At 53.5% G+C, this 230,168-nt stretch carries 210 protein-coding genes, 2 pseudogenes, 2 riboswitches and 1 other annotated feature (2 of these 215 only partly in view); of the genes and pseudogenes, 153 read left to right on the top strand and 59 right to left on the bottom strand.

The features are described 5' to 3' along the window. A protein-coding gene (gene hrpB, locus IRJ17_RS24960) for an ATP-dependent helicase HrpB (RefSeq protein ID WP_242772220.1) crosses the window boundary here: on the top strand, positions 1-1,324 show its 3' portion. It extends 1,199 nt beyond the left edge of the window; the window shows 1,324 of its 2,523 coding nt (coding positions 1,200-2,523); the start codon falls outside the window, past its left edge; it ends in the stop codon at positions 1,322-1,324. Between the two features lie 156 nt (positions 1,325-1,480). Here hrpB and bluB read toward each other — a convergent pair whose 3' ends face one another. Beyond that, positions 1,481-2,164, bottom strand: a complete 684-nt coding sequence (gene bluB, locus IRJ17_RS24955) for a 5,6-dimethylbenzimidazole synthase (RefSeq protein ID WP_063228607.1) — start codon at positions 2,162-2,164, stop codon at positions 1,481-1,483. A gap of 139 nt (positions 2,165-2,303) precedes the next feature. Between bluB and IRJ17_RS24950 the strand changes: the two genes are divergently transcribed. The 6 genes from IRJ17_RS24950 to IRJ17_RS24925 all read left to right on the top strand — a co-directional run bounded on the left by IRJ17_RS24950 (position 2,304) and on the right by IRJ17_RS24925 (position 8,392). Then, the gene (locus tag IRJ17_RS24950; protein WP_122963040.1) at positions 2,304-2,987 is read left to right on the top strand and encodes a response regulator transcription factor; all 684 of its coding nucleotides are present in this window, start codon (positions 2,304-2,306) and stop codon (positions 2,985-2,987) included. Next, positions 2,980-4,386 (top strand): HAMP domain-containing sensor histidine kinase, encoded by a 1,407-nt coding sequence (locus tag IRJ17_RS24945; protein WP_122963041.1) that lies wholly within the window; start codon positions 2,980-2,982, stop codon positions 4,384-4,386. Before IRJ17_RS24950 ends, IRJ17_RS24945 begins: the two co-directional genes overlap by 8 nt. Positions 4,387-4,545: 159 nt before the next feature. Continuing rightward, the gene (locus IRJ17_RS24940) at positions 4,546-6,183 is read left to right on the top strand and encodes an efflux RND transporter periplasmic adaptor subunit (RefSeq protein WP_173598390.1); all 1,638 of its coding nucleotides are present in this window, start codon (positions 4,546-4,548) and stop codon (positions 6,181-6,183) included. A gap of 3 nt (positions 6,184-6,186) precedes the next feature. After that, the gene (locus IRJ17_RS24935) at positions 6,187-6,909 is read left to right on the top strand and encodes an ABC transporter ATP-binding protein (protein ID WP_122963043.1); all 723 of its coding nucleotides are present in this window, start codon (positions 6,187-6,189) and stop codon (positions 6,907-6,909) included. Further along, positions 6,906-8,123 (top strand): ABC transporter permease, encoded by a 1,218-nt coding sequence (locus IRJ17_RS24930; RefSeq protein WP_122963044.1) that lies wholly within the window; start codon positions 6,906-6,908, stop codon positions 8,121-8,123. Before IRJ17_RS24935 ends, IRJ17_RS24930 begins: the two co-directional genes overlap by 4 nt. 53 nt (positions 8,124-8,176) lie before the next feature. Then, a complete protein-coding gene (locus tag IRJ17_RS24925; RefSeq protein ID WP_063228613.1) occupies positions 8,177-8,392 on the top strand; it encodes a hypothetical protein in 216 nt (71 codons plus the stop codon). Between the two features lie 405 nt (positions 8,393-8,797). Here the strand turns inward: IRJ17_RS24925 and IRJ17_RS24920 are convergent, their stop codons facing one another. Then, positions 8,798-9,130, bottom strand: a complete 333-nt coding sequence (locus IRJ17_RS24920) for a protein kinase family protein (RefSeq protein WP_173596155.1) — start codon at positions 9,128-9,130, stop codon at positions 8,798-8,800. Between the two features lie 235 nt (positions 9,131-9,365). Between IRJ17_RS24920 and IRJ17_RS24915 the strand changes: the two genes are divergently transcribed. The 3 genes from IRJ17_RS24915 to mscL are packed head-to-tail and all read left to right on the top strand — an operon-like array spanning position 9,366 to position 11,620. Continuing rightward, the gene (locus IRJ17_RS24915; protein ID WP_242772219.1) at positions 9,366-10,214 is read left to right on the top strand and encodes a nucleoside hydrolase; all 849 of its coding nucleotides are present in this window, start codon (positions 9,366-9,368) and stop codon (positions 10,212-10,214) included. Continuing rightward, positions 10,211-11,143, top strand: coding sequence for a nucleoside hydrolase (locus IRJ17_RS24910; RefSeq protein WP_242772218.1), 933 nt, complete (start codon positions 10,211-10,213; stop codon positions 11,141-11,143). The genes IRJ17_RS24915 and IRJ17_RS24910 overlap by 4 nt, the downstream gene beginning before the upstream one ends. Positions 11,144-11,155: 12 nt before the next feature. After that, positions 11,156-11,620 (top strand): large-conductance mechanosensitive channel protein MscL, encoded by a 465-nt coding sequence (gene mscL, locus IRJ17_RS24905; RefSeq protein ID WP_063228617.1) that lies wholly within the window; start codon positions 11,156-11,158, stop codon positions 11,618-11,620. Between the two features lie 355 nt (positions 11,621-11,975). Here the strand turns inward: mscL and IRJ17_RS24900 are convergent, their stop codons facing one another. The 6 genes from IRJ17_RS24900 to IRJ17_RS24875 form a co-directional block, all read right to left on the bottom strand. After that, complete coding sequence (locus IRJ17_RS24900; protein WP_173596158.1) at positions 11,976-13,034, bottom strand: hypothetical protein; 1,059 nt, start codon at positions 13,032-13,034, stop codon at positions 11,976-11,978. Between the two features lie 88 nt (positions 13,035-13,122). Further along, positions 13,123-13,416: a hypothetical protein gene (locus tag IRJ17_RS24895; RefSeq protein WP_242772217.1), complete on the bottom strand. Its 294-nt coding sequence runs from the start codon at positions 13,414-13,416 to the stop codon at positions 13,123-13,125. Between the two features lie 386 nt (positions 13,417-13,802). Then, the gene (locus IRJ17_RS24890) at positions 13,803-14,504 is read right to left on the bottom strand and encodes a YczE/YyaS/YitT family protein (RefSeq protein WP_063228618.1); all 702 of its coding nucleotides are present in this window, start codon (positions 14,502-14,504) and stop codon (positions 13,803-13,805) included. A 267-nt stretch (positions 14,505-14,771) separates the two neighbouring features. After that, entirely contained in the window at positions 14,772-16,499 is a 1,728-nt protein-coding gene (locus IRJ17_RS24885) for an amidohydrolase family protein (RefSeq protein ID WP_122963049.1), read from the bottom strand. A 362-nt stretch (positions 16,500-16,861) separates the two neighbouring features. Further along, positions 16,862-17,839, bottom strand: a complete 978-nt coding sequence (locus tag IRJ17_RS24880) for a LacI family DNA-binding transcriptional regulator (protein WP_242772215.1) — start codon at positions 17,837-17,839, stop codon at positions 16,862-16,864. A gap of 180 nt (positions 17,840-18,019) precedes the next feature. Then, the gene (locus tag IRJ17_RS24875) at positions 18,020-18,790 is read right to left on the bottom strand and encodes a YheC/YheD family protein (RefSeq protein ID WP_328146566.1); all 771 of its coding nucleotides are present in this window, start codon (positions 18,788-18,790) and stop codon (positions 18,020-18,022) included. A gap of 181 nt (positions 18,791-18,971) precedes the next feature. Here IRJ17_RS24875 and IRJ17_RS24870 point away from each other — a divergent pair, with 181 nt between their 5' ends. From IRJ17_RS24870 to IRJ17_RS24835, 8 genes are all read left to right on the top strand, one after another. Beyond that, positions 18,972-19,874, top strand: a complete 903-nt coding sequence (locus IRJ17_RS24870) for a helix-turn-helix transcriptional regulator (protein WP_242772210.1) — start codon at positions 18,972-18,974, stop codon at positions 19,872-19,874. Positions 19,875-19,964: 90 nt separating this feature from the next. After that, on the top strand, positions 19,965-20,342 hold the full coding sequence (locus tag IRJ17_RS24865; RefSeq protein WP_173596164.1) for a VOC family protein: 378 nt from the start codon (positions 19,965-19,967) through the stop codon (positions 20,340-20,342). Positions 20,343-20,575: 233 nt separating this feature from the next. After that, positions 20,576-22,522: a transporter substrate-binding domain-containing protein gene (locus IRJ17_RS24860; protein WP_242772207.1), complete on the top strand. Its 1,947-nt coding sequence runs from the start codon at positions 20,576-20,578 to the stop codon at positions 22,520-22,522. Next, complete coding sequence (locus IRJ17_RS24855; RefSeq protein ID WP_242772204.1) at positions 22,503-23,870, top strand: sigma-54-dependent transcriptional regulator; 1,368 nt, start codon at positions 22,503-22,505, stop codon at positions 23,868-23,870. Before IRJ17_RS24860 ends, IRJ17_RS24855 begins: the two co-directional genes overlap by 20 nt. Further along, entirely contained in the window at positions 23,867-24,877 is a 1,011-nt protein-coding gene (locus tag IRJ17_RS24850; protein ID WP_122963055.1) for a TAXI family TRAP transporter solute-binding subunit, read from the top strand. Before IRJ17_RS24855 ends, IRJ17_RS24850 begins: the two co-directional genes overlap by 4 nt. 283 nt (positions 24,878-25,160) lie before the next feature. Beyond that, positions 25,161-26,480 (top strand): MFS transporter, encoded by a 1,320-nt coding sequence (locus IRJ17_RS24845; protein WP_173596168.1) that lies wholly within the window; start codon positions 25,161-25,163, stop codon positions 26,478-26,480. Positions 26,481-26,678: 198 nt separating this feature from the next. Continuing rightward, complete coding sequence (locus IRJ17_RS24840; protein ID WP_242772201.1) at positions 26,679-28,094, top strand: FAD-binding oxidoreductase; 1,416 nt, start codon at positions 26,679-26,681, stop codon at positions 28,092-28,094. Further along, a complete protein-coding gene (locus tag IRJ17_RS24835) occupies positions 28,087-29,385 on the top strand; it encodes a (Fe-S)-binding protein (RefSeq protein ID WP_242772199.1) in 1,299 nt (432 codons plus the stop codon). Before IRJ17_RS24840 ends, IRJ17_RS24835 begins: the two co-directional genes overlap by 8 nt. A gap of 73 nt (positions 29,386-29,458) precedes the next feature. Here the strand turns inward: IRJ17_RS24835 and ytvI are convergent, their stop codons facing one another. Beyond that, positions 29,459-30,490 (bottom strand): sporulation integral membrane protein YtvI, encoded by a 1,032-nt coding sequence (ytvI, locus tag IRJ17_RS24830; protein WP_122963059.1) that lies wholly within the window; start codon positions 30,488-30,490, stop codon positions 29,459-29,461. A 264-nt stretch (positions 30,491-30,754) separates the two neighbouring features. On the opposite strand from ytvI, the gene IRJ17_RS24825 reads away from it, so the two are divergent. The 13 genes from IRJ17_RS24825 to ileS all read left to right on the top strand — a co-directional run bounded on the left by IRJ17_RS24825 (position 30,755) and on the right by ileS (position 44,423). Then, positions 30,755-32,029, top strand: a complete 1,275-nt coding sequence (locus tag IRJ17_RS24825; RefSeq protein ID WP_122963060.1) for a cation:dicarboxylate symporter family transporter — start codon at positions 30,755-30,757, stop codon at positions 32,027-32,029. 182 nt (positions 32,030-32,211) lie between these two features. After that, positions 32,212-33,120: an NUDIX hydrolase gene (locus IRJ17_RS24820; protein ID WP_122963061.1), complete on the top strand. Its 909-nt coding sequence runs from the start codon at positions 32,212-32,214 to the stop codon at positions 33,118-33,120. A 24-nt stretch (positions 33,121-33,144) separates the two neighbouring features. After that, the gene (locus IRJ17_RS24815) at positions 33,145-33,990 is read left to right on the top strand and encodes a TIGR02452 family protein (protein ID WP_242772197.1); all 846 of its coding nucleotides are present in this window, start codon (positions 33,145-33,147) and stop codon (positions 33,988-33,990) included. Beyond that, entirely contained in the window at positions 33,987-34,700 is a 714-nt protein-coding gene (pnuC, locus tag IRJ17_RS24810) for a nicotinamide riboside transporter PnuC (protein ID WP_242772195.1), read from the top strand. The genes IRJ17_RS24815 and pnuC overlap by 4 nt, the downstream gene beginning before the upstream one ends. Further along, positions 34,688-35,710 (top strand): multifunctional transcriptional regulator/nicotinamide-nucleotide adenylyltransferase/ribosylnicotinamide kinase NadR, encoded by a 1,023-nt coding sequence (gene nadR / locus IRJ17_RS24805; protein ID WP_242772193.1) that lies wholly within the window; start codon positions 34,688-34,690, stop codon positions 35,708-35,710. The genes pnuC and nadR overlap by 13 nt, the downstream gene beginning before the upstream one ends. Before the next feature lie 78 nt (positions 35,711-35,788). Next, positions 35,789-36,376 carry a DUF1802 family protein gene (locus IRJ17_RS24800; protein WP_242772191.1) on the top strand — a complete coding sequence of 196 codons (588 nt, stop codon included), beginning with the start codon at positions 35,789-35,791 and terminating at the stop codon, positions 36,374-36,376. Positions 36,377-36,503: 127 nt separating this feature from the next. After that, complete coding sequence (locus IRJ17_RS24795) at positions 36,504-37,484, top strand: quinone oxidoreductase family protein (RefSeq protein WP_242772189.1); 981 nt, start codon at positions 36,504-36,506, stop codon at positions 37,482-37,484. 38 nt (positions 37,485-37,522) lie between these two features. Then, positions 37,523-37,999 (top strand): GNAT family N-acetyltransferase, encoded by a 477-nt coding sequence (locus tag IRJ17_RS24790; RefSeq protein WP_173598381.1) that lies wholly within the window; start codon positions 37,523-37,525, stop codon positions 37,997-37,999. Between the two features lie 216 nt (positions 38,000-38,215). Beyond that, a complete protein-coding gene (locus IRJ17_RS24785; RefSeq protein WP_122963068.1) occupies positions 38,216-38,656 on the top strand; it encodes an Rrf2 family transcriptional regulator in 441 nt (146 codons plus the stop codon). A gap of 74 nt (positions 38,657-38,730) precedes the next feature. Then, complete coding sequence (locus tag IRJ17_RS24780) at positions 38,731-39,123, top strand: hypothetical protein (protein WP_122963069.1); 393 nt, start codon at positions 38,731-38,733, stop codon at positions 39,121-39,123. A 36-nt stretch (positions 39,124-39,159) separates the two neighbouring features. Further along, a complete protein-coding gene (locus IRJ17_RS24775; protein ID WP_173596176.1) occupies positions 39,160-39,723 on the top strand; it encodes a thioredoxin family protein in 564 nt (187 codons plus the stop codon). Positions 39,724-39,755: 32 nt separating this feature from the next. After that, positions 39,756-40,961, top strand: coding sequence for an MFS transporter (locus tag IRJ17_RS24770; RefSeq protein WP_122963071.1), 1,206 nt, complete (start codon positions 39,756-39,758; stop codon positions 40,959-40,961). Positions 40,962-41,031: 70 nt separating this feature from the next. Next, positions 41,032-41,290 (top strand) — a binding site (T-box leader). A gap of 52 nt (positions 41,291-41,342) precedes the next feature. Beyond that, positions 41,343-44,423 carry an isoleucine--tRNA ligase gene (gene ileS / locus IRJ17_RS24765; protein ID WP_242772187.1) on the top strand — a complete coding sequence of 1,027 codons (3,081 nt, stop codon included), beginning with the start codon at positions 41,343-41,345 and terminating at the stop codon, positions 44,421-44,423. A gap of 54 nt (positions 44,424-44,477) precedes the next feature. Here the strand turns inward: ileS and IRJ17_RS24760 are convergent, their stop codons facing one another. Both IRJ17_RS24760 and IRJ17_RS24755 read right to left on the bottom strand, forming a co-directional pair. Further along, the gene (locus IRJ17_RS24760) at positions 44,478-44,858 is read right to left on the bottom strand and encodes an ArsR/SmtB family transcription factor (RefSeq protein ID WP_122963073.1); all 381 of its coding nucleotides are present in this window, start codon (positions 44,856-44,858) and stop codon (positions 44,478-44,480) included. Beyond that, positions 44,859-45,272 carry an SRPBCC family protein gene (locus tag IRJ17_RS24755; protein ID WP_122963074.1) on the bottom strand — a complete coding sequence of 138 codons (414 nt, stop codon included), beginning with the start codon at positions 45,270-45,272 and terminating at the stop codon, positions 44,859-44,861. It lies immediately after the preceding gene. Between the two features lie 198 nt (positions 45,273-45,470). Between IRJ17_RS24755 and IRJ17_RS24750 the strand changes: the two genes are divergently transcribed. From IRJ17_RS24750 to IRJ17_RS24735, 4 genes are all read left to right on the top strand, one after another. Further along, positions 45,471-46,040, top strand: a complete 570-nt coding sequence (locus IRJ17_RS24750) for a TetR/AcrR family transcriptional regulator (RefSeq protein WP_217021930.1) — start codon at positions 45,471-45,473, stop codon at positions 46,038-46,040. Positions 46,041-46,251: 211 nt separating this feature from the next. Next, entirely contained in the window at positions 46,252-47,391 is a 1,140-nt protein-coding gene (locus tag IRJ17_RS24745) for an efflux RND transporter periplasmic adaptor subunit (RefSeq protein WP_242772185.1), read from the top strand. Further along, positions 47,384-50,488: an efflux RND transporter permease subunit gene (locus IRJ17_RS24740; protein ID WP_242772183.1), complete on the top strand. Its 3,105-nt coding sequence runs from the start codon at positions 47,384-47,386 to the stop codon at positions 50,486-50,488. Before IRJ17_RS24745 ends, IRJ17_RS24740 begins: the two co-directional genes overlap by 8 nt. A gap of 117 nt (positions 50,489-50,605) precedes the next feature. Further along, on the top strand, positions 50,606-51,562 hold the full coding sequence (locus tag IRJ17_RS24735) for a Gfo/Idh/MocA family protein (protein WP_242772182.1): 957 nt from the start codon (positions 50,606-50,608) through the stop codon (positions 51,560-51,562). A 94-nt stretch (positions 51,563-51,656) separates the two neighbouring features. Here the strand turns inward: IRJ17_RS24735 and IRJ17_RS24730 are convergent, their stop codons facing one another. Both IRJ17_RS24730 and IRJ17_RS24725 read right to left on the bottom strand, forming a co-directional pair. Beyond that, on the bottom strand, positions 51,657-52,622 hold the full coding sequence (locus IRJ17_RS24730; RefSeq protein ID WP_242772181.1) for a DHH family phosphoesterase: 966 nt from the start codon (positions 52,620-52,622) through the stop codon (positions 51,657-51,659). A gap of 163 nt (positions 52,623-52,785) precedes the next feature. Then, the gene (locus IRJ17_RS24725) at positions 52,786-53,676 is read right to left on the bottom strand and encodes a LysR family transcriptional regulator (protein ID WP_122963080.1); all 891 of its coding nucleotides are present in this window, start codon (positions 53,674-53,676) and stop codon (positions 52,786-52,788) included. Positions 53,677-53,792: 116 nt separating this feature from the next. Here IRJ17_RS24725 and IRJ17_RS24720 point away from each other — a divergent pair, with 116 nt between their 5' ends. Beyond that, a complete protein-coding gene (locus tag IRJ17_RS24720) occupies positions 53,793-54,953 on the top strand; it encodes an MFS transporter (protein ID WP_242772180.1) in 1,161 nt (386 codons plus the stop codon). 709 nt (positions 54,954-55,662) lie between these two features. Here IRJ17_RS24720 and IRJ17_RS24715 read toward each other — a convergent pair. After that, a complete protein-coding gene (locus IRJ17_RS24715; protein ID WP_173596184.1) occupies positions 55,663-56,553 on the bottom strand; it encodes a LysR family transcriptional regulator in 891 nt (296 codons plus the stop codon). Between the two features lie 148 nt (positions 56,554-56,701). Between IRJ17_RS24715 and IRJ17_RS24710 the strand changes: the two genes are divergently transcribed. The 6 genes from IRJ17_RS24710 (at position 56,702) to IRJ17_RS24685 (ending at position 63,447) form a co-directional block, all read left to right on the top strand. Further along, the gene (locus IRJ17_RS24710; RefSeq protein WP_242775327.1) at positions 56,702-57,637 is read left to right on the top strand and encodes a dipeptidase; all 936 of its coding nucleotides are present in this window, start codon (positions 56,702-56,704) and stop codon (positions 57,635-57,637) included. A 26-nt stretch (positions 57,638-57,663) separates the two neighbouring features. Continuing rightward, positions 57,664-58,755: a DmpA family aminopeptidase gene (locus IRJ17_RS24705; RefSeq protein WP_242772179.1), complete on the top strand. Its 1,092-nt coding sequence runs from the start codon at positions 57,664-57,666 to the stop codon at positions 58,753-58,755. A 56-nt stretch (positions 58,756-58,811) separates the two neighbouring features. Continuing rightward, positions 58,812-60,128: a serine hydrolase domain-containing protein gene (locus IRJ17_RS24700; protein WP_242772178.1), complete on the top strand. Its 1,317-nt coding sequence runs from the start codon at positions 58,812-58,814 to the stop codon at positions 60,126-60,128. Between the two features lie 377 nt (positions 60,129-60,505). After that, positions 60,506-61,645 (top strand): ABC transporter substrate-binding protein, encoded by a 1,140-nt coding sequence (locus IRJ17_RS24695; RefSeq protein WP_423751932.1) that lies wholly within the window; start codon positions 60,506-60,508, stop codon positions 61,643-61,645. A 17-nt stretch (positions 61,646-61,662) separates the two neighbouring features. Continuing rightward, entirely contained in the window at positions 61,663-62,613 is a 951-nt protein-coding gene (locus IRJ17_RS24690) for a carbohydrate ABC transporter permease (protein ID WP_242772175.1), read from the top strand. Then, entirely contained in the window at positions 62,614-63,447 is an 834-nt protein-coding gene (locus IRJ17_RS24685; RefSeq protein ID WP_242772172.1) for a carbohydrate ABC transporter permease, read from the top strand. A gap of 5 nt (positions 63,448-63,452) precedes the next feature. Here IRJ17_RS24685 and IRJ17_RS24680 read toward each other — a convergent pair whose 3' ends face one another. From IRJ17_RS24680 to IRJ17_RS24635, 10 genes are all read right to left on the bottom strand, one after another. After that, the gene (locus IRJ17_RS24680) at positions 63,453-64,331 is read right to left on the bottom strand and encodes a phosphotransferase family protein (protein WP_122963088.1); all 879 of its coding nucleotides are present in this window, start codon (positions 64,329-64,331) and stop codon (positions 63,453-63,455) included. Between the two features lie 73 nt (positions 64,332-64,404). Then, positions 64,405-64,851 (bottom strand): hypothetical protein, encoded by a 447-nt coding sequence (locus IRJ17_RS24675; RefSeq protein WP_242772170.1) that lies wholly within the window; start codon positions 64,849-64,851, stop codon positions 64,405-64,407. A 99-nt stretch (positions 64,852-64,950) separates the two neighbouring features. Further along, on the bottom strand, positions 64,951-65,844 hold the full coding sequence (locus tag IRJ17_RS24670) for a DMT family transporter (RefSeq protein ID WP_122963090.1): 894 nt from the start codon (positions 65,842-65,844) through the stop codon (positions 64,951-64,953). 64 nt (positions 65,845-65,908) lie between these two features. After that, the gene (locus IRJ17_RS24665; RefSeq protein ID WP_122963091.1) at positions 65,909-67,225 is read right to left on the bottom strand and encodes a sodium:solute symporter family transporter; all 1,317 of its coding nucleotides are present in this window, start codon (positions 67,223-67,225) and stop codon (positions 65,909-65,911) included. After that, a complete protein-coding gene (locus IRJ17_RS24660) occupies positions 67,222-67,926 on the bottom strand; it encodes a response regulator transcription factor (protein WP_122963092.1) in 705 nt (234 codons plus the stop codon). The genes IRJ17_RS24665 and IRJ17_RS24660 overlap by 4 nt, the downstream gene beginning before the upstream one ends. A gap of 5 nt (positions 67,927-67,931) precedes the next feature. Continuing rightward, positions 67,932-68,726 carry a sensor histidine kinase gene (locus tag IRJ17_RS24655; RefSeq protein ID WP_122963093.1) on the bottom strand — a complete coding sequence of 265 codons (795 nt, stop codon included), beginning with the start codon at positions 68,724-68,726 and terminating at the stop codon, positions 67,932-67,934. A 95-nt stretch (positions 68,727-68,821) separates the two neighbouring features. Beyond that, complete coding sequence (locus IRJ17_RS24650) at positions 68,822-69,811, bottom strand: ABC transporter ATP-binding protein (RefSeq protein ID WP_122963094.1); 990 nt, start codon at positions 69,809-69,811, stop codon at positions 68,822-68,824. A 4-nt stretch (positions 69,812-69,815) separates the two neighbouring features. Then, positions 69,816-70,838 carry an ABC transporter ATP-binding protein gene (locus tag IRJ17_RS24645; protein ID WP_122963095.1) on the bottom strand — a complete coding sequence of 341 codons (1,023 nt, stop codon included), beginning with the start codon at positions 70,836-70,838 and terminating at the stop codon, positions 69,816-69,818. Between the two features lie 12 nt (positions 70,839-70,850). Next, positions 70,851-71,771 (bottom strand): nickel ABC transporter permease, encoded by a 921-nt coding sequence (gene nikB / locus IRJ17_RS24640; RefSeq protein WP_122963096.1) that lies wholly within the window; start codon positions 71,769-71,771, stop codon positions 70,851-70,853. 13 nt (positions 71,772-71,784) lie between these two features. After that, positions 71,785-72,684, bottom strand: a complete 900-nt coding sequence (locus IRJ17_RS24635) for an ABC transporter permease (RefSeq protein ID WP_242772168.1) — start codon at positions 72,682-72,684, stop codon at positions 71,785-71,787. A 184-nt stretch (positions 72,685-72,868) separates the two neighbouring features. Between IRJ17_RS24635 and IRJ17_RS24630 the strand changes: the two genes are divergently transcribed. From IRJ17_RS24630 to IRJ17_RS24620, 3 genes are all read left to right on the top strand, one after another. Further along, a complete protein-coding gene (locus IRJ17_RS24630; RefSeq protein WP_173596192.1) occupies positions 72,869-74,113 on the top strand; it encodes an amidohydrolase in 1,245 nt (414 codons plus the stop codon). Between the two features lie 6 nt (positions 74,114-74,119). After that, the gene (locus IRJ17_RS24625) at positions 74,120-75,343 is read left to right on the top strand and encodes an amidohydrolase (RefSeq protein WP_242772166.1); all 1,224 of its coding nucleotides are present in this window, start codon (positions 74,120-74,122) and stop codon (positions 75,341-75,343) included. A 110-nt stretch (positions 75,344-75,453) separates the two neighbouring features. Next, entirely contained in the window at positions 75,454-76,674 is a 1,221-nt protein-coding gene (locus IRJ17_RS24620; protein ID WP_242772164.1) for an amidohydrolase family protein, read from the top strand. Between the two features lie 246 nt (positions 76,675-76,920). On the opposite strand, the gene IRJ17_RS24615 is transcribed toward IRJ17_RS24620, so the two are convergent. Next, positions 76,921-77,595 (bottom strand): MBL fold metallo-hydrolase, encoded by a 675-nt coding sequence (locus IRJ17_RS24615; protein ID WP_242772162.1) that lies wholly within the window; start codon positions 77,593-77,595, stop codon positions 76,921-76,923. A gap of 301 nt (positions 77,596-77,896) precedes the next feature. Between IRJ17_RS24615 and IRJ17_RS24610 the strand changes: the two genes are divergently transcribed. Beyond that, on the top strand, positions 77,897-78,586 hold the full coding sequence (locus IRJ17_RS24610) for a hypothetical protein (protein ID WP_242772160.1): 690 nt from the start codon (positions 77,897-77,899) through the stop codon (positions 78,584-78,586). Between the two features lie 321 nt (positions 78,587-78,907). Here IRJ17_RS24610 and IRJ17_RS24605 read toward each other — a convergent pair whose 3' ends face one another. Continuing rightward, the gene (locus IRJ17_RS24605) at positions 78,908-80,152 is read right to left on the bottom strand and encodes an amidohydrolase family protein (protein ID WP_242772157.1); all 1,245 of its coding nucleotides are present in this window, start codon (positions 80,150-80,152) and stop codon (positions 78,908-78,910) included. A 308-nt stretch (positions 80,153-80,460) separates the two neighbouring features. On the opposite strand from IRJ17_RS24605, the gene IRJ17_RS24600 reads away from it, so the two are divergent. Beyond that, entirely contained in the window at positions 80,461-81,930 is a 1,470-nt protein-coding gene (locus tag IRJ17_RS24600; RefSeq protein ID WP_173598364.1) for an amidohydrolase family protein, read from the top strand. 95 nt (positions 81,931-82,025) lie between these two features. Here the strand turns inward: IRJ17_RS24600 and IRJ17_RS24595 are convergent, their stop codons facing one another. After that, entirely contained in the window at positions 82,026-82,790 is a 765-nt protein-coding gene (locus IRJ17_RS24595; protein WP_122963104.1) for an SDR family oxidoreductase, read from the bottom strand. Positions 82,791-82,844: 54 nt separating this feature from the next. After that, positions 82,845-83,051, bottom strand: coding sequence for a hypothetical protein (locus tag IRJ17_RS24590; protein WP_122963105.1), 207 nt, complete (start codon positions 83,049-83,051; stop codon positions 82,845-82,847). A 513-nt stretch (positions 83,052-83,564) separates the two neighbouring features. On the opposite strand from IRJ17_RS24590, the gene IRJ17_RS24585 reads away from it, so the two are divergent. Together IRJ17_RS24585 and IRJ17_RS24580 are read left to right on the top strand one after the other, a co-directional pair. Then, complete coding sequence (locus tag IRJ17_RS24585) at positions 83,565-84,008, top strand: aminotransferase class I/II-fold pyridoxal phosphate-dependent enzyme (RefSeq protein ID WP_242772154.1); 444 nt, start codon at positions 83,565-83,567, stop codon at positions 84,006-84,008. 127 nt (positions 84,009-84,135) lie between these two features. Beyond that, the gene (locus IRJ17_RS24580; protein WP_122963107.1) at positions 84,136-85,209 is read left to right on the top strand and encodes a branched-chain amino acid aminotransferase; all 1,074 of its coding nucleotides are present in this window, start codon (positions 84,136-84,138) and stop codon (positions 85,207-85,209) included. Between the two features lie 185 nt (positions 85,210-85,394). Here IRJ17_RS24580 and IRJ17_RS24575 read toward each other — a convergent pair whose 3' ends face one another. Further along, positions 85,395-85,913, bottom strand: coding sequence for a DUF3231 family protein (locus tag IRJ17_RS24575; protein WP_122963108.1), 519 nt, complete (start codon positions 85,911-85,913; stop codon positions 85,395-85,397). 266 nt (positions 85,914-86,179) lie between these two features. Between IRJ17_RS24575 and IRJ17_RS24570 the strand changes: the two genes are divergently transcribed. From IRJ17_RS24570 to IRJ17_RS24520, 11 genes are all read left to right on the top strand, one after another. Beyond that, on the top strand, positions 86,180-87,784 hold the full coding sequence (locus IRJ17_RS24570; protein ID WP_122963109.1) for a glutathione ABC transporter substrate-binding protein: 1,605 nt from the start codon (positions 86,180-86,182) through the stop codon (positions 87,782-87,784). A gap of 210 nt (positions 87,785-87,994) precedes the next feature. Further along, complete coding sequence (locus tag IRJ17_RS24565; RefSeq protein ID WP_122963110.1) at positions 87,995-89,584, top strand: glutathione ABC transporter substrate-binding protein; 1,590 nt, start codon at positions 87,995-87,997, stop codon at positions 89,582-89,584. Positions 89,585-89,697: 113 nt separating this feature from the next. Then, a complete protein-coding gene (locus tag IRJ17_RS24560; protein ID WP_173598361.1) occupies positions 89,698-91,269 on the top strand; it encodes a glutathione ABC transporter substrate-binding protein in 1,572 nt (523 codons plus the stop codon). A gap of 15 nt (positions 91,270-91,284) precedes the next feature. Continuing rightward, a complete protein-coding gene (locus tag IRJ17_RS24555) occupies positions 91,285-92,514 on the top strand; it encodes an amidohydrolase (protein ID WP_173598360.1) in 1,230 nt (409 codons plus the stop codon). Between the two features lie 221 nt (positions 92,515-92,735). Further along, positions 92,736-94,307: a glutathione ABC transporter substrate-binding protein gene (locus tag IRJ17_RS24550; protein WP_242772151.1), complete on the top strand. Its 1,572-nt coding sequence runs from the start codon at positions 92,736-92,738 to the stop codon at positions 94,305-94,307. Positions 94,308-94,581: 274 nt separating this feature from the next. Next, complete coding sequence (locus IRJ17_RS24545) at positions 94,582-95,202, top strand: NUDIX hydrolase (RefSeq protein WP_122963113.1); 621 nt, start codon at positions 94,582-94,584, stop codon at positions 95,200-95,202. Positions 95,203-95,387: 185 nt separating this feature from the next. Beyond that, positions 95,388-96,827, top strand: coding sequence for an MDR family MFS transporter (locus tag IRJ17_RS24540; protein WP_122963114.1), 1,440 nt, complete (start codon positions 95,388-95,390; stop codon positions 96,825-96,827). 178 nt (positions 96,828-97,005) lie between these two features. After that, positions 97,006-98,256 carry a GNAT family N-acetyltransferase gene (locus IRJ17_RS24535; RefSeq protein WP_242772149.1) on the top strand — a complete coding sequence of 417 codons (1,251 nt, stop codon included), beginning with the start codon at positions 97,006-97,008 and terminating at the stop codon, positions 98,254-98,256. 90 nt (positions 98,257-98,346) lie between these two features. Then, the gene (locus IRJ17_RS24530) at positions 98,347-98,523 is read left to right on the top strand and encodes a hypothetical protein (protein WP_167470237.1); all 177 of its coding nucleotides are present in this window, start codon (positions 98,347-98,349) and stop codon (positions 98,521-98,523) included. A gap of 155 nt (positions 98,524-98,678) precedes the next feature. Next, the gene (locus IRJ17_RS24525; RefSeq protein ID WP_122963116.1) at positions 98,679-99,155 is read left to right on the top strand and encodes a PilZ domain-containing protein; all 477 of its coding nucleotides are present in this window, start codon (positions 98,679-98,681) and stop codon (positions 99,153-99,155) included. Positions 99,156-99,291: 136 nt separating this feature from the next. After that, positions 99,292-100,443 carry a DUF2087 domain-containing protein gene (locus IRJ17_RS24520; protein ID WP_242772147.1) on the top strand — a complete coding sequence of 384 codons (1,152 nt, stop codon included), beginning with the start codon at positions 99,292-99,294 and terminating at the stop codon, positions 100,441-100,443. A 42-nt stretch (positions 100,444-100,485) separates the two neighbouring features. Here IRJ17_RS24520 and IRJ17_RS24515 read toward each other — a convergent pair whose 3' ends face one another. The 3 genes from IRJ17_RS24515 to IRJ17_RS24505 all read right to left on the bottom strand — a co-directional run bounded on the left by IRJ17_RS24515 (position 100,486) and on the right by IRJ17_RS24505 (position 101,788). Continuing rightward, complete coding sequence (locus tag IRJ17_RS24515; protein ID WP_122963118.1) at positions 100,486-100,791, bottom strand: hypothetical protein; 306 nt, start codon at positions 100,789-100,791, stop codon at positions 100,486-100,488. 124 nt (positions 100,792-100,915) lie between these two features. After that, positions 100,916-101,338: a spore coat protein GerQ gene (gerQ, locus tag IRJ17_RS24510; RefSeq protein WP_122963119.1), complete on the bottom strand. Its 423-nt coding sequence runs from the start codon at positions 101,336-101,338 to the stop codon at positions 100,916-100,918. Between the two features lie 27 nt (positions 101,339-101,365). Next, on the bottom strand, positions 101,366-101,788 hold the full coding sequence (locus tag IRJ17_RS24505) for a cell wall hydrolase (RefSeq protein ID WP_122963120.1): 423 nt from the start codon (positions 101,786-101,788) through the stop codon (positions 101,366-101,368). A 182-nt stretch (positions 101,789-101,970) separates the two neighbouring features. Between IRJ17_RS24505 and IRJ17_RS24500 the strand changes: the two genes are divergently transcribed. Genes IRJ17_RS24500 through IRJ17_RS24490 form a run of 3 tightly spaced genes read left to right on the top strand, consistent with a single transcriptional unit; the run spans position 101,971 to position 105,763 of the window. Beyond that, entirely contained in the window at positions 101,971-102,387 is a 417-nt protein-coding gene (locus tag IRJ17_RS24500) for a MerR family transcriptional regulator (protein ID WP_242772145.1), read from the top strand. Further along, positions 102,384-103,955: a class I adenylate-forming enzyme family protein gene (locus tag IRJ17_RS24495; protein WP_242772143.1), complete on the top strand. Its 1,572-nt coding sequence runs from the start codon at positions 102,384-102,386 to the stop codon at positions 103,953-103,955. The genes IRJ17_RS24500 and IRJ17_RS24495 overlap by 4 nt, the downstream gene beginning before the upstream one ends. Continuing rightward, the gene (locus IRJ17_RS24490; protein ID WP_242772141.1) at positions 103,952-105,763 is read left to right on the top strand and encodes an acyl-CoA dehydrogenase family protein; all 1,812 of its coding nucleotides are present in this window, start codon (positions 103,952-103,954) and stop codon (positions 105,761-105,763) included. The genes IRJ17_RS24495 and IRJ17_RS24490 overlap by 4 nt, the downstream gene beginning before the upstream one ends. A 65-nt stretch (positions 105,764-105,828) precedes the next feature. On the opposite strand, the gene IRJ17_RS24485 is transcribed toward IRJ17_RS24490, so the two are convergent. Beyond that, entirely contained in the window at positions 105,829-106,395 is a 567-nt protein-coding gene (locus IRJ17_RS24485) for a YqaA family protein (RefSeq protein ID WP_063228694.1), read from the bottom strand. A 316-nt stretch (positions 106,396-106,711) separates the two neighbouring features. Here IRJ17_RS24485 and IRJ17_RS24480 point away from each other — a divergent pair, with 316 nt between their 5' ends. From IRJ17_RS24480 to thrS, 4 genes are all read left to right on the top strand, one after another. Further along, entirely contained in the window at positions 106,712-106,930 is a 219-nt protein-coding gene (locus tag IRJ17_RS24480; RefSeq protein WP_063228695.1) for a hypothetical protein, read from the top strand. Positions 106,931-107,083: 153 nt separating this feature from the next. Then, the gene (gene mqnC / locus IRJ17_RS24475) at positions 107,084-108,190 is read left to right on the top strand and encodes a cyclic dehypoxanthinyl futalosine synthase (RefSeq protein ID WP_122963124.1); all 1,107 of its coding nucleotides are present in this window, start codon (positions 107,084-107,086) and stop codon (positions 108,188-108,190) included. A gap of 185 nt (positions 108,191-108,375) precedes the next feature. After that, positions 108,376-109,296 carry a putative sporulation protein YtxC gene (gene ytxC / locus IRJ17_RS24470; protein ID WP_122963125.1) on the top strand — a complete coding sequence of 307 codons (921 nt, stop codon included), beginning with the start codon at positions 108,376-108,378 and terminating at the stop codon, positions 109,294-109,296. A 332-nt stretch (positions 109,297-109,628) separates the two neighbouring features. Beyond that, complete coding sequence (thrS, locus tag IRJ17_RS24465) at positions 109,629-111,542, top strand: threonine--tRNA ligase (protein ID WP_122963126.1); 1,914 nt, start codon at positions 109,629-109,631, stop codon at positions 111,540-111,542. 89 nt (positions 111,543-111,631) lie between these two features. Here the strand turns inward: thrS and IRJ17_RS24460 are convergent, their stop codons facing one another. Further along, positions 111,632-113,362, bottom strand: a complete 1,731-nt coding sequence (locus tag IRJ17_RS24460) for a methyl-accepting chemotaxis protein (RefSeq protein ID WP_122963127.1) — start codon at positions 113,360-113,362, stop codon at positions 111,632-111,634. A gap of 148 nt (positions 113,363-113,510) precedes the next feature. Next, a riboswitch (cyclic di-GMP riboswitch) is annotated at positions 113,511-113,593 on the bottom strand. Between the two features lie 188 nt (positions 113,594-113,781). Between IRJ17_RS24460 and moaA the strand changes: the two genes are divergently transcribed. The 12 genes from moaA to leuB all read left to right on the top strand — a co-directional run bounded on the left by moaA (position 113,782) and on the right by leuB (position 125,482). Further along, positions 113,782-114,807 (top strand): GTP 3',8-cyclase MoaA, encoded by a 1,026-nt coding sequence (gene moaA / locus IRJ17_RS24455; protein ID WP_173596208.1) that lies wholly within the window; start codon positions 113,782-113,784, stop codon positions 114,805-114,807. 262 nt (positions 114,808-115,069) lie between these two features. Beyond that, positions 115,070-115,573 (top strand): translation initiation factor IF-3, encoded by a 504-nt coding sequence (gene infC / locus IRJ17_RS24450; RefSeq protein ID WP_005829338.1) that lies wholly within the window; start codon positions 115,070-115,072, stop codon positions 115,571-115,573. A 30-nt stretch (positions 115,574-115,603) separates the two neighbouring features. Further along, entirely contained in the window at positions 115,604-115,801 is a 198-nt protein-coding gene (rpmI, locus tag IRJ17_RS24445; RefSeq protein ID WP_012685334.1) for a 50S ribosomal protein L35, read from the top strand. Between the two features lie 91 nt (positions 115,802-115,892). After that, positions 115,893-116,252 carry a 50S ribosomal protein L20 gene (gene rplT, locus IRJ17_RS24440; protein WP_063228701.1) on the top strand — a complete coding sequence of 120 codons (360 nt, stop codon included), beginning with the start codon at positions 115,893-115,895 and terminating at the stop codon, positions 116,250-116,252. A gap of 270 nt (positions 116,253-116,522) precedes the next feature. Further along, the gene (locus IRJ17_RS24435; protein ID WP_173596209.1) at positions 116,523-116,756 is read left to right on the top strand and encodes a hypothetical protein; all 234 of its coding nucleotides are present in this window, start codon (positions 116,523-116,525) and stop codon (positions 116,754-116,756) included. 154 nt (positions 116,757-116,910) lie between these two features. Further along, complete coding sequence (locus tag IRJ17_RS24430) at positions 116,911-117,612, top strand: phosphoadenylyl-sulfate reductase (protein ID WP_173596210.1); 702 nt, start codon at positions 116,911-116,913, stop codon at positions 117,610-117,612. A gap of 22 nt (positions 117,613-117,634) precedes the next feature. Beyond that, positions 117,635-118,786 (top strand): sulfate adenylyltransferase, encoded by a 1,152-nt coding sequence (gene sat, locus IRJ17_RS24425; protein WP_242772139.1) that lies wholly within the window; start codon positions 117,635-117,637, stop codon positions 118,784-118,786. A 607-nt stretch (positions 118,787-119,393) separates the two neighbouring features. Continuing rightward, positions 119,394-121,130 carry a biosynthetic-type acetolactate synthase large subunit gene (ilvB, locus tag IRJ17_RS24420; RefSeq protein ID WP_173596212.1) on the top strand — a complete coding sequence of 579 codons (1,737 nt, stop codon included), beginning with the start codon at positions 119,394-119,396 and terminating at the stop codon, positions 121,128-121,130. A gap of 1 nt (position 121,131) precedes the next feature. Next, positions 121,132-121,638 carry an acetolactate synthase small subunit gene (gene ilvN / locus IRJ17_RS24415; RefSeq protein WP_063228706.1) on the top strand — a complete coding sequence of 169 codons (507 nt, stop codon included), beginning with the start codon at positions 121,132-121,134 and terminating at the stop codon, positions 121,636-121,638. Positions 121,639-121,695: 57 nt separating this feature from the next. Next, entirely contained in the window at positions 121,696-122,718 is a 1,023-nt protein-coding gene (gene ilvC / locus IRJ17_RS24410) for a ketol-acid reductoisomerase (protein ID WP_122963131.1), read from the top strand. 56 nt (positions 122,719-122,774) lie between these two features. Further along, positions 122,775-124,310 carry a 2-isopropylmalate synthase gene (locus IRJ17_RS24405; RefSeq protein ID WP_217021945.1) on the top strand — a complete coding sequence of 512 codons (1,536 nt, stop codon included), beginning with the start codon at positions 122,775-122,777 and terminating at the stop codon, positions 124,308-124,310. Positions 124,311-124,387: 77 nt separating this feature from the next. Next, a complete protein-coding gene (gene leuB, locus IRJ17_RS24400) occupies positions 124,388-125,482 on the top strand; it encodes a 3-isopropylmalate dehydrogenase (RefSeq protein ID WP_122963133.1) in 1,095 nt (364 codons plus the stop codon). Positions 125,483-125,557: 75 nt separating this feature from the next. On the opposite strand, the gene IRJ17_RS24395 is transcribed toward leuB, so the two are convergent. Beyond that, positions 125,558-126,904 carry a TrkH family potassium uptake protein gene (locus IRJ17_RS24395; RefSeq protein WP_122963264.1) on the bottom strand — a complete coding sequence of 449 codons (1,347 nt, stop codon included), beginning with the start codon at positions 126,902-126,904 and terminating at the stop codon, positions 125,558-125,560. A gap of 93 nt (positions 126,905-126,997) precedes the next feature. Beyond that, positions 126,998-128,440: an aminotransferase-like domain-containing protein gene (locus tag IRJ17_RS24390; RefSeq protein ID WP_122963134.1), complete on the bottom strand. Its 1,443-nt coding sequence runs from the start codon at positions 128,438-128,440 to the stop codon at positions 126,998-127,000. Positions 128,441-128,632: 192 nt separating this feature from the next. Here IRJ17_RS24390 and IRJ17_RS24385 point away from each other — a divergent pair, with 192 nt between their 5' ends. From IRJ17_RS24385 to IRJ17_RS24300, 18 genes are all read left to right on the top strand, one after another. Further along, complete coding sequence (locus tag IRJ17_RS24385; RefSeq protein ID WP_122963135.1) at positions 128,633-129,139, top strand: MogA/MoaB family molybdenum cofactor biosynthesis protein; 507 nt, start codon at positions 128,633-128,635, stop codon at positions 129,137-129,139. Between the two features lie 133 nt (positions 129,140-129,272). Further along, a complete protein-coding gene (locus tag IRJ17_RS24380; RefSeq protein ID WP_122963136.1) occupies positions 129,273-131,051 on the top strand; it encodes a B12-binding domain-containing radical SAM protein in 1,779 nt (592 codons plus the stop codon). Continuing rightward, positions 131,014-131,502 carry a DNA alkylation repair protein gene (locus tag IRJ17_RS24375; protein ID WP_242772137.1) on the top strand — a complete coding sequence of 163 codons (489 nt, stop codon included), beginning with the start codon at positions 131,014-131,016 and terminating at the stop codon, positions 131,500-131,502. The genes IRJ17_RS24380 and IRJ17_RS24375 overlap by 38 nt, the downstream gene beginning before the upstream one ends. Before the next feature lie 178 nt (positions 131,503-131,680). Then, the gene (locus IRJ17_RS24370; RefSeq protein WP_063228714.1) at positions 131,681-132,298 is read left to right on the top strand and encodes a DedA family protein; all 618 of its coding nucleotides are present in this window, start codon (positions 131,681-131,683) and stop codon (positions 132,296-132,298) included. A gap of 3 nt (positions 132,299-132,301) precedes the next feature. Then, a complete protein-coding gene (locus tag IRJ17_RS24365) occupies positions 132,302-132,661 on the top strand; it encodes a DUF1294 domain-containing protein (protein WP_122963137.1) in 360 nt (119 codons plus the stop codon). Positions 132,662-132,844: 183 nt separating this feature from the next. Continuing rightward, positions 132,845-133,609, top strand: a complete 765-nt coding sequence (locus IRJ17_RS24360; protein ID WP_122963138.1) for an IclR family transcriptional regulator — start codon at positions 132,845-132,847, stop codon at positions 133,607-133,609. A gap of 164 nt (positions 133,610-133,773) precedes the next feature. Continuing rightward, complete coding sequence (locus tag IRJ17_RS24355; protein ID WP_242772134.1) at positions 133,774-134,313, top strand: 3-hydroxyanthranilate 3,4-dioxygenase; 540 nt, start codon at positions 133,774-133,776, stop codon at positions 134,311-134,313. After that, positions 134,298-135,290, top strand: coding sequence for an amidohydrolase family protein (locus IRJ17_RS24350; RefSeq protein ID WP_217021948.1), 993 nt, complete (start codon positions 134,298-134,300; stop codon positions 135,288-135,290). The genes IRJ17_RS24355 and IRJ17_RS24350 overlap by 16 nt, the downstream gene beginning before the upstream one ends. A 14-nt stretch (positions 135,291-135,304) precedes the next feature. Then, the gene (locus IRJ17_RS24345; RefSeq protein ID WP_122963141.1) at positions 135,305-135,766 is read left to right on the top strand and encodes a RidA family protein; all 462 of its coding nucleotides are present in this window, start codon (positions 135,305-135,307) and stop codon (positions 135,764-135,766) included. A 13-nt stretch (positions 135,767-135,779) separates the two neighbouring features. Then, positions 135,780-137,231 carry an aldehyde dehydrogenase gene (locus tag IRJ17_RS24340; RefSeq protein WP_173596219.1) on the top strand — a complete coding sequence of 484 codons (1,452 nt, stop codon included), beginning with the start codon at positions 135,780-135,782 and terminating at the stop codon, positions 137,229-137,231. A 31-nt stretch (positions 137,232-137,262) separates the two neighbouring features. Further along, the gene (locus tag IRJ17_RS24335; protein ID WP_242772131.1) at positions 137,263-138,042 is read left to right on the top strand and encodes a 2-keto-4-pentenoate hydratase; all 780 of its coding nucleotides are present in this window, start codon (positions 137,263-137,265) and stop codon (positions 138,040-138,042) included. A gap of 14 nt (positions 138,043-138,056) precedes the next feature. Next, positions 138,057-138,956 carry an acetaldehyde dehydrogenase (acetylating) gene (locus IRJ17_RS24330; protein ID WP_242772129.1) on the top strand — a complete coding sequence of 300 codons (900 nt, stop codon included), beginning with the start codon at positions 138,057-138,059 and terminating at the stop codon, positions 138,954-138,956. Continuing rightward, positions 138,943-139,971, top strand: coding sequence for a 4-hydroxy-2-oxovalerate aldolase (dmpG, locus tag IRJ17_RS24325; protein WP_242772127.1), 1,029 nt, complete (start codon positions 138,943-138,945; stop codon positions 139,969-139,971). Before IRJ17_RS24330 ends, dmpG begins: the two co-directional genes overlap by 14 nt. Positions 139,972-139,974: 3 nt before the next feature. Further along, positions 139,975-140,766 carry a 2-keto-4-pentenoate hydratase gene (locus IRJ17_RS24320; protein WP_242772125.1) on the top strand — a complete coding sequence of 264 codons (792 nt, stop codon included), beginning with the start codon at positions 139,975-139,977 and terminating at the stop codon, positions 140,764-140,766. Between the two features lie 64 nt (positions 140,767-140,830). Continuing rightward, entirely contained in the window at positions 140,831-141,025 is a 195-nt protein-coding gene (locus tag IRJ17_RS24315; protein WP_122963147.1) for a 4-oxalocrotonate tautomerase, read from the top strand. Positions 141,026-141,047: 22 nt separating this feature from the next. Then, a complete protein-coding gene (gene kynU / locus IRJ17_RS24310) occupies positions 141,048-142,331 on the top strand; it encodes a kynureninase (protein ID WP_122963148.1) in 1,284 nt (427 codons plus the stop codon). A 56-nt stretch (positions 142,332-142,387) separates the two neighbouring features. After that, positions 142,388-143,803: an amino acid permease gene (locus tag IRJ17_RS24305; protein WP_122963265.1), complete on the top strand. Its 1,416-nt coding sequence runs from the start codon at positions 142,388-142,390 to the stop codon at positions 143,801-143,803. Between the two features lie 49 nt (positions 143,804-143,852). Next, complete coding sequence (locus IRJ17_RS24300) at positions 143,853-145,601, top strand: LVIVD repeat-containing protein (RefSeq protein WP_122963149.1); 1,749 nt, start codon at positions 143,853-143,855, stop codon at positions 145,599-145,601. 157 nt (positions 145,602-145,758) lie between these two features. On the opposite strand, the gene IRJ17_RS24295 is transcribed toward IRJ17_RS24300, so the two are convergent. Next, complete coding sequence (locus tag IRJ17_RS24295; RefSeq protein WP_242772123.1) at positions 145,759-146,760, bottom strand: virulence RhuM family protein; 1,002 nt, start codon at positions 146,758-146,760, stop codon at positions 145,759-145,761. A 269-nt stretch (positions 146,761-147,029) separates the two neighbouring features. On the opposite strand from IRJ17_RS24295, the gene IRJ17_RS24290 reads away from it, so the two are divergent. Genes IRJ17_RS24290 through IRJ17_RS24275 form a run of 4 tightly spaced genes read left to right on the top strand, consistent with a single transcriptional unit; the run spans position 147,030 to position 152,039 of the window. Then, positions 147,030-148,565: a spore germination protein gene (locus IRJ17_RS24290; RefSeq protein WP_122963150.1), complete on the top strand. Its 1,536-nt coding sequence runs from the start codon at positions 147,030-147,032 to the stop codon at positions 148,563-148,565. Further along, a complete protein-coding gene (locus IRJ17_RS24285) occupies positions 148,562-149,722 on the top strand; it encodes a GerAB/ArcD/ProY family transporter (protein ID WP_122963151.1) in 1,161 nt (386 codons plus the stop codon). Before IRJ17_RS24290 ends, IRJ17_RS24285 begins: the two co-directional genes overlap by 4 nt. Further along, positions 149,715-150,875, top strand: coding sequence for a Ger(x)C family spore germination protein (locus IRJ17_RS24280; protein WP_122963152.1), 1,161 nt, complete (start codon positions 149,715-149,717; stop codon positions 150,873-150,875). Before IRJ17_RS24285 ends, IRJ17_RS24280 begins: the two co-directional genes overlap by 8 nt. 12 nt (positions 150,876-150,887) lie before the next feature. Continuing rightward, a complete protein-coding gene (locus IRJ17_RS24275) occupies positions 150,888-152,039 on the top strand; it encodes a GerAB/ArcD/ProY family transporter (RefSeq protein WP_122963153.1) in 1,152 nt (383 codons plus the stop codon). Positions 152,040-152,073: 34 nt separating this feature from the next. Here the strand turns inward: IRJ17_RS24275 and sspI are convergent, their stop codons facing one another. After that, positions 152,074-152,310, bottom strand: a complete 237-nt coding sequence (sspI, locus tag IRJ17_RS24270; RefSeq protein WP_063227234.1) for a small acid-soluble spore protein SspI — start codon at positions 152,308-152,310, stop codon at positions 152,074-152,076. Between the two features lie 227 nt (positions 152,311-152,537). On the opposite strand from sspI, the gene IRJ17_RS24265 reads away from it, so the two are divergent. Both IRJ17_RS24265 and rlmB read left to right on the top strand, forming a co-directional pair. Beyond that, positions 152,538-153,191, top strand: a complete 654-nt coding sequence (locus IRJ17_RS24265) for a potassium channel family protein (RefSeq protein WP_005829288.1) — start codon at positions 152,538-152,540, stop codon at positions 153,189-153,191. 2 nt (positions 153,192-153,193) lie between these two features. Next, positions 153,194-154,009, top strand: a complete 816-nt coding sequence (rlmB, locus tag IRJ17_RS24260) for a 23S rRNA (guanosine(2251)-2'-O)-methyltransferase RlmB (RefSeq protein WP_122963154.1) — start codon at positions 153,194-153,196, stop codon at positions 154,007-154,009. Positions 154,010-154,072: 63 nt separating this feature from the next. Here rlmB and IRJ17_RS24255 read toward each other — a convergent pair. Beyond that, positions 154,073-154,312: pseudogene (locus IRJ17_RS24255) on the bottom strand (LysR substrate-binding domain-containing protein); the annotation flags it as partial. On the opposite strand from IRJ17_RS24255, the gene IRJ17_RS24250 reads away from it, so the two are divergent. After that, entirely contained in the window at positions 154,284-154,397 is a 114-nt protein-coding gene (locus tag IRJ17_RS24250) for a zinc-binding dehydrogenase (RefSeq protein WP_242772119.1), read from the top strand. The pseudogene IRJ17_RS24255 and the gene IRJ17_RS24250 overlap by 29 nt on opposite strands. A 108-nt stretch (positions 154,398-154,505) precedes the next feature. Here the strand turns inward: IRJ17_RS24250 and IRJ17_RS24245 are convergent, their stop codons facing one another. Beyond that, positions 154,506-155,225, bottom strand: coding sequence for a DUF2225 domain-containing protein (locus IRJ17_RS24245; protein WP_173596221.1), 720 nt, complete (start codon positions 155,223-155,225; stop codon positions 154,506-154,508). A 454-nt stretch (positions 155,226-155,679) separates the two neighbouring features. On the opposite strand from IRJ17_RS24245, the gene pheS reads away from it, so the two are divergent. The 5 genes from pheS (at position 155,680) to larB (ending at position 161,211) form a co-directional block, all read left to right on the top strand. Further along, entirely contained in the window at positions 155,680-156,714 is a 1,035-nt protein-coding gene (gene pheS / locus IRJ17_RS24240; RefSeq protein WP_122963156.1) for a phenylalanine--tRNA ligase subunit alpha, read from the top strand. A 15-nt stretch (positions 156,715-156,729) separates the two neighbouring features. Further along, positions 156,730-159,153 carry a phenylalanine--tRNA ligase subunit beta gene (gene pheT, locus IRJ17_RS24235; RefSeq protein ID WP_242772117.1) on the top strand — a complete coding sequence of 808 codons (2,424 nt, stop codon included), beginning with the start codon at positions 156,730-156,732 and terminating at the stop codon, positions 159,151-159,153. 81 nt (positions 159,154-159,234) lie between these two features. After that, positions 159,235-159,510 (top strand): cell division protein ZapA, encoded by a 276-nt coding sequence (zapA, locus tag IRJ17_RS24230; RefSeq protein ID WP_063227229.1) that lies wholly within the window; start codon positions 159,235-159,237, stop codon positions 159,508-159,510. Between the two features lie 77 nt (positions 159,511-159,587). After that, positions 159,588-160,448 (top strand): ATP-dependent sacrificial sulfur transferase LarE, encoded by an 861-nt coding sequence (larE, locus tag IRJ17_RS24225; RefSeq protein ID WP_242775325.1) that lies wholly within the window; start codon positions 159,588-159,590, stop codon positions 160,446-160,448. Then, positions 160,441-161,211: a nickel pincer cofactor biosynthesis protein LarB gene (gene larB / locus IRJ17_RS24220; RefSeq protein WP_173598347.1), complete on the top strand. Its 771-nt coding sequence runs from the start codon at positions 160,441-160,443 to the stop codon at positions 161,209-161,211. The genes larE and larB overlap by 8 nt, the downstream gene beginning before the upstream one ends. Before the next feature lie 51 nt (positions 161,212-161,262). On the opposite strand, the gene IRJ17_RS24215 is transcribed toward larB, so the two are convergent. Then, the gene (locus IRJ17_RS24215; protein ID WP_063227226.1) at positions 161,263-161,637 is read right to left on the bottom strand and encodes a phage holin family protein; all 375 of its coding nucleotides are present in this window, start codon (positions 161,635-161,637) and stop codon (positions 161,263-161,265) included. Positions 161,638-161,834: 197 nt separating this feature from the next. Here IRJ17_RS24215 and IRJ17_RS24210 point away from each other — a divergent pair, with 197 nt between their 5' ends. The 5 genes from IRJ17_RS24210 (at position 161,835) to IRJ17_RS24190 (ending at position 167,004) form a co-directional block, all read left to right on the top strand. After that, positions 161,835-164,192 (top strand): endonuclease MutS2, encoded by a 2,358-nt coding sequence (locus tag IRJ17_RS24210; RefSeq protein WP_173598346.1) that lies wholly within the window; start codon positions 161,835-161,837, stop codon positions 164,190-164,192. Between the two features lie 20 nt (positions 164,193-164,212). Further along, positions 164,213-164,623: a DUF350 domain-containing protein gene (locus IRJ17_RS24205; protein WP_122963161.1), complete on the top strand. Its 411-nt coding sequence runs from the start codon at positions 164,213-164,215 to the stop codon at positions 164,621-164,623. A 41-nt stretch (positions 164,624-164,664) separates the two neighbouring features. After that, positions 164,665-164,982, top strand: coding sequence for a 2Fe-2S iron-sulfur cluster-binding protein (locus tag IRJ17_RS24200; protein WP_242772114.1), 318 nt, complete (start codon positions 164,665-164,667; stop codon positions 164,980-164,982). A gap of 298 nt (positions 164,983-165,280) precedes the next feature. Next, positions 165,281-166,579: a nucleotide sugar dehydrogenase gene (locus IRJ17_RS24195; RefSeq protein ID WP_242772112.1), complete on the top strand. Its 1,299-nt coding sequence runs from the start codon at positions 165,281-165,283 to the stop codon at positions 166,577-166,579. Between the two features lie 224 nt (positions 166,580-166,803). Beyond that, complete coding sequence (locus IRJ17_RS24190) at positions 166,804-167,004, top strand: cold-shock protein (protein WP_063227221.1); 201 nt, start codon at positions 166,804-166,806, stop codon at positions 167,002-167,004. Positions 167,005-167,288: 284 nt separating this feature from the next. On the opposite strand, the gene IRJ17_RS24185 is transcribed toward IRJ17_RS24190, so the two are convergent. Beyond that, positions 167,289-168,116 carry a M55 family metallopeptidase gene (locus tag IRJ17_RS24185; protein WP_122963164.1) on the bottom strand — a complete coding sequence of 276 codons (828 nt, stop codon included), beginning with the start codon at positions 168,114-168,116 and terminating at the stop codon, positions 167,289-167,291. Positions 168,117-168,278: 162 nt separating this feature from the next. Then, on the bottom strand, positions 168,279-169,415 hold the full coding sequence (locus IRJ17_RS24180; protein ID WP_242772110.1) for a glycosyltransferase: 1,137 nt from the start codon (positions 169,413-169,415) through the stop codon (positions 168,279-168,281). A 154-nt stretch (positions 169,416-169,569) separates the two neighbouring features. On the opposite strand from IRJ17_RS24180, the gene IRJ17_RS24175 reads away from it, so the two are divergent. Next, a complete protein-coding gene (locus IRJ17_RS24175; RefSeq protein ID WP_217021953.1) occupies positions 169,570-170,934 on the top strand; it encodes a glycosyltransferase family 4 protein in 1,365 nt (454 codons plus the stop codon). Between the two features lie 76 nt (positions 170,935-171,010). Then, the gene (locus IRJ17_RS24170; protein WP_173596226.1) at positions 171,011-172,168 is read left to right on the top strand and encodes an MFS transporter; all 1,158 of its coding nucleotides are present in this window, start codon (positions 171,011-171,013) and stop codon (positions 172,166-172,168) included. A gap of 133 nt (positions 172,169-172,301) precedes the next feature. Here the strand turns inward: IRJ17_RS24170 and IRJ17_RS24165 are convergent, their stop codons facing one another. From IRJ17_RS24165 to IRJ17_RS24155, 3 genes are read right to left on the bottom strand one after another with little or no spacing between them, the layout of a single operon-like run. Beyond that, on the bottom strand, positions 172,302-173,120 hold the full coding sequence (locus IRJ17_RS24165) for a hypothetical protein (RefSeq protein WP_173596227.1): 819 nt from the start codon (positions 173,118-173,120) through the stop codon (positions 172,302-172,304). Further along, positions 173,113-174,741 (bottom strand): hypothetical protein, encoded by a 1,629-nt coding sequence (locus IRJ17_RS24160; RefSeq protein WP_173596228.1) that lies wholly within the window; start codon positions 174,739-174,741, stop codon positions 173,113-173,115. Before IRJ17_RS24160 ends, IRJ17_RS24165 begins: the two co-directional genes overlap by 8 nt. A gap of 4 nt (positions 174,742-174,745) precedes the next feature. Continuing rightward, a complete protein-coding gene (locus IRJ17_RS24155; protein ID WP_122963170.1) occupies positions 174,746-176,008 on the bottom strand; it encodes an O-antigen ligase family protein in 1,263 nt (420 codons plus the stop codon). Between the two features lie 248 nt (positions 176,009-176,256). Here IRJ17_RS24155 and murJ point away from each other — a divergent pair, with 248 nt between their 5' ends. Continuing rightward, positions 176,257-177,783, top strand: a complete 1,527-nt coding sequence (gene murJ / locus IRJ17_RS24150) for a murein biosynthesis integral membrane protein MurJ (RefSeq protein WP_242772109.1) — start codon at positions 176,257-176,259, stop codon at positions 177,781-177,783. Here murJ and IRJ17_RS24145 read toward each other — a convergent pair. Further along, positions 177,758-179,134 (bottom strand): phenylacetate--CoA ligase family protein, encoded by a 1,377-nt coding sequence (locus tag IRJ17_RS24145; RefSeq protein WP_173596230.1) that lies wholly within the window; start codon positions 179,132-179,134, stop codon positions 177,758-177,760. The two genes, murJ and IRJ17_RS24145, sit on opposite strands and share 26 nt — an antisense overlap. Before the next feature lie 188 nt (positions 179,135-179,322). On the opposite strand from IRJ17_RS24145, the gene IRJ17_RS24140 reads away from it, so the two are divergent. After that, complete coding sequence (locus IRJ17_RS24140; protein ID WP_122963173.1) at positions 179,323-180,960, top strand: polysaccharide biosynthesis protein; 1,638 nt, start codon at positions 179,323-179,325, stop codon at positions 180,958-180,960. A 33-nt stretch (positions 180,961-180,993) separates the two neighbouring features. Here the strand turns inward: IRJ17_RS24140 and IRJ17_RS24135 are convergent, their stop codons facing one another. Together IRJ17_RS24135 and csaB are read right to left on the bottom strand one after the other, a co-directional pair. Continuing rightward, the gene (locus IRJ17_RS24135; protein ID WP_122963174.1) at positions 180,994-181,851 is read right to left on the bottom strand and encodes a class I SAM-dependent methyltransferase; all 858 of its coding nucleotides are present in this window, start codon (positions 181,849-181,851) and stop codon (positions 180,994-180,996) included. Between the two features lie 26 nt (positions 181,852-181,877). After that, a complete protein-coding gene (gene csaB / locus IRJ17_RS24130; RefSeq protein WP_122963175.1) occupies positions 181,878-182,975 on the bottom strand; it encodes a polysaccharide pyruvyl transferase CsaB in 1,098 nt (365 codons plus the stop codon). A 461-nt stretch (positions 182,976-183,436) separates the two neighbouring features. On the opposite strand from csaB, the gene IRJ17_RS24125 reads away from it, so the two are divergent. The 13 genes from IRJ17_RS24125 (at position 183,437) to IRJ17_RS24065 (ending at position 197,078) form a co-directional block, all read left to right on the top strand. After that, positions 183,437-184,384, top strand: a complete 948-nt coding sequence (locus tag IRJ17_RS24125; protein WP_242772108.1) for a 50S ribosomal protein L11 methyltransferase — start codon at positions 183,437-183,439, stop codon at positions 184,382-184,384. 40 nt (positions 184,385-184,424) lie between these two features. Next, a complete protein-coding gene (locus IRJ17_RS24120; RefSeq protein WP_122963176.1) occupies positions 184,425-185,600 on the top strand; it encodes a thiolase family protein in 1,176 nt (391 codons plus the stop codon). 141 nt (positions 185,601-185,741) lie between these two features. Then, on the top strand, positions 185,742-186,737 hold the full coding sequence (locus IRJ17_RS24115) for an LCP family protein (RefSeq protein ID WP_122963177.1): 996 nt from the start codon (positions 185,742-185,744) through the stop codon (positions 186,735-186,737). A 191-nt stretch (positions 186,738-186,928) separates the two neighbouring features. Next, positions 186,929-188,629 (top strand): AMP-binding protein, encoded by a 1,701-nt coding sequence (locus IRJ17_RS24110; RefSeq protein ID WP_217021959.1) that lies wholly within the window; start codon positions 186,929-186,931, stop codon positions 188,627-188,629. A gap of 204 nt (positions 188,630-188,833) precedes the next feature. Further along, positions 188,834-189,424, top strand: coding sequence for a fatty acid metabolism transcriptional regulator FadR (locus IRJ17_RS24105; protein ID WP_122963179.1), 591 nt, complete (start codon positions 188,834-188,836; stop codon positions 189,422-189,424). Between the two features lie 119 nt (positions 189,425-189,543). Continuing rightward, on the top strand, positions 189,544-190,317 hold the full coding sequence (locus IRJ17_RS24100) for an enoyl-CoA hydratase (protein ID WP_242772107.1): 774 nt from the start codon (positions 189,544-189,546) through the stop codon (positions 190,315-190,317). 56 nt (positions 190,318-190,373) lie between these two features. After that, entirely contained in the window at positions 190,374-191,141 is a 768-nt protein-coding gene (locus IRJ17_RS24095) for an electron transfer flavoprotein subunit beta/FixA family protein (RefSeq protein WP_173598337.1), read from the top strand. A gap of 20 nt (positions 191,142-191,161) precedes the next feature. Next, on the top strand, positions 191,162-192,121 hold the full coding sequence (locus IRJ17_RS24090) for an electron transfer flavoprotein subunit alpha/FixB family protein (RefSeq protein WP_063227200.1): 960 nt from the start codon (positions 191,162-191,164) through the stop codon (positions 192,119-192,121). A gap of 122 nt (positions 192,122-192,243) precedes the next feature. Continuing rightward, a complete protein-coding gene (locus IRJ17_RS24085; RefSeq protein WP_122963181.1) occupies positions 192,244-192,531 on the top strand; it encodes a hypothetical protein in 288 nt (95 codons plus the stop codon). Positions 192,532-192,692: 161 nt separating this feature from the next. After that, positions 192,693-193,010, top strand: coding sequence for a thioredoxin (gene trxA, locus IRJ17_RS24080; RefSeq protein WP_063227198.1), 318 nt, complete (start codon positions 192,693-192,695; stop codon positions 193,008-193,010). Between the two features lie 259 nt (positions 193,011-193,269). Continuing rightward, positions 193,270-193,521, top strand: coding sequence for a DUF2164 domain-containing protein (locus IRJ17_RS24075; protein ID WP_122963182.1), 252 nt, complete (start codon positions 193,270-193,272; stop codon positions 193,519-193,521). 29 nt (positions 193,522-193,550) lie between these two features. Beyond that, a complete protein-coding gene (gene uvrC / locus IRJ17_RS24070; protein WP_122963183.1) occupies positions 193,551-195,332 on the top strand; it encodes an excinuclease ABC subunit UvrC in 1,782 nt (593 codons plus the stop codon). Positions 195,333-195,418: 86 nt separating this feature from the next. Further along, positions 195,419-195,605: riboswitch (Lysine riboswitch) on the top strand. Between the two features lie 231 nt (positions 195,606-195,836). Next, positions 195,837-197,078 (top strand): aspartate kinase, encoded by a 1,242-nt coding sequence (locus IRJ17_RS24065; protein WP_173598336.1) that lies wholly within the window; start codon positions 195,837-195,839, stop codon positions 197,076-197,078. Positions 197,079-197,182: 104 nt separating this feature from the next. Here IRJ17_RS24065 and IRJ17_RS24060 read toward each other — a convergent pair whose 3' ends face one another. Further along, positions 197,183-197,635 carry a DUF2507 domain-containing protein gene (locus IRJ17_RS24060; RefSeq protein WP_173598335.1) on the bottom strand — a complete coding sequence of 151 codons (453 nt, stop codon included), beginning with the start codon at positions 197,633-197,635 and terminating at the stop codon, positions 197,183-197,185. A 325-nt stretch (positions 197,636-197,960) separates the two neighbouring features. Here IRJ17_RS24060 and IRJ17_RS24055 point away from each other — a divergent pair, with 325 nt between their 5' ends. Genes IRJ17_RS24055 through sdhB form a run of 3 tightly spaced genes read left to right on the top strand, consistent with a single transcriptional unit; the run spans position 197,961 to position 201,116 of the window. Beyond that, positions 197,961-198,572 (top strand): succinate dehydrogenase cytochrome b558 subunit, encoded by a 612-nt coding sequence (locus IRJ17_RS24055; RefSeq protein WP_063227193.1) that lies wholly within the window; start codon positions 197,961-197,963, stop codon positions 198,570-198,572. 18 nt (positions 198,573-198,590) lie between these two features. Next, entirely contained in the window at positions 198,591-200,348 is a 1,758-nt protein-coding gene (gene sdhA, locus IRJ17_RS24050) for a succinate dehydrogenase flavoprotein subunit (protein WP_122963186.1), read from the top strand. A gap of 18 nt (positions 200,349-200,366) precedes the next feature. Then, complete coding sequence (sdhB, locus tag IRJ17_RS24045; RefSeq protein WP_063227191.1) at positions 200,367-201,116, top strand: succinate dehydrogenase iron-sulfur subunit; 750 nt, start codon at positions 200,367-200,369, stop codon at positions 201,114-201,116. Between the two features lie 30 nt (positions 201,117-201,146). On the opposite strand, the gene IRJ17_RS24040 is transcribed toward sdhB, so the two are convergent. Next, positions 201,147-201,608 carry a MarR family winged helix-turn-helix transcriptional regulator gene (locus IRJ17_RS24040; protein ID WP_063227190.1) on the bottom strand — a complete coding sequence of 154 codons (462 nt, stop codon included), beginning with the start codon at positions 201,606-201,608 and terminating at the stop codon, positions 201,147-201,149. A 192-nt stretch (positions 201,609-201,800) separates the two neighbouring features. Between IRJ17_RS24040 and IRJ17_RS24035 the strand changes: the two genes are divergently transcribed. The 6 genes from IRJ17_RS24035 to IRJ17_RS24010 all read left to right on the top strand — a co-directional run bounded on the left by IRJ17_RS24035 (position 201,801) and on the right by IRJ17_RS24010 (position 209,216). Beyond that, positions 201,801-205,565: a S8 family serine peptidase gene (locus IRJ17_RS24035; protein ID WP_242772106.1), complete on the top strand. Its 3,765-nt coding sequence runs from the start codon at positions 201,801-201,803 to the stop codon at positions 205,563-205,565. 65 nt (positions 205,566-205,630) lie between these two features. Then, positions 205,631-206,026: a hypothetical protein gene (locus tag IRJ17_RS24030; RefSeq protein ID WP_063227188.1), complete on the top strand. Its 396-nt coding sequence runs from the start codon at positions 205,631-205,633 to the stop codon at positions 206,024-206,026. A 79-nt stretch (positions 206,027-206,105) separates the two neighbouring features. Then, positions 206,106-206,564: a chemotaxis protein CheX gene (locus tag IRJ17_RS24025; protein ID WP_122963188.1), complete on the top strand. Its 459-nt coding sequence runs from the start codon at positions 206,106-206,108 to the stop codon at positions 206,562-206,564. Positions 206,565-206,710: 146 nt separating this feature from the next. Further along, on the top strand, positions 206,711-207,574 hold the full coding sequence (locus IRJ17_RS24020; RefSeq protein WP_167470238.1) for an ABC transporter permease subunit: 864 nt from the start codon (positions 206,711-206,713) through the stop codon (positions 207,572-207,574). Positions 207,575-207,608: 34 nt separating this feature from the next. Next, positions 207,609-208,532, top strand: a complete 924-nt coding sequence (locus IRJ17_RS24015) for an ABC transporter permease (protein ID WP_173596234.1) — start codon at positions 207,609-207,611, stop codon at positions 208,530-208,532. Between the two features lie 462 nt (positions 208,533-208,994). Further along, entirely contained in the window at positions 208,995-209,216 is a 222-nt protein-coding gene (locus IRJ17_RS24010; protein ID WP_003387736.1) for a helix-turn-helix domain-containing protein, read from the top strand. A gap of 179 nt (positions 209,217-209,395) precedes the next feature. Here the strand turns inward: IRJ17_RS24010 and IRJ17_RS24005 are convergent, their stop codons facing one another. Next, complete coding sequence (locus IRJ17_RS24005; RefSeq protein WP_122963190.1) at positions 209,396-209,827, bottom strand: VOC family protein; 432 nt, start codon at positions 209,825-209,827, stop codon at positions 209,396-209,398. A 381-nt stretch (positions 209,828-210,208) separates the two neighbouring features. Between IRJ17_RS24005 and IRJ17_RS24000 the strand changes: the two are divergent. Continuing rightward, a pseudogene (locus IRJ17_RS24000) lies at positions 210,209-210,347 on the top strand (LuxR C-terminal-related transcriptional regulator). 275 nt (positions 210,348-210,622) lie between these two features. On the opposite strand, the gene IRJ17_RS23995 reads toward IRJ17_RS24000, so the two are convergent. The 5 genes from IRJ17_RS23995 to IRJ17_RS23975 all read right to left on the bottom strand — a co-directional run bounded on the left by IRJ17_RS23995 (position 210,623) and on the right by IRJ17_RS23975 (position 214,895). Beyond that, entirely contained in the window at positions 210,623-212,143 is a 1,521-nt protein-coding gene (locus IRJ17_RS23995) for an NAD(P)/FAD-dependent oxidoreductase (protein ID WP_242772104.1), read from the bottom strand. 468 nt (positions 212,144-212,611) lie between these two features. Then, complete coding sequence (locus IRJ17_RS23990; RefSeq protein WP_242772102.1) at positions 212,612-213,340, bottom strand: hypothetical protein; 729 nt, start codon at positions 213,338-213,340, stop codon at positions 212,612-212,614. Positions 213,341-214,239: 899 nt separating this feature from the next. Beyond that, a complete protein-coding gene (locus IRJ17_RS23985; RefSeq protein WP_242772101.1) occupies positions 214,240-214,404 on the bottom strand; it encodes a hypothetical protein in 165 nt (54 codons plus the stop codon). A 32-nt stretch (positions 214,405-214,436) separates the two neighbouring features. After that, a complete protein-coding gene (locus tag IRJ17_RS23980) occupies positions 214,437-214,661 on the bottom strand; it encodes a hypothetical protein (RefSeq protein ID WP_242772099.1) in 225 nt (74 codons plus the stop codon). 15 nt (positions 214,662-214,676) lie between these two features. Further along, a complete protein-coding gene (locus IRJ17_RS23975; protein ID WP_242772098.1) occupies positions 214,677-214,895 on the bottom strand; it encodes a PLDc N-terminal domain-containing protein in 219 nt (72 codons plus the stop codon). Positions 214,896-215,348: 453 nt separating this feature from the next. Between IRJ17_RS23975 and IRJ17_RS23970 the strand changes: the two genes are divergently transcribed. From IRJ17_RS23970 to IRJ17_RS23930, 9 genes are all read left to right on the top strand, one after another. After that, positions 215,349-216,554, top strand: coding sequence for an ROK family transcriptional regulator (locus IRJ17_RS23970; protein ID WP_122963194.1), 1,206 nt, complete (start codon positions 215,349-215,351; stop codon positions 216,552-216,554). A gap of 148 nt (positions 216,555-216,702) precedes the next feature. Beyond that, positions 216,703-217,986: an ABC transporter substrate-binding protein gene (locus tag IRJ17_RS23965; protein WP_122963195.1), complete on the top strand. Its 1,284-nt coding sequence runs from the start codon at positions 216,703-216,705 to the stop codon at positions 217,984-217,986. An 81-nt stretch (positions 217,987-218,067) separates the two neighbouring features. Then, positions 218,068-219,015 (top strand): carbohydrate ABC transporter permease, encoded by a 948-nt coding sequence (locus IRJ17_RS23960; RefSeq protein ID WP_122963196.1) that lies wholly within the window; start codon positions 218,068-218,070, stop codon positions 219,013-219,015. Positions 219,016-219,045: 30 nt separating this feature from the next. Beyond that, on the top strand, positions 219,046-219,888 hold the full coding sequence (locus tag IRJ17_RS23955; RefSeq protein ID WP_122963197.1) for a carbohydrate ABC transporter permease: 843 nt from the start codon (positions 219,046-219,048) through the stop codon (positions 219,886-219,888). Positions 219,889-219,919: 31 nt separating this feature from the next. After that, positions 219,920-220,909 carry a Gfo/Idh/MocA family protein gene (locus IRJ17_RS23950; RefSeq protein ID WP_173599782.1) on the top strand — a complete coding sequence of 330 codons (990 nt, stop codon included), beginning with the start codon at positions 219,920-219,922 and terminating at the stop codon, positions 220,907-220,909. A gap of 13 nt (positions 220,910-220,922) precedes the next feature. Further along, positions 220,923-221,897, top strand: coding sequence for a Gfo/Idh/MocA family protein (locus IRJ17_RS23945; RefSeq protein WP_122963199.1), 975 nt, complete (start codon positions 220,923-220,925; stop codon positions 221,895-221,897). 18 nt (positions 221,898-221,915) lie between these two features. After that, entirely contained in the window at positions 221,916-222,884 is a 969-nt protein-coding gene (locus IRJ17_RS23940) for a Gfo/Idh/MocA family protein (protein ID WP_173599783.1), read from the top strand. Between the two features lie 15 nt (positions 222,885-222,899). Continuing rightward, on the top strand, positions 222,900-223,721 hold the full coding sequence (locus tag IRJ17_RS23935) for a sugar phosphate isomerase/epimerase family protein (protein WP_122963201.1): 822 nt from the start codon (positions 222,900-222,902) through the stop codon (positions 223,719-223,721). A 30-nt stretch (positions 223,722-223,751) separates the two neighbouring features. After that, complete coding sequence (locus IRJ17_RS23930) at positions 223,752-224,738, top strand: ROK family protein (RefSeq protein ID WP_122963202.1); 987 nt, start codon at positions 223,752-223,754, stop codon at positions 224,736-224,738. A gap of 86 nt (positions 224,739-224,824) precedes the next feature. Here the strand turns inward: IRJ17_RS23930 and IRJ17_RS23925 are convergent, their stop codons facing one another. After that, positions 224,825-225,370: a DUF3267 domain-containing protein gene (locus IRJ17_RS23925; RefSeq protein ID WP_242772097.1), complete on the bottom strand. Its 546-nt coding sequence runs from the start codon at positions 225,368-225,370 to the stop codon at positions 224,825-224,827. Between the two features lie 203 nt (positions 225,371-225,573). Here IRJ17_RS23925 and IRJ17_RS23920 point away from each other — a divergent pair, with 203 nt between their 5' ends. The 3 genes from IRJ17_RS23920 to IRJ17_RS23910 all read left to right on the top strand — a co-directional run bounded on the left by IRJ17_RS23920 (position 225,574) and on the right by IRJ17_RS23910 (position 228,990). After that, positions 225,574-226,647 (top strand): hypothetical protein, encoded by a 1,074-nt coding sequence (locus IRJ17_RS23920; RefSeq protein ID WP_173596244.1) that lies wholly within the window; start codon positions 225,574-225,576, stop codon positions 226,645-226,647. Positions 226,648-226,787: 140 nt separating this feature from the next. Further along, positions 226,788-227,702 (top strand): cysteine synthase A, encoded by a 915-nt coding sequence (cysK, locus tag IRJ17_RS23915; protein ID WP_122963205.1) that lies wholly within the window; start codon positions 226,788-226,790, stop codon positions 227,700-227,702. 112 nt (positions 227,703-227,814) lie between these two features. Continuing rightward, the gene (locus tag IRJ17_RS23910) at positions 227,815-228,990 is read left to right on the top strand and encodes an FAD-dependent monooxygenase (RefSeq protein WP_242772096.1); all 1,176 of its coding nucleotides are present in this window, start codon (positions 227,815-227,817) and stop codon (positions 228,988-228,990) included. A gap of 53 nt (positions 228,991-229,043) precedes the next feature. Here the strand turns inward: IRJ17_RS23910 and IRJ17_RS23905 are convergent, their stop codons facing one another. Continuing rightward, a protein-coding gene (locus IRJ17_RS23905) for a M20 metallopeptidase family protein (protein WP_242772095.1) crosses the window boundary here: on the bottom strand, positions 229,044-230,168 show its 3' portion. The gene runs 63 nt beyond the window's last position; only the last 1,125 of its 1,188 coding nucleotides appear in the window; its start codon lies beyond the right edge, outside the window; its stop codon occupies positions 229,044-229,046.

Below are 230,168 nucleotides of genomic sequence, written 5' to 3'. Positions count from 1 at the left end.
GGACGCTCATGGGCAAATAACGGCGCATGGCCGGGTGCTGGCCGGGATGGGACTGCATCCGAGGCTTGGGCAGATGATTCAGCGAGCAAGCGAGCTGGGACTGCTCGATTTGGCTTGCGAATTGGCTGTGCTGCTGGAAGAGCGGGATATCGTTCGCGGGAGAGGGGCTGCGGCTGACGCGGATATTGGCTCGCGAGTCGAACTTTTGCGGCTCGTGGCAGGAAATCGCGGGGAGGGCCGTTCTGTTCACGGACATGGGCTGCAAGTGGAAGAAGCCGTTTGCAGCAAGCTGTGGAACGACGCGGCGCAGTTGAAGCGGCAGTGGAGAAAAAGCGGGGAGCCAAAGACAAGCGTGAGCGGCGACATCAGCCAGACAGGCAGACTGCTGGCATTTGCTTATCCAGATCGGATCGCGCAGCGCAGGGGCGACGGGCGATATTTGTTGCGCAATGGCCGTGGAGCAGCGTTTGGGCTGGAGCAGCCACTGGCTTTTGCCCCGTATGTAGTAGCGCCGCTTCTTGACGATCAGGGAGTAGACAGCCGCATCATGCTGGCAGCGCAAATCGAAGAGAGCGAACTGCACCAGGACTGGGCCGGGCAGATCAGCGAAGAAACAGCCGTCTGGTGGGATCGTTCCGCTGGCGCTGTGCGGTCGCGTACCCGCAAGAAGCTCGGTGCGCTCATCTTAAAAGAGACGGCGGCAGACCGGGATGACGACGCCGTGTTGCACGCCTTGCTTACCGGCATCAGGACAGAGGGCCTGGCGATACTGCCATGGAGCCGTCACGCCCGCCAGCTCCGGGAGAGGTTGCAGTTCATGAGCGACCTGTTCCCGGAATGGCCTCGCGTCGATGACGAAGCTCTGCTCGCTACGCTGGAAGAATGGCTTGCGCCGCATGTGTACGGCATGCGAAAAAGAGACGAGCTGCAACAGCTGTCTCTGGCTGCCATTTTGGAAGGGATGCTCGGCTGGGACGAACGGCGACAACTGGACGAGTATGCGCCCACCCATGTGCGAGTTCCAAGCGGATCGAACATTCCCGTCGATTACAGCGATCCGGCTGCGCCCAGTCTGTTTGTCCGGCTACAGGAGCTGTTCGGCTGGCAAGACACGCCGCGCATCGGGCGTGGAAAAGTGCCGCTAACGCTTCACCTGCTGTCTCCGGCACAGCGTCCGGTGCAAGTGACGAAAGACTTGGCGAGTTTTTGGCAGCAAGCGTACTTCGAAGTGAAAAAAGACTTGAAAGGGCGCTACCCGAAGCATTACTGGCCGGACGACCCGCTGACGGCTGTTCCGACAAACAGGACGCGCCCGCAGAACTAACTCATCTGCTTGCGCTGCCAGCACGATCGGGTGATATTTCCCAATTTCGTAGTTCCATGTGAGCAAGTCGGCTTTTCGCTGAAACTTGCGGGCAGGGTAGTTACGTCAGGAACATACCGAGATTCACGTACTACCCTCCACTTTGATTGGGGCTGCCTAGTTTTCCGGCAGCCCTTTTTGTGCGTGCCGGGCACTTTCTCCCCAGCTGTTGCGATAGATCAGTTGTTGCAAGTCTTGCCGCTGTGCCCATTTGTGTAGCTCTAAAAGCGGCCGATCCGGGTAGTGGTCTGTATAGCCAATCGATAGCAAGGCAACCGGATCGATGTGCGGCGGGATGTGCAAAATGCGGCGGACGTCTGCTTTTTTGTAAAAGCTCACCCAGCCCATCGCCAAGTCTTCGGCATACGCTGCCAGCCACATGTTCTGGATGGCGCAGCTGACAGACATGATATCTGTCTCGGGGATGGAATTGCGTCCGAGGACGTGGTCGCCGCCCCGCGTCGGATCACAGGTGACGCAGATCGTAATGGGAGCTTCTTTGATCCCTTGAATTTTCAAGTCGAGAAAAGCCGATTCGCGGCCGGTTCCCTCGTAGTGGATCGCGAGCGCCCGACGTTCTTTGTCTGCACAGTCTGCCAGCTCCTGCTTGATTTGCTCATCCTCCACGAGAATGAAATTCCACGGCTGCATGAAGCCGACGGAAGGAGCGTGGTGAGCAGCGGCGAGAATCATGGCAACTTTTTCAGGCGGAACCGGGTCGCGGCGAAAAGTGCGAATATCCCGCCGATTGCTGATCGCCTTGTACAGTCCGGTTTTTTCTTCCTCGGTCAAACGTTTCATAAGTATAGCCTCCCCAAATCTACTACAGCTTTCTTCATTTTAATGCCAGTCTAGCTATTGATCTAGACATTTGCTTGACATATTCATGTCCTACGCTAGAGAGGGAAGACCTGTCGTTTTCGAGGGGAGAGAAAGTGCAATGACAAACATCTTGATCGTGGAAGACGAACTGCCCATCTCTCGGGTACTAAAAGCGTATCTGGAGAAGCATCAGTTCCAGGTCGAACAGGCTTTTACCGGAGACGAAGCCCAGAGCAAATTCGATGCCTTCAACCCGGCGCTGGTCCTTCTGGACGTCATGCTGCCAGGACGAAGCGGGTGGAGTCTCCTAGAATACATACGTTCCAAAAGTTCTTGTCCCGTCATCATGCTGACGGCACTCGGGCATATCGACAACAAGCTCGCCGGGCTGGAGCAAGGAGCCGACGATTACATTACCAAGCCGTTTATCGCGGATGAAGTCGTTGCGCGGGTCAAGGCTGTGCTTCGCCGCTCCAAGCAAATTATCGAGGGCGATCAGGTCAAGCAGTTTGGCAGTCTCAAAGTCGATTTCAAGGCGTACACGGTTACGTTGCATGGCATTGAGTTGGCGTTTACGCCGAAAGACTTGTCCCTGTTTTTGTTTCTCGCCCAATACAAAAACCAGACATTTACCCGCGAGCAGCTGATCGAGCAAGTGTGGGGGATGGATTACGAGGGAAGCGACCGGGCCGTCGATCTCGCCATCAAGCGGATTCGCCGATCGTTGGAGAACTGGCCGGCTTCTGAAGGGGAAATTCGCACGTACCGCGGCTTGGGTTACAAGCTATGTGTCTATGAGTGAGAAAAAGCGGATTACTTTGTTCCGGTATTGGACGACCCGGTATTTGATTACGCTTTGCATCGGCCTGTTGGTCATCGGTATCGCTTCCAGCTTCTGGATCAACTACAGCGAAAAGCAAAAGCGGCTCGACTTCATGCGCTTGATGGCGGCGGAAGTATCGGACCGCGTCGTGGATGCGGACGGAAAAGTCGTCATCTCGCCGTTTTTGTTCCGCCTGCTCGACAGTCGGCAAGAGTCGCTGCGCGTCAATTACAAACCGTTCATGGTCATTTTGGATGCCAATCATCGCGCCGTGTTTGGCGGGCGTGATCCGCTCAACTCTGAACTGCGGCGGATGGCCCAAGACCTGGTGGAAGCAGACGAAAGCATGTCACAGGTGAAGCTGGAACGCGGCGAAGAGTTGCTGTTCGTGAAAAAAAGCATCCGGGTCAACCAGCAAACTGTCGGCTGGGTCATGCTTTTTACCCCGAAGCAAGACTTGATGCGCAGCACGACCGAGTTTCAGTTGATGTTCATCATGCTGATCAGTCTCGGACTGCTCGGCTGGCTCGTCATCTATTTGTTGACGAAAAAGCTGTCTACCCCGATCAAGGACGTAGCAGACGCGGCCAAGCAAATCGTCATGGGCAACTACGAGATTCACTTCGAGAAAGACAGGCGCGAAGAGGAAATTGACGAGCTGATTCATTCGTTCAAGGAGATGGCTGATCGCTTGCGGCAGCTGGAGCTGATGCGCACCGAATTGCTGGCAGGAGTCACGCACGAGCTGAAAACGCCTGTCACGTCGATTAGCGGGCTGGTACAGGCGGTCAAGGATGATATCGTCAGCGGCGAGGAAGCCAAGGAATTTTTGGAGATATGCGCGAAGGAAACCGTACGCCTGCAAAAAATGGTGGAGGATTTGCTCGACTTCAATTCGTTTGCGGTCGGGGATATCCGCATTCGCCGCGAGCAGCAAAACATGTACGAGCTGGTGCAGGAAATTACGCACCAGTGGCAGATTATGCAGGAGGCGGAGCAGATCGAGCTGTCCATCCAGAAGCCAGCCGAACCGATCATCGTGAACACGGACCCGTTGCGTGTGCAGCAAATTTTGTACAATCTGCTGAACAATGCGGCACAAGCGATGGGCTCGCGAGGGAAGATCGACGTGTCGCTTTCGGTGGTCGGCGAAGAAATTCGCGTAGATGTCAAAGATACGGGGCAAGGAATCCCGGAGGCGGAGCAGCCACTGATTTTCGAGCGGTTTTACCGTGGCGAGGAAAAGAAGCAGGTCGTTCGCGGGCTGGGGCTGGGCTTGTCTTTTAGCAAAATGATCGCGCAGGCGCTCGGGGGCAAGCTGCTGCTTGCGGAAAGCTCCAAGGACGGCAGTACCTTCACCCTTGTTTTGCATCAATAACATAGGCTTGCCACAAGCGACCATGCCAAATCGGCTGGTCGTTTTTCACATCATTCCCATTCATCTGACTTATCCCTGACGTATTCGTTCCGTATATTGATCGCAACAGGGAAGACAAGGTGTTTCCCGCTTATTACGCACAAGGCAGGAGGATTTGATGTGACGCAATCGGAGAAGAAACGGACGTTGTTTTCGGCGGCGCGAAATAGCAAGAAGAAATGGCTCATCGCCGGACTGGCGGTCGCGGTGATCGCGGGAGGGGGCGTGTATGGATACAAAGCGTTTGTGACCCCTGAGCAGGCGCAAGCAGCTTTTCAGGTTGTCACGGTCCAAAAAGGCGACGTCTCCGAAACCGTGCTGGCATCCGGGACCGTTCAGGCTTCCAAGCGTTCCTCGCTATCGTTCTCAGACGCAGAGGACGCCAAAGATTCCATCTCGACCATCCAGGTGAAAATCGGTGACCAGGTCAAAGCGGGACAGGTGCTGGCAACGATGGATGATTCCGTGGCGAAAATCCAGGTGACGAATGCGCAGGCTAATCTGTTGTCCGCGCAAGCCAAGCTGGAAGATGCGCAAAAGCGCAAGAGCACAGCGGAAATTGCCTCGCTCCAGGCTGCGGTCACTCAAGCGAAAAGCGAGCTTGAGCTGGCCAAGCAAAACATCGACGGGAAAAAGGCGACAAACGATGTAGCGAAGGCCAAGGCCGCGCTCGAAAATGCGCAGAAGACATTTGACTCGCAAAAAGCGCTGTTTGCGGCAGGAGCCATCTCGCAGACCGAATACGACAACGCGAGTGACTCCCTGGAGCAAGCGAAGCGCGACTACAACTCCGCTACATTGACAGCCGGACAGACGACCTCGCAGTCCAGCGTCAAAGTCGATCAGGCGGAGGCAGCCTACCAGACGGCGCAAGAAGCTTTGAAAGAAGCGAATGAAGGCCCGGATTCTGCGACGATCCTCGCAGCGAAGGCAGCGGTAGAGCAGGCGAAAGCCGAGCTGCAAAAAGCGCAGAAGGCTTTGAATGCTGTGACACTGAAAGCGCCGATGGACGGGGTGATCGTTCAGTTGAATGGCAACGTAGGTGAAATTCCCGGTAATGATTTTATTATTATGGATAATTCCAACTCGGGTGACCTTGAGGTGCTGGCGCAAATCAGCCAGAGCGACATCGGAAAAGTAAAAGAAGGTCTGCCTGTGTCTTTTACGACCAGCTCTTATACGGATGATACTTTTACAGGCAAGGTCAAGCTGATTTACCCCGAGGCGAAAACCGATTCGGGTGTGACGAGCTATGATGTGCTGCTGTCTGTGGCAAACAAAGACAACAAGCTGAAGATCGGAATGACGATGAACGTGACGATTGAGCTTGGGACGCACAAGGATGTGCTCTACGTGCCAGCTGCTGCCCTGCAAACGCAAAACGGCAAGGACGGCGTCTACCTGATGGCCGGAGAGCGTTCGGGTACGGCGGCAAATGCAACCGCAACGGCTGCGCAGACTGAGACAAAAACGGAAGCTGCCGACAAGTCGCAAGAAAAGCCGAGAAGTGAGCGGGCCAACAGAATGGCGTCGATGCCGTACCATTTCACACCGATCAAAATCGGATTTTTTGCGGCGGATCGGGTAGAGGTTTTGGAAGGCTTGAAAGAAGGCGATCGGGTCGTCATCCCGGTCAGCACAAGCACAACCTCAACGTCCGCCAACTCGGGTAATATGCGCATGGGCGGAAGCGGATTCCCGGGGATGGGCGGAGGCTTCCCTAGCGGCGGAGGCGGCGTCCAGATGAGGGGTCGATAAAAGATGAGACCAGTCATTCAAATCGAAGACTTGAAGAAACAGTATCAGATTGGCGACCAGGAGATTATGGCTTTGCGGGGCGTCAGCCTGACGATTGACGAGGGCGACTTCGTGGCGATCATGGGGCCGTCCGGCTCAGGCAAGTCGTCGATGATGAACGTCATCGGCTGCCTCGATAAACCGACCTCGGGAGAGTTTTATTTGGACGGGCAGCCTGTGTCTTTGGCTCACGATGACGAGCTGGCTGTAATCCGCAATCAGAAGATCGGATTTGTTTTTCAAAATTTCAACTTGCTCCCGCGCACGACCGCGGTAGAAAACGTGGAGCTGCCGCTTCTGTACGGCGGTGCGTCAGCCAAAGAGCGGCGGGAGAGAGCGATCAAGGCACTCATCAGCGTAGGACTGGCCGAGCGGCTGAACAATAAGCCGAATGAGCTGTCTGGCGGCCAGCAGCAGCGGGTGTCGATTGCCCGGGCACTGGTCAACGATCCGGTTATCTTGCTCGCGGACGAACCGACGGGTGCATTGGATACGAAGACGAGCGAAGAGATCATGGGAATTTTCCAGCGGCTGAATGACGCAGGCAAGACGGTGATTCTCGTCACGCATGAGCCGGACATTGCCGAGTATGCCAAACGGATCGTCCGTTTTCGCGACGGTCAGATCATTTCCAATGAAGTGGTACAAGAGCGCAGAATAGCGCAGGCAGAGGAAGTGAGAACATGAGCTTGATTGAATGTGTACGTGTTTCGTTTCGCAGCATCCGGGCAAATGGCTTGCGCTCTGTGCTCACGATGCTGGGGATTATTATCGGGGTGGCAGCCGTTATTGCCATGGTTGCGATCGGGGAAGGAACGTCTTCTTCTGTCGCTTCCCAAATCAACGGACTGGGGAGCAATCTTTTGATCGTCTCGCCGGGACAGGCGACACAAGGCAGGGTAAGCCTCGGGGCCGGGTCGCTGAATACGCTGACGATGGCTGATGCCGAAGCGATCGCCGAGAACGATTCGGTCGCGGGAGTGGCACCGAGCGTCAACGGACGCGCGCAAATCGTCTGGGGAAGCAACAACTACTCCAGCTCACTGGAGGGAACGACTGCTGACTTCCTGCAAGTCCGCAATGCGGAAGTAGCGCAGGGACGCTTTTTCTCGAACTTCGAGGTGACGAGGCAGTTCAACGTGGCTGTCGTCGGGACCGAGGTCGTCAGCAATCTGTTCAAAAACGCGACGACAAACCCGATCGGGCAGACCGTTCAAATCAACCGGGTTCCTTTTACAATCATCGGGGTGTTGAAAAGTCAGGGCAGCTCGGGGATGACGAACAATGACGACAGAATCCTTATTCCGATTACGACCGCAATGAGCCGTCTGACGGGGGGCAAAAATGTCGGCACGATCTACGTGTCCGCTGCTTCCTCTGATGTCATGGACAAAGCGCAGCAAGACATCCGCCAGACGTTGCGCGCCAAACATAACTTGCGGCCGCAAAAAGAAGATGATTTCCGCATTACCTCCCAGTCCGACATTTTGAGCACAGCGCAGGAAGTGTCCAGCTCCATGACGGCGCTGTTGTCCGGCATTGCCGCGATCTCGCTTATTGTCGGCGGGATAGGCGTCATGAACATCATGCTGGTGTCCGTGACGGAGCGCACCCGGGAAATCGGCATTCGCAAGGCGATCGGAGCCAAGCGCCGAGACATTTTGCGCCAGTTTTTGATCGAGGCGGTCACTCTCAGCCTGATTGGCGGCATTTTAGGGATCGCCTTCGGTGTAGGGGCGGCGCTGTTGATCAGCAAGCTCGGATCGCTTTCGACCTCGATCAGTCTCACCCCGATTTTGTACGCCTTTTTGACCTCGTCATTGGTCGGCGTCATCTTCGGTGTCTATCCAGCGCGCAAGGCAGCCCAGTTAAAGCCGATCGATGCGCTGCGGTATGAGTAAGTGTGTATTTTTTCCAATCGGGGCATACTAGCTTCGGTGAGGTGTTTGTACAGATGGAGAAAAACGTCCAATTTTCCGTGTCGTGGCGAGAAGCAGTGCGCATCTTGAAACGGCTGAAAACGAGCAAATTGCGGTATGTTGTCAGGCAGCATGCGGGGAAAGCGGGCGTCGCCTTCGTCTTTCCGCGAGTCAGTGTCAGCCAATACGTCTATTTGTACATCATCTTTGGGCCGAGAGCTGCTGATGTGATGGACAAGGATACGAAGTAGCAGGGAATCCCTGATCGGATAGTCGGGTCAGGGGTTCGCTATTTTTCCGCTTTTTCTATCTATTTTCCCACTATTTCGCTATAAAACAAAACCTGACACTTTTCGATAGAAGAGTTTCATAGTACAATTCCAATATGAACGAACTTGGGGAAGTTCGGGATGGCGGTACCCAAACTGTGCAGGAGGGCCGCCTACTTTTTTTCAAGAGCGGGCGAATGTGGCTTTGCAGGTGGATAGAACAGGTTTTTTTGCCTAAACATACAGCTAGACCCGATAGGTACTTGGATATACAATAATCGTATTCACGTGAATACTTCCGTACTACCCTTCCCAGGAGCATATCCTGGGTTTTTTGTTGTCCAAAAACAGCAAACAGCCACCCGAAGTTGCTCATCTGGCTGGCTGTTACGATGCGGGTGTCTTGGGGGAAAAGCTGCCTTTCAACAGGGCGTCAATCAACTGCTCCTGTGAGAGCGAAATAGAGATTCCGGGATCGGGAAGATCGGCGTGAAAACAGTCTTCCTTGTGCAAATACCAGAGGGAGCCTGTTGGCTGAAGAAGATAGAGGCGGATGTTTTCCCGGCGTTGCCGCCCAGTTTTGGCGATGTCCCGCAAAGCGGTAAAAAGCTCGCCCCACACGGGTAAATAAGGCTTTGTTTTGGATTGGATAATCGCGCGAAGCAAATGCTGTTTGGCGAGGGAAATCGAGTCAGTCGGGTGGTTTTCCACAGAGGGCATGTCGCTTGCTCCTTTTGTGAAGATTGTCGAATCGCAGGAGAATGAGTATAACCTACAAAATGGAAGTTGACGAACTTTGTCGAATATAAAGATAAGTGTAAAATAGACTGCCTCGCGATGCAAGAGGATAGCTGGCGCAAGTGTGCTGACATTTGACGACTGCTGCCGATTTCGTTAGCATAAGTACAGCACATTTTGCAAAAAAAGACATAGACCAATGCGGGAGTTGAGAGCCATGGCATCAAAACAGCGGCTGCTGATCGATTTTAGCGGTGACTCCGATCAAGCGATAGGGCTGTTGTATGCACTACAGTCGCCAAAGGTTCAAGTGAGCGGAATTATCGTGAGCGATGCCGAGCCAGATCGCGGCATCCAGCTGGCACGCAGACTGGTAGATCAGGTTCGGCCAGGTGAAGAGATTCCTGTCATGGCAGGAACGCAACAGCCGCTATTTCGCGGGGAAGCCGATCGCGCGGCTGATTCCGTCATGACCAGTGAAGCGGTCACCTTTTTGACTGAGCTTGTGCCCGATCCGGACAACCCGCTCACGCTCGTTACTTTAGGGCGTCTGACGACCGTGGCGAAGGCGATTGCCAGAAAGCCTGAGTGGCTGCAAGCTGTGCAGCGAATCGTCGTGCGCGGGGGAGCGATCCGCGTGCCGGGAGATGTGACGGCTATTGCGGAAGCCAATTTGCATGCCGACCCGGAGGCTGCTGCTTTTGTTCTCGCTGCGAAAGGGCCGCTTTTGTTCGTTCCGCTTGATGCGACCGAATCGCTCGGCTTGACGGATGAACAGGCGGCGTTGTTGGCGAAAACGGTAAGGGGAACCACAGCCACTGGAAAAGCAGGCACTGTAAAAAGCGTGCTGGGAGCGATGATTGCGGCTGTAGCGCCTGAGCAGATCGAAACCGAGCGGCTGAAGCTGAGCATCGATTGCCACAGCCTACTGTCTCGCGGCGCTCTTATTGCCGACCTGCGGGCAAAGCCAAGTGCAGGAACAGATGCCGACGTCTGCATGGCGATACAATCCGAAGCGATCGAAACTTGGGTCTGGCAGCTGACGGAGGGGGAGGACAGAGCATGAAAAAGGTCATTCTGGACGTAGATACGGGAATCGATGACGCACTCGCGATCTCTTACGCCGTACATTCCCCTCATTTAGAAGTGTGCGGCATCAACACGACCTTCGGGAACATTACAGTGGAGGAAGCGACGAAAAATACGCTGCAAATGCTGGAGCTGCTCGGGGCTACCCACATACCTGTCTACCAGGGATCGTCTCGTCCGATCGTGCGCGAGCTGACGGGCAAGGCGAGGCTGTTTCACGGGGAAAACGGGCTTGGCAACGTTGTATTGCCTGAACCGACTGCAACTGCGCAGCCAGAGAGCGCCACGCAGTTTCTGATTTCGACGATCAAGGCGAATCCCCATCAAGTCACGCTGATCACGGTAGGCAGCATGACGAACCTCGCCCGGGCGATTATGGCGGCGCCAGAAATCGTGACACTCATCGAGCAGGTCGTCGTAATGGGCGGAGCGGTCAGTGTGCCCGGCAATCGCACTCCGGTCGCGGAAGCCAATATATGCGCCGACCCGGAAGCGGCTGCCTTTGTGTTTCAATCAGGCATCCCGCTGACGATGGTCGGACTGGATGTGACGATGCAGACGTTGCTCACCCGCGATCATCTGCGGGAATGGAGAGCGCTGGATACACCGCTTGCCCATGTGTTCGCTGATATGTGCCAGGTGTATATGGACGCGTATGCCACAGTCGGCAACCTGCGCGGCTGCGGCTTGCACGATCCGCTGGCGGTCGGCGTGGTGATCGACCCGACTTTCGTGAAAAAAGTGCCGATGCACGTCGAGGTGGATACGTCCGGCGGCGCGAGCGATGCCCGCACGATTGGCGACAGACGGGCCAATCCGGCCAAGCCTGCGAATGTGCAAGTGTGCCTGGAAGTAGACCACGAGCGGTTTGTCGAACATTTTTTGCAGCATGTACTGGGACATTAAGGAGGAATTTGCATGTTAAAAGAATTTAAAGAGTTTGCTTTAAAAGGCAATGTACTGGATCTCGCTATCGGGGTCGTCATCGGGGGAGCCTTCGGAAAAATCGTGACCTCGCTCGTAAACGACATCATTACGCCGTTAATCGGTCTGTTGCTGGGCAAAGTTGACTTTACCAATCTGTTTATTACGTTGAGCGGCGGAGATTTCCCTACGCTGGCGGAAGCCAAAAAAGGCGGAGCAGCGACGCTGAACTACGGACTTTTCCTTAATTCTGTCATCGATTTTCTGATTATCGCCTTCTCGATCTTCATCGTGATCAAACAGCTGAACCGCTTCAAGCGCAAGCAGGAAGTCGTTCAGGCGCCGGTAACAACCAAGGAGTGCCCGCACTGCATCACGTCCATTCCGATCAAGGCAACCCGCTGCCCGCATTGCACCTCCATGCTGGACGGGAACAAAGCTGCACTGGCGCACGAGTAAGCGAGAGTGTTCGTTGAAAATAAAGTTCTAGACTGGAGTTTTTGATCCTACGAAGTTCTTGGAGTAAAATACCTCCAGTCTCAGAAAAATAAATTTTAGACTGACCCCAATTAATGAAACAGCGGCGACCTAAGACCGGAAAATAAAGTCTTAGACTCGCCGCCGCTTTTTTAACTATCGATCCTGTCAGTGTAACAAAGATATCTTTACACTGCTATATCCGGATCAGACATTGAAAAATAATTCCCCATTGCTGCCCACATTTATGTTCTTGGGCAAGATTAGTACCTGTCCAGTACTTCCGGGAACCCCACTGATACCGAAGGTTCAGGTTGCCCCTTTAGAGGTGGGCGTCTCATTGCTTAATATTATCTACAAAATAGATCGCATCTTTATTAGATAGAACTAATCTATGCAGAAGTTCAAGCTTTTCCACGTCTCTAACATAAATAACAGCATTTTTTCCATCGCTGGATCTAGTAAAAACTTCTCCGGAGGTATAGTCAACATTAAGAATATCTTCGTCAGTCCCTTTGTGTATGATTTCAAAGGAAGGTCCGTTGTTGTCAAAAGAAATCTCTGCGATCATATCTGTTTTTGAATCGGCTTTTATCTCTAGGTCCACAAGGATTCGTTTCGGATCAAGCATCACATTCTTTTGATATTTCACTTCTTTGATGTTATTCGAAATTGACGTTAGATTAATTGGGTACGTATTAATCTTCAAATTACTATCTATCTCAACGATATCGCCATTTTTCATAAATAAGTAGAGTTTTTGATCTTCACTTGTGTAGGTGAAGTAAGCAGGAGTGTTCTCCATCTTGATTTCCTCTAAGAATTCGAAGTCTCGATTATATTTTTTTACGATACTGCTGTTCCCGTCATTAGCCCCTAGCACAATGACAAAATTATCTAGGGTCGTTAACGAATGTGCACTATAACCGTCTCCAATGCTCATGCATTTATTCTTTTTAATGTCACAGATCTCATTATTATCGTTTTTATCCAATGTGGTGATGATGTATTCGGATTGTTCGTCTTTGTAATATTTCTCAATATATTTATTTTGGTTTGTATCGATTAAGGTGATCTTTCGTGTTTCCGGATTGTACTCCATTACCTTAAAGTCATTGGAATAAGCACCGCTTGTAAAATAGTAATTGTTCAGATTGTAAAAGACGTCCGATGGCGCAAAATGATCATCTTTAATCGTTAGCTTATGTTTGACTTCCCCTTTTGCATCGACTTCCGCGATGTACCCTTCATCCTCAAAAGGCGACATGAAATGAAATAATAAGTACTCCCCTTTGTTCTGAGGAGAAAACGAGGCTACATCATCGATTTGTTGACTCGGTGTACATCCCCAAAGAAAAACTGATACCAGCAATAAATAAGCGAGAAAAACTCTCATTTCAATTCTCCTTTGACGCAGTTAAATAGTGTGAATGGCGTGTCGAAATAATCTGACACGCCTATAATAAGATTAATAGGGATCGTCTTTATAAGATACCGTATCTGTCAATTTCTTTTACGCTGGTAAGGAGATTACGTAGGTCATCAACATCCATATCGGGATTTTGATCCATATAGTCCTTCACCAGATCGTGGCTGTCTTTACTGATCTTCTCCTTCTCCGATAAAGATAACTCGGTCTCCCTTTGAATGTCTTCTTTAACAGTTTCCAGTTCCTTCAGCACCTCATCATAAGAGGAATCTTTTGCAGAAGCAAATTCTGGTGTCAGAAGACTTGCTGCTAGTACAAGGGCTAGTGAAAAACTATACACTTTTTTCATCCGATTTTCATTCTTCCTCTCATTAATTCGTAAGTGATACCCTATCAATATATAAATATTTTCCATGTAAAAATATGGGTTAAAAGAATCGTTTTGGAATAATTTGTGAACAATTTGTGAACAATTTCCCGGTACGAAAGACATGTATAGATAGCTTATAAAACCAAATGGGTAACGGACATTTTCACTTTCAAGGGCTCCACAGCACTTCCCTTTAGCTTAACGCCTCCGCCAGTCTAGTACTTTATTTTCTCAGAACAGCAAGTCAAAAACACAATCGCACGATCACGCAATCATGGAAACGACAAAAGCAAGCCGACCAAAAGGAGCGGCTTGCTTTTGTTTTGTTTGCAACGGGATGTATGTTCACCGTCAAACAGGTATGGCTAGTTTTTAATGACATTCGGATTTTGCGGGGCTTTTCCGGCTTGCGATTTTTTGTACAGGTGCGTGTACAGCTTGATGTATTGGCCGACGAGGATGGCGTTGATAATCGTTCCTTCGCGGATGAACTTGATTTCGCCGAGGAACAGCAGGCCGATACATGCCGAGGCGACCAAAAGGGAGCAGTCGAATGCGGTCTTGATGTTCCCCCATTTCCACCCGGTTTTTTGGAACAGCGTATTGACGAACAAATCGACGGGAATCAGGACCAGGTTCGCCTGGAGCATGAGAAACAGTCCAAAGGCGAGAGCCGCGTCAGCGACAATCAGCAGCATGACTTTTGCCGCGTACAAATCCAGCTGGATGAAGCCGGTCAACAGCAAGTTCAGGTCGAGAAACAGGCTGAGGGCAAGCGCCGGGATCAATCCGGCAAAATACTTGAGCTGGAACGCCTTTGGCATGACGAGAAAGGCAAGCAAAAGCATGAGCAGCTCCAGCATGAAAGAATAAGTGCCTTGGGTCAAGTTTGGATAAATGACAGTGAGCGTCCGGGTAAGGCTGCTCTGCGGCGAAATACCGATTCCCGCCCGGATCGCCAGGCTTATGCCAAGAGTCAGGATATAAATGCCGACCAAGTAAATGATCCACCGTTTGGTCAAACTGCCCTTCAGTTGCAGTTCCGTCGAATCCCCGTGAGTGTGCATATACCAATCCCTCTTTCTAAAGAAGTTTTATGATGCTGACAGCAAACCACCAGGCGTGAAAATGGGGAGGGAAAGTAGCGCGAGCAGGATACGATACAGCGTGAGATAGCAAATGTTCCCCCGAAATGTGCGCAGGCATGGGGGAGATGAGGCTTTTTGAGAGATCATCCCCCATACGTTAAAGCGCTTTCTTTTTTGTGAAAAGGATTCAGGCAAAAAGATTCCAATGATTCAGACAGTAAATGGCAGTCTTGACGAGCTTTGCCATTATTCCATGAAGCGGAAGCGGTGCAGGGAGATAAACAGGCTGAGCAGCTTGTTTACGACAGGTTCGCCTTCGTTGCGGTTGCCCATCTCTTCCAGAGCGGCGTCGATGGCATCGGCGCTTTGCGTCAGTTCGCTGACAGTCATGTTCGCCATCACCCCGTAAATTTCCAGCGGCAGCACGCTTTTGTTGGTCTTGTTGTCGGTGACGATGCAAGCTCCGGAATACTTGTCCACTTCTTTGGCGCAATAGCACATTTCTTCGCTTTCTTGCCCGACGACGACGAAGTACGGGATCGGTGCTGGCCAGGAGGTTGCCACAGCGCCGTGTTCCACGTAAACGCCTTTGAACAAACCGTTGACAATATGGCGTTTGCCATCGGCATAGCGGCGAATGACAGACAGGCGGCTCAATTTTTCGCCTTCATGCTCCGCGACGACTTTGCCGTCTACTACAGGCACCCAGATTTCCTGATAAAACTTGGCGTGGCCGCGGCCGTATACGTCAAACAGGTACACTTTGGCTTGTTGCCCGTCTTCGGACAGTTCCAGCGGCACGATGTCAAGCTGCTCCGGCGTCAAGTCGTCCAGCCCGGTGACGCCTTTTGTGCACATGGCGGAGTAGTCGATGTCGGCATTTTTCAACATTTTTCTGTCTTTGGCAATCAATTCCCCGTCCTTGAAGACGTACAGCGGGTTGATTTGCGACAAGCTATCTGTCAACACGATATCGGCAAAACGGCCTGGTGTCAAAGAGCCGATTTGATGATCCATGTTAAACGACTTCGCCGTGTTGTAGGAAGCCATTTTGATCGCCTTGATCGGATTGATGCCCATTTGGGTGCAGAGGGAGATGATCCAATCCATGTGTCCCATTTTCAGCAAGCGCTCAATCGAGATGTTGTCGGTGCAGAGCATGAAGTTTTCCGTCGGGAACTTGCGGTCGACGATGGAGCGGAGCAATGTTTTGATGACTTCGCTGCTGCCGACGCCAAATTTGATTTGGGTAGGGAAGCCGTAGCGGATGCTTTTTTCGATGTCGTCTCCGTTCCAGACGTCATGGTTGTTCGATACCCCGATGGCTGGCAAGTAGTTCAGCACCATGTCCGGCAGAGCGGTCAAGCCCCAGTGGCCATTCATGAAGCCGCCTTTGGCCCGCACCCACGCTGCTTTTTGGAAATCGTCCTCATCGCCTTTGCTGTAGGTGAAGTGCTCGAACTCGCCCAAACCGATCACTGGCTCCATTTCCAGCACTTCTTTGGTCACCCAAGCTGCGGTCTTTTTGCCAGGCGCAAAAGCGTACAGGCGATACGGCAGCTTGTCGTAATCGCGGAACAAGTTTTGCGCCGCGCGCACGCCATCTTCGCCAGCAGCACTGAGGAGGTCCAGACACTCTGCAAAAATCGTCGTCGTCCCGCAAGGCACCATCGCTTCCGCAAGCGCCGTCGGATGAGCGAGCTGCGATTCGAAGTGCAGGTGGGCATCGATCAAGCCTGGAATGGCATACAGTCCTTGACCGTCAAATACTTCTTTTACCTGGATGACCGATTCGTCCGGGTTGAGCGCAACGATTCGTTTGTCGTAAATCAAGAGGGAGCCATGGTAGACGGTTTCTCCGTGAACATCCAAAATGTTCAGGTTTTTCAGGAGCAGGTCGGCTTCCTTTTTCCCGTGCAAAATATCGAAGATCGCACGGACTTTTTCAAGGTGGTTGATTTCTGTTTGCTTCATGGCTGAGTTCTTCCTTTCCTTGGCAAAAATTTTATATAAGTAGAGCTAGGCTCTGCACTTATCGGGAGTAGGGTGATGACAGTCAGTTAATCGTTTAACTAAAAGGGAACAAACAGAGACTGGCTGCAAAGGGCGAAAAAAGAGATTGGCTGCATGGGACGAAAATTTGCTTAGTTAAACGATTAACCAAGTGGGTGTAAAAAAGCAGCTTTCCATGCAAGCCCAAAAACGAAGGGAACTTCCAGTTAATCGTTTAACTAAAAGAGGAACGAAAGGCCAAAAGACGTGTGGTCCTTTTGCGGCCTGGTGACTGTTCTACCAACTGCGCTGCCAACTGTTCTACCAACTGTCGCGCCATCCAGTCACGCTGATTTTCGCACGACGATGCACGGCGCAAGCACAGTGACAGGTTCAAACTCTTCTTTGCGAATCTGGCTTAAAATCATTTCTGCGCTTTTGATCCCAAGCTCGCGGTTCTGCAAATCCACACATGTCAGCTCAGGGGTCGATATTTGCGACATCAAGGAATTGCCCAAGCTCAGCACAGCCATGTCTTCCGGAATCCGAATGTTGGCTTGTACGAGTGCTTTTGTCAAATAGACAGCGCTCAGCTCGTTCAGCACAAAAACGCCTTCGATGCTGTTTTCGACAAGAGTCGGAATGCAGTCTTTGACAAGCTCCAGCTCATCGGAGATTTCCAGGAGCAGTGGCTTCTCGTCGCTGTTCGTCGCCTGGCGATACCCTTCCAAAAATAGCGCGAGCAGCTGATCGGGCACTTTTTTGTGGGCAAAAGCGAGCTTGTTTTTGCCGCTGGCTTGCAAATATTCGGTTCCTAACTTGCTGGCCTGGACCAAATCGGGGTACAGCAGCGGGAAGCCTTCGAACGGCATGCAGCGATTGGCGTAGACGACGGGAATGTTCCAGTCGATGACGTTTTGGATGCTCTCGGAAAAGGAAGTGTCCGAGAACAAGCCGATGAAGATGATGCCCGCTACCATGTTTTCGCGCATGAGCTGGAGGATGGCTTCTTCCTGGAGGTTCAGGTTGTCGACTTCATAAATATAGAGATTGTAGTGATGCTTCCCCAAAGTTTGGCTGATGCCGGAGGTAATCTCGGAATAGTAAAGGTTGTTGATTTTCGGCAGGATGACAGCGATGTTGAACGTCTCCTTGCGCTTGAGCGATTTTGCCACCACGTTGCGCACGTAGCCGAGTTCTTTGATGGCGTGCAAAATGCGTTCCTCTGTTTCTTTTTTGATGACGATATCATCGTTCAAATATCGGGAGACGGTGCAGGCACTGACATTCGCATGCTTGGCAATGTCTTTTAAAGTAGCCACGGGAACCTCCTTGCCAAAGCTTAGTTAAACGTATCGGTTAATCGATTAACTTGTTCTGTTGAGAGAATAGTAGCATTGTGTTTGTTGAATTGCAAGAAAATTCTGTTGTTGTTTTTCGAAAAAAGCAAAGATAGAGAATCCAGAGGCGATCTGAAAGCTCTATCCCGAAAAATGGCCCGCTCACACTTTTTTCTTTTTGCGCTTCACCCGGTTTTTGTACTGGTAGTGCAGCCGCTTGATGTTGTGGAAGTACGTTTTGTCTTTGAGCTTGGCAAAAAGCGCGTGCGACGGAAAGTCGTAGTTGACCTCGATGATCGAGAGCTGGCCTTGCTTGTCGATGGCAAAATCAACCCCGATTTGCGCGCTGTGGCGGTACTTGTTGAAGTGCGCACAGACGCGATGACTGACCTGGATGAGCTTCGCGACGATGGCTTTGACTTGTTCCGGCTCCACGGCTTTCGACTTCGTCAAGGCATACGGAACGGTAACCGCATATCCGCCGCCGCGGGCGACGTTCGTAATTACGCTGTCGCTGCCAGCCACCTTTGCCAGCATTCCGGCATACTGCCATTTCCCGAGGCCGTTTCGCATCATCATGACGCGTATATCGTACGGTCGTCCGTCCAGCTCCGCCAAGTCCAGCCCTTTTTGAATCACGTAGTTTTTTTCCGTGCATTGGCGAGCGAGCTGTTGCTTCAACTCGGACAAGGAGCCTGCCTGTACAGGCTCTCCGCGTTCTTTGACGAACGAAAAGCCGTCTGCTGTTTTCCAGACGCGCATGATGCCTTTGCCCATGTGGGTTCTGGTCGGCTTGATATAAACCGTGCCGTACTTGCCGAGATAGTCTTCGAGAAGCGCAGGCTGGTAGAGCGACGTGGGGGGCAAATACGGGCGAACGTACGGGCTTTTGGAAAAGAACTGATGAAGACTCCATTTGGATGAGGAGATCAAATCGTGCACCTCGCCTTTCTCCAAAGATCAAAGTTCCATTCTTGCTAACATATACAACAAATTGGGAAAAAGTGAGCAGGAGTTGGGCCATCGTGGGGAAAATAGGTTCTAGAAGCAAAGAAGCCCGCTTCGCTTCGCAAAAGCCAGTGAAGCAGGCTCGCCAAAAGAACGGAGAAACACGATGAGACGATACCGACCTGTGCAGCCGCCGACCTTGCAAAAGCCGGACTGGCCTGACCGTTACCATTATCACGAATACTTGCCGAGCGAGCGTCTGGCGAACTATGTGGCTTGCTATTGGACGTCGCAGTTTCACGGGCAGAGCACGCCGCAGTTTCACGGGCAGAGCACGCCGCACTTGCACCGGGTCATACCGGATGGCTGCGTCGACATCATTTTCGATCTGCAAGCCGGGACGTTTGCCAGCGGAGCTTTTGTCACCGGGTTGATGACCTCCTATGAAGTCATGCCACTGGCAGGGCCGCAGTCGATGTTCGGCATTCGCTTTTTCGTGGAGGAGGCAGACCGTTTTTTCCGCTTTCCCGTAGCCGAAGTGAGTGCAGCCCATGTCTTTTTGCAAGATTTGTGGGGGATGGAGGCGCTTTGGGCTATGGAAAGAATTTTGGAGGCGGCGAATACGGCGGAGCGGATCGCCCGTGTCGAGCAAATGCTTATGCAGTGCCTGAACCGCGACAGGCCACCGACAAACTCGTTGCTGTTGACCAGCATGCAGTACATGTACGAGCAGCGCGGAACGCTGTCCATCGCGGCTTTGGCGGACAAAGTGGCGTACAGCGAAAGAAACGTGCGCAGGCTGTTCCAGCAAGCTTTTGGCGTGGGGCCGAAAGAGCTTATGCGCATCATTCAGTTCCAAAGCTTGCTGCAAATGCTGTCCCGCAATCAGGCGGTGCCTTTTGTAGAAGCGGCTTTGCAATGCGGCTATTACGATCAGTCGCACGTGATCAAAAGCTTTCGCAGCTTTTACGGCGAGCCGCCAAGCGGAGTTTTTGCCCAGCCCCAGCGTACAGGTGTGCAGGTGCAGCAATCGCCCGAAGCTGTCCGTTTTTTACAATCCGGCAACTAGGCTTGTCTGATATGGTTGAACAAGACCCCCGCTGACGCCTGGATCGCTCTGGCGGGAGAAGCTGTGAACAAGGACAGGAGGACATTAAACATGACAATCAAGCTCGATATGGTAGGAATTGTCGTACAGGATATGAAAAAAGCGCTGGACTTTTACCGCACGCTCGGACTTGCGATTCCAGAAGAGGCGAATGGGGAGCACCACGTAGAAGTGGCGCAGGATGGCGTCCGCTTGGCTTTTGACACGGTAGAGATCGCGAAAAGCGTCTACGGCGGTTGGGAGCCTGCCAGCGGCCACCGAATCGAGCTGGCCTTTTTATGCGAGGATGCCGCCGCTTTGGACGCTTTGTATGCAAAAATCGTCGAGCGCGGCTACGAAAGCCACCGCGAGCCGTGGGATGCCGTCTGGGGCCAGCGCTATGCGATCGTCAAAGACCCGGACGGAAACTTGATCAGCCTGTTCGTCTGAGATTCAGCGGCGTCCGGCATTCTGCGATCCGCCAGATGCAGAGGAAAGAAAAGCAAGCCGATTCTCCATGCCAAAAGGAGACTCGGCTTGTTTGGTTTTGGTTTTGGCTGTAACTGTAGTTTTGGCGTTCGGGCGCATGCATTCTTTTCAAGCATGCTTCCTTCGTCCATAATAAGCTTGTTGCATCAACCCGTCTGGACGGCACGAAGAGCAGGAGAAAGGAGGCGGGTTTTTTGCGCAGGTTCGCATGGCTCATCGCTTTATTCACCTTGGTTGGCTTGTTCGTACCAATCGCTCATACGAAAGCGCAGGAAGAGCGGCTCATCCGCGTCGGCTTTGACAAAAGCTTGCCGCCGCTGTCTTACGTGGATAAAAACGGGGAAGCAGCCGGGTTTGATATTGAACTGATTCGCAGCATGGACGCCTTGCATGGCTATCAGATCGAGTATGTTCCGCTCGAATGGGAGGATGCGGTCATCAAGCTGAGAGAAGGACAGCTGGACGTGGTTGTCGGGATGAAATACACGAGTACGCGCGATACGCAGTTCGACTTTAGCGACTCGTATTTGACTGCGGCGGACGCGTTCGTCATTCCGCAAGCGATGCGGGATATTGCGGCGATCAGCGACCTGCGGGGCAAAGTCGTGGCAATTCAGCGCGACGACGCAGGCGTGTCGCAATTGGAGAGCATTCGCGGCGGCAAAAGGCTGGCTGCGTTCAGTCAGACGGATGCGCTGGAGATGCTTTTTCTCGATCGGGCCGATGTGTTTTTGGGCAACCGCTGGACAGCCGAGTATATGCTGGAGAGAACGGGCAAGGGGAGCGACTACCGGATTCGCACGGGACTGATTCCGCCGTCCGACTATGCGTTTGCCGTCCGGGAAGGAAACTACGAGCTGGTGAACAAGCTCAATGCCGGACTGGCGCAACTGCACCGCAACGGCGTGTATGAACAGTTGTATTCGCGGTATTTGGAGCCGTACAGCGCACTGGCGATCGACTGGTGGCGAAAGCTGGTCTACGGGCTGCTCATCGTGATGGGCATCGTCATCGTCGTGTTGACGGGCAGTTTTTTGTGGAACAAAAGGCTGCAAAAAGCAGTTCGGAGGCAAACGGCAGCTTTGGCGGACAGCTTCGCTTTTCAGACGACGGTTCTCAACAGCGTAGACAACGGCATCTTGTCGTTCGACCAGGAAGGCAAAATTACACTGATCAACCATGCGGCACAAAAATGGTTGGGGAACATGGACAAGCCGGAAGCCGCGTCTGTGATGGATTGCCTGCCGGAGCTGCCCGTCCGGGAGCTTTTGCAGATGCAGGATGCCCGCGTGCTGGAAGGCGAGCTGCACTTGGGGGATGGCACGGGGCGGATTGTGCAATACTACCTCGCTACTTTGACGAACGGGGCTGGACAGAGAACGGGCGGGATACTCTGCTTGCAGGATCGGACGGAGCAGAAGCATTTGCAGGCCCGCTTGATTGCCCAGGAAAAAATGCGCGCGCTGGGCGAACTGGTCGCGGGCATTGCTCACGAAATCCGCAATCCGCTTACCGCGATCAAAACGTTTGCCGAGCTTTTGCCGAGGAAGCTGAATGACGAACGCTTCCGCGCACAGCTTGTGGAGCACGTTCCCGAAGAAGTGGCGCGCATGAACCGCATCATCGAAGACTTGCTCGATTACTCCCGGGAAAAGCCGTTGCAGCGCAAGCGGGAAAATCTGCTGGAGATTGTGCAATCCGTGCAGGGACTTTTTGCCAAGCGGCTGGAGAGCGAGCGGATCGAGCCAAAGCTTGACCCTACGCTCGATGTGGACGTGCTTGTCGATCGGGACCGGATCAAGCAAGTGCTGATCAATCTGTTGCTGAATGCCAGCGAAGCGATGGCGCAACAATCTGCTGACAAGCAATTGACGTTTCGCGTACTGCCCGGAGAAGCTCGGGCGGTGTGCCTGGCGATTTCCGATACCGGGCCGGGCATGAGCGAACAGGACAGGCTGCATTTGTTCCAGCCTTTTTTCACGACGAAAAGCCAAGGAATCGGACTCGGCTTGTACCTCAGTCAAAAAATTATGCACGACCACGGGGGAGAAATTACCGTGCAGAGCACAGAAGGAGCGGGAACGACGTTCTACCTGCATTTTGCGAAAGGAGAGACTGGCGATGAACATCTTGATCATTGATGATGAACGGGCGATCTGTTCGTCGCTTTCCTTTGCCCTGGATGACGAGTATCGGGTGTTCACTGCCTCCGGGCCAGAGGAAAGCTTGCAGTTGTTGGAACAGGAGCCGATCGACGGCATTCTGCTCGATTTGAACTTGCGCGGGACGAGCGGGATCGAGCTTTTGCGCCAGATCAAGGAAAAGCAGCCGGACGCAGTCGTCATCATGATGACAGCCTACGGCTCCATCGAGTCGTCCGTCGAGGCGATGAAGGCAGGTGCCTACCATTACTTGACCAAGCCGCTCAATTTGGAGGAGGTCAGGCTGCTGCTCGGCAAAGCGCTCGCTTTTCAGCAGTTGCATCGCCAGGTTCAGGTGCTGAGTCAGGCTGTCCGCCAGCAGGAAACGTACGCGGGGATCATCGGCAAGAGCCATGCCATGCAGAAAGTTTTTCAACTGGTGGAAAAGGTCAAGGACATCAATTCGCATGTGCTGATTAGCGGAGAAAGCGGGACGGGAAAAGAGCTGGTCGCCCGGGCGATCCATTATCAAGGCGACAGGCAAAAGCGTGCCTTTTCCGTCATCAACTGCGCGGCTATCCCTGAGTTGCTGTTGGAAAGCGAACTGTTCGGGCATGAAAAAGGGGCGTTTACCGGAGCGTACGCGCGGCAGCAAGGTCTGTTTGAGCGCTCGGATGGCGGCACGATTTTTCTCGATGAAATCGGCGAGATGCCGCTCGCCCTGCAAGCCAAAATTTTGCGCGTCATTCAGGAAAAGGTGGTCACGCCGATCGGCTCGCAGCAGTCCAAGGAAGTCGACGTGCGAATCATCTCCGCAACGAACCGTCAGTTGCAGGACGAAGTGGCAAAAGGAACGTTTCGCGAAGATTTGTACTATCGGCTGAACGTGATTCCGATTCATCTGCCGCCATTGCGAGAGCGCAAGGAAGACGTGCCGCTGCTCGTGGAGCACTTTTTGGCCTTGTATTCGGCGAATATGGGGGTCAGGACGAAAACGCTCAGTCCGGAGGCCAAGCGAAAGCTGTATGACTATGCATACCCTGGCAACGTGCGGGAGCTGTCCAACATCCTCGAATATGCGGTTGCCCTATCGGAAAAGGAAGTGATCGAGCCGCATGACTTGCCGGAAGCAGTGCGCGAAAAGCGGAGCAGCAGCCAGGTGCAAGCAGCAGAGGAACAAGCGCTGTTGATACCGCCAGGATTGACTTTGGCAGAAGCAGAGCGGATGTACATTTTGTATACGCTGGACAATAACAACGGGCATCGGTTGAACACGGCCAAGCAGCTTGCGATCAGCGAACGGGGCTTGCGCGAGAAGCTGAAGCAATACGGGAGAGGCGCGCAATGAGGCAGGCTCGCGCATGGATTGCCGTGACGGCTGTCGTTGTTGGATTGGCGCTTTTGGCAAGCGCTGGCGGGTGCGCTCCGAAGCCGGAGTCGGCCCAGCCTGTTCCTGGCGAAGAACAAGCGCTGCTGACGATCGCAACGGGCGGCGCGTCAGGTCCGTACGACGTCATCGGGGGAGCGTTGGCTAAAGTGTATCAAACGAAGCTCGGCTATCATACGGCGGTCCGTTCCTCTGACGGCTCTGTGGAAAACGTGCGCCTGCTGGAGAGCGGAAAAGCCGATTTGGCCTTTGCGATGTCGGATGTCGCTTCGTTCGCGCTCGGCGGGCTGGAGAGCTTCCAGTCAAGCGGGCCGGTTGCGCGCATGAAGTCGGTGGCCGGGCTGTATTTGAACTACGTGCAAATCGTGACGAAAAAAGACCGGGACATTCATTCCGTGTACGATCTGAAAGGCAAGCGGGTAGGCGTAGGTGCGCCGAACAGCGGCGTCGAGGTCAACGCGCGGATGATTTTAAACGAGCACGGCATTACGTACAACGATCTGCGGCCGGAGTATTTGTCTTACTCGGAGGCGATCGAGCAGTTGAAAACCAACGCGATTGACGCGGCCTTCGTCACGTCCGGCTTGCCCAACACGGCTGTGCTCGCGCTGCAATCCACCGATGAGGTGCAAATCGTCCCGATCTTTCCCGAGCATATCGAAAAGCTGACCAAACGGTTTGCCTTTTTCGAAAAAGCCCAGCTTCCGCCTGGCGTCTACCAAAACGAAAAAGCGATCCCGACGGTTGCGATCCGCAATATTCTTTTGGTTCGCTCCGATTTGCCCAACGAACAAGTGTATCGGCTGACGAAAGCCTTTTTCGAAAATCTGGACGCCTTGCAACATGCCCATGAAGCCGCGAAGCAAATCGACAGGCAAAAAGCGGGCGAAAACCTGGTCGTTCCGCTTCATCCGGGAGCAGCCTTGTACTACGCGGAGCTGGCCCGAGCGAAGGAGCCACAGCCGTAAAGGAAAAAAAGTACGCGTCATGTTACCGACCCGGCAAAAAATTCCGCCTCAACCGGAGTTTTTTGCCGGGTTTTTGTGTGGGCCAAGAAAAATACAGATGGACGCAGGCGGCTGATTTGCTAGACGAAACATTTTGGCAGATCGGAAAATTCCATGGATAGCGCGCGCTCAGAATCGTTTGCCTGTGACCTGCCAGCAGTTTGCGACTGGTTTGGCATGCAACTTGCTTTTGTATATTCGCGAATGATTTTTGAAACCGATTACATTTGGAGGAGGAAAAAAAGTGAGTCAAGCAAACGATCGCGCCAATTCGCGACGCATCACGGGCAACATTTTCAAAGGTTCGATCGGAAACCTGATTGAATGGTACGACTGGTATGTGTATTCCGCATTCGCAGTGTACTTCTCGTCCGAGTTTTTCCCGAAAGGTGATCCGACCAGCCAACTGCTCAACACCGCAGCGATTTTTGCCATCGGCTTTTTAATGCGTCCAATCGGAAGCTTGCTGATGGGGCGTTACGCCGACCGTCACGGCAGACGCGCAGCATTGACGCTGTCGATTACGGTGATGGCCAGCGGTTCCTTGATTATCGCCTTGACGCCAGGCTATAGCACGATTGGCATTTATGCGCCTATTATTCTCGTTCTCGCGCGCCTGCTGCAAGGTTTGTCACTGGGTGGAGAATACGGAACTTCCGCTACTTATTTGTCAGAGATGGCGAGCAGCGGACGCCGCGGCTTCTATTCCAGCTTCCAGTACGTTACGTTAATCGCCGGACAGTTGCTTGCCCTCGGGGTGCAAATCGTCCTTCAGCAAGTTCTCAGCGAAGCGGACATGCATGCATGGGGCTGGCGCATTCCGTTCGTGATCGGGGCGCTTGGAGCTTTGGCTGTCCTCTGGCTGCGCCGCTCGATGGATGAGTCGGAGCAATTTTCGAAGATGGAGAAGAAGAGCAAGGAAAGCGCTGGTACCCTTCGCGCGCTGATGAAGCATCCGAAGGCTGTGCTGACCGTCGTCGGACTGACGCTCGGCGGAACGATTGCTTTCAACACGTACACGACGTATTTGCAAAAGTTCATGGTCAACACCGTGGGGCTTCCGAAAGAAACGGTAAGCTGGATCAACTTCACGGCGTTGCTCGTCTTCGTCGTGCTGCAACCGATTGCCGGAATGCTGTCTGACCGGATCGGCCGTCGTCCGCTCCTGATGGGATTCGGTATTTTGGGAACGCTGTTTACGGTGCCGATGTTCCTGTTGATGGAGCAAACAAAAAGTCCGATGGTTGCCTTCGTCTTGATGCTGACAGGGCTGATCATCGTCACTGGCTACACTTCGATCAACGCGATTGTGAAAGCCGAGCTGTTCCCGACGGAAATTCGCGCATTGGGCGTAGGCTTCCCGTATGCGATCACGGTTGCCGTCTTCGGGGGAACGGCTGAATTTATCGCCCTCGGCTTGAAAAATATCGGTTCTGAATCGCTCTTCTACTACTATGTCGCCGGCTGTATTGCGATCAGCCTGATTACGTACTGGCGCATGGGCGAAACATCCAGCGCTTCCCGGATCGAGGCTGAGCTGGATGACCAGAAGAACGCAAGCTAACGAGGTGTACACAGAAAAAAGGCGCGTATTGCGTCTTTTTTTGTTTGGGGTGAAAAAATACTTTGAAACAAAATTTACTTAAAACGATTTGACTAACGTAATTTCATTACATAAAATGAAAACGAATGATAAAGAGCGAATATTTGAACGATTGATGGATGGATGCAGAAAGGGATTGCCGGAAGGGAGAGATTTTGGATGTTGCCTGCACCGATTCGCGCACAGCTTCGGGCCATTGTCGGCGAGAAACATTGCCTGGACAGCCAGGAAGCGCTTGTAGCCTATTCGTATGACGCGACTCCTATGCAACAAGCTTTGCCCGATGCCGTAGTCATGCCGGGGAGCACCGCAGAAGTTCAGGAGGTGATGCGGCTATGCGCCTCCGCCCGGATTCCCGTCGTGACACGCGGCGCTGGCTCCAACTTGTGCGGCGGGACGATTCCGCTGAGAGGCGGCATTGTGCTGGTGCTCAACCGCATGAATCAAATCGTGGAGATCGACGAGCAAAACTTGACGATTACGGTTCAGCCGGGAGTACGGACAGTCGACATTCATCAGGCGGTGGAAGCGCGCGGACTGTTTTATCCGCCCGATCCGGGGAGCATGGTCATTTCGACCATTGGCGGGAATATTGCGCTCAATTCGGGCGGACTGCGCGGTTTGAAGTACGGCACGACCAAAGATTACGTATTGGGACTGGAAGCGGTGCTGCCGAGCGGAGAGATGATTCGCACCGGAGGAAAGCTGATGAAGGACGTAGCGGGCTACGATCTGACGAAGCTTCTGGTAGGCAGCGAAGGGACGCTGGCGATCATCACGGAGGCGATTTTGAAGCTGATTCCCAAGCCGCAGACGCAGCGGGTCATGCTGGCGATGTACGCGGATATGGCGCAGGCGGCGAAGTCGGTGTCGGACATTATCGCCAACCGGATCATTCCCGGCACGCTGGAGTTTCTCGATCAGGGCACGATTCGCGTCGTCGAGGAGTTCAAAAAGATCGGGCTTCCTACAGACGTGGCGGCCATTTTGCTGATCGGACAAGATGGCGACCCGCTGACGGTCGATCAGGATATGGACAAAATTGCTGCGATCTGCCAAAAAAACGCTGCGGTACAAATCAAAGTGGCGACGACAGCGGAAGAAGCGGACGAAGTCATGACGGCGAGGCGGAGTGCGCTTGCCGCCCTGTCCAGAATGCGGCCGACGACGATTTTGGAGGATGCGACTGTGCCGCGCGCAGCCATCGCTCCGATGGTCGCCGCCATCCAGGAAATCGCCAGCCGCTACGGGCTGCAAATCTGCACCTTTGGCCACGCGGGAGACGGCAATTTGCACCCGACCTGTATGACCGATGCCCGGAATACGGAGGAAATCGAGCGCGTGGAGCACGCTTTTGAAGAAATATTCGCCGCAGCGATCGAGCTGGGCGGGACGATTACCGGAGAGCACGGCGTCGGAATCGTCAAAGCGCCCTATTTGGAATGGAAAGCAGGGGCTGCCGGAATGGAAGTGATGAAGGGAATCAAGCAAGCTTTTGACCCAAATCATTTGCTGAATCCGGGAAAAATGTTCGCCAAAGAGTCGCGCCAGAGAGTGGTGGTGCAGCGTGCTTAAAGAAGCGCTCGTCAAAAAGCTGGATTACGAGGAATTGTCCAATTGCATGCGCTGCGGCTTTTGTCAGCCAGCCTGTCCGACGTTTCGCGAGACAGGCTATGAAGCGGCCTCTCCGCGCGGCCGGATTGCCCTGATGAAAGCGGTGGCAGACGGCGTCATGGAACCGGACAAAGACTTTGTCGACCAGATGAATTTGTGTCTGGGCTGCCGGGCGTGCGAGCCAGTTTGTCCGGCTGGCGTGTCTTATGGACAGCTGATCGAGCAGACGCGGGAGGCGATCGAGGACGTACAGCAGCACCCGTGGTGGATCAAAGCCGTGCGCAAGCTCGCTTTTGTGCATCTGTTTCCCGAGCAAAAGCGGCTGCAACAGCTCGGCCGACTGCTGCGCTTTTACCAACGCTCCGGGCTGCAAAAGGCAGTGCGCAAGCTGGGCTTGCTGTTCTGGCTGCCCCGGCACTTGCGGGAGATGGAAGCGATCATGCCGGAAGCAGCCGCTGGCAGTCTCGCGGACGAATGGCAAGCTGCGGTCATCCCGGCCGTTGGGGAACGCAAGTATCGGGTCGGGATGTTTTCCGGCTGTATTATGGATGTGTTGTTTCAGGAGACGAACCGAAATACGGTGCGCTTGCTCGCCGAAGCGGGCTGCGAGGTTGTCATCGTGCCCGGTCAGGTTTGCTGTGGCGCGCTCCATGCCCATAGCGGAGAGCGCGGCATCGCCCGCAAGCTGGCGCGGACCAATGTAGCGGTCTTTCACGCAGCGAATGTGGACATGATCATTTCCAATGCGGGCGGGTGCGGCGCTATGCTGAAAGAGTACGACCATTTGCTCACGGACGACGCGGAGGTGCGCGAGCAGGCTGACTGGTTTGCGGCGCGAGTCAAAGACATCAGCGAGGTGTTGGGCGAGCAAATGGATGCGCAAACATGGCAGTCCTTGCCGCAGCGAATCACCTATCAGTCTTCCTGTCACCTGCGCAACGGGATGAAGGTGAGCAACGAACCTGTCCAACTGCTGAAAGCCATCCCCGGTGCAACGTATGTCCCACTGTTTGAAGGGGAGCGCTGCTGCGGCTCGGCAGGCATCTACAACTTGCTCCAGCCCGAGATGGCTTCCGGTTTGCTGGATGAAAAAATGGGGCACGTCGCAAAGACGCAAGCGGACATTCTCGTCACCTCGAATCCGGGCTGCCTGCTTCAGATGAAGGCCGGGATTCACCGCGCCGGATTGGACGGGCGCATGGAAGCTGTACATCTCGTCGATCTGTTGGTCCGCGTCTCCCCCAAGGAATAAGAAAACCGTCTGGATTGTCCAGGCGGTTTTTTGCTGTTGCTTCATATAGACGTCCAACGCCGCGACCTGCGTTTTAAAAATCAATTTTGAAGTTCAAAAAGCCCGCCTTGCGCAAGGCTTCGTAAATGATCACCAGCGCAGGGCCGATAATCAGCCCGAAAAATCCCATGACCTGAAAACCGAGGAAGAGGCTGACGAGAGCCGCCAGGGCGCTGATCCCGAGGTTGGAAGCGAGAACTTTCGGCTCGATAATGCGCCGGACAACGGTAATGACGAGGAACAGGATAATCAGCCCGATCCCCAGGCGGGCATTTCCGGTCAAAAAGTTGTAGACCGCCCACGGAACGAGAAAAGAACCTGTTCCGAGAATGGGCAAAATATCGACGAGTACGATCAGCAAAGCGACGACAGCCGCGTATTTTACGTGCAAGATGAGCAGCCCCAAAAACGAAAGCAAAAACGTCAGGAGACTGAGGATGATTTGTGCGCGCAAAAATCCGACGGTGGCGCGGTTCAACTGGGAAAAGACAACATTGACCTTTTCTCTGGCCGACACGGTGAACATCCGCAGGAAGCCAGCCCGCAGCCTTGGCAGATCCAGACTGATCAGGAACAGCGCGACCAGGTAAATGATCGTGCTGATCAAAAAGCCGGGGATGATCGCAACGGCTCCGAGAATCGCTCTGGCGACGCCTGACGCGCTCGTGATCGCCCAGTTTTTCAATCCGGCAAAGACGCTCTGGATTTGCACGACCGTGTCTGCCGGCAAAGTAGCGTAGTAGCTTTCCCAGCTTAACAGGTACGATTCCACCAGCTCGAACAAGTGCTGGGAAAAGCCCGGCAACCGCTGGGCCAAATCAATCCCTTGAATGACGATCTGCGTGGCGATCCAGTACAAAATGATGCCAAAGGAGACGAGAAAAAGCAAAAAGGAGACGCTGACGGCGCCCATCCGGTTCATTTTGACCCGACGGATGAGGAACAAAACAAGCGGCTCAAGCAAAATCGCGGTCAAAAGCGCGAGCAGAAACGGGACAGAGTATGGCAATAGAAATAGTGCAACGGCCAACAGCAAGCCCAGAAGCAACATTTTCCGAATTGTCATGAAAGTGCTCCATTCATGTTTAATGAGTCCAGCGTATTACGGTAGGCTTATTTTAGCATTTTTGCCGAACCGAGCACAATCTGCCCGCTAATTGCGGAAAAAGAGCTGGTTGTCAAAAAATAAAGAGAAATAAAAAGAATAGAAAAAAACAGGGTAGCCAAAAAAACATGATATGATTCTCATCTATATAACACTTCGTTTCAGACGGATGTGTATATAGTGTGACAAACCATTCTTTTCAAACTATACTAGCGAGGTGTCAGAATGAAGCGGTTTGGGTTAGCGATTCAAATTGTCCTCGGACTCATTCTGGGTATCCTGGTGGGTGCCATCTTCTATGGCAACCCGGCAGTGGCGACCTATTTGCAGCCTATTGGCGATGTATTTTTGCGGCTGATCAAAATGATTGTCGTTCCGATTGTCATTGCCACTCTGATCGTTGGGGTAGCGGGAGTCGGAGACATCAAGAAGCTCGGTAAAATCGGCGGAAAAACCATCCTCTATTTTGAAATCGTTACCACGATTGCCATTGTGGTCGGTCTTTTGGCCGCCAACCTGTTCCAGCCGGGTGTGGGCGTCGACATGTCCCATCTGACGAAAACAGACATTCATACGTATGTTGAGACAGCGGAAACGACGCAAAGTCACAGCATGATTGACACATTCGTAAATATCGTTCCGAAAAACATATTCGATGCCATTGTCCGCGGAGACATGTTGGCCATTATTTTCTTCTCTGTCTTGTTTGGACTTGGTGTTGCCGCTGCCGGGGATAAAGGAAAGCCCGTGCTCGCCTTCTTCCAGGGAGTTGCCGATGCGATGTTCTGGGTTGTAAACGCGATCATGCGCTTTGCCCCATTCGGTGTATTCGCCCTGATCGGAGTGACGGTATCCAAGTTTGGCTTGTCGTCCCTTGTTCCATTGGGAAAACTGGTCATCCTCGTTCACCTGGCGATGCTGTTCTTCATCCTCGTCGTACTGGGAACGATCGCCCGCATCAGCGGAGTCAAGATCACGTCGATTCTTCGCATTTTGAAGGACGAGCTGTTGCTGGCCTACTCCACGTCCAGTTCGGAGACGGTACTGCCGAAGATCATGGAAAAGATGGAGAAAATGGGCTGTCCAAAGGCGATTACTTCCTTTGTCGTTCCGACGGGCTACTCCTTCAACCTGGATGGCTCGACCTTGTACCAGGCACTGGCTGCTTTGTTCATTGCCCAAATGTACGGCATTGATATGCCGATCAGCGCTCAAATTACGCTGATGCTTGTGCTCATGGTAACTTCCAAAGGGATTGCCGGTGTTCCAGGCGTATCGTTTGTCGTATTGCTTGCGACTCTCGGTTCCGTAGGGATTCCGCTGGAAGGACTCGCCTTTATCGCTGGTGTCGACCGACTGCTGGACATGGCTCGCACCGTCGTCAACGTGGTAGGAAATGCGTTGGCTGCTGTCGTCATCTCCCGTTGGGAAGGCCAGTTTGACCAACAAAAAGCAGAGCAGTACATTCAAGAAGTGAAAGCCGAAGCAAGAGCGGCTTAACCATCGAAACATACGAAAGCCTCCTGTTAGGATGTCCTGACAGGGGGCTTTTTGCTGTTGTTCTTGCTTGACACCAAAAACAGGAAGCAGTAATATGATGAAAACAAATTGATAATAACATTTTGTTAATAACAAAACATGCGTAACAATAAGTGATTTTTTACAGAGGTGATTTTATTTCCATGACCGATAAACCGCTTGTCAATAAAAGAGGCCAGACCGAGCAGGAGTATTTGCGCACGTACGATGCCAGCCAGTTCGAGCGGCCGTCCGTGACAGTCGATATGCTTATTTTCACCGTAGTGGACGAACAGGAAGAAAACTACCGCAAGCTCTCGCCCAAATCGTTGCAAATCTTGCTCGTGAAGCGCGGAGAACATCCGTTTTTGGGCCAATGGGCGCTGCCGGGCGGGTTTGTCTCGCCGCGCGAAAGTTTGGAGGATGCGGCCAAGCGCGAGTTGTTTACGGAAACGAACATCCAGAACATTTACCTGGAACAGCTGTACACGTGGGGAGACGTCGGGCGTGATCCGCGCATGCGAGTCATCAGCACTTCCTACATGGCTTTGGTCGATAGCTCGACTCTCAGTTTGCAGGCAGGGGATGACGCGGACGAGGCAGAGTGGTTTCGCATCGAGGACAAGTGGCTGAAGGAAACGAAAACGGCGACAGAGAACGGCACGGTGACAGAAAAATGGCTGGAGCTGCGGCTGGTCAATGCCAAGGAGGAGCTGTCTGCCACGATCAAGATTACGAAGACGATCGCCAACCGGATCGTGCAGGAGAAGCGCGAGATTGTGGACGCTGGCAATATCGCGTTCGATCACGCCAAGCTGATCCAGTACGCGCTGGAGCGGCTGCGCGGCAAGATTGAATACACCGATATCGCGTTTGCCTTGATGCCGGAGCTGTTTACGTTGAGCGAGCTGCAACAGGTGTATGAAGTCATTTTGGGCAAGGAGCTGCTCGCAGCGGCATTTCGCCGGAAGGTGGCAGACAAAGTGCTGGAAACGAACCAATACAGAAAACATGCCGGACACCGTCCATCCAAATACTATCGCTTCAACCCGGAGTGGATGGAACAGTCATAGGCGCAAGCAGGGAGAGAAGAAACGATGAGCCAGGGAAACAACCGTGGCGGCCGCGCAAAAACGGCCCACGAAACGTTGCACATATTGGAGCAAGGCGAGTACGTGAATCGCCGCGGGCAAAAAGTGCAGATCGCAGCCGAGCTTGCGACAGCAGTCAGCGGCACTCTGTTGTATCGTCCAGATGATTTGACCGAGAACTCGGCGGCAGGGGTAGCGAGAACGGGCCGAGGCTCGATCCAGGTGACCTCCGAGTCGAGCTTGGGGGCAGCGGAAAGGCTCATTGTGCGGGAAAAGCGCAGCGATACGCTCTGCCTGAACTTCGCTTCGGCGAAAAATCCGGGCGGCGGCTTTCTCGGCGGGAGCCAGGCGCAGGAGGAAAGCTTGGCCCGGGCGTCCGGACTGTATCCGTGCCTGGTGCAAATGGAGGAAATGTACCAGTACAATCGCCAATTGAAAACATGCTTTTATTCCGACTACATGATTTACTCGCCCGACGTGCCCGTGATCCGCAACGAGGCAGACGAACTGCTGGATGAGCCGTACCTGCTGTCGTTTGTCACCGCTCCGGCTGTGAACGCGGGAGTAGTCCGCGAGCGTGAACCGGAAAATGTCAGCCTAATCGCAACTGTAATGAAAGAGCGCATCCGAAAAGTGCTGCGCCTGGCTGCGATGCACGAGAAACGCACAATCATTTTGGGCGCGTACGGTTGCGGCGTCTTTCGCAATCACGCCCGGGATGTGGCGGACTACTTTGCCCAGGTGTTGCTGCAAGAAGAGTACGCGCCGCTGTTTGACCAGATCGTCTTCGCCATCTATGACCATTCGGCGCGGCAGGAAAACCTGCGGGCGTTCAAGGAGAGATTCGCATGATCGCAATGAGTCGTCGGTTTTTGGCAGACTGGAATTGGTTCGAGCGGATTTGGCTGGCTTCGTTTACGCTTGTCACCGTCTATTTGTTCGTAGCGCTCGATGATACGTGGATCGGCTTGTGCGCGTCATTGACCGGGATGCTGAGTGTCGTGCTGGTCGCCAAAGGCAAGACGTTCAACTACTATCCGGGCATCGTCAACGTGATTTTGTACGCCTTCGTCGCGTATGGGCAAAAGTATTACGGCGAAGTGATGCTGAACCTGCTCTATTTTTTGCCGATGCAGTTTATCGGCCTGATCATGTGGCGCAAAAACAAAGTGTCGGAGCAAAAGCAAAACGACGTCAAAATAGCCGTATTGCGCTCGTCTGAACGCATTTGGTGGAGCGTGCTGTGCGTAGTCGCTACGGTCGCCTACGGATTTGTGCTGAAACAGCTGGGCGGAGCCTTGCCCTTCATCGATTCGCTGACAGCCGTTCTCTCGATTGTGGCGATGATTTTCATGGTGAAACGGCTGGTAGAGCAGTGGGTTGTCTGGGTCATCATCGACTTGTTCACGATTTACATGTGGGTGGTCGCTTTTCTCGCGGACGGCAATGACATCTCGATTCTCGTCATGTGGTCGGCTTACCTGGTCAATGCGCTTTACGGCCTGCTGAACTGGATTCGCCAATATCGCGCGCAAAAGGAGGGGCAGCTATGGGTACCGTAGGCTTTATCGGCGGCAAGTTTTTGCCGTTGCACCAAGGGCACGTCTACGCCATTACCCAGGCGGCGTGCCGCTGCGACGAGCTGTACGTGGTGCTCTCGCACAGCCCCGTTCGCGATCAAAAGCTGTGCGAAGCGGCGGGGATGAAGCCGATACCGTACGAGGTCAGGCTGCGCTGGCTGTCGACACTGGTCAAGGATATGGAAAATGTGCGGGTAATTGCGGTGGAGGATGGCGCGGAGAGCGACGAGACGTACGATTGGCAGGCGGGCGCTGCCGACATCAAGCGCAAAATCGGCAAGCCGATCGATTTCGTCTTCAGCTCGGAGCAGTCGTATGATCCGATTTTTCGCCGCTTGTACCCGGACGCCAAACACGTCGTGCTCGATGGTGCGCGCAGTCAGGTGCCGATCTCGGCTACCCGGATCAGAAACGAGGGCGTCTTCGCCCATTGGCAGCACATTCTGGCCGTGGCTCAGCCTTTCTTTGTGAAAAAGGTGGTCGTCGTCGGGACGGAAAGCTGCGGCAAGTCGACGCTGACCCGCTATCTCGCCAAAATCTACAACACCGTGTTTGTCGAGGAGTACGGCCGCACGATTTGCGAAGAGGTGGGTGGCTGCGACACGATTTTGACGAAAGAGTATTTCCCGCACATCGCCTACGGGCACAAAATGAAGGAATACGAAGCGCTCCAGCGGGCCAACAAGCTGTTGTTCATCGATACGGAAGCGATCGTCACGCAGTTTTATTCAGAGCTTTACACAGGGACTTCCTTTCCGGTGCTGGACGAAATCGCGCGCGAACAGCATTACGATTTGTGGCTGCTCCTCGCGCCGGATGTCGCCTGGATTGATGACGGCCTGCGCGTCCACGGCGCTGAGCAAATCCGTCTGGACAATCACCAAAAGCTGTGCCGGATGCTGGATGAGCGGGGCATTGCTTACGTGACGATTACAGGTGACTATGAAGAGCGTCTGCATCGCGCTGTGCAGCAAGTCAATCAATTGCTGTAAATGTCTTCCCTTTTAGTCGGAATTAAGCTAGACTATGGTCATCAAACGATTCTGACAGAGAGAAGGGAGACGTACTGCATGCAGACGATCGTACAGCCGCAATCCCCCTTGAGCCTGAAGGAATGGGCGGTCGCTGTCAAAGCGCTTGGGGAAGGCGAGCAGATTATTACGATCCGCAAGGGCGGGTTATACGAAGAAACACGAGCATTTCGATTGGAAAACAATCTGTTTTACTTGTACCCTACTTACGAGCATCAGAAGCGCGACATGGTGAAGCCAGCTTACCACCATCTGCTGGATGCGACGCTTGCAGGCTGGTCGAGTGATCAGACGACCGTCTGCATCGAATATTTTGCCGAAGTGACCGACGATGTGGAGCTGATGGACGAGGCCAAGCTGCGTGCGCTGTCGCCTCACCACATCTGGACAGACAACTTTGCGGATGTGCGCCTGCACTGGAAAAAGAAGGAGCCGCTGCATATTTTGTTCGTCCGCATGCACCGCCTGGCGCAGCCGATCGCAATTCCAATTGAGGCCGCTTACCAGGGCTGCAAATCGTGGCACGATCTGCTTGCAGACTTGCCGCGCAGCGAGTTTGCGCCTGTGCTTGCCGCCGAAGAGTTTGCGCGGAAAAAGGCGGAAATCTTGGGCATTTTGCAAGCATAAAAGCATAAAACAGCGAGAAACCGTTCACGCCTTGAGCGGTTTTTTGCGTCTGATCGGCAGGAGATGGCAGGGAATCAGAAGCTCATGCGGAAGTAAAAGAGCGACCAATCAGCATGGGAGGCATGTCATGAAGGCGATCTTGGTAACACAACTAGGCGGCCCGGAGACGATGCAGTACACGGACGTAGATATACCGAAGATTTCAGCTGCGCAAGTGCTCATTCGCGTGGAGATGACGAGTGTCAATTTTGCCGATATCAAGTCGCGCTACGGCAAAAAGGGAGCAGCCAAGCTGCCGTTTATTCCCGGTCTGGATGCGACAGGAGTAATTGAAGAAGTCGGGTCAGAAGTGAAAAATTTGCGCGTCGGGCAGCGCGTGATCGCGTTTCCGGCGAACGGCTCGTATGCGGAATACGTCGTTGCCGATGAGGCGCTCACCTTCGCGATTCCCGACTCGATCAGCACGGAAACAGCCGCAGCTTGCCCTGTGGTGTCGTTTACTTCCTATCAGTTGTTGGCAAAAGTCGCCCGTTTGGCCGAAGGAGAAACGGTGCTGATCCACGCGGCGGCGGGCGGGATCGGAACGACGGCGATTCAGTTGGCCAAGCTTCTCGGAGCGGGGCGCGTCATCGGGAGCGTGGGCAGCGCGGCAAAAGCCGCAGTCGCTTTGGCTGCCGGAGCGGATCATGTCATTTGCCACGACACGGAAGACTTTGTGGAAAAAGTACGCGAGCTGACGGACGGGGCTGGCGCTGACGTCATTCTGGACTCGATCTCCGGCCGGGTGAGCGAACGAAGCATCGAATGTCTCGCCTGGTACGGCCGACTCGTGCATTTTGGCAATGCGAGCGGAGAAATCGGGCAAATCCGCACGCTTGATCTGCATGCAAGCTGCCGCTCGGTGCTCGGTTTCAGCTTCGGCACGACGCGGAAGCTGCGTCCGCATCTTTTGCAGGATACAGCTGGGCAAGTGATCGACTTTTTGGCAAAAGGACAGCTCGACGTCAAGATCGGCAAAGTGTTTTCGCTGGAAGAGGCGGCAAACGCCCACGCATGGGTAGAAAGCAGACAGAGCACGGGAAAGGTACTGCTGCAAGTGCGGCCCTAGCATACGGGAGAATCGAAACGGCTAAAGAGGTGCAGAGCATGAACATCATAGCGGCAAGCGAACTTTCGAAAAGCGTCATTACGGACTTTTTCATCACCAACTGGGGAAGTCCGCAAATGGTGATCGGAAGCGGCATTTTTACATGTGACGAGCTGGACGGCTATGCGCACATCGGCGCGGATGGCGCGATCCAGGGGTATGTCAGTTATGTGCTGGAGCAGACCGAGTGCGAAATCATTTCGCTGGACAGCCTGGCGGAAAACAGGGGGATCGGCTCTGCCCTTTTGGCGAGAGCGGAGCAGGCGGCGAAGGAAGCGGGCTGCGAGCGGATGAAGCTGGTGACGACCAATGACAACTTGCATGCGCTCGGCTTTTATCAGCGGCGCGGCTATCAGTTTCACGAGCTGCATGTCAACGCTGTGGAAAAAGCGCGGGCGATCAAGCCGGAGATTCCGCTGATCGCGGACAACGGGATTCCGATTCGCGACGAAATCGTGTTGGTCAAGCTGATTTAAACAGTATGAGCATGAGAGGGGAAGAGGAAACCAGAACGGAAGCCAGAGCCAGCCAGACCAAGGCTTCCTCCCGCTCAAGCCCGCCACCGCCACCACAACCACTGCAAAAGAAAAAACCAGCATATATGGAATACAGTTACGCCTCCCGCAATTGTTGACATTCTTAACTGTAAGAATTATGATTACAGTACACTTTCGGAGGGGGCCGTCTCAGACGTGAATAGTGAGTTTACGATAGCTGTTCACAGCTTGGCCTTGTTGGCTCATATACCGGGACATATGGCAAGCAGTGAGCTCATCGCGCAAAACGTATGCACCAATCCTGCCAGAATACGCAAAATTATGGGTATCCTGCGAAAAAACGGATTTGTGAAGACAAAAGAAGGCGTAGGCGGCGGATACATTTTGGCTTGCGATCCGCATGCAGTGACACTGGCCGAGATTTACCATTCCATGTCAAAAGGAACCTTGAAGCCGCATTGGTGTTCGGGTGACCCGAAAGAAGCCTGCCTGGTGTCTGCGAATATCCACAACGTGATGGATCAAATTTTTACGGAAGCAGAGCTGTACTACACGAAGTATTTGGAGCAGCTTACCATTCAAAGCGTTTTGGATAAAATTCGTCAAAGCACGTGTCAGGATCAGGTCAGCGAATAAGCAAAGCAGACGAAGCGACTTGTTTGACTGGAAACTGTAACTATTTTTACTACATTTTAAGGTGGTGCGTTCGTATGAATCGGGAACAGTTGCTGGAAATCAGTGATTGGGTATTGGGCAAGACCAAGCATGGCGAGTTGGTTCAAGGCTTCGTGGAAACCGTCGATTCATTGCGGGGCATTGCGAAAGTCTACGTCGTCAAATGCGACAACGAAAACACGGTGGGCAAGATCGTGACCATCCCGCTGCAATGGCTGGAGCGCATGTCGACAGGCACTTTTGACGATCTGGAATCTTTGCATGATTTGATCGACCTGTCGCTGCTCATTCGCGACAAAGCGTGGTTCCTGGAGCTTGCGGCAAAAGCAGAAGCGGTGCGGGACTCGGCAACTGAGGTGCAAACGGGCAAGGCCAGACATTTTTCTGTGCGAAATCGCCTGGGCACGTCAGCGATTTGGGAGCAATGATTTATCATTTTTGCATATAGAGGAGGAGTACCCATTATGTCTAACGTGAATCAGAGCAGTTGGTTTGAAAAAGGAATGACGTTTGAGCAGTATCGCGACAGCATGAATGTGAACAAGCAAGAGTTGAGCCGCGTCTACGAGCAGCTGACGTTCAGCGAGGAAGATCTCGCGTTTTGGAAGGAGCTGTCCGCGCGCAACTGGAAAGGCATCGTGCTGACAGCCGACTGGTGTGGAGATGCGGCGCTGTGCGTTCCGGTCATTCAACGCATCGCGGAAGAAAGCAATATCGAGCTGCGCTTCCTCATTCGCGACGAGAATCTGGAGCTGATGGACCAATACTTGACGAACGGTACAGCGCGGGCGATCCCGATTTTCGTTTTCCTCGATCAGGATGGTTACGAAGCTTGTGTCTGGGGGCCGCGCTCGCCAGAGGTGCAGGAAATGATCACGACTGCGCGGGCGACGCTGCCTGCGACCGATGCGCCGGATTTTGAGGAGAAGCAAAAGCAGCTGTATCGGACGTTCAAGGAAACGATCACGACTGATCCTGCGGTGTGGCGCACCGTGATCGAAAGCGTGAAGGCGAGGCTCAAAGCGTAAAGAGAAAAAATAAACAGGATAGGATTGGATCAATGAAAAGTGAAAATGCAGAGAATAGCGGGCGACCGATTCTCTTTTTGATGATGAACATGTTTATTGCCATGCTCGGAATCGGCTTGATTATCCCGATTTTGCCCGAGTTTTTGAAAGAATTTGGAGCAGGCGGGAAGACGGCTGGCTACTTGGTGGCAGCGTTTGGTTTGACGCAGTTTCTGTTCTCTCCGATCGCGGGAGAGTGGTCGGACAAATACGGTCGGAAAATCATGATCGTCTCCGGCCTGGTGTTGTTTACGATTTCGAATCTGGTGTTTGCCCTGGCCGAACAGACATGGGTGCTCTACCTCTCCCGTTTGATCGGGGGAATCGGCGCCGCTTCGATGATTCCTTCCATGCTCGCGTACGTCGCCGATATTACGACCGAGGACAAGCGCGGAAAAGGCTTGGGACTGCTTGGCGCGGCGATGTCTCTCGGATTCGTGATCGGGCCGGGGATCGGCGGTTTTCTCGCCGAGCTTGGGCTGCGGATGCCGTTTTACATTTCCGCGGCGGTAGGGGCCGTGGCGACGATCGGCTCCGTGCTCTTTTTGTCTGAGTCATTGCCAAAAGACAAACAGCTGGCAGCCCGCCGTTCGGAGCAGAAGAAAGAAAATATTTTCCTGCAACTCGGCAAGTCTTTCCAGTCGTCGTATTTCATCATGCTCGTGCTGATTTTTACGATGACTTTCGGGCTGGCGAACTTTGAAGTAATTTTTCCGCTCTTCGTAGATGCGAAGTTCGGCTATACGCCGCGTGACATCTCGATCATCATCACGGTCGGAGCGTTGGCTGGAACGATTGTGCAGGCTATGCTGATCGGGAAGCTGATCTCCCGTTTTGGAGAAAAGAAGCTGATCAACTGGACGTTTTTCAGCTCGGCGGTCACGATGGTGCTGATGCTTTTGTCAGGGAACTTCTGGTATATGCTCGTCTTGACTGTGCTGTTCTTTACCTTGACCTCGATCATGCGTCCGGCGATCAATACGCTCATCTCCAAGCGGGCCGGGGATGAACAAGGCTTTGTCGCCGGGATGAACAACGCCTACATGAGTCTGGGCAACATTTTTGGCCCGGCTGTGGCGGGTACTTTGTACGGAATGCATGTGAACGCACCGTACTTGTTCGGAGCGATCGTCCTTGTCCTAAGCTTGTTCCTGTCGCGCGTGGAAAGCCGCAGAAGCTTGAAGCGGGTCGCGGCGTAACAGACCGCTTGCTTTCGTTTCTTGACAAAGCTGGAAAACTGATGTAAAAAGAAGGTACGAATTGAACTGATCAAATTCATTGACGAGAAAGAGTACGCTAAACCCCTTGTTCCCCAGAGAGTTGGCCTAGTGCTGAAAGCCAACGTTCAAGACTTAGCCGAAAATCCTCTCCGAGAAGGAAAGCTGAAGCGCAACAAAGTAAGCTGACCCGGGACCCCGCCGTTACAAGGGGCGCGTATGATGGTACGTAGCAGAGGTGTCGAAGCGTCACGTTTTCGTGATCGTTTCGGAACAAGGGTGGTAACGCGAGATGAAATCTCGTCCCTTCGGGGGCGGGATTTTTTGCGTTTTCGGACATCAATCGCAGGAGGGATGAGTGAAATGAGAAAAGTCGACGTCAAAGAAAAGGCGAGGGCACGCGAGCTGCGTGTGCTGGCGCAATGGAAAGAGAATGGCACCTTTCAAAAATCGATGGACAATCGGCTCGGCAAACCGAACTACGTGTTTTACGAAGGGCCGCCGACGGCAAATGGTCAGCCGCATATCGGACACGTGCTCGGGCGGGTGATCAAAGACTTCATCGGGCGTTACAAAACGATGTCTGGATACCGTGTCGTGCGCAAAGCAGGCTGGGATACGCATGGCTTGCCAGTGGAGCTTGGCGTGGAAAAGCAGTTGGGCATCTCGGGGAAGCATGAGATCGAGAACTACGGTGTGGCGAAGTTCGTGGAGCGCTGCAAGGCGAGCGTGTTCGAGTACGAGAAGCAATGGCGGGAGCTGACGGAGGCAATCGGCTACTGGACGGATATGAATCATCCGTACGTGACGCTCACTAACGACTACATCGAAAGTGTCTGGCACATTTTGGCTACGATCCACAAAAAGGGGCTGTTGTACAAAGGGCATCGCGTCAGTCCGTACTGCCCGGATTGCCAGACGACGCTCAGCTCTCACGAAGTAGCGCAAGGCTACGAAGATGTGAAGGACTTGAGCGCGACGGTCAAGTTCCGCAGCAAGCAGGGGGAGGAAGTGTTTCTCGCCTGGACGACCACGCCGTGGACGCTTCCGGCAAACGTGGCTCTCGCCGTCAACAAAGAGCTGGACTACGTGCGCGTGAAGCAAAACGGCGAAGTGTACGTCGTCGCGAAAAATCTCGCAGACAAAGTGTTCACCGATGCATATGAAGTGTTGTCTACGCACAAAGGGGCGGAATTTGTCGGGACGGAATACGAGCCGCCGTACAGCTACGTCCGCGTGGAAAAAGGGCATGTCATCGTCGACGCCGAGTATGTCAGCGATACGAGCGGGACGGGGATCGTCCATACGGCTCCCGCCCACGGAGAGGACGACTATCGCACGACCCGTCAGCACGGACTGGACTTCGTGAACGTAGTCAATCTGGCTGGGCGTTACACGGAGCAAATTACCGATTTTGCCGGGCGCTTCGTCAAGGAGTGCGACGTCGACATCGTCAAAGACTTGGCCCATCGCGGACTGTTGTTCTCCAAGGAACGGTACGAGCACAGCTATCCGTTTTGCTGGCGCTGCAAGTCGCCCTTGCTCTACTACGCGATGGAAAGCTGGTTCATCCAGACGACGGCGATCAAGGATCAGCTGATCGCCAACAACAGCAAAGTCGAATGGTATCCGGGCCATTTGCGCGAAGGGCGGTTCGGCAATTTTCTCGAAGAGCTGGTGGACTGGAACATCAGCCGCAACCGCTATTGGGGAACGCCGCTCAACATCTGGCTTTGTCACGATTGCGGCAGCGAGTACGCGCCTGGAAGCATCGCAGAGCTGCGCGCAAAGGCAGCCGTGCCAATCGACGAGTCGCTGGAGCTGCACAAGCCGTATGTGGATGAAGTCAAGCTGCGCTGTACATGCGGCTCTGTGATGGAGCGCACCCCGGAAGTCATCGACGTCTGGTTTGACAGCGGTTCGATGCCTTTTGCCCAGTACCATCATCCGTTTGGCGACGACAAGCAGTTCCAGGAGCAATACCCTGCCGACATGATCTCGGAGGGGATCGATCAGACGCGGGGCTGGTTTTTCAGCCTGTTGGCTGTCTCCACGCTTTACAACGGGCAAGCGCCGTACAAAGCGGTCATCTCGACCGGGCACGTACTGGATGAGCACGGCCAAAAAATGTCGAAGAGCAAAGGCAACGGAATCGACCCGTGGGAAGTGATCGAGGAGTTCGGGGCAGATGCATTCCGCTGGGCGCTTTTGTCGGACAGCGCGCCGTGGAGCAGCAAGCGCTTTTCCAAGCGGATCGTCGCCGAGGCGAAGTTCAAGGTGATCGATACGATCCACAACACGCACGCCTTTTACTCGCTGTACGCGGGTATCGACCAGTTCGATCCGCAGCAGCATCCGGCAGTTGCGTCTGAAAACGAGCTGGATCGCTGGGTACTGTCCCGCCTGCATACGACGTTGAAAAATGTGCGCAAAGGGCTGGACACGTACGACTTCATGAATCCGGCGAAGCAGATTGAAGCATTCGTCGACGAGCTGAGCAACTGGTACATCCGCCGTTCGCGCGACCGCTTCTGGGAAAGCGGCCTGTCTGCCGACAAAATCGCCGCTTACCATACGCTGCGCGAGGTGCTTTTGACACTTGCGCGGATGATTGCGCCATACGCTCCACTGATCGCGGATGATATGTACGGCAATCTCGGCGAAGCGGGCAGCGTTCATCTGGCAGACTATCCGCAAGGAAACGAGGACGTACGCGACGAAGCGCTTGAGCGCGACATGGAGACGGCGAGACAAATCGTCGAGCTGGCCCGCAATATCCGCAACGAAACCGGAATCAAGACGCGTCAGCCGCTATCCGAGCTGATCGTCTCGCTCGATCGACCGTTTCGCCTCGACCAGTTTGCCGGCATCATCCGGGACGAAATCAATGTGAAAAGCATTCGTCTGGAACGGAGCGACGACGGTTTTGTCACCTATCATTTCAAGCTGAATCTGAAAGTGGCTGGCAAAAAATACGGCAAGCTCGTAAGCGGGCTGCAAGCGCATTTGAAAGAACTGTTGCCAGCCGCAGCCAAGCAAGTGATGGAGTCGGGGCATCTGGACGTGGTGCTGGACGATGAGTCGATCCGCGTTCCGCTCGAAGACTTGCTCGTCGAAAAGCAAGGAAAACAAGGCTTTGCCTCCGCATCCGGCTATCAAATCCACGTGGCGCTGACGACGGAGCTGACAGAGGAGCTTGTCCAGGAAGGGCTGGTGCGGGAAGTGATCCGCGTCATTCAGGACTACCGCAAGCGCATGGAGCTGCCGATCGACAAACGGGTAGTTGTCACGCTCGCGGTCGACGAGGAGCTGCGGACAGCGCTGAACCGTTTTGAGCATTTGCTGCGGGAGAGCGTGCTGCTGTCCGATGTGGTGTACACGTCCGGGCAAGAGCTTGCGACGGTGTCTTTTGGCGAAAAATCGTTCGGCTTGCACATCGAATAAGCAAAAAGGATAGGGAGAAGCGGCACGAATGCTGCTTTCCCTATCCTTTTTTCATTACAACTCATCCCGCTTGGTTTCCACAAGACGCGGCCCTGTCAGCGAATGATCCTCAGGCTGCTCGGCTTCCACCAGCCGTTTCAGTGCGGTCAGCTTGTTGTCCCAGAAACGGTCATAGTAGGACAGCCAGCTTTTCAGCTCGGCAAGCGGCTCCGGTTGCATCCGATACCTCGTCTCGCGACCTACACGCTGCTCCTTGACCAGCCCTGCTTCGGACAAAATGCGCAAATGCTTGGAAACGGCAGTGCGGCTGATCGGAAAGTGCCTGCTGATCGCGGTCACAGGCATTTCCTGATCGGTCAGCAATTGCAAAAGCTTGCGGCGCGTCGGATCGGCGATGGCTTGAAATACGTCATGCTTGGCGGCAGAGCTGCTCATTTACGCTTCCACATACGCTTTCAGCTTAGGCAGCACAGAAGAATCCCAGCCCTGGTTCATCCTGTCGCGGACGACGGCATGGCCTTCCCCAAACTCCGTTACCGTATCGGCAGACCAACCGGAATGAATCAGCGTGAACTCTGTTGTTTCTCCCAAATCTTTTAACGCGAACGTGATCACCCAGTCTTTGCCCCATTTGAACACGAGACGGTTCGGCGGGTCGATTTCTTGCACGACGCAAGGAGAATCGCCGTATGGGGAATGGATGGTAAAGGCATGTCCAGCTACTGGCTGAAAATCGTTTGGCATGAACCAGGCGGCAATCCCGTCTGCTGTAGCGACGGCATCCCAAACTTTTTGCAGCGGAGCTTGAAATACTTGTGTCTGAACGATATCAGGAATGGTGTTGGACATGAATACGCCTCCGTAAAAAGAAAGTAGTTTCCTAGTTTGCACATGGAAACGAAACCAAAACGTTTCGCTTTTTGCAGTATACGAAACCAAAAGGTTGCATGTCAACGGATGATAGGAAAGAAAGATTTGACAGGTTCAGGAGAAATTGATTACAATCAAAACGGAATGAACATTCATTCCGAAGTGAGGAGGTCTGGCATGTCTGAGACAAAGCGGGAGTTAATATTGGAAGCGGCGATGGTTCTGTTTGAACAGCGAGGCTTCGACGGCACGACTGTTCCGATGATCGTCGACAAAGCAGGCGTGGGCGCCGGGACGCTGTATCGCTATTTTGAAAACAAGGAAGCGCTGGTTAACACGTTGTTTCAAGAGTGCGTCAACGATGTGCTGGAGACGCTGAACCAGGGCTATCCGCACGACTCGCATGATTCGCGCAAGCAATTCGCTCATATTGCCAAGCAGCTGGTCAGCTATGCGAATAAAAATCTCACGGCCTTGCTGTTTGTCGATTCCCATGTCAATGGCTACTATTTGGACGAAGCAAGCCAGGCAGCTTACATGCGCCTGCGCACGTTTTTTTATGAGTTCATTGACCAGGGGAAGAAAAACGAAATCATTCGTCCGTTGCCTGCCGACGCATTGATCGCGATCATTGACGGTGCGTTTATATCGCTGTACAAGTCTTGCCGGGCGGGCGAGATCGAGGAAACACCGGAATTGCTGGCAGGCGTGGAAGAGGCTTGCTGGGATGCGATCAGAATTCATTGATTCTGATCTTTCTTTTGAACAAAACGGAATGAATATTCATTCCGTAAAACCGACATCGCTTGGACATGTACCTAATTAAGCAGGAGTGAAGAGAACATGAATGCATGGATCAGGAAAGCGGCGGGAAGTGTAGCGCTCCTCTCGCTTGTGCTGGTGGGAACGGCTTGCACAACAGGGGAGCAGCCTGCAAGCAGCGTGGAAACCCGGCTGGATGCAAAAGTGGTGGAAACGAAACGGCGTTCAAACGAAGACTGTCCGTACCGAGAGCGAGCTGTCGGGCACGCTTGCTCCTGTAGAAGAGGTGACGGTTGCTTTTGAAATTGCCGGGGAAATCAAACGGATGCCGTTCAAGGAGGGGGATTCGGTTAAAAAGGGAGACGTTCTGGCGGTGCTTGGCACCACGGACTACTCGCTCCAGCTCGCAATGGCAAACGCAGAAGCAAACGGCGCGAACGCCCAATTGGCCAAAGTGAAAAACGGCTCCCGCAAGGAAGAAGTCCAGCAAGCGCAGGCAGCGGTTGAAGCGAAGCAAATCTCTTTGCAGCAGGCCGAGAGCGATTACCGCCGCATGGAGCAGCTACATAAAAATGGGGCGATCTCGCAAAGTGAGTTTGAACGGGCGAAAAATGCGCGGGAGCTGGCGGAAAAAGACCTTTTCCAGGCAAAAGCGACCTACTCTCTGGTCGTCGAAGGGGCGCGCGCGGAAGATGTGAGCGCAACGCAGGCGAGCTATCAAGGAGCGATGGCAGCACGCAATCAGGCGGCGGCGACACTGGCGAAAACCGAGGCGAAAGCGCCTTTTGCCGGAACCGTACTGGCAAAAATGGCGGATGTCGGTCAGCTTGCAGGCCCGGGTGCTCCCGTGTATCGCATCGGCAACATCCAGCAGCTGAAAACGGTTTTGCCTGTGCCGGATAAAGACATCTCATCCTGGCGGGCAGGCGACGAGGTCGAGCTTGCGCTGTACGGGAACAAGCGCAAAGGCAAAGTGACGAACATCTATCCGGCTACGAATGAACAGACGGGCACGATCGGCGTGGAAGTGGTGGTCGACAATGCCGCCAAAGACTGGTTTGCCGGGCAAGTGGTCAGTGCGAAACGAACCTTGGAGCAAAAAGCAGCGATTTTTATTCCGACCCAAGCTGTTTTCAGCCGCGGGTCTGAACCTTATGTCTTCCTTTTGACAGAAGGAAAAGCCCGCAAGACGACGGTAACACTGGGGGAGTATGTCGACAACGAGCTGGAAATTACAGCAGGGATAGCGGCGGGCGATGTCTTGATCACTGACGGGGCAGACCGCTTGCTCGACGGGGATCAGGTCACTGTCAAAGGAGGCGTGAAGCATGATTGAATTTTTGATCAAGAAGCGAAAAATCACGCTCGTCTTTTTTGCGATGCTGATCTTGATGGGGATTTACGTCTTGTTCTCGCTCCCGAGACAGGAGCAGCCTGACATCATCGTCGGCACCGCGACAGTGACTACGGTCTATCCGGGAGCGACTCCGCAAAAAATCGAGCAGACCGTCACGAAAAAGCTGGAAGAGAAGATCAATGAAGTGCAAGGGATCAAGTCGATCAACTCCGAGTCGCGTTCAGGGGTGTCGATCATTACCGTACAGACGGAAAATGATGCCAAACCGAAAGCCGTGTTTGAAGACATGCGGAAAAAAGTGAAGGACGCCGAAGCCGACCTGCCGGAAGAGGCGGAGCAGCCGATCATCAATGATGACATGAGCCGCACTTTCATCCAGTCGTTCCAAATTACCGCCGATTCTTTTGAACAAATCGTGCAATTGCGCGATACGCTCGACCTGTGGAAGGATCAGCTGCGCACCGTTCCGGGCGTGTCCGATGTCTCGATCCTCGGATTGCCCGAGCAGGAAGTGAAAGTCAACGTACAGGCGCAAAAGCTCCAGCATTACGGCATTTCTTGGGCGCAAGTCATGAACGCGATTCAAACGAAAAACGAGACGGTTCCACTCGGAGACATACATGTCGACAAACGCCAATACCAACTGACCATGCCTGTCAGCTACGATCCGACTTCGCTCGGAAAAGTGGTCGTGACCCGTACTGCTCAGGGGGTACCCGTCTATTTGCAAGATGTCGCCACGATTTTGGACAGTACGAAACGGGTGGAATACAAGACGTACTACAACGGAAAGCCCGCCGTCACGGTCAGCATCAACGCCGAGCTGGGCAGCAACGTCCCGAGCGTCCAGCGCGCGGTCGACGAGAAGCTGCATTCTTTAGAAGAGCAGCTGCCTTTGTGGGCGAAAAAGGAAACGGTTTACGCCCAGATGGATCGGATCGACAGTTTGTTTTCCGAGCTGTTGCATGAAATGCTGATCGCGATTGTGGCCGTCCTGTTCGTTTGCAGGCTCGGCTTGAACTTGACGACTTCGATGATGGTCGCCCTCGCGATCCCGATCTCGCTTGCGTCAGGGATGGCTGTTCTCCCTTTGCTCGGGATCACGCTGAATCAGATGAGTGTCTTTGGCATGATCATCGTTCTCGGGATTTTGGTGGATGACGCCGTTGTGGTCAATGACAACATTGAGCGCAGGCTGTCCGTGCTTGGAGAAGAACCGTATACGGCAGCCGTGCTTGGCACGAAAGAGGTTGCCGTTTCGATTGTCACGGCGACATTTGCCACGATCAGCGCATTTGGCCCGATCATTTTTTTGACAGGCGATGCCGGGCAGTTCATTTTTCCGGTGCCAGTCGTCATCATTTTCACGATGACCGCCTCCATGATCATGTCGCTCTCGCTCATCCCGATTTACCGGGAGTGGAACGAGAGACGAAAAAACAAGCGCGCGAAAAAAACGGCAGCAGACCGCAAGCCAGCCGGACTTTTGGGCAAGCAGATCGATGCGCTGACCCGCTGGTACGGAGATCGAGTCATGCCGGCGATGCTGAAAAACCCGTTGAAAACGGGAGTGATCGGGGTGCTGGTCGCTACAGCCTTTTACGGACTGGCTGCGTTTATTCCGATCCAGCTGTTCCCGGATGACGACAGACCGCAGATGATTGTCAACATAAACATGCCGATCGGCAGCAATTTGCAGGAAACCGACCGGATCGTCCAAGGCACCAGCGACTGGATTGTCAAACAGCCGCACATTCAAAAGGTGGCTGCCTTCGTCGGGGGAGCTGCCCCGCAGATGATCACGAGTGCCCCGTCGATCGGAACAGGCGAAAACATGGCGCAGCTCGTCGTCGTCTTTGACCATACGCAGATGGATGCGCGCAAAGTCGTCGAGCCGTGGACTGTGCAGCTGAAAGAACTGTACCCGGAGGCGAATATCATTCCGTACAGCGTGAAGGCGGGCATGTATTCGGGCAGCCCGGTCGCCATTCGCGTGTATGGAAATGACTTGTCCGAGCTGTATGCGATTTCCGAGGAAGTCAAAGCGATGATTAAAGAGACGAAAGGAACTTACAATATCAATGACACGCTCGGGAATGCGCAATATTCCCTCCAATTCCAGGTGGAGCAGGGGAAAATGGACAAGGCGCTGGTCCATGAAGCGGATTTGACGAGAACGTTGCGTCTGATCAGTCAAGGCATCCCGGTTGGACAGTTTGACAACGGGAAAAAGCTGATCGACATGACTTTGCTGGCTGATCAGGCGAACATGACTCCGCAGCAGCTTTTTAGCCAGCTTACGGTTCCGAATAGCCAAGGGCAGCTCATTCCGGTGGCGCAAATAGCGGAAATGAAACCGAGCTTGTCCATCCAGAGCATTCCCCGCTACAATATGTCCCGCAGTGTCACGATTACGAGCGATGTGCGGGGGCGCACGGCGGATGACGTGATGAGCGAGCTGGTGCAAAAGCTGGAACACGTCGAAATGCCGGATGGTTACGCATGGAATGTGACGGGTGAATCGGAGGAGGAAGGCGACGTGCTGGCCGATTTGGGGCTGCTCGCGGTGGTGGCTGTGCTGCTCATCTTCCTGTTGATTGTGTTGCAGTTCAATTCCTTGTCGATACCGACTTTGGTGATGAGCACAGTCTACCTGGCGATCGCCGGAAGCATGATCGGGTTGTTCATTACCGACACGCCGATCGGCTTCATGACAGTAGCCGGGTTTATCTCCTTGGCCGGAATTGTCGTGCGAAACGGAATTGTCCTGATCGAGTTCATCGAAGAAGCACGGCACGCTGGCATGGGGTTGCGAGACGCGGTGATCGGCGCAGGAAAAGCGCGGCTGCGCCCGATTTTGCTGACGACTTTTGCGGCCGTGGCTGGCCTTGCGCCGATGGCGATTTCCGGGAGCGTGCTGTTCAAACCGCTGGCCATCACGATTATTTCCGGGCTGCTGTTCTCGATGCTTTTAACTTTGATTGTCGTGCCGTCGCTTTATACCGTCGTGGCGCTGCAAAAGGAAAAGAAGCGTGAGCGGGTGGAGAAGCAGCAAGAGGCTCCGGCTTGCGTGTAGCGGTTTTGGCAAAGCTTTTTTGCGCGATCTCGTTTTTTTACAAGGAATTTTCAGACAAATGGAGAAATGGGGGAGGTGCAAAAAAGACGTACTTCATCAGGAAGCGAGGAAAGACAGATGAACCAGAGCAAGTGGAAAGTGGGCGTCATCGGCGCAGGAGTCATGGGCGAACGAATGATGAACGCCATTCGCACGCACGAAACATTTTGTGTAGCGGCAGTCAGTGACGTTTCGGCGGAAAGAGCCCAGGAGGCTGCGCAAAAATCCGGAGACGTGCCGTGGTACACCGATTACAAGGAATTGCTCGCAAAAGAAGAGCTGGATTGCATCTATCTGGCTGTTCCGCCAAAATTCCACCACGCGATTGCCTTGGACGTGCTGGCTCACAAAAAGCATTTGCTGTGCGAGAAGCCGCTCGCCAACTCGCTTGGGGAAGCGGAGGAAATGCTGGCCGCAGCGAAAGACGCAGGTGTCGTACACGCGATGAATTTCCCGCTCTACTATCAGGGCATTTTCCCGGAGCTGCGCCGCAGGCTGGAGGAGATCGGCGATGTGCGCAGAATCGACATTTTGACTCATTTCCATACATGGCCGCGCCCGTGGCAGCAGACGCCGTGGCTGTCCGGTCGGGAGCAGGGCGGCTTCATCCGCGAGGTTTTGCCGCATTTTACCCATTTGACGTACGCTTTGTTTGGCGACTTGCAGGTGATCCGCTCGGAGGTAGACTATCCGGAAGATCCGCAAGCGTGTGAAACAGGCGTATCTGCCTTCTTGCGCCTGGCAGACGGCACGCCTGTGACGATCAACGGGCTGGCGGGTATCGCGCATCAGGAGCATTTGGACTACCGCATTTACGGTACAAAAGGCACGCTCAGTGTGGTCAACTGGAGCAAGCTGTTTGTCGGAAGAGACAATGAAGCCCCTCAGGCAGCGGGCGTGCCCGAGCAGGATCGTCTGTCGCTGTTGCTCGATGAGCTGTCGCTGGCTCTGGAAGGCAAGGAAGCCAGGCTGGTTACGTTTGAGACAGGTGTAAAAGTGCAGAAAGTATTGGAAGCGTTGCTGGGTCACGCGTAACGGTAAGGCAGGAAAAATCCCCTCGCGGAAGCGTCCGCGTTCGTCTCGTAACAGCTTGGGACGGACGTGGATGACCGGAGGGGATTTTTTGCGTTTAATGGACGCGCAGGGCTGGGTAGACGAACGTTTTCAACGTCAGCCCTGTGAACGAGCAGCCCGCCGCTTTTGGATGTCCGCCACCGCCGTAATGGGCGGCGATCACAGAGAGATCGACGTCATCGCGGTTCGTGCGCAGGCTGATCCGGCCTTTTCCCGGATCGAGCATGGCGACAAAGTCGATTGTCTCGTCGCTTTTGCACAAAAAGCTTCCCGTCGTAGAGTGGTATTGCTCCAAAAAGACGACCCCGACTGTGTACTGCTTCGGCTTGTCCAGGTCGATGTCGACCGGAAGCCGCTTCATTTGCCGCAGCTTTTTTTGCTCGTAGGCAGCGATTTTGCGTTCCTCCGCATAGATCAGGATCGACTCCCATTCCGTGAACACAAACTGATCCGTGTCGCCGCCTTCCCCGCGCAATCGTCCGATTACTTGATCGGCAAAAGTCTCCCGTTCTGCCAAGTAAAACAACAGGTTCAACTGATGCGCCTGGTCGTTGCCGCTCGCCTCCCAGTCCCACGTGTCAAAAGCGCGAACCAGCTCTACGTAGTGGGAGAGCACGTCGGTAGGCGCAAGCGCGCCCTTTTGGATCAAGTAGTCGTAGTAAAGGCTTGTGGCCGAGGGCTTTTTCCCCGCCTCCTCTACCACGACATTCGCCCAGTCGTACTTGGCTGACAGCGGCAGCGCCGTGGGGTGGTGGTCGATCAGGACGAACGAATGCCCGCGCGCGACCTGTTTTTGAATCAGGGCGGCTACTTTTTCGTTGACGCTGACATCGGTAATGACAACGGACATTCCGGGGGCAAGCTCCTGCTCGATGAACGTCTCGATCTCCTGGCTGACGGTATACGGAGATACGCCGCGGACGAGGACTTCCTGGCCGGCATAGGCGATTCGGCTCAGGATGGCGCACGATTCTCCGTCGAGGTCCTTGTCGGTGAAATGGATGATGGCTGGCTGATGCATTGAAGGCTCTCCTTGTGTTTGGCTTTTTGTGGGATAGCGAAGCTACCACTTAGGATGTCCTTTTCGGCTTGTGTTCGAACCAGCGGGAGGGCGAGCCGAGCCATTTTTCAAAAGTATGTGTCGTCTGAAGTTCGTTGATGAACAAGCAGTCCGCCTGCGCTTGCTAACGAAAGGTGCGAAAAGACGTTTCCAGCTTATGGATGAATGCTTTGGCGGCCACACTCATGTACTTGTCGTTGCGATACATGATCACCATTTCCCGGATCGGCGAATCTTTGATCTCGATCGCGCGAATGTTGAGCGAGGGGAAGCTTTCGATCAGGCGGCTGGGCTGGATCGTAGCTCCGATTCCGGCGTGAACGAGTTGGAGCAGAGAGGTGGCAGAGCCTGTTTCCATGATCGTCTCAACGGTCAGCCCGTATTCCAGCCCCCATCTGTCGATCAAATCTCTGCCGTAAAAGCCTTTCGGATACATGACAAACGGGATGGTGCGCAAATCGTCGGCAGACACAAATTCGTTCTCGGCAAGCGGGTGGTCGGCATGGACGTAGAGACTGTACGTTTCCGTGTAAAACGGGATGCGGGTCAAGCGCTGGTCGGCAGGCACGGCGGGCATGGACAGACCGACACCCAGGTCGACTTCAATGTTCAACACCTGATTGACGATGTCGATGGAAGGAAACACTTGCACTTTGGTTTGCGGGAATTGCTTATGAAAGTCGATGAGCAAAGAGGTGAGCCGATAGTCCAGGTCGGAGGGCAGTACGGCAATGCGCAAGTGGCTGGCATGCAGGCGGGTCAAGTCTGCGATGGCTGTTTTCGCATTTTCAAGCTGCTGCGCGATTTGTCTGGCGTGATGCTCCAAAATTTCTCCGGCTTCTGTCTTTACCGTTTTTTTCCCGATGCGGTCGAACAGGGGGACGCCGACTTCGTCTTCCAGAACGCGGATTTGCTGGCTCAATGTCGGCTGGGTGATGCCGAGCTTGTAGGCGGCTTCGGAAAAATGCAGTTCGTTGCACAGCATGAGAAAGTATTGCAGCTGGCGAAATTCCATCGCTTCCGCTCCTTTATACATAGTCTGTAACTATTGTTTGTATAGAAAAAATAGAATTGATCTATTATAATCCGGCATTTACACTTCATTCAAGGACTGAGGAAGGAAGTGCTTGCGTGAAGTTTTTTTACTTGGGTTTCGTCGTGTTTTTTCTGTCGCTGAACCTGCGGCCGTCCATTACGTCTGTAGGACCGTTGCTTGACATCATTCAAAAGGATTTGGGCATGAGCGGCGTGACCGCCAGCCTGATTACGACGCTTCCGGTCTTGTGCATGGGGCTGTTTGCGCTTTCGTCGATCACGCTTAGCCAGCGTTTTGGGCTGGAGCGAGCGTTGTTTGTCTCTATGGTGATGATTTTTGCGGCTACGGCGTTTCGGGCGGCGGTCAACGACAGCGTCAGCCTGCTGGCGACTGCCCTGATTTCCGGAATTGGCATCGGCATCGCAGGCCCGCTTTTGTCAGGCTTTATCAAAAAGCATTTTCCTGGCAGGCCGGGTGCTACGAGCATCTACTCCGTATCGCTGGTCATCGGGGCGGCGGTCGCTTCGAGCTTGTCGATTCCGATTTTTGAAGGGCTGCACCAGTCGTGGCAATATGCGCTGTGCGTCTGGGCAGGCTTGGCGGTGATTGCGGCGGGGCTGCTGCTTCCGCTGACGAAAGAAAAAGCGGCGAAATCGGAGCTGACACGGCCTTCCTTGCGGGTGAAAAATGGGCGAATGGGCAGCAGCATGGTGTTTTTCGGTTGCATGTCATCGATGTTTTACATGATTACCGCCTGGCTGGCGCCGCTCGTGCAATCGGCAGGAATCAGCCACGAGCAGTCGGGACTCGTTCTGACGTTGTTTACGATCATCCAGATTCCCGTCAGCTTTTTCGTCCCGGTCATCGTCAGCCGCACGGGCAAACGCAATCTGTGGCTCGTCATCTGTGCCCTGTCCGAGCTGATCGGCGTCGCTTTGCTGCTCGCTCACCTGTCGCCGTGGTTGGCGACCGTGTTTCTCGGAATCGGGGCAGGCGGTCTGTTCCCGCTGGCGCTTTTGATCCCGATTCAGGAAGCGGAGAGCGCTGCGGAAGCGACTTCCTGGTCAGCGGCAATGCAATGCGGCGGCTACATGCTCGGCTGTCTTGGGCCGATGCTGATTGGGTTGACTGTGGATGTTTTTGGCAATTTTACGGTTGGGTTGATCGTGATGCTGTTCATCATCGGCTGTCTGCTCTGGTCGATCAGCAGGCTCGGCGGGCGGAAGCAGGTGGTTAAAAGGACGGTGGCGACATAGGGGAGGAAACAGGAGAAACCGCCGCAGGGCACCTGGCCTCTTGCGGAGAAGCCTAGACTGGCCGCCTGCGGTGAAAAAGGAAAACCGCGGCAAAAGCAGTGTGTTCGAAGAAGTGTGCTCACGTTGCCGCTTAAAAGCCGTTTTCCTTTTTCGCCTCCGGCTGGGAGGAGTCCGAAAGCCCTGCCGCTTGTTTCTCCTGTTTCCTCGGCCAACGTTTAGCTTTGGGCGGAGTTTGTTTGTTGAAAGTTAAGCGGAGGAGGAAATTTCTGGATGAGCTTCGTGATGGTTGATCAGGGGGAAATTCAGTGCGGGAAGTAGACAATCCTTTTTCATAGATGCGTTGTATGACGCAACCGACTTCAAGAAAAACCTTAATCATGGTTTCGATTTTACCTTGTCACGGCGGAAGTGCCGATGACGCAAACTACAGAGAGTCAGCCCAAGCAAGCTTTTATGCATTCAGCCTTTTCCTTGAAACCCCCGATCGCCGCGCCTAAAGTACCGATGACGCAAACTACAAAGATTCAGCCCAAGCAAGCTTTTATGCATTCAGCCTTTTCCTTGAAACCCCCGATCGCCACGCCTAAAGCACCGATGACGCAATCCACAAAGCATCCTCCCAAGCGCTCCCCATTCAACCGAAGCCACCCAAAAAGAAAAAGCCTCGCGCACAAAAACGTGCCGAAGCCTTTTGCCAACGGTATATCCCTCACTGCAACGCCTTGTTTTGCATCAAAAAATCGATAAACGTCCGCATGATTCCGTTCACAGGCGTGTCTTTCAAGTAAATCAGCTCAAAATTGCGGTTGATTTGCGGCAGGTTGAGGACATCTACTTCCTTCAACTCCCCGTCACTCAAATCCTTGCTGATCGCAAAGCGCGGCAAAAAGGCGATGCCAAGCCGCTGTTTCACCATCCGCTTGACGACCTCGATGTTGTCCGCTTCCATGACCACGTTGTTTTGCAGTTGAAAATGGCTGAACGCGTTGTTGATCAGCTTCCAGTCCAGAGAGCCGCGGTTGAACAAAATCAGCCGTTCGCGCGCCACCTCTTCGATCGACACCTGATGGCGATAGGCAAACGAATGCTCAGGGTAAATCGCCAGCACCATGTCGTCGGACATGAGTTGAATCCGGTTGATCTGCGGGTGGTTGACCGCTCTGGCGATGCCGAACGAAACCTCGTGGTTGAGCACCATATCGAGCACCTGATGAGAATGTCCCGTGAGGATCGTCAGCTTGATTTTCGGGTACAGCTGCTGAAACTGTTCCACGAGATCCGGCAAGATGTAGAAGGCCGAAACGAATACGGTCGAAATGGTCAGCTCGCCTTCCACGTCGCCTTGCGACCGCTGAATCGCCTGTTGGCCTTCTTGCAGTGTGTTCATGATATTTTTCGCGTAGGGCAAAAACAAGTCGCCTTCTTTGGTCAGCGAGATCGTATGTCCGGTGCGTTGAAACAGCTTGCAGCCCATCGAGGTTTCCAGCGCTTTGATCCGCATGCTGACGGTCGGCTGGGAAAGGTACAACAGGTCTGCTGTTTTGCTGAAACTCCCGGTCAAGGCAACAAAGATAAACGCTTCCAGTTGTTCCATATTCATAGGGGTAGGCTCCATTATGCAAAATTTTGAAGATGCCTATAGCAAAAATTCATTGGAATCGCACTTAAAAATACATTACCGTAAAATGAGAGAATTAGGTAGAGTTCGACCAGAGAAAATAGAGCGAGGAATGATGGGAATGCAGGGAATGATGGGAATGCCGATTATCGATTTGCATTGCGATGCGCTGTTGAAGCTGTGGGAGGAAAAGGGCAGCATCTCCTTCACCGATTCCGACAAGCTCGATGTGAACAGAAACAGACTGCACGAAGGCGGCGTAAAGGTGCAAAGCTACGCGATTTTCACGCCACCCGATCTGCCGTCGGAAAGCCGGTTCCAGTGCGCGCTGGATCAGATTCATTACTTTTACGCCGAAGTGCTCGGCAAACACCCGGAAATGAAACAGATTCGCGACTGGAGCGATCTGGACAAGCTCGGCGACGGTGAGATCGGAGCCATGTTGACACTCGAAGGGGTCGAGCCGATCGGCAACGACTTGAAAAAGCTGCACATTTTGTACCAGCTGGGCGTGCGTTCTGTTGGGCTTACCTGGAACTTGGCGAACTTGGCGGCTGATGGAGTGCTGGAAGAACGGAAGGGCGGGCTGACCGCGTTTGGCAAAGAGCTGATCCAGTTTCACAATGAACGAAAAATTTTGACAGATGTTTCGCATTTGTGTGAGCGCAGCTTCTGGGAGACGCTGGAGCTGGCAAAATACCCGATCGCGAGCCATTCCAATGCGCAGGCGATTTGCGGCCATCCCCGCAACCTGTCCGATGAGCAGGCAAAGGCGATGTTTGCCAAAGGAGCCAACGTCCACGTCGTCTACTGCACGATGTTCATTAACGAGTCGACGCCGCCGACAATCGACGATCTGATCCGGCATATCGACCATTTTTGCTCGCTCGGCGGAGTACGCCACATCGGGCTAGGCTCCGATTTCGACGGGATTTCTGCCAAAGTCGTCGGACTGGAGCATGCGGGCATGAGCCAAAATTTGATCAATGAACTGCTCAAACGATACAAAGAGGATGAAGTGCGCGGGTTCGCCTACGAAAACTTTTTGCGCAACCGTCCAGTGTAAGCAAAAAAGCGCAAGGAGGAGTAACCATGGACCGCACTGAAAAGAACAGAGGAAAAATTCGCGAATGGGGAGCTGCCGTCGGCAAGCTGCCTACAGGCGAAAAAAACGATCTGACAGACGTGGCAGGTGTCCGCGTGGGGCATGTGACGATTCAGCACGAGTTGGCAGACGGGGAGTGCGCATGTACAGGAGTGACGGCGATTTTGCCGCACGGAGGGAGTCTGTTCCGCGAAAAGGTGACCGCTGCAAGCTACGTCATCAACGGCTTCGGCAAGACGACCGGGCTTGTGCAAGTAAACGAGCTGGGGGTGCTGGAATCGCCGATCATGCTGACCAACACGTTTTCGGTGCCAGCTGTCACACAGGGCACCTTGCAATACATGCTGGCTACCAACGAAGAAATCGGCGATACGACAGGAACGGTCAACATCGTGGTCGGCGAGTGCAACGACGGGCATCTCAACTCCATCCGCCGATGCGTGGTACGGCCGGAAGACGCAGTGGCGGCGATTGAAAACGCTTCGGAGCAAGCGGTAGAGGAAGGAGCGGTCGGAGCAGGAACGGGCATGATCGCTTTTGGCTACAAAGGCGGAATCGGTTCGTCTTCACGGGTCGTGGCGGCGGATGGGCAGAAGTACACGCTCGGTTCGCTGGTGCTGTCCAATTTTGGCAGCAAGGACGACTTTTTGGGCCACCGGCTGTTTGCCAACAGCAATACCAACGCCGACGAAACAGAAACGGACAAACAGGCAACCGAGCGCAAAGAGGACGGTTCGATCATCATGGTACTGGCTACGGACGCGCCGCTGAGCGATCGGCAGTTGCTGCGCGTCGCCAAGCGGGCAGGAATCGGGCTGGGGCGTACGGGAAGTCACTTCGGGCACGGGAGCGGCGACATCGTCATTGCCTTTTCCACCGCACAGAAAATTCCGCACAACACAGACGCGCATATCGAGACGCGCGTACAGCTTCGCGAGGATCACCCGATCATGAACGAGCTGTTTGCGGCGGCGGCAGAGGCGACGGAGGAAGCGATCTACAACTCGCTGTCCCAGGCAGTCACGACGAATGGCAGAAAAGGGCGCACGGTGCACGCGCTGCCGACCCCGCTTTTGTAAAAAGGTCGGCTTCAGCAAGAACGATCTCATTTATCCCAACAATATGGAGGACGGCTATGGAGCGACTGCAAACGACAGAGCTTGCGCATTACATAGAAACTTTCATGGAAGAGCACAGCGTCCCTGGCCTTGCCGTGGCGCTGTCTCTTCACGGACAAACGATCTATGCCAAAGGGTTTGGCGTGCGCGATCTGGATACAAAAGAGCCTGTTACGCCCGAAACGGTTTTCGGCATCGCTTCCGTCACCAAGTCGTTTACGGCAGCGGCGATCATGCAGCTTGTTCACGAAGGAAAGCTGTCGCTGGATGATCCGGTCAACAAATACTTGCCGTCGTTCCGACTGACAGGCTGCGATGCGGGCAAAATCCAGATTCGCCATCTCCTGTCCCATACCTCCGGCGTTCCGCCGCTGCTGCGCAAAGAAGAGCTGATCCAGTTTCACGAGCATCTCGATTATTTGGCTCACGTGGAATTTGCCGCGCTGGGCGAGCCAGGACAGTATTTCAGCTACGCCAATGACATGTTCCTGCTGCTTGGGGCGATCATCGAGCGAGTGACGGGCCGTCTGTACCGCCGTTATATGACGGAACGGCTGCTGGAGCCGCTTGGCATGCACCGCTCTACGTTCAGCCTGGAGGAAGTCGCGCGTCTGTCCAATGTCTCTACCCCGTATGCGCGGCGAGGGGCAAACCAGCAGATGACAAAGGTTGCCTGGCCGACGCTCGGCAACTACGAGGTTGGCGGCGGCATTCGTTCCAGCGTGGAGGATTTGCTTGCGTATGGAAGCCTGTACGTAGGCGGAGGACGCGATCAACAGCAGGAAATCGTGCCCGCCACAGGACTTGCGCCGATGTGGCAGCCCGTCCATCGGCTGACGAAAGACGCCTGGTACGGATATGCGCTCAAGACGACAACGGACTACGCGGGGGTCACGCTGGTCGAGCACGGGGGAGGGCAGCCAGGCGTGTCGTCCAATTTCGGCTTTGTACCGGAAAAAGGGGTGGTTTGTGTCGTGCTGTCCAACATGGAAAACGTGCCAATCCGCAAAGTATGGCTGGCAGCGGTAAACGCGGCGCTGGGCTTGCCGCTTGCCCACAAGGAACCAGACGCGCCGCTGTATCAGATCGACGGCGAGGAGCTGGACAAGCTTGTCGGGACGTACGCTTGCGCAGAAGGCGGGCACCTGCGGCTCTTCGTCAGGGAGGGCGTGCCCGTCGCCGATGTGGCAGGCACCGAGTTTGCCCTGCGCGCTGCCGCAAGCGATACATTGATCTTTACAGACAGCGAGCTGCCGCTGCGCTTTTTCTTCAAGGCGGATCGCCGAGCCTGGGCTGTGCTGCTCGGGATGAGGATGCTGCAACGCGTCGAATAGTCTTTTGCAAAAGCTGCATTCGCAAGCCTGTTTCACGGGAGAAGTAAGTCGTGGAACGGGCTGTTTGCTTTGCAGCGAAAAAGAGTAAAGAAAGTGAAAATATTGGTAAAAATTTTAAAACTAATAATTCTGAATATTTACTATAATACGAACTGTCTTCCAAAAGTAGAGGGGGTTCGTGTATGGGAGTTCGATCCTGGATATTTGCGGCACTCCAAGTGAGTATCGCCACGGCATTGCTGGTTGGGTGTAGTCAGCCCGCCGCCAATTCCGGCCAAGCGCAGCCAGATGGCGCGAAAGAGCAAGCTGGACAAGAAGTCAGGCTGAAGATGGTCGAGAGCATTACCAGTCCGCAGCGCACAGCGCTTCTGAAGGAAATGCTGACCCAGTTTGAAGCGAAAAACCCGGGCATCAAGGTAGACCTGATCTCCCCGCCTTTCGAGGGGGCCGATCAAAAAATTACGCAAATGCTGATGGCAAAAGAAGAGCTTGATGTGCTGGAGGTCCGTGAGTTCAATGCGAAGCAGTTCTCGATGAACGGCTTTATTGAAAATCTGAAGCCCTACACGGAAAAATGGAGCAATTACGACCAGCTGACCGATGTGGCGAAACGCCGCGCCACTTGGGTCGACAACACCCCTTACTATATTCCGAACGGCTTGTATCAGCGCGTCCTGTACTATCGGGCGGACTGGTTCAAGGAAGCGGGCATCGAAGCGCCCAAGACGTGGGCTGAGCTGTTGGCCGCGGGCAAAAAAATGACCGACCCGGCCAAAAACCGTTACGGGTACAGCTTCCGGGGAGGCCCTACCGGGTGGGACTACGCCTTGATTGCGATGTGGGCCTACAACGGCACCGAGGTCGATCCGTCCTCTGCTTTTTTCCTGAAAGACGGCCGGACGCTTTTTTCTACCCCGGAGTCATTGGAGGCAATGCGCTACTACAAGCAGCTGTACAAAGAAATATCGCCGCCCGATTCGGTAAGCTGGGGCTTCCAGGAGATGGTGCAAGGCTTCGTGGCAGGTTCGACGGCCATGCTGATCCAAGACCCCGATGTCATCGATGGAGCCAAGGAAAAAATGCAGGAAGGAACATGGGCAACCGCCCCTTTGCCGATTGGGCCATCAGGTGTAGCCCAGCAAGTGGTAGGCGGACCAGGCTGGGGCATGACAGCATACTCCAAGCATAAAGCGGAAGCATGGAAGCTGATCGAATTTCTCTCTGACCCCGAGCAAAGCACCCACTTCGCCAAGAAAACATCTGTCATTCCTGTGGTAAAAAGCGCAGCGGAAGACGAGTTTTACAAAACCGGATACTTCCAGCCGTTCATTGAGATGAACCAGCAGCCGCAAACATTCATCGATGTATCCAGACCTGTCGACTACAAAGGCTGGGGAGCGTGGCAAAGCGCGGCAGACAAGGAAATCCAGAGCTATTTGCTCGATCAGCTCTCTGCGGAAGACTTGCTGAAAAAGTGGGACGAGTATTGGACAAAAGAGCGGGCTGAGCGCAAATAGACGAGGGGGGAGCGGTCTTGCAAACAGAGAAGCCCATCGTCGTAGCGAAAGAACCATTCGTTTCGCCACCGAAAAAGCCGTTTCGGCTGTCCAAGGAAGGAGCTTTCATCTGCCTTTGCTTGCTGCCAGCGGTATTGTTTGTCGGCATTTTTACTTACTATCCGCTGCTGCGCGGCATCATCATGTCCTTCCAAAACTACACGCTGTTTAATTTGCTGGATGTGCGCTTCATCGGCTTGGACAACTTCTTCGCTGTCCTGACCAGCCCGGAGTTTCCCCGCGTGGCGTTGAACAGCTTTTACTGGGTGGCTGTCTCGCTGTTCTTCCAGTTGCTGTTCGGCTTTGCCTTGGCGTTGTTCATGCGCCGCCGTTTCCGGGGGAGAGGCATCTATCAGGCGTTTGTGTTTTTTCCGTGGGCGATGTCCGGGTTTTTGATCGGATTGATCTGGCGGTGGATGTTCAATGCGCAATTTGGCGTCATTAATGACTTGCTGGTGAAAAGCGGGTTGATCGCTGCCCCGATCCCGTTTTTGGCCGATGGAAAATGGGCGCTTGCGGCCGTGATCATCGCAAACATTTGGTACGGTGTCGCTTTTTTTGCCATCATGATTTTGGCTGCCCTGCAATCGATCCCGGAGGAGCTGTACGAGGCGGCAGCGATGGACGGCGCGGGGCGCATCCAGCAGTTTTGGAGCGTGACCTTGCCCTACATTTTGCCGACGATGCTGGTGACGATTCTTCTTCGGGTCATTTGGATCTTGAATTTTCCCGACATCATTTACGCGATGACCAATGGCGGTCCGGCAGGCTCGACTCACATCTTCGCCACGTATATGATCGATAAAGTCATTTTCGGACAGGATTACGGGCAAGCCTCGGCTGTAGGGGGCATCATTGTCTTGCTCCTTCTGGTGTTCACCGTGTTTTACGTCAAGGCGACCCGCATGGAGAAGGGAGGGGATTTCTAGATGCAGCGCGATCACATATGGTGGCAAACAGCGCGGGTAGTTGTCTTGGGCGGATTTTTGGCCTTTGCGATTTTTCCGTTGTACTGGATTGTCATCACGTCGCTCAAAGGGCAAAAAGAAATTTTCTCGTTGCCGATCCGCTACTGGCCCGATGAGGTGACGTTGCTCAATTATGTGGAGATTTTTCGCATCTCGCATTTTCAGGTCTATATCTGGAACAGCTTTCTCGTATCGCTGTTCGCTTCGGCGCTTGTCGTCGTGATCGCCATGCTTGGCGGGTACGTTCTGGCCCGCTTTTCGTTTCGGGGCAAAAGAGAGGTCATGTTCGGCTTTCTCGTCACACAGATGATTCCGATCTTCATCGGGATGGCGCCGCTCTATGTCATGATGTCGAAAATGCATATTTTGAACAGTCTGTTTTCTTTAATCCTGATTTACACCGTCATGCTGATTCCGTTTTGCACGATCATCATGTCCGGCTTTTTTCAACGCATCCCGAACGCGTTGGAAGAGGCGGCCATGATGGATCGCTGTTCCCGGATCAGCGCGTTGTTTCGCGTAATCGTGCCGATCATGCTCCCCGGTATCGCAGCCACGTTCATTTTTGCCTTCGTGCAATGCTGGAACGAGCTGATCATGGCCGTTTTGTTCATCGATGAAGAGTCGGTCAAGACGATCCCGGTCGCCATGAACGCTTTCATCAAAAAGTACGACATCGAGTGGGGAGCGATGTCGGCAGCTACTGTTCTGTCTGTCATCCCGACGATGCTGTTGTTTGCCTTTTGCCAAAAGTACCTGGTGGAGGGGCTGACGCAAGGAGCCGTGAAAGGATGAAGACGCTACACATAGTCCCGCATCCCCGCCCGATACGCCTGTTCATCCCCTTGCTCGATGCCGAACAATGCTTCCTGCAAGGCAAACGTGCTGCGATAAAAGCGCATGCGGACGAGGACGGAATCCAGATCGGGGTACCACGGTGACAGGCAGGACAAAAAGTTCTCGCCATAGCTCGCGGCGAGTCCGGCGAAATCGTAAGCCGCGTCGCCGATGCCTGCTCCGCCGAAGTCAATGATGCCCGTGATCCGCTGTTTTTGCGCGTCGTACAAAATGTTGGTCGTGCCGAAGTCGCCATGAATGAGCCGCGGCGCAAACGCAAAGTGGGCAGGATCAGCCAGATACGTCTCAAATCGTTCAGCAATCTCCTGTTTGGCCGACTCGCGCATGGCCGGGAACAGCCGGGAGACGATTCGGTCGTAAAGCTCCGTCAGCTCGTCTGCCATGCCAACCGAGTCGGAAACAAGCTCAGGGAGCCGCTGTTCATACGGAAAAGAGTGCAGCTCATGCAAAAATCGCCCGAGCTGGGCGGCGATGGCAGGGAGCTGATTGTGACGGGCTGCTTGCGCAAACGCTTCACGCGTAAACGGCTCTCCGCGTAGCAGCGGGTAGCCAGTGAAGACTTTACCAGGCTCCTCCGGCACGAAGGAACGATAGACCGGAGCGGGGATCGGCAGGGAAACGCTATCCTGGACCGCTTGCAACACGGCTGTTTCTTTTTTCAACTGGCGAATGCCCAGCGCGTACTTGGGAAAGCGAAACACGTACGCGCCGTTGACGATCCACACATCGTTGTTTTGTCCGATCTCATTGCGAACGAGAGAGTGGACAATGAAATCAGGATAGGCATCCTGGATGGCGCGTATGCAGCTTTGTTCATTCATAGCCGTTCTCCTTTCAGCGTGTGATGTGAAAAAGAAAGAGCACTCTCCCGCGTGGAAAGTGCTCTTTTCGCATTCAGGAAGCAGCCAGCTCGAATCGGACCACCGTTTCCTTGCCGCCCGCGAGCTTTTCCTGCTCGACGACTCGCCAGTTTCTGGAGATCGTCTTGCGCATCCAGTCGAGCGCTTCAACTGACAAGCGAACCTGGCTCAGTGCCGTTTCCTCTACCTCATAATCTTGCTCGGCCAGCAGCTGATAGCGCTTATTCAACAGGAACTTGATCCCGTTTATCGTCGTGAACTTGATTTGATAGCCGTCGCGAATGGCTTGTTCCAGCGCAGCAGAATCGTTTTGGTACAGTTGAAAGAGGGGAGAGAAATCGTACTTGCCGCCTTCCACATCAGCGAAAGGCTCCGAATCGCCCGTTCTCAGCCTGTGAATGATTTCTTCATCGACAAATCCATGGGCACGAGCGGCTTCCAGAAGCATCGTCTCCCATTGGGACAGCTTAACCGTAGACATGAACAGCCCTCCTCGATCTTTGCATGTACTGTCTAGTATAATCTCTGCTTTTGTAAAACTCAACCATAATTCCGACTGTTTTTGTATGAAATGAAAATGTCACGAAGAAACAGGCGAAGCGGACTTATGATCGCGCGGCTCTTTGGAAGTGGTGGTTAGCGTAACGCCTGCGATGATCAGGAGCGCTCCAAACAGTTGAATGAGCGTGACGGGCTTCGCCAACAGGAAAAAGCCGAACAGCATGGCGATAAACGGCTCCAGATTGGAAAACATCGCGGCTTTGGCCGCTCCGACTTTTTGCAGCTGGCTGTTCCAGATCAAGGTGACGATGCCGTGCATGATGACAGCGGTCACAAACAACAAAATCCACGAAGACAACTGCGTGCTGTAGGCAACTTGCGGCAAGCTGGCGAAGACGAACGGCAGCAGCGCGCCGAATCCGATCAGGTTGGAAAAAAGCGTGGTCACGAGCGGAGGCAGTCGGTGGCCGAGCATGCGGACGAGAATGATCGAGACGGCAAATGTCAGCATCGTCAGCACGATCCAGAGAATGCCGACGTCAAAGTGCAGCTCGGCCCCTGTGTAAATGACGAACAGAACGCCAGCCGTACCGATGACAGCGCCAAGCCCCATGCGCCATGTCAGCGCTTCTTTTAAAAACAGGGCGGCGAGCAGCGCAGTCGTTACCGGAGTCAAAGCCAAAATCAGCGACGAAGTAGTAGGATCAGCCGTCACCAGCCCTTTGTAAAACGACCACTGGTTAATCCCGACGCCGACAATGCCGAGAGTCGCAACCAAAAGCCAGTCGCGCCGTGACAGCTTCGGAATCGTCAGTCGTCCTTTTGCCCAGATCAACAAAAACAGCGCGATGAACAGCAGACGCATGACAGACAAAAACAGCGGCGAAAATTCCGCCACCAGCATTTTGCCAAAGACAAAATTGCTGCCCCAGGCGGTGACGCAAAAAATGAGCAGCAAGTAAGATCGCAGCATGACATTCGTTCCTTCCTGTGCGATCAGCGCCAGCCAGCACCAGCAGCGTAAGGGCTTGCAGGCGTTACGCCGTGCGGAAGTAGCGCCTCCACAGCCAGGTGATGCTCAGGTAGCCTACCAGGAAGAAGGCCGTAGCAAAAGAAGCGATCCAGATCGCTTTCATCGGATCGACAAACGCTCTGCTGACGTACCCTGCTGCCTGTCCTACCACAGCGCTGATCAAAATGAAATTGGATGCCTTCCCCCGCGACCAGACGATGACGATCAAGGGCAAAATCAGGGAGGCGTAGATGATGCCGAAGAAAAACAGCAAGTCGAGCAAGGTCGGCTTGAAATAGCTCGTCAGACCAAAAGACACCGCGCCAATCATGATGGCGAGCATGTAGCCCGTGCGAATTTTTTGCCGTTCGGTTGCACGCGGGCGGAACAGCTGATAGACGTTGTTGACCATCAGGCTGATCATGGAATGCAGCCCGGCTCCGAATGCGGACATGATCGCACCGAAGGAGCACAGGACGAACAGGACAAGCAAAAACATCGAATCGATTTTGCGGACGAGGTCGAACATGAGCGAGTAGATGTCGTCAAAGCCGCCCGTGAAAATGACGATGATGATTAGCGACGAAAAGGCCAGCGGCACCGTGGCGAAAATCAGTCCGGACAGCAAAAAGGTCGGGACGATTTTTTTCTCTTCCATCATATACAGCCGCTGCCAGGAAGCCTGGTCGGAAAAAACTTGTCCGAAGCCGATCAACAGCCCCGTGACGATAAACAACAGCCCTTCCTTGTTGCTTGCCACGAGCAAATACGGATGGTACAGCCGCAAGCCGTTGTAGACGTGCTCGACGCCTTTTCCGATGAAAAAGTAAACCGGAATGAGAATCGCCGCAGCAAATGTAATCACAATCTGCACGATGGCAAAGCGGTGGATCGAGCGGATTCCACCGATGCCGGCAAACAGGACGGAGAACACAAAAAAACAGAGCAGACCGAGCGGGATAGGCAAGCCGAACAAAATGTTCAGCAAAACGCCGCCAGCCATCCCTTGGACAAACATCGCTTCGATCGTCGTCAGCAGCAACAAAATAATCATCAGCCAGTAGCCAAAAGGGTGCAGCTTGCCCTGCAAGTAATCGCCGATGGTCATGCCTTCGGAAAATTCCCGGCGCACCCGGCGGCCGAGCAAACCGAAGAAGCAGAGGGCGACTGCCCCCATCAAGGCGAAGCCGATCCCGCCGAAGATGCCGTATTTGACGAGCGCCTCTGGTGAGCCAAAAATGGTGTTGCCAGTCACCCAGCGGGCAAGAATGGAGACGGCTCCGAGTCCGATCCCGATTTTGGCTGCGCCCAGCACGTACTCGCGAAAGGATAAATACGTCAAAATACATTCCCCTTGTCCCGATATTCTTTGGGAGTTTTCCCGACCACCTTGCGGAAGATGGTGCTGAAATAGTGCTGGCTGTTGAAGCCTGTGCGCTCCGCTACGGTCGAGATGCTCCATTCCGGATGGCCGATCAGAAATTTTTTGGACATCTGAATCCGGTATTGCATCAGGTACTCGGAAAACGAAACGCCGACTTCCTCATGAAACCGTCGACTGAGATAAGTCGGATTGATGTGCACCTCTGCCGCGAGGTCAGCCAGGTTGAGCTTTTCGGCAAATTTCTGGTGGATGATGTTCATCGCATCGGAAATAATCCGGGTGTAGGCGGACAAGGCAGGACTTTTCTGGTATTTGTTCAAAATCTCGACCAGCTCGCTCTCGATGACAGGCTTCGTGATGTAATCGACGACACCGAGGCGGATGGATTGTTTGGCGTAATGAAAATCTTGGTAAGCGGTCACGATGATCAGTTCGATCTCTTTATGCTGGGCACGCAGCTCCTCGCCGAGCGCCAGCCCGGATTTCCCCGGCAAATTGATGTCCAGAAAGGCGAGATGAAGAGGCACCTTCTGGCTGATCGCCATGGCTTGGCTGCCGTCAGCGGCCTTGTACAAATTCCACAAGGGGAACATGGGCTGGATCAAGTATTCCAGCTGGTCCAGCTCCAACGGTTCGTCATCCACGAGTAGTACGTTCATCTTGTTCACCTCACATCAACATGTTCAAAAATACACGGCCATTGAACAATCACACGCGTTCCTCCCTCAGATGAGCTTTCTAGCTGTAATTGTGCGTGATCACCAAAGCAAAGGTGAAGGCGGCGCCGGATGTTGTCCAAGCCGTGGCCGCTCTTCTCATGCGGCTGTTCGGCTTCGCTGTCTGTTCCATTCTCATGCTCGAAGGCGGCGAGGTCAACAGAGCCGTTGTCTGCGACGACGAGCAAGACATCGTCTGCTTGGCGGCTGATGTGGATTTGCAAAACAGCGTCGCCCATCTTGCGCTCCAGCCCGTGTTTGAACGCATTTTCCACGAGCGTTTGCAGCACGAACGGAGGGATCGAGGCGGTGAGCAAATCGTCCGCGCATTCGAGAGTAATGTGCAGTCGGTGGCCGAAGCGGAGCTTTTGAATCTCCAGGTACTGCTCGGTGTATTGAATCTCCCGGGCGAGTGAAATCAACGGCTCCGTCGATTTGTACTTGAATTTGAGAAACTGGGAGAGGACTTCGAGAGCCCTCACCAGCTCTTTTGTCCGGTTGAGCCGTGCCAGGCTGAGGATGACATTCAATGTATTAAACAGGAAGTGCGGCTGGATTTGCTGGTTCAGCTGATTGTAGAGCGCTTGCTGAAGCTCCTTTTCCAGCTCGATCTTCACATTTTTGTTTTCCAGCAGGTCGATGCGCTTTTCAAAAATGAACAAAAACAATAAAGCAATAGCTCCTATAATAGGAGCCAAAATGAACAACAGAATGAGCAGAGTGAAACCTTCGAAGCTTATCATGAGATCCCTTCTGTATGGTCGTCTTTGATTTTGCAGTTACCATCATATCATGCCGCTTGAGGCTCGCTTGCTTTTTTAGAAAATTTTAATGTCTCTTACGGCACGAGGTGGCAGGCAACCTGATGCGTGCTGTGTACGTTGGTCAGAGCCGGAACTTCTGTCTTGCAGCGCTCGACCGCGAGCGGGCAGCGCGTATGGAAGCGGCAGCCTTGCGGTGGATTGATCGGCGAAGGCACGTCTCCGCGCAGGATGATCCGTTCTTGCTTTTTGCTGACGTCCGGGACCGGAATCGCGGACAAAAGCGCCTGTGTATACGGATGCTGCGGACTGTCGAACAGCGACTTCTTGTCGGCGATTTCCACGACTTTGCCGAGATACATCACCATCACGCGATCAGAAATGTGGCGAACGACGCCAAGGTCATGCGAGATGAACAAGTAGGTCAGCTTGAACTCTTTTTGCAGGGATTTCAACAGATTCAGCACTTGTGCCTGAATCGAAACGTCGAGAGCAGACACCGCTTCGTCGCAAATGATCAGCTTGGGCTGCATCGCCAGGGCGCGGGCAATCCCGATCCGCTGCCGCTGCCCGCCGCTAAATTCGTGCGGAAAACGATCGATTTGATCCGGGCGCAGACCGACGTGGCTGAGCAGTTCAATGATGCGCTCCCGGCGCTGGTTGGCAGGGACGATGTTTTGGATCGCCAGTGCTTCGCCGAGAATTTGCGCCACGGACTGACGCGGATTCAGCGATGCGAACGGGTCCTGGAAGATGACCTGCAAGTCTTTGCGCATGCTGCGCATTTGCGATTTGGACATGGCGAGCAAGTCTTTTCCTTCGAAAAATACCGAGCCGCTTGTCGGTTCATCGAGGCGAAGGATGGCGCGTCCGGTAGTCGATTTTCCGCAGCCGGATTCGCCTACGATGCTGAGCGTTTCGCCTTCAAAAATCGTGAAGCTGACATCGTCAACCGCTTTGACGTGATTGACGGTGCGGCCCAAGATGCCGCCTTTGATCGGGAAGTGCTGCTTGAGGTTTTGGACTTCGAGCAGTGGTTTTTTCGTTTGATCGGCTGTCATCATCATGACGTCATACCCCCATTTCTGTAGCAGTCTTGCTGGCGCCATCCCATTCAGGCGTGTACATCCAGCAGCGTACCTTGCTTCCGTCGTCGCTTGTCAAAAGCTCGGGCAGCTTGGAGTGGCACAGTTCAGTGGCATGCGGGCAGCGCGGGGCGAAGCGGCAGCCAGTTGGCATGTTGAAGGGGCTTGGAACGTTGCCCTTGATCGCCACCAACTCTTCCACATCCTCGTCCAGACGGGGGAGGGAGTTCATCAGACCGATCGTATACGGGTGCTTCGGATTTTCGAACAAGTTTTTGGCGGTCGTGTACTCGACGACTTTTCCGGCGTACATGACAGCGACGCGGTCGCACGTCTCTGCGACGACGCCGAGATCGTGGGTAATCATGATAATGCTCATGCCCATTTCGGCCTGCAGCTTTTTCATCAGCTCCAAAATTTGCGCCTGGATCGTCACGTCGAGCGCGGTCGTCGGCTCATCCGCGATGAGAATTTCCGGGCGGCAAGCGAGTGCCATCGCGATCATGACGCGCTGGCGCATCCCGCCGGACAACTCGTGCGGCTCCTGGGTCGCGCGTTTTTCCGGGGAAGGGATGCCGACGAGGCGCAGCATGTCGACCGCTTTTTCCCACGCTTCTTTGCGGCCCATGTTCTGGTGCAGACGCAGCACCTCGGCGATTTGCTCGCCGACCGTGTACACCGGGTTGAGCGATGTCATCGGCTCCTGAAAAATCATCGAGATTTCGTTGCCGCGAATTTTGCGCATCTCGGCTTCTGATTTGGCAATCAAGTCTTGCCCTTTGAACAAAATTTCTCCTCCTACAATTTTTCCCGGAGGGCTGGCAATCAAACGCAAGATCGAAAGCGAGGTGATACTTTTTCCACAGCCGGATTCGCCTACCAGACCGAGCGTTTCTCCTTTGTTCAGGGAGAAATCAACGCCATCCACGGCTTTACTGACGCCATCATCTGTGAAAAAGTGCGTTTGCAGGTTGCGAACGTCCAGTATTTTTTCTTGTTGTCCTGGCATGGTGCTCCCTCCTTAGTTCAGATCGATTCGTTTATTGAAGTAGCGATACAGTACGTCGACGAGCAGGTTGACGAACACGAAGATGACGGAAGCGATCAGTACGCCGCCCTGGACGACAGGCAAATCGCGCATGCGGATCGCGTCGACGATCAGACGGCCCAAACCGTTGATGGCAAAGACGGATTCGACGAGAACCGTACCGCCCAACAGGAACCCGAACTGCAAGCCGACAACGGTGATAATCGGGATCAGGGCGTTTTTCAACGCGTGCTTGTAAACGATCACTTGTTCACGCAAGCCTTTTGCCCGCGCTGTGCGGATGTAGTCCTGGCGTACGACGTCGAGCATGCTGGAGCGGGTCATCCGCGCTACGATGGCAGCCCCGGCTGTTCCGAGCGTGATCGCGGGCAAAACCATGTGTTTCCACGTGCCCCAGCCAGCGACCGGGAACCATTGCAGTTTGACCGAGAAGTAGTAGATCAGGCTCAAACCGAGCCAGAAGCTTGGCAGCGAGACGCCGAGCAGGGCGACGATCATGATTGTGATGTCAGCCGCGGAATACTGCTTGGTAGCCGAGATGATCCCCGCGACCATTCCGAGTACGACGGTGACAAAAATACTGGCAATGGCAAGCTCGATCGTTGCTGGCAGGCGAGCCATGATTTCGTCGAAGACAGGCAGGTTGGAGCGCAGGGACGTACCCAAATCTCCGGTCATGACGTCCGTTACATAATGGAAGTATTGCACCATGACAGGCTGGTCGAGCCCGAGCTGTGTGCGAATTTTGGCAATCGTTTCTGCAGAAGCACCTTCACCAGCGAGCAGGACAGCCGGATCGCCGGGAACCATTTGCATGATCAAGAACACAACCAGAATGACACCGAGCAGGACGGGAATCATCTGTAACAGGCGACGAACAATGTAGACAAACATGAAGCCTTCCCTCCTATTGTTTCATTCTTGGGTCCAGAGCGTCCCGCAGGCCGTCTCCGAAAATGTTGAAGCCGAGTACGAGCGTAGAAATCGCCAGGCCAGGGAACATGGCCAAATAAGGAGCGGTGAACAAAAAGTCGCGTCCGTTGCTCAGCATGGCGCCCCATTCCGGCAGGGGAGGCTGTGCGCCGAGCCCAAGGAACGACAGACCGGCAGCGGACAAAATCGCTGTCGCGAGACGCATCGTTGCTTGCACGATAATAGGAGACAAAATATTTGGGAAAATGTGCTTGAAAATGATCGTGAAGTCGTTGGCGCCGAGCGAGCGAATCGCGTCGATGTATTCCAGCTTTTTCACCGTCAAGGTAGAACCGCGGACGATCCGGGCAAACACCGGAATCGAGAAGACCCCGACAGCGACCATGACGTTGAACAAGTTGGGACCCAGGGCGCTGACGATAGCCAGCGAGAGCAGGATGCCCGGGAACGCAAGCAGAACATCAATGACACGGGAGATGATCGTGTCGACCCATTTGCCGTAGTAGCCGGACAACAGACCGAGAATAATTCCGAAGAAAGCGCCGATAAAAACAGCGACGAATCCGACAGACATGGAAAGACGTGTTCCGTAGAGGAGACGACTGAGCACATCCCGACCTTTGTCGTCCGTACCCATCCAGTGATCAGCGGATGGCGGCTTGAGCTTGTTCACCAGATCAATCGCGTAAGGATCGTGCGGAGCGATAACTGGTGCCAACAGGGCGATTGCGATGTAGAACAAGACGATAAACCCGCCTACCATCGCCAATTTGTTTTTGCGCAATTTCCGGTAAAAAGTCCGCCATCTGCCTGGGCGTGCTGCCGCAGCTTTTGACGGAAGAGCTTGATTGGTTGGTGCGAACTCAACCTTCATGATGTGACCCCCTCCTTTGCTTACGTCAAAGTTATCAGAAAAATGTATGAAGTAAAGGCAATTTGAACAAGTCGTAAAAATAGTGAAAATAGACGTAAAGATTGTGCAAATCAACGCTCGTCCCTTCCTAGATAATGGGTAGGGAAGGCATAGATACACATTTCCCAGAGAGGATGGATGATGGATGGGCACTGCCTATTGGCTGACCAATGTTCGTTTGGAGACGGGCTATCGCAGGGAAAACGGAGTCGTCGCTGGAACGGATGCATCCTTGTTTCACATCTTGATAAAAGACGGAAAATTTGCACGTATTGCACAGGCGACGGAGACGCTTGCGGACGATTTGCCGCAAAAAGACGCCAAAGGGCTTTTGGCGTTGCCGTCCTTCATTGAAAAACATGTGCATCTGGACAAGACACTCTTGGGCGAGCCGTGGCGGGCTGTCATTCCGGTAGCGAACATTATCGAGCGCTGCGAGATTGAAAAGCGGGCATTGCCAGCCTTGCCGACGACTACGCAGGAGCGGGCGGAAAACCTGCTGTCCGTGCTGCTTTCCTACGGTTCCACACACGTGCGCACACACGTCGACATTTATCCGGAAGCGGGCATCTCTAATCTGGAATCGGTGCAGGCAGCGCTGGCTACTTATGCGAATCGGGTAACTCATGAGATCGTGGCGTTCCCGCAGCACGGACTTTTGCGGACGGATGCGCAGCCGCTGTTGCGTGAGGCGCTGCGCCAGGGCGCGACACATGTCGGCGGAGTAGACCCGGCAACGGTAGACGGCGATCTCGAACAGTCGCTGCACCAGATGATGGAGCTGGCTGTCGAGGCGAACGCCGGGGTTGATTTGCATTTGCACGACCCGGGACATTTGGGAACGTTTACGATGAAAAGGCTTGCAGCCATGACGGTAGACGCCGGGTGGCAAGGCCGCGTAGCGATCAGCCACGCTTTTGCGCTCGGGGACATTCCCGTGCCGGAAGCAGAAGAGATGGCGACGATCTTGCGGGAAGCGGGCATTACGATTATTTCCAGCGTTCCGTTCAGCCGGGCGATCCCGCCTGTGTCATTGCTGCATCAAAACGGAGTGGACGTGGCGCTTGGCTGCGACAACATTTTTGATACGTGGCAGCCGTACGGCAACGGCGACGTGCTGGAGCGCTTGTGGCGCTTGGCGGAGCGCAACCGTTGGCTGGACGAGCTGGCTTTGTCCCAGTCGCTTCGCTTCATTACGGGCGGGAAAACGACTTTGGATGCGAATGGCACGCAGCTGTGGCCTGCTGTCGGAGAAGAAGCGAGCCTCGTTCTGGTGGAAGCGTCGTGCTCGGCTGAAGCAATCGCGCGGCGGGCAGATCGCCAGGCGGTCTTTTTCAAAGGAAGCCAGGTCGCCGGACAAGTGGAAGAAGCGACCACAACGAAGGGATGATCGCAGATGAAGGCATCTCCGTACTGGATAATTAACGCTCGCCTGGAGTGCGGGTATGAGTGGGATCAGGGAGTTGTCACAGGAACGCGTACCGAGCTGTGCGATTTGCTTATCGAGAACGGGAAAATCACCCGAATCGTTCCGTCCAGCGAAATTTTGGAGGACGGAGTGCCAAAAAAGGATGCGAAGGGTCTGTTGATTTTGCCTGCGATGGCGGAAAAGCACATCCACTTGGAAAAAACGTATTACGGCGGGCCGTGGAAAGCGACGACTCCGGTGAAAAACTTGTTTGAACGGCACGCGGAGGATCGCACGTTGCTGCCGATGTACTTGCAGCAGGCACAGGCGGGAGCGGAGAGCATTTTGTCGCTTTTGGTGGAAACGGGCGTTACGCACGTGCGCACGCATTGTCACGTCGACCCGACTGTCGGCCACGGCTTTTTGGAGAGCATGCTGCGGGCTTTCGAAACTTTTACAGACAAAGTGTCGCATGAGATTGTCGCCTTCCCGCACTACGGCATGCTGCGCACGCAAGCACGCGAGACGGTGCGAGAGGCGCTGCGCCAAGGAGCGACGCATGTAGGCGGCGTCGATCCCGGCGGCGTCGACCAGGATATCGAACGCTCGCTGCAAACGATCATGGAGCTGGCTGTGGAAGCAGATGCCGACATCGACTTGCATCTGCACGACCCTGGGCACCTCGGACTTTTCACGATCAAGCGGATCGCAGCGATGACGGAAGAGGCAGGGTGGCAAGGGCGTGTCACGATCAGTCACGCGCTCGGGCTGGGAGATGTGTCGCTGGAGGAGGCGAGAGAGGTAGCGCAGCAGCTGGCAACGCTCGGCATCTCGATCGCATCGACGGTTCCGATCAACCGCCCGACGATTCCGATTCCGCTGTTGCACAAAGCAGGCGTCGCCGTCATGCTCGGCAACGACAGCCTGACAGACAACTGGACGCCGTTCGGAAGCGGAGATTTGCTGGAAAAAGCAGGCCGACTCGCGGAACGTTTTCGCCTGACGAATGAGCGGTCGCTGGGAGTGGCCCTCGGCTTCGTGACAGAGGGGCGCATTCCGCTGGACGATGCGGGCAATCGTCTGTGGCCGCTGGTAGGGGATGAGGCAAGCCTGATGGCAGTGGAAGCCGCTTCTTCGGCAGAAGCGGTGGCAAGGCGGGCGAAGCGCAGAGTGGTGCTGTTTCAGGGCAACAGGGTAGCGGGCGAATGGTAACAGGCAACAGGCGGCGCGACATGTGGCGAAGAAGCCAACGATCGGCGGCAAGCCTTGCGCGGTGACAGCGGTTTTTTACAAATCCCATCTGGAAAGGATGTTATGAATACATGTCTACAGCCTATTGGATTACGAACGTTCGCCTGGAGCGTGGATACCGGACAGAAAATGGCAAAATAGTCGCAACCGACACAGAGCTGGCGCACCTTTTGATCGAGGACGGCCGGATTGCCCAAATCGCCTATGGCGACGAGGCGGGGGCGAGCGGACTGCCTGTCAAAGATGCGAACGGCTTGTTGGCTGTACCGTCGTTTCAGGACATGCACATCCATATCGACAAGACGTACTACGGCGGCCCGTGGAAAGCGGTCACTCCGGTCAAAAGCATTTTGGAGCGTCTGGAAGAAGAGAGCCGACTGATGCCCAAGCTGTTGCCGACGGCGCAGGAGCGCGCGGAAAAGATGCTGGAACTGCTTTTGTCCGCCGGTTCGACGAAAATTCGCAGCCATTGCAACATCGACCCGTATATCGGCCTGAAAAACTTGGAGGCGACACTTGCTGCCATGGAAACGTTCAGCGGCAAGTTGGAATATGAGGTCGTTGCTTTCCCGCAACAAGGGCTTTTGCGCAGCAACCAGGTGGAGAACATTCGCCAGGCGCTGAAAATGGGCGCGACCTACGTCGGCGGCGTCGATCCGGCGACTGTCGATCAAAACATCGAGAAGTCGCTGGCGACGATTTTTGAACTGGCGGTAGAAGCGGATGCTCCGATCGACGTTCACTTGCACGATCCTGACCATCTCGGCATTTTCACGTTCAAGCGTCTGGCGAAAATGACCGAAGAGGCAGGCTGGCAAGGCCGCGTCACGATCAGCCACGCCATCGCTTTGGCTGACGTCAGCCTGGAGGAAGCGGGAGACGTAGCCGAGATGCTCGCCGCACTCGGCATCTCGATCACTTCTACGGTTCCTGTCAACAAGGCGACTATTCCGATTCCACTTTTGCGCGACAAAGGCGTCAAAGTCATGCTCGGCGACGACAGCATTACCGATCACTGGTCGCCGTTCGGCCAGGGAGACAGTCTGGAGAAGGCAGGACGATTGGCGGAGCGCTTCCGCATGCAGGATGAGCGTTCCTTGTCTCAGGCGCTGGGCTTTATCACAGGCGGCAAAACGCCGCTCGACAAAGAGGGCAACCGCCAATGGCCGAATGTAGGAGACGAAGCAGACATGGTGTTGTTGCACGCTTCCTCTGCGGCAGAAGCGGTGGCGCGCCGAGCGAAGCGCCAGGCTGTCGTGTTCCGTGGCAATGTGGTGTCCGGGGCGCTGTAAGCTGACAGGTACTTGAAACGTTACGTACCATTTGCAGCAAAACATTCATGGCCGTTTTGTTGACTGCAAGCGGTCACATCCTATTTCACGAAAAACGTCGAGATGTTTTCACAGAAAAAAAGAGGCAGACCGCTTGCGGTTTTGCCTCTTTTTTGGCGTATGGAGCCATGCTTGTTTGCTAATGCGTTCGTGAAACAGCCCGTTCTTCCTATGAAATCAACGCCTGAGACGACAGACAGCGCGCGATCATTCCTGGCCAAGCTTCACGATTTGCTCACGGACGTTTCCTTTGCATACGCCCCCGTGATAGCAGACGACGGCTTCCAGGTCGAGGTCTGCATACTTTTTCAGCGAGCACCGGGCTGCGTCCATATCTGGTGTCGTCGGGGCATGAATGCCGCCGATCATCCCGTCTACACTGTACAGCGAATCTCCGGCAATGAGCGTCTTGCTCTTTTTTACATACAGGCTGATATGGCCGGGAGTATGTCCGGGCGTATGAATGACGCGAATCCCGCCGCAAAAAGGCAGCTCCTGACCGTCACTTACCGTATGATCTACTCTGCCTTTAGGGGGATGTTCCAGGTGGCTGTCTTTTAACAGCGGCAACTCCCCTTGAATGTACGGCTGATCCAGCGCGTGCGCGTAAATTTTCACACGTGAACCGCATTCCTGCAAAATCTCAGGCAGACAGCCGATATGGTCCATGTCCTGATGCGTCAAAATCACGGCTTGCAGCTGGGCGAGCGGCACTCCTGCCGCGTCCATGGCTGCGCGCAAATCTTTTATTTGCCCGGGAAAGCCTGTGTCTATCAAAACGCTCATTTCTCCCTCGCGCAGAAGCATGGGGTGAACGATATTCCCGTGAAAATCGAGCGAAAGCATGTAAACCCCCGGTGAAATCTCCGTCGCCATTGTCATCGTCATCAACCTTTCGTAAAATTACATTTTTACGTAAATATATAATATTACGTTGGTTTTGCCGTTGTCAATCTTTACCGGATGATTTGGCTTGCTGCCCTTGACCTGGTTGTATCGTGTGGCACAAGAAAAAAGCTCCCGACTGTACACACTCAACAGTCGGGAGGTGGCTTGCCTCTTCGTCGGATAGGGAAAATTTCCTTGTTTTTTATTTATTTCACATATAAAAATATTGAAAAATAAATAAAAGTAATATAGTATAGTGCCCGAATCTACCAAAAATAGGAAGCGGTGCATAAGAATGATAAAGAGATCTGTATTCGCTATTGCTGGTCTTGGCTCATTGTTATTGTTTGCGAATAGTGCTTCAGCCGACATCACGTCTGCGACTTCATCTGTCGACATCAGTAGCTCAACCACAAGTAGCTACAAAGTAAAGTTTTCCGCTAAGACGCTTAATAATAATGCGAACGCTAAAGTGTATACTTTGTACAAAGGAGTCGTGCTCGTAGACGAAGTAGAGGATAGAGTTCGGACGTCAGGTGCTTATACTTCCAGTCATGAGCCGAAAATTAGATACAAGGTTGAGAGCGAGCATACTGAAAGTTTAGGCGCTGGACCAATAAGTGACTTCAAAATGTCCTCGGATACGGCCGTGTATAATCCGATTGATTGGACGCTCGTTAAGGAAGATCCACATGAAGCCAAAGAATACGAGAATCTACTCGTACAAAGCGCCAATGAAATTGCTGACGATACTGGAATAGACTTGTCAGAATACACTGTAGTCGACAAAGAGGTAGTTTTCAATTTGGACAAAGACCTCTTTAAAGAGGTCAACGCCGTGACTAAGATTTCGATTGGTGATACACGCCCACAAATTTACCTCCATGAATCCCGTGAAAGTTTGTATGTACTGAAGCAATCAGCAGACGGGGAAAGCACGGTTACGGAATTTGTACTGGAAAACGATAAGTGGGAAAAGCAATAGTGTAAGGGGGGAGGTAGCGAAAGCTGCCTCTTTTTTCTTTCTTTAATGTCACAACTGCCATCCGATTACGGATGTATCCACATACACTACGAAAAGGGGCGGCATGCCAAATGAAAAACAGATACGAAATCAGGGGAGACGGATGCTTGCCAGCTCCCCACCTTGGCTGCGTTCTGCTTCCACGCGTCGCGCCGGGCGCTCTGGCCAGACTTGCTGATCACACCCGCGCTCCTCGTTCCTCCCGCCGCTGCAGCCAGCTCATCTCGATGCTTGCCAGCTCCCACCTTGGCCGCGTTCTCCTTCCAGACGTGGCGCCTGGCACTAGTTTTCCCCTCGTCTCTCCAACGCCCCATGCACGACTTTCCCTTTGAACATGACAGCAGCCCGGCGCGATCTTCTGGCGATGGCTTCGGCGGAGCAGGAAGCTTCGGCAAAAACGATGTTCGCTTCGTCACCAGCTTTGGGCCATGCGCGGTTGCCAGCGCGGTCGAGCGTCGTTTTGCCGCCTGTGATGAAAAAGAGCGATTGCACCAGCGAGCGCTCGTCCACCCAGCGATAGCGCTCCACGAGGCGATTCAGCTTCTCCAGCATGTCGCCCGTTCCGTACGGCGACCACGAATCGTAGAAACCGTCATAGCCAAGAGCTACGCGCACGCCTTTTTCGTGCAGAATCGGTACGGGAGGCATCGCTCGGTTGATCGGCACGGTCGTCATGATCATCGTGCCCAATCGGGACAAGCGCTCCGCCATTTCTGTGCTTTCCTCGACAGATACATCACCGAGAGCAAAGGCGTGGCTGATCGCCATCCGGTTTTGCCAGCCTGCTTCTTCTGTCAGGTCGAGAATGCGCTTGATCGTATAAAAGCCGAGCGTGCCCGGATCGTGCAGGTGGATATCGACATCGGCGTCAGCTTCCACGGCAATGTCCATCATCTCCCGCAGCGAACCTTCCAGCTCGTTATCGATGCCAGCCGGGTCCAATCCGCCGACGAGCGTAGCGCCTTCTTTCATCGCCTGTCTCATCAAGGAGCTTGCTTGTGTGCGCAACAGCCCTTGCTGCGGAAAAGCGACAATCTCGTAGGTCATCCGGTCGCTGTACGCTTCCAGTGCGGCCCGTACGCCCTCCAAGTTTTTCAGGCCGATGTACGGGTCAATATTGACGTGCGTCCGTACATGTGTGGCGCCGCCGTTCAGCAAAAGCTGCAACATCGCTTCGGCCCGCTTTTGCGTGGTTCCGGTCATCAGCGGCATTTCTGTCGCTTCGAACTCCAGGCGATCAATCAGCTTTTTCGGAGGGAGACACGACTTCCATGTAGCGCCTGCATACGTTTTGTCCAGATGGTTGTGCTTTTCCACGAACGACGGGAGCGCAAGCAGTCCGTTGGCGTCCTGCTGCGGAAGCGTTGTGTCGAGTGGCTTGGTCGCGGAAATGATCTCGTTAATCACCCCGTCCTGAATTTTCAGGTGGCAAATTTCCGAGCGTGTGTGGACTACCCCATCCTCTCCGGTTTCAAATCCGCTATCGAGACGAACGTTGGTTAGCCAGTATGAGTATGCTTGACTCACAAAAAATCAGCCCTTTCGCATGAAAAATAGTAAGAGGATCGTTGAAAAAAGCCCAGCCTAGCTTCATTGCTCTCTATTAATTGTAAGGAATATTTTGAATAAAGATTTGCAGCTTCTTTACGAGTTTTTGCATGATTTTTACTTATTGGCGAAATTCTTGCCGTTTTTTGAAAAGTAGTAAAGATTGTGCAAATACATGTAAAGCAATTGAAACAAACTTGACAGAATATTTCTTATACTGGCAAAGGATACAAAGATAGATAGTGGAGAGTGTGAGCACGAATATGGAAGCAAGGGGGAGGAACAGCATGAAAAAGAAACTGACAGCCAAGTATGTCATCGGGTACGACGGAGAAGACCACATCATCATCAAAGACGGGGAAGTCGTCTACGAAGGTGAGACGATTTTGTATGTAGGACATGCGTATGACGGAGAAGTGGACGAAGTGACCGACTTGGGCAATGCCGTGATCAGCCCGGGGTTCATCGATCTGAACGCGCTTGGCGATATTGACCACGACATCGTGCATCTGGAAGTGTCGGCGCAGCGAAACAAAAATTTGCTCTGGTCGGAAGCGTACTACAACAAAGGCTACCACGAGGTCATGACGCCGGAGGAAGAGGCGTTCAAATCGTTGTACGCCTACAGCCAACTGATCTTGAACGGCGTGACGACGGCGATGCCGATCACCTCTGTCTTTTACAAGCGCTGGGCAGAGACGTACGAGGAACTGGCAGCGGCAGCGGAGCATGCAGGACGTCTGGGACTGCGCATGTACATGGGGCCGAGCTACCAGTCGGGAATGCGCGTCGTCAAGGCAAATGGCGAGATTGAAGTGCTGTGGAACGAAGCGGAAGGACGGGCAGGGCTTGAGCGGGCTGTCCAGTTCGTCAAAGACTTTGACGGCGCCCACAACGGCCTGATCCGCGGCATGCTCGCGCCGGAGCGGATCGAGACGCAAACGCCGGAAAATCTGGTTCTGACGAAACGCTACAGCGATGAGCTGGGTTGCCCGATCCGCCTGCATGCGGCGCAAGGAAGCTACGAGTACACGGAAATTCATCGTCGCCATGGCATGTCGCCCATCCAGTACCTCAACGAAATCGGGTTCCTGGGCAAAAGGACGGCGATTCCGCACGCGCATTTCATCCCTGGCTACAGCGAAGCGACGATCGGGGAAGGCGACGATCTGGCCATCCTGCAAGAAACGGGAACAACGGTCATTCATTGCCCGCTCGTCATCGGACGCCACGGCTCCGCGCTGGAATCTTTTGCCCGCTACAAGCGTCGCGGCATTAATATCGCGATCGGGACGGACACGTTCCCGCCAGACTTCATCCAAAACATTCGCACGGCCAGCATGCTTTCCCGCTTGCAGGAGCGCGATGTGGCAGACTCCAGCTACGCGGATATTTTCCGCGCGGCAACACTGGGCGGTGCCCGCTTCCTCGGAAGGGACGATCTCGGCAGACTCGCTCCGGGAGCGCAAGCCGACATCATCGCGATCGACCTGGACGGATTCCACATGGGAACCGTTGACGATCCGATTCGCACCCTGATCATGTGCGGCTCCGGGCGCGATGTGAAGCTGTCGATCATCGCAGGACGCACCGTAATGAAAGACCGCGTGCTGCCAGGCGTTGATCTTGCGGAAATCAAGGAGCGCGGCCAACGCTATTTTGACAAAATGCGCCTCGGCTATGTGGAGAGAGACTATCAGCAGCTTGGGGAAAAAGAACTGTTCACCCCGTCGTTTCGCATCGTCAACAAACCGTAACGCTCTACACTAAAAGCCAATCCAAAAAGCACAATCTGCTGTTGTATAGCGGATTGTGCTTTTATTTTGCGCGCAACACACGCAACAGTGGCAGCTCAACGCAAAAATCCTCCTTCCGAATGAATGATTTGTCCGGTAATCCATCCCGCTTCCTCGCTTGCCAAAAAAGCGACCAGACGTGCCGCATCTTCCGGTTGGCCGATCCTGCCCATGGGGCTGCGCTCCAAGAGGAACGGCACCAGCTCTTTTGACATCCATCCGGTATCTGTAGGGCCGGGATTGACTGCGTTGACGGTAATTCCGAGCGGAGCGACTTCTGCGGCAAAAGTAATCGTGAACGCATCCAGCGCCCCTTTTGTCGCGGCATAGGCGATTTCACCAGGCATGGGACCTTTCGATTGCCCGGAAGTCAGGTGAATAATCCGGCCGTTGCCAGGCTGGGAGAATCGACGGGCAAATTCGGCGCTGAGCATGATCGGCGCGCGAACGTTGAGCGCGTAATGAGCGTCCAGACTGGCAGCCGAAAGCGACTGATAATTGTCGGAAGTGGAATGGCAAGCGTTGTTGACGAGAATACAGGGAGCGCCAACCTGCGAGCTGGCTTCATCGAGGACATGCGACCACGAGTCAGGCTTGGACAAATCGATTTCGCTGCACGCGCACTGTACTCCATAGCGGGTCAACTGTTCGCGCAGTTGCGCTGGCTCATCGTCTTGTATCCCCCAGTCCATTGTCTTGTCGTACGCTGTCCAATACGTGAAAAACAGATCAATCCCTTGTGCAGCCAACGCTCTGCATATGGCAGCACCAATACCGTTCAGCCGACTTGCTCCTGTGACGATGGCGACTTTTCTACTCATAGGCACGAAACCTCCTCAGCGATAATGGATCATTTGCGTTTTGCCCACGGGTAATCAAAACAAGTTCAGCAACAACGATGGCGGAGCCAAGTAAATATACCCGATGATGAGATAGGCGAACAGCAAGAAAAAGCAAATCCCGGAAATGGTGAGGTGTATGCGAATTTTTTTCGGATGGTAACCAAACAAACCGAGGAGCAGGCAAACGAAGCCGACGATTCCCAGCAAAAGCGGGATCGCGATGATAATATATTCATTCATGATAAAAATCACCCCACTTTACTACCTTCTTTTCGTTCCATGTAAAAGTCCAATCTTTGATGGGATGCGTGAGCACAACCAGAGCGCTGTTTTGCAAAATGCAGTCCATTTTTCTTGCGCCGATGAATACTGCCTTTTTTGGGAATAGTCAATCACTTCGCTGTTCGCTCGCACATGCCGATGAAAATCACCCGACTCCATGAACAGGTACAACGTTTTCTGGAAAATGGGCGAAGCGTACTGATCGTAGCTGTTGCTTTTCGTCAGGAAGCGGTCGAGCAGTGCGGGAGGCAGAACGAGATAGCTGAGCCGAATAGAGGGGCACAACACTCTGGAAAACGTTCCGACGTACACGACGCGTCCGGTGGAGCATGTCGACTTCCATTCCTTTCGTTCCTGGCACTGGAAAAAGCAGAAAACTGGATATTTCTTCTTTGTAAAATTAAGGATATTCTACATCATAACATCTTTGCAAAGCGAATCGGAAGCAGGGATGAGAAAGTCGCACGCGACATGGAGGAGAGAAGCAATGACGATGATTTTGCCTCATATCGAAAAGATGCCCGGCTATGTGGAAGGCGCGATGCCCTCGGCGGGAACAAAAGCGATCCGCCTGAATCTGCGATCGCACGCCATCTCGCGCTTGCGGCGTTGCGCGATCAAAGCTATATGCAAGAGACGACAGGCAGGATCAAGCGGACGCGGGCGGTTTTTTCCAAGCAGCTTGAATCGCTCGGTTTCAGCGTCGTCCCAGCGCAGACGAATTTCATTTTGTGCCAGCCACCAGCGAAGGCAGAAGGACAGTCTGCGCGCGAGCTGTATGAAAAGCTGATGGAGCAAGGAATTTACGTGCGCTATGATCAACTGCCGCGCCTTGCGGACATGTTGCGCATCACAGTCGGAACGGAAGCGGAGATGGAAGAGGTTTATGCTGCACTTTCCCCGATGATAGAGTAACTTTCCTGTTAGCCGTTTCTGGCAAAAGGAAAGTTAAGCTGGCAATCATTCGAAATAGTTGATATTTTAAATATATAAAGCTTATTTCAGAAATGCAGGATTTTAATAATCAAGGGAGATGTAGAAGATGGAGTGTCAGCTAACGATTGTCCGAACAGAACAGAAAAAAGAGAAGCCAGCACTCGACAAGCTGGGGTTCGGCGTGCATTTTACCGACCATATGTTCACGATGGATTACACGGAAGGAAAAGGCTGGCACGATCCGCAAATCGTTCCGCACGCTCCGCTGACGCTCGATCCGGCTGCGATGGTACTCCACTACGGACAAGCGATTTTTGAAGGAATGAAAGCATACCGCAACAAAGCAGGCAAGGTGCTTCTGTTCCGTCCGGAGCAAAACTTCAAGCGGATGAATCGGTCCCTGGAGCGGATGAGCATGCCGCAAGTGGACGGGGAATTTATGGTCGATGCGCTGAAACAGCTGGTAGCGCTTGAAAAAGAATGGATTCCGGCAGAGAGCGGCATGTCGCTGTACATCCGTCCATTTGTGATCGCTACGGAGCCATGTTTCGGCGTGCGTCCATCGCACACGTACAAGCTGATCATCGTTCTGTCTCCGGTTGGCGCTTACTATGCAAATGGTATGGAGCCAGTGAAAATTTACGTAGAAAACAAATACGTTCGCGCTGTCCGCGGCGGTACAGGCAATGCCAAAGTAGCGGGGAACTACGCAGGCGCTCTGAAAGCACAGGCGGAAGCCAAGGAAAAAGGCTACGAGCAAGTGCTTTGGCTGGATGGCGTAGAAAATAAATACATTGAAGAAGTCGGCAGCATGAACGTATTTTTCAAAGTGGGCGAAGAAGTGTGGACCCCTGCTTTGAACGGCAGCATTTTGGAGGGAATCACCCGTGATTCGACGATCCACCTGCTGAAAGACTGGGGCATCCCGGTAGTAGAAAAGCGGATTTCCGTCGAAGAATTGTACGAGGCGTACACAAAAGGGCAACTGGAAGAAGCGTTTGGAACAGGCACGGCAGCGGTCATCTCGCCAGTCGGCGACCTGAACTGGAACGGCCACCAAATGATTCTCAACGGCGAAAAAACAGGCCCGTTGACCACCAAACTGTACGAAACAATGACCGGAATCCAGTATGGCGAAAAAGAAGACAAGTTCGGCTGGTCTGTAGAAGTCAGCGAGTAATTTCATAACGACAATGCGACAAGCTGCAAAGCATGCCTTCCTCGTCTCGACGAGCGGGGGCATGCTTTTTTATGGCGCTACGCCAGCGAGATTTGCCAAGTTGCTTCCCTCAATGTAATCAAAAATGACCGAACGTGCAAATAAGCACTGCCCACCCAGTGACAGTGCTTATTCACAACAACAGGCTAGACGTGCGCAAGCTCTGGCGCGTGCATGTGCAGGGGTGGGGAAATCAGCCAGCCCTTTTCCTTGAGGATGCGTTGCAGACGAAAACCGGAGTGCGCTTTCGCAAAGTGGAACTCGGCAAACATCAAGCCGATATCCTCGCGCAGCGACTGGCTCATGACCTGGCTGCATGTCAGCAAGCCTCCGGCAATATCCCGGGCAATTCCCAGGGCAATCTCGGAGTCGTTGAGCCTGGCTCCGACCGGAATGCTGCTCCGATCAGCCAGTGGCCGATCGGGAGGGGAAGGCGGCAAGGCGACGCCGTTTATTTTAAGTACATCCTCCAACTGGTCAATTTCCTTTTTCATCGTTTGCATGATATCTTCGAGAAAGTCCTTCAAATCCGTATCGCCAGCATGATTCATCGCTGTCTGATAACCAGCGAGCAGAGCTTTTGTCGTCGCCAAATAAACCCAGACGCCAAACACTTCGCCATAATGCAGCGGCTCTTGTTTGGAATTGTCACCAAAAATCCCCATGCCTGTCCTCCTTCTGATGCCGTTCATCTGACGGCGGCACTCGAATGATCTTCCGCCCATTGATAAGATTCGCCATGCACGGCAAATTCACCGTGGAAAATGTAGGCACTCGCCTTGTAGAGATTTTTTTAACATTCAAAAACAACAAGGTAAAGATAGTGAAAAAGAAAGTAAAGATCGTGCAAAGATTAATAGTAAGAAAATTAGTAATATTTTGTTATGTCATTATTTTTCTTTTTACCAACGAGACAAAGGGGGCATTTTCATTGAAGAAAACGCGCATCGTACGTTCCATTCTTGCTTTGTCTGTCGCGTTTGCGACCGTTTTGACAGGCTGTTCCGGCACCTCGCAATCGCAACCGGCTTCGACCGGCTCCAACTCCGGACAAGCAACCGGCAGTCCTGCGCCATCCACCCCTGCTGCGTCTGGCGGCGGTACGTTGATTATCGCCCGGCTGTCTGACGCGAACAACCTCGACCCGCATTTCAGTACGCAAATCAACTCCATGGCAGTCGTGCAGCACAAAATGTACGAAGGTCTGGTGATGATGGACCGCAACAGCGAGTACAAGCCGCTTCTGGCGACAGAATGGAAGCAGAAAGACGATGTGACATGGGAATTTACTTTGCGGGACGGCGTGACGTTCCACGACGGAACCGCGTTTGATGCGGAAGCTGTGAAGAAGACGATCAATCGCATTTTGGACAAAAACCAGCCGACTCCCAAGGCAAACATGTTCGGGATGATCAAGGAAGTCAAAGTGATTGATCCGAAAAAAGTGGAGATCATTTTGCATTATCCATTCGCGGGATTGCTTTCTGTCCTCGCCAGCGCCGAGGGCGGCATCATCAGCCCGAAGGCGATTGAGCAGTACGGCAAAGACCTGGCCAAGCACCCGGTAGGGACAGGCCCGTTCGTCTTTGAGTCGTGGACGCCCGGTCAGGAAATCGTCATCGTCAAAAATGAAAACTACTGGGGCACGAAGCCAAAAGTGGACAAAGTCGTGTTCAAGACGGTTCCGGAGGACACGACGCGTGTCGCGATGGTGGAGACAGGCGAAGCGCACGTTGCCGAGCAGCTGCCCGTCACGGAGCTGGAGCGGGTGCAAAACTCCGCGAATATGTCGCTGGGGCGCTTCGAGTCTTTTGCCGTGGATCATATCGGGATGAATGTCAAAATGAAGCCGTTTGACGATGTCCGCGTCCGCCAGGCGATTGCGCATGCGATTGACAAGGAAGCGATTATTCAAGGCGTCTACAATAACGTCGGCAAAGTCGCGATCTCTTCGCTCGGTCCAAAAGTAATCGGCTATAGTCCGAACATCAAGACGCCTGAGTACGATTTGAACAAAGCCAAGCAATTGCTCACAGAAGCTGGATACGGCAACGGACTCAAGGCGACCGTGTACTTGAATGACAACAAAGCGCGCATCAACGTGGCAGAGGTGTTGCAATCGCAGCTGAAAGGAATCGGCATTGACCTGCAAATCCAGGTGATGGAGTTCGGGGCGTATTTGGAGCTGGCGGCAAAAGGCGAAGCCCAGATGTTCATCAGCGGCTGGGGCAATGCCACAGGCGACGGCGACTATAACCAGTACAACTTGTTCCACAGCACGTCTGCGGGAGTGCCAGGCAACCATTCCTTCTACAGCAACCCAAAAGTCGACGCGTTGATCGAAGCAGCCCGCAAGGAAAAAGACCCGGAGAAACGCAAGCAAATCTACGCAGAGGCGCAACAGATCGAGATGGACGAAGTGCCGCTGCTCCCGTATCGCAGCTCTGAAAACCTGGCAGCTATCGCGAAAAATGTGCAAGGCGTCTACATCAGCCCTTCCGGCTACATCGAGGTCAGCGATGTGACGATTCAATAGGCTGTGCCAAAAGTCTCTCCCAATTGCTGGGAGGGGCTTTTTCTTTTGCCATCCCAATATGTGGAAAAGGCGAAAAAAGAGTAAAGAAAGTGAAAATAGTAGTAAAGAGAGTGAAAAAATAATACCTGAATAGTAGGTAAAATGAGACATGCGCGAATGATCAAAAAATTATAGCACATCCGGCGCAAACAAAAGAGGGGGAAACACTACATGAAAAAGACGCGCTTTTTCCAGACGCTGATCGCCATGACTGTTGCCGTATCGGCAGCGCTGGCCGGCTGCTCGCAGGCGCCAGCGCCAGAAGCGGGGACGAACGCCAATACGTCCGGGCAAACAGCAGCGCCTGGCACGGGCAAAGCAGGTGGCACACTGGTCATCGCCCGGTTGTCGGACGCAAACAATCTGGACCCGCACTTTCTTACGCAAATTAATTCGGCAGCTATCATTCATCACAAAGTATACGAGGGTCTGGTCCGCATGGACAAAGAAAGCAAATACGTCGGTTCGCTGGCAAGCGAATGGAAGCAAGTGGACGATGTGACGTGGGAGTTTAAACTGCGCACAGGCATAACTTTCCACGACGGCACCCCATTCAATGCAGAAGCGGTGCAAAAGACGATCGCCCGCGTCCAGGACCCGGCAGTCGGCTCGAACCGCGCCAACCTGTTCGAAGCGATCAAGGAAGTAAAAGTCGTGGATGACAACACGGTGCAATTTATCCTCAACTACCCGTACGCTCCGCTGTTGTCCGTTCTCGCCAGCGCAGAAGGCGGCATCCTGTCGCCAAAAGCGATCGAGCAGTACGGCAAAGACTTGACCAAGCATCCAACCGGAACAGGGCCGTACAAGTTTGAATCGTGGACGCCAGGACAAGAAGTTGTGCTGGTGAAAAACGACAACTACTGGGGAGACAAGCCGAAGCTGGACAAGGTTGTCTTCAAAACAGTACCAGAAGACACAACCCGACTGGCTATGGTCGAGACAGGCGAAGCACAAGTGGCTGAACAACTTCCTGTAACAGAAGTAGACCGCGTGAAAAACTCGGCAAACATGACACTCGGCCGCTATGCGTCCTTCTCCAGCGAGCATATCGGCATCAACAACAAGAAAAAGCCGTTTGACGATGTGCGCGTCCGTCAAGCGATTGCGCTTGCGATCGACAAGCCGACGATCATTCAAGGGGTGTACAACGATGTGGGAACGGTCGCTCATTCCTCGATCTCTCCTACGATGGTCGGCTACAGCGCGAACGTAAAAGACCTTGGCTACGACATCGAGAAAGCGAAAAAATTGCTGGCGGACGCAGGCTATGCCAACGGCTTCAAGGCAACCGTCTACCTCAATGACAACAAGGCGCGGGTCAACGTAGCGGAAGTATTGCAACAACAACTGAAACAAATCAATGTCGATCTGGAAGTCAAAGTGCTGGAGTTTGGCGCCTATATCGACGCAGCGAGCAAAGGCGAAACAGACTTGTTCATCAGCGGCTGGGGCAACGCGACAGGCGATGCTGACTACAATCAGTACAACTTGTTCCACACGAAGTCTCACGGCGCGCCAGGCAACCACTCCTTCTACAGCAATCCGGAAGTAGACAAGCTGATCGAAGAAGGACGCAAAGAGAAAGACGAAGAAAAACGCAAACAAATTTACGAAAAAGCGCAACAGCTCGAAATGGATGAAGTAGCAGTCGTGCCTTACCGCTTCGCAGAAAACTTGGCAGCGATTGAAAAAGGGGTAGAGGGCGTCTGGATCAGCCCGGCTGGTCACATCGAAATCGACGAAATCACCTTGCCGTAACCGCAAGCTTCCAAGAGCAATGAATCGCAGCATAGCCGAGTTCCTTGAAGGGATCAGCTATGCTGCTCTACTTTCAAAACAAGAGACAGAAAAGAAAAAACGGGGGCGATTTTATGAAAAGACGCAAAGGATGGAGCATTCTGATGTCGGGCGTGCTCGGCGTTGGACTGGTGCTTGCAGGGTGTTCGGCACAACCGGAGCAGGGGGCTGCGGACAATCCAGCCAAAAGCGAAGCGGCTGATGGAACACAGACGCTGATTATTGCCAGACAATCGGATGCCAACAACTTGGACCCGCACTTTATTTCCGCGATCAACGCGGCGAGCGTCGTCCAGCACAAAGTGTACGAAGGATTGATTCGCCGTGACGAAAATATGGAGTTCAAGCCGATGCTCGCAACCGAGTGGAAGCAGCTGGACGAAGTGACGTGGGAGTTCAAGCTGCGCCAGGGCGTTGTTTTCCACGACGGAACACCGTTTAACGCAGAAGCGGTCAAAGCGACGTTTGCTCGCGTCCTCGACCCGAAAGTCGGCTCTCCGCGCGCCACCCAGTTCCAAATGATCCAGGAAGTGAAAGCCGTAGACGACTACACTGTGCAAATCAAGCTGACTTACCCGTACTCGCCGCTGTTGTCCATTTTGGCCAACCATGAAGGGAGCATTATCAGCCCGAAAGCGATCGAGCAATACGGAAAAGATTTGAGCAAGCATCCGGTAGGCACAGGGCCGTTCGTGTTCGAGGCGTGGACGCCGGGACAGGAAATCGTGCTCGCACGCAATGACAACTACTGGGGTGAAAAGGTAAAATACGCAAAGGCCGTCTTCAAGGTCGTTCCGGAAGATACGACGCGAATTGCCATGGTTGAGACAGGCGAAGCCCATATTGCGGAGCCGCTGCCTGTAACCGAGATCGAACGCGTCAGCCAGTCGCCGCAAATGGCTCTGTATCGCACAGAAGGACTGGGCACCGATTTTATCGGCTTCAATACGAAGAAAAAGCCTTTTGACGATGTCCGGGTTCGCCAGGCGATCAACTATGCGATCGAGACAGATGCCATCATCCAAGGCGTTTTTAACAATGTGGGAACAAAAGCCAATTCTGCGATGAGCCCGAAAGTTCTCGGCTATAGCGAGGCGCTGAAAGGCTACGAGTTCGACCCGAACAAGGCCAAGGCACTGCTCAAGGAAGCGGGCTATGCCAACGGCTTCAAGACAACGCTGTGGACCGGGGATCGCAAAGAGCGGATCAATGCCGCAGAAGTCATTCAGTCGCAGTTGAAAGGCATCGGCGTGGAAGTAGAGGTCAAAGTGCTGGAGTACGGAGCGTATCTCGATGCCGAAGACAATGGCGAGACAGACATGTTTATCAGCGGTTGGGGCAACGCGACAGGCGACGGCGACTACAACCAGTACAACCTGTTCCATTCCAGCTCGCTCGGCAAGGGCGGCAACACGACTTTTTACGTGAACAAGGAAGTGGACAAGCTGATCGAAGAAGCGCGCCGCGAGCCGGACAGCGCCAAGCGCAAGCAACTTTACGCCCAGGCGCTGGAAATCGAGTCCAAGGAAGCGCCGATGGTTCCGATCCGCAATCTGGAACACGTTGCAGCAGTCAGCAAAAAAATCAAGGGCTTCTGGATCAGCCCATCCGGTTACATGATGATTAACGATATTACGATGGAGTAAGAAGGGGGAGCGAACATGGAGAGCGGGAAAGACAGCCTCTGGATCAAAAACGCACGTCTGGAAAGCGGGTTTCAAGAGGAGAACGGGAGGATAACAGGGACGGCGACAGAGCGTGTCCATCTGCTTTTGGCGGACGGTCGCGTGGAAAAAATCGTCCCTGCCAGCACTCCGCTCCCACAAGCTGCCTCTTACTGGGACGCAGACGGGCTGCTCATGCTGCCGTCTTTTCGGGAGATGCATATCCATCTGGATAAAACGTTTTACGGAGGTCCCTGGCAGGCAGTCATTCCTGCTCCCAACCGCTTTTTCCGGATTCAACAAGAGCAGGAACTGCTGCCGCGCCAGCTTCCGGTAGCCAAACAGCGTGCAGAAGGCTTGCTGCACCTGCTGCAATCGCACGGTGCGACACACGTCCGAACGCATTGCAATATCGATCCGGTCATCGGTTTGCAAAACTTGGAGGCCACACTCGCTGCTCTGGAAACTTACCGGGAAAAACTTTCCTGGGAAATTGTCGCTTTCCCTCAGCATGGATTGCTGCGCAGTGATTCCGTAGCGCTCGTCCGCGAGGCGATGAAGCATGGGGCGGGACTCGTCGGGGGTGTCGATCCAGCTTCTTTTGATGAAGATATCGAAAAATCGCTGCACACAATGATGGATATTGCGGTAGAAGCCAATGCGGACATCGACCTGCATTTGCACGAGCCGGGGCATTTGGGCATTTTCATCATGAAGCGACTCGCTGCGATGGTGCGCGATGCTGGCTGGCAAGGCCGGACGACTGTCAGCCACGCCTATGCGCTGGGAGAGGTGCCGACGGCTTTGGCAGAAGAGATCGCGGAATTGTGCACGGAACTGAACATCGCGATCATGTCCGCGGTGCCGATCGACATGCCGACGATCCCGATTCCGCTGCTCCGGGCAAAAGGGGTGCAGATCGGACTTGGCAACGATAACATTACCGATCATTGGGACCCGTTCGGCACAGGAGATATGCTGCAAAAAGCGAATCGCGTAGCGGAGCGCTTCCGGCTCATTGACGAGAAATCGCTTGCCCGCACGCTCGGCCTGGTCACTGGCGGCATCACCCCGCTTGACGAGGCAGGGAATCGCGCCTGGCCAAAGCCTGGTGACGCTGCCGATGCTGTGTTTGTCCGGGCCAGTTGCTCGGCTGAAGCTGTCGCACGTCAAGCTGCGAAGGAAGCAGTCGTGTACGCGGGAAAAATCGTCTGGCAAAAGCAGTAGCCGCTGCTTTTATTGGAGAAAACCGCTTGTCCGTTCACAGGGGATGAGCGGTTTTTTCACGCAGTCCCTTTCCGGAAGCTGAATCAGATAAAATTAAATAAAAGTAAAAATATTATAAATAGAAGTAAAGATGCTGAAAGGCTGCGCAGAAAGTCTACCGTATAATGCAAATAAGAAATAGATTCAGAATTTTCGACAGCATTGTACAGGGGGACACGCAGATGAAGAAAACACGCTTGTTTGGATCGCTGCTCGCGCTGTCGCTGACCGTCGGTGTAGCACTGACGGGATGTGGCGCAGGTACAGAGCAGCAAAACGCAAATGGAGCACCGGCTTCCGAGGCGGCAAAAGAAGGCGGAACCTTGATCGTGGCGCGCAAGGCAGACGCAAACAATCTCGATCCGCATTTCATTTCCAACATTCCATCCGCCAACTATATTTACGGCAAAGTATATGAGAGTCTGGTGGCACGGGACAAAAACGCAGGCTACAAGCCAGCGCTGGCTACCGAGTGGAGACAGGTTGACGATCTGACTTGGGAATTTAAGCTGCGCGAAGGCGTTACTTTCCACGATGGCACACCGTTCAATGCCGAGGCCGTGAAAAAGACGTTCGAACGTGCCCTCGATCCGAAAGTAGGTTCCCCGCGCGCTTCCAACTTCGCGATGATCAAGGAAATCAAGGCAGTCGACGACAAAACGGTTCAGTTTATTTTGGACTACCCGTTTGCGCCGCTGCTGTCGATTCTCGCAAGCACGGAAGGCAGCATTATCAGCCCGAAAGCGATTGCCGAAGGCGCTGACACATTGGCGAGAAAGCCGGTAGGAACCGGGCCTTTCAAATTTGAAGACTGGATTCCAGGTCAGGAAATGACCCTGGCGAAAAACGAAAACTACTGGGGCGAGAAGCCGAAAGTGGACAAAGTCCAATATAAAGTCGTACCGGAAGACACGACCCGCATCGCGATGGTCGAGGCAGGCGAAGCGCACATCGGCGACCAGCTTCCTGTAACAGAGGTGGAGCGCGCACAAGCAACGCCAAGCATGAACATGGTTCGCGCAGAAGGTCTCGGTGTAGAATACATCGGCTTCAACGTGACGAAAAAGCCGTTTGACGACATACGTGTGCGCCAGGCTGTCGCGCATGCGATTGAAAAAGAAGCGATTGTCAAAGGCGTGTACAACAACGTAGGGACAGAAGCAGTCTCTTCGATGTCTCCTAAAGTGATCGGCTACAACCCGAACCTTGAGGACTACAAGTACGATGTGAACGAAGCGAAGTCGCTGCTTGCTGCGGCAGGGTACGCGAACGGCTTCAAAACATCGATTGTGACCGATGACCGCAAAGAGCGCATGAACGTAGCGGAAGTAATCCAGTCCCAGTTGAAGGGCATTGGCATCGACGTGGAAATCAAAGTAATGGAGTACGGGGCATATTTGGAGTACACAGACAAAGGCGAGCATGCGATGTTTATCGGCGGCTGGGGCAATGCCACAGGCGACGGCGACTACAACCAGTACAACGTCTTCCACAGCTCCTCCAAAGGCAGCGCCGGAAACATTGCCTTTTACAACAACCCGGAAGTCGACAAGCTGATTGAAGAAGGCCGCCGCGAAAAGGACGAAGCGAAGCGGAACGCGATCTATGCCAAGCTGCAAGAGATCGAGCTGAAAGAAGTTCCGGTCATTCCGATCCGCACCATCGACCACGTATCGGTAACAGCCAAAGATGTAAAAGGCTTCTGGTTAAGTCCGGTAGGCTACCTGATGCTGGACGAAGTCACAATTCAATAAGCTTTCACCAGGACAACACGATGAGACAAAGGGATGGCGCCAGGCGCTGTCCCTTTGTCTATAGGAAGGGAGCGCGGCTGTCAACATGACCGGGAGTGCTGCTCGCCAGCGGCCTGGCAAGGCTTTGGATCGAGCATGGACAGCGCAAAAGCAAAGCCGAAACGGGGCGGAGTGGCGGTAGTGCATATTTCGGGCGAACAGAGTAGCCAACACTTCGCCTAACTGGTAAGGTGGAAAAGAATGAGAAACCGATACGCAGATGAGGTGGAGTTGGATGACGGAAGAACGCTTTGACATTTTTGACGAATCAGGACAGCAGATCGGTGTGGAAGCGCGCAGCGAGGTGCACCGAAAAGGGGATTGGCACCAAACTTTCCATTGCTGGCTTTACCGGGTGCACAATGGACAACTGGAGCTTTTGTTCCAGAAAAGGCATCCGGAAAAAGATACGGGCCCGAATTTGCTTGATATAACATCGGCAGGCCATTTGCTCGCAGGGGAGCGGCCCTGTGACGGAGTGCGGGAATTGGAGGAAGAGCTTGGACTTGTCGTGCCGTATGAAAAGCTCCGCCAGATTGGCGTCATTCGCGATGTGATTACGGCGCCAGGCATCATCGACAAGGAGCTGTGCCACGTATTTGCGATGGAGTGCGATCAGCCGCTGCACGAATATCGCTTGCAAAAGGAAGAAGTGACAGGACTTCTCTGGGTGAATGTGCAGGAGTTGGAGGCGTTGTTTGCAGACCAGCTTTCGCAAGTGGCAGCGAAAGGGTTTTTGACCGATGCGGCAGGAGAGCGCTACGACGCTAGTCTGATGGTCAAGCAGAGTGATTTTGTTCCCCATGAAGTGCATTATTATCAGGAAGTGTTTCAGGCGATCAAAAGCTGGCTGTAACAAGATCAGGAGCGAAGGCGGCTCCCCGAGTCCCCAGTCTTGTCAATCCTTTCGCGCGTTGCAACAACGGCGCGGACAGGTGGCAGACGCGTTTTTGTTTCATAGGTAAGCAAAGTTTTGTGATATACTATGACAACGCTTTTTGGCGAATCGCGATCGTGCGTAGATAGAGAGAGGAGATCGAGATGAGAGTAAAAATTATGGTGGCACTGATGCTTTCCACCTTCCTGGCCGCCATGGAAGGGACGATTGTCAGTACAGCGGTGCCGCGGATTACAAGTGATTTATCGGGATTTGAGCTGGTCAGCTGGGTTTACGCCATCTACATGCTGGCGACTGCCGTGTCTGCCCCGATTTATGGCAAACTCGCTGACTTGTTTGGACGCAAAAATGTGTTGCTGATCGGGATCGGTATTTTCTTGCTTGGTTCCACGCTTTGCGGTGTGGCCATGACGATGGGCCAGCTTATCGTGTTCCGGGCGATTCAAGGCTTGGGCGCGGGTGCGGTCATGCCGATTACGATGACGATTATCGGCGACTTGTATACCGAGCAGACCGCGAGAGCGAAAGCCCAGGGCTGGATCAGCGCTGTATGGGGCCTGTCGGGTGTGGCAGGGCCGCTCGTTGGCGGGTTTTTGGTCGACACGCTTTCCTGGCGTTATATCTTTTTTCTCAATTTGCCGTTCGGGCTTTTGTCCTTTTTCATGCTGGTCTGGTTTTACCGCGAAAAGCTGCTGGCAAAAGCGAAGCGTCATATCGATTATCCGGGAGCGCTGATCTTCACCGTGGGCACGATTGCCTTGTTGTACGCGCTGTTGACGGGCAGCCAGGATCAGTCCTGGACCAATCCGGTGACGATTTCTTTGATTGTGTTTGCACTCGTGACCTACCTGGTTTTCGTTACGGTAGAAAAGCGCTCGCCTGAGCCGCTGATTCCGCTCACCCTTTTGACGAATCGCAACGTGACGATGATCAACATGCTGACGTTTTTGACCAACGGAATTGTGATCAGCATGGTCGTGTACTTGCCGATCTGGAGCCAGGGCGTACTGGGGGAAAGCGCGACGATGGCAGGCTTTGTCCTGACGCCGATGCCCGTCTGTTGGACGATCGGCTCGATTTTGTCCGGCAATCTCTTGGGCAAGCTGCGGGCAGAGCAGTTGATTATCGGAGGGACGGCCATATTGACCGTTGCCACGACGCTTTTAACGATTCTGTCTTCCCATTCGGCAAGTTACTTGATTTATGTCGCCGTAGGCTTGGTGGGGCTTGGCATGGGGCTGATCAGCCCGATCGTCATGGTCAAAATTCAGGCGTCGGTCGCTGTCGACAAACGGGGAACGGCTGTCGCATTGAACACGTTCACAGGAACCTTCAGCCAAACCTTCGGGGCGGCAGTCTTCGGGATGCTGTTCAACATGGTCACGGTAGCGGGAGGCCACGCGAATCTCGGCGCATCCTTCGAGACAGGCTCCATCCCTGCGGAACAGCTGGCGTCGATCCGCGATTTGCTTTCTTCCGGGGTTCACGTCGTCTTTACCGGAACACTGGTTATCGCGATTGGCTGCTTCCTCTTGTCGCTTGTGATTGCCAAAAATCAGCGGCAACAGGCGAACAGCCAGTAATTCATCAAGCGTCGGCCAGTCGGTCGGCGCTTTTTGGATGGCCAAGCCAAATATGGCTGAAAATGAAACTTTTCCAAAATATACAAAAACTTGTTGCTATTTACCGCATAGATTCTATAAAATTTTTTTAGACGAAATGGTTTGTCCCAAATGCGTACAGACAGGAGTGATTGTGACGATGGACGAGATTCGCCCTGTTTCTTTGAACGATATCGACGAGGTAGCGAGAATTGCCGCCATGGCTTATCCGGGAAGCAATCTTCTCGGGACGGAGGGCAGACAGCAGTTCGCTGAACGGGTCAAAAGCACGCTGGAAAATGACCCGAACGTAAGCTATCACGGATGCTATCGGGACGGACAGCTCGTAGGAATCATGAAGTGGTACGATTTTTCCATGTATGTATACGGTCAATCTGTACTGACAGGAGGAATCGGCACGGTCGCTGTCGATCTGTTGCATAAAAAAGAAAAGGTAGCGAAAACGATGCTGCACGGGTTTCTCGCGGCTTACCGGGAGAGAGGGATTCCACTTGTGTCGCTCTATCCGTTTCGCGTTGATTTTTACAAGCAGATGGGCTTTGGGACAGGAAGCAAAATTCATCAGTACAAATTCAAGCCTGCAAGCCTTCCCTATACGGGCAAGGATCAAATCGTGTACATGACAAAAGAGGACAAGGAGCAAGTGCTGGCGTGTTACCAGCGGGTCGCCCGGCAGACGCACGGGATGATCAAACGGACGGAGCGGGATGTGGACAGCCTGCTGAATGTGCCGGAAAAAATCGTCGTCGGTGTCCGACAGGAGGACAAACTGACGGGATATCTTGCCTTCCAATTTGAAAGCGCTCACGAGGAAAATAAAATTTTCAACAATATCGTCGCGAAAGAGCTGGTCTATGAATCGCGCGAGGCGTTGGCGCAGCTACTCTCCTTCCTGCACAGCCAGGCGGATCAAATACAGCGGGTTGTCCTCAATACTGCGGACGAAGACTTCCATTTGCTTTTGTCTGATCCGGGAAATGGAACGAACCGACTTTTGCCTAGCGTCTACCATGAGAGTCATGTTTCAGGGGTTGGGCTGATGTATCGGGTGATTGATGTACCGGGCTTTTTCCGGCAAATGTCCGCTCATCGCTTTGGCGCAGAAACGGTTCGCTTGCAGCTGACGGTGCGCGACTCCTTCCTGCCGGAAAACAGCGGGACATGGCTTGTCCAGTTCACAGACGGACATGCTCGCGTGGTAGAGGAAGGACAGGCAGACGCTGCTGTTCAACTGGATATATCCGATTTTTCCTCGCTCGCCATGGGGGCGGTTCGTTTCAGCAAGCTGCACGAGTACGGTCTGGCAGAGCTGGATGACCTGCGCGCGTTGCCGCAGTTGGATCGGCTTTTTTACACGACGAAAAAACCGCAGAGCATGACGCCGTTCTGATTTTTAAAATTGTCATGATTTTGCCATAATTGGTCATCTTATTTTGCCTCTCCCCATATGTTGTTAACAAACGGGGAGGGGGCAGGTCTTATGATTTTTTTTACCGTCGTCATCTTTTTTGCGTTTTTGCTGGTTGTCTGGTTTGTGGTGAAGCTCCTGTTCCGTCTGGAGAAGCGCGATTCCATCAAGTACGACCAAAGGGAGCTTTGGGAATCATTTGACACAAAGTTGCAGGACATTCGGTACAAGAAAGAGAAAAATAAATAGAGCGCCAGTCACACGGCGCTGTTTTCTTTTGTGACATGCGGTGGGAAGTCATTACCTAAGAAATGAATGCGGGCAGCGAAAACCTTGTGCCGACAGGGACGAGGGCTTCGCCGCGTTTGGGAATAAATCGGGCAAGGGAAAGGAAGGTGAGAGCAATGGCGAGTGGATCAGAGGGTCACAAACGTGAATATTTCCGGTTGAAGCTTGAGCATCCCCTCTGTGCATTCATGACCATTGTTCTTGTCAAAGGAAAGACGATGGAGATCGGCAGCGCGAAGGTGCTGATTGAGGATATCGGCGCAGGCGGACTGCGATTTCTCTCGCACTTGAAAATGCCGGCCAGCGACCAGCTCGTCTTGCAGTTTGAGACGGAGTTGTGCGGTTCGACATTGAAAATGTACGGACATGTCGTGCGTACAAGCCCGTGGGAGCAAGATTTTTATGAATACGCGGTACGGTTCACGATGGAAGAAGCGCAGCATTTGGAGATCAACCAGTTGGTGAACCGTCTGGCCATTCGCTATCGGCAAAACCGGGTAGGGACGGAAGGGAGCTTTTGGAAGGGCGATCGGCAAGCCTTTCTGCAAGAATTGGCCCAGGCGTCGCAAACTTTGGAGACGACGAGAGCATAGGGCAAAACAGCAAACGAATCAAGACGAGCAGGCTTCTTGTTGGTGGTGTGACCAACAAGGGGCTTTTTTTGACAATGCACAAACGAAGTGTTATATTGTCTGCAATAAACTAAACATTTTGAGGATGTGCTTGTCAATGGGCATCAATGAATCGTTTTGGACTGCTTCATTGGAGGAAGCCAAGCAAGGATATGTAGAGCGGGAGCACGATTATTTGTGCTTGCTATGTGGCGCAGAAGTGGAAAAAGGAATCATCTATCCGGTAGACGGCACCCTGTTCGAGGCGTCCCGTTACATGCGTCATCATATCGAGCAGGAGCATGAATCGGTTTTTGCTCATCTGAGCGGGTTGGACAAGCGGTTGACCGGACTGTCCGATCATCAGGCCAGCTTGATGCGGTTGTTTTATGCGGGCAAAAGCGATGCCGAGGTGCAAGCCGAGATGGGCATCGGCAGCGCTTCGACGATCCGCAATCACCGTTTTGCCCTCAAAGAGAAAGAGCGGCAAGCAAAAGTATTTTTGGCAATGATGGAGCTGCTGCGGGAAACGGACAAAGCAAGCACAGGCTCTTCAACGGGCAAGGGAAAGCCAAACAAGCAGGCTGAAAAGCAGAGAGAGGCCGGGCCGTCTGAATATGCCGCGGTTGTGCAAAAGTATTTTCCGAACGGGCCAGGCCATTCGCTGGCGCGGATACCACGCAAGCATAGCCACAGGCAGATTGTTTTTCAGGAGATTGCCAATCGCTTTGCGCCGGACAAGGTGTACAAGGAGCGGGAAGTCAATGAGCTGCTGGAAGCGATTTATGAGGACCACGTCACCTTGCGCCGTTACTTGATCGACTTCGCTTTGTTGAGCCGGGAAGCCGACGGCAGCGCGTATTGGCGCACGAGCCAGGCGGGCGGCGACGGAGCGGAGCAAGAGGCGATGACGGATCGCAAGCAAGAGCTGAAACAGCTGTACAAAGAAGTGAAGAGCGAGGCTGGCGTCTACCAGATCCGCAACAAAGAGAACGGCAAGGTACTCGTGACGAGCACCATGAACATCAAAACGATGAACGGCAAAAAGTTCATGTTGCAGCACGGCTCCCATCCCAACCGGGAACTGCAAAACGATTGGAACGAGCTGGGCGCTGATGCATTCGAGTTCGAGGTGCTGGAAGTGCTGGAAAACAAAGACGAGCCTGCGTTTGATGCGAAGGCTGCTTTGGAGAAATTGGAAGCAAAGTGGGTAGAGAAGCTGGCTCCATACGGCGACCGCGGATACCATACCCGAAAACAGGCAGAGTAGAAAAAGCAACAGGCTACCTTGAACTGGAGGGTAGCCTGTTTTTTAGTCGAGCAGGCGAAAGCGCTCCAGGTGGTCGTGCAATCCGATCTGCTGCAAAATCTCGATTTGCCTCGGGCCAATCAGGTCAAAGTGGGGAAAAGCGGCGCGGTTGTGAATATAGGCGGGATTCAAGCCGTGCTGGCGGCACCATTCCACCAGCTTGTTTGGATCGGCGCAGCCTACTTTTGTCACGGTTTTCATCTCAGGAAAACGCGGGTCCAGCCAGTAATGCGTCAGAAAAGCAATCTCTCCGCGCCGAACCGCCTGTTTCCACTCGTTTAACTCTGCTCGTGAAATGCCGAATGCCACGAATGCTCTCCTCTTTCTGTTGAAAAGATGTGTGGCACAAGCGCATGCTTTGCCTATCGCCCCATTATAGCAAAAAGACAGCGCCCATCTGAACGAGAGATGGACACTGTCTTTTTGGTAAAGCTTAACGTACCCCCTGAGGAAGTGTCGGAGGAATGTAGTTCAGCTCTTCGTCGGCTGTGATGTAGTCGGTATTGACCATGAGCAGCAAGTAGCGTTTGCCCGTTTGCGGGTCGCTGAGAATGATGTGGTCGCGCCCGGCTGTCTCCAGCACGCCGCGGAAAATTTTCGCGTTCCACTGGCTGTTGTTCTCGAACGTCTGGTAAACGGTAATGACTTTGCCGCGATTCATGCGCAAAATGTTTTCGATGTACGATTCTTCCATGACTTGCCCCGGCGTATAAGGCGTGCCAGGGATCAGCGCGCCGCTTGGCTGCATAGGAACCAATTGCGGCTGCTGTTGTTGCTGCATGCCAAAAGGAAACTGTGCGGAAGGATACATTTCATACCCATAAGGATACGGTTGGTATGGGATTTGCTGACTCATGATGAACTCGCTCCTTTTATCTATCTGTTAAAAAACGCGCGGACAATCGGCTCTGGTTGGAATGAAGAAGCAGTGCGCCTTGTAACGCCCGGAGTTTGCCTGATCCCACCAGGTGGCAGGGCAATTGCCGACAGGACGGTAAAACCAAAGCGCATTGGTGGCTGGACGTGTCCGCTCGCCATTGATCGTTCGCTGGGCCAAACGTCTTTCGCGCTCACGTGCCCGCTGGTAGAAGTACGGCTTTTGCACAGACTCATATCCGCCCGGAGATTGATAGACCATATCTCGCATCGTCCGTATGTTCTTGAAGTCAAGGCAGTTGGCGAGAATCCGGTTGACGCCCACATTCCCCACCATCAGCATCCCCAGCTCGCCTTCGCCTTCCGCTTCCGCGCGCATTAAACGAGCCAACATATCGACGTCATTGCTGTTCGCTTTGATAACGGCCATTGCTTCACCTCCTCATAAAACTCACAATGACAATATATGGGCGTATGCCAGATCGGTGATTGCACCAGCGAAATTTTTCGGTAGATCGGGGCGGCAGTTGACGTTAACGTAAACGGAAGGTAAAATATGATTAATCAGTTATTTCTGAATATTAGAAAAGAAAGGTAAAGGAGCAGGAGACGATGAACAGAGAAGGCGACGAAAAGCAAGCACCATGGTCCATCTCTGATCTTGCTCACGAACTGGATGTCAGCACGAGAACGATTCGTTACTACGAGGAAGTCGGCCTGATTTTTCCGGCTCGAACTGAGCGGGGGATCAGGTATTACAGCCGCCAGGATCGGGCCAGGCTGCGATTGATTATGCGGGGAAAGCGCTTCGGCTTCTCGCTGGAGCAAATCCGGGAAATGATCGAGTTGTTTGGCGAGGATCGCAGCGGTCGCGCCCAGTTGCTGCGTGCCATTGATTACGGCAACCAGAAGCTGGCGGAGATTGACGACAAGATCAGGGAGCTGTCGCTGCTGCGGGAAGATATTCTCGCTTACAAGCTGGGGTTTGAACAAAAATTGCTGGAAGAAAATGGGGAGGGGAACCGATGAACGTATCAGCTTTGCTTGCTGCAAACGGACGCAAATATCCCGACAAGCCTGCACTTGTTGCAGGTGATGCAGAACTTACCTTTGCCGAGTGGAATGATCGGGCGAGCAGGTGGGCCTATCGTTTGAGAGAGCATGGCGTCGAGCCAGGAGATCGCGTGGTTTTGATGCTGCCGAATTGTCCGGAGTTTGCGGTTTTTTACATAGCCGTTATTCGCTGCCAGGCGCTTGTCGTACCGATCAATGCGCGGTCGACCCAGGAGGAAGTGCGCTACATATGCGAGCATGCAGGGGCGAAAGCACTGATCGTTCACGAAGCTCTCGTGCACGCGGTCAACGAATGGATCGAACAAGGAACGAATCTGCTTGCCATCAAGACGGGCGGCAGTCAGGGCGTTTGGCTGGGAACAGCAGCTTGGGAGATAGGCGAAGATGTTCTCGGCAAGCTGGATGAATTTGCGATCGACCCGGATGCTCCGAACTTGACAGAAGACAGCGAAGTCAGCATTTTGTACACGTCAGGTACAACGGGCCGGCCAAAAGGTGTTTTGTACACGCACAGAAGCTTGCTGACCGTCGCGACCATGATGGCCATCGAACTGTCGATCCACCATCGCTCACGCATCCTCCAGCTCATGCCGCTCAGCCATTCAGCGCCGCTGCACTTGTTTTTTATCTCAGGCTTGATGGTCGGAGCGACGCAAGTGATGGCGCTCACGTTTTCGCCGGAGCTTCTCTTGTCGCTCGTGCAAAAGCACCGGATTACCCACTTTTTCGGGGCGCCCGTTGCTTACTTGCTGACGATGAAGCATCCCGAGTTCGCCCGGTACGATTTGTCATCCGTGGAGTTTTGGATGTACGGAGGCGCTCCTTTGTCCAAGGAAATGGCTGCGCAGATGGAGCAAGCGTACGGCAGGGACAAACTGGCTTGCGTCTACGGGCTGACGGAAGCAGGGCCGACGGGCACTCGCCTGCTGCACCGCGAGCACCCGGACAAGGTGGGCAGCGTCGGAAACCGCGGCGTCCTGTTCGCCGAAGTCGAGGTTGTCGACGAAGCGGGCAGACCTGTCCCGGCAGGTACGCCTGGCGAGGTGCGAGTTCGTGGAGCAGGCACGATGAAAGCCTATTACAACAACCCGGAAGCGACGAGCGAGGCGCTGCGCGACGGCTGGCTTTACACGGGAGATATCGGAAAATTCGACGAGGACGGCTTCCTGTGGATCGTCGACAGGAAAAAGGATGTCATGATTACGGGCGGAGTCAATGTCTACCCGAAGGAACTTGAACAGCTGCTGGAGCGTCACCCGGCGATTGCCGAAGTGGCTGTCGTGGGACTGCCCCATCCCGAGTGGGGCGAGACGGTTACCGCCTATGTAGTGCTTGTTGCAGGGGCTGATCCGGCGCACGATTGGCTGACAGAAGTGCGCGGCTTTTTGAGCGGACACCTTGCCGATTACAAGCTGCCGCGACAGGTGAAAGTCCTCGCCCAGCTGCCGCGCAATACGAGCGGAAAAGTGCTCAAGCATGCTTTGCGCGATGCGGCTGCGCAAAAGGAAGTGGAGCTGACATGAGCGACCTGCAAGCGAAAATCGACCAGCGCCGCTACAGCGACAACATCCCTCACCCGCGCGCAGGCAGCCAGCAAAACTTTTTTGCGGCAGACCCCAACCTTGCTTTCTTGCTGGAGCGGTATTTGCCGGCGCCGATGCACGATTGGGCGAAGCAGCAGCTCGGTTGGCTGGGGGCACATGCGGCGGGGCCGCTGGATGAGCGGGCAGCCTATACCGATCGGGACGGCAAGCCGCACTTGCGCAAATACAATCGCCTTGGCGAAGACGTTTCCGAGATCATCACCAACGAAGGCTACAAGCAGACGGTGGCTGACGTGTACGGGGCGGGGATCGTCCATTATTTGTACCACGACATTCCCGAGCTTGGGTTCAAGGCACCGTACAGCTACTCCTTTTTGCTGGGCTACCTCGTCAGCCAGACCGAGCCAGGCTTTTATTGCCCGGTGACCTTGACGATGTCGGCGGCGTATTTGATCGATAAATACGGGGATGAGCAGCAAAAAGAGCAGTACCTGAGCGGGCTGACCTCGCGGGATCGCCGTTCGCTGTACGAGGGAGCCACTTGGCTGACGGAGCGTCAGGGCGGCTCGGATGTCGGGGCGAATCTCACGGTTGCCAAGCCGACAGCCGGGAAGCCGGGCGTCTATCAGTTGACGGGCGAGAAATTTTTTGCCAGCAATGCGGGCGCGATGGTCGCCACGGTGCTTGCGAGAATCGACGACAGCAAGCCGGGCACAAAAGGCTTGGGGCTGTTTCTCGTCCCGTGGGTTCGGCCGGATGGCACGCGCAACCAGATTGAGGTTCGGCGTTTGAAAGATAAGCTCGGAGTGAACGCCGTGCCGTCTGCGGAGGTGCTGCTGCACGGCGCGGAAGGCTATTTGATCGGACAGCCGGAAAATGGCTTCAAATACATGGCGGAAGCGCTGAATTTGTCGCGAATTTGCAATGCGATCGCATCGGTCGGAATCATGCGCCGAGCCTTGTATGAAGCCAAATACTACGCGAGCGAGCGGCGTGCTTTTCAAAAGCCGATCGACCAGTACCCGATGGTCAGAGAAATGCTGGTCAACCTGCTCTTGGATACGGAAGTAAGCACAGGCGCCGTGTTCGACATGATTGCTGTCTACGACCGCGTACAGGATGGTTCGGGAGGCAGGGACGAATTGGCGCTTTGCCGGCTGTTGATTCCCCTGTTGAAATACCGGACGGGAGAGGAAGCGGTGGAAGCCGCCCACATAGCCATTGAGATTCACGGCGGCAACGGTTTTATCGAAGAGTATGTCACACCGCGCTTGCTACGGGACGCGCAGGTGTTGACGGTGTGGGAGGGAACTTCGAACATTCTTGCGCTGGACATTTTGCGCGTCATGCAAAAAGAAAACAGCCATGCGGTCTTGATCCGGCTGTTGCGTTCGCGTGCGGCAGGCTGGCACCATGCCTTTTCCCGGCCGTTCGCCCAGCTTTTGCAATCCGAGCTGGCTGTACTGGAGGAGAATATTGCTTATTTGCTCCAGCAGTCGCCTGATTATCTCAGCTATAAATTGAAGGCGCTCGCCGACCACATGATTGACTTGTACACGCTTTCCTGCATCGTCAGCGAAGCAGAGGATCAGCTGCTGCGAGACAACAATGCCCGCAAATACGTGCTGGCAAAGCTGTACGCAAACAAACATTTGCTGCCGAAGACAAAGCGGGGCATCCAGGGTGACGAGCTGCTGGATGTGCATTTTTTCCGCGAGCTTCTGGACTATGAGCCGATCCCGCTGGAGGCGCTACAGCAGCAGTCTGCCTTTTTGTTCGCCACGTAACCAATCGCATCAAAAGGAAAAAACGCCCATGCAGCCAATTCGAGGTTGCTTGGGCGTTTTTCATCTCAGGCATAGCGTTTTCTGCGTTTGTTCCAGATGAACCAGCCAACGGCTACAAGTGCAGCGGCTGCGAGCAATGAGACTTCCAAGTATTCGTCTAGCAACACTTTGGCATGTTTGCCGTACAAGTAAAACAACGTACCGATCAGGAAAAATTTCAGGCCGCGACCGACGATGGCAAAGAGCATCAGCTTTGTCAGCGAATAGTTGAAAACGCCGCTCAATACGGTAAATACTTTGAACGGGATGGGCGTAAATGCGCCGATTAACACCGCAGCGTCTCCGTTTTTGGCGAATTTCTCGGTGGCGACCACGACCCATTTTTCCGGGAGCAGCTTGTGCAAAAGCGGTTTCCCCAGCCACTTGCCGAGCAAAAATCCGATTGGCGCCCCAAGAATCGAGGCGGTAAAAGCCACCGTTGCAAAGCGGAGGGCCGATCCGGGGTCAAGCAGACTCATCGCAATTTGCATAAAAAAAGGAGGAATCGGACTGATGAACGAATCCAAAAATGCCATGCCAAAGAGGCCCCATATTCCATATTGCATGAAAAGTTCTGTGATTTGATCGAGCATGAGCATCTCCTTAAGCACATTTCCTCTCGGGAATCAATTATACAGGAAAAAAGCGGTTTTCAGTAGTTAGGATATGCTTGGTCGTGCGGACAAAGACCGAAAAAGCGGGCTGATCCAAACAGATAGAAATACGATTGATTACACCGGGGGGTTACATTTTCCTGGTATTTTCCGGCTTTTAAGGAGATTCGTCCTGAGCGAAACGGCCCTGTGTATGCGTGAGTCGTGGTCGGGAAGTCCCTAGCTTTTCCATTGACGATAGGAAAGAATATCCATTAGTATAGAGAAGAAGGACATACAGCGTTGGGAGGAGCCCATGAAGACATTGGGATCGGGGAAAGTCGTTTTTTATGCGCCGGATGGAACCAGCGTGCAACTGACAGGAGAAATTGACGTGCGCGGAGACCGGGTAGCCGTGACTGAAATCATTTACTTTAACGGTCAGCCTAATGGTGCGCGTGAAACTAATCTGCCACTTTCGCAAACGGTCATCTACTGGGAACCGGAAGTGTATGAGCAGATCGGATTTGAATGATAAAAGAACAAGAAATATCGGGCAGCCCTGCTTTTTGCGGGGCTGTTTTGCATAAAGCTCCTGTTTGTGGCAGCACCTCGGGCTATAGCCGTTATGTCCCGAGTGTGATATCATGTGGGATGGAATTTACGTATGGTACAAGGAGTGATCCTGATGATCGATGCTATATTGGAGCGTGCCCTTGCAGGGGAACGACTGGGCCTGGAAGACGGCCTGGCCTTGTTTGCCAGCAACGAAATTGAAAAGATCGGACACTACGCCAATCTGGTGATGCAAAAGCATCATCCGGAACCAATTGCCACGTTTGTTATCAGCCGAAATGTGAACTACACGAACATTTGCGATACGTATTGCCGCTTTTGCGCCTTTTACCGTCGTCCAGGCTCAAGCGAAGGCTATGTACTGCCAAGAGAAACCATTTTCCAAAAGATTCAGGAGACCGTAGACGTAGGCGGTACGGAAATCTTGATGCAGGGCGGAACGAACCCGGATTTGAAAATTGATTACTTTACCGACCTGCTGCGGGCGATCAAGGAACGTTTTCCGAAAATCACCATGCACTCGCTGTCGGTAGCGGAAGTCATCAAAATCGCGGAAGTCTCCAACATGTCGGTCGAGGATGTGCTCAAAGAGCTGAAGGCAGCGGGGCTGGATTCCTTGCCGGGAGCGGGCGGAGAAATTCTCGACGACCGTACGCGCCGCAAAATTTCCCGTTTGAAAGGCTCTTGGAAAGAGTGGATCGATACGCAAAAAGCTGCTCACCGCATCGGGTTGCCAGGTACGGCGACGATGGTAATCGGCTTTGGCGAGGAGATGGAGGAGCGCGTGCTGTCTTTGCTGCGTATCCGTGAAGCACAGGACGAGACGCACGGCTTCAAAGCGTTCATCGTCTGGACGTTCCAGCCGGACAACACCAACATGAAGGCCGTCAACAACACGCCGGAAGAATACCTCAAGTCTTTGGCGATCAGCCGACTCATGCTGGACAATATCGAAAACTTCCAATCTTCCTGGGTCACCATGGGCCCGCACTACGGCCAATTGTCGCTCTCTTACGGAGCAAACGACTTCGGTCAGACGATGATGGAAGAAAACGTCGTTTCAGCCGCCGCATGTACGTACAAAGTGAACACCAACCAGATTCTCGAACTGATTCGCGGAGCAGGCAAAATCCCTGCGCAGCGCAATACCCAGTACGACATCCTGCGCGTGTTCCAGGACGGCGAGATGGCAGAGAAAGATTTTGTGATGCAAAACTAATTGATATACCAGCTGTTTCCACGCGCTGCTTGATCACCAGCCTTTGTCAAAGGGGAAGTGATGAGGGAGCGCGTTTTTCATATGGAACGACCCCATTTTCCAATCCCCGGTTTCCAATCGTTTAAAAGTATATCGCCAATCAAGGGACATATACTGTAACTACAATTGCGGTTGGGGGGATGAAAATGCAAACGTATCGCGTATTGCTGGAGAATGTCCCTGAGCATAGTGGCACGTATCGCGTGATCGTAAACGAAATGCTGGAGCGAGTCAATACGGCCCCGGTGCGCATTACATACAAGGAGCAAGAGCAGGAGGACTACTGCACGTTCCTTTTTCAAAGCTGGTGCGAAGAAGAATATGATGCGCAGACGATAGAGTGGGCGAGAGCTTTTGTGGCATTGACGTTGGCAGAGTGGGTGACACAGGTCAAGGAAGCGGACATCATGCAGGAAATGGCTGCCGATCTGTTGGCGGCAGAACAACTGGAAGAAGAATGGGGAGAAATTTTGCCCTACATCGAGCGCATGTGCCAGGAAATCGAGCAGGATGGCCGCGAGCTTTTGGCTGCCACGACCCGCAAGGCCAATGTTTACCGCAAGGCGTTTTTGTATCTGGAGCAGGAGCGGACGATCAACGTCCTGGGTTTCATCCGGTTCCGGCTGCAAGAGCATTGGAACGAGCTGTTTGAACTGGTGGAGTCCGGGATTGACGAATATCTGGAAGACAAGCAATACCAGGAATTTGTCGAGCTGTTGCGCTACTTCATCGCCGTGCAGGAAGTGAAACAGGAAGTGGTCCATGTTGTTCCTAGTGTGGACAAACCTTTCCATCTTTATGACAAACAGGGAGACCGTCTCTGGCTGGAGCAGCTTGATTCCGTGCTCAGCATGGACGAACAAAAGTGCCGGGACGAGGATTATTTGGTCAGCGCCTTGGTTACACTGGCTCCTGAGAGTATCGTGCTGCACATGGCTGGCGACAGGCCGGGGCTTGCGCAAACGATACGCAGCATTTTCGACAGCCGGCTGATTACGTGCCATTCCTGTTCATTATGCATTGGGCAAAGACGTGTACTTGACGGGAACAATCCGAGTCCACTATAATAAGCAACAACAAACGTATATGGCTTACAAATACGATGAGAAGGACATGGACGATATGAAGATCGCTCTAGAGAGGCGGGCCTAGGCTGGGAGCTTGCTGCGAGATCATATGGATCTACCCCCTTCGAGTAGCAGCCGGGAACGAAGCGCGTTTGCTTCCACTATCGGTTTGCCGGTTCCCATACCGTTATCATGTCATGAGGAGTCTGTTTCGGTGTTCCTTTTTATGCAAACAGACTTGAACTAGGGTGGTACCGCGAGAATGCACTCGTCCCTTTTTGGGATGGGTGTTTTTTATTTTCTCAAAAACAAACAGGAAGGAAGAATCCAAGGTGGCACAAATTAACGTAACATTCCCAGATGGCGCAGTTCGTCAGTATGATGCTGGGATCACCATCGAAGAGATCGCAGGCTCGATTAGCGCAAGCCTGAAGAAAAAAGCAGTAGCCGGTAAAAAAGACGGCAAAGTGGTGGATTTGTACACGCCACTTGAGGATGATGCAGCGATTGAAATCGTCACTCTCGATACACCGGACGGATTGGAAGTATATCGCCACAGTACCGCTCACTTGCTCGCCCAGGCTGTACGCCGCATCTACGGCAGCGAAGTGAAATTCGGTATCGGTCCCGTGATTGAGGATGGCTTCTACTACGATATGGATATTCCGGTAGCACTCTCGCCAGAGGATTTGGGCAAGATCGAAGCCGAAATGGAAAAAATCGTGAAAGAAGATTTGCCGATTCGCCGCAGAGTGGTGAGCCGCGATGAGGCGATTCGAATCTTCTCCGATCTGAACGATCACCTCAAGCTGGAACTGATTCGCGATCTGCCAGACGAGGCTACCATTACTTTGTACGAGCAGGGCGAGTTTTTCGACCTCTGTCGCGGCCCGCACTTGCCATCGACTGGCTTCATCAAGGCGTTCAAGCTGATGAGTGTAGCAGGCGCATACTGGCGCGGAAAAGCGGAAAACCAGGTGCTGCAACGCGTATACGGTACAGCTTGGCCGAAAAAAGCCGACATGGATGAATATCTGCACTTCATCGAAGAGGCGAGAAAACGCGATCACCGCAAACTGGGCAAAGAGCTGGGATTGTTCATGTTCTCCGAAGAAGCTCCAGGCATGCCGTTCTACCTGCCATACGGCTTCACTGTCCGCAACGAGCTGGAGCAATTCTCCCGCCGCCTGCAGCAGTTGGCGCAGTACACAGAGGTGCGCTCTCCGTTCCTCATGAACGAGCGTCTCTGGAAAGAGTCCGGCCACTGGGATCACTACAAGGAAAACATGTACTTCTCCGAGGTCGAGCACGCGACTTATGCGCTGAAGCCGATGAACTGCCCTGGACACATGCTGATTTACAAAAATGCGATGCACTCCTATCGCGACCTGCCAATCCGCTACTCCGAATTTGGTCAGGTGCACCGCCACGAGTATTCCGGTGCGCTGAACGGCATGCTTCGCGTTCGGACTTTCTGCCAGGATGACGCGCACGCCTTCGTTCGTCCTGACCAGATCCAGAACGAAATCAAGAGCATGATTCAACTGATCGATAAAATTTACAACGTCTTCGGCTTCGAATACAGCGTAGCGCTCTCGACTCGTCCAGAGGATTCCATGGGCTCCGACGAACTGTGGGAGACTGCGGAAAGCTCCTTGAAAAAGGTGCTGGAAGACTTGGAAATGCCTTACGAGATCAAAGAAGGCGACGGCGCTTTCTACGGTCCGAAGATCGACTTCCAAATTACTGACGCGTTGAAACGCCGCCACCAATGCGGAACGATCCAGCTCGACTTCCAGATGCCAGAGAAGTTTGACCTGACTTATATTGGCCAGGACAACGAGAAGCACCGTCCGGTTGTCTTGCACCGTGCGATGTACGGCTCGATGGAGCGCTTCATCGGCATCCTGATCGAGCACTATGCCGGGGCGTTCCCAGTATGGCTGACTCCGGTTCAGGCTCGCCTGATGAACATTAGCGAAGTGCACATTCCTTATGCAGAGCAAGTCAAAGAAAAACTGCAACAAGCAGGAATCCGCGTGGAGCTGGATGCGCGCAACGAAAAAATCGGCTACAAAATCCGCGAAGCGCAAGTGCAAAAAATCCCGTACATGCTGGTCATCGGTGAAAAAGAGATGGCTGACGGCACACTGTCTGTTCGCAGACGTGGCGTAGGCGATGAAGGTGCCATGACTGTGGATGCCTTCGTGGAAAAAATCCGCGCTGAAATCAACGAAATGAAGTAAAAACAACAAAACGGTCATGAAAAAGGGCAGTCTCTTCCGCGATGAAGAGAACTGCCCTTTTTGCTTTTTTCGTGATTCGTGAAAGGAAATTACAGAGCGGACTCCAGGCGGGACAACAGGGAGACGACCTCGCTCGATGCCTCCTGGAGCAAGAGATACGTTTGCTGCGCTCCCGCCAGATCTTGAGCCTGGTACTGCTCGACGGCTTGCTTGGCGTAAGCATGAACCATCCGGTGCGGCTCCTCAAGCTTTTTGAAGATCGGATTGTTTCGCACTTGGGCAGACAACTCGCCATAGTACCAGTTCCCGAGACGGCATGTGTGGTGGGAGCCCATTTCGCTTGCGTTCAAGTGCTCCAAGCCCAAAAACATGTTGTAAATTTTCCATTTCCACAGAAGATGGTCGGTTTTTGCCACGCGGACGATGTCTTTCGAGCTGAGCTTGACGTTGATCGTAAAGAATGTTTTGCGGTAATCGTCCATTTTTCGGCTCAATTCCAAAATCAGCTGGGCCGTATCCTTGGCGATTTCCTGCGAATGCGCGCTCAAGTCAAAAATCGTGGAGTTGCGGCGGGCAATGTCCGTTACGGAAGAAGCCTGCTCCTCGGTCATGGCGGCAATTTGCGAGGTCGATTGGCTGATTTCCTGCATCGCGGTCACAATTTTGTTCAAGGCGACGTCAGCGTATTGGGCCTCACTCACACAGCGCTCAACCAGTTTGCCTGTATCGTCCATTTGCTGGGTCACCTGATTGGAGACATGCTGCAACGATGCCATATTGGTTGTAATTTGGCTGATTTGTTCTTTTGTATGCTCGGCCAATTTGCGAACTTCTGAGGCGACAACGGCGAAGCCGCGCCCCTGGTCGCCTGCCCGCGCAGCCTCGATACTGGCGTTGAGGGCGAGCAGATTCGTTTGCTCGGCGATTTCCCGAATAATATGCACGACATCCTGGGTCTGGTGAATCTCCTGATCGAGCTTGTTGACGCGGCCCATGACCTCTTCGAAGACGCGCCCGACTTGCCGGATGTCTCCCAGCGCGGCATTGATGATCTGCCTGCTCTGTTCTGCGGAGTGGACGGCATCGTCCGTTCCTTCCGCCACCTTGATAGCGTGGTTGGCCACTTCCTGAATGGAAGCGCTCATTTCTTCCGTAGCTGCTGTCACGCTGTGGCTTTCCTCAATTTGTTCGTCCATGCCCGAGATGAGCTGTTTGGTCGTATCGAGCTGTGTCATATGATTCAACATGTCGGAGATGCCGAACAAAAATGATTTGAACGTCTCTTCCATATATACTTCCACGATCAGTTGCTGATCGAACGCTGCCAGTTTTTGGACGGATGTGACCATTTGCATCATTTGATGCGGCTGATGGCTCCATTTTTCCATCAAGATCGATGTCATGATCTGAATCAACATATGATGAGCGGAGATAAAATGATCGGCTGTCAGATGAATGCGGCTGTGAACTTGTCCAATCACAATTCTCGTCTTCACGTATTCGTAATCCACATTCGCCTGCAGAAACTGTTCAAGATACAACTCCAATGTGTGTTTCAATTTTCCTAGTGTTGAGTGGTCGAGAATCAGTTTTTGCAATTGATCAACAGCCGTGATTGCGCCGTAAAATTGGTCGACAATCTTCGCTTTAAAGGGCGAAAGCGTTTCGGCAGCATTTTTGACATGGGCGAGCGTGTCTTGATCCACCCCTAAAAAGGACAAGCGCTCCTTTACTCGTTCTCCTACTTGATCGATGTCAGTCGTGTGAGAGGATTTTACGTACTCTGTCCATGGCTTTGTTTTCTTCGTAAAAAATTGCATGCAGACCTCCGGATTCTTTGCTTTTCTCTTTTTTAGTCGTTCGCTTCAAAACGGGGGAAGAGAGCATACGTCAATGGTGCTTTGGTGAGTGAATTGGCGATAGTGGACACGACAAATGTTCTGGGATAAAATAAACCGACCCTACAGCAATAATAGGGTCGGTTGCACTACTCACTCCCAGCCATTCAAGTGCCCACATACAAATCGCTGATCATCGCTTCCACTTTCAGTTATACAATTTCACAATATATAGTCATATTAGCTTATATTAATTCAAAAAGGGAATAGCAAAAATGAGCTATTTACACTTTCAAGCAAAATATTATGGTTTTGCATAGGAACAACCAGGCGAAAGTGCAGGAAAGCTATTACGCCCGATCGTGGATATGATACGCTAGGAAAAAGGAGAGTGACAGCCAATGCCAGAGCAGTCGCCACTCGTTGATACACGAAATCGCCCTCTCCGCGATTTGCGTATTTCCGTGACAGACAAATGCAATTTTCGTTGCAGATACTGCATGCCTGCGGAAATTTTTGGACCGGACTTTGAGTTTTTGCCGCAGCACAAGCTGCTTTCATTTGAAGAGATTGTTCGACTGACCGACATTTTCGCCTCGCTTGGCGTCCAGAAAATCAGAATTACAGGCGGAGAGCCGCTCATGCGCAGAGGCTTGCCTGTGTTAATTGAAATGATAAAAAAAGTAGCAGGTATTCACGACATCGCTATGACCACCAACGGTTCGTTGCTCGTCCGCCACGCGCAGGCTCTGAAGGAAGCAGGACTTGACCGCGTGACAGTCAGTCTCGACAGTCTGGACAACGAGCGGTTCGGCACATTGAACGGCAGGGGCTATCCGGTAGAAGCCGTGCTGGACGGCATACGGGCGGCGGCTGAAGCAGGTCTTGGCGTGAAAATCAACATGGTCGTGCAGCGGGGAGTGAATGACCAAGATATTTTGCCGATGGCCAAATACTTCCGCGAGCAGGGGCATACTTTGCGCTTCATTGAATTTATGGATGTCGGAAACTCCAATGGCTGGAAGCTGGATCAGGTCGTGCCGTCCAGCGAAATCGTCCGCATGATTCACCAGGAGATGCCGCTTGTTCCGATCGAGGCAAATTACTTCGGGGAGGTCGCTTCGCGCTATCGCTACGAGGACGGGGATCAGGAGATCGGGCTGATTTCTTCTGTGACGCAAGCTTTTTGCTCCACCTGTACGCGCGCCAGGCTGTCCGCAGAGGGCAAAATGTACAACTGCTTGTTCGCTTCTGCGGGCGAAGACTTGCGCGAGCCGCTGCGAAACGGAGCGAGCGACGATGAGATCAGAGCGCAGATTCAGACGATCTGGAGCAAGCGCGATGAACGATATTCAGAAGAGCGGCTGGATGAGACGCCTGGCCTCGTAAAACGTCCCAAGGTGGAAATGTCGCACATTGGAGGATAGTGTGTGATAAGCCTTGACAAAGACAACTCTAACCTGTATCATGAATTGAGTGTATAAACACTTCATACTTCGAGAACAAGCAGAGGCGCCCAGCTTCTCACCTGCGTCGACGTCTTCCACGACTGTTGACAGGTAACTCTTATGCAAAGATCCTTGGATCTGATGAAATTGCTTAGGTGAGATATGTGCGGGCGCAGATGCGTTCGCACATTTTTGTTCCTTCTCGAAATTGACGGAGGTGGCAAGTATTAGCAAGGATCAAATGTTAATCAACGAAGCGATCCGTGCCCGTGAAGTCCGTTTGATCGGTGCTGACGGGAGCCAATTGGGAGTCGTACCTTTTAGGGAAGCGTTGCGCATTGCCCAGGAAGCCGAACTGGATCTGGTAAACGTTGCTCCTACAGCCAAACCGCCTGTTTGCCGTATCATGGACTATGGAAAGTTCAAGTACGAGCAGGCGAAAAAGGAGAAAGAAGCGCGGAAAAACCAGAAGATCATCGAGCTGAAAGAAGTGCGTTTTTCGTCCAACATCGAGGAACACGATTTTCAAACCAAGCTTCGCAACGTCCGCAAGTTCTTGGAGGATCATCACAAGGTGAAGTGTACGATCCGTTTCCGTGGACGTGAAATCACCCACTCCGAAATCGGCCTTGGCGTTATGGAACGTGTGGCTGCCCAGTGTGAAGATCTCGCTACGCCTGAGCGTAAACCGAAGATCGAGGGCCGCAGCATGATCATGATTCTGGCTCCGAAAGCGGAAAAGTAAGATAGTAGTTTAGACAGGAGGATTTTTCAGATGCCTAAAATGAAAACCAACAAGGCTGCTGCGAAACGTTTCAAAAAGACTGGAAGCGGCCAATTGAAGCGCGACCGCGCATTTGGTAGCCACTTGTTCGCTAACAAATCGACGAAAGCGAAGCGCCACCTGCGCAAAGCTGCACTCGTTTCCAAAGGCGATCAAAAACGTATTGAGCAAATGCTCACTTACCTGTAAGTTTTTGTATCACTACACACATTACGCAGCATGAGCTCCCTAAGCGCCTAGCAGTAGGCCGCCATGCTGGAAAGACCAGGAGGAGTTTAGTATGCCAAGAGTAAAAGGTGGCATTGTTACACGCCGTCGTCATAAGAAAATTTTGAAGCTGGCGAAAGGATACTTCGGTTCCAAACATCGCCTGTTTAAATCCGCTAATGCGCAGGTAATGAAATCCCTGCTTTATGCATACCGTGATCGTCGTCAAAAGAAACGCGACTTCCGCAAACTGTGGATCACTCGTATCAACGCGCAAGCTCGCTTGAACGGTCTGTCCTACAGCCGTCTGATGCATGGCCTGAAAGTGGCTGGCATCGAAGTGAACCGCAAAATGCTGGCTGATCTGGCTGTTAACGACAAAGCTGCTTTCAACGAACTGGCAACAGTTGCAAAAGGCAAGCTGAACGCTTAATCGGCTGCATCACGAGCCGACCTTTTCCCCGTGGGGAGATGGTCGGTTTTTTTGCGTATAAAGGTCTTTCCCTTTTTCCATCCGCAAGACAGCAAGTATCGGCAAAAAGCAGCCAAACGGCTTTTGCCGCCAAAAAATGGGCGTGGGACGTAGAAGAACTTCCGTCTCAGGTTGGAGAGAAAAACAATCTTCCGTCCGTGTCGGAGGGACTGCCTCCTGCCATACAATAAAAAGTGTCAAAGGAAAACATTGGATAGGGAGAGATCATATATGAAAAAACAAAAATGGATGATGATGATGGGTGCTACGGCGGTTGTTTGTTCGGCGTTGTTCGTTCCGGGAGCATTTGCCAAAGAAAAAGACGATGTCTATGTAGCACCGGTCGTTTTCACGAAAGGCGCACCTCTTGTGCAAAACGTGGATCAGGTCAAAAATACGATTCCTACCAGCAGCACATTTATTATCCCGCCTGCCAAAGAAGACGTGAAAGTAGAAAAGAAATAACAGCGAAATACCGCGAGAAGCGATCAGGCATAATGTCTGGTCGCTTCGTTCATTTTGGCGTGGCCGATGCAGTTTTGTCGGCAGGACGAATCTCCACTTCCGGATTTCCAACATATGATGGTGGGTGAATCCTAGCAGGAAGGGAGTTTCGCTGATGAGCAATCGCCAGAGGATGGCGGATGAGGAATTGCAGGTATGGGCATACCGGATGGAAGCCAAATTGCCACAGGACGTGCTGGTTCTGGCGGTAGAAAACTTTGCAGGCAATCTCGTCCTCGCCTCAAGCTTTGGTGCCGAAGATGTAGTGCTGATCGACATGCTGCATAAACTGGCGCCGACCATACCTGTCTTTTATCTCGATACGAACAAGCATTTTGCCGAAACCTACGAGACGCGGGACAAACTGCAAGAGCGTTACCAGACCAAGTTTATCCAGGTGTTGCCACAGATGACGCTGGCTGAGCAGGAAGAGAAGCATGGAGAGAAATTATGGGAAACGGACCCGAATCTTTGCTGCCAAATTCGCAAGGTAGAGCCATTGCAGCGGGTTTTGTCCGGCTACGACGCGTGGATTACAGGAATACGCCGCGATCAGGCGCCGACACGCGCCCATGCGAAAAAAGTGGAGTGGGATGACAAATTCAATCTGGTGAAGTTTAATCCGCTTGCGGACTGGACGATGGATCAGGTGTGGGAATATATACATGCAAATCAGGTCCCTTACAATCCGCTGCATGATCGCCACTATCCGAGCATTGGCTGCAGTGTGTGCACCCGGCCTGTCCTCCCGGGGCAAGATCCGCGTGCAGGGCGCTGGGCCGGCTTTGACAAGACCGAGTGCGGTCTGCACAAGTAGGAGAGGAAGAGGGGGAGTTGGCATGCAAACGATCTTGCCGCACGGCGGAACACTTATCAATCGGCTGGTGAACCAGGCGGAAGCGGCAGACAACGCAAGTGTCAAAAAAGTGATCACGATAGACGAATGGACCTTGTCCGATCTCGATTGTTTGGCGATTGGCGCCTTTTCGCCGCTGACAGGCTTTATGAACGAGGCAGACTACCGCTCTGTCGTCGAGACGATGCGGCTCGCAGACGGGACAGTGTGGCCTTTGCCAGTAACACTTGCTGTCGATCCGCTCGCGCATGCGGACATTCAGCCGGGAGACAGGGTGCTGTTGCGCGGGGAGGATGGGGAGAATTATGCGGTTCTTCACGTGCAAAGCTGCTATGAGCCGGACAAGGAACGGGAAGCGAGACAAGTATTTCGCACGGCCGATCAGGCGCATCCGGGCGTGAAAAAGCTTGCCCAGAAGCCGGGCCTGTATGTGGGCGGCCCTGTGCAAGTGCTGAAAAGACCGAGGCCAAAGCGTTTTGCCGAGTATTATTTGACGCCGCAAGAAACGCGAGAAAGCTTTGCCAGACAAGGCTGGAAAACAGTGGTCGGCTTTCAGACGAGAAATCCGGTCCACCGGGCGCACGAGTACATCCAGAAAGCGGCGATGGAGATCGTTGACGGGCTGTTTCTCAACCCGTTGATGGGGGAGACGAAGTCGGACGATATCGATTCGCAAGTGAGAATGAAAAGCTATCTCGCCCTGCTGGAAAATTACTATCCGAAACAGCGCGTGCTGCTCGTCGCCTTTCCGGCAGCCATGCGCTATGCGGGGCCGAGAGAGGCGGTTTTTCACGCGCTCGTCCGCAAAAACTACGGCTGCACGCACTTCATCGTAGGCCGCGATCATGCAGGCGTCGGCGATTACTACGGGACGTATGACGCGCAGCACATCTTTTCTGCGTTTGAGCCAGGCGAGCTGGGTATCCAGCTTTTGTTTTTCGAACACAGCTTTTACTGCACGGCTTGCCAGGGGATGGCGACCGCGAAGACTTGCCCGCATGACGCGAGCTTGCACCTGACGCTTTCCGGGACAAAAGTGCGCGAATTGCTGCGCAGCGGCAAGACTCCGCCCCCGGAATTTACCCGCCCGGAAATCGCCAGCATTTTGATCGAGGGTCTGCGCGAACAGAGATAAACGTGTTCCCAAAACAGGGGGAAGGGACGGCAGTGCCGTTCCGTTTCCTTGTCCAAAACGGGGACAAGCCGGAACAAAAATGTATCCGCTTTCACGCAAAAACCGCGCCGTTCCGCCATTTTCTATTGAGCACTCGTTCGGACGAAAGTCTAGTAAAATCTTTTTGTTTTCGTTGACACCCCAAAAGTGCCTAGCTATAATCAGACGTAACACTTTATTTTCTGACAACAACAATATTAGAAATATTGTTATAATAGCAGGCTATGACGAGGATGGTGCACGTCTCCCCTTTTACAGAGAGCCCTGATTGCTGAGAAACGGGTATCGGGTACGTTGCATTGCTCACCTCCGAGCTGTTTTGCTGAAATGTGCGTAAAATCACATAGTAGGCAAAACCGATTAACACCCGTTAGCGTGTTACAGTCCGCATTTATTGTGACTGGCTGAGATCGGCTGACCGTGAGGCGCCGATAAAGTTGGGTGGTACCGCGAACCCTTTCGCCCCAAAAGACATGGAAATCGAACCGTGTCGGGGCGAAAGGGTTTTTCTATGTGTCTATAGGTATTGTTTATAGGTACCTGTTGAGAAGTGGGAGGAGGAGAGGAAATGAGTGTTGAAATGGCCGAATTGCAGAAAAAGAACGGCATGCCACCGATCCAGTTCGGTGAGGAAGTGACAGGAGCAGAAACGCTTCTGCGCTGTTTGATCCTGGAGCAGGTCGAGTACATTTTCGGCTATCCAGGCGGAGCGGTTCTCCCGATCTACGATTCCTTGTACGGGAGCTACTTCAAGCACATTTTGACTCGCCATGAGCAAGGCGCTATCCACGCTGCTGACGGATATGCCCGCGCCACTGGCAAACCGGGCGTATGTATCGCCACTTCCGGGCCGGGGGCGACCAACCTCGTAACGGGAATTGCGACAGCCCAGATGGACTCGGTTCCGCTGGTGTGCATCACCGGAAACGTAGCCCAGTCGTTGATCGGAACAGACGCGTTCCAGGAAGCGAACATTACAGGGATCACGATCCCGATTACAAAGCACAGCTACTTCGTCCGCGATATCCGCGATCTGCCGCGCATCGTGAAGGAAGCGTTCCACATCGCAACGACAGGACGTCCGGGTCCGGTGCTCATCGATATTCCAAAAGATGTGGCGAATGCGACAGCGCCGTTCACCTACCCGGACAAAGTCGAGATTCGCGGCTACCGCGACACGCTCGTGCCGACAGACGAAGAAGTGCAAACATTTGTTACCGCGATTGGCGAAGCGAAGCGCCCGGTCATTTTGGCAGGCGGCGGCATCATCGCCTCGAAAGCCGAAGCAGAGCTGCTCGCTTTTGCCGAAAAGGCTCGCATCCCTGTCATCAACACTTTCATGGGTCTTGGCGGTTTCCCTGGAACGCACGAATTGGCGCTCGCCATGCCGGGCATGCACGGAAACTACACCGCCAACCAGGCGCTGCTGAACGCAGACTGTGTCATCGGGCTGGGCGCGCGTTTCGATGACCGGATCACGATGGGCCGCACAAAAGAATTTGCGCCGAAAGCTCGCATCGTTCACGTCGACATCGATCCGGCAGAGCTGGGCAAAAACGTGGAAACAGCCGTAACCGTGGCCGGAGATGTCAAAAGCACCCTGGCCAAAGCGATTCCGGTTGCCCGCACTTGCGATTCCGAAGCGTGGATCAGCCAGTTGAAAGAATGGCAAGCCCAGTATCCGTACAAGTACAAAAAAGACGGCGACGTGCTGAAGCCGCAAGCAGTCATCGAGCTTCTGTACAGCTCCACAGATGGGGAAGCGATCGTCACAACAGACGTTGGACAACACCAGATGTGGACAGCACAATACTACAAGTTCAAGCATCCGCGCTCGTTTATCTCTTCCGGTGGCCTCGGCACGATGGGCTTCGGCTTCCCGGCAGCGATCGGCGCACAGATCGCGCATCCTGATCGCACAGTAATTTCAGTGGTTGGCGATGGCGGCTTCCAGATGACAAACCAGGAGCTGGCGATTGTCTCCCAGTACAACATTCCGGTGAAAGTCGCGATTGTGAACAACCAGTGCTTGGGGATGGTTCGCCAATGGCAGGAATTGTTCTACGACAATCGTTACAGCCAAATCGATCTGACGTGCAGCCCGGATTTCGTCAAACTGGCGGAAGCGTACGGAGTCAAAGGATTGCGTGCAACCACACCAGAGGAAGCGGAAGCGGTTTGGGCAGAGGCGCTCAAGCATGATGGGCCAGTCGTAGTGGACTTCCGCGTCGCGCAGGAAGAAAACGTATATCCGATGGTAGCGTCAGGCGACACATTAGATCAGATGGAATTGGGGGACGATTAGGATGCAACAACATACCATCGCCGTACTCGTCAACGATCACCCCGGCGTTTTGACCCGAGTCGCTACCTTGTTCGGGCAGCGCGGCTATAACATCGACAGCATCACGGTGGGCGGAACAGAAGAACAAGGTCTGTCCCGGATGATTATTACCACAGGCGCAGATGACCGTCAGATCCAACAACTGATGAAGCAACTGCAAAAACTGATCGATGTCATCTCGGTGACGAACCTCAGCGAAAATCCTTATGTTTCCAGAGAGCTGGCGCTGATCAAGGTAAGTGCTTCGCCAAGCCAGCTGGCAGAGCTGAACGGGATCGTCGAGCCGTTCCGCGCCGCGATCGTCGATGTCGGGCCGACTTCGCTGATCGTGCAAGTGACGGGTGACACCGAAAAAATCGACGCGCTGCTTGTCCTTTTGCAAAGCTATGGGGTACTCGAACTGACCCGCACCGGATCAGTAGCGATGGCGCGCAGTATTGTTCCAGCAACAGCCGCAGCAACGGTTTAAATTGCAAAATTCAGAATAGAAATTCAAACTAAACGATATTTCAGGGAGGCTACACAAATGGTAAAAATGTATTATGAAGCGGACGTAAACAAAGAGGTACTGCGTGGCAAAACAATCGCGATCATCGGCTACGGCAGCCAAGGCCATGCGCAAGCACAAAACCTGCGCGACAGCGGTTATAAAGTAGTAGTAGGTCTGCGCCCCGGGAAATCCTGGGATGTAGCGGCTAAAGACGGCTTTGAAGTTTTGACGGTAGCAGAAGCAACCAAGCGCGCTGATGTTGTGCAAATCTTGATGCCAGACGAGCGCCAGGCGCAAGTGTACCGCGACGAGATCGCGCCAAACCTGAAATCCGGCGCAGCACTGTGCTTCTCCCACGGCTTCAACATCCACTATGCGCAAATCGTGCCGCCAGCAGACGTTGACGTCATCATGTCCGCTCCGAAAAGCCCTGGTCACCTCGTTCGCCGCGTATACCAAGAAGGCTTCGGCGTACCTGGTCTGATCGCGATCTATCAGGATGCGACTGGCAATGCGAAAGACCTCGCTCTGGCCTACTCCAGCGGAATCGGTTGCACCAAAGCAGGCGTAATCGAAACAACTTTCCGTGAAGAGACAGAAACAGACCTGTTCGGTGAGCAAGCGGTATTGTGTGGTGGAGCAAGCGAGCTGGTAAAAGCAGGATTCGATACGCTGGTAGAAGCAGGGTACGCCCCTGAGATCGCCTACTTCGAGTGCTTGCATGAGCTGAAGCTGATCGTCGACCTGATGTACGAGGGCGGTCTGGCTCGCATGCGCTACTCGATCAGTGACACAGCGGAATACGGTGACTACAGCACAGGCCGCCGCATCATCACAGACGAGACTCGCAAAGAAATGAAAAAAGTGCTGGCTGAAATCCAAGACGGTACTTTCGCTCGCAACTGGATCTTGGAAAACCAAGCGAACCGCCCTGGCTTCACTTCCCGCCGCCGTCTGGAAGCAGAACACGGCATCGAAGTAGTAGGTCAACAACTGCGCGGCATGATGTCTTGGCTGAACAAAGACACGAAAAAAGAAGAAGCGAAAATCGGTCAATAAGGATCGTTACAAAGAGACATATATAATGTAGGAAAAAATGTGGAGGTGAAAAGTTCATGCGGACCATTGAGATTTTTGATACGACATTACGTGATGGGGAGCAGTCTCCGGGCGTCAACATTAGCACGAACGAAAAGGTGGAGATCGCCCTCCAACTGGAAAAGCTGGGCGTAAACAGAATTGAGGCCGGCTTCGCGGCTGCTTCCCCGGGCGACCAAAAGTCTGTGGCCGAAGTGGCGAAGCGGGTGAAAAACTCCACCATCGTAAGTCTCGCACGTGCCGTCAAAGACGACATGGATAAGGCGTACGAAGCGCTGCGCAACGCGCAAAACGCATCCCTCCACGTCTTTCTTGCAACCTCTCCGATCCACCGCCAGTACAAACTGAACATGAGCAAGGAGCAAGTCCTTGCTCGTGCGGTGGAGGCAGTCACGTATGCGAAAAAGTATTTCACGGAAGTACAATTTTCTGCTGAGGATGCAGCGCGTACAGAGATCGACTTTTTGGCCGAGGTAGTGGAGGCAGTCATCAAGGCTGGGGCTACGACTGTCAATATTCCGGACACGGTTGGCTACATGACGCCTTATCAGTACGGAAACATTTTCCGCGAGTTGAAAAAGCGCGTGCCGGCTACAGACGGAATCCGCCTGAGCTGTCATTGCCACGATGACCTGGGAATGGCTGTCGCGAACAGTTTGGCAGCGGTAGAAGGCGGAGCGACCCAAGTGGAAGGCACGATCAACGGGATCGGTGAACGCGCCGGCAACGCTGCTTTGGAAGAAGTCGCGCTCGCTCTTGAGACTCGCAAAGATTACTACCAGGCGACAACCAAGCTGCACTTGAAGGAAATCGCGCGGACCAGCCAGCTGGTGAGCCGTTTGACCGGAATGATCGTGCCGGGCAACAAGGCCGTCGTAGGAGCGAACGCTTTTGCGCACGAATCCGGTATCCATCAGGATGGCGTTTTGAAGGAAGTTACCACCTACGAGATTATTCGTCCAGAGTCGGTCGGCTTCAAGTCAAACAAACTGGTTCTCGGCAAGCACTCGGGCCGTCACGCCTTCAAGGAAAAGCTGGTGGAACTGGGCTACCACCTCGACCAAGAGGAAGTAAACGCCGCTTTTGCCGCATTCAAAGCATTGTGCGACAAGAAAAAGGAAATTACGGACGACGACATTCTTGCCTTGATCGATACCAAAATCGTTCGCGGCCAGGAAGCGTTCCAGCTGGAATCGGTTCAACTCGCCTACGGCAACATTTCCGTGCCGACCGCCAGCGTTCGTCTCAAGCGGGCTGACGAGTCGGTCGTAGAAGAAGCAGCGATTGGCAATGGTTCCGTCGATGCGATCTACAAAGCGATCGACCGTGCGACTGGAGAAGAAGTCACTTTGATTGACTACAAAATTCTTTCGGTTACGCACGGCCAGGATGCGCTCGGCGAAGTGTATGTCCGTCTGCAACAGGGCGAGCTGACAGTTACGGGCCGTGGAGTCAGTACGGACGTGCTGGAAGCGAGCGCGATTGCCTATATACGCGCCATCAACAAAATTTTGGAGCGTCGCGGGGAATCGGTGCCAGTGGCTGTGAACTAGAAAGAAAGCGTATTGGATAGGAACAGGAACCAGCAAGGAACGAAAAACCATTACAGAAAAGAAATGCGGGATAAACGATGAAGAAAAACTATCGCATCGCCGTTCTTCCTGGTGACGGTATCGGACCGGAGATCATGCAGGAAGCAGTCAAAGTCCTTCAGCTTGTAGGAGAGCGCGAAGGCGTTACATTTACGTGCGAGGAAGGCCGAATCGGTGGAATTGCCATCGACACGGACGGAACTCCTTTGCCGGAAGCAACCGTCACATTGACGAAGCAAGCTGACGCTGTGCTGCTTGGCGCAGTAGGCGGACCGAAGTGGGATCAAAACCCGGGACATCTGCGCCCGGAAACTGGCCTTTTGGGCATTCGCAAAGCGCTTGGATTGTTTGCCAACATTCGCCCGGCGACCATGCACAGCTCGCTCGTCGACGCCTCTTCGCTCAAGCCTGAAGTGGTTTCCGGCGTAGACCTGATTGTCGTGCGCGAGCTGACTGGCGGCATTTACTTCGGGGAGAAAAAGCGCTACGACGGCCCGAACGGAGAAGTAGCGGAAGATCAGTGCATCTACAACGAAGCCGAAGTGGAGCGAATCATCCGCGTGGGCTTCGATATCGCCCGCAAGCGTCAAAAACGTCTCGTCTCCGTCGACAAAGCGAACGTCTTGGAAAGCTCCCGCCTCTGGCGCAAAGTAGCCGAACGCGTTGCAGCCGACTATCCTGACGTGGAGCTGTCGCATCAGCTGGTCGATTCGTGCGCGATGCAGCTTGTTCGCGCACCGAAGCAGTTCGACGTCATCGTGACGGAAAACATGTTTGGAGACATTTTGAGCGATCAGGCGGCTATGCTGACCGGATCGATCGGAATGCTCGCTTCTGCCAGTCTGGCAGCGGGAAGCTTCGGTCTGTACGAACCTGTGCACGGCTCCGCGCCTGATATTGCCGGAAAAGGCATTGCCAATCCGCTGGCGACGATTCTTTCCGTAGCGATGATGCTTCGCCTCTCGCTCGGCATGGATGAGGCTGCGGCAGCGGTCGAGAATGCCGTGTGGGCCGTTCTTGAGGCCGGACACCGCACAGGCGATATCGCAGCAGATCCGAGCAAAGCGATTGGCACCGTGGCAATGGGCCAACTGGTTCGCGACGAGCTGTCCAAACAGTTGCAGCATAAGTAAGCAAAAGCACGAAAAAGATGAAAAACCCTGCCGCAGCGTCCCAATGGACAACTGGCAGGGTTTTCGTTCGTTCATTCAACCGATCGTGATTTTGCCTTTTGGATAGCGGAAGTATTCTTTCTGCCTGCGTTGGGCCAGCGCGAATGCGATCGTCAGCGGCCCGACCCGTCCTGCGAACATCGTCAAAATGATCAGCGTTTTGCCGATCGGGGAGAGACTGGGGGTCAGCCCCATCGATAACCCGGTCGTGGCGAAAGCGGACGTGACTTCGAACAAAATCATTTCAAAACGTGCGCCTGCTTCCGTAATGGACAGAGCCATCGTGACGGCCATGACGATGAACAACCCGGTCATGGTCACGGTCAGCGACTTGTAAATCATGTGCGGCAAAATGCGTTGCCGGAAAAAGATGACGTCTTCCTTCCCTTTGATCTGGGCGATGACCGCACCGATGAGCGTGGCAAACGTCGTCGTCTTGATCCCGCCCCCGGTGGAACCGGGAGAAGCCCCGATGAACATCAGCAAAATGATCAGGAACAGCGAAGACTGGCGCATGTCGCCGATGCTCAGCGTGTTCGACCCGGCCGTTCGCGCCGTCACAGACTGATAGAGCGAGCCGAGCACTTTTCCGAGCATGGAGAGCGGCTGCAACGTTTTCGGGTTCGTATACTCCAAAATGAAGATCAGCACCGTACCGCCCAGCACCAAGAGGGCAGTCGTGGACAGGACGACTTTGGTATGCAGCGACAGGCGGCGCGTATGGCGATATTCGTACAGATCGCTGACGACGATAAAGCCAATCCCGCCGAGAATAATCAATAAGCATACGACGAGCGTGACGAGCGGATCGTCTACATAGCCCGTCAGGCTGGCGAAGTCGCCCATCAAGTCAAAGCCGGCGTTGTTGAAATTGGAGATGGCGTGAAAAAAGCCAAAGTAGATCGCTTTTGGCAAAGGAAAGTCGAAGGCGAACCGGATCGAAAGCAAAACCCCGCCGATCAGCTCTGCCAGCGCGGTGAAAATCAGGATCATTTTGGCCAGACGGACGACGCCTTCCATCGTCATCTGGTTCAGCGACTCTTGCAAGATCAGCCGCTCGCGCAACGAGATTTTTTTGCGCATGATCAAGGAAAAGAAAGTGGCGACGGTCATGAAGCCAAGACCGCCAATTTGGATAAGCGAGAGGATGACCATCTGACCGAAAGTCGTAAAGGTCGTTCCGGTGTCCACGACGACCAGACCTGTCACGCAGGTGGCCGAAGTGGCGGTGAACAGAGAATCAAGCCACGGCAGTCCTTGTCCGTTGACGGTAGCGCTCGGCAGGGTCAACAGGAATGTGCCGAGAAGGATAATCAGGGCGAACCCAAGGACGAGTGTTTTCGGGGGATCAAGCTGTAGCTTGTCAGTCCATTTTCTGATCATGTAGGTCATACCTCGACTTCTTTATACGATTGTGAATGGTTTGATGCGAGAAAAGCTCGGTATTTCCTTAGTATGGCGTTTCCCCTGAAAAAATTACCGCAAAAGGGCGGCCCCCAGGCGATGCAGCCAGTGCTTCAGTTCGCGCTCCTCCAGCGGGGCGAGCGGAAACCGGACAGCAGGGCGGCGCTTGGTGTCGTCAGGCTCGTCAGCTACCCGAAAAGCATGGCCGCACGTAAGCTCAAGCCCTTCTTCCCGCAAGATGGTTACGACCCGCTCTTCCAGCTCGGTGGCGTTCGTAGTCGGATTTCCCCATTCGATCCACGTATTCAGCCCGCCGGAAATCGGATACATCCGGGCGTGGGACGGCAAAGCCTGCTGCTTTTCCTTCCAAAGCCTAAGGAAGCGGGACTGGAACAAAGCGCGGTGATCCGGCAAATACTTTTCGTAAAACCAGGGATCGCCGAGGAGTGTAACGGCTGCCTCTACGACCAAGAGCGACGGCTCCGCACCTGTCATCGAGACAATCTGTCTGTAGCGCTCCAGCTCCTCTTCGGCAAAATCAGAAGGCAGCATCAGGACGCCGAGTTGCAGATCGCGTGCCAGCGTCTTGGACAGAGAGTGCAGGTAGTACACGTCGACAGAGCTTTTTTGCTGAAAAGCCATCTCGTAAATCGGCTTGCTCGGCTCCTCGAACCACAAGTCGCCGTAGTGGTCGTTTTCCACGATGCGCACGCTGTGGCGTTCGGCCCAGGCAAGCAGTTCTTCCTTGCGTTTCAGCGAGTAGCTGATCCCGGTAGGAAAATGATAGTGCGGATTGATCAAGAGCCAGTTGGCCGGGTAGTGCTCCTGTTCCTGATCGAGTGCTTCTATGCTGACTCCTTCGTCGTCGAGCCGAATCGGACGCACCGTGATGCCGCACTGACTGAGCAAGCGCAAAAAGACGGGGTAGCTGTATTCCTCCACGTAGACGACATCGCGCGGATTCATGATGCGCTGGGCGAGAAAGGCGAACCCGCTCGTACTCCGGTTGAACAGCAGCACGCGTTCAGGGGAGTGCGGCAAGCCTCTTCTGCTCAGGTGATCGGCAAATACTTTGGCGGCTTGGGCGCGGCGGAGTTTCTTTTGCGCCGAAGGTTCGTCCAGTACGGCCAGGCTCTCGTAAAAGGCGCCGCGCAGTCGCTTGACCAGCTCTTCGCCAGGGCGGGGAGAAGAGTCGGCGAGCGAAGCGATCGGAATGTCGGTGAGCGGCAGGCGGCTTTCCAGACGCGCTTCTTTTGCCAGTTGCGTCAAGTAGTAGCCTTTGCCGTGCACCGCCTCCAGCCAGCCTTCCAATGCGAGGTGATCGTATGCTTTTTTGACGGTTTCCAGCGAGCAGCCGCTGACGGTTTTCATATCGCGAAGGGAAATCAACTGCTGACCGTCTACAAGAAAGGCCCCGCGCAGAATAGCTGTTTTCAGTTGCTCGGCTAGTTGCACATAAATGGGCGTGTGGGATTGCTTGTGAAAATGGAACGAAAAAAATGGGCGTTCTGCCATCCGGGGACGCCTCCTTGTCTGTCGAAAATAGCTGTCATCAGCATTATATCGAAAACCGCGCCATCTCGGGTAGCAGAAGTGTGAAAAACGTCGAGAGGTTTTCACGGAAATCGCGCGGTTGAGCCGTACCGGATTGAGGGAAAATGGTAGAATGAGAGAAAATGCGCCAGCAGGAAAAGGGGAGGACGCAAAATGAGCACACAGGAGCACAAGGCATTGTCGCCCAAACACGTAACGTGCATGGTCATCACCGTGTCAGATACGCGAACCGAAGAGACAGACAAGAGCGGACAATTAATGAAGCAACTGGTGGGCGAAGCAGGTCATCACGTTGCCCTGTACCAGATCGTGAAGGACGAGCCTGCCGAGGTGATCGCAGCTATCGAAGCAGGAGTGGCGCATCCGGACGTGCAGGTCATTTTGCTCAACGGCGGGACAGGCATATCGCCGCGCGACAACACGTTCGAAGCGGTGCACGGCTTGCTGGAAAAAGAAATGCCCGGCTTTGGCGAGCTGTTTCGGATGCTGAGCTTTACGGAAGATATCGGATCGGCGGCCATGCTCAGTCGCGCAGTCGCGGGCACCCGGGGAGGAAAAATGATCTTCTCCACGCCTGGGTCGACAGGTGCGGTCAAGCTGGCGATGAATCGCCTGATCGTGCCGGAACTGGGGCATGTCGTGCGAGAGTTGAATCGCTGATCAGAACAGGATTTGCCGTGTTCTTGTCTCGTGTGGTACTGTTACGAAAGGAAATCGCTCGGTTTTCCACCGACTGTCGCAGCACAGATGGTTGGTGGCATGGCCGGATTGTGCAAGGAGAGTAGACTCATTCATGAAGATTGTATTATCGACCTTAAATGCCAAGTTCATTCACTCCTCACTGGCTTTGCGCTATTTGCGCAGCTACGCCCAGGAAGCTTTTCCGGGCATCGAGCTGGTGGAGTATACGATCAACGACGTGACGCTCAACATCGTGGCGGACATCTACAAGCGACAGCCCGATCTCGTCGCCTTTTCCTGTTATATCTGGAACATCCGCGAGACGTTGGACGTGATCCGCACATTGAAAAAAATATGTCCCGATGTTCCAGTGATCCTCGGAGGGCCGGAAGTGACTTACGATGCGGACGAATGGATGAAAAAGCATCCGGAGATTGATGTCATCGCCATCGGAGAAGGGGAGCAGACTTTTCTTGCGCTGCTGCAAACCTATCAGGAGGCGAAAAACAGCGGTCAGCCTCCTCGCCTGCGGGATGTAGCGGGAATCGCCTATCGCGACGACGAGTACGTTCGCTTTTCCATGCCGAGAGCACAGATTGAAGAGATGGATGCGATTCCGTCGCCATTTGTGGATCATCTCGACGAACTGAACAACCGCGTCGTCTATTTCGAGGCATCCCGGGGGTGTCCGTTCAAGTGTCAGTACTGTCTTTCTTCTATTGAAGATGGCGTGCGCTACTTCAGCCTGGAGCGGGTGAAGGAAGACTTGCTGCGATTGATTCAGCATGGCATCAAAACGATTAAGTTCGTTGACCGTACGTTTAATATCAATAAAAAGTATGCGTTGGAGATTTTCCAGTTCCTTATCGACAATCACAACGGCACTGTTTTTCAGTTCGAGATTACGGCAGACATTTTGCGTGCGGACGTCCTGGACTTTTTGACGGAAAATGCGCCTCCGGGGATTTTCCGCTTCGAGATCGGCGTCCAGTCTACCAATGACGAAACAAACCGCCTGGTGCAGCGCATCCAGCGCTTCGACCGTCTGTCCAGAACGGTTACGCAAATCAAGGAATCGAAGAAGATCGACCAGCATCTCGATTTGATCGCGGGCTTGCCGGAGGAAGACTATCACTCCTTCCGCAAGACGTTCAACGATGTGTTTGCCCTGCGTCCGGAGGAGCTTCAGCTCGGCTTTTTGAAAATGCTGCGCGGAACCGGAGTGCGGGCGCGCGCTGCCCAACACGGCTATGTGTTTATGGATGAAGCGCCTTACGAGATTTTGGGCAACAACGTGCTGTCTTTTGCGGATATGCAGAAGATCAAGCGGGTGGAGGACGTGCTGGAGAAATACTGGAACGCGCACCGGATGGATCTGACCTTGGAATGGCTTTTGGCCAATCAGTTCGAGACGGCGTTTGACTTCTTCCAGACGTTTGGCGACTATTGGGAAAAGCAAGGCTGGAGCCGCATCGGGCATCAGCTGGAAGATTTGTTCACTCGCTTGCAGTCCTTTTTGGAGCAGCAAAAGGTCGAAGGGCTGGAACACGTGCTCAGCCTGATGAAATTCGACTACCTGCGCAACCAGAAGCATCGCCCGCGCAAGCTGTGGTGGGAGGATGTCATGGACAAGGAAGCGATGCAGCTGACGTATGCTGCCGTTTACGAGCAGCGCGACCGTTTGCGCGAAGACTTTGCCGCGCATGCTGCGCTGGAAAAAGACTACTTCAAGCACACCGTAACGGCGAAAGTGACCTTCGATGTGGAGAAGTGGATGAGAACCGGAGAGATCATCGAAGGCGATTTTACCCTTGTCGTGTACTATCCGTATAAAAAAGAAGAAACGAACGATTTTGCTGTCGTCACTTCTGCCGTTCACGCTGCTGGCTGAGCGCGAGTATCAATACGTGGCGATGGACTTGCTGGAGAAGCGAAAAAAGCAGCTGACACCTGAGCATCTGCCGTGGATCGTCCACTGGATTACTACAAAGTCGTGGTGGGACACGGTCGACTATTTGGCGGCTCATACCACAGGCAAGCTGTTTTCCCTCTATCCCGAGCTGATCCGGCCGAATGTGACAGCGTGGGTGCAAGGAGACGACATCTGGCTTGCGCGAACAGCGCTCCTGTTCCAGCTGTCTTATAAGGCCAAGACCGATCAAGAGCTGCTGTTTTCCTTGATCGAGTCGTGTGCAGCGTCCAACCAATTTTTCATTCAAAAAGCGATAGGCTGGTCCCTGAGGGAATACGCTAAAACAGAACCCGAAGCAGTGCGTGGCTTTGTAGAAAGGACTGTGCTGTCGAACCTGAGCAAGCGAGAGGCGCTCAAACACTTTGGTTGATCGGCGCGTCGAGTTGTCCATGATTTCTTCGCTTGATAAAAATGGTTCATCTATTGCAAAATAGACAAGTACCTTTTTGCATGTTCACACGTAATAACTAAGAGTCACATACTGCGCGCAGCCACTGCCCGTCGACTGAAATTTTGCCGCCAGTGGCAAAGATAGGGGATTTTGCCTCATGGAAATCAACCTGCTGATGTCAATCATCGAACAATACGGCTACGTTGCGATTTTTTTCCTGCTCTGGCTGGGAATTGTCGGCTTGCCCATCCCGGATGAGCTGGTCGTCGCCACGGGAGGTTTTCTCGCCTCGATTGGCCTATTGGACCCGTTCTACTCGTTTTTGGCCGGGTACATGGGAGTTGCTTCCGGATTGACCATAGGTTTTTTATTAGGAAAATACTTTGGGAAGCCGATCTTGCAATGGCTGTCCAAAAGCGAAAAGATGAGACATGCTGTAGAGCGATCGACAGGCTTGCTGGAGAAATACGGCACGACAGCCTTGTGCATCAGCTATCTCTTTCCGGTTGTCCGCCACGTCGTGCCTTATTTGGTGGCGCTGGGAGGCATGACGTACCGCCGCTATGCCTTGCTGTCGTATCCGATCGGACTTGTCTGGACGATTGCTTTTTACTTTCTCGGCTATGTATTCGGAAACAACGTAGAGGCGATTATCGGGATGATTCGCCAGTACGGGTTTTACGCGTTGCTAGTCGTCGTGGTGGGACTGGCCGCCTGGCTGATCGTGCGCAAGCTCATCATCAGCAATCGCGCGTATCGGGCCAAAGGAGAATAAGCGATGAGACTGGAACAAGTGGCAACGCACAGGCGCAATCGCAATCTGGTGCTTGCGCTCGCCTGGCTGCTGGTGCTCGGAGGGTATTTCAGCTTCGAGCCGTTTGTCACGGCAGCGGGCGCTCTGATTGTGAACGGCTACGCCTGGTTTCTGATGTACACGGACAAGCGTCTGGCAAAAAGGAAAAGCTGGCGGATTCCCGAGGCCAGCCTTCTGCTCGTCGCTTTTCTCGGAGGAGGACCGGGGGCACTGGCGGGGATGCTGTTGCACCGCCACAAAACCCGGCATGCCTCCTTCCTGTTTTTTGTCCCACTGTTTTGTCTATTGCAAATCGCGCTGGTCGTCTGGATCGGCAGACAATAAGGCAAGAACCTCGTGTGCAACGAATGACGCGAGGTTCTTTTTTTGTTTTCCCATAATGAAAACGCATAAATGACAGAAAACTCTAAATTGTATGTTGCGCATTTGGGAAATCGAGCCTATAATAAGAAATGTAATCAACATTATCGAATGGCGTTCGATAATATCGAACGAACAGGAGGGATCATGAGCGAAAAGTTTATCCAATCTGTGGATCGAGCCATCGATATTTTGGAGCTGTTTTCCCTCGCGCAGCAGGAGCTGAGCGTCAAGGAGATCAGTGATCGGCTGCAACTCTCGAAGAGCACGGTTCACGGCTTGATCAAAACCTTGGAGCACAGAGGATACCTGGAGCAAAAGCCGACCGATCAAAAGTACAAGCTCGGACTGCGTCTGTTCGAGCTGGGGAACCTGGTTGGCAGCGGCATGGAGCTGCGCAATCTCGCCTACCCGATCATTCAAGAGTTGGTCGCGAAATTGCAAGAGACGGTTCACCTGGTCGTGCTCGACAAGGACGAAGTGGTGTACGTGGAAAAAGTGGAAGGGCCTGCTGCCCTGCGGATGTACTCCATGCTGGGGAAGCGCGCTCCCATGTATTGCACAGGGGTAGGGAAAGCGCTGTTCGCTTACTTGGATGAGGCGACCGTGGATCGCATTTTGCAAGAAGCGGAGATGACGGCATTCACGCCGTTTACGCTGACTGATCCGGACGCGATCAAGCAAGAGCTGGGCAAGATTCGCGAGCAAGGGTACGCCATCGACGACGAAGAGATCGAGATCGGCCTGAAATGCGTGGCAGCGCCGATTTTCAACCATGAAGGGAAAGTGATCGCCTCCATAAGCTGCGCCGGTCCCAAACATCGCTTCTCCGACGACAAAATGGCGACGTTCATTCACGAGGTCAAGCAAGCTGCGCTGGCGGTTTCCAGACGGTTTGGGTATCGAGGCTGATGGGCAACAAAAAGAGACTTCCCCCTTGTTGGAGCAGTTTTCAAGCGGCCAGCCGAAAACACCACAAAGAGAAGTCTATCTGAGAACCATTCGCCAACCATACTCAAACCTCCTGCAATTGGTGAGAGAATCATTTTTCAAATACGAAAAGGAGCGTGTCCGATATGAGCACTATCACAAAACCAATAAATATTTGGAAGTTCATCGATGAGAATAAAGACAGCCTGAAACCGCCTGTCAACAACAAAGTCGTCTGGAAGGACGCCGAGCTGATGATGATGGTGCTGGGCGGGCCAAACAAACGCCGCGACTTCCACGTCGATCCGTCCGAGGAAATTTTTTATCAGCTGAAGGGCGACTGCTACGTGGAAATCATCAACGCCGAAGGCAAGCGCGAGGTCATCACGGTACGCGAGGGAGAAATGTTCCTGTTGCCAGCGAATGTTCCGCATTCCCCGCACCGTGTAGCAGACACGATCGGGTTGGTCATCGAGCGCAACCGGGATGAAGGCGAGCTGGAAGATTTCGTCTGGTTTTGCGAGAAGTGCGACCAGGAGATGCACCGCACCCGCGTGCAGCTGACAGATATCGAAAAACAGGTGAAAGAAGCGATCCATACTTTCAACGGTAGCGAAGATTTGCGCACATGCAAAAACTGCGGTCATGTAGCGTCGGAGGAAGTGAAAGAATGGCAGCTAGAATAGATTTTCACACGCATATCATCCCGGCGGATTTACCTGATTTTTCGCAAAAATACGGCGGAGAGCGTTGGCCGACCCTGCAGCCGACATGCTCGTGCGGAGCGAACATCATGGTCGGCGGAAAGCTGTTTCGGGAGATTACCGATCAGTGCTGGGACCCGCAAAAGCGGATCGCGGACATGATCGCGGAAGGCGTGGACATGCAAGTGCTCTCGCCGATTCCCGTCACCTTTTCCTATTGGGCGCCGAGCGAGGCGGCAGAAGCGATGGCCCGCCTGCAAAACGACTTTATCGCCGATACAGTGCGTCAATATCCCGACAGGTTCATCGGACTCGGGACCGTTCCTTTGCAAGATGTGGAAAGCTCGATTCGCGAGATGGATCGCTGCATTCATCAACTAGGGCTGAAAGGGATCGAGATCGGTTCGAACATCAACGGGCAAAACCTCGACGATCCAGCCTTCCTGCCGTTTTTTGAGATGTGCGAGAAGTGGGACGTGCCGCTGTTTGTCCACCCGTGGGAGACGTTGGGTCGGGAGCGGATGCCGCGCCACAACTTCATGTACACCGTCGGAATGCCGAGCGAAACCGCGCTTGCCGCAGCGAGTCTGGTCGGCGGCGGGGTCATCGAGAAATTCCCGAATTTGCGCGTCTGCTTTGCGCACGGTGGCGGTTCTTTTCCGTACATCCTGCCGCGTCTCGACCAAGGCTGGAACGTGTGGCCGCACCTGCGCGTGACGGAGCATCCGCCGAGTCATTACACACAAAACTTTTACTTCGACTCGCTGAACTACGAGCCGTTGAATATCCGGCTTTTGATCGAAAGGTTCGGCCACGAAAAAATCGTCATGGGCACCGACTATCCGTTCTTGCTGCGCGAGCTTCCGCCGGGCAAAGTCATCGACGAGACGCCAGGGCTGACAGAAGAACAAAAAGTCGCCATGCTCGGCGGCAATGCATTGAGATTTTTGAAAGTGTGAGAGGAGAGGTAGGAGTGGGAGAACAGACAAAGACACCGGAGGAAAATCTTGCTGCCTTGCAGCTTTCGCTTCCGCAGCTCCGTACGCCAGTGGGCAACTACGTAGCTTGCGTCCGCACAGGCAATCTGTTGTTTACGGCAGGACAGGGAGTGGATCAGTACAAAGGCAAGCTGGGAAGAGACTTGACCGTCGAGGAAGGCTACCTGGCAGCCCGTCAGTCCATGCTGAACGTGCTTGCAGCGGTCAAGGCGGAGCTTGGCGATCTGGGAAAAGTGAAAAGAGTCGTCAAAATATTGGGATTTGTCAATTCGACGGAAGAGTTTACCGACCAGCCGAAAGTGATGAACGGTGCTTCCGATCTGTTGGTTGCCGTCTTTGGCGAGGCGGGCAAGCACGGTCGCTCTGCGGTAGGCATGGCCCAGCTTCCGAACAATACGGCAGTTGAAATCGAGATGGTACTGGAGATCGAGGACTAGGCAGGAGGGAACTATGAACAGCATTCACGTGAAAAATGCCAAGCTGTTTATCAACGGCGAGTACGTCGATGCGCAGTCCGGCGAAACGTTTGACACGATCAATCCGGCCACGGGCGAGAAGCTGGCGGAAGTGGCTTGCGCAGACGTACACGATACAAACAGGACGATTGAAGTAGCACAGGCTGCTTTTGAGAGCGGCGTGTGGAGCAAAAAATCGGCCGAGGAACGCGCGGAAATTTTGTGCCGGATGTCTGATCTGGTGATGGAACGCGTGGAAGAGCTGGCGACAGTCGAAACGCTCGACGTCGGCAAACCGATCAAGGAAAGCCTTGGCTTCGATATCCCGCGAGCGGCGCAAAACCTGCGGTTCTTTGCGGAAATGGCGAAGTATGTCCACCATGAGCACTACGACAAAGGCAACTTCATGTCGTACGCCAAATACGCTCCGGCAGGCGTGACCAGCCTGATCATCCCGTGGAATTTGCCGTTCATGCAGATGACGTGGAAAGCTTCTGCGGCGCTGGCGGCAGGCAATACCGTCGTGGTCAAACCGGCGTCGTATACGCCCTTGTCGGCACTCATGCTCGGTGAGATCGCCAACGAAGCTGGCCTTCCTGCTGGCGTTCTGAATATTTTGACGGGACCAGGCGGAACGGTCGGGACGGCCATGACCACCAACCCGCATGTGCGCCGCATCTCGTTTGTCGGCGAGACGACGACAGGCAAAACGATCATGAAAAACGCAGCCGCCGAGCTGATTCCCGTCTCTTTGGAGCTGGGCGGAAAATCGGCGAACATCGTGTTTGCGGACGCGGACTTGGACGAAGCGGTAAAAGGCTCCGTAGAGGCGATTTTCCGCAATCAGGGCGAGATTTGCCTGGCTGGCTCCAGACTTTTGGTGCAAGAGACGGTGTACGAGCCATTTTTGGAAAAGTTCGTGGCCGCCGTGCAGAAGATCAAAGTCGGCGATCCGCTGGCTCCAGACACAGACATGGGCGCGCTCGTCTCCAAAAGCCATCTGGAAACCGTCGATGAGTACGTGCAGATTGGCTTGGCCGAAGGGGCGAAGCTGGCACATGGCGGCAAGCGCGTAGCGGGCCTGGACAAAGGCAATTTTTACGAGCCGACCGTCCTGTACGATGTCGATAACAAAATGCGGGTGGCCCAGGAAGAGATTTTCGGCCCGGTACTGGTCGTCATCCCGTTCAAAACAGAAGAAGACGCGATTCGGATCGCCAACGATTCCATCTACGGACTGGCAGGGGTGGTCTGGACGAACGACTTGCGCCGGGCGCACCGCGTCGCGGCAGGCATCAACTCGGGCCTGTTGTGGATCAATTGCTGGTACGTCCGCGACCTGCGCACGCCTTTTGGCGGGTCCAAGGCAAGTGGAATCGGCCGGGAAGGCGGACGCCACAGCTTTGAATTTTATACCGAAGCCAAAACCGTGACGATGAAGCTGTAGGCAGCGGGGAGAGTCGAAAGGTGGTCAGAAGATGGGGAGCTTAGTGGAGACAATCGCGCAAGAACTGCTGGCGGCCGAGCAAAGCTGCCAGCCAGTGGCGCCGATAACGGAACGCTTTGCAGGCTTGGAGGCAAGCGATGCGTATCGCATCCAGCTCAAGGTGTTGGAGAAAAAGCTCGACAGCGGTCGGGCAGTCATCGGCAAAAAAGTCGGGCTGACCAGCCTGGCGATGCAGCGGATGCTCGGTGTGAATGAGCCGGACTACGGTCATTTGCTCGACAACATGCTGGTGTCAAACAACGGGACTGTCGAGGTGAACAGGCTTTTGCTTCCGAAAGTGGAGGCGGAGATCGGCTTCGTGCTCGGAGCAGATTTGCAGGGGCCAAACGTCAACTATCTCGACGTGCTGATGGCGACCGAATATGTGGTGCCGACGCTAGAGATCATCGACAGCCGGATTGCCGACTGGAAGATCAAGCTCGTCGATACGGTAGCGGACAACGGTTCCTCGGCGCTTGTCGTGGTCGGCGATCAGCGCACGCGCCTGGCGGGTCTGGATTTGCGCAGCGTGGGAATGGCGATGTACAAAAATGGGCTTGAAGTGGGAAATGGAGCAGGAGCAGCGGCGCTCGGTCATCCGGCGCACGCAGTGGCCTGGCTGGCAAACAAGCTGCATGAATTTGGCATCAGCCTGAAGGCGGGTGAACTGATTTTGCCGGGAGCGCTGTCTGCTGCTGTCGCTGTTCAAAAGGGAGATGTCGTCACGGCCAGCTTTGGCGCATTGGGTGCCGTAACCGTGACGTTTCGTTAGAGAGGAGACATACTGTGAGAAAAATCAAGGCGGCCATCTTGGGTTCAGGAAACATCGGGACCGACCTGATGTACAAGTTGGAGAGAAGCAGGGAAATCGAGATCGCAGCCGTCATCGGGATTGATCCCGACTCGGATGGTTTACAGCGGGCAAAAGAGCGGGGATATGCGGTATTTGCCAACGGGATACAGGCGATTGCGGATCAGCCTGACATGGCGGAGATCGTGTTTGATGCCACCTCGGCAAAAGCGCACGTGCGTCACGCAAAAGCGCTGAAGGAGCTGGGCAAGGTAGCGATTGACCTGACTCCGGCAGCTCGCGGCCCCTTCGTCTGTCCGGTGGTAAATCTGCAGGAGCAGCTGGAAAAAGAAACAGCCAACGTCAACATGATCACTTGTGGCGGTCAGGCGACGATCCCGATCGTCTATGCGATCAACCGGGTAGCCGATGTCAGCTATGCGGAAATCGTGGCGACGATTGCCAGCAAAAGCGCAGGCCCGGGAACGCGTGCCAATATCGACGAGTTTACCGTGACGACTCGCCAAGGACTGGAGCAAGTCGGGGGAGCGGATCAAGGCAAGGCGCTCATCATCCTCAATCCTGCGGAACCGCCCATTTTGATGCGCGACACGGTGTATTGCGAAGTCAAGCAGATGGATCAGGCGGCGATTCGCCAGTCGATTGCGGAAATGGTCGAGCAAGTGAGACAGTACGTTCCTGGCTACCGGTTGAAGCAGGAACCGCTGTTTGAAGAAAATCGCGTAACCGTGTTCCTGGAGGTCGAAGGTGCGGGAGATTATTTCCCGCCTTACGCAGGCAATTTGGACATCATGACGGCTGCGGCCGTGCGGGTGGGAGAAGAGGTCGCCCGTCATCTTTTGGATGGGAGAGGGGTTAGCCTTGGAACGGAATAGCGATAAACCAATCAAAATAACAGAGGTTTGCTTGCGCGACGGCAGCCACGTCGTTGCCCATCAGTTCACGCGTGAGCAGGTGCAGGCTGTCGCCAAAGGGCTGGACGATGCAGGCGTCCCTTACGTCGAAGTCAGTCACGGAGACGGTCTGGGCGGTTCGACGATCCAGTACGGACGCTCTCTCGTCGGTGAGATGGAACTGATTGAAGCGGCAGTTGCTTCGTGCAAGCAAGCGAAAGTCGCGGTGTTGCTCATACCGGGCATCGGTACGGTACATGAACTGAAGGAAGCGCAAAACCGCGGGGCGGGACTGGTTCGGGTAGCGACCCATGTGACGGAAGCCGATGTATCTGCGCAGCACATTCACATCGCGCGCGAGCTGGGAATGGAAGTGTGCGGCTTCTTGATGATGGCCCACTCTGCCCCGGTCGAAAAGCTGGTCGAGCAAGCGAAGCTGATGCAGAGCTACGGTGCCGAGGCGGTATACGTGACCGATTCGGCGGGAGCGCTTTTGCCTGATCAGGTACGGGAACGCATTCGCGCGCTGCGCCAATCGCTGGACATCGAAATCGGCTTTCACGCGCATAACAACTTGTCGGTGGCGATCGCCAACACTTTGGTTGCGCTGGAGGAAGGGGCGACCCGGATTGACGGCAGTCTCCGCTGTCTGGGAGCCGGAGCGGGCAACGCACAGACGGAAGTGTTGATTGCGGTGCTGGATCGCATGGGAATGGACATCGGGATTGATTTGTACAAACTGATGGACGTCGCCGAAGAGATCGTTGGCCCGATCATGCCGCACTCCCAGGAAATCCGCAAGGGCAGCCTCGTGATGGGCTATGCCGGAGTTTACTCCAGCTTCCTTTTGCACGCAGAGCGGGCGGGAAAACGGTTTGGCGTCGATCCGCGCGACATTTTGCTGGAAGTAGGCAGGCGCAAAGCCGTCGGCGGACAGGAAGACATGATCATCGATGTCGCGGCTGAACTGGCGAAGTTGCAAAAGGCAGGGGGATGACAGATGGCAGTGACGCAGGAAGTGCAAAGCGAGCTGGTCGAATATTTACTTATGGCACAACGGGAACGGCGTGAGGTGGAAAAGCTGACGGCGAAGTACCCTGACTTGCCCATCGAGACTGCCTATGAGATTCAAGCGCAGCTGATTGCGCGAATGGAAGCTGATGGTGAGCGCTGCATCGGCTTGAAGCTGGGATTGACCAGCAGGGCCAAGCAGCAAATGATGGGGGTGCACGAAGCTATTTACGGCTACCTGACAGACGGGATGCTCGCGCTGGAGTGGGAGCCGCTTTCCTGCCAACGCTTCATCCATCCCAAGGCAGAGCCGGAAATCGCGTTTCTCATGGGCGAAGATTTGGCGGGAACAGCCGTGACGGCCGAAGATGTGCTGCGCGCCACGCGCTATGTCGCGCCAGCCATCGAAATCATCGACAGCCGCTATGAAAATTTCCGTTTCACCCTCCCGGATGTCGTGGCGGACAATTGCTCTTCTTCCGCTTTTCTGGTAGGCAGCAAATGGGTATCGCCCCACGAATTTGATCTCGCGTTAACAGGTGTGGTCATGAGCAAAAATGGCGTGACTCAGACGACAGGCTCCGGAGCGGCCGTGCTGGGATCGCCGGCAGCGGCAATGGCCTGGGCAGTCAACAAGCTGGGCGAGCGCGGACTTGGTTTGAAAAAAGGCCAGATTGTGTTGTCCGGTGCGATCACAGAAGCGATTGCCTTTGAACCGGGTGACGTCATTACCGTGACGGTCGACGGTTTGGGCAGTGTCTCCTTCGGCTGCCAGGCGTAGACCGGCAACATAGTCAACCGAGGCAGCGGCTTTACAGCTTGTTGAAAAGACAGAGGTGATGTTCATGCCAATCGTACAGGTGTCCATCCTGGAAGGCCGAGACAAAGAACAGATCAGACAAATGATTGAGGGCGTTACTCAAGCCATCACAGATAGCTTGCAGGTGAAGCCGGAGCAAGTCCGTGTACTGGTAACAGAGGTTCCCCCTTCCCACTGGGGCGCGGGGGGAGTCACAAAAGAACAATCCCGTTCCCTGTAACGGAAAATCAAGGAGGTCACTCATGTCTCAATCATCTATCCCACTAACACAAAGCTACGCCCAACAGCTGGATGCCCAGGACGAGTTGACAAAATACCGCGAAGAGTTTTACTTGCTGCCTGCCATGTACCTGGATGGCAATTCGCTGGGACTTATGTCAAAACGAGCAGAGAAAAGCTTGCAGGACATCATGCTTTCTTGGAAAGAGCTTGGCATTGACGGTTGGACGACAGGACAGCATCCGTGGTTTTTCCTGCCAGAAAAATTGGGGGAAATGAGTGCGTCGCTCGTCGGGGCTGAACCGGAGGAAGTCATTGTGACTGGTTCTACCACCGTCAACTTGCATCAGTTGGCAGCGACTTTTTATCAGCCGCAAGGGAAAAGAACGAAAATCATTGCGACAGAGCTTGACTTCCCGACCGACATTTACGCCCTGCAAAGCCAAATCAAACTGCACGGCTTGAATCCGGATGAACAGCTGGTTCGCATCGCTTCCCGGGACGGCCGTCTCATTGAAGAAGACGACATTATCAGCGCGATGACAGAGGAAGTCGCACTCGTCATTTTGCCGACTGTGCTCTACCGCAGCGGACAACTGCTCGATATCGAACGTCTGACCAAAGCAGCTCACGAGAGAGGCATCCTGATCGGCTTTGACGGCTGCCACTCGGTAGGAGCCATCCCGCACTACTTCAGCAAGTGGGAAGTGGATTTCGCTTACTGGTGCAACTACAAGTACCTGAACGGCGGCCCTGGCTGCGTAGGAAGCCTGTATGTCAACCGCAAGCATTTTGGCAGAGTACCGGGATTGACAGGCTGGTACAGCTCGAAAAAAGACAAACAGTTCGATATGGAACATACGCTGGACGTCTGCGAGACGGCTGGTGCCTATCAATTGGGAACGCCGAACATGCTAAGCGTCGCACCGCTGCTCGGTTCGCTGGAAATGTTCCAGGAAGTGCCGATCGAGAAGCTCCGCGAAAAGTCGCTCAAGCTTACGAGATACATGATGGATTTGATGGAAGTGGAGCTGGCTGGCATGGGCTTTACCGTAGCGAATCCGACAGAGGACGAACGCCGCGGCGGTCACGTCAGCCTGGAACACGAAGAAGCGGTGCGAATTTGCAAGGCGTTGAAAGAGGGCGGGATCATTCCGGACTTCCGCGCGCCGAACATCATTCGCCTGGCTCCGGTTGCCTTCTACACGACGTACAGCGAAGTCTGGGAAAGCGTGCAAGTGTTAAAAGCGATCATGCAAGAAAAGCGCTACGAAAAATTCGAAAACAAGCGCGGGGTTGTCGCCTAAGCGCTTGGTTAAAGGAGTGAGTGCACTTGGCAAATCAAAATCAATTTCAAGACATCATGGAACGTGAAAAAGGGCTGCAGCGCGGGTTAACCACCCGCCAGCTCGCCATGATTGCCATCGGCGGCGCAATCGGTACGGGGTTGTTTTTGGGAAGCGGGATGGCGATTGGCTTTGCCGGACCGAGCGTAATTGTCAGCTATTTGATCGGGGCCGTGATCGCACTGCTGCTGATGGGCTGCCTCGCGGAAATGACGGTAGCTCATCCGACGACAGGCTCGTTTGGCGCCCATGCGGAGCGTTACGTGAGTCCGTGGGCAGGCTTTTCCGTCCGCTACGCGTACTGGTTCAGTCTGGTCTGCGCGATAGGAACCGAAGTATCTGCGATGTCTGTCTACATGAAATACTGGTTCCCTGACGTTCCAGGCATCATCTGGATTCTCATCTTCTCAGCCGTTCTGCTTTATGTAAACGCTACCAGTGTCAATTTGTTCGGTACCGTCGAATACTGGTTCTCTATGATTAAAGTCGCTGCCATTATTTTGTTTATCGTATTCGGAGCTTATGTCGTATTCGGCGGTAGCGCGAACCCGGAGATCGGCCCGCAAAACTTCACGAACAACGGAGGCTTTTTCCCGAATGGCATGTGGGGCATGTGGATCGCCATTTTCATCTCCTTGTTCAGCTATCTCAGCATTGAAATGATCGCGGTCAGTGCTGGAGAAGCGAAAGAACCGGAAAAAGCGGTTCCGATGGCGTTGAAGTCGGCAGTCGTTCGTCTCGTCCTGTTCTACATCATGACGCTCGCTTTGATGCTGATGATCGTTCCTTGGCAAAATGCCGGAAGTGATGCGAGTCCATTTGTCAAAGTATTTCAAATTATCAATATTCCGGGCGCGGCTGGCATCATGAACTTCGTCGTGCTCACGGCTGCCCTGTCTGCGATGAACAGCCAGCTGTACATTTCTACCCGCATGGTATTTTCCTTGTCCCGCGCAGGCTTCGCTCCTGCCAAACTCGGAGAGCTGAGCAAAAAAGGCGTTCCGGTCAAAGCGCTGGCGCTGTCCACCATCGGAATTGCCATCGCCTCGATTATCAACATCGTCGCACCTGACCAGTCGTTCGTCGTGATGATCTCCCTTTCCAGCTTCGGTGCCATGTTCGCCTGGTTCATGGTCTTTGTCACCCACTTGTTTTTCCGCCGCAAATGGGAGGAAATGGGCGGTCGCAAACTGCCAGTGAGAATGATCGGCTTCCCGTACTTGACGATTATCGGAGCTGTTTTACTGGCTTGCGTCGTACTCTCGACCTGGTTCCAGCCGGAATTTAAGGACACCTTGACTATGGGCTTCCCGCTTTTGCTGCTCATCACGATCGCCTACTTCATCTGGAAAAAGGCAAACCCGGCTGCCTATGAAGCGTCCGTCAACATGGGCAAGCAAGGCGCAAGCGACAAGAAAGACATCCCATCGTAACATCCAGACTTTCATAAAACGTTGAGAGAAAAGGTAGGGGGGAAATTCGATGAAGAACAAGCAGACAAAGCGAGTCGTCAGTGCATGGCTTGCCACTGCGCTCGCGGTAGGCTCGCTCATTCCGTTGACAGCCGTAAATGCTGCGGGAGAGGCTCAGTCAAACAGCTTTACCGCTCCGCGTACCGGGCTGAATGTGAATGCGCCTGATGCGCCGCCGCCGTATCCAAAAGCAGAGCACAAGCTGCTCCCTGGCGAACCGGCGGAGCCTGCGGCTGGTACGTGGGGGTACGATGTCAAAACAGGCAAGTTCAAGCACCCGACTGCTACGCCGGACAACGAAGGGCCGCAGCCGTTCAACGGAAGCTTGCCTTATTTGGATCAAAACCAGTACATCAAAAACATGAAAGTCGAAGGATTTTACCCGTACGTGGCAGGGTGGGGCCACAGCTGGCAAGCCACTTTTGACTTGAATGGCCGCCGCTATTTGTACGACTACGAAACGACGATGTACAACGTGTACGATATTACTGATCCGCGCAATGCCAAGCGCATCGCGTACAAAAACTTTGACACCAAAGTAGAACACCAGTTTGGACCGATGACGATCAAGTACAACAAACAACTCGGCAAGCTGATCGCTGTGCAAGTTTACGAAGTGCCGCGCTACGGTGTACTGTCCAACAAATACACCAATCCCGAAGAAGTGGAAGCGATCAAAAAACGCGAAATGCTGCGCGGCTTCCGGATTTATGAAGTAACCAGCCCGCTGTTTACCGATTGGAAGCTGCTCTCCGAAACGGCGCTTGACCCGAAGGCGAAGCCTGGCGATGCCGTACAGCAAGGCTCGGGCGGTCTGGATGTGCCTGTGTATAACGGCGACAAATATTTGTTTATCGCCGGAGCGCCGGACGACAGCTTCTCCAATACCGAGTACAAAAGCTATCTGTACTCCGCAGGACAATTGGCCTTTGACGTCTCCGATCCGACCAAGCCAAAACGTCTGGATACATGGTGGGTGCCTGGACAGCGCAAAGGGGAAGAAGCGGAATATAACAAAAACCCGCGTGCAGGCAACAAGACGACCTGGATGGGCGCGAGAATGCCGCTGTTCATTCCGAAGCCGGTTGAACAGGGCGGCAAGTACGGCTATGCAGCGATGGGCGGCTACGGCTTCTGGGTAGTGGACATCAGCGATCCGAACAACATGAAAGCCGTATCCCATATCGACATGCCGATGAGTGTGAGCGGTACGGAAGGCGACAATATCGATGTGACCAAAGTAGAGACGACCGGAATGGTCTATTACAGCGGCTACCCGCTTGGCGAAGACTGCCACGAGCCGTACAAGGAAATTTATGCGATCGACGTTCGCGACCCGCTGAAACCGAAAATCGCCATGACCTTGCCACGGCCTACGCCGCCAAGCGACGCTCCGTTCACAGACTACTGCCAGCGTCGCGGCAGCTTCGGACCGAAGCGCAGCGGCTACGCGGCGATTCAGCCGGGCACGCCTAGCCAAACGGTCATGCCGTACGCCTTTTACAACGCAGGCGTGCAAGTCTTTGACCTGAAAGACCCGAACAAACCGACGATTGGCGCTTACTTTGTGCCAAAAATGTCCGGAGAATACTTGAGCAACGACGGCAGCGGCTTCGAGCAGAGCGAGCACTCCAATCCGGTGCACAGCATTTTCGTCGAGTGGGATCGCAACCTCGTGTGGGCTTTCTCCAACCACGGCATCTACGTGCTGTCCACCCCGCTTCTGGGCAACCCGGTCAACGGATTGCCGAAAAAGTAGCCGCAACGGATGGCTCAAAAAAGAGAGGGTTTCGACTTTAGGAGACTACTGAAAAAGCCCCGTTGATACAGAACAGGTACAGCCACTCAAGAAAAATGAGGGGGTGTACCTTTTTCTGTATCTTTCAGGGAAACACGCAACATAACAGTAAAAAAAGCTAACGCTTATCTAATTGATTGTTCTTCACGAACTCATCAAAATCGTCGCTTTCATCATCAATCGCTAATCGATGCTGATTGTACTTCTCATACTCCGCTGTAGCCAATTTCTCCGCAACTTCTTGTGAAATTTTACCTGCATTCGTTAAAATCTCACGTTCATTAAACTTCAAAAATGAATTTAGCTTATCAATCCAATCCTTCATGTACATGAGGGACTGGCGTTCTGCTTGGTCTTCCGCATAGTCCAAGTACATTGTTACAATGCGATTTAATGACTGCAATTCTTTGTCGGTCAAATAATTTTTAGCTACTGTTACATCGCTTTTCCTAACTTTGTTGCCTTTCCAACTTGTTAGTCCCATATTATCTTTTTCTGCGTTTGCTCGCTCGGCAATCAGCTCTGCCGCTGTATGTCCATGAATGGCAAAGTGAAGTTTGTTCTGCACAGTCGCAAAAAATTCCTTGGACATGCTGGCGTTGGGATCGTAGTCAACAGAAGTGGCGTAGATATCTGTAATTTTGCGATAAAATCTTTTCTCGGATGCACGTATGTCACGAATTCGCTGAAGGAGTTCGTCGAAATAGTCTTGCCCGAAATGGCGCATGTCTTTCAAGCGCTCATCATCCATCGTAAAACCTTTGACAAGATATTCGTTTAGCCGTTCTGTTGCCCAACGTCTGAACTGTGTACCTCTGTGCGAGCGGACGCGGTAGCCGATAGCAATGATCAACTCCAAATTGTAGTGCTTGGTGCTGCGTTTTATTTCTCTTTTTCCTTCGATTTGAACTTGTAAGTATTCCTTACAAGTTGACTCCAACGATAGTTCTCCTTCTTCATAAATGTTCTTAATATGAAGTGTGATGTTCTGCGGCGTTGTTTGATATAACTCCGCGATGGCTTTCTGCGTCATCCAGACGGTTCCGTTTTCCAACTTCACATCGATTTTCGTTTTCCCGTCCTCGGTTTGGTATAGTAAAAGGTCAGTATGATTGTCCATGAAAAGTTCCCCCTTAGCTTTTGCTTGTTTACGGGATGGAAGCGTATGTTCTTATTTTGTCGTATTTAAATAATATACGTTGAAAAAGCATCTCGCAAGGTTAAGACTACTGAAAAAGCCCCGTTGATACAGAACAGGTACAGCCACTCACAAAACCGAGGGCGCTGTACCTTTTTTCTTGTTTCCTTAAAAAATGGGTTTTCATTTCCTTTCTTGGGCACACTATCCGTACTCGATATCGCATGCCCACAATCTAGGAGGGGAAGGCGTTGAGCCAGTTTTGGAAAGCGTGGCAAAAGCGGAAGGACACCCTTCAGGAGAAGGCGCTACATCATCATACGGACAGAAGTATGGAAAATATTTCGGATATAGAGCTTTCATTGGTGATTGATGAAAATATCATGATGATCGAGAAAGGCTTGGGCGATTGCGATGATCTGGTCATCCGGCGTTTCCGGGACAAGCGGGATACCGATTGCGCGATCGTGTTTCTGGACGGGATGGTCGATCGCAACATTATTAGCGAATTTATCATCACGTATATGACCAACCCGCAAATTCCCGTCGATCTGCCCGCGTCAAACGAGCTGGAGTCCACCGACGGGCTGAGACAGGTCATCCGCAATGTTTTGTCGGGAACAGCCGTGCTCATGCGAAATGGCGAAAGCAAAGCGTACTTGAACAACACGCGCGGCTGGGACAGACGAAGCGTGGACGAGCCGCAGACAGAGTCTGTCGTGCGCGGGCCGCGGGATGGCTTTTGCGAGACGCTCTGTGTCAACTCCGCGCTGATCCGGTTTCGCCTGAAGGACCCGAACCTGCGGGTGCGCCACATGGTCATCGGGCAACGGACGCAGACCGATATTTATGTGATGTACATCGAGGGGATCGCCCATCCGCCGATGGTGCAAGAAGTGCTGGCGCGCATGGAAAAAATCAATGTCGATTCCATCCTGGAGAGCGGCTACATCGAGCAGTTGATCCAGGATCGCAGGTGGTCGCCTTTTCCCCAGATTCAAAATACCGAGAGGCCGGACAAGGTCGTGGCTAACCTGCTGGAAGGAAAAGTAGGCATCCTGGTCGACGGGACGCCTTTTGCCTTGATTGCTCCGGCTGTGTTCTCCCAGTTTTATCAAAGCCCGGAGGATTACTATGAACGATTTTACATTGCGACACTGCTGCGGTTTATTCGCATCATCAGTATTTCGATCGCCTTGCTCCTGCCGTCCCTGTACATTGCCTTTAGCGCCTTTCACCCGGAAATGATCCCGTCCCGGCTCGTGATTGCCATGGCAGCGGGCAGATCGACGGTTCCGTTTCCTTCGCTGGTAGAGGCGTTGTTCATGGAGCTGGCCATCGAGATTTTGCGGGAGGCGAGCGTCCGGCTGCCGGGGCCGATCGGACCGACAATCGGGATCGTCGGAGCGCTGGTAGTAGGGGAGGCGGCGGTGTCTGCCGGGCTGGTCAGTCCGGTCATGGTCATCATTGTCGCGGTGACGACGATCGGATCATTTGCGTCTCCCAGCTACAGCGCGGCGATTGCCATCCGGATGCTGCGCTTTCCGGTCATGCTTCTCGCGGGAATGTTCGGCTTGTACGGGATCATGCTGTTTTTGATCGTCATTTTGATTCATTTGTCCTCGCTCAAGTCGTTCGGCGTGCCGTACATGTCGCCGCTCAGTCCGCTGAATTTGAGGGGGATGAAAGATTTGTTCATCCGGGCGCCGCACCATTTGCTGCGAACCCGCCCCACCATGTTTCATGTACACGATGAAATTCGAATGAGAGAGGATGAAAAACCGTGAGCAGGCAGGACGTGAGCAGCCAACAACAAACGTTTTCCTTGTGGCAGCAGACGTCCTTGATTACCAGCACGCTGATTGGGGTAGGGGTTTTGACCTTGCCGCGCACCACCTCGGCCATCTTGTATGAGGCGGGATGGATGTCACCCCTGTTCGGTTCGATCGTCGCTTTTGTCTCCGTCTGGATGATCGCCAAGCTCAGCCAGCATTTTCCGGGGATGACCTTCATCGAATACAGCACGATTGTCTGGGGAGCGAAAAAAAACTCGCGCATGGGAAAATGGCTCAGTCTCCCCTGGATCATCCTTTATCTCGGGTTCATGTACTTGTCGACGGCAATCGTCTCGCGAATTTTTGGCGAGGTGGTAGTGACATCGGTTTTGCTGGATACGCCGCTCGAAGTGATTATCATTACCATGTTTTTGCTGGCATTCATTCTTTCCTTGCACGATCTGGAGGTTGTCGCGCGCATCAACGAGCTGTTGCTGCCGATGATTTTGTTTCCGCTTTTGTTCATCGCGTTTGCTTCCTTTCAAAAAGCGGAGTGGAACAATCTGCTGCCGCTTTTTCGAGCTAGTGGCTCCTCCTTGATCAAGGGGGCTTACGAGGCGATTTATTCTTTTTCCGGCTATGAGATCATGCTCATCTTTTTTGCTTACGCGCATGAAAATCAAAGCAAGGTGAGGGCAGGTTTTTACGGGATCGCGATGGGCATGTTCGTCTACACCTTGATTGTCGTGGCTGGCATTGTCGTATTCGGCTACGAGGAGCTGCAGCGCGTGGCCTGGCCGACTCTGGAGCTGGTGAAAACGACGCAAGTGCCCGGATTGATCCTGGAACGTCTGGAATCGGCTTTTCTCGCTGTGTGGGTTACCGCTGTGTTTACGACAGTGGCGAACGCCTACTACGCCGTCGTATACGGATTGCGGCAGCTGTTCAACAGAGGGTTGGGCTTTCAGCGATTGATCTCGGCTATCATGTTCATTCCGCTCTACTATATCGCGCTGTGGCCGCAAAACATCGTCGAAATGTTTCGGGCCAGCTCCTACTTGGGCATATACAGCCTCATCCTCAATCTGGGAATACCGGCCCTCTACTTGACTATGCTTTTCTTCCGAGGTGTGGGACGAAAACAAAAGGAGAGGAATGCAGATGGCTAAAGGGTGGCTCCGAATGGCAATTGTTTGTTTGTGCGCCTCTCTTTTGACAGGATGCTGGGACAGAAGAGAGCTGGAGGAGCGAACCTCCGTCCTCGCGATCGCGATCGATATGGCAGAAGGACAAAAAGATTTGTACAGATTGACTGTGCAAATTCCGATTCCGATCAAAATCGCGGGAAGCAGCGGACAGGGAGGCGGCGGGAATGCCGATGCGGTAAAAATCATGAGCGTGACCGGGCGGACGATTCTCGATGCCAACAACAACCTGCAATTGCGGCTGAACCAAAAGCTGTTTTTGGGCCATACCCGCGTGCTCGCTGTCAGTGAAGAAGTGGCAAAAAAAGGAATCAGCGACATCATGGACAGCTTCCGCCGCGAACCGCAAATCCGCCGCCTGATGTGGCCGATCGTCGTCAAAGGAGAAGCCGCCACCTTGCTCAAAATCAAGCCGCAACTGGCGCAAATCCCTGTCGTGTTTCTCATGGATCTGATTGAGAACGGAGTGAAGATGGGCGCGATCCCGGATCAGACTTTGGGAGACTATTTCAACCAAACGTCCAACAAATCGATGCAGCCGTTCCTAAACTACGTGCAGGCAAGCGCAACCGAAGTGCGCTGGCGAGGTGTGGCCGTCTTTCGCGAGCACAAGATGGTAGGCACGCTGAACGATGTTCAGTCGTGGTCGCTTTTGCAACTGCGCAACGAAGACCGGGGAGGCGATGTCGTCATCCCGTTGCCCAATACAGACAACGGCTATGTCACCTTTCGCCCCCATTTTGTCAAAACCAGGCTGGAGCTTACGGAGAAAAGCAAGGGAGGAAACAAAAACAACGAAGCGTTTGCGGCGATGTTTTACTGTGAGCTGCAGGGCGATATCGTGGAAGTGACCGCGAATACGAAAGTGTCGCCGGAAAAGTTTATCCAGGACATGCAGCGGCTGATCAAAAAAGAAATGGAGGAGCGGGCGAAAAAGCTGTTCTACCAGTTGCAAAAAGAAGACAACAGTGACATTTTGAAGCTCGGCCTTGCTCTTCGGGCACACCATTACCGCGATTACTGGGAGAAGCACGATTGGCATAAGGATTTTAAAAATTTTCCAATTGGCGTAGATTATACGATCAAAGTTCGCCGCTTAGGGATGGAAATGCAATAGGAGCCGATGAAGATGGAAAATCAACGGGGCAGCATCAGTACATGGCAACTAATCGCAATCCTGATCAGCTCGATGATCGGTGTAGGCATCCTTACCTTGCCGCGGACAGCAACGACCCAGATGCAGGAGATGGGGTGGCTGGGGCCGCTGATCGGCGGATTGATTGCGGTCATTCCGCTCATGTCCATCATTTACTTGAGCAAACAGTACCCGGGTTTGACTTTTGTCGAATACGCTCCACTTATATTTGGCGGCAAACGTCACCAGACATGGGGGAAAATTCTCCATTTCCCCTGGATTCTCGCCTACCTCTTGTTTCAGTTTTTGAATACGGGCATGGTGGCGCGCGGGTTTGGCGAAGTGATCGTGACGACCGTGCTTTTGGATACACCGCTGGAAGTAATCGTGCTGACCTTGTTCATGATTGTTCTCTATTTGTGCATGCACGAGTTCGAGGTGCTGGTCCGTGTGAACGAGCTGTTGTTTCCGATCATGTTTGTTCCGATCCTGATCATTCCGTATGTGACGATCAATAGCGCGAGCTGGTACAACCTGCTTCCGTTGCACATCGACTCGTGGAAAGGGACTGCCGAAACCGCCATCGGGACGTTTACGATGTACACGGGATTTGAGCTGATGATGATCTACTTCGGATTGGCTATGCCGGGGGCGAGAATTGCGCTTGCTACATGGGGCGGGTTGAGCTTCACAGTCGTGTCGTACGTGCTGACAGTGGCAGCGGGCATTGTCGTGTTTGGCTACGAAGAACTGCAACACCTCATCTGGCCGACATTGGAGATGGTCAAGACAGCGCAGCGGACAGGCTGGTTTCTGGAGCGGATGGAGTCCGCTTTTCTCACGATCTGGATGGCTTCTGTCTTCACGACGTTTGGCAACATGTACTATACGATGATTTACGCGACGCGCTTGTGGCTGAAGAAGGGAATCCGATTCCAGCGCATCGCTGCCCTTGTTTTCATCATCCCGCTTTTTTATGTCTCGCTGGGACCACAAAACATCGTCGAGTTTTTCGCCTATGCCCAGAAGTTGACGTATTTCAGCTATTTGCCAACCGTGCTCTTTCCGACTTTGTTGGCGGTCATCCAGTTGTTTCGGGCGAGAGGTGCTCATGCTGTGGCAGACGACAAAAAGGGAGGGACGTAAAGTCGTCTCTCCCTTTTGCCTGATGTCTTTTGGATTAAATCGGCTTTTCTGCCTGAGCGGGCAGGTGGGATGCGATCGTCTCCACCATCTCCTGGCGGGCGGAGGAGTCGCTGTTTTGCCACAGCACTTCAAACAGGACGCCGAGACCAGGCAATGTTTTTTCCTGGCCGCTTGTGATCGCATCGGTGATCGTTTCTTGTACCGCTCCTGAATCGGAGCCTTGCATTTTGTACATGATCGCTTGACGCAAATTGAGCGAGGCAATGTTCATAACCTTATCTAGCACCTCTCTTGTGTAAATGAATACATGGGTTAGTATTTGTCTTCGCGGGATTGCCCATACCCCCTTTTGTGGCGAGGGATTTCATTGTACTATCAGAAAGTGCCGAATCATAAGGCTGGAAAAAGTAATGCAACTTTGGCGCTCTCTTGTGCAAAGCACGGTTTGCTAATGCTATAATGCTTCATATTGGATATGGATCGAAGGAGAAGATCAGCATGTCAAAACAATTTGCCATTATCGGGATGGGACGGTTTGGTTCCAGCGTGGCCAGAACGTTGTACGAAATGGATTACGAAGTGATGGGAATCGACGAAAACGAAGAACGCATCAATGAAAATATTCAGTACGTCACCCACGCGGTAGCGGCTGACTCGACAGATGAACGGGCTTTGAAAGAAATCGGCATTCGCAATTTCGACGTGGTTGTCGTGGCGATCGGGGTGGATATTCAGGCGAGCATTTTGACAGTCCTGACACTCAAGGAACTGGGCGTGAAAAAGATCGTCGCCAAGGCGCAAAACGAGCGACACGGACAAGTGTTGTACAAGGTGGGAGCCGACCGGGTCGTATTCCCCGAGCGGGACATGGGCGTGCGGGTAGCGCATAACCTCATCTCCGCCAACGTCCTCGATTTTATCGAACTGGCAGAAGACTACAGCGTGGCAGAGGTCGTGGTATCGTCCAAACTGGTAGGCCAGAACTTGAGACAGCTCGATATCCGCCGAAAATACGAGGTCAACGTCATCGCGATCAAGAGCGGAGACAAATTCAATATCGCACCAAGCCCGGATGAAGTCATTCAGTACGGAGACGTGCTTGTCGTGATCGGAAACAACAAAGATTTGAAAGCATTTGAGGAGCGGGCGTAACCATGGCATATGAAATCATCACTTCTGTTCAAAACCCGCTGGTGAAAAGACTTCACCAGTTGCTCGATAAAAAAGGCCGGGAGGAGCAGGGGCGTTTTCTCGTCGAAGGCGCCCATCTGGTAGAAGAGGCGCTGAAAAGCGGAGCGCACGTCGTGACAGTCCTGTACGATCAGGAGCGGAATCTCGATCCGGCCTGCCAGCGGGCACTCGCGAATCATCCCCAGGATACGCAGGTGATCGCAGCTTCTGCTGCTGTTTTGGCCAAGCTGTCGGAAACGAAGTCGCCGCAAGGGATTGTGGCTGAAGTAAACAAGACGGCGAACGAATGGGACGAATGGGTGAACAAGCTGTCCGACCAGGACGACACGCTGCTGTTGTTCCTCGACGAAATCCAGGACCCGGGCAATCTGGGCACGATTTTGCGGACGGCAGAAGCGGCTGGAGTCGACGGGGTCGTGCTCGGTAAAGGCAGCGTCGACATCTACAACGGCAAAGTCGTGCGCGCCACGATGGGAGCGATGTTCCGCCTCCCGCTGTTCATGCGGGAACTGGGCCAAGCGGCAGAAGAGTGGAAGCGCCAGGGCGGCCGTGTCCTCGTCTCTTCTTTGGCACAGGACAGCGTAGCGTACGATCAGGCGGAGTATTCCGGCAAAATCGCGCTCGTCATCGGCAACGAGGGCAGAGGCGTTTCTAAAGAAATGCTGGCGTGCGCAGACCAATTCGTGCACATTCCGCTGTACGGCAAAGCAGAGTCGCTGAATGCCGCGGTTGCGGCGGGAATTTTTGTGTATGAGGCACAGCGCAACAGAAGACGGTGACATGTAACCAAAACAGGGATACTGGGCATTGCTCCAGTGTCCCTGTTGTTTTTGACCGTGAGTTCAACCAGCTTCAGCCGATTCGGCAAAGTACCTGATGAGAAAGTCGCGAAATTTGCGGGCAGCGAGGGAGAGGTAGCGCTTTTCGTGCCCAACAATCTGGAAATTGCGCTGGCAAACGGGGAACTCAATGCGCAGCAGGTTCAGCGGGGAGTTCGGGCCTCCGCAGTTGCCTACCAACGCGACGCCAAGCCCGGCCCGGACAAGGCTTGCAATGGCGGCAGGCTCGTCGACCCGGCACACTTTCCCGCTGGAGCAGGCCGGCGATGCGCATCGGGCCATCGAAACGAGACGCGGACGCGGGAAGATCGTCCTCACCATCGACTAAGCAAGGGCGGGAGAGAACCAGGGGGTGCCGCGCCCTTTTGCCCTTTTTCACTCACGCAGCCAATAAAAAAGGCATTCCAACAAAGTTGAAATACCTGCATGCTGCATGTCAGCCGATTTTTTGCTCGCTTTTTTTCTCTTTAAATTCCTCGCGCGCCAGCTGCCATTGATCTTGCGCCATGCGAATGATGCCGCTTTCGATCGTGTGATTGCGGAAAGCGAGTGCCTTGCCGAAATACTTGATGGCGAGATCGAATTTTTCCAGGCGGCGGTACAGCTCGCCGATGAGGTACAGAAGGCGCACCTCAGACATGTCCTTGTCGCCGCGCGTATAGTCGGAGTGAATGTACGACTCTTCGTACTCGTCTACTGCCATCGCGATGAAGCGCAGCTCTTCCGGGAGGTTGTCCTGGTAACGGTACAGCCAGGCAAGCCGCAAGTACAGGCCGGCTTTCACCGAATGCGGCTGGTCTGTCAACTCAGCGGCGTAAATCGCCAGCTTGTAGCTGACAATCGCTTCCGGCACCTTGCGAATCGAGCCGAAGTCTTTTGTTTGCCACTTCGAAGAGATATGCTCAGCGACCGCCTGCTTTTGCCATGGAGCAAGCTTGGTTGTGAACTGGTCGGTAAAAGCAAAGCCGCATGTCGGGCATACATTTACGGTGTACAATATCGGATTCAAGGACTGCTCCTTGAAAGTGGTATAGAAGTCGCTGTCGCGGTGAATCATGGTAAGAGTTCCGCTTCTGACTCGCTTGGTGGAGAAGGCTGCTTCGCAGTGCCGACAGACATTGGTTTTATCATAGAGGGCCGAAACCTTATCGATCATGTCAAAAGTCCCCTTTCAGATTCGCGAAAATCGATCTAGGGCAAGCAAGTGAGTATGTAACATTTGTAGAATTGAAAGTTAGCTCTTGTTGCGCTATAATTTTCCTACATCTTGATTATAACGCAAAGCGATGACGGAGACTAGTACGCAGGTCCTATCTGTTTTTCAGGGAGAAGGTGCCACAGACTGCGAGCATCTTTAGCACGATAGCTGCCGAATTCACTCCGTAGCCGCACTCTGAACCGCATTGGCGCAGTAGGAGCAGCCGGGTCATTCCCGTTAGCAATGAGCTGAAGTGAGGCAGAAGTCTTGCTCGCAGTTAGTGATAATGTCACGGTTTTGTCACAAGCGAGCAATCTGTCTAACAAGGGTGGTACCGCGAGAAAAAAGTAACTCGTCCCTTTTTGGGGCGGGTTTTTCTTTTTTTATCAACAGAAAAAAGGAGCGATTCGAAGTGCAAACTCGGTTGCAAGAAATGAAGGAGTCCGCACTGGGGCAAATCAGCCAGGTGACGGAAGCTGCACAACTTCAGGATTTGCGCGTCAAATACCTGGGGAAAAAGGGCGAGCTGACAGAGCTTCTGCGCGGCATGGGCAGCCTGTCTCCTGAAGAGCGCCCGGTGGTAGGGCAACTCGTGAATGAAGTGAGAGAAGCGCTGGAGGCTGCTTTTTCCGGCAAGCAGCAAGCGATTGAAGAGGCGGCACTGAATGCGAAGCTGTCCTCGCAGACGGTCGACGTGACTTTGCCAGGACGTCCGGTGCCTGCCGGAACGATGCACCCGCTCTCCCGCATCATCGAGGAGATCGAAGACATTTTCGTCGGACTGGGCTTTGAAGTAGCTGAAGGTCCTGAGGTCGAGCTGGATCATTTCAACTTCGAGATGCTCAACCTGCCAAAAGGTCATCCGGCTCGCGACATGCAGGATACGTTTTACGTGACCGACGAGATTTTGATGCGCACCCATACTTCTCCGGTGCAGGCGCGCACGATGCTGAAAAAAGAAGGCAAAACTCCGGTGAAAATCATCTGTCCCGGAAAAGTGTATCGCCGCGATGACGACGACGCGACCCATTCCCACCAATTCACGCAAATCGAGGGACTGGTTGTCGATAAAGGCATCGGAATGAGCGACCTGAAAGGAATCCTTTTGACCTTTGCCCGCCAAATGTTCGGCGCCGATCAGCAAATTCGTCTGCGCCCAAGCTTCTTCCCGTTCACGGAGCCGAGCGCAGAGGTAGACTTGCAATGCTTCAACTGCGGCGGCCACGGTTGCCGGGTGTGCAAACAGACAGGCTGGATCGAGATTTTGGGTTCTGGCATGGTGCATCCGCGCGTGCTGGAAATGGCAGGGTACAATCCGGAGGAAGTCAGCGGATTTGCGTTTGGAATGGGTGTAGAGCGAATCGCTATGCTCAAATACGGGGTGGAGGACATCCGCCATTTCTATACCAACGACGTGCGTTTCTTGCGTCAGTTCAACCGAGGCTAGAGAGGAGAGGCAAAGATGAAGGTATCATACCAATGGTTATCCGAGTACGTCGATCTGAGTGGAATGACGCCCCACGAGCTGGCTGAAAAGCTGACTCGCAGCGGGATTGAAGTAGATGCGGTAGAATCCCGCAACGCGGGTGTTTCTGGTGTCGTCATCGGCTATGTAAAAGAACGCAGCAAGCACCCTGACGCTGACCGCCTGAACGTATGCGTCGTCGATGCAGGGCAAGGAGAAGATTTGCAAATCGTCTGCGGCGCTCCAAACGTAGACAAAGGACAAAAGGTGCTCGTGGCCCTGATTGGCGCGAAATTGCCTGGCGGTCTGAACATCAAGCGCTCCAAGCTGCGCGGCGTGGAATCGCAAGGCATGATCTGCTCGGCAAAAGAGCTGGGCCTAAACGACAAGCTGCTGGCAAAAGATCAGCAAGAAGGCATCATGGTGCTGCCTGAGGATGCGGAAATCGGCATGGATGCGATCTCTTACCTCGGTCTGGACGACTACGTGCTGGAGCTTGGCTTGACGCCAAACCGCTCCGACTGCCTGAGCATGCTCGGTGTTGCTTACGAAGTAGCCGCTATTTTGGGCAAAGAAGTGGTACTGCCGCAGATCGAGCTGACGGAAAATGGCGGAGACAACCCGCTGCAAGTGTCGATCGCAGCCGAAAACGAATGCTATCAGTACCATGGCCGCCACTTCACCAACGCGAAGATCGCCACTTCTCCGCAATGGATGAAAAACCGCCTGATGGCAGCGGGCGTTCGTCCGATCAACAACGTCGTGGACGTAACCAACTACGTTTTGCTCGAATACGGACAGCCGCTGCATGCGTTTGATGCGACACAAGTCCAGGATCGTACGATTGTCGTTCGCCTGGCGGAAGAAGGGGAGAAGCTGGTTACGCTCGATGATCAAGAGCGCGAGCTGGATGCGCAAACTTTGCTGATCACCGACCCGGCAAAAGGCTTGGCGATCGCAGGGGTGATGGGCGGAGCCAACTCCGAGATCACGAATGAAACGAGTGAAATCATCCTCGAAGCCGCTTGGTTCACGCCGCAGACTGTACGCCGCACCGCTCGTACGCTGGGCATGCGCACAGAAGGCTGCGTCCGTTGGGAAAAAGGAGTCGACCAGGCGCGCGTGCAGGAAGCCGGGGAGCGAGCTGCTGCCCTGATCCAGCAACTGTCTGGCGCAACCGTATCCAAAGGCATCCGTTCCGCTGTCGTGAGCGAAGCGAAACCAGCGGTTGTTTCGGTGACTCTCGCCAAAATCAACCAGCATCTCGGAACGAGCTTGTCGGCCGCAGACGTCTCCCCGATTTTCGAGCGTCTGCAATTCCCGTTTGCCGTGGCAGAAGACAACTGGACGGTAACAGTCCCAACCCGCCGTGGCGACATTACGCTACCTGAGGATTTGGTGGAAGAAGTGGCTCGCCTGTACGGCTACGACAACATCCCGACCAGCTTGCCGACTGGCACGACTACGCAAGGCCAGCTGACCAATGAGCAAAAACTGCGCCGGACGATCCGCCACCACCTGATCGGAACCGGATTGAACGAAGCGATCTCTTATGCGCTCGTGCACCCGGATCGCGTAGAGGCAGTAGCAGGACTCCACCAGCATAAAGTCAATCCGGTATCCTTGCTGATGCCGATGAGCGAGGAGCACAGCACGCTGCGCACAAGCCTCGTTCCAAGCCTGTTGGAAACAGTGGCGTACAATAAAAATCGCCAAAATCACGACGTCGCCATCTTTGAACTTGGCCGCGTGTTCTTGTCTGCGGAAGAAGCGCTGACGCAGCTTCCAGAGGAGCGCCTGTATGTGGCAGGTGCGCTGACAGGGCAGTTGCTGTCGCAAAACTGGATGGGCGCGAAACAGCCTGTAGACTTTTATCAGGTCAAAGGGATCGTCGATTCGCTCCTGGCTCGTCTGGGAATCCGCACAGCCGAGTACAAGGCGGCGGCGGACATTGCTGGCATGCATCCAGGCCGCACAGCGGAAGTATGGGTCAATGACAAGCGCCTCGGCTATCTGGGGCAAGTGCATCCAGGTACGGAAAAAGCGTACGACTTGTCTGAGACTTACGTGTTCCAGTTCGATGTAGCCGAGCTGATTGAGGCAGCAGCAGATGCGGGCCACTACAGCCAACTGCCGAAGTTCCCGGCTGTGACGCGCGATCTGGCGCTGGTTGTCGATCGCAGTGTGCCAGCAGGAGCGCTGGAAGCGACGATTCGCGAAGCGGCGGGCGATCTGCTGGAATCATTGACACTGTTTGACGTGTACACTGGCGAGCGGATTGCGCAGGACAAGAAGAGCATGGCGTTTGCCCTCGTGTTCCGTAACGCGGAGCGCACGCTGCAAGATGAAGAGATTCAGCAAGTGACAACGGCTGTTGTCGAAGCGCTGAAAAACAAGACGGGTGCCGAACTGCGCATGTAACATGGCTTGACGAACTCTGACATTTTCAGTAACCTAAAAAGGATACAGTAGAGCAAAGGTCGCAGTAGGGAGGAACCCCTCGTGCAAGGTGATGGGAAAAATCGTTTGACGGTGGATATCTTCGGCCAACAATACCGGCTCAGTGGCAAGGCAAGTGTCAATCACATACGCATGGTGGCCGGTTTCGTTGATGACAAGATGAACGAAATCGCGAACGGCAACCATCGATTGGACACGGCTAAAATTGCCGTACTCTCTGCGGTGAACATCGCGGATGAATACTTCCGCTTGCGTCAAGAGTACGAAGAACTGCTGAAGATCCTTCAGGAAGATGCAAATGAAAAGCCGATAGATTAAGGGAAAGAGGGGCTGCGGCCTCTCTTTTCGCATTGTGCGGCAAAAGCTTGGACACAAAGGAGGGGCAGCTTGTGGAGATGGATAAATGTATGACAACAGGCAGCGAAGGGTGGACGCTGGCGGAAAAGAACGACAGGCTGGGAGCTGTCCTGCGCGAGATGGGAACGGTTCTGGTGGCGTTTTCCGGGGGAGTGGACAGCACTTTTCTGTTGGCGAGAGCGATTGAGGAGCTAGGCGAGCAGGCGATTGCCGTGACGGCTGCTTCGGAGACGTTTCCCACGCGCGAGTTTGAAGCGGCGAAGTTTCTGGCCGCCAAGCTTGGCGCACGGTTTGTCACGACGGAAATTCGCGAAATGGAAAATCCGAATTTTGTGTCCAATCCGCCCAATCGTTGTTTTTATTGCAAAGACGGCCTGTACGAGCACCTCGGCAAGCTGGCGGAGGCAAACGAGTGGAAAGCCGTCATTTGCGACGGAGCGAACATGGACGATCGCGGCGATTACCGCCCGGGCCGTATAGCCGCAGCCCAGCGAGGGGTGCGCAGCCCGCTTCAGGAAGCCGGATTTTATAAGGAAGACATCCGCGCGCTCTCCAAAGAAATGGGACTGTCTACGTGGAACAAGCCGTCTTTTGCCTGTCTCTCTTCCAGGATTCCCTACGGCTCCTCGATTACGCTGGAAAAAATCGACCAGGTGGATCGGGCGGAAGGGTTTTTGCTCAGCCTCGGCTTTCACCAGGTCAGAGTCCGGCACCACGACACGATTGCGCGAATCGAAGTCAGTCCGCAAGAGTTTGAGCGGCTGCTTGCCCACCATGCCGACATCCACCAAGCGTTGCAGGAAATCGGCTTTTCGTACGTCACCCTCGATTTGTTCGGATATCAGACCGGGAGCATGAACGCTGTACTGGAAACGGAAGTGAAGGCCAAGCATGGATGATCTCAAAAACATTTTGCAAAAGGTAGCCGCTGGAAAGTTCAGCGTGGAGCAAGGCGAAGAGCAGCTTCGCGGCATCAGCCGCCTGGACTATGCGACGCTCGATCTGGCTCGCTCGGAGCGAACAGGCTTCCCGGAAGTCGTCTACGGGGAGGGGAAAAGCGCAAGCCAGCTGCTCGGAATCATGGAAAAGCTGCGCGAGCATCAAAAGCTTGTTTTGGTTACCCGGGTGAGTGAGCAGCAGGCACGCGCAGTTCGGGAGAGTTGGCCGGATGTCCAGTACATCGCAGAAGCGCGCTTGCTGTTGTCCACACACGAGCCGCTGGTGCCGCAACGGGACGGCTACGTTGCCGTCGTGGCAGCCGGAACGTCGGACTGGCAGGTGGCGCAGGAAGCGGCCTGGACCGCGCGCTGCTTTGGCAGCGAAGCCCGGGTTATCGTCGATGTCGGCGTCGCGGGCATCCATCGCTTGTTCCAGCGTCTGGAGGAAATCAGGTCGGCAAGCGTCATCGTCTGTGTCGCAGGGATGGAGGGAGCGCTCGCCAGCGTAGTGGCTGGACTCGTCGACAAGCCGGTCATCGCCGTGCCCACCAGCGTCGGATACGGGGCCAGCTTTGGCGGTGTCTCGGCGCTTTTGACCATGCTCAACTCCTGTGCCAACGGCGTAGCGGTCGTCAATATCGACAACGGTTTCGGCGCGGGCTACCTGGCTGGTATGATTCATCGCCAGTCTGCCGCAAGTGCCATAGATGACGGAACAAGCTGAAAAAGAGCCAGCCCGCGTATAACGGGTTGGCTCTTTTCACGAAAAGCTCTCTTACGTTTCCTGGCGGTTTCCGGCATCGCCATTGCGCATGTCCATGTGAGTCTTGATCGGAATGAACAGATCGATGATCCCGATCACAAGAGAAGCCAAAAGCGCTCCGATGACCGTGACATGGAAACCGGAAACGATGAACTGAGTCAGATAGATCACGACTGCACTGACTAGAAAGCCGATGATTCCGCGGTTGTACGGGGAAATGCGGTCTCCGAACATGGCTTCCACAACCCAGCCCAACAGGGCAATTACAACAGCGGCAAGAAATGCTGTCCAGAAGCTGCTAACGGAAAATCCGGGAACCAGAAATCCGACGAACATCAGGACGACGGCAGCGACGACAAAGCGGACGAGATGGCGCATGATCGTCATGGATACTCCTCCTTTTGGATTGGTTCTTTTTCATTCTGGCTCTTTCCAGGCGGAACTATGCCAAGCAGGAGGCGTGTAAAATTATCCTTCAAACCGCTGGCGTGATATAATGAGGAAATCGTAGTGATTGAAGGTTCAGACCGTGGTACTCATCCGCGCAGTCCGACGGTCGCCGCTGATGAAATAAGGAGGATACAGTGGAACAACGGGTCTTAAAAACTTTGGAATACGATAAAATTATCGCCCTGTTAGTTGACAAGGCATCTTGCACATATGGAAAAGAAAAAGCAGCAGAGCTGACGCCGTTCGTTCAACTGGACGAGGTCAAAATCGCCCAGCAAGGAACGCAGGAAGCTGCTACGGTACTCCGCTTGAAAGGCAGCGCCCCATTGGGAGGCATTCGCGACATCAGAAGCTCCGTCCAACGAGCCAGGCTGAATGCGATGCTGGCCCCGCTGGAGCTTTTGGACATTGCCAGCACGATCATGGCTGGCCGTCGCTTGAAAAATTTCTTGCTGGATATGTGCCAGGACCATGACTTGCCGCTGCTTCAGCTACAGGCAGAGCGCATCGAGGGCTTGCGCGAGCTGGAAATGGAAATTCGCCGCTGCATCGATGAAAACGGCGATGTGCTGGACAGTGCCAGCGTCGAGCTGCGTCAGGTTCGCCAAGAAATCAGGCAGGTGGAATCGCGCATCCGTGAGAAGCTGGATCAGATGACGCGCTCCTCCTCGTATCAAAAAATGTTGATGGAAAACATCGTAACCATCCGCGGCGATCGCTTCGTCATTCCGGTGAAGCAGGAATACCGCCACGTCTTTGGCGGGATTGTCCACGACCAGTCTGCGTCTGGTGCCACTTTGTTCATCGAGCCGGAAGTGATCGTGTCGATGAACAACAAGCTGCGCGAACTGCGCTTGCGTGAAGAGCGCGAGGTTGAGCGCATTTTGTACATTTTGACCGAGCAAGTCTCCTTTGCGGTGGAAGCTCTGAGCGAAAATGTCGATGCGCTGACTGAGCTTGACTTCCTGTTTGCCAAGGCACAGCTCGCCTGGAGCATGAAGGCAGTCTGTCCCAAACTGAACGACCGCGGTTATTTGCAGATGAGAAAAGCGCGGCATCCGCTGATCCCGCGAGAAGTCGTCGTTCCTGTCGACGTCGAGCTGGGTGGAGAGTATCAGGCGATTGTCGTGACTGGTCCGAACACGGGCGGTAAAACCGTTTCGTTGAAAACGATCGGGCTGTTGTCGCTGATGGCGATGTCGGGGCTGCATATCCCGGCAGAGGAAGAGAGCGAAATGACGGTGTTCTCCTCCGTCTTTGCCGATATCGGGGATGAGCAGTCCATCGAGCAGAGCCTTTCCACCTTTTCCAGCCATATGACCAATATCATCTCCATTCTGGAAAAAATGGATGAGAAAAGTCTGGTGCTGTTCGATGAGCTGGGAGCGGGTACAGACCCGACAGAAGGGGCTGCGCTCGCCATGTCGATTATCGACCATGTGATTGACTCCGGCGCGCGGATGGTGGCCACGACCCACTACAGCGAGCTGAAGGCGTATGCGTACGACAGACCGGAAGTGATCAACGCCAGCGTGGAGTTCGATGTGCAAACTTTGCGCCCGACTTACCGTTTGCTCGTCGGCGTGCCAGGGCGGTCCAACGCTTTTGCCATTGCCAGACGATTGGGGCTGCCGGAAGCGATCATCGAAGTCGCTCGCGGCTCGATCAGCGAGGAAGACAACCAGGTGGAAAGCATGATTGCTTCTCTGGAACGCAACCGCAAATCGGCAGAAGCGGACAGAACTGCAGCCGCCTCCTTGCGCCGCGAAGCGGAAGAACTGCGTCGCCAGCTCGATGAAGAGCGCGCCCGTTTTGCCGAAGAGAAAAACAAGCTGATGGAACGCGCCGAAGAAGAAGCGCGGATCGCTGTCCAACTGGCCAAAGAAGAGGCGGAGACGATCATTCGCGAACTGCGCGAGATGCGCGACGATGGCGTCGAGATCAAGGAACACCGCCTGATCGAGGCGAAAAAGCGGCTCGGCAACGCAGTGCTTGAGCTGGAAAAGGAAAAAGTGAAGAAGCCGGCCAGAGCCGTTCGCGCCACCCAGATCAAGGTGGGCGACGAAGTCATGGTCACCAGTTTCGGACAAAAAGGAACTGTGCTGGAAAAAGTGAATAACGACGAGTTTCTCGTGCAGATCGGCATCATGAAGATGAAAGTCAGACGAGATGACATGAATGTGCAAAACTCGATCACGCAAAAGCCGCAGGCTGCTCCGTACACATCGGTCAATCGCCGGACAGCCAGCATCAAAATGGACCTCGACTTGCGCGGATATAACGTCGAGGATGCCATTCGGGAGATGGATCAATTCCTGGACGATGCGCTTTTGGGCGGACTGCACTCCGTATCGATCATTCACGGACATGGCACAGGCGTCTTGCGCAAAGGAGTGCACGAATACTTGCGCAGCCACCGCAACGTCAAGTCCTTCCGCCTCGGCGGTCAAGGTGAGGGCGGCGTTGGCGCTACGATAGCCGAACTGAAATAGAGATGTCGGGAGGAGATTCCATGGCAGGCCTTATGCACAATCCATATTTTGCAACTGCCGCTTACTTTACCGTTACGGGACTCGCGATGATTTTGTTTTTGGTCGTCTTCGAACTCGTGACGCGTTATCACGTATGGGCAGAGCTGAAACGTGGAAACATGGCCGTGGCGATGGCAACAGGCGGAAAAATTTTCGGGATCGCCAACATTTTCCGCTATTCGATTCAGGCGAATCTTTCTTTGGGGCAAGCGCTGATCTGGGGCACATTCGGATTTTGCCTGCTATTGGTCGCGTACTTCATTTTTGAATTTATGACCCCTTCGTTCAAGGTGGATCAGGAAATAGCCAATGACAACAGGGCGATCGGCTTTATTGCGATGGTCCTGTCCATCGGCTTTTCTTATATTATCGGAGTCAGCCTGTCCAGGTAGAGCGCAGTCGTGCTTTCGACGCAGCGAAGGAGGGAAGCGGTGTGGAAGACAAACGGCCACAGCAGTTTGCAGGGATCGCCTGGGAAAATGGCAGGCAGCACAGCATTGCCATGGCAGATGGGGAAAATTTGCTCATGGCGCTGGTGCGCGCGCAGATGCCGATCGATTTTTTCTGTACCACCGGAAAGTGCCGGACTTGTATGGTCAGAGCAAATATTCCCGCAGGTTCTGCTCCCGCTCCTTCTGCGACAGAGCAATACCGTCTGGGGGACGCAGTGCAAAAAGGGTATCGGCTTGCTTGTCAGGTTTACGTGAGCGGGCCGTTGACCGTTTTTTTGGACAGTTCCGGCTCTGCTTGAAAAGAAACCCTGGTTGAACGATATTTCAATCGAGAGTATAATTAGGATTTGGCAGAGAGTTCCGCACTTTTTTCCCAATCGGGTGCGGTCCCATGCCCTCTTGGACAGGGCCGAGCCTACAATTTGAAACATGGGGAGGAGCAGCCTTGGAGACGTTGTACAAGGTCCTCATAGGATTGTGCGTGCTTTTTATCGCTGCGGGCATTTACTATCTGTCGTAAGCAGTTTTGCAAGTTGGCCGCGTGACTGTTTGGTCACCCGGACCTTACCTTAGAGAACGTGAAAGAGGAGATACGCAATGACTCAGCCTGTACGCGTAGCTGTAGTGGGATTAGGGTTTGTCGGCTTGCCGCTTGCTCTTACTTATGCCATGAAAGGAGCAAACGTTGTCGGCATTGACGTCCTGCCTCACGTCGTCGATGAAATTAATGCGGGTCACTCCCACCACCTGGAGTCCTATCAAGGGAAGACTTTGCCGGAAATTTTGAAAGAACAAATAGAAGCGAAGCGGTTCCGCGCTACGACCTCCTACGAGGAAGCGGCTGCGGAAGTCGATCATTATATCGTGACAGCCGGTTTGCCAGTGCATAACGGCGACCCGGACCTCGGCCCGTTGAAAAACTGTGCCCAAACGCTTGGGGGCGTGCTGAAAAAAGGCGATACGATCATGATCAGAAGCACGGTCGTCCCGGGAACGACAGAAGAAGTGATTTTGCCGATTCTCGAAGAGGCGAGCGGTCTGGTCGCAGGCGTCGATTTCTACCTCACGTATTGCTCCGAGCGAATTGCGGAGGGACGAGCTTTTGAAGAGTTCATCCACATGCCGCTCGTGCTCGGCGGGATCAACGACATCAGTGCCGAAAAAGGCAAAGAGCTGCTGTCCGTCATCAGCGAAACGGACATTACCATCTCGGATATCCGCGTCGTGGAAACAGCCAAAGTGATCGAGAACATCCAGCGTGACGTGAATATCGCCATGGTGCAGGAGTTTGCCCGTTTTGCCGAGGCGTTCGGGATCGATACGTTTGAACTGATCAAGGTCGCCAATACGCACACGCGTGTGAACCTGTTGACCCCAGGGCCGGGTGTAGGCGGCTTCTGCCTGCCAAACGCCCTGTACTACCTGCAACCGAAAGCGCGCGAGCTGGAAGTGTCCCTGCCGATTTTGCAGCAGGCGCGCCTCACGAACGACGCTGTGCCGGAAGTGCTGATCGGCATGCTGGAAAAAGCGTTGAAGCAAAAAGGCAAATCGCTCGCAGGAAGCCGTGTAGCTGTCTTGGGCTTGGCGATGAAAGACTTCTCCAACGACGACCGCGTCAGCCCGGTGCATGACCTGATCAAGCTGTTGCTCGCCAAAGGCGTCGAAGTTCGCTCGTATGACCCGGCTGTTCCGACTGCGTACGAGCACAAGGCAGACTCTCTGGAAGCAGCCGTGCGCGGCGCTGATGCCCTGTATTTGACGGCGGTGCAAAAAGAATTTGCCGAAGTGAACTGGGATGAGGTAGCAGAAAAAATGGCTGACTCGCCGATCCTGTTTGACACGAAAAACCGCATTCCGCTCGATTCGGTCAGCAAAGCGACGGTTGTCCGCATTTAACAAATAAATACGCGAACAGCATTCCACAAGGGAAGCCTCCGCAAAGCGTCACATGCAGCGTTTGCGGAGGTTTTTTACGCGAGAATCGCTCCTGTCAGCACGTACAGGAGAAACCGATTTTGCGTTTCGCTGTTTTCACGTATAACTCCCCGTTTTTATGGCAATAGTAACCAGGTAAGATCATATTTCAATGTCATGTAAGTGATACATGCTAGGAGGCAAAAATGGAACGTGGTAGAGTAAAATGGTTCAACAGCGAAAAAGGTTTCGGTTTTATCGAGAGAGATGGGGCAGATGACGTATTCGTTCACTTCTCCGCGATTCAAGGAGACGGGTACAAATCCTTGGATGAGGGACAGGAAGTAGAGTTTGACGTGGAAAACGGTCAACGCGGCCCTCAAGCGACAAACGTTCGGAAGCTGTAAAAGCCAAAAACGACAAACAGACTCAGTTGCTGAGTCTGTTTTTTTTGGGCGCGTAACGTTTGTGCTGGCATTCGCCTTTTTTCGCGAGGCAGTGTCATCTGTCCCACAAGCTTTGTCCACTGGCCCCGGCTCCAAGGCGTCCAACAGCGGGATGCGAAACAGCCAGAGGACAAAAGCGAAAGCGCAGCCGAAGTTTAAGCGCAAAATGAGCACAGCGCTCAGGCAAAAAAGGCACGGCGTGATTGCCCTGCCTTTTTGTGCGTCTGATGGACGAGTGCCGCTTCCTAGAAAAATTCTGCTTCGGAAGCGAGGTTCAGCATGGCTCGCATCGTTTTGTACAAATCTTGCGGGTCTTCCGTGCTGTAATAGACGGTATTTGTCGCCGTCTCGTAGCGGGTGCCAGGAACAATCGCTGCCATTTCCGCTTGGCCGGCATGGGAAAATTCCATCGCCATCTCCAGCGGGGTGGTGTTGATGAACGGAGCAATCGAGGAGATGTTGCCCAAAGCGAGCTTCGTTTGCTCCTGCAAGGCAGCAGACGCTTCTTCACGCGACAGACAGATAGCAGCTGTGCGCGATACCGCTTCCTTGACGATGGCGGTATGAATGCCAGGAATCAGCTCAGCCGCTTCTTTGGCAATGAGATTGTCGCCGGACACCATGACGACCGGAACGTTGTACAAGCCTGCTACAGCAGCGTTAAAGCCAAATTCGCCTACGACTCGTCCGTTGATGTACAAATTGCGGACGACACCGGACATGGTGTGGCTGAGCACGCCAGGAACCCCTTGACGGGTGTGGTAGCCGATGAACATGGCGGCATCAAAGCTTGCGTCCAAACCTTGCATCATGGAGCAGTCGCGAGGGGAGCCAGCGAGCAGACGAGCTTTCGGGTGCAGCTTTTCCCACAAAATGTTGTTCATCGTGTTGTGGCTGTCCGCGACGACGATTTCCGTCACGCCGCTGGCGAGGGCCGCTTCGATGACGGCATTCGCATCGTCCGTCATGAACTGACGGCCGCGCTGGTAGTTCACACCCGAATCAGGATTGATGTAGCTGGTGTCTACGATGCCGGAAATGCCTTCCATATCTACGGAGAGAAAAAGTTTCATGTTTGGTTTCATCCTTTCGCGTGCGATTCAAAATCGTCCCAGTTCTATGTAACCAGATTGTCCCTCTGGAGGCAACCATGAATACAGATTCTTCAAACAGTTTTTACTTTCAGGTTGCAGCCAAAAAAGCACGGGAAGCGCCTGTGCAGGGCATCCGTGCTTTCAGTTGTTCAACAGCTTGCGATAAAGCGTCAAAATGTCAGCGGTCATCTGCTGGATGGTGAAGGTTGCCTCGACTTTTTCCAGGGCGTTTTGCACCAATGTCTCCCGCAGTGCAGGCTCGGTCCAGATTCGCTCCATCGCTTTGGACAGAGCGGCAGGATCGTTTGGCTCGACGAGCAAGCCTGTGCGCTCCTGGAAGACGAACTCTTTCACGCCGCCGACATTGCTGGCGACGACAGGCACCTTGGAGGCCATCGCTTCGATGAGCGTGTAGCCCAGCCCTTCATACAAGGAAGAATGAACAAAACCATCAATCGCATGCAAGCAGGAAGGGATGTCCTGACGAAACCCGGCGAACCGGACGCGATCCACGAGGCCCAACTCTTGCGCCTTTGCTTCCAGCAGTGGACGTTCCGGGCCATCGCCGATCATGACCAAATAAGCGTCATTGCCGTTGTTCTGTGCAAAAGTATGGAAGGCGTCGAGCAGGATCGGCAGTCCTTTGACCGGAACAAATCGCGCTACGGTTCCGAACAAAAAGGCTTCCTCAGGCACGTTCCATTCCGCGCGAAAACGTTTGCGGTCTGCTTCACGCAGCATATCTTGCTGATAAGGAGACAAGTCCATGCCGTTGTAGATGACGCTGAGCTGGGAATTTTTCACGCCCTGCGCGCGCAAATCGTCGGCAATGGCGCCGCTGACAGCGATGTAAAGCCGATTCCAGTGGCGCGTGCTCCGTTCCATCAGGCTGACAATCGCGTACGCCAGCGTGCCCGCATAGTCGAAGCGCAGCGCACTGTGCACCGTAGTCAATAGCGGTACATTCATGCCAAGCGCGGCAAGCCGGGAAAAAAAGTTGGCCTTCACTCCGTGCGTATGGATGATCGCTGGACCAAACGAAAGAAAAGTCTGCCGCAAAGCTTGTAGCAGACGAATGTCAAATCGCCCGAACTGGTTTAACGCAATCACGTTGATGCCAGCTTCCCTCAGCTTTTTGGCAAAGAGCGAATCGTAGAAGCAGACGACAGCAACGTCGACTTCTTCCGCAGGAAACGTGGAGACCAGATTGAGAATATGTTGTTCCGCACCGCCAAATTCCCCCCCGCCAATCACGTGGAGGACTCGTAGTTTGCTCATGTAATTTCACCCGAATCTTAGTAAGAAAACCTCTGTCGAAGGTTTAACCAAAGCCATTCTCACTATAGCAGATGGCTGATAGATTCGCAATAAGACAGCACTTGTGGTATCGTTTAGGATGGAAAACGTAAAAACGAGAAGGACGGTTACATACATGAAGGCGCATAACGTTTTGATCATAGGCTACATTTTTCCTCCCATCGGGGGCGGAGGGGTGCCGCGGCCGCTGAAAATGGCCAAATATTTGGGGGAGTTCGGCTGGAACGTGCACGTGCTTACCGTCGATCCGACTTACCATGCAACGCTTGATCCAACGCTTTTGACCCAGCTTCCGGCTGACGTCAGCATTCATCGGGCGAAAGAGTGGAAGCTGTTGCCGGGCAGAGGACAAGCTGCTGCGGCAAGCGGGAGCGGCTCGACTGCCGTGGCAAACACCGGCGCGCGTCCATCGTTGAAAGCGCAGGTCAAAAAGCAGATCGTGAACGTCCTGAAAAAGGTCAAGCCGTACTTGTTGATCCCGGACGATCAAATTCTTTGGCTGCCCAATGCGCTCAAGCTCGGGCGGGAAATCATGCGTCAGGAAAAAATCGACGTGATTTTCTCCACCTCCGGGCCTGTTACCAACCATCTGATTGCCGAAAAGCTTGCCGACGAATTTGGCTGCAAATGGGTGGCAGACTTCCGCGATCCGTGGACGCAAAACATGCACACTTCGGGTATTCCGTGGCGCGAACGTCTGGAAGAGCGGATGGAAGCGCGAGTAATGGCAAAAGCGGATGCGATTACGACGGTAACGGCGACTTTTGCCGAAAACTTCCGCAAGAAGCACCAGGAGCGAATCAAGCGGATGGAGCTGATCTACAACGGCTTCGATCAGGGCGATTTCCAAGGGCTTGCTCCAAGTCACGCGGCTCCCGGCAAATTCCACGCTGTCTATGCGGGCATTTTGTATCAAAAGCGCAATCCGCGGCTGCTCTTGCAGGCAATCCGCGAGCTGATCGACGAAGGCAAGGTGGACAGGCAAGAGCTGATGCTCAGCTTTGCAGGCGTGTTTGACTATCCCGGCTACTCGGAGAACCGAGACTGCGTGGAGGCGCTCGAACTGGGCGACATCGTGCGCGTCTTGGGAAATTTGCCGCACAAGGAAGCGCTCGGATTGATGAAAAGCGCCGACGCCCTTTTGCTGATCGGGGACGTGTCGAGTGATGCCGGGGCGTACATCCCGGGCAAGCTCTACGAGTACATGGGCATCGGCAATCCGATACTCGCCTTGAACAAGGCGGGAGAGGCGACGGAGATTATCGAGAATTTCCGTCTCGGCCAAGTAGCCGATCCGGAACAGAAGGATGCGATCAAAGAAGCTTATTGGAAGCTGTATCGGGAATGGAAGGAAAACAGCAGTCAGGCAAAAGGCGAGGCAGAGCGCGGAGCGGACTTTGCCGAGCGAGTCAAGCCGTACGAGCGCCGCGAGCAGGCAAGACAGTTGGCCGACCTGATGAATGAGCTGCTGACCAGATAACGTTGACCCCATGCCCCGGGAGCCAGGAACAGGCTGCGGGGCTATTTTTCATTTTGGGACAAAAACGAGGTGGAACGTGAATACATCTTTGCTTAGTTTGCGGGCGTACAATTTCTTTTACTTTTCCTTGCTGTCGATTTTTATTTCCTTTTTACCAGTTTATTTGAGCTTTCGCGGTGTTACGCCGGCACAAATCGGCGTGTTGATTGGAGCAGGCTCCTTTATCGGCATTTTGTCGCAGCCGTTTTGGGGGATGGTCAGCGACCGGACGAAAACGATCAAGCGGGTCATTCTCGTCACGCTGGGCTTATCCATCGTTTCAGGAATTGCGTTGTTTACGACGACTCCGTTTTTCGCGTTGTTTTTGCTCGTAGGCGCCATGTATTTTTTCCTGTTGCCGACCGATCCTTTGACAGAGAGTCTCAACTATCGGATGGCTGAGCAGCATCGCACAAGCTTTGGCTCCATTCGCACATTTGGCGCAGTCGGCTACGCTACAGCGTCTTTGTTCATCGGCTGGACGCTCGACCGATTGGGGATGGAACAGCTTGTCTGGCTGTTTGTCGGCTACGGCGTGCTTGCCTATTTGTGCGCGTTGGCGATGAAGGATGCTCCGGCGAGCAGCAAGCCGTTGTCCTGGCCGGAGCTAAAGCGATTTTTCCTCTATCCGAAAACGCAGCGGTTCTTTCTCCTTGTGCTGATCGCAGCGACTCCGCACCGGACGAATGACAGCTTTCTCGGCGTGTACGTGCAAAGCTTGGGAGGCACGACCGGAGATGTCGGGCAGGCGTGGTTTTTGGCAGCGGTGAGCGAAGTGGCGTTTTTCGCGATCAGTGCGCGGATTTTGGCCCGCTGGAGCGAAATCAGGCTGATTATGCTCGCATCGGCGCTGTACGCTATTCGCTACGTGCTGTGTGCGCTGGCTCCTTCACCTGAATGGGTGGTCTACTTGCAACTGACGCAAGGCGTCACGTTCGTCATTTTTTACACCGCGACGATTCAATACTTGTACAAAATCATCCCGGAAGAATGGAGAGCGACCGGACAAACCGTATTGGCCGTTTTGTTTTTCGGCATATCGGGCATCATCGGTTCGCTGCTGGGCGGCTGGCTGTTTCAGCAAAGCGGGGGCGCTGCGCTTTATTGGGCGATGGGCATATGCTCAGCAGTTGCCTTCGTCTACAGCCTGGTGCTGGCAAGCGCGAAAAGCTCAGTGGGTGGTGCGGGAATGTAAACGAAAGAGCCTGCCGCGAAATTTCTTCGCAGCAGGCTCTTTTTCTGTGCAAAACGCTTCGCTGTTTTGGCTAAAAGCGGACGTGGCCGCAAGTGGTCATGGGCCTTTAGCCGTTTGACGGGAGCCGGGCTTTCTAGTAGAGCAAGTATTTCTCCACTTCTTCCGGTTCCTTGATGTTGATGCCGCCTGTATCGCCGTACTTGTACAGGTTGAACTTCACTTGCTGGTCCATCGTCCCGGCTTCCGGCAACGGCAGGATGATCCACGTCTCGTACTGATGAATCAGCCGGTCTTCCTTGCCGAACCAGAATGTCGCTTTGATGGTCGATTCTTTCAAAATGTATTCGAGGTCCGGGCGATCGCCGACCAGCTTTTTCAGCGGCTCAAACAGCGGGCTTTGACTTTTCGCCAGCCACTCGGCGCCAGTCATTTTGACTTGGAACGGCACGGAGACGACGCCAATCGCTTTTTCATCCGGAAGCTGCACAGCCCGATCCATGAAAGGCAGCCAGTCCTCGAAGCCTTTCAGTACGTCAAATTCCAGCGGCTCGTCAGGAGCAGTCACCCAGTAGTCGTTGGAACGGATGTAGCGTTTGTCGCCGATCCGGTAGTACGTGTACGGCTGTGCCGCGATGCGCGTGCCGACATTGTAGCCTTTGTCGGTGAGCACGGCCCCGTCGAACATGCTTGTCGTGGAGCGGGAGAGAATCCGGTTGATTACGTATCCCTTGTACCAGAAAGCTTGCGCGTCTTTTTCCGTTTTTCCTTTTTCCAAAGCGGTTTTCAGCCATTCTGCGGCCGATTCGGTCTGCGCGGTCGTCGTTTGCTTTGGCTTCGTATCGAAGTTGGTAGTGGTAAAAGCTTTCGTTCCCGACTCGTACGTGCAACCGCCGAGCATGGAAGCCGTGCAGATGGCAGCGAGCAATGCCCATGCTTTTGTGCGTTTACGCATGGCGAACCCTCCTTACAACCCCGTATACGAGCAGACCGGCAAACAGGGCGATGGTCAACGCGAATACCGGAATGTTGTGCTGCTTGAACACGAGAATGCGATGCGAATTTTCCAGCGAAGCGACGATCTCGTTTTGCTTGTCGCCGTCGATATCTCCGATCTGGACGTTGATCAGCGGCAAGTAAATGCGCCAGTTTTCCTTCAAGCCCTCTGGCGTATAGTCGTAGCCGGAGAGATAGCGTGCATCGGTCGTGCTGATCCAGCTGCGCGCTTTGGCGACGATCTCGGGCGTCTGGTCGGTGCCGACCGCAGCGAAGTTGGAGAAGCGGAAGCTCTTGTCCTTTTCGTCGCTGGCCCAGAGAATGTCCCAGGTGCCATCCGCTTTTGGTTTCAAAATGTACGAAGGTCTGCCAGCTACGAGCAGCTCGTCCACCTTGTCGTGGTCGATGTCAGCCGGAATGAACTCTCCGGTGGCAAGCTCGGCCTGCTTGCGGGTCAATTGATAAGCTTCGGTGAGTGTGCCGTCCGGCTCAACAGCCAGCACGCTCAAATGCTCGCCAATGACGATCAGCCCTTCACGGCCATCAGGCAAGTTCATGGTGGTCAGCAACTTGGTTGCTTTGGTAGAGCCGCCAAATGGCTTGCCTTCGTATGTGCCTGTCAGCATGCCGTTTGTAATATGCAAGTCTTTGAATTTGCTTCCCAGCTCATGGCGCACGTCCATGCTGCCTTTGTTTGTCTCAAGCATGTTGGCGATGTTGTTCAGATCGAGCACAAAAGCGCGGTGTGCCGTCGTACCGGCTTGCATCATGGCTTCCGAGTATGGCTGTCTCTGCACGTTTGGAACGAGCTTGTCGTCTTTCATCGTGTAATACGGGAAGCCAGGGTAGTCTGTTGGCAAGTTTTCCTTGATCCGCTCCATCGTTTCGGCTGGAATCTGGTCGTTTTTCATCCGGACTATTTGGCCGTCTTTCCAGGACATCACATAGAGCGACACAGGTTCCGCCTGCAAATGGCGCAGCTTTTCCGCCATTGCTTTTTTCTCTTCTTCTGTTTCCGGCTTCTCGACCTTTTCCGGCAGCGGTAGTTCTTCGGCATTGCCGTAGGTGACAATCTCCATTTTTCCGTCGCCATCGACGTCGTACAAGGTCATCGGGAAGTAGTCTACCCAGTCGCCGTTGTACATCCGGCTTGATTCGTACTGAACGGTAAAGTGGCTGAGTGCCGGCAACGTATAGCGGTTGAACGTGACATTGGCCAGCACCGCGATCAGGACGAGCGGAGCGACAGCGCGCCAGCTCAAACGGCCGTACCATTTGACGAGCAGGGCAATCACGATGATGGCGACAGCGCCGCCAATGAGCAGAGCAGCCGTCGTTTTCACGTCGACGCGGGTCAAGGCGCGGTCCAGCAGCAAAAAGCCGACGGTGAACACAAGCACCTGTCGCCGCTCCGACGGGTGAATCACGTAGTAGCAAAACGCGAGCAGCGGCAAGAAAATCAGCAAAGCGATCCAGCTCAGGTCAAGGAACGCAGGCTTGACGAGCAGATGGTAAATCAAAAACAGGGCAATGGCGTACAGCGCCCAGCTTATTGTAGAGAGAATAGGATTGCGGCGCATGGGTTCACCACCTTTTGTTTTGTGTTTGGTCGACGTACAAAGCGCAGAGGAAGCCGCCAAACAGCCAGAAATAGAGGGCCATGAACGGCACCTCGAAAATGTTTTCCACGAGGTTGTGCGTCGCGACCGCAATCAACCCGCCAAACAGGCCAAGCACTGTGAAAAAGTGCGGCGATCCGATCAGCTTGCGAATCAGTCCCGCTCCGTACTTCAGCATGGAGACGACCAGACCGATCCAGAGGATGATGCCGATCAGACCGTACTCAGCCAAGCTTTTGAAGAAATAGCTGTCGGAGTAAATCGTGCCAAAATGTCGGGAGGCTACTGCCCCGCCGTGATGGCCGAGACCGACCCCGAACAGCGGCTCGATGCGCATTTTGTCATACGCTTCGCCCCAGCGGCCTACACGGCCTCCCTGGCTGCTCGACTCGAAGTATTCAGGTGTGAACAGCGTGAAAATCCGGTTTTTGATCGTTCCAACCATCGGAACGGACTCCGGCACGAAAAACAGAGCGACAAGCCCGATGACACCTGCAAGCACCAGATAGCCTGCAATTCGTTTGTTCCATATGTAGAAGCAGATGAACATCGCAAACGCAAGCGCAAACCAGGCTCCACGCGATCCGGTCAAAAGCAGCGCGGCAAGTGTCGCCAGAGTGACGACGGCCCACAGCCCTTTTTTCCACAGCCCCTTCGACTGGACGAACAGTCCGGCCGCTACTGGTACGATCAAAGCCATGTAGCTGCCCAACACGTTTGGACTGGTTACGAACGAAAAGGCGCGAGTCGTAATGGCTTCGCCTTCCTGTACCCATGATTCGGGCGTTTTGACGCCGAGGGCGACCTGCATGACGCCGACGAGCGCGGCCAAAAAGCCGATCAGGGCGAGAACCTTCATAAATTTGTCCAGGTCTTCAACGGACTTCAACAAATAAAAGCCCATCAAAAAGGCGATGATGTACTGGTAGACAGAGCGGAATCCTTCCACGCTGGCTTCCCAGTTCGCCATGTCCGTTACCATCAAGGCAAGGCCGAGGACGAAGAAGGCGCTGAGCAAATGTTTGATTCCAGGCATCGTCCGGTTCGTTTGCAAAAAAGCGCCGAACGTAAACACCATCAAGATGATGAGCAACGCTTCATCCCAAAAAGACGAAACGACTGGAATCGGTAGAATCTTTCGCAAGACATAGTCGATTACCGGATAGGCCAACAGCAGATACAACCACGTGGTTGATTGGCTTCCCCACTTCACAACGGTTTCTCTCATTTTGTTTGTAGTCCTCCTACAGGCAGGGATTAACCTACCCATTATAATGAATCTGGCAACCTGCAAGCAAGCTGGCGGGAAAGAGGTTGGTAGGAAAGCTAGAAATAAGATATGATAACAGGTGTGTTTGAGCTGGAGCGATTCGCAAAAGCTCTATGAAATTTTCACGAACGAAAAACAGGCTGTGCCCGATTGCTGTCTATGCGACGGACACCATTGTTTTGAACGAGGGATAGGAGAATTGGGTCATGAGTTTGTTGAGAATTGCCTCCATGATCGTCGTGCTGACGCTCGTGGGAAGGCTGCTGGGATTTTTTCGCAGCGTATACGTCTCCAACTTGTATGGCACAGGGATGGAGGCAGATGCGTTTAACATCGCAGCGACGATCCCTTTGACGCTGTTTCTGGTTGTACCCGGCGCAGTCAATGCCGTGCTGATTCCGACGATGCGCGGTTTGCTTGAAAAGAAAGAGCCGACCAGTGAGCTGTACCACAAAATGCTCGCGATCATTCTGGGAATATTCACACTGCTGGCGCTGTTGGGTGTCGCTTTCTCCCATCAGTTGGCAGCGATGTTCGGCCTGTCCGGGGAAAAGCTGGAGCTGACAGCCGAGATGCTTCAGTGGATGTGGCCTTCCGCCATTTTTATCGGCTTGACTGGATTGTGGTCGAGCTTGTGCAATGCGCACCAGCATTTTTTCACGCCGACTTTGGGCACGGTAGCGAACGGAGCCTTGGTCATCATCGGGATGTACATTCTCGTTCCGATCTACGGGTCAGTTGGCCTGGCGATTGCGACAAGCATCGGTTATTTGGCGGCGATGCTGACGATGCTGCCTACCTTGCGCAGCTTTGGCTACACGCATCGGGTGTCGCTTGCCTGGAGAGAGGATGCCTCGTTAAAAGGGATGGGCGAGCGCGTCATTCCGATTTTGATTGGCGCCGTAGTGGCACAGGCGACGACATTTATGGAAAGAGGCTTTGCGGAAGGGGTAGGGACAGGCGTAGTCTCCGCGCTTGCCAATGCGAATCAGATCGTGCAGATGCCGATGGCGATTTTTGTAGGCGCGTTTACTTTGCCGCTGTTCCCGCTGTTGGCGAGTCACGTCAAACGCGGCGAGATGACCGAGATGAAGCAAATCTTGCAAAAAGGACTTGCCTATCTGTTCATTTTGCTCGTGCCTGTCACGGTGGGCCTTGCCTTGTACGCAGAGCCGGTCGTCCGCCTCGCTTTTGAGCGGGGAGCTTTTGACGAGCATTCTGTCGCACTGACTGCCTGGGCCTTGCCGTTTTACGGGCTGGGGCTGTATTTCCTGGCAGCCCGCGATTTGCTGACTCGCGCCTTTTACGCGCTGGAAAACACGAAGACACCCGTCATCATCGGGGCTATCGGAATCGGCGTATACGTGCTGGCCAACTGGCTGTTGATTCCGTTGCTCGGACACGGCGGGATTGCGCTGGCAAATGCCGTGTCGGCCATCTGCCAGGCGCTGTTTCTGTTTCTGTTGCTTTGGCGAGCCGTGGGCAGTCCGGTGCGGGCGAGCTTCCTTGCCACCGCAGGGAAGACACTTTTGGCCTGCGCGATCATGGGTGCCGCGATTGTGCTCGTCGATCCGTGGCTGTCGCTTTTGTCCGTCTGGCTGTATTTGCCGATCGGAATTGGCGGCGGAGCTTTGATTTATGTGCTCGTGATGGCTGTCCTGCGCGAACCGCTCGTATCGGAGCTGCTGCAAAAAGTGCGGAAGCGTTCTACTCCGGCGGCAGGGCGCTCGTAAGCGGGCATTCCCGGATGGCGTAGCGAACTTTGCCTGAGCTGCTCGGCGGGATGTGTTCCACGTACGAGACTTGTACGCTCACCTCGCCGAGCGCCGAGCGAATCCCTGCGAGCAGTCTTGCTTCGTCGGCTGGCAGGAAGCGCTCCGGCTCTTTCACGAGTCGGAGGCTTAGCCGCTGCGGCTCGTGCTGCACGATTTGAAACGTGCGGAAGCTGTCCAGATTGCGGACGATATGGTTGAAGTAGTGGCCGTGAACGTACTGGCCGTTTTGCGAGATGAACATGTCGTCTTCCCGGCCGTCGATTGTTTCCAACAGCGGAAACGACACAGGGCACGGGCATGATTTTCCGGAGAGCGCGACGACATCGCCCAACTGGTAGCGCAATCGCGGCATGGACGTGTTGTGCAGGTCTGTGACGAGCAAGGCGCCGGGAACTCCGGGGAACACAGGAATCCGTGTGAGCGGGTCGACGACTTCCAAATAGCTGTTTTCAGAAAAAGCGTGCATGTTGCCAGCCTGGCATTGGTACGCGATAATGCCGCCATCCCGTGCGCCGTATTCGTTGACGACAGGAGCGGCAAAGGCAGCCTCCAGCGCGCGGCGCTGGTGCTCGTGCAGACTTTCTGCGGTAGACACGACAGCTTTCAGCGGAATCCCTAACGTCACACCTCTGGCCAGCATCATTTGCGAGAGTGTGTACAAGGCGGAAGCGTAACCGTACAAATAAGCGGGACGAAAGCGGCGGATCAGCTTGAGCTGGGTATCGAGCCTGCGTTCATCCAGCTCGTAGGCGGAGAGCAACAGCCGATTTTTCAGCCAGCGCTCCTTGAAGCGATACGTCCGCGCCTGCTGTTGAGTCAGCTCCAGCGGAGATCCCCAGAGCATGACACATGGATCGCCGATACGGATGCCGTGCCAGGACAGGCCGAGCCAACGGGCCGCTTCGTAGCGCTCGACCGTGGGGCGATCGAGGTAGAAGCGGGTCGGTTCTCCCGTGGAGCCGCCTGTGCGATTGGCGATCAGCTTGTCAGGGCGAATGTTTTTGCTCAAATATTGCTCGGCATTGCGGCGAAAATGCGTCTTGTCGAGGATCGGCAGCTTTTGCACAAACCGTTCAGGCGCTTCCCGGTACTCGCGCCACGTGCTGCGGTATGGCTCGTAAGCCGCGACGTTGTGGACAGCGTGGTCCAGCAGCTTGACAAGCTTCTCGCGCTGCCGCCATTCCAGCATGTCCTTGGACAGGTGCTGGACGAGCTTTAGCTCCTGCATGTATGGACGCGTGCGGTTTTCTTTTACTACCTCCATCAAAGGCCACTGTACTTGGCGAATCCAAAATCCTGTTACAGCCATCCTTTTCCTCCTGCTCTTCCCATCAGACGATTCGAAGAAGTCAATGGAATCTGTTTTTCACCAGTATTCCAGCCAAATTCCATCGATATACCTGTTTGCTGGATGGAGGAATTGATAGTAGGATAGAGAGTGGGTTTATGGCGATTGCAAGTTCCCAAGTCAAAGTGACGCAAAAAAGGAGTTACCCAATGTTGAAAAAAAGTCATTTTCTCGCAGGGGCGCTGATCTTGGCCATCGCGGGAATTTTGTCAAAAGTAATCGGGATGTTTTACCGGATTCCTCTCCAGGAAATTGTGGGGGATAACGGTCTTGGGCTTTACCAGGAAGTATATCCGCTCTACCTGACCTTTCTGATCCTGGCGACGGCGGGCGTGCCCGTCGCGTTGTCGCGAGTCATTGCCGAAGCGCTTGCGGAGGGCAAGCAAGGCTCTGTCGGGCAAATTTTGGCCCGCAGCATGGTGATGATGGGCGGAATCGGGATCGTCTTGTTCGCGCTGCTGTACGCCAGCTCGCCGCTGATCGCGAAGCTGATGGGAAATCCGCATCTGATCGAGCCGATTCGCGCGATCTCGCTATCTCTGCTGTTCGTACCGCTGATTGCCGTGATTCGCGGCTTCTTTTACGGACATCAAAAGATGCTGTACGTCGGTCTGTCGCAGATTGTGGAGCAGACGCTCCGGGTGATCTTCATTCTCGTAGCGTCCCTGTACCTTGTCCGGTTGGGCGAGGACACGGATACGGTGATCACCGGAGTCAATTTCGGGACGATGATCAGCACGTTCCTCAGCCTCGGTTTTCTGGCGCTGCTCATGTGGCTGCATAACCGGAAAAACTCCGTGTTCACGAACGCGGAGTGGGGGCGTCTGGACTGGTGGTACGACCGCGCGTTTTTCGGCTCGATGTGGCGCATTGCCTGGCCGATTTGCGTGAGCGCCCTCGTCATTCCGATTTTCAGCCTGACGGATTCGTTTTTGGCGATCAATATTTTTCGCTACATCTGGAATGTCGACGGATTGACGGCAGATACGTGGTTTGGCATTTACAGCCGTGGCGGCCCGCTTTTGCAAATGGCCAGCCTGTTCGGCTCATCGATCGCGCTGTCCATCGTTCCGGCGATTGCGGAAGCGAAGCGGCAAAAAGACACGGAGCGGGTTACGACCTTGACCAAGCTGTCGCTGCGCTTTGCCTGGCTGATCGGCTTGCCGGCAGGTCTGGGGCTTACTGCTGTGGCGGAAGGGGCCAATCTGGCCTTGTACGGGGATATGGAAGGGACGCGGGCGATGGCGATTCTCGGCATCAGCGCGATCCCGCTCTCGCTGCTCCTGGCGACAAACGGCATCTTGCAAGGGATCGGCAAGGAGAAAATTCCGGCTCGCCACCTGCTGTACGGTGTGATCGTCAAAGTCGCGGCTACGCTCGTCTTCACGTCCTTGTTCGGCATGGATGGACTGTCTTTGTCCTGGCTGTGCGCGACCGCTTTTGTCTGCATTCTCAACATGCGCGTCATCGCGAAGCTTGTACAGGTTCCGATCCATTGGCGCTTCGATACGATCTATCCGCTTCTGGTCGCCAACCTGATGCTGCTGCTTGCCTGGGGTACGACCGAAGCTGTCGGGCTGCTGCTCGCCGGCAAGGAAAAAGTGCGCCTGCTCGGGGCAATCGAAACGGTAGGGGGAGTTGGCGTTGGGCTGGTCGTCTATCTGGGACTGCTGCTGCTCATCCCGCTCATCGAGGACAAGGAGCTGGACTGGCTGCCGGGTGGTGGCAAGCTGCGCGCTTTTATCAATCTCATACGCAAAAAGCAGCCGTCCTCCAAAGCGCAATAGGACAGGCTGACACGAAAAAACCCCTTTCTCCGCTCAGGAGGAAGGGGTTTTTTGATACACACAGACGACCATTTTTACGAAAAACTCGCGGAAACCGGGCACGTTCGCCAAGCCTTTGAGCTGGTTGCGCAACGGAATCTCGCGTTCGTAGACAGCGGGCTGTGTCACGCCTTTTTGGATGTTGCGAAAACGCTTGATCGTCATCCGGTTGATGTAGGAAATCGTATCGCTTCCGTCCGGGCGCTTGTCGAAGCGGAACGAGATGCGGTCAGAACCGTCTGGCAAGTCACGCACCAGCTTTTTGTACGCGTCGATCAGCGCTTGCTCGGAGAAGAGGGCGTGCACCCAAGGAATCCCGATGGCGTCTGACAAATGAGCGCCGTACGGATGGTAGTAAGGCGGAAAGTTGATGTACAGATGGCCGCCCGGCTTGAGCACGCGGAAGCATTCTTCCAGCGTCTTTTCCGGCTCGCCAACGTGCTCCATCGCATCGTTCATGATAATCGTGTCAAAGGTGTTGTCCGCAAAGTCCATTCGCGCGGCGTCGCCTGTCATGAAAGATACGACGTCCGCCAGCCCTTTTTCTTTGGCAAAGGCATTGCCTTCCTCTGCATAGTGCGGGACGATGTCGATGCCGATCATCTTTTTCGGGCCAAAAGTGGCGTAGTAACAGGTCTTGCCCCCGCCGCCACAGCCGATATCCAGCACGGTCTTGCCTGTGAACATTTGCTCCTGGGAGTGGAAGGGGAGGAAAAACTGAATCGTTTGATCCCCTTTTTGAAATTGCCACTCGGTATAGCTCATTTCCCCGTCATTCGCCAAATTGAAGGGATGGACGGGGAGCGGGAATAGTCGGTTTAATCCAAGCAATACTTGTGAAGAAAAGGACATGGCTTCGTCCTCCTTTCCTGTCAGCCTTATGTGCGCAGCGCCTGGAGCACCAGCTCGCTGCTTTTGGCCGCTTCAATTGCCAGCACGCGGGAATGCTCCGTTACCAGATCAATCTCGGCAGCAAGTCCGTCGATTTTTTCCGCGAGCAGCGCAAGCAACTGTGCTTCGTCGAGCTCGGTAATGTGTCCGGCGTTCGGCATCCCGGCGCGCTCGACAAAGCGGTCGATTTTCGGATCGTACGAAATGCCGATAAAAGGAATGCGCAGCATGCAAGCGAGAATAAGCGAGTGGAGCCGCATGCCGACGACGTAGTCGCACTGTTTTAAAACAGACATGATATCGTGAAAAGTAACGGGCGCATCGAGAAGACGTGCTCCTGGCTGGGTCATCTGTTCCATGATCTCCTTGGACGGAGCCAAGTCGCTGGGAACGTGCATCGGCAGAAACAGGACATTCCAGCCGCGCAAGACAAACCAGTCCGCCGCTTTGGCGATGGTTTGCTTGAACGCTTGCTCCTGCTTCCAGTCGCGCACAGAGATCGCCACCAAAGGCTTGTCCGGATCAGCGAACAGACCGTGGAGCAGTTCTTTTCCACGCGCATCCGAAATATCTTCGGGAGATATCGTCAGGGCGGGATCAGCTGTGACGTGAATCGGCGCTTTTTTGACGCCGCAAGCTTTGAAGTCTTCTCCCGATTCGTAATCTCGCACGGTAATGACATCGACATGATTCACTACCCGCTTGATAACCTGGCGACTGAGCGGTTTGAGAATGGGTCCGAACCCTTGAGCGTAAAAGACCACGGGCTTGCGGAGTAGCTTGGCGATGGTGACGATGCCCAAATAGTAGAGAACACTGCGCGGACTGGTAACGTCCTGCATCAGCGTCCCTCCGCCCATCACTAGCATGTCGCTTCGCGAAAGCTCACGGACGATGGTTCCAAAGCTCCAGCGGTCATAAGCTTCAATCCCGAACAGTTCCGCAGTCCGATCAGGCTGGTTCGACAGAACGGCGAGAGAGATATTTGGTTGTTCCCGCTTAAGAGAGCTGATGATGCCGTAGAGGACCACATCGTCTCCGGCATTGTTGAAGCCGTAGTACCCGGAGATGAGAATTCGCGACATGGAGTGAACCTTCTTTCTATATCAAACGTACAGGAAAAATACATCCTCAAGTATAATCGAGTAAACAAGGGGAAGTAAAGCGACCCCGGAACAAAACTTGGTGCCAAAGCTTTTCGCGATAGACCTTGGGCTAGCAGGTTTTCATAGGGTATAATGAAAACACTTCACGAATCAGGAACGCTCGCCCTATGAGAACATGTAGAGGAAACCCATGGCGAACATGCCGATTCCGAGTACGATCAAGGCAATCATCACGCCGAGCATTCCTTTGTTTTTTCGACGTCGGTAAAAAAATTCGTCAAACATGGTAAGCCTCCCTGAAGCAAAATAGTCCATTCTATTATCATACCATGTTCCCTGGCTAACTTGCCAACAGCAGATGAAAAGGCTGACGGCAAACCCGGGAACGAACAAGCCAAATGGCCATGCAGCGCAACAACCTGGAAGGAGAAAGATTCATCATGGAGAGCATGTGGTTAAAATACACCTTGTTGGTAGAGCAAGCGACAGAGGATTTGTTTGTGGCGGAAGTGTTGGGCAGCCCGTACACGCTCGGCTGGGTCGAGCCGCAAATCGAGATTTTGACGACAGAAAACGGTTATGATTACGCGGAAAATACCGAAGGTCCTGTCGTTGCCTATTTGTTTGAGCCCATGCAAGATTCCGAAAAAGAACATGTTTCCCGGCTCAGAGCGTACATCTCGCGCTGGGACGGTCAGGTGAGCCTCAAGGAAATCGAGCAGGTCGCGGAAGAAAACGAATCGTGGAAAGAGGAGTTTCGCGAGGTGCAAATCGGTGAATGGTGGGTGGCTCCTACGTGGACAGACCCGCAATTGCTGGAGGACGCCAAGCATGTCCTCTGGATCGATCCGGGTGCGGCGTTTGGCACAGGCTACCACGGAACGACGCAAGATATTCTTTTGCTTTTGCAAGAGATGGATGTGACGGGCAAAACCGTTTTTGATATCGGAGCAGGCTCGGGCATTTTGTCGCTGTTCAGTGCCTTGAACGGAGCGAAGTATCCGGTCTGGGCGATTGATATCAACCCGCAAAGCGAGTATCAGGTAAAAGTCAATACAGCGAACAATCATCTGCCGGAAGAAGCCGTTCAGGTGGTCATCGGAGACGCAAGCGAACAAGAAGTCGCAGCCAGGCTCCCCGCGCAAGCCGATCTGATTCTCGTCAATATCGGTGGAGATGAAAATGTCTCGATCCTCCCGCTGATTCGCGAACGGATCGCTGCGGATGGTCAAGTCATTCTCTCCGGAATCGTTGACTGGAATCGCGAAGCCGTCCTGTCCGCTTTTGAAGCGGCCGGTTTTCAAGCCGAAGCAGAACGGCATTCGGAGGAGTGGGTGACGATTTTGTTGAAAAATACGGCTGTGAACCATTCTGTAACTACTGTGTGAGAACATACAAACAATACCGATCAGTGGAGGGGAAAACAAAATGGAGCATGTCGTGATTGCTGCCGCCGGACGTACGCCAATTGGCACGTTTGGGGGTGTACTGAAAGATGTAAGCGCTCGCAAGCTGGCTGAACTGTCCATCCGTGCCGTTATGGCCAGAGCAGGACTCGAAGCATCGCAGATCGACGAAGTCATTTTGGGCAATTGCATACAGCGCACAGATGAACCGAACATCGCCAGAGTGGCGGCGATTGACGCCGGACTAGGCAAGGAAGTGACAGGCTTTACCGTACAGCGGCAATGCGCGTCAGGCATGCAGGCGATCGCCAGCGGCGCCTCGCAAATTTTGCTGGGCGAAAATGAAGTGGTGATTGCAGGCGGTACCGAGAGCATGAGCAACGCTCCGTATGTCTTGAAAAATGCGAGATGGGGCCGCAGACTTATGCACGGCGAGATGACGGATGCCATGTGGGAGCTGTTGACAGACCCGCACCACCAAATTTTGATGGGAGAGACGGCCGAACGTCTGGCTGACCTGTACAAGATCAGTCGCGAGGAGCAGGACGAAATCGCCATGCGCAGCCAGCACAATGCGATTCACGCGATCGACAACGGGCTGTTTGCCGAGGAGATCATCGGTGTGCCGATTGCCAAGCGCACGGGCGAGATCATCGTCACCGAAGACGAATTTCCGAGAAGAGGCGTCACGATGGAAAGCCTGGGCAAACTGAAGCCGGGCTTCCGCGAAGCTGGCACGGTGACCGCGGGCAACGCTTCCGGGCTGAACGACGGAGCTTCTGCCGTCGTGCTCATGAGCGAAACGAAGGCGAAGCAGTTGGGAATCGAACCGCTGGGCAGAATCGTCTCGTGGGCGACAGCGGGCGTGGAGCCTGATCTGATGGGGTACGGCCCTGTTCCTGCTGTGAAAAAGGCTTTGGCAAAAGCCAATCTGACCATGGCCGATATGGAGCTGATCGAGGTGAACGAAGCATTCGCGGCTCAATACCTCGCTGTCGAAAAGCTTCTGGAGCTGCCGCGCGAGATCACGAATGTAAACGGCAGCGGAATTTCGCTCGGTCATCCGGTCGGTTCAACCGGTTGTCGGATTGTTGTGACTTTGCTGCACGAAATGAAGCGCCGCCAGCTCAAGCGCGGACTCGCTACACTGTGCGTCGGTGGCGGCATGGGCATGGCGATGATCCTCGAAAGAGTGTAGAACTGGCAAACTGCTTTTCGCGCGCAGCAAACTGTGAGCATGTTTAAATCAAGCCTCCCCGGTTAAAAATGGAAAGCAAGCCCCACTTGTGTCTGCACGCAAGAAGGTGGCGGCTGTGCTTGCAAAGGGGGAGGCTTTTTCATGGCATTTTTTTCATTTTTGAAGCAATACAAAAAACAGATCGCTTTGCATTTCTTTTCCTTTCTGTTGGCCGGGGCATTGTTCGCCATCGGTTACAGTGCCTATCAATACAAACAGATGACCGAAAAATGGTACGCGCCACTCGGCGGACAGACGACGGGCGGTGCGAAGCAAGCAACTGCCTCGCTGCCACCGCCCCGCGATCTGCTGACCGGAACCGAGCCGTTGAAGCCGTTCGTGGTCATGCTGCTCGGCGTGGACAGTCGCGACGGCGAGAGCGCCCGTTCTGACACGATGATGCTCGCCGCTGTCCATCCGGCGAAGCAATCTGTCTACCTCATTTCCATCCCGAGGGACAGCTACATGGAACTGCCGGGAAAAGGCCATGACAAAGTCAATCACGCCATGGCTTTCGGCGGCCCCAAGCTGGTCAAGGAGTCGCTGGAAAACTTTTTGGATATCAAGATCGATCGCTATGTATCCGTTGACTTTGAAGGCTTCCGCAAAATTGTCGACGAGCTTGGCGGCGTCTCCGTTCAAGTCCAAAAGCGGATGAAATACAGCGACCCTACGGACGACACTTACATCGACCTGATGCCGGGCTTGCAGGTGCTTTCCGGCGAACAGGCGCTGGACTACGCCCGCTATCGCAAGAGCGACCTGGGAAAAGAGGACAGCGACTACCAGAGGATTAACCGCCAGCAGGAGATTTTGGCTGCTCTGGCGCAAAAGGGAGCATCGGCACAGATGTACTCCAAGGCGTTTACTTTGATGGAAATTTTGGGACAGCACGTGAAAACCGATTTTACTGACCAGGAGATCGCTTCCCTGTTGCTTAGCTACAGCGATGGGACCCCGAACAAAATCAAGACAGATACGCTGGTCGGGCAGGACGAACGAATCTGGCACAACGGAATCGTCGGCTGGTACCATCTCGTTCCGACTGCGGAGCGGGAGCGCGTCCGCAAGCAAATGCAGGCCGCCTTGCAGCCATGACCCGTGACATACGCAGCGAAAACAAACGCAGGAAGACGCACTCCGCATGAGCAGGGGCGCGTCTTTTTTGCGAGGAGACGTTTTTAATTGGAAAATTGATTATTTTTCGAATACAATAGCGATAAGGAAGAGATTATGAATGTCGATCATAGGGGAGGGGCAAGGCCATTTAAGGGATGGAGGGAATGACCATGTCAAATGCCAAGCCTTGGATTGCCAATTACCCGTCCGAAACTGCACCGTCACTGGACTACCCCCGTATTCCGTTGACGCAATTTCTCGTGCAGTCGGCTGCGTCGTACCCAGACAACAATGCGATCTACTTCATGGGAAAAACCATATCGTACCGGGAGCTTTTGGAGCTGTCCTACCGTTTCGCCAACGCGTTGGTAGAGCGCGGCGTGCAAAAAGGCGAACGCGTGGCGATCATGCTGCCCAACACCCCCCAGGCTGTAATCAGTTACTATGGCGTGCTGTTCGCAGGAGCAACCGTGGTGATGACGAATCCGCTCTACACCGAGCGGGAGCTGATTCATCAACTGGAAGATTCCGGCGCACAGACCATCATCACGTTGGATTTGCTGTACAAACGCGTCGCGCAGGTTCGCTCATCGACTCCACTCAAGCGCATTTTCGTTACAAGTATTGGCGATTTCCTTCCCTTGCTGAAAAAATGGCTGTATCCACTGGTTCAAAAGAAACAAGGGCACAATCCGCAGGTTACATACGGTGCCGATGTGGAACCGTTTCTTTCCGTCATAAAAGAAAGCGCTGTCAAACCTGTCCAGGTGCCCGTCGATCCGGACAAGGACATTGCCTTGCTCCAGTACACGGGAGGCACTACCGGAGTGGCAAAAGGCGTGATGCTGACTCATGCCAACCTCATCGCCAACGCGATCCAGTGCCAGGCTGTCCTTTACAAGCTGAAAAAAGGCGGCGAGCGAATTTTGGGCGTGCTCCCGCTGTTTCACGTCTACGGCATGACGACCGTGATGAACAAAGGAATCTGTATTGCCGCCGAAATCATTCTCGTGCCCAAATTCGAGGTCAAACAAATTTTCGAGATGATCGACAAGCGCAAGCCGACTTTGTTCCCCGGGGCACCGACGATGTACATTGCGCTGATCAATCACCCTGACTTGAAAAACCACGACCTGTCTTCGATCGACGCGTGCGTCAGCGGCTCGGCGCCGTTGCCGATCGAGGTCAAACTCAAGTTTGAGGAGCTGACAGGAGGCAAGCTGGTGGAAGGCTACGGCCTGACCGAAGCTTCGCCGGTGACGCATTCCAATCCGATCTGGGAAAAGAGCATCACAGGCAGCATCGGCATGCCTTGGCCGGATACCGACTGCCGCATCATCGACACGGCTACGGGAGAAGAGCTGCCACAGGGCGAGATCGGGGAGCTGGCGGTAAAAGGGCCGCAGGTCATGCTCGGCTACTGGAACCGGCCGGAAGATACTGCCGCCGTCCTGAAAGATGGCTGGCTCTTGACAGGCGACGTCGGGTACATGGACGAGAACGGCTATTTTTACATCGTCGACCGCAAAAAAGACATGATCATCGCGGGCGGCTTCAACATTTATCCGCGTGAAGTGGAAGAAGTGCTGTTCGAGCATCCGGCGATTCAGGAAGCGGCGGTGATCGGCGTGCCCGACCCGTATCGCGGCGAGACAGTCAAAGCGTTTATCGTCTTCAAGGACGGAAAGCAGGCGAGCGAGGAAGAATTGGAAGCGCATTGCCGCCAGAAGCTTGCCGCCTACAAAATTCCGCGCAAGTACGAAGTTCGCACAGAGCTGCCGAAAACGATGGTCGGAAAAGTGTTGCGCAGGCAGCTGCAAGAAGAAGACAAAGCGCGTCGGGAAACACAAGAAGAGATCAAAACAAGCTGACGAAAGACAGGGTCAAGCGGTGCGCATCCTGAGAGGGAAGCGGCCGTTTTTGTGGGGCGAAAAGGGACAAGCATTCGTTGTTCGTCGACGCGCGGCACTTGCGATTGACACCGTCAGGTTCGTGTATTAAACTATTTTTATGAATGAATAATCATTCATTTCAGGATTTTTTTATCATCACTGCGAGTAAAGATGGAGGTTATTATGGCAAAGAAAACGGGGGAAAAGTATCAAGCCATTATTGATGCTGCTGTACGGGTAATCGCCAAACAAGGCTATTACAGCGCCCAGGTATCGAAGATTGCAAAAGAGGCGAAGGTAGCAGACGGCACCATATACCTCTATTTTGAAAACAAGGATGATATCCTGATTTCCTTGTTCAACGAAAAAATGGGACAGTTTGTGGACGAAAACCGCAAGCGAATCTCGGAAGCGACGACGATTGAACAAAAATTGTACGTCCTCGTGCATGCGCATCTGAGCCAACTGGCGAAAGACCAGGAGCTGGCAAAGGTGACGCAAATTGAACTGCGCCAAGCCAATCCGTTCATCAACGAAGGCATCGGCAAAGTGATGAAGCAATATTTCAATCTGATTGAGGAAGTCATCCAGGAAGGGATGGAGCAAGGAGTATTCCGCCCCGATCTGGAGGTCAGAATGACACGCAAAATGATTTTCGGCACGCTGGATGAAGTGACGACTTCCTGGGTCATGAAGCAGTGCAAGTACGACCTTGTCTCTCATGTTGATTCCATTCATAACCTCTTCCTGTTTGGTATGAAGGGAAAAGAATGAAAGAAAAGCTTTTTTTGTGTGAGAACGTTTGTTACAATGGAAACAGCAAGACTGAGCGTTCGTTCAGAAAACATAAATAGCCTGTTTGTTCATATGGATAGATGTTTGGGGGGAGAGGAATGGATTCGCATTGGAATGTGGAAATCGCTGATCGGGTCGCTACCGTCACGATCAGCAACCCGCCAGCTAACGCATTGGGCAAAGCGGTGCTCGATGAATTGAGTGAACTTTTGGACCAGTTGGAAAACAACGCAGACGTCAAAGCGATTGTTTTGACTGGCGAAGGACGCTTTTTCATTGCGGGAGCGGATATCAAAGAGTTTACCCAATTGGCCCCTGCCGAGGCGGAAGCGATGGCCAGAAGTGGTCAAGCGTTGTTCGATCGACTGGAGACATTCCCTAAGCCCATTATCGCCGCCATCAACGGCGCTTGCCTGGGTGGCGGACTGGAACTTGCGATGGCTTGCCATATACGCTTTGCCGCCGTGGAAGCAAAGCTCGGTCTGCCGGAGCTGAACCTGGGGCTGATCCCGGGCTACGGAGGAACGCAGCGTTTGCCGCGACTGGTCGGCAGAGGAAAAGCGACCCAGCTGATTCTCACCTCCGAGATGATTGGCGGCGAGGAAGCTTTGCGCATCGGGCTTGTGGAAGCGGTTTATCCGGCCGAGATTTTGCTGGATGAAGTGAAAAAGCTGATTCAGGCGATCGTGCAAAAAAGCGCTGTTACGCTCAAGCTCGCCCTGCAATCGGTTCACAACACGGTGCAAACAGGTTTGGCGGAAGGTTTGGAACAGGAAGCGAAAAAATTCGGGGAAGCTTTTGCTTCAGAAGATATGAAAGAAGGCGTTGCAGCCTTTTTGGAAAAGCGCAAACCGCAGTTTGCAGACAAGTAATCACATGCAGCAGCGGCATCACCAGTACGAGGAACGATTAAGGAGGAGGCATCCTGATGAAAATCGTGGTTGTGTTGAAGCAGACGTTTGACACAGAAGAAAAAATCGTGATCCAAAACGGGCAAATTTCCGAGGATGGCGTGGAAGTCATCATCAATCCTTACGACGAGTATGCGGTAGAGGAAGCAATCAAGCTCAAAGAGGAACATGGCGGCGAAGTAACGGTGATCAGCGTAGGTCCTGACCGTGTGGAAAGCTCTCTGCGCACCGCTTTGGCGATGGGCGCGGACAAAGCTGTCCTGGTGGATGACGAGTCTTTGTTTGGCGACGAATATACAACCGCCAAGGTGCTTGCTGCGGTTGCGAACAAAATCGGCTATGACATCATCATCGGCGGGCAAATGGCGGTTGACTCCGGCGCAGGCCAAGGCGGACCTCGCCTCGCGGAAGAGCTGGGAATCAACCACGTCTCCACTGCTGTGAAGCTGGAAGTGGACGGCACCACCGTTCGTGTTGAGCGCGATGTGGAAGGCGATCTCGAAGTGGTGGAAACCAGCGTGCCTGTGTTGATTACTGCTCAGCAAGGGCTGAACGAGCCGCGCTATCCTTCTCTCCCGGGGATCATGAAAGCGAAGAAAAAGCCGTTGGATCGACTCGGTGCAGACGATTTGGGACTGACAGCCGAAGCGGTGCAGGCCAAGACGCAAATTGTCGACCAGACGCTGCCTCCGAAAAAGCAGGCTGGCCGTATTCTCTCTGGCGATTTGGCGGCCCAAACGTCGGAATTGGTGCAACTGTTGCGCAATGAAGCGAAAGTGATCTAAGCGAGAGGGAGAGGATATCCATGAAAAAAGTTCTTGTACTTACAGAAGTACGTGACGGACAACTTCGCAATGTGTCGCTGGAAGCATTGGCCGCAGCGCAAGTATTGGCCGAAGGTGGCGAAATCGTTGCAGGCGTATTCGGGGCAGATGCTGCTTCCCATGCGCAAGTATTGGCGCAGCATGGAGCGAGCACAGTTTATACAGCGGATCACCAGGCACTGGTTCAGTACACACCTGACGCTTATGCGCAGGCACTTGTCCAGCTGATCGAGCTTGCCTCTCCTGATGCGATCGTGCTGGGCCACACGGCAATCGGCCGCGATGTTGCTCCTCGCGTAGCGGCGAAGCTCGGCTACGGCCTCGTATCTGACGTAACAAGCCTGGAAGCAGGACCTGTGTTCGTTCGTCCGATTTACGCCGGAAAAGCATTCCAACAACGCAAATTTGTGGACGGCAAAATTTTCATCACAATCCGTCCAAACAATATCGCAATCGGTACGCCGGACGCGTCCAAAACGGCTGTTGTCGTTCCGGTTGATCTGGAAATCAAAGACTTGCGCACGATCGTGAAAGAAGTCGTACGAAAAACGAGCGGAAAAGTGGACTTGTCCGAAGCGAAAGTCGTCATCTCCGGCGGGCGCGGCGTGAAGAGCGCGGAAGGCTTCCAGCCGCTGTACGATTTGGCTGAGGTGCTGGGAGCGGCTGTAGGGGCATCCCGCGGCGCTTGCGACGCCGACTACTGCGACTACTCCATGCAGATCGGGCAAACCGGAAAAGTCGTCACACCTGACCTGTATATCGCGTGCGGAATTTCCGGGGCGATCCAGCACTTGGCCGGGATGTCCAGCTCCAAAGTGATCGTTGCGATCAACAAAGACCCGGAAGCACCTATTTTCCAGGTGGCCGATTACGGCATCGTGGGCGACCTGTTCGAAGTGCTCCCGCTGCTGACTGCCGAGTTCAAAAAAGTGTTGGTGTAAGGCGAAAGAAACAATGGCAAAAACATGAAGGCGTCCCACTCCCGGGGCGCTTTTTTTGTTCCAAACCCTTACCTTATTCTGTACTTGGTTGTTATAATAAATGAATAGGAGAGGTGAGCGTCATGAGTGAAGAGCTGTTGCAACAACTGGTTCACATGGTGGCGGAGAACAATCGGCTCATCAAAGACGTGCAGCAGGAGCTGCGGGAGTTCAAGGCTGAGATGTATGAGTTCAAAACGGAGATGTACGCATTTCGCGACGAGATGTACGAGTTCCGCGATGATGCTACCCAGCGCCTGGAGCGTCTGGAGCGGCAAGACAAGCTGATCGAAGCTGACATCGGTTTGATGCACAAAAAGGTGAGCGACCATGAACGGGAGATCAACCGTATCAAGCAAGTCGGTCAATAAATCGAACGGTCAACAATAAGGGAGCGGCACTCTGGATAGACTATAGCGTGAAGTGCGCACAAAGTGCGGGGCGCCGTAGTCATTTTTGTTTTTGAATGATATACTGTAGGAGCGTCTGAACCCTTTTTTTAGTAATTGACTTTTCGAGGAGGTAACTTTCCATGGCAATCGTAAATGCAACTGACCAAAACTTTTCCCAGGAAGTAGAGCAAGGCGGTACTGTCCTGGTTGACTTCTGGGCTCCTTGGTGCGGCCCTTGCAAAATGATCGCTCCAGTCCTGGAGCAAATCGACGGGGAAGTGGGCTCCAAGCTCAAAATCGTCAAAGTAAACGTTGACGACAACCCGGATTCCGCAGGCCGTTTTGGCGTTATGTCCATCCCGACCTTGATCGTCTTCAAAGATGGTCAGCCTGTAGACAAAGTGATCGGCTTCCAACCAAAAGAAGCCCTCATGGCAACCGTAGGCAAACACCTGTAAGCATAAACGACCAGACAGCATGAGAAGCGGCGCTCCAATGCCGCTTTTCTCATGTCTGCAGGGCTGCTGTCTTTTTGCTTCCTTATAATAGAAAGCGTTTTCACGAACGATTAAACTGTCGCTGCAATGAGAAGCGGCAGTTTTTTTGCTTGGGCTGCGATTATGCCGGAGCTACGTTTTCTAATCCGCCGAATCATGATACTATGAGCATAGAACGTACATTCTTATTGCAGGAATGATAAGGGAAGGAAGTCATTTGATGCCAAGCAAATTGACGAAAGAGCAAAGCGACTATCTCGTGTCGAAAATACAGCGGTTTTTCGCTGAACAACGCTCGGAAAACCTGGGCAATTTGGAAACGGAAGAGATGATCGAGTTCTTTTCCAAAGAACTGGGGCCGTTTTTTTACAATCAGGGAGTACAGGATAGCCGCAAGCTTTTGCTGGAACGGATGAGCGCACTGGAAGACGAGCTGTACGTCCTGGAGCAGCCCGTCATGAAAAAGCGATAGCAGATGAAAGAACGAGGGAGGGAGCAGCCATGAACCGTTCGTTGAAAGATAAGCTGGCTGTGCTGCCAGAAAAACCCGGCTGCTACCTGATGAAAAATGCAAGCGGGGAAATTATTTACGTCGGAAAGGCTAAAGTGCTGAAAAACCGCGTACGCTCCTACTTTACGGGTAGCCATAACGGGAAGACGCAGCTTTTGGTCAGCGAGATCGTCGATTTTGAGTACATTGTGGTAGCCTCGGCGATTGAGGCGCTGCTGTTAGAGTGCAACCTGATCAAAAAGCATGACCCCCGCTACAACGTCATGCTGCGCGATGACAAGACGTATCCGTACATCAAAATCACGAATGAAGAACAGCCTCGTCTGGAGATTACTCGCAAGGTGCTGAAGGACAAAGCCAAATATTTTGGCCCGTATCCAAACGCTGGCGATGCTTCCGAGGTGAAGAAGCTGCTGGACCGGCTCTATCCTTTGCGCAAATGCCGCAACATGCCCAAACAGGTTTGCTTGTACTACCATTTGGGCCAATGTCTTGCTCCTTGTGTGTACGAGGTTTCGGCAGAGGAAAACCAGCGACTGGTTGACGAGATTAGCCGATTCCTCGACGGCGGTCATGATCAGATGAAGCAGAGCCTGACCGAGAAAATGCTACAGGCGGCAGAAGCGATGGAGTTCGAGCGGGCCAAGGAACTGCGGGATCAGATCAAGAGCATTGAAGCGGTGATGGAAAAGCAGAAGATCACGTTTACCGACACGGTAGACCGCGACATTATCGGCTTTGCGGTAGAAAAGGGCTGGATGTGCATTCAAATTTTTTACATGCGCCAGGGCAAAATGATCGAGCGGCAGACGACCTCTTTTCCATATTACGGCGGCGAAAGCGAAGACTTCATGTCGTACGTCACCCAGTTTTACTACGACAAGCAAAACGCGCTGCCAAAAGAAATTTTGCTGCCGGAGGAAAGCGAGCCGGAGCTGCTTAGCGAATGGCTCGGGGTCAAAGTATTGACACCGAAGCGGAGCAAAAAGCGCGAGCTGGTCGAGATGGCCTGTGAAAACGCGCGCATTGCCCTCCAGGAGAAGTTCGCGCTGATGTCCAAAGATGATGCGAGGACGATTCAAGCTGTGCACAATTTGGGGCACGTGCTGGGGATTGGCGTTCCCCACCGGATCGAGGCGTTCGACAACTCCAACATTCAGGGAACAGAGCCGGTGTCTGCGATGATCGTGTTTACAGACGGTCGTCCGGACAAAAAGGAGTACCGCAAGTTCAAGATCAAGACGGTCGAAGGCCCCGACGATTACGGGTCCATGCGCGAAGTTGTCCGCAGACGCTATTCGCGGTTGCTGAAGGAAAACCAGCCATTGCCGGACTTGATCGTCATCGACGGAGGCAAAGGCCAAATCAGCGCTGCCATGGACGTCCTGGAGAACGAATTGGGGCTGTACATTCCGGTTTGCGGCTTGGCGAAGGATGAAAAGCACAAAACGGCGCAGCTGATGTACGGCGATCCGCCAGAACCCGTGAATCTGAAGCGGGACAGCTATGAGTTTTATTTGCTGCAACGCATTCAGGACGAGGTTCACCGTTTTGCGATCACGTTCCACAGACAGTCACGGACGAAAACGATGCTCTCCTCCCAACTGGATGAAATTCCGGGCATCGGCGAGAAGCGGCGCAAGCTGTTGTTTACCCATTTTGGCTCGCTGAAAAAAATGCGCGAAGCGACTGTGGAGGATTTCCGGCAGCTTGGGATCGGCGACAAGCTGGCCCGAGAGATCATCACTCATTTGCGCAAGCTGGAATCGTAACGGTTTTGCAAAAAGCGATTGAACCGCTCGGATTCCCATGATATAATCCGTTTCAAACAGAATAGTTAGCCTCACTTCCATTTATGGAGTGAGGTAGAGGCGCGAAAACCATGAGTACCACCCTGAGATCGGGTATCTGTGAAGGGAACGGGAAAGGGGGATTCGCCGAAGTGTGGAGAAAAACCCGTTTGTCTCCATGCTGGGTCTGCATTGAACAAGTGCAGGACTGTCATCTGGCTCTTGACCGGCGCCAGATGGAGAGCTATCTCACGGTGTGTCGATGTGAGCGGTGACAGGGATTTGCCTTGTCATGTGCTGCCATGGACCGCGTGTAATTGGGAGGGAGGAACCGGTATGTCGAAACAGTAGGCAGCGGCAGGTACTTATTCCTTGTCGGTGCCTTTTTTATACAGACTTTTTCCAGTAAAAATAGAGAGATTCATAAAACGGCAGCAAAAGATACATTCTACAATCATTGGATATGAGAAAAGGGAGAGACGCCGCATGGGGTTGATCGTGCAGAAATACGGAGGCACCTCTGTAGGGACCATTGAGCGAATTTTACGAGTTGCAGATCGAATTGCCAGTTACAAAGAAGAAGGGCACGATGTGGTGGTCGTCGTATCTGCGATGGGCAAATCTACAGACGTATTGGTAGATATGGCCAAACAGATCAGCGCCTACCCGTCCGAGCGAGAGCTGGATATGTTGCTGACCACGGGGGAGCAAGTATCTATCGCCTTGCTTGCAATGGCCTTGCACACGAAAGGCTACGATGCGATTTCTTTGACAGGCTGGCAGGCTGGAATCACGACGGAAGCGATTCATGGCCGGGCGCGAATCAAACAAATTGATTCTGAGCGCATCCAGGCAGAAATAAGCCGCGGACGTGTTGTGATCGTAGCAGGTTTTCAAGGTCTCAGCGACGAAGGAGAAATTACGACGCTCGGCCGGGGTGGTTCGGATACATCGGCAGTTACGCTGGCCGCCAGCTTGAATGCAGACAAATGCGAGATTTTCACGGATGTGTCCGGTGTGTACACAGCCGATCCGCGGATGGTGCCAGCGGCAAGCAAGCTGGACACGATCTCGTACGACGAGATGCTTGAACTCGCGAATCTCGGAGCGGGAGTTCTTCACCCGCGCTCGGTGGAGGCCGCGAAGAAATACAAAGTACGGCTGGTCGTCCGCTCCAGCTTTACTGCCGAAGAAGGTACGTACGTTGAGGAGGTTGCCAACATGGAAACAGGAAGAGTAGTAAGTGGAGTCGCGCATGACGAGGATGTAGCAAAAGTCACGGTTGTCGGTATGCCTGCGAAGGTTGGGACTCTTTCCCGCCTGTTCAATACGCTGGCGGACAATCAGGTGAACGTCGACATCATTATTCAAAGCTCCTATGACGCAGCAGTGACGAATATTTCCTTCACGGTTGCTGCGGATGACTTGAAAAAGGCATTGGACACGTTGGAAAACCACAAAGCAGAGCTTGGCTTCGAAAAAGTCGATTACGAGCAAAACCTGACCAAAGTGTCCATCGTAGGCTCCGGCATGGTCAACAATCCGGGAGTGGCCGCCGAGATGTTCCGCGTTTTGGCAGAAAAAGAAATTTCTATTAAAATGGTTTCAACTTCAGACATCAAAGTTTCTTGCGTCATTCCTGCCGGGCAGACTGAGCTTGCTGTCCGCAGCCTGCACTCGGCATACGGACTCGATGTGGAAGAGACAGCAGTGGTGCACGGAATCTAGGCAGCGAATGCTCCCTCGCCTGTAGGCAGAGGGGGCATCTTTTTGACCTGACAAGACACGCCAGTCCTGACAATTATTGCGCTGCGAATGGTTGGCATGAAGGATCACTTTGGAGTATGGGCGCGTATCATGATCGTAGAACGGCTCTCGACCTCCAGCCGGGCAAAGGTGTCTTTTCCTTTCCATTGCTCAATGCTGCCAGCAATGATGCCTGCTTCGAGCGACAGGGAGCGGCTGAGGCGTTCTGGTGTTTGGTAGTTGTGGATCGTATGGGTGAGTTTGTAGACGATGGTTTCGGCAGACTCTTCCAAAAGATCAAGCTGTCCCAATCCGAGGCGAATAAAAGGCATAATCGGACCTGTGGAAGACTGGATGGGGATTTTTCGCCCGAGGTCTTTTCCCAGCCAGTACAAAATTGGACTCTCGCTGTCTCCGAGCAGGCTGTTCGTCAATGTCTCGCGTAGCAGATGGTAGCCGAGGTAGGGCATGTTCATTCTTTCCGCTACGGGAATCGTTTGCGGCGGCAACAGTGCTGCCAGCTGATCGGTTTGGTTCATGGCGCTTCCCTCCTGTTTGTAAGAGAGTATGAGAGAAGCCCGGACTCTATGACCGATTCATAGAAAAAATAGTGAAATTGAACAAAGTTATTCTATCAATGTATTTAGTCTATTGATTGTCTTGACGCTCTCTGTCGACAAGAGTACAATTGGATTTGGTCAAAGTTTTGCCCAACTTTTTTTCGTATTTTGACACATTCCGACAAAGTTAGGCGTGAGAGGTTCTAACGGCTTTTTGGCATGTCTAATAGGGTAGGCAATGGGTTAGGATATGGGAGAAAGGTCCATAAAAGAGCGCTACATACACTGAAAGGGGGACCATTGTATGGCGAAAGGCCATAGCTTTCTCAGTCACAAGCTGCACTCACTTCTTGGTTTGTTTCCGATCGGGCTCTTCCTGCTGTTTCACTTGACAGCCAACTATCAAGCGACCCACGGAGCAGAAGCGTTCAACCAGACTGTTGGTCTGATTGAAAAAGTTCCACTTCTCTTGATCGTTGAATTCGTTTTCATCTACATCCCGATCCTGTTCCACGCTATTTACGGTCTCTACATCGCATTCCAGGCAAAACAAAACGTGGGGAACTTCAGTTACTTCAGAAACCAAATGTTTCTGTGGCAACGCCTGACAGGAGTCATTACCCTCATTTTCATTGTTTGGCATGTGTGGTCGACACGTATCCCGAAAGCGATGGGTGTAACCGTAAATTTTGACATGATGGCTGACATTCTTAGCAGCCCAGCAATGATCGTATTCTACACAATTGGGATTATCAGTACGGTTTTCCACTTCTCCAACGGAATCTGGTCGTTCCTGGTTCACTGGGGAATTACAGTTGGACCACGTTCCCAACGAATTGCAACATACTTCACTATGGTCGTATTCGTAGTTGTAACCTTCATCGGATTGCGTGCGATGTCGGCTTTCATTCTGTAGGGATAGGGGGACTCAATCATGGCAAAAGGTAAACTGATCATTGTCGGTGGTGGTTTGGCCGGCTTGATGGCTACCATCAAAGCAGCAGAAAAAGGCGTTCCCGTCCAGCTGTTCTCCCTGGTTCCGGTAAAACGTTCCCACTCTGTATGTGCACAGGGCGGTATCAACGGCGCGGTAAATACCAAAGGGGAAGGCGACTCCACTTGGGAGCACTTTGACGATACAGTATACGGCGGAGACTTCTTGGCAAACCAACCGCCTGTAAAAGCAATGTGTGATGCAGCACCTGGAATTATTTACATGCTTGACCGTATGGGCGTTATGTTCAACCGTACAGCAGAAGGTCTTCTGGACTTCCGTCGTTTCGGAGGAACCAAGCACCACCGTACTGCGTTTGCAGGCGCGACTACCGGTCAACAATTGCTGTACGCTTTGGACGAGCAAGTACGCCGTTATGAAGCAGAAGGTCTTGTAACCAAGTACGAATATTGGGATTTCCTCGGAGCCGTTTTGGACGATACAGGAACCTGTCGCGGGATTACCGCGCAAAATATGCGTTCCGGTGAAATTCAATCCTTCCGTGCAGATGCTGTCATTCTGGCAACAGGCGGACCTGGTATCATCTTTGGTAAATCGACCAACTCGATCATCAACACGGGTACAGCAGCGTCTGCGGCTTACCAGCAAGGCGTTATCTACTCCAATGGTGAGATGATCCAGATTCACCCGACAGCGATTCCTGGCGACGACAAACTGCGTCTGATGTCTGAATCTGCGCGCGGTGAAGGCGGACGTGTATGGACATACAGAGACGGTAAACCTTGGTACTTCCTGGAGGATAAATATCCTGCATACGGAAACCTGGTGCCGCGCGATATCGCGACTCGCGAAATCTTCTCTGTCTGCGTAGACATGAAACTGGGTGTCAACGGCGAGAACATGGTATACCTCGACCTGTCCCACAAAGATCCAAAAGAGCTGGATGTAAAACTGGGCGGTATTATCGAGATTTACGAAAAATTCGTTGGGGATGACCCACGCAAAGTACCAATGAAGATTTTCCCTGCGGTTCACTACTCCATGGGCGGTATGTGGGTAGATTACAACCAGATGACCAACATTCCTGGTCTGTTTGCAGCGGGTGAGTGCGATTACTCCCAGCACGGCGCAAACCGTTTGGGTGCAAACTCCCTGTTGTCCGCGATCTACGGCGGTATGGTTGCCGGTCCGAAAGCTATCGAGTACATCAAAGGCTTGAACCAATCTTCGGACGACCTGTCTTCTACTCTCTTTGACAGCTACACAAGCAAAGAGCAGGCGAAATACGACGGCATCCTGAAAATGGACGGAACAGAAAATGCTTACCTGATCCACAAAGAGCTTGGCGAGTGGATGACAGACAACGTAACGGTAGTTCGCTACAACGACCGTCTGGAAAAAACAGATGCCAAGATTCAAGAGTTGATGGAGCGTTACAAAAAAATCAACATCAACGATACAAACAAATGGAGCAACTCCGGTGCTTCCTTTACCCGTCACCTGTGGAACATGCTGGTTCTCTCCCGCGCGATCACAATCGGTGCGCTCATGCGTAACGAAAGCCGCGGTGCTCACTACAAACCAGACTTCCCAGAGCGTGATGACGAGAACTTCATGAAGACAACCATGGCGAAGTACAACCCGGAAACAACTGCGCCAGAGATTTACTATGAAGATATCGATGTTTCGTTGATTGCACCACGGAAACGTGACTATACGTCTGACAAGAAGCACTAAAAGAGGAGGAAACTGATCATGGCAGAAAAATTGATTCACCTGATTATTACCCGCCAAGATAGCCCTGACAGCACTCCATACAAGGAAGAGTTCAGAATCCCGTACCGCCCTGGTATGAACGTCATTAGTGCACTGATGGAGATTCAACGCAATCCGGTCAATGCACAAGGTCAGAAAACCGCTCCGGTAAACTGGGAATCGAACTGCTTGGAAGAAGTATGTGGTGCGTGCTCGATGGTGATCAACGGTAGACCACGCCAAGCTTGCTCGGCGCTGGTAGACAAATTGGAGCAGCCGATTCGTCTGGAACCAATGAGCACATTCCCTGTACAACGTGACTTGTCGATTGACCGCAGCCGCATGTTCGATGCGCTGAAACGCGTAAAAGCGTGGGTTCCAATCGATGGTACGCACGATCTGGGACCAGGTCCACGCATGCCGGAAGTTGAGCGCCAATGGGCGTACGAGCTGTCCAAATGCATGACGTGCGGTGTTTGCCTGGAGGCTTGCCCGAACGTGAACTCGAAAGCCGAGTTCATTGGACCGTTCGCAATCTCGCAAGTTCGTCTGTTCAACCAGCATCCAACTGGTATGATGAACAAGCATGAGCGTCTGGAAGCACTGATGGAGGATGGCGGTATCGGCGATTGCGGTAACTCGCAAAACTGCGTGCAAGCTTGTCCAAAAGGCATCCCGCTCACCACTTCGATCGCTCACATGAACAAAGAAACAGTCAAACATGCTGTGAAGAAGTTCTTCTTCTCCTAAGCTGTTGCCAAAAGAAAAGGCGTGCGCCGGTTACCCGGAATGCACGCCTTTTTGTCTTGCTTCCTGGACAGCCGCAACTGCCAGTTTTTCAAACATGTACACGAACTGCTCCCATTCCTCATCCGTGAAATGAGCAAACAGTTGCTTCAACGCCTCCAGCCGATTTTGCTTGGCTTTGGTCAAAATGCTTTTTCCGTGATCCAAAAGACTGATGTACACGACGCGCCGATCTTCCTCATCGCGGTCGCGGCTTACGTACCCGTGCTTGTCCAGGCGATCAATCATGGCAGTGATTGCGCTTGGTTTGACATTCATGGAATCGGCCAATTCTCCGACGGTGCATCTTTGGCGTTGCTCCAATTGATGGAGAATATAAAACTGCGGTCCGGTCAAACCTGCCACAGGCTCGGCCAACTGTGACCCAAGTGTGCGCATAATCGTGCGGAATGCCTCTTGCAGGCGATCTATTGACTCAGGGGAGGGGGAAGACATGCTGAATTTCAGCTCCTTACAGCATAGTAGCAATATAGTAACGAGGAAGTTTCGTACAGGAAATATTTAACGTAATTAAATATAGGCCGAATCACCTGATTTGTCAACCTTACGGCAAAAGACGAGAATACCCGAGCGGTTCCCAGTGAAAACTGATACATAATGGGTGTACTTCCAACAAGGGGGCAAACGATGAAAAAACAGGTGATCAGCTTAGGGTTAGCGTTGGTTTTGCTTCCCGTAACAACCGTGAATCAGACGCAGGCAGACGTGTTCGCTTCTGGCGACTCCGCTGTTCTGCCGCGTGTGGTCATGCAGGATTTGGCGGAAATGAAGCAGCCATTACATACAAGTCATTCAGCAGAGGCGGCAGGGAGCGGACAGCGGGCAAGCAGCGCCAATGAGTGGCAGCGCTCGGAGTCGGTTCCACTGGGCGAACAAGCTGTGCAAGCGCAAGTGTCCACCCTGGAGATGATCGAGGCTGGCCGTGCCTGGCAGGAAGCAGGCGTCAAAGGGGAAGGGATGCTCGTCTCCGTCATCGATACAGGAGTGAACCCGCGCCATCCTGACTTGCCAGCGCCGCACGACAAGCGGTTGGCGGTGCAAAAGTCCGGTTCGGCCCAAAAGGTGATTCCAGGCTTCAACTGGGCGGACCGCAATCAGACGACGGAAGATGTCGCCGAATCCCAACACGGCATCCACGTGGCCGGGATCATCGCCGCCAACGGGAAAATCAAAGGAGTTGCACCGGAAGCGCAAATCATGAGCCAGAAAGTATTTTCCAACTATCAAGGGGAAGTGCCTGGCCTCAGTGAGTCCATCCTGTTTGCGATCAACGACTCGATCACGAAAAAAGCGGACGTCATCAACCTCAGTCTCGGCTCCTCTGCCGGATACGTGGATGAGTCAAACGTCGAGCAGATGGCCGTGAAAAAAGCCGTCGACAATGGCGTGATCGTAGTGGCTGCTGCGGGGAATGACTCTTATTTTGGCAGTGACAAAGTTCGGGCGCAAAACCCGGACGTGGCGATGATCGGTTCTCCCGGGCTCAGTCCGGACGCGTTTTCCGTTGCTTCTGTCAACGCGACGACACTTGCGGGCAACAGCTTTTCCGTCCAGGGTGTATCAGGGCTGGAACGAGTCGTATACTTGCCGGGGCACGTGGAGAGCGGGGCAGCGCTCAATCCGGTCGTGTCTCTCCTGAAGCCGTATCCGCTCGTCTACATGGGCAAAGGCAAAAAAGAAGACTACAACGTCTCGGTCAAGGAAAAAATCGTGCTGCTGGAGCGCGGCGATATTTCTTTTGACGAAAAGCTGCGCCTGGCGAAAGCGGCGGGTGCTGTCGGCGCGATCATTTACAACAACGAGTCAGGGCCGCTGATTATTAGCGCGGAGCATTTGAAGCAAATTCCTGCCGTCGCTGTGCTCAAGCAGATGGGGGAGCAGCTGGCGCAGGCAGTGAAAAAAGGCAAAAAAGTAACGGTCACCTTCAATGGCGAATACGCGCAAAATCCGATGCCGTACCCGGATGGCGGAACGATTTCCGGCTTCTCTTCCTGGGGACCGACTCCCGATCTGCAATTCAAGCCGGAGATTGCGGCACCGGGCGGAGGCATTTTGTCGCTTGTGCGCGATTCGGAGTACGCCGTGAAAAGCGGAACCTCGATGGCGACGCCGCACGCGGCGGGCGGGATGGCGCTGCTCAAGCAAGCGTATCAAAAGCAAGGGCGCAACCTGCAAGGACGGGCTTTGGTGGAAACGTTGAAAGCAGCGGCGATGAACACGGCCGAGCCTGTGCTCGATCCGCGAGGGAGCGTGGCTGCATCCGACAAGGCCAAGGTGAAAAAGGTTCCGTACAGCCCGCGCGTGCAAGGAGCGGGCGTGATGCAAATCGCCAAGGCGATCCAGACTCCGGCGGTAGTCGTAGACGCGAAAGGAAAAGCAGGCGTCTCGCTCGGAGAGATCGGTCAGACGACGACATTTTCGCTGTTTGTCGATAACAAGTTTGGGAAAAAGCCGCTGACGTATCAGATTCAAGATGAGTACGGCGTCATGACCGATTTGCGCAAGGATGGCCTGAATATGCTTACGGAAACCGCTCTGGAAGGGGCACAGCTGCGTTTTTCCGCACAAAAGGTAACCGTGGAGCCAGGGAAGCGAGCAGAGGTCAAAGTGACGCTGGCGATTCCTCAGACAGCATCGCGCAACCAGTTTGCGGAAGGGTTCATCGCCTTTTTGCCGGAGGAGAAAGCGTTGCCTGTCTTGCGCGTGCCGTATTTCGGCTTTTTCGGGGACTGGGATGAACCGCGGATCATGGATCAGCCCGTGTGGGAGGCTGGCAGCCAGGAAAAGCGCACGGGCGTCAAAACAACCTGGTTCCACGATAAACGCAATGACAAATGGCGTTACCGCGATTATTTGGGCGTGACGGGTGCCAAAGATGACGGCACGGCACAGATTGATCCGAACCAGATTGCGTTTTCGCCAAACGGAGATGGACACTACGATATCGCCGCTCCTTCGATTACGTTTTTGCGCAACGCCCGTCAAGTGATCGTGGAGGTCATCGACCAGTCAGGCAAGCCGGTACGGACACTTGTGCGCGATGAAAAAATCAGCAAGTACGACCAGTCCAAGCTGGGAACGCCTTATTACTACACGGAACGGGAAGCGTGGAGCTGGGATGGCAAAATCTTTTCCCCGCAAAAAGGCAGCTATGTGCAAGCACCAGACGGCGCGTACCAGTTTTTGATCAAGGCAAAGATCGACGGCCGGCAAACGAATTGGCAGACGATGACACTGCCGATTCGCGTAGACACGAAACCGCCTGTTGTAACCGCGTCTGTCTCCGGCAACAAAGTGCAGTGGAGCAGCCGGGACAAAGATGTGCAAGGCTATTTGCTGTACGTGAACGGCAAGAAAGTAGGCGGGCCGTACTCCCCGAAAATTACGAGTACGCTGGTCAACCAGCCGGAGAAAAAAATCAGCGTAGTGGCCTTTGACTACGCCGGAAACATCGGTGTGGCGAATGTAAACGGCAAGAGCGATACGGTGCCGCCGTTCGTAGAATTTCCGGATGACCTGTTCAGCTATTTGAAAATATCGAAGCAGCCGGATGTCGCCTTGCGCGGGAAGGTAGCAGGCGAGGAGTTGCTCGACCGAGTTCGTTTATCCATCAACAAAACACCTGTGAAGCTGGAGGCAGACGGTTCGTTCGAAACGATCCTGAGACTGCAAGAAGGATTGAACTACGTCGTCTACAGCGCTGCTGACATGTACGGCAATACAAGGCAGTTCACGCAGCGCGTCATCGTCGATACAAGCCCGCCGATGCTGCAGCTGCAAAACGACGGATCCGAGGACATTCAGTTTGACCCGGCAACGAAAACGATGCTCGTGCCGATTCGCTTCATGTACCGCGATCAAACGTACAAGGGGCAGGCGAGCGTCAACGGACAGATCGTTTCCAACTTCGAGGAAGACCAGCTGGAAATCCCTGTGCACAAAAATTTGACGCACGTTTTGCCGATGAAGCAAGGAGAGAACCGCGTCCTGATCGAAGGAAAAGACGGGGCAGGCAATCAAAGCTCGCTGCTGCTATACGCATACGTGGATGCCAGCGCCGGAACGGTCGTGCTCACCTTGGGAGAGCAACGGCTGAGCTATCGGGCGAGAACGGTAGCCGCGCCCACGATTCAATTGATGAAACAACAAGTGGAGAGCCAGGAAGGCGAGACGCTGCCGATCGAAGGCAAGGTGACAGGGGCTGGTCCCGTCCATGTGCAAGTCATGTACAAAGAGCAGCCGATTGCTGCGGATGTGAATGACCGTGGAGGGTTCCGCCTGGTGCTGAATCGGGTGGAGGAAGGGAAGCAAAAGCTGACTGTGATCGCAACCGATTCGCTGGGACGTGAAGTGCGCGCCGAAATGAACGTGATCGGCAAAAGGAAGCAGTAAGGATGGCCCGGCGTAGCGAATTATCGCTGCAGCCGGGCTTGCTGCTTTAGGGGGAAACAAATTCGATGTTTTATCACGGAATCAAGTGGGAATATGTTAGAAAAGAGTATCCACTGCTCTCGCCCAGACGAATTGCCGGGAAAAACGGCAAGGCGCAATGCATGGATCGGCTGCACCTGCTTCAGCAGTTCGGACTGGAGCCTGTCCATTTGCTCGAAGCAGACGATAGCTATCCGGATGAGCGCTGTATAGCAGAGTGTCTCGCATTTGGCGATACTGTTTTTGCATTTGAGCGGCTCAGTTTGCCGATGTGGCAGCTAAGTCGGCATGAGGTAGGCGTAGAAGTGTTGGATCTGCGTACGTGCTCGGCTATCTATACCAAAAGGCATGATGCAAAAGTATGGGAATTATTTCCGGGAGTTCGGCGGATAAGTGACCTTTTGCCTATGAAGTTTTTGTGATAGTCTTGCATCTGCCAAATATCGACATTATGATAGTCCTATAGCAGAGATAATTGCCCGGGAAAGGAAGAGATCGCAAATGATAGTCAAATACCTAGATCCATTTCTTGAATCAGCCTCCTCTGTGATTCAACAGGTATGTAACGTAGGCATTTCGCGTGGGGAATTGGCTGAGAAGGAGTGGAGCAATGCGGAGGGTCACACCTGGATTCGGATCGGGATGACAGGGCAATTGCAAGGAGACGTGTTTTTTGGTCTGCAAGAGGATTTGGCTTTGCGCATTGTCTCTGCCATGATGGGTGGTTTTCCGGTGCAGGAGATGGACGAGCTGGGGAAGAGCGCCATATCCGAGCTGGGGAACATGATCTCAGGCAACGCCAGCACCTTGCTATCCAATAACGGTGTGATTGTCGACATTACGCCTCCGTTGTTCGTGCATCATCAAGATTTGAAAGACGTGACGGGAACAGCGCTTACGGCTCCTCTCGATCTGCATGACATGGGCCGATTGGAAATTCAAATTATCGTGATCCGGTAAAAGGCGGCAGCGGCCGTCTTTTTTTGTTTTAGAAGGAGAAACGAATCTATTGTCTGAAATATAAAAAAACATAAAATATTTTTTGATTGTATAGATGATTTTTTTTAGATGGTGTATTGTTGGAATTAGTAAGGGGGTAGGAGTGTTTGTCATATGTAAAACAACTGCTTGGGATGTTCTTCCTGGTCATCGTCGTCTGTGGCGGGCCATTTATGCTATATACGGTCAAGGAAGAGATCGTATTCGCACCGGAAGAAATCGTTGTCCACTCTGTCTTTTTGATCCAGCAGATCGCGAGTGGTTCTCTCGGCACCTACTACTTGGGGGAAAATGAGAGAAGCATCGCGGAGGATATCGTCCCGTTTGCCATGAATACGTTTAAGCTCTTGTTTTCCAGCGTCAGCATTGCTGTGGTGGCCAGTCTGGTATTCGGCTTGTTTTTGCAGCGCTTTCGCATGGTCCGCCAGTTGCAAAAGGTTCTGAATCTTGTTGCCACGATTCCCGATTTTATTCTGATTTTTATGTCGATTTTGGCAGCAGTCGGATTTTACAAGCTGACGAATATTCGCATCATCACCTTGTCGCCTACCAGCGACTCCGCCAATGACTGGTTCCCGATGACGCTGCTCGCGATCGGGCCAACGATTTTCCTGATGAAAGTAATCAGTCTGAAATACGTGCAAATCGGCGGCGAAGATTACATTAAGACAGCGCTTGCAAAAGGGATGGGCATTTGGCATGTACTGACCCACCACGTATACAAAAACATCAAGCCGTTTCTCGTGGCCGATTTGAAAAAGACGATTGCGATTACCGTCGCAAACTTGTTCATCGTGGAATATTTGCTCAACGTCGTCGGTCTTACCCGCTTTATTTTCAGCAAGGACGGGGGCTATCAGTTCAATGCCGCGGTCATGGGGCTGCTGGGCATCATTTTGCTCTCGATTCTGGTCTATGTGCTCATCCGCGCGGTGCTGTACCTGTTCGAACGGGTAGCCGTGTACAAATAACGCGATGTTTCGTCGTAACGAGTGAGGTTTTTCTATGCAAAAAGGATTCAACTGGTCTTTGTGGACGGGGAGCATCCTCGTGGTGCTGCTCCTGATCCTCGGTGTGCTCGGGCCGTATATCGCTCCTTATGAGCTGGACTATCAGGAAAAGCTGCGCAACGAGGTCGTAAACGGCAAAACCATCATCATCGCACCGCCATTGCCGCCGTCTGAGGCTCACTGGCTGGGCACGGACAAATGGGGATACGATCTGCTCACACTGTTGTTGCACGGCGCTCCTTATACTGTTTTTGTCACGCTGGCGGTGGCTGCTGTGCGCCTGTTGATCGGGACGGTTCTCGGACTGTATATCGGCATTCAGGACAAGCCGCAGCGCTGGTGGCTCGCCATCGAAAACGCCTGGAGCTATATGCCGATCTTCATCCCCGTCTACTTTTTGCTCAAAGGCATCAATATCAATCCATTGACGCCGACATCGACGCTTGTCCTGTTTTTCATCGTGCTTGTCGGAGTGCTGGGAGCGCCTTCTGTGGCTTCTTCCATCCGTCAAAAGACAGAACAGATCAAGGAATCGCAATACGTCCTGGCAGCTACCTCGTTGGGAGCGGGACGCGAGCAAATCATTTTCCGGCATATTCTCCCGCACTTGAAAGAGCAGATCATTATTATTTTGGTGACAGAAATGGTCGCCATCATGACCTTGATGGGACTTTTGGGGATGTTTGACCTGTTTGTCGGCGGGACGAAAATGACGATGGACCCCGTCCTTTTCCACTCGATCACGCATGAGTGGGCTGGGCTGCTCGGAGCGTACCGGGGGTTTGTTTACAGCAATTACACCTGGATATTCCTGACGCCGCTGGTTGCTTTCGTGATCGCAATCGGTTCGTTCACGCTGTTGGCGAAGGGATTGCGCGAGAAGTTCGAACAGACGTATCATCGCACGCCGTTTATTTAACCGTAAAGATGATGGAGTTGATGACCCCGGTCGTGATGGATCGGGGTTTTTGGTGTGGCTGTGCGCCCTGCTGGAACAAGCTTGCGAAGAACGCGGAAAAAGGAGGGGGAAAGAAGGGAGCAGCACACATGCTATGTGAATAGACTGAAGTGTCGGGGGCGGTGTTGGCCTTTGGGTTCCGGCGCCAGCCTCCCCAAGCGGGCAAGTACGCAAGCCTGTTTGGTCAAAGAGACAACCGGCAGACTGCCGACCAACATGATTTTTTCGGAAGTGGCGGGGATGGCTGGAGATGTTTCTTGTGTGGTGTTCGGAACCCATTGCCCATTTTGTGAATAGGATGTAAGGCAAAAGCCTAAAATCCTTGAAATTCCGGCACCATCACCCACCCCCCATCATAGGATAAGGTGACTCTGTAATCCCTCAACCTTGTTCCTGTAGAGCCCACAAGGAGGGGTGGCACGATTGAAGGGTAGCGACCAAACCAAGCCGTTGTTAACGAATCGCGAAAGAGAAGTGTTTGAACTCTTGGTCCAAGATAAGACAACCAAAGAGATTGCCGGACAACTCTTCATCAGCGAAAAGACTGTGCGCAATCACATCAGTAATGTCATGCAAAAATTAGGTGTCAAAGGTCGATCTCAGGCAGTAGTCGAACTCGTTCGACTTGGTGAACTAGAGATTTGAACCCAGTCCACCCAGCCTCCCTTTTCTTCCCATGGTCGGAAGGGAGGGTTTTTTATTTTTGGGGGAAGTCCAGTCAATACAAGCGATTTGGCACACAAGTCAGGCGTTTACTGGCTAGGCGAGAAAGCATAACGTTCACATTCTTCTTACACAATGCGAAGGCAAAGTAGACAGCTTACTTACGGTAACTGAATGCCATCCATTACTTCATCAAATGCCTTAGACCCATCGATTTGGGAGGAGAATGCAATGACGTACCCATCAAGGTCTTTTATCACGATTTCTCGTGCGTTCCAAGGACGAATTACTGGTCCTTCGATTATTTCAGCATTCTTTGCGCGAACTTTCTGGTCAAGTGAATCAATGTCATTCGTTGAAAAATGAATGACAACACCGCCACTGTTAGCTGGTGAGGGCGCAGTCTTGTTTTGAATGAGAAGAATATCTTGGTACTTCGTTCCCCGCAGATGAGCCATTACGACGGACCCATCACCGCCTGGCAGTTCAAACACAGACGAAAATCCCAGCGCTTCCCGATACCATTTTGTTGATTCCTCGACACTTTTCACTTCCAATTTGACGAACATAGGCATAATGTAAAAATCGGACATAGCAGAAACCCCTTTCCCGTTGTGGTTGGAATGATTTAAATAAACGGTAAACGTTGACGCTTGCGTGAAAGCAAGGCTTTTTATGAAAACTATTTTGGGCAAAAAGAGGAAGATTGAACTGAATGCACGGATTTGCTAAGTGGGGATGGAGGGGATTGGGATAAATGGACAACCTGTGAGGTTCCGCTTGCAGCAATCTTTGCTGCCCCATTGTAAGCGTTCTGTGCTTTGGTAAAGAAGTTGCTCTGGGGTTTTACGAGCTGTTACGTTTGAACAGGGAGCAAAGAGTAGGAATGTTTTCGGAAGGTATTGTCGTGACCACAAGGAGGGGTGGCACGATTGAAGGGTAGCGACCAAGCCAAGCCGTTGTGAACGAAATCCTTGGTTCAAGCTAAGAGAACGAAAGAGATTGTCAGCCAGTCTTCATCAGCGAAAAAAGACTGTGCGCAATCACATCAGTAATGTCATGCAAAAATTAAGTATCAAAGGTCGATCCGAGGCAGTAGTCGAACTCGTTTGACTTGGTGAACTGGGCGCATTTTACAAGCAGGAGCACTGGCCTGCTGAGCACGAAACACGGTTTATTCCGCCCACTCTCCGTGGTGCGAACCAGCGTGGCTTTGAAGAGCTGCCTGTTGTGCGGGAATGGCGCGGGCCGATGTTCAACTCTGTGCTTGCGACTTCCCATGGATATGGTCAGCATGCTGGTTGCAAGAGAGCGAGCGGGCAGTGGATTCAAACATCTGAAAAATCCGGCACGAAGCCGGGAAGCCTAGCTGCATCTATTCCGGTGCTTCAATGATGGGAGTCGGAAGCGAACAGACTTGGCACCTTTTGATCAAATGCTAAAGTAAAGGAAGGAATCAACTCATTGATCCTCTCTTGCAGATGTGTCGCATCGTGTTCTCCCAGTTCCGCTAAAAGTTGTGTTTCTTCGCGAGATTCATCTCCGGTTAGCAGCATAGTTAGCGTGCGCTGATTAATGATTTCCTGAGGGGGAAGGACTAATGCGTTCATCATCATATATTGCTGGAACATGGAAAGGTCATGATTCTCCATGGCCTGCTTCACGGCCGTTTTGAGGTATAGATCAAAGTATTTCTGAGCAAATGCCACCCCTTTTAAGGGGATAGCGCCTACATGCTCCACCCCGTTCCAACGCAAATCGGCAATCGCACTCAACCACCAGGCAGGTTCAATGGCTTGTTGCATCCGTTGCAGCACCTTGCGTTCGAAGTCAGGTTGAAGCAGATCGCCTTTCTGTAAACTGATGTCCAACATTTCGGCTTCAATTGCAGCTACCGTCATGCCTTGCCCATAAATAGGGTCAAAGTTGCAAAATGCATCTCCCAACACCAGCAGTCCCGAGGGCCAATTTTCCATTTGCTCATAATGCTGCCGCGTCGATTCTTCTGCCCGAAAGCCACGCGGAGCGCCGATTGGCTCCAACTCTTTGATTAACTCCTTTAACATGGGAGTAGACAAGGAGTACAGCTCTTTTTCATATTCTTCCGGGGCTGTTGGGGGATATTGTTTCCCTCCCGCACGAAACAACAATGCCTGCGCTATGTTATCCTCAATATACAGCAGCCCCACCGCACCCTTGTTGTTAGCAGGATCTCCTTCTGAACTAGCCGACAATTTTTCTGTAAGATGGGCAGGGACTCGGTAATGTCGGGTACTGTACCCAAAACGGACTTTTAAGCGCTCAGGCTCTGGAACAGCATATCCCAGCGCTTCCAGCCATTTATTGAGCTTCGATTGACGGCCGCATGTATCCACTACCAGATGAGCGGCAACGGTCCGCTCCTTGTTCCGTTCCTTTCGTGCGTGAAGGCGAACACCGACAACTTGCCTGTGGTCTTCCGAAGCAAGCAGTCCTGTCACTACTTGTTTCGTTACAAAGCGTATATTGGGAATCTTTTGCACACGCTGGCGGATCGTCCATTCCAACAAGGCCCGACTGCTAGATGCATTTTTTTGGCTGCTAACCAATTCAAGTTTTCCATATGCAGTAAATCGGGTCATTTTGCTATTTTGCACGTTACATGCACCGAGATTCAATAAATCATCGATATATCCCGGGAAGAAGCGGTTCATAATCAAATCCCCACGCGGCAGCACACGATGAGGATGAAAATCCTGTGGGGTACCAGGACGAGTAGATGGCTTTTCTGGCAGCTCATCTTTTTCTACAACCATGACTTCCGCAAAATGACCGGAAAGAACGCGGGCGGCTAGCAAGCCTGCAATGCCGGCTCCAATTACAAGTGCTTTTTCTTGCTTTCTTTTGTCAGCTTGCAGTTGTTTGTTCATAGCTTGTTTCCTCCTTAAAATTGATTCGCAGTTCGCCGCGATTCATTAGTTGGAGTTGCAGTGTTTTCAGCAAATGTATCCGAAGCCATACCAGACGTGTTAGTTTGATGCTTCTAATAAATACTTTATGGACAAAAAAACGTTCTATGAACAGCATCTGTTTATATTGCCTGATCCGAACAGAAGAAATATGAAAAGCGGTTGAGCAAAAGAAAGAGAGAGTATTTGAGGCGGAAGAGTTGGAAAAAGTACTTCAACAACTGGGCAAAATGACTTTTCCTTTTCCTATAACGAACTTGCTCTGGCAGCGGGATGATGAAAAAGTGATATGGAAAGAAGATGCTCAGAGGGCAGCGAAGTGAGCCAAAAAGAAACAAGCTGATGTCGAATGCACGTCCGACGCCAGCTTGTCCATTGGCTGCATGTCATGTGTCTATTGCCCATGCATGCGGCTTTCCGTGTTCTGTTTTAGCTAACACGCTTGATCAGATTGTTAGATCCTTGCGAGCGAACAATGATCCATCCGCTTGGGAGAGGCGAACCTAGCAGTACCCATTGCTCATAGCCAATCGGAGCGCTCGCAATATTTTTAATGTAGCGCGTATTTCCGTTAGTTCTGGTGATGACCCATCCGGCTGGAATAGGCGAGCTAAGCAGTACCCAGCGTTCGGTGCCAAAAGGAGCATTATTGACGTTCTCGATGTAATTCGTATTTCCGTTGTTTCTGGTGACGATCCATCCGGTTGGAATAGGCGAGCTAATCAACACCCAGTGTTGAGCGCCATAAGCCGCGTTATTGACATTTTGGATGTATTTGGTATTTTCCTGGTATCTCGTCACGATCCATCCAGTCGGGATCGGGGAGCCTCCCAATACCCATAGTTGGGCATTAGCGGGTGCATTGTTCAGGTCTCTGATCAGATTCATGTTTCCTTGATTTCTGACGATGACCCAACCGCTTGGAATGGGCGAGCTAATGGTCACCCAATGCTCTTCGCCGTATGCTTTGTTTGCGATTGCTTTAGCGGACACTTTGGAAGGAGACTGCTTCGTTTTCCCGTCTTCTTTGCTGAAAGCGGATGCGTAAGCGGTCGTTTTTGCCTGGGGAGATGGCGTTGCTCCATGGGCTTGCGCAGCGAGAGCCGGTACGGCGACAACGGAGCTTAATGTCAGGAGGAGCAAAGATTTCTTAAACATGAACATCACCTTTCTTGATCATAGTAGATGGCGTTTGGACAATATCATCAAGTGGAAGTCAACGGTTGTGATGTTAATTCCAACATTTACCATTTTAAAACACGTTCTTTGCCTTTGCCTTAGGAGATACTGTCGAATCATGAAATTAATTTACAATATTTTGAACGAGTGTAAAAATAAATAGCGCTCGAAACATGATAGAAACAAGTTTGCTGGTAAAAAAACGCTAACCTTGAAAGCAGTCGGTGGTCGCCACCAAATATAAAAAAAGATCCCCGGAGAAATCCGAAGATTGTTGATGGATTCGCTATTAAGGTGTAGTGCGCGTAATGACATTGCCATGCCGATCCTTTGCCGCTCCATTGACAAAATTTACGTATTTCCCTGGACCTGGGTTATTGCTTAATTTAGTGTTCATAATCAGGATCGGATGGTCAGGATCTGTCGTATCCCATGCCAATGAGGTAACAAAAGCGGAAGGATTCCACACTGTGCTCTTCATGCCAAAGAAAGCTATGACTTTTTTCGGGTCTGTTTCAGCGATGGTGTCATCGTCGAGCGCTTTGTTGAAGTGGATGATGTATCGCGGGAGGGTACTATTCTCCGCGATCGTGCCAATCGCTGGGCTGGTATCGCTATTCTCGCCTTGTTCCCTCCGGTTATTTTGGAGGGATTTCGTTCGAGCCTACGCCGTGCGGGCGACTTTCATCGCACACCGCGTTCCATCAACGGATAAGAGGTCGTTTTACAACGGGCGAATTTAGCATAACGAAGCGAACATTCAGTGTCGTCTAGCGAAAGTTAGCAAACTTGGACAGACTGGGCTGGCCAGGGCAGCGGAGACAGAACGAGCCTTTAGAAAAAGGCACTCATCTCCTTGCATCGAGAGAGAAGAAACCTCATTTCTTTTCCTGATCTTCCCCAGGATTTTCATGCAACCCGACAATCTCAATCACTTCCGCTACAGCTACTTTTCGCGCACCCTCCATGAAATACCCGACAATCCCTGGCTTGATGCGATGGATATGGACGGTTTGGCGCATCTGCGGGAACAAAATCCACATGCGGGCCGTTCCTTCTGCCGGGACTGGAGCAGTCAGATCGCGGATGACATCCCCGTCCGGCGTCTCAAACTCAGGGTGGATAGCGCGAACAGCTCGATTTTTTCATTGTCGCCGGCATAAGAAAAATCGCTTCGATAGCCTTGAACAGGCGGGAGCTTTCTCCCGCTCTCTGCTTCCGAATAAAAGCGATACTTGACCCGGAAGTCAGCAGGATGCCCCCGCCAATCCTCGTAAGGCGTCCACACAGTCGCCGTCATGAGCAGCTTCCCCCTCTATGCTTCGTCTTTGCGGATAATCAGGTACACAATCAGCCCGATAATCGGGAAAAATAACAACGCTACCAGGACGATAATGGAAAATTCCTTGCTGTTGCCTCTGCGCCGCGAATCGCGATAGCCCCAAATACTGATCACGATGTTCAGCACGTTCAGGAGCACGATTACCAACAGGGGCAGAAGCATGAAAAAAGAAGAGTCACCGATGCTAACCAATGCAATCACCTGCTTTTTCATTATAGCGCTTTTATGAGTATACCAAAAATTGGGATATTGCTCGATGTTCGTGCATGCAGCCCGCACTACAGGCAATTGCTCTCTCTGTACCGTTTTTGATACTCGCTTTTCTTGTCTTCGATCAACGGGAACCTGCGAGAGGCCAGCTTGGATAAAAAGCAACAGATATAAAACGGACCCAGGCAACTCTTCATTTCCCGATGCAGCAGGTTATCTCTCATGAACGGTACCCCCATTTTCGCGTAAGGTGAAGTGGAGCCAAGCCATATCAGTATCAGCTTCATTTTACAAAAAGAAAGAGCCAGATGGAAAAGAAAGGAAGCTGTCCAGAAAAAGTGCAAAAAACTGAAAAATCCAAATTGACACAAGCTGGAAGGGTCTGCTATGATCACTTTATAAAGTCATTGGAAAAACAAAGGATGAGCTTATAAAATGCGCAGGACCGGAGACCTCAAACTGATTCAAGAACTAAATCGCTTTATTATACTCGATACAATCCGCCAGCATGGGCCCATCTCGCGCAGTGACATTGCCAAAAAGCAAGGCATCAGCCCGACTACGGTCACGTCGGCAGTCAACGAGCTGATTCGTGACGGCGTGGTAGCGGAGGATGGAACAGGAGAATCAAAAGGCGGCAGAAAGCCGATCATGGTGCGCTTTTGCCCCGATGGAAAGTTTTTGATTGGCGTCTCCATCACGAACACGGCGATCACCATCGCGGAAATGAATCTGGAGGCGGCGACCAAGCGCAAGCAAGTATATCCGGTCGGTCCTGGTCTTGTCAGCGATCGGATGGTGCAGTATGTACTGGACTCGATTGCAGACTTTTTGACACAGGCAGCGGACACAGAGCGTTGCTTGGGTATCTCCATTATCGCTCCGGGGATTGTCGACGCAGCGAGCGGAGTGATTCGCTTCAATTCCAAGCTGCGATTGACGGATGTTCCGTTGAAGGAGCTGGCTGAGCAGCGTTTCGGCATGAGTACGTGGCTCGACAACGACGCCAACGCGATTGCCTTGGCAGAGAAAAATTTCGGGGTAGGGATCGAAGCCGACAACCTGCTGTTCGTAACAGTGGGCGAAGGGGTAGGTTCAGGTCTTGTTGTAAACGGTTCCATTTTCCGGGGAAGCCGCGGGGGAGCTGGCGAGTTCGGGCACACGACCGTAGACCGCAGCGGCATGCGCTGTGATTGCGGCAACGTCGGCTGTCTGGAAAACTACGTCGCCTGGCCGGCGATCTACACAGGATTGCTGTCTGCGATTGCCCGCGGCAAAGAGACGCTGGTCCTGGAGCTGGCGGGTGGAGACATGACGCAAATTACGTTTGAAGTGTTCCGCCGTGCCTTGCAGCAAAAGGATCAGGTGTGCGAGGACATCGTAGAAGAAATCGCCGCGTATTTGTCCATCGGCATCGTCAACCTGGTCAATCTGTTCAACCCGAGCCTGATCATTTTGGGCGGGGAAATGATGCGCGACAATCAAGTGTTGTTTGAGCGCATCGAAAAGCAGGTGCGCGAACAGGCAATGGGCATTATGGTAGACGGGCTGGAATTCCGTCCGACAATGCTGGGAGCGGACTTTGAAGTCAAGGCAGCCGCTGCCGTACTGCTACAGGACGTCTTTCATTTCAGCCTGTAGTTCCTTTTTGAATACTTTGTTTTAGCATTGGAAAAAGAAAGATTGCATCGTACGGTGAAAGGGGGGAGCCGTGGAGGTCAAGACGCAGTCGTTTCAACTGAGTTGGGGGTAAAAAAAGAGGAGAACGTATGTCGAGGAGGGACTTCAGATGAAGAAGTTGGTTTCGTTGGCAATGGCCGCATTGTTGGTAGCGGTAGCAGGATGTTCCGGTGGCGGACAAAGTGCCACACCGTCAGATGGACAAAAATCAGGCGCCGCAACCGGAGAAAAGGTAACGCTTACTTACGCCCTCTGGGATAAAAACCAGATGCCGGCCATGGAGGAAATTGCAAAGAAATTCCATGAAGCGAACCCGAATGTTGACATCAAGATCGAGCTGACACCGAACAAACAGTATTGGACGAAGATGGAAGCGGCTGCGACTGGCGGAACTTTGCCGGACGTTTTCTGGATCAACGGCCCGCGGATCATCAAGTATGCGGCAAACGATGTGCTGCTGCCGCTCGATGAACAGATCAAGGCAGACGGCGTCGACCTTGGAAATTATCCAAAAGCGCTGGTTGATCTCTACACATACGACGGAAAAACGTTTGCATTGCCAAAAGATTTTGACACTATCGGGCTCTGGTACAACAAGAAGCTGTTTGATGACGCCAAAGTGCCATATCCGGACGAAACATGGGATTGGAACAAGCTGAAGGAAGCAGCGAAAAAGCTGACGGACGAGAAAAAAGGCATCTGGGGAATCGCGGCAGCGCCATACGGACAAGACAATTACTACAACACGATTTTCCAAGCTGGCGGCTCCGTCATTTCCGAAGACAGAAAGTCGTCGGGCTTTGACAAACCGGAAACGATCGAAGGCTTGAAGCTGTGGGTAGACATGATCAATGACAAAGTGTCGCCGTCTGCGGCGCAAATGTCGGAGACTGAATCGACGCAACTTTTCGAATCCGGGAAAGTGGCGATGGTTTACTCCGGGTCTTGGATGGCAAGCGCATTCAATGGCAACGAGTACACCAAAGACAAAGTGGACGTGGCCTACCTTCCTAAAGGCAAGGAAAACACGAGCGTTATCCACGGTTTGGGCAATGTGATCGCGGCGAACACGAAGCACCCGAAAGAAGCGTGGGAGTTCGTCAAGTACCTGGGCTCCAAGGAAGCGGCGGAGATCCAGGCAAGCAAGGGAGCGGCAATCCCGGCGTTCAACGGTACACAAGATACTTGGGTGAAATCGATGCCTAACTTTAATCTGAAAATTTTTATTGATCAGGCAGCTAACGCAAAAGCGTATCCGATCTCCAAGGACACCGCGAAATGGGCGAAGCTGGAGACCGATTACATGACCAAAGCATGGGCAGGTCAAATGAGCGTAGAAGATGCAGCGAAAGAACTTGCGCAAAAAATGAACGAGTTGCTGGCGCAAGAGTAGGGGTTTCTTTTTACGGATGGCTTCGTGTCGAGGACGGAGCCATCCCCTGTTACGAGCTTATTGTCAGGGGGGAATATTGCGATGAGCAGCCAACTTCAGCCAGAAGTGCATGCCGCTGCCCGGCCAAAACCAGCAAAGCCATTGAATCGCATGAAACGAAGCGACTGGTTGTGGGCGTATCTCATGATTGCGCCGACGTTGCTCGGTCTGGGTTTGTTCTACATATGGCCAGTCGTGCAGACTATTTATCTCAGCTTCACCAAATGGGGAGGCTTCGGCAAGTACAAATGGACGGGCGTGGACAACTATGTCCTGCTGTTCCAAGACCCGAACCTGTGGATCGCACTGAAAAACACGCTTATTTATACGGTTCTTGCAGTTCCAGCCAGTATCGCTATCTCCATATTAATCGCCGTCTTGCTCAACCAGAAAATCAAAGGCATCTCGTTTTACCGTACCTTGTACTTTTTGCCAGTCGTAACGATGGCGGCTGCCGTGGCGATGGTGTGGAGATGGCTGTACAATGCCGATTACGGCTTGATCAACTACTTGTTAGGGACAGTGGGGATACAGGGACCGCGCTGGATTTCCGACCCTGACATCGCTCTGTACGCTGTCATCATCGTTGCCGTCTGGAGTTCGATCGGCTACAACATGGTTATTTTCCTGGCGGGCTTGCAGGGGATTCCGCGCAGCTATTACGAAGCGGCGGAAATCGACGGAGCCGGACCTGTGCGGATGTTTTTTACGATTACATTGCCGCTGTTGACGCCATCGATTTTCTTCGTGAGCATTACTTCGCTGATTGGCGCGTTCCAAGTATTCGACCTGATCTACTTGATGATCGGCAAGCTGGGCAATCCGGCGGCTGAATCGACGCAGACGGTGGCGTACTTGTTCTTCACGAACGGCTTCGAATCAGGCAATGGCGGTTATGCAGCAGCAGTAGCAGTCGTGCTTTTGGTGCTGATCCTGATTGTTACCGCGATTCAAATGAAAATGCAGAAAAAATGGGTCCATTACGATTAAGCGAGCATGACTGGACAGGAGGAATGATCGATGAGTGTCCAAACAGGACGTAATCGGGTTGGCAAAAATCTTTTGATTCATCTGCTGCTGATACTAGGCGCTCTAGTAATGGTCGCGCCGTTTGTCTGGATGATCCTGACTTCGCTCAAAACGCTGGGTGAATCGACGCAGGTGCCGCCAGTCATTTGGCCGACGTCCCTGCAATGGGAAAACTACACGCACATTTTCGAAATGCTGCCTTTCTACGACTTTTACTGGAACACGATTTTGACTACAGTCGTGAAAGTCGTCGGGCAAGTATTCCTTTGCTCGCTTGCGGCATACGCGTTTGCCCGCATCGAGTTTCCGGGGCGCAACGCCTTGTTCATCGTCTTTTTGTCCGTCCTGATGGTGCCGGGGCAAGTGTTTTTGCTTCCGCAGTTTCTCATCATGAAGGAGCTTGGCTGGCTGAACACGCTCACCGCGTTGATCGTGCCAGGACTGTTCAGTGCTTTCGGAACTTTTTTGTTGCGCCAGTTTTTCATGTCATTGCCGAAAGAGCTGGAAGAGGCGGCAAAGCTCGACGGCTGCAATCACTTCCAAATCTACTGGCGCATTATGCTTCCTCTGGCGAAGCCCGGTTTGATCGCTTTGGCCATCTTCGTCGCCCTCTGGTCGTGGAATGATCTGATGTGGCCGCTGATCGTCAACAGCACGCCGGATAAAATGACGCTGTCGGCAGGATTGGCCTATTTGACAGGAGAACATACGAACATGACGAACTATCCGATTTTGATGGCTGGTTCTGTTCTCGCCATCTGGCCGATGATTATCGTCTTTATTTTCTTGCAGAAGCATTTTGTCGAGGGTATTACCCTAACCGGGTCCAAATAGCCATTTTCCCCTGAAGGAGTGAAAAACCACTATGCATCATGTTCTGGTAATCGGAGCAGGTACGATGGGAACTGTTCACGCAAAATCTTACGCTGCCATGAAAAACGTCGAGCTGGTCGGCATTGTCGACTTGCGCGGAGAGCGCGGCCGCGAGCTGGCAGCCGAAACGAATACGCAATGGTTTGCGAGCTACGATGAAGCCATGGAGAAGCTGGAGCGGGTAGATATCATTGACGTGTGTCTGCCGACTTACCTGCATAAAACGTATGTGCAAAAAGCTGCGGACGCAGGCAAGCACGTCATTTGCGAAAAGCCGCTGGCACGCAGCAAGGAAGAGGCGCAATCGATCGTTGACTATTGCAGCGAGAAAAACGTCAAGCTGTTCGTCGGCCATGTGCTGCGCTTTTTCCCTGAGTACGAGAAGTCCCGTCAACTGGTGAACGATGGCACGATCGGCAATGTCGGCGTGGCGCGGACGTTCCGTGGCGGTATTTTCCCGACGGCGTGGAATGACTGGTATGCGGATTACAAAAACAGCGGCGGTCTTGTGCTGGACATGATCATCCACGACTTCGACTTTTTGCGCTGGTGCTTCGGCGACGTGGAGCGCGTCTATGCGAAAAGCTTGCTTGGACGCGGCTTCGCCCGCATCGACTACGCGCTGGTGACGCTTCGGTTCAAAAGCGGGATGATCGCTCATGTGGAAGGGTCTTGGGCGCATGAAGGCTTCTCGATGAAAATGGAGCTGGCGGGAAGCGAAGGAATCATTCAGTACGATAGTGCAAAAGAAAAGCCGCTGATCGCCGTAAATCGCGCGAAACAGGCAGGTATGGGCGGAGTGGCTGTGCCGGAGAGTCCGCTGCGTGAAAATCCGTACTTCCGCGAGCTGAAGCATTTCATCGATTGCATCGAAAACGATCTCCAGCCGCGCGTGACGGTCGAGGATGCCGTGAAAGCAGTGGAAATCGCGCGAGCTGCGCTTGAGTCAATCGAAACGGGCAAACCCGTAACGCTAGTGTAGGAGGGGACCACATATGAAACTGGGAATCATCAGTGTCGCACATATGCACGCATACAGCTACGCGAATGCGATCGGGAAGCTTGCGGGCGTACAATTGGTCGGTGTAGCCGACGAGGATGAAGCACGTGGCAAGGAAGCGGCAGAAAAGTGGGGCGTACCGTTTTACCACGATTATCGCGAGCTTTTGGCAGCTGACGTCGACGCTGTCATCATTACTTCGGAAAATGCCAAGCATCATGAGCATACAGTAGCAGCCGCGAAAGCAGGCAAGCACATTTTGTGCGAAAAGCCGCTTGCGACCACGCTGGCGGCGGCCCAGGAAATGATTGAGATTTGCCGCGAGCAAGGCGTCATTTTGCAAACGGCGTTCCCTGTTCGCTTCCACCCTGCGGTTGTGCGGGCAAAACAGCTGGTAGAGCAAGGCAAGGTTGGCCGCATCATGGCGATCCGCGGCACGAATCGCGGGCAAAATCCGGGCGGCTGGTTCGTCGATCCTGCCAAGTCCGGCGGCGGCGCTGTTATCGATCATACGGTGCATGTCGTTGACTTGATGCGCTGGTTCATGGGTGTGGAAGTGCGCGAGGTGTACGCAGAAGTAGACAGCAAATTTTCGCCTACCCCGATTGACGACTGCGGCATTTTGACGATGGAATTTGAAAATGGCGTATTCGCCACGCTGGATTGCAGCTGGTCGCGCAACAAGACGTTCCCGGTCTGGGGCGACGTTACGATGGAAATCATCGGCACGGAAGGCACTATCTCGCTCGATGCCTTTTCGCAAAAGCTCGATGTGTACAGCAATGACAAAGGATTGAAATGGGTCAACTGGGGCGACGACATGGACAGCCAGCTGGTGAGCGACTTTGTTGCCAGCGTCCGCGAGAAAAAAGCGCCATCCGTAACAGGAGAAGACGGCATGCGCGCGGTCGAAGTAGCGCTTGCTGCCTACCAGTCGGCTGAATCGAAGCAACCGGTGGTCATTCGCTAACGGGGACGGTGGATCAATATGAGTATGAAGATCGGAATGATCGGCGTCGGAGGGATCGGCCAGCATCACCTGCAAGGCTTGCTCGCTGACGAACGAGTGAAAGTTACCGCTGTCTGCGATGTGAATCGGGAAGCAGCAATGTCCACGGCCGAGCGGATCGGTGCTTCCGGCTACACGTCCTGGCAGGAGCTGCTCACGCACGAAAAGCTGGATGCGCTGTTTGTCTGCGTCCCGCCTTTTGCCCACGAAGAAATCGAGGAGCAGGCGGCAGCAAAAGGGATTCACCTGTTCGTGGAAAAGCCGATTGGCCTCGATATGCACATAGTCGCGAAGAAACAGGCGGCGATGGAAAAAGCAGGGATTATTACCTCGACAGGTTATTGCCTGCGCTATCTGGATATCGTGCAGCAAGCCCGCGAGTATTTGGCTGACAAGCAGATCGCCCTGGTGCGCGGCCATTATTTGACCAAATTCGTGGAAACTCCGTGGTGGCGGCAAATGGGCAAATCGGGCGGCCAACTGGTCGAGCAGGCGACGCATACACTCGACATGATGCGCTTTTTGGCGGGTGACGTGGAAAAAGTATACGCGCAGATGTCTTTGCTCGTCTCGCAAGACATTGAAGGCATCGACATCCCGGATGTGTCTGCGGTCAGCATGGCCTTTTCCACAGGGGCGCTCGGCCATCTGGATACGTGCTTTATCCAGGCGGATCACCGGACAGGTGTAGAAATTTTGGGGAAACATTTCCGTGTGCTGATCGACGGCAGACAACTGACGATCACGGACGAGGCTGGTACGCGCACATTTGAGGCGACAGTAGATATGTACCGGGAACAGGATCGCGCTTTTGTGACGGCGATTGAAACCGGAGATACGAGCCTGATCTTGTCGCCATACGCCTCTGCGAAAAAGACGCTGGCAGTGACATTGGCCGCAAACGAGTCTGCGCAGTCCGGTGCACCTGTCATCATTTCGCACGATTAAGAAGGAGTGAGCAGCATGTCTTTTCAAAAAGGAATCAACGCTTGGTGCTTTCCGAAAGAAAGCCGCGCAGAACATATTTTTCAGCAAGCAAAAGAGTACGGGTACAAAGGCGTCGAGTTGAATCTCGACGAGGGAGACGCGCCCTTGCATCTGGAAATGACGGAGGGCGAGCTGGCGAAGCTGGCGCAACTGGCTCGCGAGTATGGATTGGAGCTGCCGAGTGTCTCGACGGCGCTCCTCTGGAAGTACCCGCTCACCCATAACGATGCGGAAGTGCGGGAAAAAGGCATCCAGGTCGTCGAGAAAATGATTGAGGCAGCAAGCGTTTTTGGAGCACGTACGGTTCTGGTCGTGCCAGGGCTGGTGACACCGGAAGTATCGTACGACACGGCGTATGAGCGGGCACGCGAAGCGCTCACACGACTGGCGAAAACGGCGGAAGCCAAGCAAGTGCATATCGGGATTGAAAACGTCTGGAACAAATTTTTGCTCAGCCCGCTGGAAATGGCCAGGTTGATTGATGAAGTGAACAGCCCGTGGGTGGGCGCTTACTTCGATGTCGGCAATGTGCTGCAATTCGGTTTTCCCGAGCAGTGGATTCGCATTCTCGGCAAAAGAATCCGGGCGATTCACGTCAAAGATTTCAAGACGACGACGGGCAACATTACCGGATTTGTGCCGCTTTTGGCTGGCGACATTCCGTGGGCGCGCGTGGCAGAGGCGCTGCGCGAGATCGGGTACAGCGGCTACATCATCCCGGAAATCTCGCCGTATGCCTACAAGCCAGAGCAGCTGGTCGCTTCGACCTCCGAGGCGCTCGACGCTATTTTCAAATAGAGAACAGACAGCGAGGATGTGAGTCACACGATGACCCAAGAGAAACCATATGCCATCGGGATTGACCTGGGAGGCACGAAAGTCATCGCCGCGATTGTCGACCAGAATGGCAGCATCCTAAGCCAAGCGAACGCTCCGACACAAAAAGAGGACGCGGCTGAGATTGTCATTTCGCGAATTGGCGATCTCGTCTCGTCCGTACTCGCGGACAGCGGTGTCGGCATCTCGCAAATACGCGGAATTGGAATTGCTACAGCCGGAATCATTGATACAAACCGGCAAATGGTCATTTTTGCAAGCAATTTGAACTGGAGCGATGTGGCGATCGGCGACAAGCTCGGCCAACGGTTCGGCGTTCCGGTGCAGCTGATCAACGACGCCAATTCGGCAGCCGTTGCCGAGTGGGCCTTCGGCAGCGCCAGCGGCACCGATGATCTCATCTACGTCACGGTAAGCACGGGAGTGGGCGCCGGGATCATCAGCGGAGGGCGGCTGATTACAGGCATTGGCGACAGTGCAGGCGAGTTCGGCCACATCTCGCTCGATCCGGAAGGGCCGCTGTGCGCTTGCGGGAACAGAGGATGCCTGGAAAATTACGTGTCGGGACTGGCGCTGGCAAAAATGGCGCAGGAACAGTTGCAAGCTGGCGCGGAAAGCTCCCTGCGAACCGTCTGCGAGGGCGAGCTCGGGCGCATAACGGCCAAGGAGATCGGCGAGCAGGCAGAGAGCGGCGATCCGCTGAGCATCAGCTTGATGAAGCAGGCAGGCTACTACCTCGGTGTCGGCCTGACCAACCTGATTCATCTGTTCAATCCGCAGGTGATCGTGTTCGGCGGAGGCGTCATGAAAAACGGCCGAATTTTGCTGGAGGAAGCAGAGCGGGTGATTCGCCAGCGCTGCATTTCCCGGATGGCGAGCCAGGCGACGTTCCAGTTCACCACGATGGGAGCAGAGGCGGGCGTGCTTGGCGCAGCCGGGCTGTATTTCCCTGCCGCACGCAAACAGGTAGCGGTATAGGTGTAGCAAACAAAACGAGTTGACAAGCCGCATAAAAAAGCCGACGGTTCCGCATGGACGTCGGCTTTTTGGCATGGCAGATGAAATCACGCTTTTGATTCGGGCAGGTAAGCTACGTAACCGATGCTGTCTGGCGAGTCGGCAATGCGTGTCTGTTTGGAAAAAGAACGGAGCGTCCACAAGATGTAGAAGTCGCCAAAGCTGCCGATCAGCATGACGATGCTCCACACGTACCAAAACAGCGATTGGAAAAAGTAGGCCAGGAAAAAGGGCAACACACCGAGCAGCAAAGCCGGCAGGGCGACAGCAAGCCGATAGCTGCCCACAGAGATCGGCTTCAGGCAGCAGGCGTAAACAACAAGCTTGCGCCACATTACCCCGAAGCGGATATCGGATGTAGCAACCTGGCGGCTGAGCATGAAGCCGACTCCGTGCACAGCTTCATGGACGATGATTCCGCCGAAAACGACTACAAAAAACAGCCCGATATCGCTGAGAGATACCGAGAACGTCACCGCCTTTTGATAGAAAAGCAAAGCGGCCGGAACAAACAGGAGAAGGCAAACACAAGCAAACAGGTTGGCTTTCCATGGTTGCAAGACGACTTGCTTTTGGACATAGTTCGTTTCCAATTTCAACCTGGCCTCCTCTGGTGATATACTTGTAGTATAGCGCGGCAAGCTGCAATAGTTCAAATTCAAGCTCGGAAAGCTTTCATGGATTTGGCCTTTCGACTCATATGGCTGAGGGTCATGATTCATGTATGATGAAATAGTGGTACGTACTGGTAAAAGCGGGTCAAAAGAAACAGAAAAAGCGGATGAGGGGTCGCGGTATGCAGGGGAAAAACAAACGGATCGTAGGGATAATAGCGTTGCTGGTCGTCTGCGCTTTGGGCTTTTGGGGCTATCGCGCGCTTATGCCGATCGCGCTGGCAGAAGGCTATTTGTACGCAGACCAGAGCCGGATGGTGTACGCCAAGGTGACGCCGGAACAGGAGCAACTCAACGTCGAAATCACGTTGTCCAAGCTGCTAGTCGAGGATACGGTTCCTCGCTTGCAAACAGAGACAAGCCTTTTTACAGGGACGCGGGAAGGCGATGCGCTGACGCTTCAGCCGAAGTCCGCATCTGCGGATAAGACGGCTGAGTCGGCTGGGCCGCTTCAGGCCAAGCTGAGTGCGGACGGCCTTTTGATTACAGGTTCACTCGCACAGGGAGAGCCACAGGAAACCAAGCTTGTTGCCAGCACAAACCAGGCTTACAGCGACAAGCTTGCCGCCTGGACGAAAAGCGTCGAGCTGGAAGCGGAGCAGAAGAAAAAAGTGTTGGCGGAGCAGCGAGCCAAGGAAGAGGCGCGGGTGGCTTTTGCGAACAAAGTCGTGCGGACGGAAAAGCTCGCGGCTGACTTGCAGGAGAGCGCGCAATATTTGCAGGAAATCCAGTTCGCAGACGAGATTCAATTTTCCAAAGACCAGGCGGCTGAGCTGCAAGGGTTGTTGGACGAGCTGACTACCTACTCCAAGCAGCCTAGTTTGAGCAAAATGGAGTATGACGTCATGGCCGGGACGCTCGGCAGCATGAAGGTGCTGGTCGACGGGATGGATGCGATGGACAGCACAATCGCCCAGAAGAAGCAAAGCATGCAAGACCTGATTGCCGTCCTGGAAACGGATATTAAGGACACGCAGACGGTTTGGGAAGAGATCAAGGCGAATGCTCCGGACGCGGCTAATCGCGAAAAAGCGTTGCAGGCGGCGATCAAGGCAGGCACCGACGCAATCGATCAGGCGAAGCAGCGGCTGGCTGCGCTGGAAAAAGAGCATGGCGGCGGCAAGACTGCTGCGAACAAGCTCTATCAGCAGGCGGCAAACGTGCTGCAACAGACCAAGGCCAAGTACGGCTTCTAAAGCGCGCAAACAGATCAAGTCCCGTTGTCTCGGTGCGGCTGTGCACCAGGGAACGGGCTTTTTTGCTGTTTTCAGATCGGTTTAATTGTATTATGCTTATTCGTATACACCAGCCAGTTGGCTTTGTCCGGGAGGTTTTTATGAACGTCTACCAAAATATCACCGAGCTGATTGGAAATACGCCTTGCGTTCGCCTGAACCGGATGGTTCCCGAGGGAGCGGCAGAGGTGTGGGTCAAACTGGAAAAGTTCAATCCGTCCGGGAGCGTCAAAGACCGCGCTGCTTACAATCTGATTGCCAGAGCGGAGCAGGAGGGGCTGATCAAGCCCGGGGATACGATTATCGAGCCGACGAGCGGCAACACGGGAATCGGTTTGGCGATGAACGCGGCAGCCAAAGGCTACAAGGCGATTTTGGTCATGCCTGATAACATGTCGAAAGAGCGGATCAACATTTTGAAAGCATACGGGGCAGAAGTCGTGCTGACGCCGAGTGAACAGCGGATGCCCGGCGCGATTGCCAGAGCGAAGGAGTTGCAGCAGGAAATCCCGGGCAGCTTCATTCCGCAGCAGTTTGAAAATGCGGCGAATCCGGACATTCATCGCATCACGACAGCCCGGGAAATTTTGGCCCAGACAAAAGGACAGCTCGATGCTTTTGTCGCGACGGCGGGTACAGGCGGGACGATTACAGGGACGGGCGAGGTGCTGCGCGAAGAGGTTCCCGGGTTGTACATCGCCGTCGTGGAGCCAAAAGGTTCGCCTGTTTTGTCGGGTGGCAAGCCGGGGCCGCACAAGCTGGTCGGCACAAGTCCCGGGTTTATTCCGCGCATTTTGAATACGGACATTTACGACGAGATCATCCAGATCGCCGACGAAGAAGCTTTGGACAGCATGCGCAAGCTCGCTGCGTGGGAAGGCATTTTGGTCGGCCCGTCGTCAGGAGCTTCTGTGTTTGCTGCGATCACGATTGCCAAAAGACTGGGCACAGGCAAACGGGTGGTCTGCATTGCGCCGGATACGGGGGAACGTTACTTGAGCATGAACTTGTTCTAGGAGACAGGCGACAAGCGAGAGCTGCTTTTCGATGGAAAAGCGGCTTTTTCGTATGCCCTGGTCGCTTGCCATGTTATGATTTGGAAAAGTCTTACTGACGGGAGAAAAAGTCATGACCAACGGCAAGCACAAAGACAGAAAAGCGATGATCATCGGGGCTGGGTTAGGTGGAATGTCGGCGGCGATTGCCTTGAAACAGGCAGGTTGGCAGGTCAGGCTGTATGAGCAAGCCAGGGAGCAAAAAGGTATCGGGGCAGGCATCGTGCTGGCTGCCAATGCGATGAAGGCACTGGACAAGCTGGGAGCGGGCCAACGCGTCCGGGAGCTTGGTTCACCCGTCCGCAAGGCGAGCATTTGCGATTGGCAAGGAAACGTGCTGGTCGAGCTGCCTGTCGCACGTCAAGCCGAGCGCTGCGGGGCGGACAGCTACCTTGTGCACCGCGCAGACTTGCAACAAGCGCTGCGCGAAAGGGTGGACGAGCAAGAGCTGGTTCTGGGCAAAAAGCTGACCGCTTTTTCGCAGGAAGCGGAGCGGGTCCAAGCGTCTTTTGCCGATGGCACGACAGCGGAAGCAGACGTCCTCATTGGTGCGGACGGGATTCACTCCAGCGTGCGCAAGCTGTTGTTTGGCGCGGAAAAGATGCGCTACTCCGGCTATACGGCCATTCGCGGAATCGCCCGGTATGAAGATGCGCGCTATCCGCTGGAAACGGGCGGCGGCTTTGAAGCGTGGGGGAGTGGAGCGCGGTTCGGTTTTTCCCATATCGGTCACAACCGGATACACTGGTTCGCTGCCATCAATGCCCCGGAAGGCGAAAAAGATCCGCCGATCGGACGAAAGCTCGCGGCGTTGCGCCGCCTGGAAAACTGGTACGAGCCTGTCCGCGCCGTCATCGCCGCTACGCCGGAGGAAGCGATTTTGCGGCACGACATTTACGATCGACTGCCGTTGAAACGGTGGGGTACGGGAAGGGTCAGCCTTTTGGGCGATGCCGCACATCCGATGCTGCCGAATCTGGGGCAGGGAGCAGGGCAAGGGCTGGAGGACGCGCTTGTGCTGGCACGTTGTCTTGCGCCTGCCGACGTGGATATTCCAGCCGCTCTCGTCCACTACGAGAAGCAGCGGAAAAAGCGGGCACATGCGATCGTGCGCGGCTCGCGTCTGATGGGCTATGTTACCCAGTGGGAAAATCCGTTGGCAATCGCTGTGCGCAATTGGTTGCTGAAAACGATTCCGCCTGGCATGCAAAGCAGACGCCTGGAATGGATCATCCGCCATGAAGTATAGCCAATAGGAAAAGGCAGGGAGCCTGAAGTCCCTGCCTTTTTTTGTAGAGCGGATTATTCTTGATGACGAGCCTGGTACGCGAGCAGTGCTCCGATGAACAGTTGCCCCGTTTGAATCATGGAACGCTCATCCACATCGAACTTGGGATGATGGTGCGGATAGGTTGCCAAAAGCTCCGGATTGCGTCCGCCGGTCATGAAGAAAGTAGCTGGACGTTCCTGCGCGTAGTAGGCGAAGTCTTCTCCCCCCATGATCGGTGGCATTTGGATGACGCGCTCTTCGCCAAAAAGACGTTTCGCTTCTGCTTCCACGAGCGGCGTTTCCACTTCATCGTTCCATGTAGCCGGATAGCCGCGTTCGTACTTGATTTCGCAAGTCGCGCCGACAGCATGGCAGCTCGCTTCCACGATGCGGCGCATGGATTGCTCAACCGCTACGCGCACTTCTTCGTCGTACGTGCGGACGGTTCCTTTCAGGCGCACCTGGTCGGGAATGACGTTGTACGCTTCGCCGCCACCGTTAAACGAGCAGACGGACAGCACGACTTGCTTGAGCGGGTCTATCTGGCGGCTCGCCACTTGTTGCAGGTTCATCACAATCTGGCTGCCGAGGACGATCGGGTCAATGGAAGTGTGCGGGGAAGCGCCATGCCCGCCTTTTCCGTACAAAACAATTTCAAAGCTGTCAGCAGCGGCTGTGACGTATCCTTTTGCAATGCCGACGACGCCAACTGGCAAATCAGAAGCGACGTGGGCACCGTAGACGACATCGACGCCTTCCAGGCAGCCTGCTTCGACCATGGATTTCGCTCCGCCAGGCGGCAGCTCTTCGGCAAACTGATGAAGAAACACGACCGTACCTGGCAGCTCATCGCGGAACTCGCTCAAAACTTGGGCGACACCGAGCAAGCCGGCCGTGTGAATGTCGTGGCCGCATGCGTGCATCACGCCGGGAATCCGCGATTTATACTCAACCTCTTTTTCATCCTGAATCGGCAAAGCGTCAAAATCGGCGCGCAAAGCGACCGTCTTTCCCGGTTTTCCACCCTTGAGGTAGCCGACGACGCCCAGGCCGCCTACTCCGGTTTTTACTTCGATGCCAAAGGAAGCGAGCTTGTCCGCTACTTTCTTTGCTGTGTTTTCTTCTTTAAAGGAAAGCTCAGGGTACATATGCAGATC

This window comes from Brevibacillus parabrevis (assembly GCF_022701015.1).
Classification (GTDB): Bacteria; Bacillota; Bacilli; order Brevibacillales; family Brevibacillaceae; genus Brevibacillus; species Brevibacillus parabrevis.
This window is presented reverse-complemented; position numbering and strand designations above follow the sequence as displayed.

Excerpts from the sequence above, each read along its gene's own strand:
- IRJ17_RS24735 (WP_242772182.1), top strand. The coding sequence starts at position 50,606 with ATGAACCAGAGCAAGTGGAAAGTGGGCGTCATCGGCGCAGGAGTCATG.
- IRJ17_RS24775 (WP_173596176.1), top strand. The coding sequence starts at position 39,160 with ATGTCTAACGTGAATCAGAGCAGTTGGTTTGAAAAAGGAATGACGTTT.
- kynU (WP_122963148.1), top strand. The coding sequence starts at position 141,048 with ATGTCTCAATCATCTATCCCACTAACACAAAGCTACGCCCAACAGCTG.
- IRJ17_RS24865 (WP_173596164.1), top strand. The coding sequence starts at position 19,965 with ATGACAATCAAGCTCGATATGGTAGGAATTGTCGTACAGGATATGAAA.
- IRJ17_RS24480 (WP_063228695.1), top strand. The coding sequence starts at position 106,712 with ATGAAGACATTGGGATCGGGGAAAGTCGTTTTTTATGCGCCGGATGGA.
- IRJ17_RS24945 (WP_122963041.1), top strand. The coding sequence starts at position 2,980 with ATGAGTGAGAAAAAGCGGATTACTTTGTTCCGGTATTGGACGACCCGG.
- IRJ17_RS24155 (WP_122963170.1), bottom strand. The coding sequence starts at position 176,008 with ATGAGAGAAACCGTTGTGAAGTGGGGAAGCCAATCAACCACGTGGTTG.
- IRJ17_RS23950 (WP_173599782.1), top strand. The coding sequence starts at position 219,920 with ATGCATCATGTTCTGGTAATCGGAGCAGGTACGATGGGAACTGTTCAC.
- IRJ17_RS23965 (WP_122963195.1), top strand. The coding sequence starts at position 216,703 with ATGAAGAAGTTGGTTTCGTTGGCAATGGCCGCATTGTTGGTAGCGGTA.
- IRJ17_RS24495 (WP_242772143.1), top strand. The coding sequence starts at position 102,384 with ATGAACGTATCAGCTTTGCTTGCTGCAAACGGACGCAAATATCCCGAC.
- IRJ17_RS24370 (WP_063228714.1), top strand. The coding sequence starts at position 131,681 with ATGGAAATCAACCTGCTGATGTCAATCATCGAACAATACGGCTACGTT.
- IRJ17_RS24145 (WP_173596230.1), bottom strand. The coding sequence starts at position 179,134 with ATGGCTGTAACAGGATTTTGGATTCGCCAAGTACAGTGGCCTTTGATG.
- IRJ17_RS24435 (WP_173596209.1), top strand. The coding sequence starts at position 116,523 with ATGAAAAAACAAAAATGGATGATGATGATGGGTGCTACGGCGGTTGTT.
- murJ (WP_242772109.1), top strand. The coding sequence starts at position 176,257 with ATGAGTTTGTTGAGAATTGCCTCCATGATCGTCGTGCTGACGCTCGTG.
- rpmI (WP_012685334.1), top strand. The coding sequence starts at position 115,604 with ATGCCTAAAATGAAAACCAACAAGGCTGCTGCGAAACGTTTCAAAAAG.
- IRJ17_RS24610 (WP_242772160.1), top strand. The coding sequence starts at position 77,897 with ATGATAAAGAGATCTGTATTCGCTATTGCTGGTCTTGGCTCATTGTTA.
- IRJ17_RS24305 (WP_122963265.1), top strand. The coding sequence starts at position 142,388 with ATGGAACGTGAAAAAGGGCTGCAGCGCGGGTTAACCACCCGCCAGCTC.
- IRJ17_RS24485 (WP_063228694.1), bottom strand. The coding sequence starts at position 106,395 with ATGCTCGATCAAATCACAGAACTTTTCATGCAATATGGAATATGGGGC.
- IRJ17_RS24245 (WP_173596221.1), bottom strand. The coding sequence starts at position 155,225 with ATGATCGATAAGGTTTCGGCCCTCTATGATAAAACCAATGTCTGTCGG.
- sdhA (WP_122963186.1), top strand. The coding sequence starts at position 198,591 with ATGGCAAAAGGTAAACTGATCATTGTCGGTGGTGGTTTGGCCGGCTTG.
- IRJ17_RS24135 (WP_122963174.1), bottom strand. The coding sequence starts at position 181,851 with ATGTCCTTTTCTTCACAAGTATTGCTTGGATTAAACCGACTATTCCCG.
- IRJ17_RS24685 (WP_242772172.1), top strand. The coding sequence starts at position 62,614 with ATGCAGCGCGATCACATATGGTGGCAAACAGCGCGGGTAGTTGTCTTG.
- IRJ17_RS24730 (WP_242772181.1), bottom strand. The coding sequence starts at position 52,622 with ATGCATCAGCCAGCCATCATCCATTTCACCGACAAGGACCTCGACGGA.
- IRJ17_RS24910 (WP_242772218.1), top strand. The coding sequence starts at position 10,211 with ATGAAAAAGGTCATTCTGGACGTAGATACGGGAATCGATGACGCACTC.
- pheT (WP_242772117.1), top strand. The coding sequence starts at position 156,730 with ATGAAGGTATCATACCAATGGTTATCCGAGTACGTCGATCTGAGTGGA.
- IRJ17_RS24710 (WP_242775327.1), top strand. The coding sequence starts at position 56,702 with ATGATGGGAATGCCGATTATCGATTTGCATTGCGATGCGCTGTTGAAG.
- IRJ17_RS24520 (WP_242772147.1), top strand. The coding sequence starts at position 99,292 with ATGGGCATCAATGAATCGTTTTGGACTGCTTCATTGGAGGAAGCCAAG.
- sat (WP_242772139.1), top strand. The coding sequence starts at position 117,635 with ATGCAAACGATCTTGCCGCACGGCGGAACACTTATCAATCGGCTGGTG.
- IRJ17_RS24585 (WP_242772154.1), top strand. The coding sequence starts at position 83,565 with ATGGAGGAGAGAAGCAATGACGATGATTTTGCCTCATATCGAAAAGAT.
- IRJ17_RS24760 (WP_122963073.1), bottom strand. The coding sequence starts at position 44,858 with ATGAGCAGCTCTGCCGCCAAGCATGACGTATTTCAAGCCATCGCCGAT.
- IRJ17_RS24035 (WP_242772106.1), top strand. The coding sequence starts at position 201,801 with ATGAAAAAACAGGTGATCAGCTTAGGGTTAGCGTTGGTTTTGCTTCCC.
- IRJ17_RS23955 (WP_122963197.1), top strand. The coding sequence starts at position 219,046 with ATGAGTGTCCAAACAGGACGTAATCGGGTTGGCAAAAATCTTTTGATT.
- mqnC (WP_122963124.1), top strand. The coding sequence starts at position 107,084 with ATGATCGATGCTATATTGGAGCGTGCCCTTGCAGGGGAACGACTGGGC.
- IRJ17_RS24105 (WP_122963179.1), top strand. The coding sequence starts at position 188,834 with ATGGCAAAGAAAACGGGGGAAAAGTATCAAGCCATTATTGATGCTGCT.
- IRJ17_RS24085 (WP_122963181.1), top strand. The coding sequence starts at position 192,244 with ATGAGTGAAGAGCTGTTGCAACAACTGGTTCACATGGTGGCGGAGAAC.
- nikB (WP_122963096.1), bottom strand. The coding sequence starts at position 71,771 with ATGTTTGTCTACATTGTTCGTCGCCTGTTACAGATGATTCCCGTCCTG.
- IRJ17_RS24670 (WP_122963090.1), bottom strand. The coding sequence starts at position 65,844 with ATGCTGCGATCTTACTTGCTGCTCATTTTTTGCGTCACCGCCTGGGGC.
- IRJ17_RS24320 (WP_242772125.1), top strand. The coding sequence starts at position 139,975 with ATGGCAGTGACGCAGGAAGTGCAAAGCGAGCTGGTCGAATATTTACTT.
- nadR (WP_242772193.1), top strand. The coding sequence starts at position 34,688 with ATGGGTACCGTAGGCTTTATCGGCGGCAAGTTTTTGCCGTTGCACCAA.
- IRJ17_RS24005 (WP_122963190.1), bottom strand. The coding sequence starts at position 209,827 with ATGTCCGATTTTTACATTATGCCTATGTTCGTCAAATTGGAAGTGAAA.
- leuB (WP_122963133.1), top strand. The coding sequence starts at position 124,388 with ATGAAGAAAAACTATCGCATCGCCGTTCTTCCTGGTGACGGTATCGGA.
- uvrC (WP_122963183.1), top strand. The coding sequence starts at position 193,551 with ATGAACCGTTCGTTGAAAGATAAGCTGGCTGTGCTGCCAGAAAAACCC.
- IRJ17_RS24125 (WP_242772108.1), top strand. The coding sequence starts at position 183,437 with ATGGAGAGCATGTGGTTAAAATACACCTTGTTGGTAGAGCAAGCGACA.
- IRJ17_RS24280 (WP_122963152.1), top strand. The coding sequence starts at position 149,715 with ATGGCTAAAGGGTGGCTCCGAATGGCAATTGTTTGTTTGTGCGCCTCT.
- infC (WP_005829338.1), top strand. The coding sequence starts at position 115,070 with ATGTTAATCAACGAAGCGATCCGTGCCCGTGAAGTCCGTTTGATCGGT.
- IRJ17_RS23980 (WP_242772099.1), bottom strand. The coding sequence starts at position 214,661 with ATGACGGCGACTGTGTGGACGCCTTACGAGGATTGGCGGGGGCATCCT.
- IRJ17_RS24340 (WP_173596219.1), top strand. The coding sequence starts at position 135,780 with ATGAACAGCATTCACGTGAAAAATGCCAAGCTGTTTATCAACGGCGAG.
- IRJ17_RS24190 (WP_063227221.1), top strand. The coding sequence starts at position 166,804 with ATGGAACGTGGTAGAGTAAAATGGTTCAACAGCGAAAAAGGTTTCGGT.
- sspI (WP_063227234.1), bottom strand. The coding sequence starts at position 152,310 with ATGAACATTGCCTCGCTCAATTTGCGTCAAGCGATCATGTACAAAATG.
- IRJ17_RS24935 (WP_122963043.1), top strand. The coding sequence starts at position 6,187 with ATGAGACCAGTCATTCAAATCGAAGACTTGAAGAAACAGTATCAGATT.
- IRJ17_RS24055 (WP_063227193.1), top strand. The coding sequence starts at position 197,961 with ATGGCGAAAGGCCATAGCTTTCTCAGTCACAAGCTGCACTCACTTCTT.
- IRJ17_RS23985 (WP_242772101.1), bottom strand. The coding sequence starts at position 214,404 with ATGTGGATTTTGTTCCCGCAGATGCGCCAAACCGTCCATATCCATCGC.
- moaA (WP_173596208.1), top strand. The coding sequence starts at position 113,782 with ATGCCAGAGCAGTCGCCACTCGTTGATACACGAAATCGCCCTCTCCGC.
- IRJ17_RS24660 (WP_122963092.1), bottom strand. The coding sequence starts at position 67,926 with ATGAACGTACTACTCGTGGATGACGAACCGTTGGAGCTGGACCAGCTG.
- IRJ17_RS24885 (WP_122963049.1), bottom strand. The coding sequence starts at position 16,499 with ATGAAGCAAACAGAAATCAACCACCTTGAAAAAGTCCGTGCGATCTTC.
- IRJ17_RS24825 (WP_122963060.1), top strand. The coding sequence starts at position 30,755 with ATGAAGCGGTTTGGGTTAGCGATTCAAATTGTCCTCGGACTCATTCTG.
- IRJ17_RS24715 (WP_173596184.1), bottom strand. The coding sequence starts at position 56,553 with ATGAATATGGAACAACTGGAAGCGTTTATCTTTGTTGCCTTGACCGGG.
- IRJ17_RS24620 (WP_242772164.1), top strand. The coding sequence starts at position 75,454 with ATGTCTACAGCCTATTGGATTACGAACGTTCGCCTGGAGCGTGGATAC.
- IRJ17_RS24500 (WP_242772145.1), top strand. The coding sequence starts at position 101,971 with ATGAACAGAGAAGGCGACGAAAAGCAAGCACCATGGTCCATCTCTGAT.
- IRJ17_RS23970 (WP_122963194.1), top strand. The coding sequence starts at position 215,349 with ATGCGCAGGACCGGAGACCTCAAACTGATTCAAGAACTAAATCGCTTT.
- IRJ17_RS24380 (WP_122963136.1), top strand. The coding sequence starts at position 129,273 with ATGAAGATTGTATTATCGACCTTAAATGCCAAGTTCATTCACTCCTCA.
- IRJ17_RS24870 (WP_242772210.1), top strand. The coding sequence starts at position 18,972 with ATGAGACGATACCGACCTGTGCAGCCGCCGACCTTGCAAAAGCCGGAC.
- IRJ17_RS24385 (WP_122963135.1), top strand. The coding sequence starts at position 128,633 with ATGAGCACACAGGAGCACAAGGCATTGTCGCCCAAACACGTAACGTGC.
- larB (WP_173598347.1), top strand. The coding sequence starts at position 160,441 with ATGGATGATCTCAAAAACATTTTGCAAAAGGTAGCCGCTGGAAAGTTC.
- IRJ17_RS24100 (WP_242772107.1), top strand. The coding sequence starts at position 189,544 with ATGGATTCGCATTGGAATGTGGAAATCGCTGATCGGGTCGCTACCGTC.
- IRJ17_RS24530 (WP_167470237.1), top strand. The coding sequence starts at position 98,347 with ATGATTTTTTTTACCGTCGTCATCTTTTTTGCGTTTTTGCTGGTTGTC.
- IRJ17_RS24745 (WP_242772185.1), top strand. The coding sequence starts at position 46,252 with ATGCAAAAGTGGTGGAAACGAAACGGCGTTCAAACGAAGACTGTCCGT.
- IRJ17_RS24615 (WP_242772162.1), bottom strand. The coding sequence starts at position 77,595 with ATGACAATGGCGACGGAGATTTCACCGGGGGTTTACATGCTTTCGCTC.
- IRJ17_RS24815 (WP_242772197.1), top strand. The coding sequence starts at position 33,145 with ATGAGCCAGGGAAACAACCGTGGCGGCCGCGCAAAAACGGCCCACGAA.
- IRJ17_RS23910 (WP_242772096.1), top strand. The coding sequence starts at position 227,815 with ATGACCAACGGCAAGCACAAAGACAGAAAAGCGATGATCATCGGGGCT.
- IRJ17_RS24360 (WP_122963138.1), top strand. The coding sequence starts at position 132,845 with ATGAGCGAAAAGTTTATCCAATCTGTGGATCGAGCCATCGATATTTTG.
- IRJ17_RS24505 (WP_122963120.1), bottom strand. The coding sequence starts at position 101,788 with ATGGCCGTTATCAAAGCGAACAGCAATGACGTCGATATGTTGGCTCGT.
- IRJ17_RS23930 (WP_122963202.1), top strand. The coding sequence starts at position 223,752 with ATGACCCAAGAGAAACCATATGCCATCGGGATTGACCTGGGAGGCACG.
- IRJ17_RS24650 (WP_122963094.1), bottom strand. The coding sequence starts at position 69,811 with ATGATGATGACAGCCGATCAAACGAAAAAACCACTGCTCGAAGTCCAA.
- IRJ17_RS23990 (WP_242772102.1), bottom strand. The coding sequence starts at position 213,340 with ATGTTTAAGAAATCTTTGCTCCTCCTGACATTAAGCTCCGTTGTCGCC.
- IRJ17_RS24490 (WP_242772141.1), top strand. The coding sequence starts at position 103,952 with ATGAGCGACCTGCAAGCGAAAATCGACCAGCGCCGCTACAGCGACAAC.
- IRJ17_RS24680 (WP_122963088.1), bottom strand. The coding sequence starts at position 64,331 with ATGAATGAACAAAGCTGCATACGCGCCATCCAGGATGCCTATCCTGAT.
- IRJ17_RS24095 (WP_173598337.1), top strand. The coding sequence starts at position 190,374 with ATGAAAATCGTGGTTGTGTTGAAGCAGACGTTTGACACAGAAGAAAAA.
- IRJ17_RS24175 (WP_217021953.1), top strand. The coding sequence starts at position 169,570 with ATGAAGGCGCATAACGTTTTGATCATAGGCTACATTTTTCCTCCCATC.
- IRJ17_RS24030 (WP_063227188.1), top strand. The coding sequence starts at position 205,631 with ATGTTTTATCACGGAATCAAGTGGGAATATGTTAGAAAAGAGTATCCA.
- IRJ17_RS24705 (WP_242772179.1), top strand. The coding sequence starts at position 57,664 with ATGGACCGCACTGAAAAGAACAGAGGAAAAATTCGCGAATGGGGAGCT.
- ytxC (WP_122963125.1), top strand. The coding sequence starts at position 108,376 with ATGCAAACGTATCGCGTATTGCTGGAGAATGTCCCTGAGCATAGTGGC.
- cysK (WP_122963205.1), top strand. The coding sequence starts at position 226,788 with ATGAACGTCTACCAAAATATCACCGAGCTGATTGGAAATACGCCTTGC.
- gerQ (WP_122963119.1), bottom strand. The coding sequence starts at position 101,338 with ATGAGTCAGCAAATCCCATACCAACCGTATCCTTATGGGTATGAAATG.
- IRJ17_RS24950 (WP_122963040.1), top strand. The coding sequence starts at position 2,304 with ATGACAAACATCTTGATCGTGGAAGACGAACTGCCCATCTCTCGGGTA.
- IRJ17_RS24335 (WP_242772131.1), top strand. The coding sequence starts at position 137,263 with ATGGGGAGCTTAGTGGAGACAATCGCGCAAGAACTGCTGGCGGCCGAG.
- IRJ17_RS24560 (WP_173598361.1), top strand. The coding sequence starts at position 89,698 with ATGAAAAGACGCAAAGGATGGAGCATTCTGATGTCGGGCGTGCTCGGC.
- IRJ17_RS24920 (WP_173596155.1), bottom strand. The coding sequence starts at position 9,130 with ATGCCCTCTGTGGAAAACCACCCGACTGACTCGATTTCCCTCGCCAAA.
- IRJ17_RS24390 (WP_122963134.1), bottom strand. The coding sequence starts at position 128,440 with ATGGCAGAACGCCCATTTTTTTCGTTCCATTTTCACAAGCAATCCCAC.
- IRJ17_RS24580 (WP_122963107.1), top strand. The coding sequence starts at position 84,136 with ATGGAGTGTCAGCTAACGATTGTCCGAACAGAACAGAAAAAAGAGAAG.
- IRJ17_RS24525 (WP_122963116.1), top strand. The coding sequence starts at position 98,679 with ATGGCGAGTGGATCAGAGGGTCACAAACGTGAATATTTCCGGTTGAAG.
- IRJ17_RS24565 (WP_122963110.1), top strand. The coding sequence starts at position 87,995 with ATGAAAAAGACGCGCTTTTTCCAGACGCTGATCGCCATGACTGTTGCC.
- IRJ17_RS24655 (WP_122963093.1), bottom strand. The coding sequence starts at position 68,726 with ATGATAAGCTTCGAAGGTTTCACTCTGCTCATTCTGTTGTTCATTTTG.
- IRJ17_RS23940 (WP_173599783.1), top strand. The coding sequence starts at position 221,916 with ATGAGTATGAAGATCGGAATGATCGGCGTCGGAGGGATCGGCCAGCAT.
- IRJ17_RS24015 (WP_173596234.1), top strand. The coding sequence starts at position 207,609 with ATGCAAAAAGGATTCAACTGGTCTTTGTGGACGGGGAGCATCCTCGTG.
- IRJ17_RS24195 (WP_242772112.1), top strand. The coding sequence starts at position 165,281 with ATGACTCAGCCTGTACGCGTAGCTGTAGTGGGATTAGGGTTTGTCGGC.
- IRJ17_RS24795 (WP_242772189.1), top strand. The coding sequence starts at position 36,504 with ATGAAGGCGATCTTGGTAACACAACTAGGCGGCCCGGAGACGATGCAG.
- IRJ17_RS24065 (WP_173598336.1), top strand. The coding sequence starts at position 195,837 with ATGGGGTTGATCGTGCAGAAATACGGAGGCACCTCTGTAGGGACCATT.
- IRJ17_RS24575 (WP_122963108.1), bottom strand. The coding sequence starts at position 85,913 with ATGGGGATTTTTGGTGACAATTCCAAACAAGAGCCGCTGCATTATGGC.
- IRJ17_RS24675 (WP_242772170.1), bottom strand. The coding sequence starts at position 64,851 with ATGTCTACGGTTAAGCTGTCCCAATGGGAGACGATGCTTCTGGAAGCC.
- IRJ17_RS24460 (WP_122963127.1), bottom strand. The coding sequence starts at position 113,362 with ATGCAATTTTTTACGAAGAAAACAAAGCCATGGACAGAGTACGTAAAA.
- IRJ17_RS24300 (WP_122963149.1), top strand. The coding sequence starts at position 143,853 with ATGAAGAACAAGCAGACAAAGCGAGTCGTCAGTGCATGGCTTGCCACT.
- IRJ17_RS24930 (WP_122963044.1), top strand. The coding sequence starts at position 6,906 with ATGAGCTTGATTGAATGTGTACGTGTTTCGTTTCGCAGCATCCGGGCA.
- IRJ17_RS24025 (WP_122963188.1), top strand. The coding sequence starts at position 206,106 with ATGATAGTCAAATACCTAGATCCATTTCTTGAATCAGCCTCCTCTGTG.
- IRJ17_RS24535 (WP_242772149.1), top strand. The coding sequence starts at position 97,006 with ATGGACGAGATTCGCCCTGTTTCTTTGAACGATATCGACGAGGTAGCG.
- IRJ17_RS24295 (WP_242772123.1), bottom strand. The coding sequence starts at position 146,760 with ATGGACAATCATACTGACCTTTTACTATACCAAACCGAGGACGGGAAA.
- IRJ17_RS24800 (WP_242772191.1), top strand. The coding sequence starts at position 35,789 with ATGCAGACGATCGTACAGCCGCAATCCCCCTTGAGCCTGAAGGAATGG.
- IRJ17_RS24215 (WP_063227226.1), bottom strand. The coding sequence starts at position 161,637 with ATGACGATCATGCGCCATCTCGTCCGCTTTGTCGTCGCTGCCGTCGTC.
- IRJ17_RS24075 (WP_122963182.1), top strand. The coding sequence starts at position 193,270 with ATGCCAAGCAAATTGACGAAAGAGCAAAGCGACTATCTCGTGTCGAAA.
- IRJ17_RS24555 (WP_173598360.1), top strand. The coding sequence starts at position 91,285 with ATGGAGAGCGGGAAAGACAGCCTCTGGATCAAAAACGCACGTCTGGAA.
- IRJ17_RS24315 (WP_122963147.1), top strand. The coding sequence starts at position 140,831 with ATGCCAATCGTACAGGTGTCCATCCTGGAAGGCCGAGACAAAGAACAG.
- IRJ17_RS24840 (WP_242772201.1), top strand. The coding sequence starts at position 26,679 with ATGTTGCCTGCACCGATTCGCGCACAGCTTCGGGCCATTGTCGGCGAG.
- IRJ17_RS24540 (WP_122963114.1), top strand. The coding sequence starts at position 95,388 with ATGAGAGTAAAAATTATGGTGGCACTGATGCTTTCCACCTTCCTGGCC.
- IRJ17_RS24755 (WP_122963074.1), bottom strand. The coding sequence starts at position 45,272 with ATGTCCAACACCATTCCTGATATCGTTCAGACACAAGTATTTCAAGCT.
- IRJ17_RS23920 (WP_173596244.1), top strand. The coding sequence starts at position 225,574 with ATGCAGGGGAAAAACAAACGGATCGTAGGGATAATAGCGTTGCTGGTC.
- IRJ17_RS24590 (WP_122963105.1), bottom strand. The coding sequence starts at position 83,051 with ATGAATGAATATATTATCATCGCGATCCCGCTTTTGCTGGGAATCGTC.
- IRJ17_RS24780 (WP_122963069.1), top strand. The coding sequence starts at position 38,731 with ATGAATCGGGAACAGTTGCTGGAAATCAGTGATTGGGTATTGGGCAAG.
- IRJ17_RS24625 (WP_242772166.1), top strand. The coding sequence starts at position 74,120 with ATGAAGGCATCTCCGTACTGGATAATTAACGCTCGCCTGGAGTGCGGG.
- IRJ17_RS24405 (WP_217021945.1), top strand. The coding sequence starts at position 122,775 with ATGCGGACCATTGAGATTTTTGATACGACATTACGTGATGGGGAGCAG.
- ytvI (WP_122963059.1), bottom strand. The coding sequence starts at position 30,490 with ATGACAATTCGGAAAATGTTGCTTCTGGGCTTGCTGTTGGCCGTTGCA.
- IRJ17_RS24250 (WP_242772119.1), top strand. The coding sequence starts at position 154,284 with ATGGCGGCAGGCTCGTCGACCCGGCACACTTTCCCGCTGGAGCAGGCC.
- trxA (WP_063227198.1), top strand. The coding sequence starts at position 192,693 with ATGGCAATCGTAAATGCAACTGACCAAAACTTTTCCCAGGAAGTAGAG.
- IRJ17_RS24645 (WP_122963095.1), bottom strand. The coding sequence starts at position 70,838 with ATGCCAGGACAACAAGAAAAAATACTGGACGTTCGCAACCTGCAAACG.
- IRJ17_RS24165 (WP_173596227.1), bottom strand. The coding sequence starts at position 173,120 with ATGCGTAAACGCACAAAAGCATGGGCATTGCTCGCTGCCATCTGCACG.
- IRJ17_RS24395 (WP_122963264.1), bottom strand. The coding sequence starts at position 126,904 with ATGATCAGAAAATGGACTGACAAGCTACAGCTTGATCCCCCGAAAACA.
- rplT (WP_063228701.1), top strand. The coding sequence starts at position 115,893 with ATGCCAAGAGTAAAAGGTGGCATTGTTACACGCCGTCGTCATAAGAAA.
- IRJ17_RS24265 (WP_005829288.1), top strand. The coding sequence starts at position 152,538 with ATGTCAAAACAATTTGCCATTATCGGGATGGGACGGTTTGGTTCCAGC.
- IRJ17_RS24855 (WP_242772204.1), top strand. The coding sequence starts at position 22,503 with ATGAACATCTTGATCATTGATGATGAACGGGCGATCTGTTCGTCGCTT.
- IRJ17_RS24180 (WP_242772110.1), bottom strand. The coding sequence starts at position 169,415 with ATGAGCAAACTACGAGTCCTCCACGTGATTGGCGGGGGGGAATTTGGC.
- ilvB (WP_173596212.1), top strand. The coding sequence starts at position 119,394 with ATGAGTGTTGAAATGGCCGAATTGCAGAAAAAGAACGGCATGCCACCG.
- IRJ17_RS24820 (WP_122963061.1), top strand. The coding sequence starts at position 32,212 with ATGACCGATAAACCGCTTGTCAATAAAAGAGGCCAGACCGAGCAGGAG.
- IRJ17_RS24110 (WP_217021959.1), top strand. The coding sequence starts at position 186,929 with ATGTCAAATGCCAAGCCTTGGATTGCCAATTACCCGTCCGAAACTGCA.
- IRJ17_RS24355 (WP_242772134.1), top strand. The coding sequence starts at position 133,774 with ATGAGCACTATCACAAAACCAATAAATATTTGGAAGTTCATCGATGAG.
- ilvC (WP_122963131.1), top strand. The coding sequence starts at position 121,696 with ATGGTAAAAATGTATTATGAAGCGGACGTAAACAAAGAGGTACTGCGT.
- IRJ17_RS23945 (WP_122963199.1), top strand. The coding sequence starts at position 220,923 with ATGAAACTGGGAATCATCAGTGTCGCACATATGCACGCATACAGCTAC.
- IRJ17_RS24185 (WP_122963164.1), bottom strand. The coding sequence starts at position 168,116 with ATGAAACTTTTTCTCTCCGTAGATATGGAAGGCATTTCCGGCATCGTA.
- IRJ17_RS24890 (WP_063228618.1), bottom strand. The coding sequence starts at position 14,504 with ATGCACACTCACGGGGATTCGACGGAACTGCAACTGAAGGGCAGTTTG.
- IRJ17_RS24725 (WP_122963080.1), bottom strand. The coding sequence starts at position 53,676 with ATGGAATTTCGCCAGCTGCAATACTTTCTCATGCTGTGCAACGAACTG.
- IRJ17_RS24040 (WP_063227190.1), bottom strand. The coding sequence starts at position 201,608 with ATGTCTTCCCCCTCCCCTGAGTCAATAGATCGCCTGCAAGAGGCATTC.
- IRJ17_RS23935 (WP_122963201.1), top strand. The coding sequence starts at position 222,900 with ATGTCTTTTCAAAAAGGAATCAACGCTTGGTGCTTTCCGAAAGAAAGC.
- IRJ17_RS24275 (WP_122963153.1), top strand. The coding sequence starts at position 150,888 with ATGGAAAATCAACGGGGCAGCATCAGTACATGGCAACTAATCGCAATC.
- IRJ17_RS24205 (WP_122963161.1), top strand. The coding sequence starts at position 164,213 with ATGGCAGGCCTTATGCACAATCCATATTTTGCAACTGCCGCTTACTTT.
- IRJ17_RS24140 (WP_122963173.1), top strand. The coding sequence starts at position 179,323 with ATGTTGAAAAAAAGTCATTTTCTCGCAGGGGCGCTGATCTTGGCCATC.
- IRJ17_RS24595 (WP_122963104.1), bottom strand. The coding sequence starts at position 82,790 with ATGAGTAGAAAAGTCGCCATCGTCACAGGAGCAAGTCGGCTGAACGGT.
- IRJ17_RS24790 (WP_173598381.1), top strand. The coding sequence starts at position 37,523 with ATGAACATCATAGCGGCAAGCGAACTTTCGAAAAGCGTCATTACGGAC.
- IRJ17_RS24740 (WP_242772183.1), top strand. The coding sequence starts at position 47,384 with ATGATTGAATTTTTGATCAAGAAGCGAAAAATCACGCTCGTCTTTTTT.
- bluB (WP_063228607.1), bottom strand. The coding sequence starts at position 2,164 with ATGAAACGTTTGACCGAGGAAGAAAAAACCGGACTGTACAAGGCGATC.
- IRJ17_RS24060 (WP_173598335.1), bottom strand. The coding sequence starts at position 197,635 with ATGAACCAAACCGATCAGCTGGCAGCACTGTTGCCGCCGCAAACGATT.
- IRJ17_RS24630 (WP_173596192.1), top strand. The coding sequence starts at position 72,869 with ATGGGCACTGCCTATTGGCTGACCAATGTTCGTTTGGAGACGGGCTAT.
- IRJ17_RS24090 (WP_063227200.1), top strand. The coding sequence starts at position 191,162 with ATGAAAAAAGTTCTTGTACTTACAGAAGTACGTGACGGACAACTTCGC.
- IRJ17_RS24350 (WP_217021948.1), top strand. The coding sequence starts at position 134,298 with ATGGCAGCTAGAATAGATTTTCACACGCATATCATCCCGGCGGATTTA.
- IRJ17_RS24365 (WP_122963137.1), top strand. The coding sequence starts at position 132,302 with ATGAGACTGGAACAAGTGGCAACGCACAGGCGCAATCGCAATCTGGTG.
- IRJ17_RS24550 (WP_242772151.1), top strand. The coding sequence starts at position 92,736 with ATGAAGAAAACACGCTTGTTTGGATCGCTGCTCGCGCTGTCGCTGACC.
- ileS (WP_242772187.1), top strand. The coding sequence starts at position 41,343 with ATGAGAAAAGTCGACGTCAAAGAAAAGGCGAGGGCACGCGAGCTGCGT.
- IRJ17_RS24770 (WP_122963071.1), top strand. The coding sequence starts at position 39,756 with ATGAAAAGTGAAAATGCAGAGAATAGCGGGCGACCGATTCTCTTTTTG.
- IRJ17_RS24695 (WP_423751932.1), top strand. The coding sequence starts at position 60,506 with ATGCTGACCCAGTTTGAAGCGAAAAACCCGGGCATCAAGGTAGACCTG.
- IRJ17_RS23995 (WP_242772104.1), bottom strand. The coding sequence starts at position 212,143 with ATGAACAAACAACTGCAAGCTGACAAAAGAAAGCAAGAAAAAGCACTT.
- IRJ17_RS24700 (WP_242772178.1), top strand. The coding sequence starts at position 58,812 with ATGGAGCGACTGCAAACGACAGAGCTTGCGCATTACATAGAAACTTTC.
- IRJ17_RS23960 (WP_122963196.1), top strand. The coding sequence starts at position 218,068 with ATGAGCAGCCAACTTCAGCCAGAAGTGCATGCCGCTGCCCGGCCAAAA.
- IRJ17_RS24900 (WP_173596158.1), bottom strand. The coding sequence starts at position 13,034 with ATGAGAGTTTTTCTCGCTTATTTATTGCTGGTATCAGTTTTTCTTTGG.
- IRJ17_RS24850 (WP_122963055.1), top strand. The coding sequence starts at position 23,867 with ATGAGGCAGGCTCGCGCATGGATTGCCGTGACGGCTGTCGTTGTTGGA.
- rlmB (WP_122963154.1), top strand. The coding sequence starts at position 153,194 with ATGGCATATGAAATCATCACTTCTGTTCAAAACCCGCTGGTGAAAAGA.
- IRJ17_RS24895 (WP_242772217.1), bottom strand. The coding sequence starts at position 13,416 with ATGAAAAAAGTGTATAGTTTTTCACTAGCCCTTGTACTAGCAGCAAGT.
- IRJ17_RS24160 (WP_173596228.1), bottom strand. The coding sequence starts at position 174,741 with ATGCGCCGCAATCCTATTCTCTCTACAATAAGCTGGGCGCTGTACGCC.
- ilvN (WP_063228706.1), top strand. The coding sequence starts at position 121,132 with ATGCAACAACATACCATCGCCGTACTCGTCAACGATCACCCCGGCGTT.
- IRJ17_RS24120 (WP_122963176.1), top strand. The coding sequence starts at position 184,425 with ATGGAGCATGTCGTGATTGCTGCCGCCGGACGTACGCCAATTGGCACG.
- IRJ17_RS24545 (WP_122963113.1), top strand. The coding sequence starts at position 94,582 with ATGACGGAAGAACGCTTTGACATTTTTGACGAATCAGGACAGCAGATC.
- csaB (WP_122963175.1), bottom strand. The coding sequence starts at position 182,975 with ATGTCGCGAATTCTCATCTCCGGGTACTACGGCTTCAACAATGCCGGA.
- IRJ17_RS24430 (WP_173596210.1), top strand. The coding sequence starts at position 116,911 with ATGAGCAATCGCCAGAGGATGGCGGATGAGGAATTGCAGGTATGGGCA.
- sdhB (WP_063227191.1), top strand. The coding sequence starts at position 200,367 with ATGGCAGAAAAATTGATTCACCTGATTATTACCCGCCAAGATAGCCCT.
- IRJ17_RS24600 (WP_173598364.1), top strand. The coding sequence starts at position 80,461 with ATGAAAAAGAAACTGACAGCCAAGTATGTCATCGGGTACGACGGAGAA.
- IRJ17_RS24750 (WP_217021930.1), top strand. The coding sequence starts at position 45,471 with ATGTCTGAGACAAAGCGGGAGTTAATATTGGAAGCGGCGATGGTTCTG.
- IRJ17_RS24635 (WP_242772168.1), bottom strand. The coding sequence starts at position 72,684 with ATGAAGGTTGAGTTCGCACCAACCAATCAAGCTCTTCCGTCAAAAGCT.
- IRJ17_RS24925 (WP_063228613.1), top strand. The coding sequence starts at position 8,177 with ATGGAGAAAAACGTCCAATTTTCCGTGTCGTGGCGAGAAGCAGTGCGC.
- larE (WP_242775325.1), top strand. The coding sequence starts at position 159,588 with ATGGATAAATGTATGACAACAGGCAGCGAAGGGTGGACGCTGGCGGAA.
- mscL (WP_063228617.1), top strand. The coding sequence starts at position 11,156 with ATGTTAAAAGAATTTAAAGAGTTTGCTTTAAAAGGCAATGTACTGGAT.
- IRJ17_RS24915 (WP_242772219.1), top strand. The coding sequence starts at position 9,366 with ATGGCATCAAAACAGCGGCTGCTGATCGATTTTAGCGGTGACTCCGAT.
- IRJ17_RS24115 (WP_122963177.1), top strand. The coding sequence starts at position 185,742 with ATGGCATTTTTTTCATTTTTGAAGCAATACAAAAAACAGATCGCTTTG.
- pnuC (WP_242772195.1), top strand. The coding sequence starts at position 33,987 with ATGATCGCAATGAGTCGTCGGTTTTTGGCAGACTGGAATTGGTTCGAG.